223 protein-coding genes and 1 pseudogene (2 of these 224 only partly in view) are annotated in these 226,333 nt (G+C 73.2%); 162 read left to right on the top strand and 62 right to left on the bottom strand.

What is annotated here, in order from left to right; all coding sequences use genetic code 11:
• Window positions 1–2,557: the 3' portion of a DNA-directed RNA polymerase subunit beta' gene (locus BLASA_RS19720; protein ID WP_014378000.1), read on the top strand. The gene continues 1,349 nt to the left of window position 1, outside the view; the window shows 2,557 of its 3,906 coding nt (coding positions 1,350–3,906); its start codon lies off the left edge, out of view; it ends in the stop codon at window positions 2,555–2,557.
• Window positions 2,558–2,740: 183 nt separating this feature from the next.
• Here the strand turns inward: BLASA_RS19720 and BLASA_RS19715 are convergent, their stop codons facing one another.
• Window positions 2,741–3,781: an LLM class F420-dependent oxidoreductase gene (locus BLASA_RS19715; RefSeq protein WP_014377999.1), complete on the bottom strand. Its 1,041-nt coding sequence runs from the start codon at window positions 3,779–3,781 to the stop codon at window positions 2,741–2,743.
• Window positions 3,782–4,318: 537 nt separating this feature from the next.
• On the opposite strand from BLASA_RS19715, the gene rpsL reads away from it, so the two are divergent.
• The 37 genes and pseudogenes from rpsL to truA all read left to right on the top strand — a co-directional run bounded on the left by rpsL (window position 4,319) and on the right by truA (window position 27,485).
• Window positions 4,319–4,693, top strand: coding sequence for a 30S ribosomal protein S12 (rpsL, locus tag BLASA_RS19710; RefSeq protein WP_014377998.1), 375 nt, complete (start codon window positions 4,319–4,321; stop codon window positions 4,691–4,693).
• The gene (rpsG, locus tag BLASA_RS19705) at window positions 4,693–5,163 is read left to right on the top strand and encodes a 30S ribosomal protein S7 (RefSeq protein WP_014377997.1); all 471 of its coding nucleotides are present in this window, start codon (window positions 4,693–4,695) and stop codon (window positions 5,161–5,163) included. The genes rpsL and rpsG overlap by 1 nt, the downstream gene beginning before the upstream one ends.
• Before the next feature lie 85 nt (window positions 5,164–5,248).
• Entirely contained in the window at window positions 5,249–7,348 is a 2,100-nt protein-coding gene (fusA, locus tag BLASA_RS19700) for an elongation factor G (RefSeq protein ID WP_014377996.1), read from the top strand.
• Between the two features lie 183 nt (window positions 7,349–7,531).
• Window positions 7,532–8,725, top strand: coding sequence for an elongation factor Tu (tuf, locus tag BLASA_RS19695; RefSeq protein ID WP_014377995.1), 1,194 nt, complete (start codon window positions 7,532–7,534; stop codon window positions 8,723–8,725).
• 132 nt (window positions 8,726–8,857) lie between these two features.
• Window positions 8,858–9,163 (top strand): 30S ribosomal protein S10, encoded by a 306-nt coding sequence (rpsJ, locus tag BLASA_RS19690; protein WP_014377994.1) that lies wholly within the window; start codon window positions 8,858–8,860, stop codon window positions 9,161–9,163.
• Between the two features lie 15 nt (window positions 9,164–9,178).
• Complete coding sequence (gene rplC / locus BLASA_RS19685; protein ID WP_041775862.1) at window positions 9,179–9,844, top strand: 50S ribosomal protein L3; 666 nt, start codon at window positions 9,179–9,181, stop codon at window positions 9,842–9,844.
• Entirely contained in the window at window positions 9,841–10,617 is a 777-nt protein-coding gene (rplD, locus tag BLASA_RS19680; RefSeq protein ID WP_014377992.1) for a 50S ribosomal protein L4, read from the top strand. Before rplC ends, rplD begins: the two co-directional genes overlap by 4 nt.
• Window positions 10,614–10,916 (top strand): 50S ribosomal protein L23, encoded by a 303-nt coding sequence (rplW, locus tag BLASA_RS19675; protein ID WP_014377991.1) that lies wholly within the window; start codon window positions 10,614–10,616, stop codon window positions 10,914–10,916. Before rplD ends, rplW begins: the two co-directional genes overlap by 4 nt.
• Before the next feature lie 51 nt (window positions 10,917–10,967).
• Window positions 10,968–11,801: a 50S ribosomal protein L2 gene (gene rplB, locus BLASA_RS19670; protein ID WP_014377990.1), complete on the top strand. Its 834-nt coding sequence runs from the start codon at window positions 10,968–10,970 to the stop codon at window positions 11,799–11,801.
• 34 nt (window positions 11,802–11,835) lie between these two features.
• Window positions 11,836–12,117 (top strand): 30S ribosomal protein S19, encoded by a 282-nt coding sequence (rpsS, locus tag BLASA_RS19665; RefSeq protein ID WP_014377989.1) that lies wholly within the window; start codon window positions 11,836–11,838, stop codon window positions 12,115–12,117.
• A gap of 20 nt (window positions 12,118–12,137) precedes the next feature.
• Entirely contained in the window at window positions 12,138–12,602 is a 465-nt protein-coding gene (gene rplV / locus BLASA_RS19660; RefSeq protein WP_014377988.1) for a 50S ribosomal protein L22, read from the top strand.
• Window positions 12,602–13,531 carry a 30S ribosomal protein S3 gene (gene rpsC, locus BLASA_RS19655; RefSeq protein WP_014377987.1) on the top strand — a complete coding sequence of 310 codons (930 nt, stop codon included), beginning with the start codon at window positions 12,602–12,604 and terminating at the stop codon, window positions 13,529–13,531. The genes rplV and rpsC overlap by 1 nt, the downstream gene beginning before the upstream one ends.
• Window positions 13,532–13,534: 3 nt before the next feature.
• Window positions 13,535–13,951 carry a 50S ribosomal protein L16 gene (rplP, locus tag BLASA_RS19650; protein ID WP_014377986.1) on the top strand — a complete coding sequence of 139 codons (417 nt, stop codon included), beginning with the start codon at window positions 13,535–13,537 and terminating at the stop codon, window positions 13,949–13,951.
• Entirely contained in the window at window positions 13,951–14,184 is a 234-nt protein-coding gene (gene rpmC / locus BLASA_RS19645) for a 50S ribosomal protein L29 (protein ID WP_014377985.1), read from the top strand. The genes rplP and rpmC overlap by 1 nt, the downstream gene beginning before the upstream one ends.
• On the top strand, window positions 14,181–14,474 hold the full coding sequence (gene rpsQ, locus BLASA_RS19640) for a 30S ribosomal protein S17 (protein WP_014377984.1): 294 nt from the start codon (window positions 14,181–14,183) through the stop codon (window positions 14,472–14,474). The genes rpmC and rpsQ overlap by 4 nt, the downstream gene beginning before the upstream one ends.
• 209 nt (window positions 14,475–14,683) lie before the next feature.
• Window positions 14,684–15,052 carry a 50S ribosomal protein L14 gene (gene rplN / locus BLASA_RS19635; RefSeq protein ID WP_014377983.1) on the top strand — a complete coding sequence of 123 codons (369 nt, stop codon included), beginning with the start codon at window positions 14,684–14,686 and terminating at the stop codon, window positions 15,050–15,052.
• Window positions 15,053–15,090: 38 nt separating this feature from the next.
• Entirely contained in the window at window positions 15,091–15,405 is a 315-nt protein-coding gene (rplX, locus tag BLASA_RS19630; RefSeq protein WP_014377982.1) for a 50S ribosomal protein L24, read from the top strand.
• A gap of 35 nt (window positions 15,406–15,440) precedes the next feature.
• Window positions 15,441–15,995 (top strand): 50S ribosomal protein L5, encoded by a 555-nt coding sequence (gene rplE / locus BLASA_RS19625; RefSeq protein WP_014377981.1) that lies wholly within the window; start codon window positions 15,441–15,443, stop codon window positions 15,993–15,995.
• Between the two features lie 17 nt (window positions 15,996–16,012).
• Entirely contained in the window at window positions 16,013–16,198 is a 186-nt protein-coding gene (locus tag BLASA_RS19620) for a type Z 30S ribosomal protein S14 (RefSeq protein ID WP_014377980.1), read from the top strand.
• 166 nt (window positions 16,199–16,364) lie between these two features.
• Window positions 16,365–16,775 carry a 30S ribosomal protein S8 gene (gene rpsH, locus BLASA_RS19615; protein WP_014377979.1) on the top strand — a complete coding sequence of 137 codons (411 nt, stop codon included), beginning with the start codon at window positions 16,365–16,367 and terminating at the stop codon, window positions 16,773–16,775.
• Between the two features lie 15 nt (window positions 16,776–16,790).
• On the top strand, window positions 16,791–17,330 hold the full coding sequence (gene rplF / locus BLASA_RS19610) for a 50S ribosomal protein L6 (protein ID WP_041775860.1): 540 nt from the start codon (window positions 16,791–16,793) through the stop codon (window positions 17,328–17,330).
• Window positions 17,330–17,752: a 50S ribosomal protein L18 gene (gene rplR / locus BLASA_RS19605; protein WP_014377977.1), complete on the top strand. Its 423-nt coding sequence runs from the start codon at window positions 17,330–17,332 to the stop codon at window positions 17,750–17,752. The genes rplF and rplR overlap by 1 nt, the downstream gene beginning before the upstream one ends.
• 49 nt (window positions 17,753–17,801) lie before the next feature.
• On the top strand, window positions 17,802–18,416 hold the full coding sequence (rpsE, locus tag BLASA_RS19600; protein ID WP_026857030.1) for a 30S ribosomal protein S5: 615 nt from the start codon (window positions 17,802–17,804) through the stop codon (window positions 18,414–18,416).
• A gap of 1 nt (window position 18,417) precedes the next feature.
• On the top strand, window positions 18,418–18,597 hold the full coding sequence (gene rpmD, locus BLASA_RS19595) for a 50S ribosomal protein L30 (protein ID WP_041775859.1): 180 nt from the start codon (window positions 18,418–18,420) through the stop codon (window positions 18,595–18,597).
• 13 nt (window positions 18,598–18,610) lie between these two features.
• Window positions 18,611–19,054 carry a 50S ribosomal protein L15 gene (gene rplO, locus BLASA_RS19590; RefSeq protein WP_041775858.1) on the top strand — a complete coding sequence of 148 codons (444 nt, stop codon included), beginning with the start codon at window positions 18,611–18,613 and terminating at the stop codon, window positions 19,052–19,054.
• 162 nt (window positions 19,055–19,216) lie between these two features.
• The gene (secY, locus tag BLASA_RS19585) at window positions 19,217–20,527 is read left to right on the top strand and encodes a preprotein translocase subunit SecY (protein ID WP_014377973.1); all 1,311 of its coding nucleotides are present in this window, start codon (window positions 19,217–19,219) and stop codon (window positions 20,525–20,527) included.
• Window positions 20,527–21,141: an adenylate kinase gene (locus BLASA_RS19580; RefSeq protein ID WP_014377972.1), complete on the top strand. Its 615-nt coding sequence runs from the start codon at window positions 20,527–20,529 to the stop codon at window positions 21,139–21,141. The genes secY and BLASA_RS19580 overlap by 1 nt, the downstream gene beginning before the upstream one ends.
• A 39-nt stretch (window positions 21,142–21,180) precedes the next feature.
• A complete protein-coding gene (gene map, locus BLASA_RS19575) occupies window positions 21,181–22,038 on the top strand; it encodes a type I methionyl aminopeptidase (protein ID WP_231839499.1) in 858 nt (285 codons plus the stop codon).
• Window positions 22,039–22,281: 243 nt separating this feature from the next.
• Entirely contained in the window at window positions 22,282–22,503 is a 222-nt protein-coding gene (gene infA, locus BLASA_RS19570; protein ID WP_012950459.1) for a translation initiation factor IF-1, read from the top strand.
• A 67-nt stretch (window positions 22,504–22,570) separates the two neighbouring features.
• Window positions 22,571–22,684, top strand: a complete 114-nt coding sequence (gene rpmJ, locus BLASA_RS19565; protein WP_014377970.1) for a 50S ribosomal protein L36 — start codon at window positions 22,571–22,573, stop codon at window positions 22,682–22,684.
• A gap of 14 nt (window positions 22,685–22,698) precedes the next feature.
• On the top strand, window positions 22,699–23,079 hold the full coding sequence (rpsM, locus tag BLASA_RS19560; RefSeq protein ID WP_014377969.1) for a 30S ribosomal protein S13: 381 nt from the start codon (window positions 22,699–22,701) through the stop codon (window positions 23,077–23,079).
• A 104-nt stretch (window positions 23,080–23,183) separates the two neighbouring features.
• A complete protein-coding gene (gene rpsK / locus BLASA_RS19555; RefSeq protein ID WP_014377968.1) occupies window positions 23,184–23,591 on the top strand; it encodes a 30S ribosomal protein S11 in 408 nt (135 codons plus the stop codon).
• A gap of 38 nt (window positions 23,592–23,629) precedes the next feature.
• Window positions 23,630–24,256, top strand: a complete 627-nt coding sequence (rpsD, locus tag BLASA_RS19550) for a 30S ribosomal protein S4 (protein ID WP_014377967.1) — start codon at window positions 23,630–23,632, stop codon at window positions 24,254–24,256.
• A gap of 106 nt (window positions 24,257–24,362) precedes the next feature.
• The gene (locus tag BLASA_RS19545) at window positions 24,363–25,439 is read left to right on the top strand and encodes a DNA-directed RNA polymerase subunit alpha (RefSeq protein ID WP_014377966.1); all 1,077 of its coding nucleotides are present in this window, start codon (window positions 24,363–24,365) and stop codon (window positions 25,437–25,439) included.
• A gap of 162 nt (window positions 25,440–25,601) precedes the next feature.
• A pseudogene (gene rplQ / locus BLASA_RS26605) lies at window positions 25,602–25,949 on the top strand (50S ribosomal protein L17); the annotation flags it as partial.
• A 260-nt stretch (window positions 25,950–26,209) separates the two neighbouring features.
• Entirely contained in the window at window positions 26,210–26,599 is a 390-nt protein-coding gene (locus BLASA_RS19535) for a hypothetical protein (protein ID WP_014377964.1), read from the top strand.
• Window positions 26,600–26,639: 40 nt separating this feature from the next.
• Window positions 26,640–27,485 (top strand): tRNA pseudouridine(38-40) synthase TruA, encoded by an 846-nt coding sequence (gene truA, locus BLASA_RS19530; RefSeq protein ID WP_014377963.1) that lies wholly within the window; start codon window positions 26,640–26,642, stop codon window positions 27,483–27,485.
• 69 nt (window positions 27,486–27,554) lie between these two features.
• Here the strand turns inward: truA and BLASA_RS19525 are convergent, their stop codons facing one another.
• Both BLASA_RS19525 and mobA read right to left on the bottom strand, forming a co-directional pair.
• On the bottom strand, window positions 27,555–28,220 hold the full coding sequence (locus BLASA_RS19525; RefSeq protein ID WP_014377962.1) for an NAD(P)-binding oxidoreductase: 666 nt from the start codon (window positions 28,218–28,220) through the stop codon (window positions 27,555–27,557).
• A gap of 9 nt (window positions 28,221–28,229) precedes the next feature.
• Entirely contained in the window at window positions 28,230–28,820 is a 591-nt protein-coding gene (mobA, locus tag BLASA_RS19520; RefSeq protein WP_014377961.1) for a molybdenum cofactor guanylyltransferase, read from the bottom strand.
• 41 nt (window positions 28,821–28,861) lie between these two features.
• Here mobA and fdhD point away from each other — a divergent pair, with 41 nt between their 5' ends.
• Window positions 28,862–29,689 carry a formate dehydrogenase accessory sulfurtransferase FdhD gene (fdhD, locus tag BLASA_RS19515; protein ID WP_041776759.1) on the top strand — a complete coding sequence of 276 codons (828 nt, stop codon included), beginning with the start codon at window positions 28,862–28,864 and terminating at the stop codon, window positions 29,687–29,689.
• On the opposite strand, the gene BLASA_RS19510 is transcribed toward fdhD, so the two are convergent.
• Genes BLASA_RS19510 through glp form a run of 3 tightly spaced genes read right to left on the bottom strand, consistent with a single transcriptional unit; the run spans window position 29,686 to window position 31,858 of the window.
• The gene (locus BLASA_RS19510) at window positions 29,686–30,180 is read right to left on the bottom strand and encodes a MogA/MoaB family molybdenum cofactor biosynthesis protein (RefSeq protein ID WP_014377959.1); all 495 of its coding nucleotides are present in this window, start codon (window positions 30,178–30,180) and stop codon (window positions 29,686–29,688) included. The two genes, fdhD and BLASA_RS19510, sit on opposite strands and share 4 nt — an antisense overlap.
• Entirely contained in the window at window positions 30,177–30,650 is a 474-nt protein-coding gene (gene moaC, locus BLASA_RS19505; RefSeq protein WP_014377958.1) for a cyclic pyranopterin monophosphate synthase MoaC, read from the bottom strand. The genes BLASA_RS19510 and moaC overlap by 4 nt, the downstream gene beginning before the upstream one ends.
• Window positions 30,647–31,858 (bottom strand): gephyrin-like molybdotransferase Glp, encoded by a 1,212-nt coding sequence (glp, locus tag BLASA_RS19500; RefSeq protein ID WP_166486599.1) that lies wholly within the window; start codon window positions 31,856–31,858, stop codon window positions 30,647–30,649. Before glp ends, moaC begins: the two co-directional genes overlap by 4 nt.
• A 53-nt stretch (window positions 31,859–31,911) precedes the next feature.
• On the opposite strand from glp, the gene BLASA_RS19495 reads away from it, so the two are divergent.
• The 12 genes from BLASA_RS19495 (at window position 31,912) to tsaE (ending at window position 43,191) form a co-directional block, all read left to right on the top strand.
• Window positions 31,912–32,922 (top strand): PfkB family carbohydrate kinase, encoded by a 1,011-nt coding sequence (locus tag BLASA_RS19495; RefSeq protein WP_014377956.1) that lies wholly within the window; start codon window positions 31,912–31,914, stop codon window positions 32,920–32,922.
• Window positions 32,915–33,403, top strand: a complete 489-nt coding sequence (locus BLASA_RS19490) for a beta-class carbonic anhydrase (protein ID WP_014377955.1) — start codon at window positions 32,915–32,917, stop codon at window positions 33,401–33,403. Before BLASA_RS19495 ends, BLASA_RS19490 begins: the two co-directional genes overlap by 8 nt.
• A 150-nt stretch (window positions 33,404–33,553) precedes the next feature.
• Window positions 33,554–33,997, top strand: coding sequence for a 50S ribosomal protein L13 (gene rplM, locus BLASA_RS19485; RefSeq protein ID WP_014377954.1), 444 nt, complete (start codon window positions 33,554–33,556; stop codon window positions 33,995–33,997).
• A 38-nt stretch (window positions 33,998–34,035) separates the two neighbouring features.
• On the top strand, window positions 34,036–34,413 hold the full coding sequence (gene rpsI / locus BLASA_RS19480) for a 30S ribosomal protein S9 (protein ID WP_231839664.1): 378 nt from the start codon (window positions 34,036–34,038) through the stop codon (window positions 34,411–34,413).
• A gap of 11 nt (window positions 34,414–34,424) precedes the next feature.
• Window positions 34,425–35,768 carry a phosphoglucosamine mutase gene (gene glmM, locus BLASA_RS19475; RefSeq protein WP_014377952.1) on the top strand — a complete coding sequence of 448 codons (1,344 nt, stop codon included), beginning with the start codon at window positions 34,425–34,427 and terminating at the stop codon, window positions 35,766–35,768.
• 166 nt (window positions 35,769–35,934) lie between these two features.
• Window positions 35,935–37,797 (top strand): glutamine--fructose-6-phosphate transaminase (isomerizing), encoded by a 1,863-nt coding sequence (gene glmS, locus BLASA_RS19470; protein WP_014377951.1) that lies wholly within the window; start codon window positions 35,935–35,937, stop codon window positions 37,795–37,797.
• A 115-nt stretch (window positions 37,798–37,912) separates the two neighbouring features.
• Window positions 37,913–38,299 (top strand): holo-ACP synthase, encoded by a 387-nt coding sequence (locus BLASA_RS19465; protein ID WP_014377950.1) that lies wholly within the window; start codon window positions 37,913–37,915, stop codon window positions 38,297–38,299.
• Entirely contained in the window at window positions 38,296–39,762 is a 1,467-nt protein-coding gene (locus BLASA_RS19460; RefSeq protein ID WP_014377949.1) for an NAD(P)H-hydrate dehydratase, read from the top strand. The genes BLASA_RS19465 and BLASA_RS19460 overlap by 4 nt, the downstream gene beginning before the upstream one ends.
• A complete protein-coding gene (gene alr, locus BLASA_RS19455) occupies window positions 39,759–40,895 on the top strand; it encodes an alanine racemase (RefSeq protein ID WP_014377948.1) in 1,137 nt (378 codons plus the stop codon). The genes BLASA_RS19460 and alr overlap by 4 nt, the downstream gene beginning before the upstream one ends.
• Window positions 40,895–42,088, top strand: coding sequence for an alpha/beta fold hydrolase (locus tag BLASA_RS19450; RefSeq protein ID WP_014377947.1), 1,194 nt, complete (start codon window positions 40,895–40,897; stop codon window positions 42,086–42,088). The genes alr and BLASA_RS19450 overlap by 1 nt, the downstream gene beginning before the upstream one ends.
• Window positions 42,089–42,097: 9 nt before the next feature.
• On the top strand, window positions 42,098–42,745 hold the full coding sequence (locus BLASA_RS19445; protein ID WP_166486598.1) for a uracil-DNA glycosylase: 648 nt from the start codon (window positions 42,098–42,100) through the stop codon (window positions 42,743–42,745).
• On the top strand, window positions 42,742–43,191 hold the full coding sequence (gene tsaE / locus BLASA_RS19440; protein ID WP_014377945.1) for a tRNA (adenosine(37)-N6)-threonylcarbamoyltransferase complex ATPase subunit type 1 TsaE: 450 nt from the start codon (window positions 42,742–42,744) through the stop codon (window positions 43,189–43,191). The genes BLASA_RS19445 and tsaE overlap by 4 nt, the downstream gene beginning before the upstream one ends.
• Before the next feature lie 25 nt (window positions 43,192–43,216).
• Here the strand turns inward: tsaE and BLASA_RS19435 are convergent, their stop codons facing one another.
• Window positions 43,217–43,633: a TA system VapC family ribonuclease toxin gene (locus tag BLASA_RS19435; protein ID WP_014377944.1), complete on the bottom strand. Its 417-nt coding sequence runs from the start codon at window positions 43,631–43,633 to the stop codon at window positions 43,217–43,219.
• Between the two features lie 6 nt (window positions 43,634–43,639).
• The gene (locus BLASA_RS19430; protein ID WP_014377943.1) at window positions 43,640–43,861 is read right to left on the bottom strand and encodes a hypothetical protein; all 222 of its coding nucleotides are present in this window, start codon (window positions 43,859–43,861) and stop codon (window positions 43,640–43,642) included.
• A gap of 77 nt (window positions 43,862–43,938) precedes the next feature.
• On the opposite strand from BLASA_RS19430, the gene tsaB reads away from it, so the two are divergent.
• The 3 genes from tsaB to tsaD are packed head-to-tail and all read left to right on the top strand — an operon-like array spanning window position 43,939 to window position 46,048.
• A complete protein-coding gene (gene tsaB, locus BLASA_RS19425) occupies window positions 43,939–44,574 on the top strand; it encodes a tRNA (adenosine(37)-N6)-threonylcarbamoyltransferase complex dimerization subunit type 1 TsaB (protein ID WP_014377942.1) in 636 nt (211 codons plus the stop codon).
• A complete protein-coding gene (gene rimI / locus BLASA_RS19420) occupies window positions 44,571–45,014 on the top strand; it encodes a ribosomal protein S18-alanine N-acetyltransferase (RefSeq protein ID WP_231839498.1) in 444 nt (147 codons plus the stop codon). Before tsaB ends, rimI begins: the two co-directional genes overlap by 4 nt.
• Window positions 45,011–46,048 carry a tRNA (adenosine(37)-N6)-threonylcarbamoyltransferase complex transferase subunit TsaD gene (tsaD, locus tag BLASA_RS19415; protein WP_014377940.1) on the top strand — a complete coding sequence of 346 codons (1,038 nt, stop codon included), beginning with the start codon at window positions 45,011–45,013 and terminating at the stop codon, window positions 46,046–46,048. The genes rimI and tsaD overlap by 4 nt, the downstream gene beginning before the upstream one ends.
• On the opposite strand, the gene BLASA_RS19410 is transcribed toward tsaD, so the two are convergent.
• Window positions 46,038–47,264 (bottom strand): THUMP-like domain-containing protein, encoded by a 1,227-nt coding sequence (locus tag BLASA_RS19410; protein ID WP_014377939.1) that lies wholly within the window; start codon window positions 47,262–47,264, stop codon window positions 46,038–46,040. The genes tsaD and BLASA_RS19410 overlap by 11 nt on opposite strands.
• A gap of 195 nt (window positions 47,265–47,459) precedes the next feature.
• Here BLASA_RS19410 and groES point away from each other — a divergent pair, with 195 nt between their 5' ends.
• Window positions 47,460–47,768, top strand: a complete 309-nt coding sequence (gene groES / locus BLASA_RS19405; RefSeq protein ID WP_014377938.1) for a co-chaperone GroES — start codon at window positions 47,460–47,462, stop codon at window positions 47,766–47,768.
• A 131-nt stretch (window positions 47,769–47,899) separates the two neighbouring features.
• Window positions 47,900–49,546 (top strand): chaperonin GroEL, encoded by a 1,647-nt coding sequence (gene groL / locus BLASA_RS19400; protein ID WP_014377937.1) that lies wholly within the window; start codon window positions 47,900–47,902, stop codon window positions 49,544–49,546.
• A 166-nt stretch (window positions 49,547–49,712) separates the two neighbouring features.
• Here groL and BLASA_RS19395 read toward each other — a convergent pair whose 3' ends face one another.
• Window positions 49,713–50,012 carry a WhiB family transcriptional regulator gene (locus BLASA_RS19395; RefSeq protein ID WP_014377936.1) on the bottom strand — a complete coding sequence of 100 codons (300 nt, stop codon included), beginning with the start codon at window positions 50,010–50,012 and terminating at the stop codon, window positions 49,713–49,715.
• 371 nt (window positions 50,013–50,383) lie between these two features.
• On the opposite strand from BLASA_RS19395, the gene BLASA_RS19390 reads away from it, so the two are divergent.
• Entirely contained in the window at window positions 50,384–51,085 is a 702-nt protein-coding gene (locus BLASA_RS19390) for a response regulator transcription factor (protein WP_041776756.1), read from the top strand.
• A 195-nt stretch (window positions 51,086–51,280) separates the two neighbouring features.
• Here BLASA_RS19390 and BLASA_RS19385 read toward each other — a convergent pair whose 3' ends face one another.
• Complete coding sequence (locus BLASA_RS19385; RefSeq protein ID WP_014377934.1) at window positions 51,281–51,679, bottom strand: DUF5319 family protein; 399 nt, start codon at window positions 51,677–51,679, stop codon at window positions 51,281–51,283.
• Window positions 51,680–51,814: 135 nt separating this feature from the next.
• Here BLASA_RS19385 and guaB point away from each other — a divergent pair, with 135 nt between their 5' ends.
• From guaB to guaA, 3 genes are read left to right on the top strand one after another with little or no spacing between them, the layout of a single operon-like run.
• Entirely contained in the window at window positions 51,815–53,329 is a 1,515-nt protein-coding gene (gene guaB, locus BLASA_RS19380) for an IMP dehydrogenase (RefSeq protein WP_014377933.1), read from the top strand.
• 2 nt (window positions 53,330–53,331) lie between these two features.
• On the top strand, window positions 53,332–54,468 hold the full coding sequence (locus tag BLASA_RS19375; protein WP_014377932.1) for a GuaB3 family IMP dehydrogenase-related protein: 1,137 nt from the start codon (window positions 53,332–53,334) through the stop codon (window positions 54,466–54,468).
• Window positions 54,468–56,030: a glutamine-hydrolyzing GMP synthase gene (gene guaA, locus BLASA_RS19370; protein WP_014377931.1), complete on the top strand. Its 1,563-nt coding sequence runs from the start codon at window positions 54,468–54,470 to the stop codon at window positions 56,028–56,030. Before BLASA_RS19375 ends, guaA begins: the two co-directional genes overlap by 1 nt.
• Window positions 56,031–56,058: 28 nt before the next feature.
• Here guaA and BLASA_RS23685 read toward each other — a convergent pair whose 3' ends face one another.
• Complete coding sequence (locus tag BLASA_RS23685) at window positions 56,059–57,531, bottom strand: META domain-containing protein (protein WP_014377930.1); 1,473 nt, start codon at window positions 57,529–57,531, stop codon at window positions 56,059–56,061.
• A 130-nt stretch (window positions 57,532–57,661) separates the two neighbouring features.
• Here BLASA_RS23685 and BLASA_RS19360 point away from each other — a divergent pair, with 130 nt between their 5' ends.
• The gene (locus BLASA_RS19360; RefSeq protein WP_041775857.1) at window positions 57,662–58,750 is read left to right on the top strand and encodes a sodium:calcium antiporter; all 1,089 of its coding nucleotides are present in this window, start codon (window positions 57,662–57,664) and stop codon (window positions 58,748–58,750) included.
• A 64-nt stretch (window positions 58,751–58,814) separates the two neighbouring features.
• Here BLASA_RS19360 and BLASA_RS19355 read toward each other — a convergent pair whose 3' ends face one another.
• Window positions 58,815–59,108, bottom strand: coding sequence for a hypothetical protein (locus BLASA_RS19355; RefSeq protein WP_014377928.1), 294 nt, complete (start codon window positions 59,106–59,108; stop codon window positions 58,815–58,817).
• Window positions 59,101–60,030: a PspC domain-containing protein gene (locus BLASA_RS19350; protein WP_014377927.1), complete on the bottom strand. Its 930-nt coding sequence runs from the start codon at window positions 60,028–60,030 to the stop codon at window positions 59,101–59,103. The genes BLASA_RS19355 and BLASA_RS19350 overlap by 8 nt, the downstream gene beginning before the upstream one ends.
• 124 nt (window positions 60,031–60,154) lie before the next feature.
• Between BLASA_RS19350 and BLASA_RS19345 the strand changes: the two genes are divergently transcribed.
• Window positions 60,155–61,405: an ATP-binding protein gene (locus BLASA_RS19345; RefSeq protein WP_041776753.1), complete on the top strand. Its 1,251-nt coding sequence runs from the start codon at window positions 60,155–60,157 to the stop codon at window positions 61,403–61,405.
• A complete protein-coding gene (locus BLASA_RS19340) occupies window positions 61,402–62,058 on the top strand; it encodes a response regulator (RefSeq protein ID WP_014377925.1) in 657 nt (218 codons plus the stop codon). The genes BLASA_RS19345 and BLASA_RS19340 overlap by 4 nt, the downstream gene beginning before the upstream one ends.
• A 112-nt stretch (window positions 62,059–62,170) precedes the next feature.
• Here BLASA_RS19340 and BLASA_RS19335 read toward each other — a convergent pair whose 3' ends face one another.
• Entirely contained in the window at window positions 62,171–62,911 is a 741-nt protein-coding gene (locus BLASA_RS19335; RefSeq protein WP_014377924.1) for a PIG-L deacetylase family protein, read from the bottom strand.
• 73 nt (window positions 62,912–62,984) lie between these two features.
• On the opposite strand from BLASA_RS19335, the gene BLASA_RS19330 reads away from it, so the two are divergent.
• Window positions 62,985–63,278: a hypothetical protein gene (locus BLASA_RS19330; RefSeq protein ID WP_014377923.1), complete on the top strand. Its 294-nt coding sequence runs from the start codon at window positions 62,985–62,987 to the stop codon at window positions 63,276–63,278.
• A 13-nt stretch (window positions 63,279–63,291) separates the two neighbouring features.
• Here the strand turns inward: BLASA_RS19330 and BLASA_RS19325 are convergent, their stop codons facing one another.
• Window positions 63,292–63,585, bottom strand: a complete 294-nt coding sequence (locus BLASA_RS19325) for a chorismate mutase (protein WP_014377922.1) — start codon at window positions 63,583–63,585, stop codon at window positions 63,292–63,294.
• A gap of 353 nt (window positions 63,586–63,938) precedes the next feature.
• Here BLASA_RS19325 and pcrA point away from each other — a divergent pair, with 353 nt between their 5' ends.
• The gene (gene pcrA, locus BLASA_RS19320; RefSeq protein WP_014377921.1) at window positions 63,939–66,248 is read left to right on the top strand and encodes a DNA helicase PcrA; all 2,310 of its coding nucleotides are present in this window, start codon (window positions 63,939–63,941) and stop codon (window positions 66,246–66,248) included.
• A gap of 249 nt (window positions 66,249–66,497) precedes the next feature.
• Here pcrA and BLASA_RS19315 read toward each other — a convergent pair whose 3' ends face one another.
• Window positions 66,498–67,298, bottom strand: coding sequence for a M23 family metallopeptidase (locus tag BLASA_RS19315; protein WP_166486597.1), 801 nt, complete (start codon window positions 67,296–67,298; stop codon window positions 66,498–66,500).
• A 243-nt stretch (window positions 67,299–67,541) separates the two neighbouring features.
• Window positions 67,542–68,432 (bottom strand): esterase/lipase family protein, encoded by an 891-nt coding sequence (locus tag BLASA_RS19310; RefSeq protein WP_014377919.1) that lies wholly within the window; start codon window positions 68,430–68,432, stop codon window positions 67,542–67,544.
• Between the two features lie 186 nt (window positions 68,433–68,618).
• Between BLASA_RS19310 and BLASA_RS19305 the strand changes: the two genes are divergently transcribed.
• From BLASA_RS19305 to BLASA_RS19265, 9 genes are all read left to right on the top strand, one after another.
• Complete coding sequence (locus BLASA_RS19305) at window positions 68,619–69,671, top strand: hypothetical protein (RefSeq protein WP_231839497.1); 1,053 nt, start codon at window positions 68,619–68,621, stop codon at window positions 69,669–69,671.
• 10 nt (window positions 69,672–69,681) lie between these two features.
• Window positions 69,682–70,092: a cobalamin B12-binding domain-containing protein gene (locus BLASA_RS19300; protein ID WP_014377917.1), complete on the top strand. Its 411-nt coding sequence runs from the start codon at window positions 69,682–69,684 to the stop codon at window positions 70,090–70,092.
• 160 nt (window positions 70,093–70,252) lie between these two features.
• Entirely contained in the window at window positions 70,253–71,413 is a 1,161-nt protein-coding gene (gene sucC, locus BLASA_RS19295; RefSeq protein WP_014377916.1) for an ADP-forming succinate--CoA ligase subunit beta, read from the top strand.
• A 31-nt stretch (window positions 71,414–71,444) separates the two neighbouring features.
• Window positions 71,445–72,320 carry a succinate--CoA ligase subunit alpha gene (gene sucD, locus BLASA_RS19290; protein WP_014377915.1) on the top strand — a complete coding sequence of 292 codons (876 nt, stop codon included), beginning with the start codon at window positions 71,445–71,447 and terminating at the stop codon, window positions 72,318–72,320.
• 265 nt (window positions 72,321–72,585) lie between these two features.
• Window positions 72,586–73,779, top strand: a complete 1,194-nt coding sequence (locus BLASA_RS24655) for a hypothetical protein (RefSeq protein WP_014377914.1) — start codon at window positions 72,586–72,588, stop codon at window positions 73,777–73,779.
• A gap of 84 nt (window positions 73,780–73,863) precedes the next feature.
• The gene (locus BLASA_RS19280; protein WP_014377913.1) at window positions 73,864–75,033 is read left to right on the top strand and encodes a DUF6350 family protein; all 1,170 of its coding nucleotides are present in this window, start codon (window positions 73,864–73,866) and stop codon (window positions 75,031–75,033) included.
• Between the two features lie 81 nt (window positions 75,034–75,114).
• Window positions 75,115–75,690: a phosphoribosylglycinamide formyltransferase gene (gene purN, locus BLASA_RS19275; protein WP_014377912.1), complete on the top strand. Its 576-nt coding sequence runs from the start codon at window positions 75,115–75,117 to the stop codon at window positions 75,688–75,690.
• Window positions 75,687–77,237, top strand: coding sequence for a bifunctional phosphoribosylaminoimidazolecarboxamide formyltransferase/IMP cyclohydrolase (gene purH / locus BLASA_RS19270; RefSeq protein WP_014377911.1), 1,551 nt, complete (start codon window positions 75,687–75,689; stop codon window positions 77,235–77,237). Before purN ends, purH begins: the two co-directional genes overlap by 4 nt.
• A complete protein-coding gene (locus BLASA_RS19265) occupies window positions 77,237–77,869 on the top strand; it encodes a pentapeptide repeat-containing protein (protein WP_014377910.1) in 633 nt (210 codons plus the stop codon). The genes purH and BLASA_RS19265 overlap by 1 nt, the downstream gene beginning before the upstream one ends.
• Before the next feature lie 162 nt (window positions 77,870–78,031).
• Here the strand turns inward: BLASA_RS19265 and BLASA_RS19260 are convergent, their stop codons facing one another.
• Entirely contained in the window at window positions 78,032–78,529 is a 498-nt protein-coding gene (locus tag BLASA_RS19260) for a hypothetical protein (protein ID WP_014377909.1), read from the bottom strand.
• Between the two features lie 94 nt (window positions 78,530–78,623).
• On the opposite strand from BLASA_RS19260, the gene BLASA_RS19255 reads away from it, so the two are divergent.
• From BLASA_RS19255 to BLASA_RS19240, 4 genes are read left to right on the top strand one after another with little or no spacing between them, the layout of a single operon-like run.
• A complete protein-coding gene (locus BLASA_RS19255; protein ID WP_014377908.1) occupies window positions 78,624–79,499 on the top strand; it encodes a bifunctional methylenetetrahydrofolate dehydrogenase/methenyltetrahydrofolate cyclohydrolase in 876 nt (291 codons plus the stop codon).
• Window positions 79,496–79,795 (top strand): DUF3017 domain-containing protein, encoded by a 300-nt coding sequence (locus BLASA_RS19250; RefSeq protein WP_014377907.1) that lies wholly within the window; start codon window positions 79,496–79,498, stop codon window positions 79,793–79,795. Before BLASA_RS19255 ends, BLASA_RS19250 begins: the two co-directional genes overlap by 4 nt.
• Before the next feature lie 48 nt (window positions 79,796–79,843).
• Window positions 79,844–80,797 carry a malate dehydrogenase gene (gene mdh, locus BLASA_RS19245; RefSeq protein ID WP_014377906.1) on the top strand — a complete coding sequence of 318 codons (954 nt, stop codon included), beginning with the start codon at window positions 79,844–79,846 and terminating at the stop codon, window positions 80,795–80,797.
• Between the two features lie 35 nt (window positions 80,798–80,832).
• Window positions 80,833–82,047, top strand: a complete 1,215-nt coding sequence (locus BLASA_RS19240; RefSeq protein WP_014377905.1) for an NADP-dependent isocitrate dehydrogenase — start codon at window positions 80,833–80,835, stop codon at window positions 82,045–82,047.
• 99 nt (window positions 82,048–82,146) lie between these two features.
• On the opposite strand, the gene BLASA_RS26070 is transcribed toward BLASA_RS19240, so the two are convergent.
• Window positions 82,147–83,172, bottom strand: a complete 1,026-nt coding sequence (locus BLASA_RS26070) for a CAP domain-containing protein (protein ID WP_014377904.1) — start codon at window positions 83,170–83,172, stop codon at window positions 82,147–82,149.
• A gap of 177 nt (window positions 83,173–83,349) precedes the next feature.
• On the opposite strand from BLASA_RS26070, the gene BLASA_RS19230 reads away from it, so the two are divergent.
• Window positions 83,350–84,681, top strand: coding sequence for a hemolysin family protein (locus BLASA_RS19230; RefSeq protein WP_014377903.1), 1,332 nt, complete (start codon window positions 83,350–83,352; stop codon window positions 84,679–84,681).
• 76 nt (window positions 84,682–84,757) lie between these two features.
• Here BLASA_RS19230 and galE read toward each other — a convergent pair whose 3' ends face one another.
• Window positions 84,758–85,711, bottom strand: coding sequence for a UDP-glucose 4-epimerase GalE (galE, locus tag BLASA_RS19225; protein ID WP_014377902.1), 954 nt, complete (start codon window positions 85,709–85,711; stop codon window positions 84,758–84,760).
• Between the two features lie 40 nt (window positions 85,712–85,751).
• Here galE and hisC point away from each other — a divergent pair, with 40 nt between their 5' ends.
• The 4 genes from hisC (at window position 85,752) to BLASA_RS19205 (ending at window position 89,587) form a co-directional block, all read left to right on the top strand.
• Window positions 85,752–86,861 (top strand): histidinol-phosphate transaminase, encoded by a 1,110-nt coding sequence (gene hisC, locus BLASA_RS19220; RefSeq protein ID WP_014377901.1) that lies wholly within the window; start codon window positions 85,752–85,754, stop codon window positions 86,859–86,861.
• Between the two features lie 108 nt (window positions 86,862–86,969).
• Entirely contained in the window at window positions 86,970–87,983 is a 1,014-nt protein-coding gene (trpS, locus tag BLASA_RS19215) for a tryptophan--tRNA ligase (RefSeq protein WP_197536239.1), read from the top strand.
• Window positions 87,980–88,546, top strand: coding sequence for a 2'-5' RNA ligase family protein (locus BLASA_RS19210; RefSeq protein WP_014377899.1), 567 nt, complete (start codon window positions 87,980–87,982; stop codon window positions 88,544–88,546). Before trpS ends, BLASA_RS19210 begins: the two co-directional genes overlap by 4 nt.
• A gap of 51 nt (window positions 88,547–88,597) precedes the next feature.
• Window positions 88,598–89,587, top strand: a complete 990-nt coding sequence (locus BLASA_RS19205; protein WP_231839496.1) for a YihY/virulence factor BrkB family protein — start codon at window positions 88,598–88,600, stop codon at window positions 89,585–89,587.
• On the opposite strand, the gene BLASA_RS19200 is transcribed toward BLASA_RS19205, so the two are convergent.
• Complete coding sequence (locus BLASA_RS19200) at window positions 89,481–90,791, bottom strand: D-alanyl-D-alanine carboxypeptidase family protein (RefSeq protein ID WP_166486596.1); 1,311 nt, start codon at window positions 90,789–90,791, stop codon at window positions 89,481–89,483. The genes BLASA_RS19205 and BLASA_RS19200 overlap by 107 nt on opposite strands.
• Window positions 90,792–91,058: 267 nt before the next feature.
• Here BLASA_RS19200 and BLASA_RS19195 point away from each other — a divergent pair, with 267 nt between their 5' ends.
• The 10 genes from BLASA_RS19195 to BLASA_RS19150 all read left to right on the top strand — a co-directional run bounded on the left by BLASA_RS19195 (window position 91,059) and on the right by BLASA_RS19150 (window position 103,101).
• A complete protein-coding gene (locus BLASA_RS19195) occupies window positions 91,059–92,114 on the top strand; it encodes a BMP family lipoprotein (RefSeq protein WP_041775855.1) in 1,056 nt (351 codons plus the stop codon).
• A gap of 277 nt (window positions 92,115–92,391) precedes the next feature.
• Window positions 92,392–93,969 carry an ABC transporter ATP-binding protein gene (locus tag BLASA_RS19190; RefSeq protein WP_014377895.1) on the top strand — a complete coding sequence of 526 codons (1,578 nt, stop codon included), beginning with the start codon at window positions 92,392–92,394 and terminating at the stop codon, window positions 93,967–93,969.
• A complete protein-coding gene (locus BLASA_RS19185; protein WP_014377894.1) occupies window positions 93,966–95,192 on the top strand; it encodes an ABC transporter permease in 1,227 nt (408 codons plus the stop codon). The genes BLASA_RS19190 and BLASA_RS19185 overlap by 4 nt, the downstream gene beginning before the upstream one ends.
• Complete coding sequence (locus BLASA_RS19180; RefSeq protein WP_014377893.1) at window positions 95,189–96,475, top strand: ABC transporter permease; 1,287 nt, start codon at window positions 95,189–95,191, stop codon at window positions 96,473–96,475. Before BLASA_RS19185 ends, BLASA_RS19180 begins: the two co-directional genes overlap by 4 nt.
• Window positions 96,475–96,894 carry a cytidine deaminase gene (locus BLASA_RS19175; protein ID WP_014377892.1) on the top strand — a complete coding sequence of 140 codons (420 nt, stop codon included), beginning with the start codon at window positions 96,475–96,477 and terminating at the stop codon, window positions 96,892–96,894. The genes BLASA_RS19180 and BLASA_RS19175 overlap by 1 nt, the downstream gene beginning before the upstream one ends.
• The gene (locus BLASA_RS19170; RefSeq protein ID WP_014377891.1) at window positions 96,894–98,165 is read left to right on the top strand and encodes a thymidine phosphorylase; all 1,272 of its coding nucleotides are present in this window, start codon (window positions 96,894–96,896) and stop codon (window positions 98,163–98,165) included. The genes BLASA_RS19175 and BLASA_RS19170 overlap by 1 nt, the downstream gene beginning before the upstream one ends.
• 64 nt (window positions 98,166–98,229) lie before the next feature.
• Complete coding sequence (locus BLASA_RS19165) at window positions 98,230–99,141, top strand: ABC transporter ATP-binding protein (RefSeq protein WP_014377890.1); 912 nt, start codon at window positions 98,230–98,232, stop codon at window positions 99,139–99,141.
• Window positions 99,138–99,980, top strand: coding sequence for an ABC transporter permease (locus BLASA_RS19160; RefSeq protein ID WP_014377889.1), 843 nt, complete (start codon window positions 99,138–99,140; stop codon window positions 99,978–99,980). Before BLASA_RS19165 ends, BLASA_RS19160 begins: the two co-directional genes overlap by 4 nt.
• Window positions 99,981–100,231: 251 nt before the next feature.
• Window positions 100,232–101,305 (top strand): adenosine deaminase, encoded by a 1,074-nt coding sequence (locus BLASA_RS19155; protein WP_014377888.1) that lies wholly within the window; start codon window positions 100,232–100,234, stop codon window positions 101,303–101,305.
• A 242-nt stretch (window positions 101,306–101,547) separates the two neighbouring features.
• Window positions 101,548–103,101 carry a DEAD/DEAH box helicase gene (locus BLASA_RS19150; protein WP_014377886.1) on the top strand — a complete coding sequence of 518 codons (1,554 nt, stop codon included), beginning with the start codon at window positions 101,548–101,550 and terminating at the stop codon, window positions 103,099–103,101.
• 69 nt (window positions 103,102–103,170) lie between these two features.
• Here the strand turns inward: BLASA_RS19150 and BLASA_RS19145 are convergent, their stop codons facing one another.
• The 4 genes from BLASA_RS19145 to deoC are packed head-to-tail and all read right to left on the bottom strand — an operon-like array spanning window position 103,171 to window position 107,949.
• Window positions 103,171–104,538: a hypothetical protein gene (locus BLASA_RS19145; protein WP_014377885.1), complete on the bottom strand. Its 1,368-nt coding sequence runs from the start codon at window positions 104,536–104,538 to the stop codon at window positions 103,171–103,173.
• 55 nt (window positions 104,539–104,593) lie between these two features.
• Complete coding sequence (locus BLASA_RS19140; protein WP_014377884.1) at window positions 104,594–105,460, bottom strand: aldehyde dehydrogenase family protein; 867 nt, start codon at window positions 105,458–105,460, stop codon at window positions 104,594–104,596.
• Complete coding sequence (locus BLASA_RS19135; RefSeq protein WP_014377883.1) at window positions 105,457–106,947, bottom strand: aldehyde dehydrogenase family protein; 1,491 nt, start codon at window positions 106,945–106,947, stop codon at window positions 105,457–105,459. Before BLASA_RS19135 ends, BLASA_RS19140 begins: the two co-directional genes overlap by 4 nt.
• Window positions 106,948–106,953: 6 nt before the next feature.
• A complete protein-coding gene (deoC, locus tag BLASA_RS19130) occupies window positions 106,954–107,949 on the bottom strand; it encodes a deoxyribose-phosphate aldolase (protein WP_014377882.1) in 996 nt (331 codons plus the stop codon).
• Between the two features lie 373 nt (window positions 107,950–108,322).
• On the opposite strand from deoC, the gene upp reads away from it, so the two are divergent.
• From upp to hepT, 4 genes are all read left to right on the top strand, one after another.
• A complete protein-coding gene (gene upp / locus BLASA_RS19125; protein ID WP_041776744.1) occupies window positions 108,323–108,946 on the top strand; it encodes a uracil phosphoribosyltransferase in 624 nt (207 codons plus the stop codon).
• A gap of 2 nt (window positions 108,947–108,948) precedes the next feature.
• On the top strand, window positions 108,949–109,833 hold the full coding sequence (locus BLASA_RS19120) for a Gfo/Idh/MocA family protein (protein ID WP_014377879.1): 885 nt from the start codon (window positions 108,949–108,951) through the stop codon (window positions 109,831–109,833).
• Between the two features lie 117 nt (window positions 109,834–109,950).
• On the top strand, window positions 109,951–110,337 hold the full coding sequence (locus BLASA_RS19115; protein WP_014377878.1) for a nucleotidyltransferase domain-containing protein: 387 nt from the start codon (window positions 109,951–109,953) through the stop codon (window positions 110,335–110,337).
• Complete coding sequence (hepT, locus tag BLASA_RS19110; protein ID WP_014377877.1) at window positions 110,327–110,752, top strand: type VII toxin-antitoxin system HepT family RNase toxin; 426 nt, start codon at window positions 110,327–110,329, stop codon at window positions 110,750–110,752. Before BLASA_RS19115 ends, hepT begins: the two co-directional genes overlap by 11 nt.
• On the opposite strand, the gene BLASA_RS19105 is transcribed toward hepT, so the two are convergent.
• The gene (locus tag BLASA_RS19105; protein WP_014377876.1) at window positions 110,749–112,395 is read right to left on the bottom strand and encodes a phospho-sugar mutase; all 1,647 of its coding nucleotides are present in this window, start codon (window positions 112,393–112,395) and stop codon (window positions 110,749–110,751) included. The genes hepT and BLASA_RS19105 overlap by 4 nt on opposite strands.
• Window positions 112,392–113,201 (bottom strand): purine-nucleoside phosphorylase, encoded by an 810-nt coding sequence (locus BLASA_RS19100; RefSeq protein ID WP_014377875.1) that lies wholly within the window; start codon window positions 113,199–113,201, stop codon window positions 112,392–112,394. Before BLASA_RS19100 ends, BLASA_RS19105 begins: the two co-directional genes overlap by 4 nt.
• A gap of 67 nt (window positions 113,202–113,268) precedes the next feature.
• Between BLASA_RS19100 and BLASA_RS19095 the strand changes: the two genes are divergently transcribed.
• From BLASA_RS19095 to meaB, 6 genes are all read left to right on the top strand, one after another.
• Window positions 113,269–113,823, top strand: coding sequence for a GNAT family N-acetyltransferase (locus BLASA_RS19095; RefSeq protein WP_014377874.1), 555 nt, complete (start codon window positions 113,269–113,271; stop codon window positions 113,821–113,823).
• Window positions 113,824–113,890: 67 nt separating this feature from the next.
• Window positions 113,891–115,096 (top strand): glutamate--cysteine ligase, encoded by a 1,206-nt coding sequence (locus BLASA_RS19090; protein WP_041775854.1) that lies wholly within the window; start codon window positions 113,891–113,893, stop codon window positions 115,094–115,096.
• Entirely contained in the window at window positions 115,093–116,382 is a 1,290-nt protein-coding gene (locus tag BLASA_RS19085; protein ID WP_014377872.1) for an amidohydrolase, read from the top strand. Before BLASA_RS19090 ends, BLASA_RS19085 begins: the two co-directional genes overlap by 4 nt.
• Complete coding sequence (locus BLASA_RS19080; protein WP_014377871.1) at window positions 116,379–118,334, top strand: methylmalonyl-CoA mutase family protein; 1,956 nt, start codon at window positions 116,379–116,381, stop codon at window positions 118,332–118,334. The genes BLASA_RS19085 and BLASA_RS19080 overlap by 4 nt, the downstream gene beginning before the upstream one ends.
• Complete coding sequence (gene scpA, locus BLASA_RS19075; protein ID WP_014377870.1) at window positions 118,331–120,538, top strand: methylmalonyl-CoA mutase; 2,208 nt, start codon at window positions 118,331–118,333, stop codon at window positions 120,536–120,538. The genes BLASA_RS19080 and scpA overlap by 4 nt, the downstream gene beginning before the upstream one ends.
• An 80-nt stretch (window positions 120,539–120,618) precedes the next feature.
• Window positions 120,619–121,623 (top strand): methylmalonyl Co-A mutase-associated GTPase MeaB, encoded by a 1,005-nt coding sequence (gene meaB, locus BLASA_RS19070; protein WP_014377869.1) that lies wholly within the window; start codon window positions 120,619–120,621, stop codon window positions 121,621–121,623.
• A 28-nt stretch (window positions 121,624–121,651) separates the two neighbouring features.
• On the opposite strand, the gene BLASA_RS19065 is transcribed toward meaB, so the two are convergent.
• The 3 genes from BLASA_RS19065 to BLASA_RS19050 all read right to left on the bottom strand — a co-directional run bounded on the left by BLASA_RS19065 (window position 121,652) and on the right by BLASA_RS19050 (window position 125,080).
• A complete protein-coding gene (locus tag BLASA_RS19065; RefSeq protein ID WP_014377868.1) occupies window positions 121,652–122,791 on the bottom strand; it encodes an acyltransferase family protein in 1,140 nt (379 codons plus the stop codon).
• Window positions 122,792–124,114: 1,323 nt separating this feature from the next.
• The gene (locus BLASA_RS19055; RefSeq protein WP_014377864.1) at window positions 124,115–124,552 is read right to left on the bottom strand and encodes an adenylyltransferase/cytidyltransferase family protein; all 438 of its coding nucleotides are present in this window, start codon (window positions 124,550–124,552) and stop codon (window positions 124,115–124,117) included.
• Window positions 124,553–124,582: 30 nt separating this feature from the next.
• The gene (locus tag BLASA_RS19050) at window positions 124,583–125,080 is read right to left on the bottom strand and encodes a gamma-glutamylcyclotransferase (RefSeq protein WP_014377863.1); all 498 of its coding nucleotides are present in this window, start codon (window positions 125,078–125,080) and stop codon (window positions 124,583–124,585) included.
• Between the two features lie 113 nt (window positions 125,081–125,193).
• On the opposite strand from BLASA_RS19050, the gene BLASA_RS19045 reads away from it, so the two are divergent.
• The 7 genes from BLASA_RS19045 to BLASA_RS25240 all read left to right on the top strand — a co-directional run bounded on the left by BLASA_RS19045 (window position 125,194) and on the right by BLASA_RS25240 (window position 137,012).
• The gene (locus BLASA_RS19045; RefSeq protein WP_014377862.1) at window positions 125,194–126,597 is read left to right on the top strand and encodes an NAD(P)H-quinone dehydrogenase; all 1,404 of its coding nucleotides are present in this window, start codon (window positions 125,194–125,196) and stop codon (window positions 126,595–126,597) included.
• A 202-nt stretch (window positions 126,598–126,799) separates the two neighbouring features.
• Window positions 126,800–128,458 (top strand): reprolysin-like metallopeptidase, encoded by a 1,659-nt coding sequence (locus BLASA_RS19040; protein WP_014377861.1) that lies wholly within the window; start codon window positions 126,800–126,802, stop codon window positions 128,456–128,458.
• A 93-nt stretch (window positions 128,459–128,551) separates the two neighbouring features.
• On the top strand, window positions 128,552–131,434 hold the full coding sequence (locus BLASA_RS19035) for a reprolysin-like metallopeptidase (protein WP_014377860.1): 2,883 nt from the start codon (window positions 128,552–128,554) through the stop codon (window positions 131,432–131,434).
• Between the two features lie 204 nt (window positions 131,435–131,638).
• Window positions 131,639–133,021 carry a glycosyl transferase gene (locus tag BLASA_RS19030; protein ID WP_014377859.1) on the top strand — a complete coding sequence of 461 codons (1,383 nt, stop codon included), beginning with the start codon at window positions 131,639–131,641 and terminating at the stop codon, window positions 133,019–133,021.
• Window positions 133,014–133,988 (top strand): glycosyltransferase, encoded by a 975-nt coding sequence (locus tag BLASA_RS19025; protein WP_014377858.1) that lies wholly within the window; start codon window positions 133,014–133,016, stop codon window positions 133,986–133,988. The genes BLASA_RS19030 and BLASA_RS19025 overlap by 8 nt, the downstream gene beginning before the upstream one ends.
• Before the next feature lie 55 nt (window positions 133,989–134,043).
• The gene (locus BLASA_RS19020; protein ID WP_014377857.1) at window positions 134,044–135,954 is read left to right on the top strand and encodes a class I SAM-dependent methyltransferase; all 1,911 of its coding nucleotides are present in this window, start codon (window positions 134,044–134,046) and stop codon (window positions 135,952–135,954) included.
• Entirely contained in the window at window positions 135,951–137,012 is a 1,062-nt protein-coding gene (locus BLASA_RS25240) for a glycosyltransferase family 2 protein (RefSeq protein ID WP_014377856.1), read from the top strand. Before BLASA_RS19020 ends, BLASA_RS25240 begins: the two co-directional genes overlap by 4 nt.
• A 37-nt stretch (window positions 137,013–137,049) precedes the next feature.
• Here the strand turns inward: BLASA_RS25240 and BLASA_RS19010 are convergent, their stop codons facing one another.
• Both BLASA_RS19010 and BLASA_RS19005 read right to left on the bottom strand, forming a co-directional pair.
• Window positions 137,050–138,288 (bottom strand): ABC transporter ATP-binding protein, encoded by a 1,239-nt coding sequence (locus BLASA_RS19010; RefSeq protein WP_014377855.1) that lies wholly within the window; start codon window positions 138,286–138,288, stop codon window positions 137,050–137,052.
• A complete protein-coding gene (locus BLASA_RS19005) occupies window positions 138,288–139,196 on the bottom strand; it encodes an ABC transporter permease (RefSeq protein WP_014377854.1) in 909 nt (302 codons plus the stop codon). Before BLASA_RS19005 ends, BLASA_RS19010 begins: the two co-directional genes overlap by 1 nt.
• Before the next feature lie 289 nt (window positions 139,197–139,485).
• On the opposite strand from BLASA_RS19005, the gene BLASA_RS23670 reads away from it, so the two are divergent.
• Window positions 139,486–142,389: a peptidoglycan recognition protein gene (locus tag BLASA_RS23670; RefSeq protein WP_014377853.1), complete on the top strand. Its 2,904-nt coding sequence runs from the start codon at window positions 139,486–139,488 to the stop codon at window positions 142,387–142,389.
• 55 nt (window positions 142,390–142,444) lie between these two features.
• Here the strand turns inward: BLASA_RS23670 and BLASA_RS18995 are convergent, their stop codons facing one another.
• Window positions 142,445–144,202, bottom strand: coding sequence for an acetyl/propionyl/methylcrotonyl-CoA carboxylase subunit alpha (locus BLASA_RS18995; RefSeq protein WP_014377852.1), 1,758 nt, complete (start codon window positions 144,200–144,202; stop codon window positions 142,445–142,447).
• Window positions 144,203–144,664: 462 nt separating this feature from the next.
• Between BLASA_RS18995 and BLASA_RS18990 the strand changes: the two genes are divergently transcribed.
• Complete coding sequence (locus BLASA_RS18990; RefSeq protein WP_014377851.1) at window positions 144,665–145,300, top strand: AMIN-like domain-containing (lipo)protein; 636 nt, start codon at window positions 144,665–144,667, stop codon at window positions 145,298–145,300.
• 54 nt (window positions 145,301–145,354) lie between these two features.
• Here the strand turns inward: BLASA_RS18990 and BLASA_RS18985 are convergent, their stop codons facing one another.
• Genes BLASA_RS18985 through BLASA_RS18975 form a run of 3 tightly spaced genes read right to left on the bottom strand, consistent with a single transcriptional unit; the run spans window position 145,355 to window position 147,800 of the window.
• Window positions 145,355–145,963 (bottom strand): Maf family protein, encoded by a 609-nt coding sequence (locus BLASA_RS18985; protein ID WP_014377850.1) that lies wholly within the window; start codon window positions 145,961–145,963, stop codon window positions 145,355–145,357.
• Entirely contained in the window at window positions 145,960–146,175 is a 216-nt protein-coding gene (locus BLASA_RS18980; protein ID WP_014377849.1) for an acyl-CoA carboxylase subunit epsilon, read from the bottom strand. Before BLASA_RS18980 ends, BLASA_RS18985 begins: the two co-directional genes overlap by 4 nt.
• The gene (locus BLASA_RS18975; RefSeq protein WP_014377848.1) at window positions 146,172–147,800 is read right to left on the bottom strand and encodes an acyl-CoA carboxylase subunit beta; all 1,629 of its coding nucleotides are present in this window, start codon (window positions 147,798–147,800) and stop codon (window positions 146,172–146,174) included. Before BLASA_RS18975 ends, BLASA_RS18980 begins: the two co-directional genes overlap by 4 nt.
• Window positions 147,801–147,901: 101 nt before the next feature.
• Here BLASA_RS18975 and BLASA_RS18970 point away from each other — a divergent pair, with 101 nt between their 5' ends.
• From BLASA_RS18970 to BLASA_RS25235, 5 genes are all read left to right on the top strand, one after another.
• Window positions 147,902–148,744: a biotin--[acetyl-CoA-carboxylase] ligase gene (locus BLASA_RS18970; protein WP_014377847.1), complete on the top strand. Its 843-nt coding sequence runs from the start codon at window positions 147,902–147,904 to the stop codon at window positions 148,742–148,744.
• A 31-nt stretch (window positions 148,745–148,775) separates the two neighbouring features.
• Window positions 148,776–149,351: a PH domain-containing protein gene (locus BLASA_RS18965; protein WP_014377846.1), complete on the top strand. Its 576-nt coding sequence runs from the start codon at window positions 148,776–148,778 to the stop codon at window positions 149,349–149,351.
• Between the two features lie 80 nt (window positions 149,352–149,431).
• A complete protein-coding gene (locus BLASA_RS18960) occupies window positions 149,432–150,580 on the top strand; it encodes an exonuclease SbcCD subunit D (RefSeq protein WP_014377845.1) in 1,149 nt (382 codons plus the stop codon).
• Window positions 150,577–153,537, top strand: a complete 2,961-nt coding sequence (locus BLASA_RS26365; protein ID WP_014377844.1) for an AAA family ATPase — start codon at window positions 150,577–150,579, stop codon at window positions 153,535–153,537. The genes BLASA_RS18960 and BLASA_RS26365 overlap by 4 nt, the downstream gene beginning before the upstream one ends.
• 139 nt (window positions 153,538–153,676) lie before the next feature.
• The gene (locus BLASA_RS25235; protein WP_014377843.1) at window positions 153,677–155,458 is read left to right on the top strand and encodes a hypothetical protein; all 1,782 of its coding nucleotides are present in this window, start codon (window positions 153,677–153,679) and stop codon (window positions 155,456–155,458) included.
• Here the strand turns inward: BLASA_RS25235 and BLASA_RS18945 are convergent.
• The gene (locus tag BLASA_RS18945; protein WP_014377842.1) at window positions 155,352–156,653 is read right to left on the bottom strand and encodes a glycosyltransferase family 2 protein; all 1,302 of its coding nucleotides are present in this window, start codon (window positions 156,651–156,653) and stop codon (window positions 155,352–155,354) included. The two genes, BLASA_RS25235 and BLASA_RS18945, sit on opposite strands and share 107 nt — an antisense overlap.
• A 252-nt stretch (window positions 156,654–156,905) precedes the next feature.
• Window positions 156,906–157,385, bottom strand: coding sequence for a GtrA family protein (locus tag BLASA_RS18940; protein ID WP_014377841.1), 480 nt, complete (start codon window positions 157,383–157,385; stop codon window positions 156,906–156,908).
• A gap of 74 nt (window positions 157,386–157,459) precedes the next feature.
• Between BLASA_RS18940 and BLASA_RS18935 the strand changes: the two genes are divergently transcribed.
• From BLASA_RS18935 to BLASA_RS18925, 3 genes are read left to right on the top strand one after another with little or no spacing between them, the layout of a single operon-like run.
• Window positions 157,460–158,665, top strand: coding sequence for a 5-(carboxyamino)imidazole ribonucleotide synthase (locus BLASA_RS18935; protein ID WP_041775850.1), 1,206 nt, complete (start codon window positions 157,460–157,462; stop codon window positions 158,663–158,665).
• 10 nt (window positions 158,666–158,675) lie between these two features.
• Window positions 158,676–159,191: a 5-(carboxyamino)imidazole ribonucleotide mutase gene (gene purE, locus BLASA_RS18930; protein WP_014377839.1), complete on the top strand. Its 516-nt coding sequence runs from the start codon at window positions 158,676–158,678 to the stop codon at window positions 159,189–159,191.
• A gap of 22 nt (window positions 159,192–159,213) precedes the next feature.
• On the top strand, window positions 159,214–160,368 hold the full coding sequence (locus BLASA_RS18925; RefSeq protein WP_014377838.1) for an acyl-CoA dehydrogenase family protein: 1,155 nt from the start codon (window positions 159,214–159,216) through the stop codon (window positions 160,366–160,368).
• 39 nt (window positions 160,369–160,407) lie between these two features.
• Here the strand turns inward: BLASA_RS18925 and BLASA_RS18920 are convergent, their stop codons facing one another.
• Together BLASA_RS18920 and BLASA_RS18915 are read right to left on the bottom strand one after the other, a co-directional pair.
• Entirely contained in the window at window positions 160,408–161,205 is a 798-nt protein-coding gene (locus BLASA_RS18920; RefSeq protein ID WP_014377837.1) for a TIGR03089 family protein, read from the bottom strand.
• Window positions 161,205–162,608 (bottom strand): LCP family protein, encoded by a 1,404-nt coding sequence (locus BLASA_RS18915; protein ID WP_014377836.1) that lies wholly within the window; start codon window positions 162,606–162,608, stop codon window positions 161,205–161,207. Before BLASA_RS18915 ends, BLASA_RS18920 begins: the two co-directional genes overlap by 1 nt.
• Window positions 162,609–163,112: 504 nt before the next feature.
• On the opposite strand from BLASA_RS18915, the gene BLASA_RS18910 reads away from it, so the two are divergent.
• Window positions 163,113–164,123, top strand: coding sequence for a glycosyltransferase family 2 protein (locus BLASA_RS18910; protein WP_197536238.1), 1,011 nt, complete (start codon window positions 163,113–163,115; stop codon window positions 164,121–164,123).
• 21 nt (window positions 164,124–164,144) lie between these two features.
• Here BLASA_RS18910 and BLASA_RS18905 read toward each other — a convergent pair whose 3' ends face one another.
• Together BLASA_RS18905 and BLASA_RS18900 are read right to left on the bottom strand one after the other, a co-directional pair.
• On the bottom strand, window positions 164,145–164,843 hold the full coding sequence (locus tag BLASA_RS18905) for a class I SAM-dependent methyltransferase (protein ID WP_014377833.1): 699 nt from the start codon (window positions 164,841–164,843) through the stop codon (window positions 164,145–164,147).
• A gap of 91 nt (window positions 164,844–164,934) precedes the next feature.
• The gene (locus tag BLASA_RS18900; protein ID WP_166486595.1) at window positions 164,935–167,757 is read right to left on the bottom strand and encodes a YfhO family protein; all 2,823 of its coding nucleotides are present in this window, start codon (window positions 167,755–167,757) and stop codon (window positions 164,935–164,937) included.
• A gap of 284 nt (window positions 167,758–168,041) precedes the next feature.
• Between BLASA_RS18900 and BLASA_RS18895 the strand changes: the two genes are divergently transcribed.
• Both BLASA_RS18895 and BLASA_RS18890 read left to right on the top strand, forming a co-directional pair.
• Window positions 168,042–169,040, top strand: coding sequence for a lysylphosphatidylglycerol synthase domain-containing protein (locus BLASA_RS18895; protein ID WP_014377831.1), 999 nt, complete (start codon window positions 168,042–168,044; stop codon window positions 169,038–169,040).
• A gap of 51 nt (window positions 169,041–169,091) precedes the next feature.
• Entirely contained in the window at window positions 169,092–170,183 is a 1,092-nt protein-coding gene (locus tag BLASA_RS18890; RefSeq protein WP_014377830.1) for a glycosyltransferase family 4 protein, read from the top strand.
• Window positions 170,184–170,216: 33 nt separating this feature from the next.
• Here BLASA_RS18890 and rfbA read toward each other — a convergent pair whose 3' ends face one another.
• Window positions 170,217–171,095 carry a glucose-1-phosphate thymidylyltransferase RfbA gene (rfbA, locus tag BLASA_RS18885; RefSeq protein ID WP_014377829.1) on the bottom strand — a complete coding sequence of 293 codons (879 nt, stop codon included), beginning with the start codon at window positions 171,093–171,095 and terminating at the stop codon, window positions 170,217–170,219.
• Between the two features lie 107 nt (window positions 171,096–171,202).
• On the opposite strand from rfbA, the gene BLASA_RS18880 reads away from it, so the two are divergent.
• The 5 genes from BLASA_RS18880 to BLASA_RS18860 are packed head-to-tail and all read left to right on the top strand — an operon-like array spanning window position 171,203 to window position 176,168.
• Window positions 171,203–172,312: a glycosyltransferase family 4 protein gene (locus BLASA_RS18880; protein ID WP_014377828.1), complete on the top strand. Its 1,110-nt coding sequence runs from the start codon at window positions 171,203–171,205 to the stop codon at window positions 172,310–172,312.
• A 35-nt stretch (window positions 172,313–172,347) separates the two neighbouring features.
• Entirely contained in the window at window positions 172,348–173,277 is a 930-nt protein-coding gene (locus BLASA_RS18875; RefSeq protein WP_014377827.1) for a glycosyltransferase family 2 protein, read from the top strand.
• 40 nt (window positions 173,278–173,317) lie between these two features.
• Window positions 173,318–174,415, top strand: a complete 1,098-nt coding sequence (locus BLASA_RS18870; protein WP_014377826.1) for a mannose-1-phosphate guanylyltransferase — start codon at window positions 173,318–173,320, stop codon at window positions 174,413–174,415.
• Between the two features lie 21 nt (window positions 174,416–174,436).
• Window positions 174,437–175,207, top strand: a complete 771-nt coding sequence (locus tag BLASA_RS18865; RefSeq protein WP_014377825.1) for an SDR family NAD(P)-dependent oxidoreductase — start codon at window positions 174,437–174,439, stop codon at window positions 175,205–175,207.
• A gap of 52 nt (window positions 175,208–175,259) precedes the next feature.
• Complete coding sequence (locus BLASA_RS18860; RefSeq protein ID WP_014377824.1) at window positions 175,260–176,168, top strand: DNA-3-methyladenine glycosylase family protein; 909 nt, start codon at window positions 175,260–175,262, stop codon at window positions 176,166–176,168.
• 4 nt (window positions 176,169–176,172) lie between these two features.
• Here the strand turns inward: BLASA_RS18860 and BLASA_RS18855 are convergent, their stop codons facing one another.
• The 4 genes from BLASA_RS18855 to cofD all read right to left on the bottom strand — a co-directional run bounded on the left by BLASA_RS18855 (window position 176,173) and on the right by cofD (window position 180,096).
• On the bottom strand, window positions 176,173–176,778 hold the full coding sequence (locus tag BLASA_RS18855) for a dTDP-4-dehydrorhamnose 3,5-epimerase family protein (protein WP_014377823.1): 606 nt from the start codon (window positions 176,776–176,778) through the stop codon (window positions 176,173–176,175).
• Window positions 176,779–176,833: 55 nt separating this feature from the next.
• Complete coding sequence (glf, locus tag BLASA_RS18850) at window positions 176,834–178,009, bottom strand: UDP-galactopyranose mutase (RefSeq protein WP_014377822.1); 1,176 nt, start codon at window positions 178,007–178,009, stop codon at window positions 176,834–176,836.
• An 88-nt stretch (window positions 178,010–178,097) separates the two neighbouring features.
• Window positions 178,098–179,156: a coenzyme F420-0:L-glutamate ligase gene (locus BLASA_RS18845; RefSeq protein ID WP_014377821.1), complete on the bottom strand. Its 1,059-nt coding sequence runs from the start codon at window positions 179,154–179,156 to the stop codon at window positions 178,098–178,100.
• The gene (cofD, locus tag BLASA_RS18840) at window positions 179,149–180,096 is read right to left on the bottom strand and encodes a 2-phospho-L-lactate transferase (RefSeq protein WP_014377820.1); all 948 of its coding nucleotides are present in this window, start codon (window positions 180,094–180,096) and stop codon (window positions 179,149–179,151) included. Before cofD ends, BLASA_RS18845 begins: the two co-directional genes overlap by 8 nt.
• A 372-nt stretch (window positions 180,097–180,468) precedes the next feature.
• On the opposite strand from cofD, the gene BLASA_RS26050 reads away from it, so the two are divergent.
• The 4 genes from BLASA_RS26050 to BLASA_RS18820 all read left to right on the top strand — a co-directional run bounded on the left by BLASA_RS26050 (window position 180,469) and on the right by BLASA_RS18820 (window position 183,605).
• On the top strand, window positions 180,469–180,711 hold the full coding sequence (locus BLASA_RS26050) for a WhiB family transcriptional regulator (RefSeq protein ID WP_041776730.1): 243 nt from the start codon (window positions 180,469–180,471) through the stop codon (window positions 180,709–180,711).
• A gap of 54 nt (window positions 180,712–180,765) precedes the next feature.
• Window positions 180,766–181,590: a hypothetical protein gene (locus BLASA_RS25225; protein WP_014377818.1), complete on the top strand. Its 825-nt coding sequence runs from the start codon at window positions 180,766–180,768 to the stop codon at window positions 181,588–181,590.
• A gap of 177 nt (window positions 181,591–181,767) precedes the next feature.
• Complete coding sequence (gene rfbB / locus BLASA_RS18825; RefSeq protein WP_041775849.1) at window positions 181,768–182,763, top strand: dTDP-glucose 4,6-dehydratase; 996 nt, start codon at window positions 181,768–181,770, stop codon at window positions 182,761–182,763.
• Window positions 182,760–183,605: an SDR family oxidoreductase gene (locus BLASA_RS18820; RefSeq protein ID WP_014377816.1), complete on the top strand. Its 846-nt coding sequence runs from the start codon at window positions 182,760–182,762 to the stop codon at window positions 183,603–183,605. Before rfbB ends, BLASA_RS18820 begins: the two co-directional genes overlap by 4 nt.
• Before the next feature lie 36 nt (window positions 183,606–183,641).
• Here the strand turns inward: BLASA_RS18820 and BLASA_RS18815 are convergent, their stop codons facing one another.
• Window positions 183,642–184,544 (bottom strand): hypothetical protein, encoded by a 903-nt coding sequence (locus tag BLASA_RS18815; RefSeq protein WP_166486594.1) that lies wholly within the window; start codon window positions 184,542–184,544, stop codon window positions 183,642–183,644.
• 27 nt (window positions 184,545–184,571) lie between these two features.
• A complete protein-coding gene (locus tag BLASA_RS18810) occupies window positions 184,572–185,039 on the bottom strand; it encodes a metallopeptidase family protein (protein ID WP_014377814.1) in 468 nt (155 codons plus the stop codon).
• 220 nt (window positions 185,040–185,259) lie between these two features.
• On the opposite strand from BLASA_RS18810, the gene BLASA_RS18805 reads away from it, so the two are divergent.
• The 13 genes from BLASA_RS18805 to hpf all read left to right on the top strand — a co-directional run bounded on the left by BLASA_RS18805 (window position 185,260) and on the right by hpf (window position 200,589).
• A complete protein-coding gene (locus BLASA_RS18805; protein ID WP_041775848.1) occupies window positions 185,260–185,610 on the top strand; it encodes a DUF3499 domain-containing protein in 351 nt (116 codons plus the stop codon).
• Window positions 185,611–185,682: 72 nt separating this feature from the next.
• The gene (locus tag BLASA_RS18800; protein ID WP_014377811.1) at window positions 185,683–187,059 is read left to right on the top strand and encodes a phosphomannomutase/phosphoglucomutase; all 1,377 of its coding nucleotides are present in this window, start codon (window positions 185,683–185,685) and stop codon (window positions 187,057–187,059) included.
• The gene (locus BLASA_RS18795; RefSeq protein ID WP_014377810.1) at window positions 187,056–187,268 is read left to right on the top strand and encodes a Trm112 family protein; all 213 of its coding nucleotides are present in this window, start codon (window positions 187,056–187,058) and stop codon (window positions 187,266–187,268) included. Before BLASA_RS18800 ends, BLASA_RS18795 begins: the two co-directional genes overlap by 4 nt.
• Window positions 187,265–188,407, top strand: coding sequence for an SIS domain-containing protein (locus BLASA_RS18790; protein ID WP_014377809.1), 1,143 nt, complete (start codon window positions 187,265–187,267; stop codon window positions 188,405–188,407). Before BLASA_RS18795 ends, BLASA_RS18790 begins: the two co-directional genes overlap by 4 nt.
• A gap of 46 nt (window positions 188,408–188,453) precedes the next feature.
• Window positions 188,454–190,268, top strand: coding sequence for a glycerol-3-phosphate dehydrogenase/oxidase (locus BLASA_RS18785; RefSeq protein ID WP_014377808.1), 1,815 nt, complete (start codon window positions 188,454–188,456; stop codon window positions 190,266–190,268).
• A 73-nt stretch (window positions 190,269–190,341) separates the two neighbouring features.
• Window positions 190,342–191,517: a mannose-6-phosphate isomerase, class I gene (gene manA / locus BLASA_RS18780; protein ID WP_014377807.1), complete on the top strand. Its 1,176-nt coding sequence runs from the start codon at window positions 190,342–190,344 to the stop codon at window positions 191,515–191,517.
• 136 nt (window positions 191,518–191,653) lie between these two features.
• Window positions 191,654–192,772: a GmrSD restriction endonuclease domain-containing protein gene (locus tag BLASA_RS18775; protein WP_014377806.1), complete on the top strand. Its 1,119-nt coding sequence runs from the start codon at window positions 191,654–191,656 to the stop codon at window positions 192,770–192,772.
• 172 nt (window positions 192,773–192,944) lie between these two features.
• On the top strand, window positions 192,945–194,441 hold the full coding sequence (gene ahcY / locus BLASA_RS18770) for an adenosylhomocysteinase (RefSeq protein ID WP_014377805.1): 1,497 nt from the start codon (window positions 192,945–192,947) through the stop codon (window positions 194,439–194,441).
• 162 nt (window positions 194,442–194,603) lie between these two features.
• Window positions 194,604–195,320: an MtrAB system response regulator MtrA gene (gene mtrA, locus BLASA_RS18765; protein WP_051005072.1), complete on the top strand. Its 717-nt coding sequence runs from the start codon at window positions 194,604–194,606 to the stop codon at window positions 195,318–195,320.
• A 226-nt stretch (window positions 195,321–195,546) separates the two neighbouring features.
• Window positions 195,547–197,268: an MtrAB system histidine kinase MtrB gene (gene mtrB / locus BLASA_RS18760; RefSeq protein WP_014377803.1), complete on the top strand. Its 1,722-nt coding sequence runs from the start codon at window positions 195,547–195,549 to the stop codon at window positions 197,266–197,268.
• Entirely contained in the window at window positions 197,265–198,998 is a 1,734-nt protein-coding gene (locus BLASA_RS18755) for an LpqB family beta-propeller domain-containing protein (protein ID WP_014377802.1), read from the top strand. The genes mtrB and BLASA_RS18755 overlap by 4 nt, the downstream gene beginning before the upstream one ends.
• Before the next feature lie 70 nt (window positions 198,999–199,068).
• A complete protein-coding gene (locus BLASA_RS18750; protein ID WP_014377801.1) occupies window positions 199,069–199,863 on the top strand; it encodes a ComF family protein in 795 nt (264 codons plus the stop codon).
• Window positions 199,864–199,902: 39 nt separating this feature from the next.
• Window positions 199,903–200,589, top strand: a complete 687-nt coding sequence (gene hpf / locus BLASA_RS18745) for a ribosome hibernation-promoting factor, HPF/YfiA family (protein WP_014377800.1) — start codon at window positions 199,903–199,905, stop codon at window positions 200,587–200,589.
• A gap of 117 nt (window positions 200,590–200,706) precedes the next feature.
• On the opposite strand, the gene BLASA_RS18740 is transcribed toward hpf, so the two are convergent.
• The gene (locus tag BLASA_RS18740) at window positions 200,707–201,099 is read right to left on the bottom strand and encodes a pyridoxamine 5'-phosphate oxidase family protein (protein ID WP_014377799.1); all 393 of its coding nucleotides are present in this window, start codon (window positions 201,097–201,099) and stop codon (window positions 200,707–200,709) included.
• Between the two features lie 96 nt (window positions 201,100–201,195).
• Between BLASA_RS18740 and secA the strand changes: the two genes are divergently transcribed.
• Entirely contained in the window at window positions 201,196–204,222 is a 3,027-nt protein-coding gene (gene secA, locus BLASA_RS18735) for a preprotein translocase subunit SecA (protein WP_014377798.1), read from the top strand.
• A 140-nt stretch (window positions 204,223–204,362) separates the two neighbouring features.
• Here secA and BLASA_RS18730 read toward each other — a convergent pair whose 3' ends face one another.
• Window positions 204,363–204,899 (bottom strand): Rv3235 family protein, encoded by a 537-nt coding sequence (locus tag BLASA_RS18730; RefSeq protein ID WP_014377797.1) that lies wholly within the window; start codon window positions 204,897–204,899, stop codon window positions 204,363–204,365.
• Between the two features lie 43 nt (window positions 204,900–204,942).
• Entirely contained in the window at window positions 204,943–205,692 is a 750-nt protein-coding gene (locus tag BLASA_RS18725; protein ID WP_014377796.1) for a LysM peptidoglycan-binding domain-containing protein, read from the bottom strand.
• Between the two features lie 101 nt (window positions 205,693–205,793).
• On the opposite strand from BLASA_RS18725, the gene BLASA_RS18720 reads away from it, so the two are divergent.
• The gene (locus BLASA_RS18720) at window positions 205,794–206,363 is read left to right on the top strand and encodes a hypothetical protein (RefSeq protein WP_014377795.1); all 570 of its coding nucleotides are present in this window, start codon (window positions 205,794–205,796) and stop codon (window positions 206,361–206,363) included.
• 57 nt (window positions 206,364–206,420) lie between these two features.
• A complete protein-coding gene (locus BLASA_RS18715; RefSeq protein WP_166486592.1) occupies window positions 206,421–206,732 on the top strand; it encodes a hypothetical protein in 312 nt (103 codons plus the stop codon).
• 25 nt (window positions 206,733–206,757) lie between these two features.
• On the opposite strand, the gene BLASA_RS18710 is transcribed toward BLASA_RS18715, so the two are convergent.
• Complete coding sequence (locus BLASA_RS18710) at window positions 206,758–207,021, bottom strand: helix-turn-helix domain-containing protein (RefSeq protein ID WP_041776724.1); 264 nt, start codon at window positions 207,019–207,021, stop codon at window positions 206,758–206,760.
• Between the two features lie 199 nt (window positions 207,022–207,220).
• On the opposite strand from BLASA_RS18710, the gene BLASA_RS18705 reads away from it, so the two are divergent.
• The 5 genes from BLASA_RS18705 (at window position 207,221) to BLASA_RS18685 (ending at window position 212,013) form a co-directional block, all read left to right on the top strand.
• The gene (locus BLASA_RS18705) at window positions 207,221–208,021 is read left to right on the top strand and encodes an SAF domain-containing protein (RefSeq protein ID WP_014377792.1); all 801 of its coding nucleotides are present in this window, start codon (window positions 207,221–207,223) and stop codon (window positions 208,019–208,021) included.
• Window positions 208,021–209,316: an AAA family ATPase gene (locus tag BLASA_RS18700; RefSeq protein ID WP_014377791.1), complete on the top strand. Its 1,296-nt coding sequence runs from the start codon at window positions 208,021–208,023 to the stop codon at window positions 209,314–209,316. The genes BLASA_RS18705 and BLASA_RS18700 overlap by 1 nt, the downstream gene beginning before the upstream one ends.
• Before the next feature lie 62 nt (window positions 209,317–209,378).
• The gene (locus BLASA_RS18695) at window positions 209,379–210,758 is read left to right on the top strand and encodes a WS/DGAT/MGAT family O-acyltransferase (RefSeq protein ID WP_014377790.1); all 1,380 of its coding nucleotides are present in this window, start codon (window positions 209,379–209,381) and stop codon (window positions 210,756–210,758) included.
• A 76-nt stretch (window positions 210,759–210,834) separates the two neighbouring features.
• Entirely contained in the window at window positions 210,835–211,347 is a 513-nt protein-coding gene (locus BLASA_RS18690) for a DUF6912 family protein (RefSeq protein WP_014377789.1), read from the top strand.
• Between the two features lie 156 nt (window positions 211,348–211,503).
• The gene (locus tag BLASA_RS18685) at window positions 211,504–212,013 is read left to right on the top strand and encodes a MaoC family dehydratase (RefSeq protein WP_014377788.1); all 510 of its coding nucleotides are present in this window, start codon (window positions 211,504–211,506) and stop codon (window positions 212,011–212,013) included.
• 28 nt (window positions 212,014–212,041) lie between these two features.
• On the opposite strand, the gene BLASA_RS18680 is transcribed toward BLASA_RS18685, so the two are convergent.
• Window positions 212,042–212,470 (bottom strand): NUDIX domain-containing protein, encoded by a 429-nt coding sequence (locus BLASA_RS18680; protein WP_014377787.1) that lies wholly within the window; start codon window positions 212,468–212,470, stop codon window positions 212,042–212,044.
• Window positions 212,471–212,542: 72 nt separating this feature from the next.
• Between BLASA_RS18680 and BLASA_RS18675 the strand changes: the two genes are divergently transcribed.
• From BLASA_RS18675 to BLASA_RS18665, 4 genes are all read left to right on the top strand, one after another.
• A complete protein-coding gene (locus BLASA_RS18675) occupies window positions 212,543–213,166 on the top strand; it encodes a DUF6758 family protein (protein WP_041775847.1) in 624 nt (207 codons plus the stop codon).
• Window positions 213,167–213,332: 166 nt separating this feature from the next.
• A complete protein-coding gene (locus tag BLASA_RS25220; protein WP_014377785.1) occupies window positions 213,333–213,491 on the top strand; it encodes a hypothetical protein in 159 nt (52 codons plus the stop codon).
• 4 nt (window positions 213,492–213,495) lie between these two features.
• Window positions 213,496–214,131 carry a PH domain-containing protein gene (locus tag BLASA_RS18670; RefSeq protein WP_014377784.1) on the top strand — a complete coding sequence of 212 codons (636 nt, stop codon included), beginning with the start codon at window positions 213,496–213,498 and terminating at the stop codon, window positions 214,129–214,131.
• A 55-nt stretch (window positions 214,132–214,186) separates the two neighbouring features.
• On the top strand, window positions 214,187–215,044 hold the full coding sequence (locus tag BLASA_RS18665; protein ID WP_014377783.1) for a PHP domain-containing protein: 858 nt from the start codon (window positions 214,187–214,189) through the stop codon (window positions 215,042–215,044).
• Window positions 215,045–215,096: 52 nt separating this feature from the next.
• Here BLASA_RS18665 and BLASA_RS18660 read toward each other — a convergent pair whose 3' ends face one another.
• From BLASA_RS18660 to BLASA_RS18640, 5 genes are all read right to left on the bottom strand, one after another.
• Window positions 215,097–215,492, bottom strand: coding sequence for a VOC family protein (locus BLASA_RS18660; RefSeq protein ID WP_014377782.1), 396 nt, complete (start codon window positions 215,490–215,492; stop codon window positions 215,097–215,099).
• Window positions 215,493–215,584: 92 nt separating this feature from the next.
• Window positions 215,585–216,457 (bottom strand): oxygenase MpaB family protein, encoded by an 873-nt coding sequence (locus tag BLASA_RS18655; RefSeq protein ID WP_014377781.1) that lies wholly within the window; start codon window positions 216,455–216,457, stop codon window positions 215,585–215,587.
• Window positions 216,454–217,371: an alpha/beta fold hydrolase gene (locus BLASA_RS18650; RefSeq protein WP_014377780.1), complete on the bottom strand. Its 918-nt coding sequence runs from the start codon at window positions 217,369–217,371 to the stop codon at window positions 216,454–216,456. Before BLASA_RS18650 ends, BLASA_RS18655 begins: the two co-directional genes overlap by 4 nt.
• Before the next feature lie 55 nt (window positions 217,372–217,426).
• The gene (locus tag BLASA_RS18645) at window positions 217,427–218,557 is read right to left on the bottom strand and encodes a PQQ-binding-like beta-propeller repeat protein (RefSeq protein ID WP_014377779.1); all 1,131 of its coding nucleotides are present in this window, start codon (window positions 218,555–218,557) and stop codon (window positions 217,427–217,429) included.
• 17 nt (window positions 218,558–218,574) lie between these two features.
• A complete protein-coding gene (locus tag BLASA_RS18640) occupies window positions 218,575–220,140 on the bottom strand; it encodes a DEAD/DEAH box helicase (protein ID WP_014377778.1) in 1,566 nt (521 codons plus the stop codon).
• 434 nt (window positions 220,141–220,574) lie between these two features.
• Here BLASA_RS18640 and BLASA_RS18635 point away from each other — a divergent pair, with 434 nt between their 5' ends.
• Complete coding sequence (locus tag BLASA_RS18635; RefSeq protein WP_014377776.1) at window positions 220,575–221,225, top strand: ferritin-like fold-containing protein; 651 nt, start codon at window positions 220,575–220,577, stop codon at window positions 221,223–221,225.
• A 232-nt stretch (window positions 221,226–221,457) separates the two neighbouring features.
• On the opposite strand, the gene BLASA_RS18630 is transcribed toward BLASA_RS18635, so the two are convergent.
• Window positions 221,458–221,703, bottom strand: a complete 246-nt coding sequence (locus tag BLASA_RS18630) for a DUF3107 domain-containing protein (RefSeq protein WP_014377775.1) — start codon at window positions 221,701–221,703, stop codon at window positions 221,458–221,460.
• 105 nt (window positions 221,704–221,808) lie between these two features.
• The gene (locus tag BLASA_RS18625) at window positions 221,809–222,453 is read right to left on the bottom strand and encodes a TetR/AcrR family transcriptional regulator (RefSeq protein WP_014377774.1); all 645 of its coding nucleotides are present in this window, start codon (window positions 222,451–222,453) and stop codon (window positions 221,809–221,811) included.
• Between the two features lie 70 nt (window positions 222,454–222,523).
• Between BLASA_RS18625 and BLASA_RS18620 the strand changes: the two genes are divergently transcribed.
• The 4 genes from BLASA_RS18620 to BLASA_RS18605 all read left to right on the top strand — a co-directional run.
• Window positions 222,524–223,570 (top strand): alpha/beta fold hydrolase, encoded by a 1,047-nt coding sequence (locus tag BLASA_RS18620; protein WP_014377773.1) that lies wholly within the window; start codon window positions 222,524–222,526, stop codon window positions 223,568–223,570.
• Between the two features lie 85 nt (window positions 223,571–223,655).
• On the top strand, window positions 223,656–224,516 hold the full coding sequence (locus BLASA_RS18615; protein ID WP_014377772.1) for a DUF3152 domain-containing protein: 861 nt from the start codon (window positions 223,656–223,658) through the stop codon (window positions 224,514–224,516).
• 194 nt (window positions 224,517–224,710) lie between these two features.
• Window positions 224,711–225,871, top strand: coding sequence for an adenylyltransferase/sulfurtransferase MoeZ (gene moeZ / locus BLASA_RS18610; RefSeq protein ID WP_014377771.1), 1,161 nt, complete (start codon window positions 224,711–224,713; stop codon window positions 225,869–225,871).
• An 87-nt stretch (window positions 225,872–225,958) separates the two neighbouring features.
• On the top strand, window positions 225,959–226,333 hold the 5' portion of the coding sequence (locus BLASA_RS18605) for a TIGR03086 family metal-binding protein (RefSeq protein ID WP_014377770.1). The gene runs 207 nt beyond the window's last position; only the first 375 of its 582 coding nucleotides appear in the window; the start codon lies at window positions 225,959–225,961; its stop codon lies off the right edge, out of view.

Raw genomic sequence — 226,333 nt, 5'->3', positions numbered from 1 at the left:
GCTGTTCAAGCCCTTCGTCATGAAGCGGCTGGTCGACCTCAACCACGCGCAGAACATCAAGTCCGCCAAGCGGATGGTCGAGCGTGCGCGCCCGGTCGTGTGGGACGTGCTGGAAGAGGTCATCACCGAGCACCCGGTGCTGCTCAACCGGGCGCCGACGCTGCACCGTCTGGGCATCCAGGCCTTCGAGCCGCAGCTGGTCGAGGGCAAGGCCATCCAGATCCACCCGCTGGTCTGCACCGCGTTCAACGCGGACTTCGACGGTGACCAGATGGCGGTGCACCTGCCGCTGTCGGCCGAGGCGCAGGCCGAGGCCCGGATCCTGATGCTGTCGAGCAACAACATCCTGAGCCCGGCCGATGGTCGCCCGATCACCGCGCCGACCCAGGACATGGTGTTGGGCCTGTACCACCTCACGACGCTGGTGGCCTCGCCGCTGGAGGCCGACGGCGGTCACCCGCGCGCCTTCTCGTCGGCCGCCGAGGCGGTCATGGCGTACGACAAGGGCGACCTGGCCCTGCAGGAGCGGGCCTGGATTCGTCTGGACGAGGTCTACGGCGTCGACAACGGCACGGTGAACGAGCCGTGGGAGCAGCCGGAGGACTGGACGCCGGGTGCTCCCGCGCTCGTGCAGACCAGCCTGGGCCGGGTGCTGTTCAACGAGGCCCTGCCCGAGGACTACCGCTTCGTCAACTACCAGGTGCCGAAGAAGGAGCTCGGGGCGATCGTCAACGACCTCGCCGAGCGCTACCCCAAGGTGCAGGTCGCGGCGACGCTGGACGCGCTGAAGGCCGCCGGGTTCCACTGGGCCACCCGGGCCGGCATCACGATCGCCATCGACGACGTCGTCACGCCGCCGTCGAAGCAGGCGATCCTCGACCGGCACGAGGACGAGGCCGCCAAGATCGAGCGCCAGTACGAGCGCGGTGTCATCACCGACGCCGAGCGTCGTGGGGAGCTCATCGAGATCTGGACCCGCGCGCGGGCCGAGGTCAGCCAGGCGATGGTGGACAACTTCCCGACCACCAACCCGGTCTGGGTCATGGTCAACTCGGGCGCCCGAGGCAACATGATGCAGATCAGCCAGATCGCCGGTATGCGCGGTCTGGTCGCCAACCCCAAGGGCGAGATCATCCCGCGGCCGATCAAGGCGAACTTCCGCGAGGGTCTGTCCGTGCTGGAGTACTTCATCTCCACGCACGGTGCCCGCAAGGGCCTGGCCGACACGGCGCTCCGTACCGCCGACTCCGGCTACCTCACCCGCCGGCTGGTCGACGTCTCGCAGGACGTCATCATCCGCGAGGAGGACTGCGGCACCGACCGCGGCGTCCTCATGCCGATCGGCACCGTCGTGGACGGCACGGTCACCCGTGACGCCCACGTGGAGACCAGCGTCTACGCCCGCGCCCTCGCCGCCGACGTGGTGGCCGAGGACGGGACGGTCATCGCCCAGGCGAACAGCGACCTGGGTGACGTCCTCATCCAGACGCTGATCGACGCCCAGGTGTCCGAGGTCAAGGTCCGCTGCGTCCTGACCTGCGAGTCGCTGCTGGGCACCTGCGCCACCTGCTACGGCCGGTCGCTGGCGACCGGCAAGCTCGTGGACGTCGGCGAGGCGGTCGGGATCATCGCCGCCCAGTCGATCGGTGAGCCCGGCACCCAGCTGACGATGCGCACGTTCCACACCGGTGGTGTCGCGGGTGAGGACATCACCCACGGTCTGCCGCGCGTGGTCGAGCTCTTCGAGGCCCGCGTGCCCAAGGGCAAGGCGCCGATCGCCGAGCTGGCCGGCACCGTCCGGATCGAGGACGGCGAGCAGTTCCGGAAGCTCACCATCACCCCGGACGACGGCTCCGAGGAGGTCGTCTACGACAAGCTGTCGCGCCGCTCGCGGCTGCGCGTCGAGGACGGTGCGCACGTCGAGGTCGGCGAGCAGCTCACCGAGGGTGCCGTCGACCCGCACGAGGTGCTGCGGATCATGGGCCCGCGCGAGGTGCAGCTGCACCTGGTGCGCGAGGTCCAGGAGGTCTACCGCAGCCAGGGCGTGTCGATCCACGACAAGCACATCGAGGTGATCATCCGCCAGATGCTCAAGCGGGTGACCATCATCGACTCGGGCGCCACGGAGTTCCTGCCGGGTGCGCTGGTCGAGCGGACGATCTTCGAGACCGAGAACCGTCGGGTCGTCGCCGAGGGCGGCGAGCCGGCCTCGGCCCGTCCGGTGCTCATGGGCATCACCAAGGCCTCGCTCGCGACCGAGTCGTGGCTGTCGGCCGCCTCCTTCCAGGAGACGACCAAGGTGCTCACCGACGCCGCGATCCAGGGCAAGAGCGACAGCCTGCTCGGGCTCAAGGAGAACGTGATCATCGGAAAGCTGATCCCGGCCGGTACCGGCATCAGCCGCTACCGGAACATCGCGGTCGAGCCGACCGAGGAGGCGCGTGCCGCCGTCTACACCATGGCCGGCTACGAGGACGGGCAGTACTACAGCCCGGACGTCTTCGGTCAGGGCACCGGCGAGGCCGTGCGCCTCGAGGAGTACGACTGGCGGGGCTGATCCCCGGTAGGCAGTGACGAGAGGGCCCCCAGATCCGAAACCGGATCTGGGGGCCCTGTCGCGTCCGCGGCCGCCTCGTTGATCAGGTCACCTGATCGTCAGGGGTCCTGGCTCACCGTCGACGCTGAGCCAGGACCCCACCAGGTGAGCCAGGATGGCGGCAGGCGCCGCCCGCGGGCGCCTTCAGCCGGCGAGGCGTTTCATGGTCTCGACCGTCCGGAGCCGGCCCTCGCGGGTGCCGTCCAGCGGCTGCAGCATCAGCGTGGTCACGCCCGCCTCGTGGAAGGCGGCGATCCGCTCGGCGACGTGGCCCTCCGGACCGATGAGCGACGCCGCCCGCACCAGCTCCTCGGGCACCGCGGCGGCGGCCTCGTCCTTCTTGCCGTCCAGGTAGAGGTCCTGGATCAGCGTGGCCTCGGACTCGTAGCCGTAGCGCACGGCGAGGTCGTTGTAGAAGTTCTTCCCCCGGGCGCCCATGCCCCCGATGTACAGCGCCAGCGCCGGCCGGACGAAGTCCAGCAGCGGCTCGACGTCGTCCCCGATGGCCACCGGGACGCCGGTGATGACCTGCAGGTCACCCAGCGCGGGGTCGCGCCTGGCCTTGCCGGCGGCGAGGGAGTCGCCCCACACGGAGGCCGCCTTCTCGGGCACGAAGAAGATCGGCTCCCAGGCCTCGGCGATCTCCGCGGCCAGCTCGACGTTCTTCGGGCCCAGGGCGGCCAGCATCACCGGGATGCGCTCACGCACGGGAGTGTTGATCAGCTTCAGCGGCTTACCGAGGCCCGTGCCCTGGTCGGCCGGCAGGGGAACGGTGTACTTCTTGCCGGCGTGGTCCAGCCGCTCCCGGCGCCACACCTGGCGGCAGATCTCCACGATCTCCCGGGTCCGCTGCAGCGGGGCGTCGTAGGGAAGCCCGTGCCAGCCCTCGATCACCTGGGGGCCGGAGGCGCCCAGGCCCAGGGTGAAGCGTCCGCCGGAGACGAAGTCCAGGCCGGCCGCCGTCATCGCGGTGAGGGCGGGCGTTCGGCTGTAGATGGGCAGGATGCCGCTGAGCAGCTCCACGCGCTCCGTCACCGCCGCCAGGTACCCGAGCTGGCTCACCGCGTCGAAGGTGTACACCTCCGCCACCATGGCGAGGTCGAGACCGGCGGCCTCCAGGTCGCGGATCTCCGCCGCGGTCTCCTGGAAGCCCCCGCTGTAGCTGGCCTGGATGCCGATGCGCACGTGCTCTCCTCTGTTCTCGCGGCACCACCGTTGGCGCCGTCCGCACGGTATCGGGCGGCGCGCGGGGGAGCCGCGGAGCTGTCGTGCAGCCGCAGCGGGCGGTAGCGTCCGGGGCTCCGGGCGCCCGCCCGCCTCACCGCGGTCGACGTGTCGACGCGGGTGTGAGGGACCCGGCTTTGACCCGTTCCGAAGGCGCGGGTATCGTGGTCAGCCGTGCCCAGGGTGCCCTGGGCCTGCTCCCGTTCGCGGTGCGCCTGGGTAGCCGGAGGGCTCGTCCTCCTGGCCGCCGGGGACCGCCCATCCGGCCCGACCGGAGGGTGGCGGCGCCGAGTCGCGAGGGGCAACCGAGTTCGGTCCGACACCGGGCCGGTCCCGGGAAGGGCGACACGCCCGACCGCGGGGGCCGGACGGCGGAACACGGCCGCGTTCGGGAAGGTTCCGCCAGGAGCCGGCACCCGAGCACCACAGCAGAGCAGCACAGTCTCTAGGACCAACAGACAGCACCACCCCAGCGCAGGTAGGAGATCCAGGCCCCTCATGCCCACGATCAACCAGCTGGTCCGCAAGGGCCGCGAGGACAAGGTCGTCAAGACCACGACCCCGGCGCTGAAGGGTTCCCCTCAGCGTCGCGGCGTGTGCACCCGCGTGTACACGACGACTCCGAAGAAGCCGAACTCGGCGCTGCGGAAGGTCGCCCGCGTCCGCCTCACCAGTGGCATCGAGGTCACCGCCTACATCCCCGGTGTCGGTCACAACCTGCAGGAGCACTCGATGGTGCTCGTGCGTGGTGGCCGGGTGAAGGACCTCCCGGGTGTGCGGTACAAGATCATCCGCGGCTCGCTGGACACCCAGGGTGTCCGCAACCGCAAGCAGGCACGCAGCAAGTACGGCGCCAAGAAGGAGAAGAGCTAATGCCTCGCAAGGGCCCCGCGCCGAAGCGTCCGCTGGTCGCCGACCCGGTGTACCAGTCGCAGCTGGTCACCCAGCTGGTGAACAAGGTGCTGGTCGATGGCAAGCGCTCGATCGCCGAGGCGATCGTCTACGGCGCCCTCGAGGGCGCCCGCGCGAAGAGCGACACCGACCCGGTCGTCACGCTCAAGCGCGCGCTGGACAACGTCAAGCCGGCCCTCGAGGTCCGCAGCCGCCGCGTCGGTGGCGCGACCTACCAGGTCCCCGTCGAGGTGCGCCCTTCGCGGAGCACCACGCTCGGCCTGCGCTGGCTGATCCAGTACAGCCGGGCTCGTCGTGAGAAGACGATGACCGAGCGCCTGATGAACGAGCTGCTCGACGCGAGCAACGGTCTGGGTGCCGCCGTCAAGCGGCGCGAGGACACGCACAAGATGGCCGAGTCGAACAAGGCCTTCGCGCACTACCGCTGGTGACGTCCGTCCACCAGCACCCGCGGCCGGCGGGACGTCCGGGCCACCCCCGGAACCCGCTCGCGGACCAGAACCAAGAGGAGAAGTAATGGCCAGCAACGAGGCCCAGCTGCGGAAGACCCGGAACATCGGGATCATGGCGCACATCGACGCCGGCAAGACCACCACGACCGAGCGCATCCTCTTCTACACCGGTATCACGTACAAGATCGGTGAGGTCCACGACGGCGCGGCCACGATGGACTGGATGGAGCAGGAGCAGGAGCGCGGCATCACCATCACGTCGGCCGCGACGAAGTGCTCGTGGAACGGTCACGACATCAACATCATCGACACCCCCGGGCACGTCGACTTCACCGTCGAGGTGGAGCGGTCGCTGCGGGTGCTCGACGGTGCGGTGGCGGTGTACGACGGTGTCGCCGGCGTCGAGCCGCAGACCGAGCAGGTGTGGCGTCAGGCCGAGAAGTACGGCGTCCCGCGCATGTGCTTCGTGAACAAGCTCGACCGCACCGGTGCCGACTTCTTCCGCTGCGTCGACATGATGGTGGAGCGGCTGGCGGCCAACCCGCTGGTGCTCCAGCTGCCCATCGGTGCCGAGGCCGACTTCATCGGCGTCATCGACCTGGTCACCATGAAGGCCCTCACGTGGCGTGGCGAGACCAAGATGGGCGAGGACTACGCGGTCGAGGAGATCCCGGCCGAGCTGGCCGACCAGGCCGCCGAGTACCGCGAGAAGCTGCTCGAGAACATCGCGGACTTCGACGACTCGCTGATGGAGGACTACCTCGGTGGCGAGGAGATCGAGGTCGACCGGCTGAAGGCGGCCATCCGCAAGGCCACCATCGGCGGCCAGGTCAACCCGGTCCTCACCGGCACCGCGTTCAAGAACAAGGGTGTGCAGCCCCTCCTCGACGCGGTCGTCGACTACCTGCCCAGCCCGCTGGACATCGAGGCGATCGTCGGCACCGCCCTGGACGGCGAGACCGAGGTCCTGCGGCACGCCGACGAGGACGAGCCGTTCTCGGCCCTGGCCTTCAAGATCCAGACCGACCAGCACCTGGGCAAGCTGACCTACGTCCGCGTCTACTCCGGCCGGCTCGACGCCGGGTCCGCGGTGCTCAACAGCACCAAGGACCGCAAGGAGCGGATCGGCAAGATCTACCAGATGCACGCGAACAAGCGCGAAGAGCGCGCGGGCGTGGGCGCCGGTCAGATCGTGGCGGTCAACGGCCTCAAGCAGACGACGACGGGCGACACCCTCTGCGATCCGCAGAAGCCGGTGATCCTCGAGTCGATGACCTTCCCCGCTCCGGTCATCTCGGTCGCCATCGAGCCGAAGACCAAGAGCGACCAGGAGAAGCTGGGCACCGCGATCCAGAAGCTCGCCGAGGAGGACCCGACCTTCCAGGTGAAGCTGGACGAGGAGACCGGTCAGACGGTCATCTCCGGCATGGGCGAGCTCCACCTGGAGATCCTGGTGGACCGCATGCGCCGCGAGTTCAACGTCGAGGCCAACGTCGGCAAGCCGCAGGTGGCCTACCGCGAGACGATCCGCAAGGCCGTCGAGCGGTACGACTACACGCACAAGAAGCAGACGGGTGGCTCCGGGCAGTTCGCGAAGGTCCAGATCGCGATCGAGCCGCTCGAGATGACTGCCGACTCGGCGACCTACGAGTTCCAGAACAAGGTCACCGGCGGCCGCATCCCGAAGGAGTACATCCCTTCGGTCGACCAGGGCATGCAGGACGCCATGCAGTACGGCGTGCTGGCCGGCTACCCGATGGTGGGCGTCCGGGCGAGCCTGCTCGACGGGCAGTACCACGAGGTCGACTCCTCGGAGATGGCCTTCAAGATCGCCGGTTCGATCGCCTTCAAGGAGGCGGCGCGCAAGGCCAGCCCGGCCCTGCTCGAGCCGCTGATGGCGGTCGAGGTGACGACGCCCGAGGACAACATGGGCGACGTCATCGGCGACCTCAACTCCCGCCGCGGGACCATCCAGGCGATGGAGGAGCGCTCCGGCGCCCGCGTCGTCAAGGCCCTGGTGCCGCTGTCGGAGATGTTCGGCTACGTGGGCGACCTGCGCAGCCGCACCCAGGGACGGGCGAGCTACTCGATGGTGTTCGACTCGTACGCCGAGGTCCCGGCCAACGTCGCCAAGGAGATCATCGCGAAGGTGACGGGGGAGTGAGCATCGCAGGGCCGTCGGCGGCCCGAGGAGCGCAGCGTTCCCGGAACCGAGCCATGGTCGCCGCCAAGGTGACCGGCGAGTAACTGGCGAGTAACCGGAATGCGGGCCCAGCGTCCGCGTTCTCCGAGCAGAGCCCCACCCCAGAGCACGCACCACCTGCGTAACCACGAGGAGAGGAACCCAGTGGCCAAGGCCAAGTTCGAGCGGACCAAGCCGCACGTCAACATCGGCACCATCGGGCACATCGACCACGGCAAGACGACGCTGACCGCGGCGATCACCAAGGTCCTGCACGACAAGTACCCGAACCTCAACGAGGCCTCGGCGTTCGACCAGATCGACAAGGCGCCCGAGGAGAAGGCTCGCGGCATCACGATCTCGATCGCGCACGTCGAGTACCAGACCGAGAACCGGCACTACGCGCACGTCGACTGCCCCGGGCACGCCGACTACATCAAGAACATGATCACCGGTGCGGCGCAGATGGACGGCGCCATCCTGGTCGTGGCCGCTACCGACGGCCCGATGCCGCAGACCAAGGAGCACGTCCTCCTGGCCCGCCAGGTCGGCGTCCCCTACATCGTCGTGGCGCTCAACAAGGCCGACATGGTCGACGACGAGGAGATCCTGGAGCTCGTCGAGCTCGAGGTCCGCGAGCTGCTCTCCGAGTACGAGTTCCCGGGTGACGACGTCCCCGTGGTCCGCGTGTCGGCGCTGAAGGCCCTCGAGGGCGACGCCGAGTGGGGCGACAAGCTCATGGAGCTGATGAACGCCGTCGACACCGCGATCCCGGAGCCGGAGCGCGAGATCGACAAGCCGTTCCTCATGCCCGTCGAGGACGTCTTCACGATCACCGGTCGTGGCACCGTCGTCACCGGTCGCGTCGAGCGCGGCATCGTCAAGGTCTCCGAGGAGATCGAGATCGTCGGTATCCGTGAGGGTTCGACGAAGACGACCGTCACCGGCGTCGAGATGTTCCGCAAGCTGCTCGACCAGGGTCAGGCCGGCGACAACGTGGGTCTGCTCCTGCGCGGCATCAAGCGCGAGGACGTGGAGCGCGGCCAGGTCGTCGTGAAGCCCGGCTCGATCACCCCGCACACCAACTTCGAGGGTTCGGTCTACATCCTCTCGAAGGACGAGGGTGGCCGTCACACGCCGTTCTTCAACAACTACCGTCCCCAGTTCTACTTCCGGACGACGGACGTCACCGGCGTCGTGACCCTGCCGGCCGGCACCGAGATGGTCATGCCGGGCGACAACACCGAGATGACGGTGGAGCTCATCCAGCCCATCGCCATGGAGGAGGGCCTGCGTTTCGCCATCCGCGAGGGTGGCCGTACCGTCGGCGCCGGCCGGGTCGTCAAGATCAACAAGTAACACCTCGGACGGGCGGCGGCCGCTGGCCGGTCGCCGCCCGGCCAGGGTGCGGGTTCCCTCACCAGCACCCGCAGACGGGTCAACAGACCCACTCGAACTTTCACAACCGATCGGCAGGAGCAGAAGACAGCGATGGCGGGACAGAAGATCCGCATCCGGCTGAAGGCCTACGACCACGAGGCGATCGATGCCTCGGCGCGACGCATCGTGGAGACGGTCACCAAGACCGGAGCCCGAGTGGTCGGCCCCGTGCCGCTGCCGACGGAGAAGAACGTGTACGCGGTGATCCGCTCGCCGCACAAGTACAAGGACTCGTTCGAGCACTTCGAGATGCGCACGCACAAGCGGCTCATCGACATCCTCGACCCGACGCCGAAGACGGTGGACGCGCTCATGCGCATCGACCTGCCGGCCTCGGTCGACGTCAACATTCAGTAAGGGCAGTCAGCAGACATGGCGAGCACATTTCGCGGTCTCCTCGGCGAGAAGCTGGGGATGACCCAGGTTTTCGACGAGAACAACCGTCTCGTGCCGGTGACCGTCGTCAAGGCGGGCCCGTGTGTGGTGACCCAGGTGCGCACCCCCGAGGTCGACGGCTACTCCGCCGTCCAGCTCGGTTTTGGTGAGATCGACCCGCGCAAGGTGAACCGTCCCGAGGGCGGGCACTTCACCAAGGCGGGCGTGACGCCGCGGCGGCACCTGGTGGAACTGCGCACGGAGGACGCCGGCAACTACACGGTCGGCCAGGAGCTGACCACCGAGGTCTTCGACGGCGTGGCCAAGGTCGACGTCATCGGAACCAGCAAGGGCAAGGGCACCGCCGGTGTCATGAAGCGCCACGGCTTCAAGGGTCTGGGCGCCAGCCACGGCACCCACCGCAAGCACCGTGCCCCCGGTTCCATCGGTGGCGCGTCGACCCCCGGCCGGGTCTTCAAGGGCCTGCGCATGGCCGGTCGCATGGGCGCGGTCAAGACCACGACCCTCTCGCTCAACGTCCACAGGGTGGACGCCGAGCGGGGCCTGCTGCTGATCAAGGGCGCCATCCCCGGCCCGAAGGGCGGCCTCGTGCTGGTCCGTTCGGCCGTCAAGGGTGGCCCCGTGGGGAGTGACGACAAGTGACCCAGTCCACCGAGACGCGCACCGACCGCCAGGTCGACGTGCGCACCCCGGCGGGGGAGACTTCCGGCAGCGTCACGCTCCCCGGTGAGCTCTTCGACGCCAACGCCAACGTCTCGCTCATGCACCAGGTCGTCGTGGCCCAGCTGGCCGCGGCCCGCCAGGGCACGCACGCGACCAAGACGCGGGCCCAGGTCCGCGGTGGTGGCGTGAAGCCGTACCGGCAGAAGGGCACCGGGCGGGCCCGTCAGGGCTCGATCCGCGCTCCGCAGTTCTCCGGCGGTGGAATCGTGCACGGCCCGCAGCCGCGGGACTACACCCAGCGGACGCCGAAGAAGATGAAGGCCGCCGCGCTGCGCGGTGCGCTCTCCGACCGGGCTCGTGAGGGCCGGGTGCACGTGGTCTCAGCCTTCGTGGACGGCGACGCCCCGAAGACGAAGGCCGCTCTCGCCACGCTGAACGCGGTGACCCAGGCCAAGCGGGTCCTGATCGTCCTCGACCGGGACGACGTCCTCAACTGGGTCAGCCTGCGCAACGTGCCTGAGGTCCACCTCATCGAGGCCGGCCAGCTGAACACCTACGACGTGCTGGTGTCCGACGAGGTCATCTTCACCGAGGCCGCGCTGGCCGAGTTCGTCGCCGGGCCGGTCAAGGGCAAGCGCTCGAGCACCGACCTGCCGGACCTCGCCACCCACGAGATCCCCGGTGGCGTTCCGTCCATCGCCCCCGCCGTCGGTGAGGGCACCGTCGAAGAGACCACCGAGGAGAAGGCATGAGCGTCCGCGATCCCCGGGACGTCCTGCTCGCCCCGGTCATCTCCGAGAAGAGCTACGGGCTGCTCGACAGCAACCAGTACACCTTCATCGTGCTGCCCGAGGCCAACAAGACGCAGATCAAGATCGCGGTCGAGCAGATCTTCAAGGTGAAGGTCCTCGGCGTGAACACGATCAACCGCCAGGGCAAGCGCAAGCGCAGCCGGGGCACGCAGATGGGCAAGCGCAAGGACACCAAGCGCGCCATCGTCTCCCTCGCCCCCGGCGACCGCATCGAGATCTTCGGCGGCCCGGGCGCGTAAGCGACCCGACCACCGACCGGACCAGAGAGAACAGACAGGGACTCACGACCCATGGCTATCCGCAAGTACAAGCCGACGACGCCGGGCCGCCGCGGCTCCAGCGTCGCCGACTTCGCCGAGGTCACCCGCGACCATCCCGAGAAGTCGCTGGTCCGGCCGCTGCACGGTCGTGGCGGGCGCAACGTCCACGGCAAGGTCACCGCCCGCCACCAGGGTGGTGGTCACAAGCGCGCCTACCGGCTGATCGACTTCCGCCGGGCGGACAAGGACGGCGTGCCGGCCAAGGTCGCGCACATCGAGTACGACCCGAACCGCACCTCCCGGATCGCACTGCTGCACTACGCCGACGGCGAGAAGCGCTACATCCTCGCGCCGGCGAAACTGAAGCAGGGCGACACGGTGGAGTGCGGGCCCGCGGCCGACATCAAGCCGGGCAACAACCTGCCGCTGCGGAACATCCCCGTCGGCACCGTGGTTCATGCCATCGAGCTCCGTCCCGGTGGCGGCGCCAAGATCGCCCGTTCTGCGGGTACCAGCGTCCAGCTGGTCGCCCGTGAAGGCCGGTTCGCGCAGCTGCGCATGCCGTCGGGCGAGATCCGCAACGTCGACGTGCGCTGCCGCGCGACCGTCGGCGAGGTGGGCAACGCCGAGCAGTCGAACATCAACTGGGGCAAGGCCGGCCGGATGCGGTGGAAGGGCAAGCGCCCGACCGTCCGTGGTGTCGCCATGAACCCGGTCGACCACCCGCACGGTGGTGGTGAGGGCAAGACCTCCGGTGGTCGCCACCCGGTGAACCCGAAGGGCAAGCCGGAGGGCCGGACGCGCAAGCGGAAGGCCAGTGACGCCCTGATCGTGCGCCGCCGGCGCACCAACAAGAAGCGCTGAGCCCGGGTTCCCCGGCGGTTATGGAGAGTCCGTTATGCCACGCAGCCTGAAGAAGGGCCCGTTCGTCGACGACCACCTGCTCAAGAAGGTGGACGCTCAGAACGACAAGGGCACCAAGAACGTGATCCGTACCTGGTCACGCCGCTCGACGATCATCCCGGACATGCTGGGTCATACCCTCGCGGTGCACGACGGCCGCAAGCACGTCCCGGTGTTCGTCACTGAGGCGATGGTCGGGCACAAGCTCGGGGAGTTCGCGCCCACGCGCACCTTCCGCGGGCACATCAAGGACGACCGCCGCTCGCGGCGGGGCTGACCAGGTAGAGAGAGATTCAGATGACTTCCCAGTTGGGACAGGAGGCGCCGGTCGCCCGGGCTACGGCCCGGTTCGTCCGCGTGACCCCCATGAAGGCCCGCCGGGTGGTGGATCTCATCCGCTACCTGCCGACCGACGAGGCCCTGGCGCTGCTGCGGTTCGCTCCGCAGTCGGCCAGTGAGCCGGTCGCCAAGGTCGTCGCCAGCGCGGTGGCCAACGCCGAGCACAACCTGCAGCTGGACCCGGCTGCCCTGGTGGTGAGCGCGGCCTACGTCGACGAGGGCCCCACGCTCAAGCGGATCCGTCCGCGGGCCCAGGGCCGGGCGTTCCGCATCAACAAGCGGACCAGCCACATCACCGTCGAGGTGAGCGAGGTCGCCACCAGCGCCGAGCTCGCGCAGAAGTCGCGCAAGGCGCGTCGGGACACCGGCCAGTCCGGCCCGGCCACCCAGCAGACGAACAACACGAGGGGAGGGACCCGCTAGTGGGTCAGAAGGTCAACCCGCACGGGTTCCGGCTCGGGATCACCACCGACTACAAGTCCCGGTGGTACGCGGACAAGCTGTACAAGGACTACGTCAAGGAAGACGTCGCGATCCGCAAGCTCATGTCCAAGGGCATGGAGCGGGCCGGCATCTCCAAGGTGGAGATCGAGCGCACCCGCGACCGGGTCCGCGTCGACATCCACACCGCCCGGCCGGGCATCGTCATCGGCCGGCGCGGTGCCGAGGCCGACCGCATCCGCGGGGAGCTGGAGAAGCTCACCGGCAAGCAGGTGCAGCTGAACATCCTCGAGGTCAAGAACCCCGAGTCCGATGCGCAGCTCGTCGCCCAGGGCGTCGCAGAGCAGCTGTCCAGCCGCGTCAGCTTCCGTCGTGCCATGCGCAAGGCGATGCAGTCGGCGCAGCGCAGCCCGCAGGTCAAGGGCATCCGGGTGCAGTGCTCGGGTCGCCTGGGCGGCACGGAGATGAGCCGGTCGGAGTTCTACCGCGAGGGCCGGGTGCCGCTGCACACGCTCCGCGCGAACATCGACTACGGCATCTACGAGGCCCGCACCACCTTCGGCCGCATCGGCGTCAAGGTGTGGATCTACAAGGGTGACGTCAGCGGCTCCCGCGCCGAGCGTGCGGCCCTCGAGGCGCTCGCCGACCGCCAGCAGCGTCGTGAGCGGGCCCAGCGTCCGCAGCGCCGTTCGGGCTCCTCCGGCACCACCGCCGGGGGGACCGAGGCCGGCCGCGCCGCCGTCGAGTCCTCCGGGCCGGTCGCCGACACCGCGGCCGCCGAGAGCACCGTGGCGCAGACCTCCGGCGAGGTCGCGCCCGAGCAGACCGTCGCCGAGGCCGCGGGTCCGCAGGGCACCGCCGCCGCCGAGGCCGTGGCTCCGAACCCGCCCGCCCAGAACACGGAGAGCTGAGCCATGCTCATCCCACGGCGCGTCAAGCACCGCAAGCAGCACCACCCGAGCCGGTCGGGCCGGGCCAAGGGCGGCACCGAGATCAACTTCGGTGAGTACGCCATCCAGGCGCTCGAGCCCGCCTACGTCACCAACCGGCAGATCGAGTCCGCGCGTATCGCGATGACCCGGCACATCCGGCGTGGCGGAAAGGTGTGGATCTCGATCTACCCGGACCGTCCGCTGACCAAGAAGCCGGCCGAGACCCGCATGGGTTCCGGCAAGGGCTCGCCCGAGTGGTGGGTGGCCAACGTCAAGCCCGGCCGCGTGCTGTTCGAGCTGTCCGGTGTCGCCGAGCCCGTGGCCCGTGAGGCCATGCGCCGTGCGATCCACAAGCTGCCGATGAAGTGTCGCTTCATCACGCGTGAAGGAGAAGTGTGATGGCCGCTGGTCTGACCGCTCCCGAGCTGCGCGAGCTCTCGGCTGACGAGCTCGCCTCGCGGCTGCGCGAGTCGAAGGAAGAACTGTTCAACCTGCGGTTCCAGGTGGCCACCGGCCAGCTGGACAACAACCGGCGACTGCAGACCGTCCGCCGCGACATCGCCCGGATCTACACGATCATGCGCGAGCGCGAGCTGGGTCTCTCGGTCGCCCCGAGTGAGGGTGTGGCATGAGCGAGACCCAGACGTCGGCCACCGGTCCCGGCCTGGCCGGCCGGGGCTACCGGAAGCTCCGCGAGGGCCTGGTCGTCAGCGACAAGATGGAGAAGACCATCGTCGTCGAGGTCGAGGACCGCGTGAAGCACGGCCTCTACGGCAAGGTCATCCGCCGGACGAGCAAGTTGAAGGCCCACGACGAGCAGGGGGTCGCCGGCGTCGGTGACCGCGTGCAGATCATGGAGACCCGGCCGACGTCCGCCACCAAGCGGTGGCGGCTGGTCGAGGTCCTGGAGAAGGCGAAGTAGCGAAGGCCTCGTGCCCGCCCCGGCCCTCCGGGGCTGCAACGGGTAGGAGTACTCTGAACGACTGGCGCGCACCCCGGTCGCGCGCCACATCCCGGTCTCCGCAGTCGGACGCACCGGTGGCTTCTGCCGCCGGTGCGTCCGCACGCGGGTTCCGGACAGCCGGTTCACCGTTCCGGCCCGGCTGTCACCACGAGTTTTGGGAGTAGGACGTGATCCAGCAGGAGTCGCGGCTGCGAGTCGCCGACAACACCGGTGCGAAGGAGATCCTCTGCATCCGCGTGCTCGGCGGTTCCGGGCGACGCTACGCGGGCATCGGCGACGTCATCGTCGGCACCGTCAAGGACGCGCTGCCGGGTGCCGGAGTCAAGAAGGGCGACGTGGTCAAGGCCGTCATCGTCCGCACGGTGAAGGAGCGCCGTCGTCCTGACGGCTCCTACATCCGCTTCGACGAGAACGCCGCGGTGATCATCCGTGACAGCGGCGACCCGCGCGGCACGCGCATCTTCGGGCCGGTCGGCCGGGAGCTGCGCGACAAGCGCTTCATGCGGATCATCTCGCTCGCCCCGGAGGTGTTGTGATCATGGCTGCCAGTGCGCAGAGCGGGAAGACCCCGTCGATGAAGGTCAAGAAGGGCGACACCGTCCTCGTGCTGTCCGGCAAGGACAAGGGCGCGAAGGGCCGGGTCATCGCCGCCTACCCCAAGCTCCAGAAGGTGCTGGTGGAAGGTGTCGGACGGGTGAAGAAGCACACCCGTATCAGCTCGACGCAGCGCGGCGCCCAGCAGGGCGGGATCGTCACGCAGGAGGCGCCCATCCACGTGAGCAACGTGATGGTGATCGACTCCGAGGACAAGCCGACCCGGGTCGGCTACCGCAAGGACGAGGAAGGCCGCAACATCCGGGTTTCGCGGCGCACCGGTAAGGACCTCTGACCCTCATGAGCGCACCCACCCGTGAGCTGCCACGCATGCTCGCCAACTACCGCCAGACGATCGTGCCGGCGCTGCAGAGCGAGTTCGGCTACGAGAACGTCATGCAGATCCCGCGACTGACCAAGATCGTCGTCAACATGGGCGTCGGCGAGGCGACCCGCGACGCGAAGCTGATGGACGGCGCGGTCCGCGACCTCACCGCCATCACCGGTCAGAAGCCGGCCGTCGTCCGGGCCCGCAAGTCCATCGCTCAGTTCAAGCTGCGCGAGGGCATGCCGATCGGCGCGAAGGTCACCCTCCGCGGCGACCGGATGTGGGAGTTCCTGGACCGGCTGCTGTCGCTGGCCCTGCCCCGTATCCGCGACTTCCGCGGGCTGAACTGCAAGCAGTTCGACGGCCACGGCAACTACACGTTCGGCCTGAACGAGCAGTCGATGTTCCGCGAGATCGACGTCGACAAGATCGACCGGCAGCGCGGCATGGACATCACTCTGGTCACCACCGCCACGAACGACGACGAGGGCCGCGAGCTGCTCCGCCAGCTCGGCTTCCCCTTCGCCGGCCAGCCCGTCGTGACCACCATCCGCTGAGCCGGTAGGAGACAACCATGGCCAAGAAGGCTCTGATCAACAAGGCGGCCCGCAAGCCCAAGTTCGCGGTCCGCGGCTACACCCGCTGCCAGCGGTGCGGTCGCCCGCACGCGGTCTTCCGCAAGTTCGGCCTGTGCCGCATCTGCCTGCGGGAGATGGCCCACGCCGGGGAGCTCCCCGGCGTGCGCAAGTCCAGCTGGTGAAGGATCCGGCTGCCCCCACGACACGCTTCGCGCGCCGCGGGTCCCTGCAGCCGGACCGATCCAGCAAGTCACCGACCGAGCACCACCGATCGCCGAGAGGCCCACGCGCCAAGTCCGGGACGACCCGGCGCATGAGGAACCGCGGTGAGAGAGGCACCACTACGCCATGACCATGACCGACCCGATCGCAGACATGCTCACGCGTCTGCGGAACGCCAACCAGGCGTACCACGACTCCGCGGTCATGCCGTCGTCGAAGCTCAAGACGCACATCGCCGAGATCCTCCAGCAGGAGGGCTACATCGCCGGCTGGCGCGTCGACGAGACCGACAAGGACGGCAACCCGTTCAAGCAGCTGGTCATCGACCTGAAGTACGGCCCCAACCGCGAGCGGAGCATCGCCGGGGTCCGGCGGGTCTCCAAGCCCGGCCTGCGGGTGTACGCGAAGTCCACCGCACTGCCCAAGGTGCTCGGCGGTCTCGGCGTGGCGATCATCTCGACCTCGACCGGGCTGCTGACCGACAAGCAGGCGAACAAGAAGGGCGTGGGCGGGGAAGTCCTCGCCTACGTCTGGTAAGAGGAGCGAGCGAAGATGTCACGGATCGGACGACTCCCGATCGCCGTGCCCAGTGGTGTGGACGTCACGATCGACGGCCAGACGGTCAGCGTGAAGGGACCCAAGGGCGAGCTTCGCCACACGGTCGCCGCACCGATCACCGTCGAGCGCGACGAGGACGGCACGCTGCGGGTGCAGCGCCCCAACGACGAGCGTCAGAACCGCGCCCTGCACGGGCTCTCGCGGACTCTGATCGCCAACATGATGACCGGCGTCACCGAGGGGTACACCAAGACCCTCGAGATCGTCGGTGTCGGTTACCGCGTCCAGGCGCGCGGCTCGGACCTCGAGTTCGCCCTGGGCTTCAGCCACCCCGTCCCGGTCAAGGCCCCCGAGGGGATCGCCTTCGCGGTCGAGTCGCCCACCCGCCTGCGGGTGAGCGGCATAGACAAGCAGCTGGTCGGCGAGGTGGCGGCCAAGATCCGCAAGATCCGCAAGCCCGACCCGTACAAGGGCAAGGGCGTGCGGTACCAGGGCGAGGTCGTCAAGCGCAAGGTCGGGAAGACGGGTAAGTGATGGCTCAGGCAGCAACTTCCACGAACGGGAAGACCGCCGGCGGACACAAGCCCGTCGGCACCGACATCAGCACGGCACGTCGCGTCTCGCGGCTCCGCCGTCACAACCGGCTGCGCAAGCGGGTATCCGGCACGCCGGAGCGTCCGCGCCTGGTGGTCAAGCGCAGCGCGCGCCACATCCACGTGCAGGTGGTCGACGACACCGTCGGCCGCACCGTGGTGAGCGCGTCCACCATGGACGCCGGCCTGCGCGGTGCCGAGGGCGACAAGTCCGCCCTGGCCCGTCAGGTGGGTGCCCTGGTGGCCGAGCGCGCGAAGGCCGCCGGCATCACGTCGGTCGTCTTCGACCGCGGTGGCAACCGGTACGCCGGGCGCATCGCCGCCCTGGCCGACGGTGCCCGCGAGGGTGGGCTGGACTTCTGATGATCTCCCACCCCACCAGCAGCAGCGAGCAGATCGAGAGGGACGTCTGATGCCAGGACCACAGCGACGCGGCGGCGGCGCCGGCGGCGGTAACGACCGCCGTGACCGCCGTGACGGCGGGCGGGGCCCCGGAGGCGCTCCCGCCGAGAAGAGCAACTACATCGAGCGCGTGGTGGCCATCAACCGCGTCTCCAAGGTCGTCAAGGGTGGTCGGCGCTTCAGCTTCACCGCCCTGGTGATCGTGGGCGACGGCGACGGCACCGTGGGCGTCGGTTACGGCAAGGCCAAGGAGGTGCCCGCGGCGATCGCCAAGGGCGTCGAGGAGGCCAAGAAGCACTTCTACAAGGTGCCGCGCATCGCCAGCACCATCCCGCACCCGGTGCAGGGTGAGGCGGCCGCCGGTGTCGTGCTGCTCAAGCCGGCCAGCCCCGGTACCGGTGTCATCGCCGGTGGCCCGGTCCGTGCCGTGCTGGAGTGCGCCGGGATCCACGACGTGCTCTCCAAGAGCCTCGGTTCGTCGAACCCGATCAACATCGTGCACGCCACGATGCAGGCGCTGAAGGACCTCGTCCGCCCCGAGGAGATCGCGGCCCGCCGCGGCCTGCCTCTCGAGGACGTCGCTCCGGCCGCCATGCTGCGTGCCCGCGCGGGTCAGGGGGTCTGAGATGGCGCAGCTGAAGGTCACCCAGGTCAAGTCCGCGATCGGCACCAAGCCCAACCAGCGCGAGACGCTGCGCTCGCTGGGCCTGAAGAAGATCAACGACTCGGTCGTTCAGGAGGACCGTCCCGAGATCCGCGGGATGGTCGCGACGGTGCCCCACCTGGTCACCGTCGAAGAGGTCTGAGGAAAGACTCGCTATGACTCTGAAGGTTCACCACCTGCGTCCCGCCCCCGGTGCCCACACCCGCAAGACCCGTGTGGGTCGTGGTGAGGGCTCGAAGGGCAAGACGGCCGGGCGCGGCACCAAGGGCACCGGCGCACGGGGCACCGTCTCCGCGCGGTTCGAGGGTGGGCAGACCCCGCTGAACATGCGGCTGCCCAAGCTCTCGGGCTTCAAGAACAACAACAAGGTCGTCTTCCAGGTCGTCAACCTCGACCGGATCGCGTCCCTGTTCCCGCAGGGCGGCCCGGTCAACCCGGACACCCTGGCCGAGGCCGGCGCCGTGCGGCGCGGCCAGCCGGTCAAGGTGCTGGGCACCGGTGAGCTGGGCGGCGTCAAGGTCGACGTCCACGCGCACGCCTTCTCCGCATCCGCGGCCGAGAAGATCGCCGCGGCCGGGGGCAGCACCACCCGCGTCTGACGCCGGCGACCCCCGCGGGCGCGCATCTCGCGCCCGCGGGGGTCGTGTGCTACCCGGTCCCGCCACGACCCGCCTGCACGGCCCCGCCGCGAGCTTGCGAGTGGCCGGGGGGCAGCGGGGTCCTTCATTGCTAACCTCACTCGACCGATCAGGGGAGGGCACGTGCTGCAGGCGTTCGCCGCGGCGTTCCGGACGCCAGACCTCCGGCGCAAGTTGCTGTTCTCCCTGGCGATCATCGCCGTCTACCGCCTGGGTGCGGCCATCCCTGGCCCGGGGGTCTCGGTCGAGGCGATCAACAGCTGCCTCGAGCAGGCGCAGGCGTCCGACCAGCGCGACATCTACTCGCTGGTGAACCTGTTCTCCGGCGGCGCGCTGCTGCGCCTGAGCGTGTTCGCGCTCGGGATCATGCCGTACATCACGGCGAGCATCATCGTGCAGCTGCTGGTGGTGGTGATCCCGCGGTTCGAGCAGCTGAAGAAGGAAGGGCAGTCGGGTCAGGCCAAGCTGACCCAGTACACCCGGTACCTCACCATCGCGCTCGCCGTCCTGCAGAGCACCGGCATCATCGCCCTGGCGCGCAGCGGTCAGCTGTTCCCGAACTGCAGCGAGGCGATCATCCCGTCCCAGTCGGTCTGGACGACGGTGATCCTCGTCGTCTCGCTGACCGCCGGCACCGCCCTGATCATGTGGCTGGGCGAGCTGCTCACCGAGAAGGGGATCGGCAACGGCATGTCCGTGCTGATCTTCACCTCGATCGCGGCGCGCATCCCCGCCGAGGGCGGCTCGATCCTGCAGACCCGCGGCGGCATCGTCTTCGCCGTGGTCTGCGCCTTCGCCGTGGTGATCATCGGCACGGTCGTGTACGTGGAACAGGCGCAGCGCCGGATCCCGGTCCAGTACGCCAAGCGCATGGTCGGCCGCCGGATGTACGGCGGCACCTCCACCTACCTGCCGCTGAAGGTGAACCAGGCAGGTGTCATCCCGGTCATCTTCGCGTCGTCACTGCTGTACCTGCCGCAGCTGATCATCCAGCTGCAGGGCAGCGAGACCGGTGGGGTCCGGCAGTTCTTCGAGACCTACGTCATCGACCAGAGCAGCCCGGTGCACATCGCGGTGTTCTTCGGCCTGATCGTCTTCTTCACGTATTTCTACGTGTCGATCACGTTCAACCCGGAGGAGCGGGCCGACGACATGAAGCGGTACGGCGGGTTCATCCCGGGTATCCGGCCCGGCCGCCCGACGGCGGAGTACCTGCAGTACGTGCTGTCGCGGATCACGCTGCCCGGGTCGATCTACCTGGGCCTGGTCGCCGTCCTGCCGAACTTCTTCCTGGCCGTGACGCAGCCGGGGCAGAACCAGAACTTCCCCTTCGGCGGGGTCGCAGTCCTGATCATGGTCGGAGTGGGGTTGGAGACGGTGAAGCAGATCGAGACGCAACTCAACCAGCGCAACTACGAAGGGTTCCTGAAGTAGTGCGCATCGTCCTCCTGGGCCCCCCCGGAGCAGGCAAGGGCACCCAGGCGCAGATCATCGCCGGCGAGCTCGGCGTGCCCGCGATCTCGACCGGTGACATCTTCCGGGCGAACGTGAGCGGCCAGACCGAGCTCGGCAAGCGGGTCAAGACCTACCTCGATGCCGGCAACCTCGTCCCCGACGAGATCACCGTCGCGATGGTCAAGGACCGGCTGGCGGACCCGGACGCCAAGGCAGGGTTCCTGCTGGACGGCTTCCCCCGCAGCATCCCGCAGGCCGAGCAGCTCCGGGAGTCGCTCGGCGAGCTCGGGCACGCCCTGGACCGGGTCCTCGAGCTCGTCGTCGACGAGGAGGAGCTGGTCCGCCGGCTCTCCGGGCGGCGGATGGTCGTCGACGGCCAGGAAGTGCAGCGCGACGACGACAAGCCCGAGACGGTCCGGCACCGGCTCACCGTGTACCGGGAACAGACGGCACCGCTGTCCGGCTTCTACGAGGACGAGGGCCTCCTGGCCAGGATCGACGCGATCGGTTCGGTCGAGGAGGTCACCGCCCGGGCGCTGCGCGCGATGGGCGTCGACGGGGACGACGAGGCCGGGCAGCCGGCCTCCGTCTGACTGCCGCCCTCCGGGCCCGGTGAAGGAGCAGCGCGGCAGATGACGACAGGCATCCTCGGTCGCATCCCGCTGCTGGCGAAGTGGAGTGGACGCATGATCCAGATCAAGACCGCGCACGAGATCGAGCTCATGCGTGCCTCGGGGCTGATCACGGCCGGGGCCCTCAAGGCCGTCAAGGCCGCCGTCGTGCCCGGGGTCAGCACCGGTGAGCTGGACGCCGTGGCGGAGGACTACATCCGCTCGCACGGTGCCGTGCCGAACTTCCTCGGCTACCACGGCTTCACCGGGACGATCTGCGCCTCGATCAACGAGGAGATCGTCCACGGCATCCCGAACCCGGAGCGCCGGCTGGCCGCTGGGGACAACATCTCCGTCGACTGCGGCGCCATCCTCGAGGGCTGGCACAGCGATTCCGCCGTCACCGTCACGGTGGGGGAGCCCTCGGCCGAGGACGCCGCGCTGCTGGAGGTGACCGAGCGCTCGATGTGGGCCGGGTTGTCCCGGGCCGTCGCGGGCGGCCGGCTGACCGACATCAGCCACGCCGTCGAGGAGTCGATCCGCGCCCACGAGCACGAGTACGGCATCGTCGACAACTACGGCGGCCACGGCATCGGCACGGAGATGCACCAGGACCCGCACGTCCTGAACTACGGGCGGCCCGGCCGGGGCCCGAAGCTCGTCCCCGGGCTGGTGCTGGCCATCGAGCCGATGGTGACGATCGGGGACCCGGCGACCGTGGAGCTCGAGGACGGGTGGACCGTGGTGACCAAGGACGGGTCCCGGGCCGCGCACTTCGAGCACACGGTGGCGATCACCCCCGAGGGCCCGTGGGTCCTCACCGCCGAGGACGGTGGTGTGGCGGGGCTCGCCCCGTTCGGCGTCAGCCCGCGCACCTGAAGCCCGTCCGCGCGGAGCGTGGCCCAGCTCATCGGGGGCGGGTTGGTGACGCGTGGGGCATCGGGGTACGATCTTCTGTGGCGCTAGCGCCGTTCCTCCGTCGTGCTGTGGCCGCATGACCGGGAACGCCCTCTGCGAGAGCGTCAGCACCACCTGTTCTGCAATCTCCGCGTGCAACCCGCCGGGTACCGGCGCGGGCGCACAAGGATCCAGTACCACCGAGTCAGGGAGCGCGTGTAGGGCATGGCGAAGAAAGACGGGGCCATCGAGGTCGAGGGTCGCGTCGTCGAGCCGCTGCCCAATGCGATGTTCCGGGTCGAGCTGCAGAACGGGCACCGGGTGCTCGCCCACATCAGCGGCAAGATGCGGCAGCACTACATCCGCATCCTGCCCGAGGACCGCGTGGTCGTGGAGCTCTCGCCCTACGACCTGACGCGCGGTCGCATCGTCTACCGCTACAAGTGACCGTCCGGTCCGGGCAGCACACGCCCGGATCCCGGCACATCGATCTGAGGAATGAGGGGCGGCACCGGTGAAGGTCCAGCCGTCGGTGAAGACAATCTGCGACAAGTGCAAGGTGATCCGCCGGCACGGCCGGGTCATGGTCATCTGCGAGAACGCCCGGCACAAGCAGCGCCAGGGCTGAGGGAGTACCTGAACATGGCACGACTGGCCGGCGTCGACCTGCCCCGCGAGAAGCGGATGGAGATCGCGCTCACTTACATCTACGGCATCGGCAAGCACCACGCCCAGGAGACCCTGGCCGCGACGGGCGTCAGCCCCGACCTGCGCGCCAAGGACCTCAGTGACGAGGACCTGCTGAAGCTCCGCGACTACATCGACGAGCACTTCCGCGTCGAAGGTGACCTCCGTCGCGAGGTCGCCGGCGACATCCGCCGGAAGATCGAGATCGGTTGCTACCAGGGCCTGCGGCACCGCCGCGGTCTCCCGGTGCACGGTCAGCGCACCAAGACCAACGCGCGCTCGAGCAAGGGCCCGCGCAAGACCATCGCCGGCAAGAAGAAGGCCGGCAAGAAGTAAACGCACGGGGGGCTCCGCCCCCCGTGTGCCCCCCGGCTCGGCTTGCGGCCCGTACGCAGCCTCACCGGATCCAGGCCACGAAAGACAAAGGATTCGACAGACATATGCCTCCCAGGGCTCGCGCCGCGGCCGGTGCCAAGAAGGTCCGCCGCAAGGAGAAGAAGAACGTCGCTCACGGTGCTGCGCACATCAAGAGCACGTTCAACAACACGATCGTCTCGATCACCGACCCCAACGGGAACGTGATCAGCTGGGCCTCCGCCGGCCACGTCGGCTTCAAGGGCTCGCGCAAGTCCACGCCCTTCGCCGCGCAGATGGCGGCGGAGAACGCCGCCCGCAAGGCGCAGGAGCACGGCATGCGCAAGGTCGACGTCTTCGTGAAGGGTCCCGGCTCCGGCCGCGAGACCGCGATCCGCTCCCTGCAGGCCACCGGCCTCGAGGTCGGGCAGATCCAGGACGTGACGCCGCAGCCGCACAACGGCTGCCGCCCCAAGAAGCGCCGCCGGGTCTGACCGCGGTCCACTGACGAGACGAACGAGGAGTACCTGACGTGGCCCGTTACACCGGAGCCGACTGCCGCCTGTGTCGGCGCGAGAAGATGAAGCTGTTCCTCAAGGGCAGCAAGTGCGAGTCCGCGAAGTGCCCGATCGAGATCCGGCCGTACCCGCCGGGCGAGCACGGCCGTGGCCGCAGCAAGGACAGCGAGTACCTGCTCCAGCTCCGCGAGAAGCAGAAGGCACGCCGCATCTACGGCGTCCTGGAGAAGCAGTTCCGCGGGTACTACGAAGAGGCCAACCGCAAGACCGGCAAGACCGGTGAGGTCCTGCTGCAGATCCTCGAGTCGCGGCTGGACAACGTGGTCTACCGGGCCGGCTTCGCCGAGTCCCGCGACATGGCCCGCCAGCTGGTGCGCCACGGCCACATCCGGGTGAACGGCCGCAAGGTCGACATCCCGTCCTACCGGGTCAGCGAGAACGACATCGTCGAGGTCGCGGAGAAGTCGCGCACGATGCTGCCGTTCGAGATCGCCCAGGCCCGCGCCGGCGAGCGCCCCGTGCCGCCGTGGCTGGAGGTCATCAGCAGCCAGCTGCGCGTGCTGGTGCACGGCATCCCGGCCCGCCAGGTGATCGACACCCCGGTCCAGGAACAGCTGATCGTCGAGCTGTACTCGAAGTAAGCCCCACAGCACCACCGGCTCCGGCGGGCGGACAGATGCCCGCCGGAGCCAGCACCACCCCTCACGGCGTCATATGGCGGGTGCCGGAGGACCTGAAGGAGACACAATGCTCATCGCACAGCGCCCCACGCTGACCGAGGAGACCATCTCGGAGCAGCGCTCGCGGTTCATCATCGAGCCGCTCGAGCCGGGTTTCGGCTACACCCTCGGCAACTCCCTGCGGCGCACGCTGCTGTCCTCCATCCCCGGTGCGGCGGTCACCAGCATCCGCATCGAGGGCACCCTGCACGAGTTCACCACCGTGCCGGGCGTCAAGGAGGACGTCACCGAGGTCATCCTGAACCTCAAGGGCCTCGTGGTCAGCTCCGACTCCGACGAGCCGGTGACCATGTACCTGCGCAAGCAGGGCCCCGGTGAGGTCACGGCGGCGGACATCGCCCCCCCGGCCGGCGTCGAGGTGCACAACCCCGAGCTGCACATCGCCACGCTGAACGGCAAGGGCCGGCTGGAGATCGAGCTGGTCGTCGAGCGGGGCCGCGGCTACGTGCCCGCGCCGCAGAACAAGCAGCCCGGCCAGGAGATCGGCCGCATCCCCGTGGACTCGATCTACTCGCCGGTCCTCAAGGTCACCTACGCCGTCGAGGCGACCCGTGTCGAGCAGCGCACCGACTTCGACCGTCTGGTCGTCGACGTCGAGAGCAAGCCGTCGATCGCCCCGCGGGACGCCATCGCGTCGGCCGGGTCGACCCTGGTCGAGCTGTTCGGCCTGCTGCGCGAGCTCAACATCGAGGCGGAGGGCATCGAGGTCGGGCCGAGCCCGGCCGAGGCTGCCGACATCGCCAACTTCTCGATGCCGATCGAGGACATGGACCTCACGGTCCGGTCCTACAACTGCCTCAAGCGCGAGGGCGTGCACACCGTCGGTGAGCTCGTCACCCGTTCCGAGGCCGATCTGCTGGACATCCGGAACTTCGGGGCCAAGTCCATCGACGAGGTCAAGATGAAGCTGGCGGCCATGGGCCTGGCGCTCAAGGACAGCCCGCCCGGGTTCATCCCGACGTCGATCGAGAGCTACGACGAGGGCTACGAGACCGACGCCTACCAGGGCACCGGCGAGTACGCCGCCGGCTACGACCAGGCCCAGTACAACGAGGGCTCCTTCCAGGAGACCGAGCAGCTCTGAGCGGCACGGGCCGGACGGCGGGGAGCACCCGCCGTCCGGCCCGGCCCCGGGGCGCGCCACACTGGCGCCACGAGCAGTGCAGCGCACCACCGCAGTACGGACGACAGCAGCATCACGGATGCAGCCGGCAGCGAGCGCCCGGCCGCCTGAGGAAGGACCGACATGCCCACCCCCACCAAGGGCCCCCGTCTCGGCGGGTCCCCCGCGCACGAGCGGCTGATGCTGGCCAACCTGGCCACCGCGCTGTTCGAGCACGGGCGGATCACCACCACCGAGACGAAGGCGAAGCGCCTGCGTCCCCTGGCCGAGAAGCTGGTGACGTTCGCCAAGCGCGGTGACCTCCACGCTCGTCGTCAGGTCATGACGACCATCCGTGACAAGGACGTCGTCCACACCCTCTTCGCCGAGATCGGTCCTCGCTACGAGAACCGTCCCGGTGGCTACACCCGGATCACCAAGGTGGGCCCCCGCAAGGGCGACAACGCCCCCATGGCGGTCATCGAGCTCGTCGAGGCCCTGACCGTCGGCCAGCAGGCCGTCGGCGAGGCCGAGCGGGCACGCGGCACGACGTTCGCCGCGGGCGCCGGTGCGGCCTCCGCCGCCGGTGAGGTCACCGCGGACGCCGTCGAGCCGGCGGACGCCGTCGAGCCCACCGACTCGGCGGACTCCGTGGACAGCGTCGACTCGGTCGACAGTGCCGACTCCGCGGACTCTCCGGACGAGGTCGGCGCCGATGCGCCGGCCGCCGACGGCGAGGGCACGGACGCGCGATGAGTGACCCCGAGAACGTCGCCGGCGCGGGCGCCGCGGGCGTGTCCGCCGGTGGTGGCGACCAGGGGGCCACGTTCGAGGGCGAGACGACCGGGCCCGGCGGGGACACCTCGCCGGCCGTGGTCGAGTCGTCGCCCACCCACCCGAGCGTCACCGACGAGGCGCAGGAGGTCGTGACCGACCTCTTCAACCCCGACGGCGACCGCCAGGACGACGACGAGGTCACTCCTCAGCCGGAGCGGCAGAACGCCGCGATCGTCGAGGACCCCGCGCTGTCGCCGGAGCTCGCGAACGCCGCGGCGGCCGAGATCGAGGCCGCCGAGCTGGGCGACGCCGCGACCGCCAGCCAGCAGTACCAGGGCGGCGACGCCGCGCCCGATCCGCAGTAGCGCTCGAGAACGCGATCGCCCGCTGACCGCCGAGCCTGACATGGATGAGCCCGTCACCGACACCGGTGGCGGGCTCGTCCGTCTCCGCATGGACGTGCAGTACGACGGCGCGGGCTTCCACGGCTGGGCTCGCCAGCCGGCGCTGCGCACCGTGCAGGCCGAGCTCGAGCAGGCCCTGTCCGTCGTGCTGCGCAGCGACGTGGAGCTGACCGTCGCCGGCCGCACCGACGCCGGCGTGCACGCCACCGGGCAGGTGGTGCACGTGGACGTGCCCGCCGTGATCTGGGCGGAGCAGGGCCCCAAGCTCATCCGCCGGCTGCGCGGGGTGCTGCCGTCCGACATCGCCGTCCGGGCCGTGACGGAGGCCCATCCGGCGTTCGACGCGCGGTTCGGTGCGCTGGCCCGTCACTACGTCTACCGGCTCACCGACGACCCCGCGGGTCCGTCCCCGCTGCGCCGGGCCGACACGGCCACCTGGCCCCGGCGGCTCGACGCGGCCGCCATGGACCTCGCGGCCGGGCTGCTGCTCGGCCAGAACGACTTCGCGGCCTACTGCAGGCGGCGGGAGGGGGCGACGACGATCCGGACGCTGCTGCGGCTGGCGGTGGCACGGCACCGGGAGGACGACGGCTCGCAGACGGTGCGCATCGACGCGTCGGCGGACGCGTTCTGCCACTCGATGGTGCGCAGCCTCGTCGGCGCGCTCCTCGCCGTCGGTGAGGGGCGTCGTCCGCTGGACTGGCCGGCGAGCCTGGTCTCCCGCACCGAGCGGTCCAGCGAGGTGCCGGTCGCGCCGGCGCACGGCCTGACCCTGGTCGCGGTGGACTATCCCCCCGACGCCGACCTCGCCGCCCGCGCCGGGGTCACCCGCGCCCGGCGGGCCTGACGGCCGGGCGCTCCACGGCCAGGACCGGGGGCCGGCAGCACCGAGGCCCACGGAGCCGGAGCCCCGGGGTCACGGCACGGACGCGACCGCCTCCGCCACCGGCGTCCCGCCGCTCACGAGTTCGGCGACGGCGCCGTCCCGGGGGGAATCCAGGAAGGCGAGCAGCACCGCGGCCACGTCGTCCCGCGGGATCTCGCCGCGTTCGACGTGGCGGTCGAGGGTGACCCGGCCGGTGCCCGGATCGTCGGTGAGGCCGCCCGGCCGCAGCACCGTCACCGCCAGCTCGGGGCGGGCCAGCAGGTCCTGCTCCGCGGCCAGCTTCGCCCGCAGATAGGCGGTGAAGACCTCTTCGACGCCCTCCGGGGAGGCACCGTCGGCGACCAGGTCGGCACCCATGGAGGAGACGAGGAGGTACGTCCGGACCCCGGCCTGCTCGGCGGCGTCGGCGAGCAGGACGGCCGCGCCGCGGTCGACGGTGTCCTTGCGGGCGGCACCGCTGCCCGGCCCGGCGCCCGCGGCGAACACCACGGCGTCGGCGCCCGACGCGACGTCGGCGACCTGGTCGACCGTGGCGGACTCCAGGTCCAGGACCACCGGCGTGACGCCGTCGGCCTCCAGATCGTCCCGGTGGTCGGGATTGCGGACGAGGCCGAGGACGGTGTCGCCGCGGTCGGACAGCTGACGGCCGAGGCGGCGGGCGACCTGCCCGTGGGCGCCGGCGAGGACGATGCGCATGGACCGGCCCTACCCCGGAGCGCGGCTGGCTACCTCCCGGGCCCGGGCGAGCTCCTCCGGGGTGTCGCAGTCCAGCCACGGCGGCACCTCGCCCGGTGGCACCGGGGGGCGGTACCGGTCGACGGCGAGGCCGGAGAGCGCTCGGAACAGCGCGCGGGGGCCGGCGGGGTCGCCCACCGCCCGGCGCAGGGCCGCGGACCGCCAGACCCCGAGCAGGACCTGGTCGCGGCCGCTGTCGTCGACGACGAGGACGCCGTCCCGCTGCAGTCGCCGGCGCAGCTCACCGATCAGCGACCCGGTGACGAACGGCAGGTCGCCGGCCAGGACGGCGACGACGTCGGTCTCCACGGCGGCCAGCCCGGCCCGGAGCGCGGCCACCGGGCCCCCGCCGGGCGGGTCCTCCCGGGTGAGGGTCACGCCGGCCGGCACCTCCTGCGGCGGGCCGACCACCACCCGGGAGGAGGCGTCGGCCACGGCGGCGAGCGCCGCCGCGATCATCGTGCGGTCCCCGACCCGGAGCTGCGGTTTGTGCCGACCGCCGAGCCGCGCGGCCCGGCCGCCGGCCAGTACCACGGCCGAGTAGGGCGGGAGCTCCTGCATGGCAGCACCGTAGGCCGACGGGCGTGGGTACCGTCCACGCCGTGGGACGAGTCACCAGCCGCACCCCGGTGCTGCGCATCCGAGGTCAGCAGCGCACCACCCGGCCGGACGCGGTGGCTGCGGAGGAGCCGCTGGAGATCCGGCTGAACGGCACGCCGCTCGCGGTCACCATGCGCACGCCCGGCGACGACTTCGACCTGGTGCACGGTTTCCTCGCCACCGAGGGCGTGATCGGCGGTCCCGGCGACGTGGCGGGGCTGCGCTACTGCGACTCCGTCGACGCCGAGGGCAGGAACACCTACAACGTCGTCGACGTCGACCTCGCCGCCGGCGTGCCGGTGCCGGACACCGGCCTGGAGCGGAACTTCTACACGTCCAGCTCGTGCGGGGTCTGCGGCAAGGCGAGCATCGACGCGATCCGCACCAAGACCGCCTTCGACATCGCTGCCGACGCCCTGCGCCTGCCGCTCGAGGTGCTGCTCGTGCTGCCGGAGCGGCTGCGGGCGGAGCAGCAGGTGTTCGCCAAAACCGGCGGCCTGCACGCGGCGGGCCTGTTCGCGGCCGACGGGCGTCTGGTCGCGCTGCGGGAGGACGTCGGCCGGCACAACGCCGTCGACAAGGTGATCGGCGACGGCGTCCGGCACGGCCGGCTGCCGCTGGCCGGCCACGTGCTGATGGTGAGCGGGCGGGCCAGCTTCGAGCTGACCCAGAAAGCGGCGATGGCCGGCATCCCGGTGCTGGCCGCGGTGTCGGCGCCGTCGTCCCTGGCCGTCGAGCTCGCCCGCGAGGTGGGCATCACCCTGGTCGGGTTCCTCCGCGGCGACGGCTGCAACGTCTACACCCACCAGGAGCGCCTCGAGCTGGACTAGTGATCGCCGCCGCGGAGCTGGCTGACGACGTGGGGGAGCAGCGGCCCGAGGACGGCCAGCCCGTCCTTCACCCCGCCGGTGGAGCCGGGCAGGTTGACGATCAGCGTGCGGCCGGCCGTGCCGGCCAGACCGCGGGAGAGCACCGCCGTCGGCACCGTCGGCTCGCCGTACCGACGGACCGCCTCGGCGATGCCGGGAGCCTCCCGCTCCAGGACCGCGCGGGTCGCCTCGGGGGTCACGTCGGTGGGGGTGAGCCCCGTCCCGCCGGTGGTGAGCACGACGTCGGCGCCCGACGCCACGGCCTCCCGCAGGACGGCGGCCAGCGCCTCGACGTCGTCGGGCCGGACGTGCGGGCCGGCGACGACGAACCCGAGATCCCGCAGCCCGGCGGCGAGCGCCTGACCGCTGCGGTCCGCGTAGACGCCCGCCGCGGCGCGGTTGGAGGCGGTGACGACGACGGCGCGCGCGCCGTCCGGCAGGGGAGCGCTCACCGGGTCCACTCCCCGCTCTTTCCGCCGCTCTTGCGCAGCAGCCGCACGTCAGTGATGGTCGCGCGCGGATCGACGGCCTTGACCATGTCGATCACCGTCAGCCCCGCCACGGCGACCGAGGTGAGCGCCTCCATCTCCACGCCGGTCCGGTCGGCGGTGCGGGCGGTGGCGGTGATCTCCACGGCGTCGTCGGCCACCTCGATGTCGACGGTGACGCCGTGCAGCGCGATCGGGTGGCACAGGGGCACGAGGTCCGGCGTCCGCTTGGCGCCGGCGATGCCGGCGATCCGCGCCACGGCCACCGCGTCGCCCTTGGGCACGCCCTTCCCGCGCAGCAGGTCGACCACCTCGGCACTGATCAGCACCCGACCCGCGGCGGTGGCCTCGCGTGCGGTGACCGCCTTGGCGCTCACGTCCACCATCCGGGCGGCGCCGCTCTCGTCGACGTGGGTGAGGCGTGGCTCGGTCATCGGAGGGCTCCCTCGATCAGCACGACGTCGACCTCGGCGCCGGCGGGCAGTCCGGTCACGTCCTCGGGGACGACGACCAGGCAGTTCGCGCGGGCCAGGTGCGCGACCAGGTGCGAGCCGGGGCCGCCCACCTGGGACACCACCCCGCCGTCGTAGCGGCCGCGCAGGAACTGGCGGCGTCCGGCCGGGGAGCGCAGCGGCCCGGCGAGCCGTGCGGGCACCCGCAGCCGGTCGGGGTCGGCGTGCCCGAGGGCGCGGCGCAGGGCCGGGCGGACGAAGACCTCGAACGACACGAAGGCGCTCACCGGGTTGCCGGGCAGCGTGATCACCGGGACGCCGTCGACGGTGCCGGCCCCCTGGGGTCCACCGGGCTGCATGGCCACCTTGCCGAACTCGACGGTGCCCAGCGTCCGGAAGGCGTCCTTGACCACCTCGTACGCGCCGGCGCTCACGCCCCCGCTGGTGACCAGCAGGTCCGCCGTCGCCAGCTCCGCCCGCACGGTGGCGAGGAACTGGTCGACGTCGTCGGGCACGAAGTGCAGCCGGCGGGGGAGGCCACCGGCCTCGTCGACGGCCGCGGCGAGCAGGGTGGAGTTGGACTCGTAGATCTGCCCGGGGGCAAGCTCCTCCCCGGGGGCGACGAGCTCGCTGCCCGTGGAGAGGACCAGCACGCGGGGGCGGCGGCGGACCGGCAGCCCGGTGGCCCCCACGGCGGCGGCCAGCCCCAGTTGGGACGCCCCCAGCGGCGCCCCCGCGGCCAGCGCGACGGTGCCTGCGGCGATGTCCTCGCCGGCGCGCCGCAGGTGGCTCCCGGCGGGCGGGCAGTCGCGCAGCTCCACGACGTCGGTGCCGCCGTCGGTGGACTCCACGGGGACGACGACGTCGGCCCCCGGGGGCAGTGGTGCGCCGGTCATGATGCGGTGCACGGTCCCCGGCTCCAGGAGGACGACGTCGGTCCGTCCCGCCGGGATGTCCTCGGCCACCGGCAGCCGCACGGGGGAGTGCCCGGCGCCGCCCACCTCGGCCCAGCGGGCGGCGTAGCCGTCCATCGCCGAGTTGTCGAAGCCGGGCAGCGGTACCCGCGCGACGACGTCCCGGGCGAGCACGCGCCCGTGCGCCGCCGCGAGCGGCACGGTCTCCTCCGGGGACGCGGGCAGCAGGGCGTTCACGACCGCCTGGTGTTCCTCGACCGTGCGCACGGGGCACATCCTCGCTGATCGCCGGCCGGGTCGCGCCGGGGACCCGGCGGGGAGGGGACCTGATGGCCGACGTCGTCGTGCTCGGGCAGATCGGCCGGGACCTCGTGCTGCGAGTGGCCGAGCTGCCCGCCGCCGGCGGTTCGGTCGCGGCCTCGGAGCGGCGGGAGCTGCTCGGTGGCAAGGGGGCCAACCAGGCGGTCGCGCTCGCGCAGCTCGGCGTCCCGGTGGTGCTGGTCGGCGTCGTCGGTGACGACGCCCCGGGGCGGGACGTGCTGGCGCAGGCCGCAGCCGACGGGATCGACGTCTCCGGCGTCGTTGCCCGTCCGGGCACGCCGACCGCGCTCCTGCTGGACCTGGTCGAGGACGGCGGCCGGCGACGGCTGGTCGAGGACGTCCCGCCCGGTGCGCTGCTCACCCCCGCCGACGTGGCCGCCGCCGGGGGGACGGTCGCGGGCTGCCAGGTGCTGAGCCTCCAGCTGCAGCAACCGGGCGCGGCCGTGCGCGCGGCGCTGGAGCGAGCGTCGCGGACGGCGCTCGTGGTGGCCGACGGGGCTCCGGAGGACGAGGCGACCCGGGACGCGGTGCTCGGGCGCGCGGACGTCATCCGGGCCGACGCCGCCGAGATCGAGCTCCTGGTGGGCCGCCGGCTGTCCGGTCCCGACGACGCACGCGACGCCGCCGCGCAGCTGCTCTCGGCCGGGCCGCGCATGGTGGCGCTGGCGGTCGGCGAGCCGGGCGACCTCGTGGCGTGGCGCGCCGGCCCGGCCCCCGGCGCCGCGGCGGGGGCGGGGGAGGTCGACCCGGCCTGGGCCGACGGCGAGGTGCTCGTGCCGCGGCTGGGTGGCTCCACGGTCGATCCCACCGGGGCCGGGGACGCGTGGGTGGCGGGGCTCGTCGCGGCGCTGCGCGGCCGGGGCGGTCCGGAGGAGGCGGCGTGGCTGGGCGCGGCGGCGGCGGCCTCGACGGTCGCGCACGCGGGGGGCCGGCCATCGCTGGACCCGGCCGCGCTGGCCGAGGCGATCGCCCGGGAGCGCGACCGCCACGGCGTCCGGATACCGTCCGGCCGTGGCTGAGATCGACCGGATGCTCGAGGCGAACGCGGAGTGGGCGCAGCAGGTCTCGGGCGACGCCGGACCGGCGCGCCCGGCCCGGGGCGTGGCCGTGGTGGCGTGCATGGACGCCCGGATGGACGTCTACCGGCTGCTGGGTCTCGCACCCGGCGAGGCGCACGTCATCCGGAACGCGGGTGGCGTGGTGACCGACGACGTGCTGCGCTCGCTGGCCATCTCCCAGCACGTGCTCGGCACCCGCGAGGTGCTGCTGGTCCACCACACCCGCTGCGGGCTGGCCGGGGCTGATGAGGCCGCCTTCGCCGACCAGGTCGAGCAGGCGACCGGGCAGCGCCCGCCGTGGCCGATGCGCGCCTTCGCCGACGTCGACGAGGACGTCCGCGAGTCGGTGCGGCTGGTGCGTGAGTCCCCGTACCTGTTCGCCGCCGAGGTGCGGGGGACGGTCTACGACGTCGACACCGGGCGGCTGCGCGAGGTGGTCTGACCGCGGGCGGGGGAGCCGCTCCGGCGCTGCTGGTATCGTGACCGGCTGGCGCGCGCAAGCCGGCTGGTGCCCGCGCGTCGTTCCTGTCTCCCGTGCTCGGTGAGGCGATCCCACCAGCCATCCGGACGACGACGCAAGGAGTCGAGTGCCGTGCGCACGTACACCCCCAAGCCCGGCGAGGTAGCCCGGGCCTGGCACGTCATCGACGCCACTGACGTGGTGCTCGGTCGACTGGCCAGCCAGACCGCGCAGCTCCTGCGCGGCAAGCACAAGCCCCAGTACGCCCCGCACGTGGACGTCGGCGACTTCGTCGTCATCGTCAACGCCGGCAAGGTCGCCTTGACCGGGTCCAAGCGCGACGACAAGGTCGCCTACCGGCACTCGGGTCACCCGGGTGGTCTCAAGACCATCAACGTGGGCGACCAGCTGCGCACGCACCCCGACCGCGTCATCGAGCGCGCGATCAAGGGCATGCTCCCGCACAACACGCTCGGGCGGCAGATGCTCAAGAAGCTCAAGGTCTACGCCGGCCCGGAGCACCCGCACGCTGCGCAGCAGCCCCAGACCTACGAGATCAAGCAGGTGGCCCAGTGACCTCCGCCCTGACCGTGACCGACGCCGAGGGGCGTCCGGTGCAGACCGTGGGCCGGCGCAAGGAGGCCGTCGTCCGCGTGCGGCTGCTGCCCGGCACCGGCCAGTTCAAGCTCAACGGCCGCACCATCGAGGAGTACTTCCCGAACAAGGTCCACCAGCAGCTCATCCGCGAGCCGTTCGTGATCCTGGAGAAGGCCGAGCAGTACGACGTCGTCGGCCTGCTCCACGGTGGCGGCGTCTCGGGTCAGGCCGGCGCGCTGCGCCTGGCCATCGCCCGAGCCCTCATCGAGGTCGAGCCCGATGACCGCCCGGCCCTCAAGAAGGCCGGCTTCCTCACCCGTGACCCCCGCGTCACCGAGCGCAAGAAGTACGGGCTCAAGAAGGCCCGCAAGGCGCCCCAGTACTCCAAGCGCTGACCGGCACGTCCGTGGGTCGCCTGTTCGGGACCGACGGCGTCCGGGGTCGGGCCAACTCCGACCTCACGCCGGAGCTGGCCCTCGCGGTGGCACGTGCCGCCGCAAGCGTCCTCGCCGACCGCGACGGGACCTCGCGTCCCGTCGCGGTCGTCGGCCGTGACCCACGTGCCAGCGGGGAGATGCTCGAGGCCGCAGTCGTCGCCGGCCTCACCAGCGCGGGCGCCGAGGTGCTCCTTGCCGGGGTGGTCCCCACGCCAGCCCTCGCCTATCTCACCGGCCGCAGCGATGCCGACCTGGGCATCATGATCTCGGCCAGCCACAACCCGATGCCCGACAACGGCATCAAGCTGTTCAGCCGGGGCGGGCACAAGCTGCCCGACGCCGTCGAGGCCGCCATCGAGCAGACCGTGGCCTCCGGCTCGTCCGACGGGCACCGCCCCACGGGGGCAGGGATCGGTCGGGTCCGCGCCCTCACCGACGCGACCGACGCCTACGTCGAGCACCTGCTGACCACCGTCGACCGGCCGCTGAGCGGCCTGACGGTGGTGGTCGACGCAGCGCACGGCGCAGCCGCCACCGCGGCACCGGAGGTCTATCGCCGCGCCGGCGCCACGGTGCACGCCATCGGCTGCACACCCGACGGCTGGAACATCAACGACGGCGTCGGCTCCACGCACCTGGGCCCGCTCGCCGAGGCGGTCCGTGAGCGGGGTGCCGACATCGGCATCGCCCACGACGGCGACGCCGACCGCTGCCTGGCCGTCACGGCGACCGGTGAGGTCGTCGACGGCGACGCCATCCTCGCCATCTGCGCGCTCTTGCTGCACGAGCGGGGCGCGCTGAAGTCCGACGCCGTGGTGGCGACGGTGATGAGCAACCTGGGCTTCCACCACACCATGCGCGACGCCGGGATCACGGTGCACACGACCGCCGTGGGAGACCGGTACGTGCTGGAGGCGCTGCGGACCCAGGACCTCAGCCTGGGCGGCGAGCAGAGCGGGCACCTGGTCTTCCTCGAGCACGCCACCACCGGCGACGGTCTGCTCACCGGGCTGGCCCTGCTCTCCCGCATGGCCGAGACCGGCTCCTCGCTCGCCGAGCTCGCGTCGGTGGTGCGACGGCTGCCGCAGGTGCTGGTCAACGTCCCGGTGCAGGACCGGCTGGCCGTGGCCGCGAGCGACGAGGTCGCCGCCGCGGTCAACGCCGTGGCAGCTGAGCTCGGCGACTCCGGCCGGGTGCTGCTGCGGCCCTCGGGCACCGAGCAGCTGGTGCGGGTGATGATCGAGGCGCCCACCCAGGAGCAGGCCGACGCGATGGCCCGGCACCTGGCGACCGTGGTTGCGAACGTCGGTTAGCTCTTGACGGGACCCTCCCCGTCGCACCAAGTGCGGCCCGGAGGAGTCCCGTGAGGTGTGACTGCTGGGCTCGGCGTGACAGGGGACGGCCAGTGGTGGCGGTGTACTGCGCAGCAGGAACGTGTTGTGGACGGATCGGTCCGCCACTGCCGGTAGCCTGGGTCAAATGTGCGGCATCGTGGGATACGTCGGCCCTCAGGACGCGGTGGGCGTCGTCCTGGAAGGCCTTCGCCGGTTGGAGTACCGCGGCTACGACTCGGCGGGCATCGCTGTCGTCGCCGACGACGTCGTCTCTTCGGCGAAGAAGGCCGGCAAGCTCGCCAACCTGGAGAAGGTGCTGGCCGACCGGCCGCTACCGGAGTCCACCATCGGCATCGGGCACACCCGATGGGCCACCCACGGCGGTCCGACCGACCGCAACGCGCACCCGCACGTCTCCGCCGACGGGTCGGTCGCGGTGATCCACAACGGGATCATCGAGAACTTCGCCGCGCTGCGAGCCGAGTGCGAGGCGGCCGGCGTCGAGTTCACCTCCGAGACCGACACCGAGGTGGTCGCCCACCTGCTGGCGGCGGTGTACGAGTCCACCCCCGCGGGTGAGGGCCGGCTCGCCGAGGCGATGCGCGCGGTCTGCCAGCGGCTGGAGGGCGCGTTCACCCTCGTCGCCACGCACGTGGCCGAGCCCGACACGCTGGTCGCGGCCCGGCGCAGCAGTCCGCTCGTCGTCGGCATCGGCGACGGTGAGTACTTCCTGGGGTCCGACGTCGCCGCCTTCATCGGGCACACCCGCCAGGCACGCGAGCTCGGGCAGGACCAGGTCGTCGAGATCGACCGCACCCGTGGCCTGACCGTCACCGGCTTCGACGGCACGCCGGCCGAGCCCACCGCCTACACGGTCGACTGGGACGCTGCCGCCGCGGAGAAGGGCGGCTACGACTGGTTCATGCTCAAGGAGATCGCCGAGCAGCCCCAGGCGATCGCCGACACCCTCCTGGGTCGGTTGGGCGAGGACGGCGAGCTCGTCCTCGACGAGGTCCGGCTGTCGGACCAGGAACTGCGGGACATCGACAAGGTCTTCGTCGTGGCGTGCGGCACCGCCTACCACGCGGGCCTGATCGCCAAGTACGCCATCGAGCACTGGACCCGCATCCCCGTCGAGGTCGAGGTCGCCAGCGAGTTCCGCTACCGCGACCCGGTCCTGGACCGCTCCACGCTCGTCGTCGTCATCAGCCAGTCCGGCGAGACGATGGACACGCTGATGGCCCTCCGGCACGCGAAGGACCAGAAGGCCCGCGTGCTGGCCATCTGCAACGCCAACGGCTCCACCATCCCGCGTGAGTCGGACGCCGTGCTCTACACCCACGCCGGCCCGGAGATCGCCGTCGCCTCGACCAAGGGCTTCCTCACCCAGCTCGTCGCCTGCTACCTGGTCGGCCTGTTCCTGGCCCAGGTGCGCGGCATGAAGTTCGAGGACGAGATCGCCTCGATCGTCGACGACCTGCGCGGGCTGCCCGACGCAGTCGCCGAGGTGCTGACCGGCATGGAGCCGGTGCGGGAGCTCGCCCGGTCGCTGGCCGACGCGAACACGGTCCTCTTCCTCGGCCGGCACGTCGGCTTCCCGGTGGCGCTCGAGGGCGCGCTGAAGCTCAAGGAGCTGGCCTACATCCACGCCGAGGGGTTCGCGGCGGGCGAGCTCAAGCACGGGCCGATCGCGGTCATCGACCAGGGCACCCCCGTGGTCGTCGTCGTGCCGTCGCCGCGCAGCCGCAACTCGGTGCACGGCAAGGTCGTCTCGAACATCCAGGAGGTCCGGGCCCGCGGGGCGCGCACGATCGTGATCGCCGAGGAGGGCGACGACGACGTCGTCCCCTACGCCGACCACCTCATCCGGGTGCCGCGCACGCCGACCCTGCTCGCGCCGGTCGTGACCACCGTGCCGCTGCAGATCCTGGCCTGCGAGATCGCCGACACGCGCGGCTACGACGTCGACCAGCCGCGGAACCTGGCCAAGAGCGTCACCGTCGAGTGAACTCGCTCGATGATGATCAGGTGACCTGGTCATCAGTGGTCCTGGCTCACCGTCGACCGTGAGCCAGGACCCCGTGCGGTGAGCCAGGACGCCGCGGAGGCGGCAGACTGGCCGGGTGATCATCGGGGTCGGGATCGACGTCGTGCCGGTGGAGCGCTTCGCACAGTCGCTCGCCCGCACACCGGGGCTGCGCGACCGGCTGTTCACCGCGGCCGAGCAGCGCACCCCCTCGGGTGGCCCCCGGACCGGCGAGTCGCTGGCCGCCCGGTTCGCGGCGAAGGAGGCCCTGGCCAAGGCGCTCGGCGCCCCCGGCGACCTGCGCTGGCACGACGCCGAGGTCACCGTCGGCGAGCACGGCCGCCCGCACCTGGAGGTGCGCGGCTCGGTGGCCGGCCGGGCGGCGCAGCTGGGCGTCACGTCCTGGCACGTCTCCCTCAGCCACGACGGGGGCATCGCCTCCGCGGTCGTCGTCGCCGAGGGCTTGGGCCGGGAGACCACGTGATCGGCCTGTTCACCGCGGCGGAGATCCGCGCGGCGGAGGCCCGGCTGCTGGCGGCACTGCCGGACGGCGCCCTGATGCAGCGTGCGGCGACCGGGTTGGCCACCGTCTGCCTCCGCCTGCTCGGCCGCTCCTACGGTGCGCGCGTCACCCTCCTGGTGGGCGCGGGCAACAACGGCGGTGACGCGCTGTTCGCCGGGGCGCGGCTGGCCTCCCGCGGTACGCAGGTCACCGCCGCCCTGCTGGCTCCGGAGCGGGCGCACGAGGCGGGGCTGACCGCATTCCGGCGGGCCGGTGGCCGCGTTGTCGCACCCGAGGCGGCCGGGCCGGCCCTCGAGCGGGCCGATCTCGTGCTCGACGGGATCACCGGGATCGGGGGCTCCGGCGGGCTGCGGCCGGACGCCGCCGCGCTGGTGGACCGGGCCGCCGCGGGACCGGCGCTGATGGTGGCCGTCGACGTGCCCAGCGGGGTGGACGCCGACACCGGTGCGGTCGACGGGGCAGCCTTCGCCGCCACGCACACCGTGACCTTCGGCGCGGTCAAGCCGGGGCTGGTCGTGGGGCAGGGGCGCGGCCACGCCGGCGAGGTGCACCTCATCGGCATCGGCCTGGACGAGCACCTGCCGGCCCCGGCCGCGTGGCAGCTCACCGACGCGGACGCCGCGGCCCGCCTGCCGCTGCCGGACGCCGACGACGACAAGTACACCCAGGGCGTGGTCGGGATCGTCGCGGGATCGGCCACCTACCCCGGCGCCGGCGTCCTGTGCACCGGAGCCGCGCTGCGCACCCGACCCGGGCTGGTGCGCTACGCCGGGACAGCCGCCGACGGCGTGCGTGCCGCCTGGCCCGAGGCGATCGTCACCGATGGCCGGCCCGGCGATGCCGGCCGGGTGCAGGCCTGGGTGGTGGGCCCGGGCATGGGCACCGACGACGACGCCCGCAGCGTGCTGGCCGAAGTCCTCGCCACCGATCTGCCGGTGCTCGCGGACGCCGACGCGCTGACGATGCTGGCCCGCGAACCGGACCTCGCGCGCAACCGTCCTGCACCGACGGTGCTCACCCCGCACGACCGCGAGTTCGCCCGGTTCGGGTACGGGCCCGGCTCCGACCGGATCGGCGCCGCCCGCCGGCTGGCGGCCGACCTGGGCGCCGTCGTCCTGCTCAAGGGCGAGGCCACCGTGGTCGCCGACCCCGGTGGCACCGCCTTCGTCAACGCCACCGGCACGCCGTGGCTCGCCACGGCCGGCACCGGTGACGTGCTGTCGGGCATCACCGGCGCCCTGCTGGCCACCGGGCTGCCGGCCGTCGAGGCGGCGGCCGTGGCCGCGCACGTCCACGGCCGCGCCGGCCAGGTCGCCGCCGCGCGGGGGCCGCTGATCGCCGGCGACCTGGTGCGGCACCTCCCCGAGGCGATCAGCCGGGTGCGCGGGGTCCGGCCGGACCGCCTGCCAGACTCGGGGGCGTGACCAACGGGACCCGGGCCGAGGTGGTCGTCGACCTCGATGCCATCGCGGCGAACACCGCGGTGCTGCGCGGGCGGGTCGCCCGCCCGCTGATGGCGGTGGTGAAGGCCGACGGCTACGGCCACGGCCTGGTGCCGGCCGCCCGGGCGGCGCTGGCCGGGGGAGCCGACCAGCTGGGTGTCGCGGTGCTGGACGAGGCGCTGGCGCTGCGTGCCGCCGGGGTGACGGCGCCGGTGCTGGCCTGGCTGCACGGCCCGGGCGCCGACTTCGCCGCCGCGCTGGCCGCGGACGTCGAGGTGTCGGTCAACGCGGCGTGGGGGCTGGCCGAGGTGGTCGCCGCGGCCCGGACCACCGGCCGCGCCGCCCGGCTGCACCTGTGCGTCGACACCGGGCTCTCCCGCGAGGGCGCGCCCGCCGCCGAGTGGCCGCGGCTGGTCGCCGCGGCGGCGCGGGCGCAGGCCGACGGCGACGTCGAGGTCGTCGGGCTGTGGAGCCACATGGCCTACGCCGACGCCCCGACGCACCCCACCATCGGCGCGCAGGTGCGGGTGTTCGAGGAGGCCGTCGCGGTCGCGCGCGCCGCCGGCCTCACCGGCGCCCGCCGGCACCTGGCCAACTCCGCGGCCACCGTGGCCCTGCCGGAGACCTGGTACGACATGGTGCGCCCGGGCGTCGCCGTCTACGGGCTGGACCCGCTCGGCGGGGACGCCGCCGCCCACGGGCTCCGGCCGGCGATGACGGTGCGGGCCGCCGTCGCGCTGACCAAGCGGGTGCCGGCCGGGGCGGGGGTGTCCTACGGGCACACGTACACGACGCCCGCCGAGACGACGCTGGCGCTGGTGCCGGTCGGCTACGCCGACGGGGTGCCGCGGGCCGGCGGCAACCGGGCTCCGGTCCTCGCCGCCGGCGCCCGCCGGACGATCGCCGGGCGGGTCTGCATGGACCAGTTCGTGCTGGACGTCGGGGACGACCCGGTGGCGCCCGGCGACGAGGTGGTCCTCTGGGGCCCGGGGGAGCGCGGGGAGCCCACCGCCCAGGACTGGGCCGACGCGGTCGACACCATCCACTACGAGCTGGTCACCCGGATCGGCGGCCGGTTCACCCGGCGGTACGTCGGCTCCGCGGGGGCGGTCTGATGGCGCGGAAGCACCCGCCGCCCGCCAGGCATCCCCGCGGGCTCACCGCCGGCATCGTCGGCGCGGTCGTCGGGCTGGCCGCCGCCGGTACCGCCGCCGGGGTGGCCGTGAGCCGGATCGCCGCACGGCGGGTACGTGCCGTGGAGCTCCGGCCGGCCGCCGAGCTGCCGTCCGGTTCTCCCGAGGGGCAGTTGCGCCGGGCCGACCCCCTCGGCGCCGAGGCCCGCCCCGCCGACCGCACCGCCCTGGTCCAGGCCGACGACGGGGTGCTCCTCTCGGTGGAGGAGATCGGGCCGGGGGACGCCCCGCTGACGGTCGTCTTCGTGCACGGCTACACGCTGTCGATGGCCTCGTGGGCCTTCCAGCGGCGCGCGCTGGCCGCGGAGCTGGCGACCGAGAACGGACACCGGCCGCAGGCGCGGCTGGTCTTCTACGACCAGCGCGGACACGGCTCCTCGGGCCGGGGCGCCCCCGCACGCTCCACGATCGAGCAGCTGGCCGCCGACCTCGGGACGGTCCTGGACGCCCGCGCGCCGCGGGGGCCGGTCGTGCTGGTCGGCCACTCCATGGGTGGCATGACCATCATGGGACTGGCCGCCTCCCGTCCCGAGCTGTTCGGCACCCGCGTCGTCGGGGCCGCGCTGCTGTCCACCTCCAGCGGCAACCTCGCCGAGCTGAGTTTCGGGCTGCCGGAGATGCTCACCCGGCTGCGCGCCGCGATCCTCCCCGTCGCCGCCTGGACCATGCGGCACCGGCCGACGTTCGCCGAGCGCACCCGGCGGGTCGCCGCCGACCTGGTGTCGGCCGCGACCAAGGCGTTGTCCTTCGGCTCGGCCGACGTGGACCCGGCGCTGGTCCGCTACGTCGACGCGATGATCGCGGGCACGCCGGTCGACGTCATCGCGGAGTTCTACCCGGCCCTGGCCGGGCTGGACGAGACCGGCCGCCTGGAGCCGCTGCGCCAGGTGCCCACGCTCGTGCTCACCGGCGACCGGGACACCATGATCCCCAAGGAGCACAGCGAGCTGATCGTCGAGCGCCTGACGCAGTCCGGCGAGAACGCGGCGGAGTACATCGTCGTCCCCGGTGCCGGTCACATGGTGCTGCTCGAGGCGCCGGACGAGGTCAGCAGCGCGCTCACCCGGCTGCTCCGCCGGGTCGTGGCCGGTCGGACGGCGAACGCGCGCGGTTAGGGTGCGGTGGTGGCCGCACCCCGTCCGCCCCGGTTCGACGCCGCCGCCGAAGAGGTCGCGCGGACGGCCGCGGCTGCCCCGGACTGGCCGTCCCTCGCCCGGTCCGCGAGCGGGTGCCTGGCCTGCCCCGAGCTGGCGGCGGCGCGACGCAACGTCGTCGTCGGCGACATCCCCGTGGCCGGGCGGCCGCTCGTGGCGCTCGTCGGAGAGGCTCCCGGAGCGACGGAGGACGAGACCGGCCGGCCGTTCGTCGGGAAGTCCGGCGCGCTGCTGGACCAGCTGCTCGCCGAGGCGGGGCTGGACCGTGGGCGGGCCGCCGTCCTCAACGTGGTGAAGTGCCGTCCGCCGGGCAACCGGACGCCCAGGGCCGACGAGGTGGGCCGCTGCAGCGGCTGGCTGCGCCGCCAGCTGCAGCTGCTCGACCCGCCGGCGGTGATCGCCCTCGGGCTGTCGGCCGCCAAGTGGTTCCTCGGTCCGCGCACGGTGCTCGCCCGGGCGCGGGAGGTCGGCCCCGTGGAGTGGGAGGGCCGCGGCCTGTACGTCACCTACCACCCGTCGGCGGCCATCCGGTTCGGTCCGAACGGGGCGCCGCGGGCCGCGCTGGCCGCCGACCTCCGCGCCGTCGCGTACCTGGTCGGCGCCCGGGAGACGCGGTGAGACGGGAGCACGTGCTGCCCACGCTCGCCGACACCCAGGCCCTGGGCCGCGCGCTGGCCGCACTGGCGCGCCCCGGCGACCTGCTGGTGCTCGTCGGGCCCCTGGGTGCCGGCAAGACCGCCCTCACCCAGGGGATCGGGGCGGGGCTCGGCGTCCGGGAGCCGGTCACCTCGCCGACCTTCGTCATCGCCCGTGTCCACCGCGACGGGCGCATCCCGCTCGTGCACGTCGACGCCTACCGCCTCGGCGGACACGCCGACGTCGACGACCTGGATCTCGACGCCGCCACCGGAGAGTCGCTCACCGTGGTGGAGTGGGGACAGGGGCTCGTGGAGCAGCTGGCCGACGAGCACCTCGAGGTGCGGCTCGACCGGCGCGACGACGACGTCCGGACGGCGCTGCTCGTGCCGTCCGGCCCGAGCTGGGAGCAGCGGATCGACGGCTGAGGTGGCACCGGCTCGGGCGACCGCGCTACAGGGCGGTGAGCAGCTCGACGTCCCGGTTGCCGGCCAGCGAGGCGAGCCCCGCGTCGAAGGTGACCAGCCGGACGCCTCGGCGGCGGGCGAGCGTCAGCAGATGCGCGTCGGTCACCTGGCGGTGCCCGCTCGTCGCCGGCACGTCGGTATCGACGATGGATACGTCGTCGACCAGGAACCGGTGGGCGCCTGCACTGCGCAGTCCGGCGAGGACGTCACGAGCGGTAGCAGGAGCCAGCGGGCTGGGCAGCACCGTGGGGTTGGCGGAGATCCGCACGAAGCCGCTCTCGGTGATCGGGCAGGTGGCCCAGCCCGACGATCGGTGGGCGGCGAACCAGTTCCGGATCGCGACATGGTGGACGTGCGAGTCCCACGCCAGCGCGATCAGCGCGTTGACGTCGAGGAGTCCCACGGTCGGTCAGGCCTCCTCGAGGGCCCGGGCCACCATCCCCGGGGTGATGGGGGCAGTCCCGCTCGGCACGCGGATCACCGGTAGCCCGTCCTCGCTCTCCACCCGGGCCGGCGTCAGCCCTCGGCGGGCGAGCTCGGAGATGACCGCACCGAGAGAGCGGCGCTCACCAGCGGCGAGCTCGCGAGCCGCAGCGACGACGTCGTCATCGATGTCCAGGGTGGTGCGCACCGCGTGATGTTAACGCATCAGCGCATCAATCGACGTCGCCGTCCACGGCCAACCGTGTCCCACTACCCTGAACGTCCGTGCTGGTCCTCGCGCTCGACACCGCCACCCCGAGGCTCGTCGCCGGGCTGGCGCGCTGGTCGGCCGCCGACGGCGCCACGGTGCTCGCCGAGCGGGCGGTGCCGTCCGGCACGAAGCACGCCGAGCTGCTCACTCCCGCCGTCCAGGGTGTGCTCGCCGACGCCGGCGTCGCGCTGGGGGACGTGGAGGCGATCGTCACCGGCCTCGGCCCCGGACCGTTCACCGGCCTGCGGGTCGGCGTCGTCACCGCCGCGGCGATCGCCGACGCCCGGGGCATCCCGGTCGTCGGGGTGTGCTCGCTGGACGCCGTCGGCTCCGGCGCCCGCACGGTGGTCACCGACGCCCGGCGCAAGGAGGTCTACTGGGCCACCTACGACGCCGACGGGATGCGCACCGAGGGGCCCTCGGTCGTCCGGCCCGAGGACCTCCGGCTGCCCGGCCCGTTCACCGGCGACCCGGCCTTCGCCGAGCGGCTGGGCGGGCCCGTGACGCCGGCCGACGTCACCACCGCCGGGCTGCTGCGCGCCGCGGCCCCGCAGCTGGCCGACCCCGGGTCGGCCGCGCCGCTGGTGCCGCTGTACCTCCGCCGTCCCGACGCCGTGCCACCGACGTCGATCAAGCCGGTGACGCGGTGAGCCGGTTGCGACCGATGACCCTCGCCGACCTGCCCCGGGTGATGGAGCTCGAGGAGGAGCTCTTCGCGCCCGACACGTGGACCGCGGCGATGTACCGCGAGGAGCTCGCGCAGAGCGGCACCCGCCATTACCTGGTGGCCGAGGACGACGGTGTGGTCGTCGGGTACGCCGGCCTGATCGCCTACGACGAGGAGGCGCACGTCGCCACGATCGGCGTCGCGGGTGCCCGGCAGGGCGAAGGCATCGGCGCCCGGCTGCTCGACGCGCTGCTGGCGGAGGCCGACCGGCGCAGCCCGGTGGTGCTGCTCGAGGTGCGCGCGGACAACGAGCCGGCGCAAGGCCTCTACCGGCGGCGGGGGTTCACCGAGATCGGCCGGCGCCCGAGGTACTACCAGCCCAGCGGCACCGATGCCGTGGTGATGAAGCGGGAGAAGCCGTGAAGCAGGAACCGATCGTGCTCGGCTTCGAGACCTCGTGCGACGAGACCGGCGTGGGGATCGTGCAGGGCCACACCTTGCTGGCCGACGCGCTCGCCACGTCCGTGGCCGAGCACGAACGCTTCGGCGGCGTGGTCCCCGAGATCGCCTCTCGGGCGCACCTGGAGGCGATGGTGCCCACGGTGCACCGGGCCCTGGCCGACGCCGGCATCAGCGCGTCCGACATCGACGCGGTGGCGGTCACGAGCGGGCCCGGCCTGACCGGCGCCCTGCTCGTGGGGGTCGCGGCGGCGAAGGCCTACGCGCTGGCGCTCGACAGACCGCTGTACGGGGTCAACCACCTGGCCGCGCACGTCGCCGTCGACGAGCTGCAGCACGGGCGGCTGGCCGAGCCGTCGATCGCGATGCTCGTCTCCGGCGGGCACAGCTCGCTGCTGCTGGTACCGGACCTGGCGCAGGAGGTGCAGTCGCTCGGCCGCACGATCGACGACGCCGCGGGGGAGGCGTTCGACAAGGTGGCCCGCGTGCTGGGGCTGCCGTTCCCCGGCGGCCCGCCGATCGACCGGGCCGCGCGCGAGGGCGACCCGTCGGCGATCGCCTTCCCGCGCGGCCTCACCGGCCCCCGCGACCCGGCCTACGACTTCTCGTTCTCCGGGCTGAAGACGGCGGTCGCGCGGTGGGTCGAGGCCCGGGAGCGGTCCGGCGAGCCGGTGCCGGTCGCCGACGTGGCCGCGTCGTTCCAGGAGGCGGTCGCCGACGTCCTCACCGCGAAGGCGGTGCGGGCGTGCCGCGACCACGGCGTCGACCACCTGGTGCTCGGCGGGGGAGTGGCGGCCAACTCGCGGCTGCGCGCGCTCGCGGAGGAGCGGAGTGCTGCGGCCGGCATCGTGCTGCGCGTGCCCAGTCCGCGGTTGTGCACCGACAACGGGGCGATGGTGGCCGCGCTCGGCTCGCGGCTGGTCGCCGCCGGCGTCGCGCCGTCGGCGCCCGACCTCGGCGCGGACAGCTCGCTGCCGATCGACGTCGTCAGCCGCTGACGTCGCAGACCAGCACGGTCGGGGCGCCGGCGACACGGGTGACGACGACGGTGGCCGTCCGCGCGCCGTCGCCGCGGAGCTGGCGAGCCAGGGTCTCCGGCTCGATGGCCGAGCCGCGCTTCTTCACCACGACCCGGCCGACCCCGCGGTCGCGCAGCAGTGCCTTCAGCTTCTTGAGGTTGAACGGCAGCGCCTCCTCGACCCGGTAGGAGCTGACCCAGGGCGAGCCGGCGCGGGCGTCGGAGGTCAGGTAGGCGATCGTCGGGTCGACCAGGTTCGCGCCGAGGTCCGCGGCCACCAGCGACACCAGCCCGGAGCGGATGACCGCCGGGTCCGGCTCGTGCAGCCAGCCGCGCACCGGGCCCGCGGGCGCCGGACCGGGGTCGGCGTCCGCGGTCAGCTCGTGCGCCTCGTCGCTCAGGAGCGTGGCCCGCCGCCAGGTCGAGGAGACCGCGCGGCCCCACAGCAGTGCCTCGACGATCGAGCCGCCGACCGACACCCACTCGGCCTCGACGCCGTCGGGCACCCGGTCGTGGTCCAGCCCCGGCGCCACCTTCACCGCCGCGGTCGGCATCCGCTCCAGGAGGAGGGCGACCGTCAACCAGGGGGGTGACCAGCGGTCGGGGTCGAGCTGGCGGCGTCCGCCGGCGCGGCGGGCGGGATCCAGGACGGCGGCCCCGCAGCCGGCCACCTCGCCCCCGCGGGCGGCGGCCACCAGCTCGACGGCGTCGCCGGCGACCACCCAGACGTCGTCGTCGACGCCGAGCGCCGCGGCGTTGGCGGCGGTCAGCTCGCGGGCGACCGGATCGACGTCGACGGCGAGCACCCGGGCCCCGGCCCGGGCGAGGGCGACCGTGTCGGTCCCCGACGCGCAGCCGAGGTCGGCCACCGAGTCCGCGCCCCCTGCCAGCAGCCGGGCGGCTCGGCGCCCGGCCAGCTGCGGGCGCCCGGCCTGCTCCAGGGTGTCGGCGGTGAAGAACAGGACGTCGGCGTCGGTGCCGAACACCGGCCGCGCCCGGGACCGGAGCCGGGCCAGCTCCCACGCCGCCCCTGCGTGCTCGGCCCCCACCTCCGCGCGCAGCCGGTCCAGGCCGGGGAGCAGGTCGACCCCGTCGTCCTGCAGCCGTGTCGCCAGCGCGACGGCGGTCGCCCCCTCGTGGCCCCGCAGCCAGGCGAGCTGGGTCAGGACGGCGTTCTCGGGGGAGTCGGGGGCCACCGGCCAAGCGTGGCGTACGGGCCGGGGCGCCCCGACGTCACCCACCCCGGGGTACCAGGTTGAGCGGCTGGCACTCTCCTAGGTAGAGTGCCAAAGCGACACGGCCTGGCGCCCGACCCCCGCGACGGCGGGTGCCCGGATCCCGTGCCACAGCATCCATCCCTGCCGTCCGACACCGAAGGGGGCGTCACCGACGTGACGACCGCTACCAAGGTCAGCATCAAGCCGCTGGAAGACCGCGTCGTGGTCCAGGCCAACGAGGCCGAGACCACCACCGCCTCCGGTCTGGTCATCCCGGACACCGCCAAGGAGAAGCCCCAGGAGGGCACCGTCGTCGCCGTCGGCCCCGGCCGCATCGACGACAACGGCAACCGCGTTCCGCTCGACGTGAACGTCGGTGACGTGGTCATCTACTCGAAGTACGGCGGTACCGAGGTCAAGTACGCCGGCGAGGAGTACCTGGTGCTCTCCGCCCGCGACCTGCTCGCCGTCGTGGAGAAGTGACCTCTCCTCAGCACTGAGCGCCAGCGCTCACCCGACCGCCCCGGCGACCCGAACCCCGGGTCCCGGGGCGGTCTCTGTTGGGCCTCATCCCGCCCAGCCCACCCCACGCACACCTGATCGAGAGGTCCGGCATGGCCAAGATCATCAAGTTCAACGAGGACGCCCGGCGCGCCCTGGAGCGCGGCGTCGACAAGCTCGCCGACGCGGTGAAGGTGACGATCGGCCCGCGTGGCCGCAACGTCGTCATCGACAAGAAGTTCGGTGCCCCGACGATCACCAACGACGGCGTCACCATCGCCCGCGAGATCGACCTCGAGGACCCGTACGAGAACCTCGGCGCCCAGCTGGCCAAGAGCGTCGCCACCAAGACCAACGAGGTCGCCGGTGACGGCACCACCACCGCCACCGTGCTCGCCCAGGCGCTGGTGCACGAGGGCATGCGCAACGTCGCCGCCGGCGCCAACCCGATGGCGCTGGGCCGCGGCATGCGGGCCGCGCTCGACGCCGTGCACGCCGCCCTCGACGCCGCCGCCATCCCGGTCGAGAAGCGCGAGGCCATCGCCGGCGTCGCCACCATCTCCGCGCAGGACGCCGAGGTCGGCGAGCTGATCGGCGAGGCGATGGAGCGCGTCGGCAAGGACGGCGTCATCACCGTCGAGGAGAGCAACACCCTGTCCACCGAGCTCGACGTCACCGAGGGCGTCCAGTTCGACAAGGGCTACCTCTCGCCGTACTTCGTCACCGACCAGGAGGCCATGGAGGCCGTCCTGGACGACGCCCTCGTCCTGCTGGTCAGCGGCAAGGTCGCCGCGCTGGCCGACCTCCTCCCGCTGCTGGAGAAGGTGCTGTCGACCGGCGGCCGGCCGCTGCTGCTGGTTGCGGAGGACGTCGAGGGCGAGGCGCTGTCCACCCTCGTCGTGAACTCGATCCGCAAGACGGTCAAGGTCGTCGCGGTGAAGTCACCCTTCTTCGGCGACCGACGCACGGCGTTCATGACCGACCTCGCCGTCGTCACCGGCGGCCAGGTGGTCAGCGAGGACGTGGGCCTCAAGCTCGACCAGGTCGGCCTCGAGGTGCTCGGCACCGCCCGCCGGGTCACCGTCACCAAGGACGCCACCACGATCGTCGACGGCGGCGGCACGTCGGAGGCCATCGGCGACCGCGTGGCGCAGATCCGCCGCGAGATCGAGGCCACCGACTCCGACTGGGATCGCGAGAAGCTCCACGAGCGGCTGGCCAAGCTCGCCGGCGGCATCGGTGTCATCCGGGTCGGTGCGGCCACCGAGGTCGAGCTCAAGGAGCGCAAGCACCGCATCGAGGACGCCATCGCCGCCACCCGCGCCGCGGTGGAGGAGGGGGTCATCCCCGGCGGTGGCTCCGCGCTCGTGCACGCCGCCGCGGCGGTCGACGCGCTGTCGCTGGAGGGCGACGAGCTCACCGGTGCCCGCGCCGTCCGCACGGCCCTGGACGCCCCCGCGGTGCAGATCGCCGAGAACGCCGGGTTCGAGGGCCGCGTCGTCGTCGCCAAGGTGCGGGAACTGGGCGCCGGTCAGGGCTTCAACGCCGCGACCGGTGAGTACGGCGACCTCGCCGACCAGGGCGTCATCGACCCGGTCAAGGTCACGAAGGCCGCGCTGGACAACGCCGTCTCCATCGCCGCGATGGTGCTCACCACCGACTCCGCCGTGGTGGAGAAGCCCGCGGAGGAGGAGCACGAGCACGGCGGCGGGCACCACACCCACGGTCACTCGCACGGCGGGCACGGCCACAGCCACTGACGCCCGCGTCTGTGCGCCGATGATCAGGTGACCTGATCGTCAGGGGTCCTGGCTCACGATCGACGGTGAGCCAGGACCCCCTGCGGTGAGCCAGGACGGCTGAGGACACGCAAGAGGGCCCGGTCCAGCATTGCTGGACCGGGCCCTCTCGGCGTTCGTGCGGAGGTCAGACCCCCGCGGCGACGGCGGCGGGCTCGGCCGCGATCAACCTGGCCCGCTCCTCCTCGCTCATCCCGCCCCAGACGCCGTACGGCTCACGGACGGCGAGGGCGTGCTTGAGGCACGCGTCGACGACCGGGCACCGCGCGCAGACGGCCTTGGCCGCGGTCTGCCGCCGCGCCCGGGCCGGCCCGCGCTCGCCGTCGGGGTGGAAGAAGAGGGACGTGTTCTCGCCACGGCATGCGCCATGGAGCTGCCAGTCCCAGACCTCGGCGACGGGCGTCGGGAGTCTGCGGATGTCGGCCATGTCTCCTCCAGGACTCGATCGAGCCGGAGGGGGCTGTCCGGCTGCAAGGGGCCGGTGCCCTCGCCGTCCCACCGTCAAACACCGCCGATTCGCAACTTTTTGCCGGTGTGCGCTCCGTCACCACCGTCCGGCCTGCTCACCCCCGGGGGTGAGGGCGTCTGTCGGACCGTCCGCAACTCGATCAAGGTTGCTCCAGGCCGCGCCGAGTCCGGGAGGGGGAGACACCCGGACCCGTCGCGGGACCTGCGCAGAGGTGGAGGGCCCCGGGTGGGGCCCTCCACCCGAGCGACACCCGGCCGGGCTCATCCCGGCCGGTGGGGGACCCGGCCACCAGCTGGGAGAAGCGAGGAGCAGGCGTGATCGAGGACAGGATGCGTGCCCCGGTGCACGGCGCGACCGTGTGGGTCTACGACGAGCGACGGCGGGTCCGTGACGACGTCGCCTCACGGCTGGTCGCACTGCCCTTCGTCGGCCGGGTCGAGGTGGTCGGCGACGCCCAGTCACTGGCCTCCCGCCTAGCGACCCGGACGCCCGACGTCCTCGTCGTCGGCACCCAGCGGGCCGTCGACACCGGCCTGTCGGCCGCGACGCAGGCGCTGCGCATGCACCCGGGGCTGCCGGTGCTCGTCCTCGGTGCACCCGACGACGCCGACAGCGTCCGGGCCGCCGTCGCCTTCGGCGCCCGGGGGTACCTGCGCTGGGATGCGACCGCCATCGAGATGGGTCTCGGCCTCTCCCGCGTCGGGCTGCGCGCCGACGGCGGCCGCATCCCGCAGCAGCAGGTGTCCCAGCCGATGGCGGCGTGGAGCGGTGCCGCGCCGCTGGCCGGCTCGGCGCCCACCACGGTGCGTTCCACCGTCCGCGACGCCCCCCCGGCCGTCGCGCTGTCCATGCGCGAGATGCAGGTGCTCACCGGCATGAGCCAGGGCAAGAGCAACGCCCAGATCGGTCGCGAGCTCTACCTGTCCGAGGACACCATCAAGACCCACGCCCGGCGGCTGTTCCGCAAGCTCGGCGCCAAGGACCGCGCCGAGGCGGTCGCGACGGGCTTCCGCCGCGGCATCATGCAGTGACACTGTCGTCCTCCGGACGACACCGCGGCCAGGAGCCGTTCCCTTGCTGCGCTGAGCGCGTCCGTCATGCCTGCGCGGGACCCTCCGGGCCCCACTCGGCCTGACCAAGCTCGCGCTCCTCACCGACATGCGCATGGTGGCGGTTATCCGGACCGGATAACCGCCACCAGGCGTATGCGGGTGCTTGAGGCTCGCTCAATCCTCGCGGGCGTGCCGGCCGGTGCGCTGGCCGCTGGGCTCGTCGCGCTCGGCGAGGGCCGCCACCCCGTCGGCGTAACCGCTGGCGTAGTCCCAGCTGACGTAGTCGTCGGGATCGGGCTCGAACGGTGGCTCGTGGCGCCCGGTCTGCCCCTCGTCGAGCAGCTGGCGCAGGTTGGCCTGCATGAGCGCCCAGTCGACGTGGTGCTCCTCCTCGCAGTCCGGGCAGTCCACGACGATGCCCTTGATGCCGGTCGGTTCGAGCAGCGTGCGGAAGACCTCGAGCTCGGCGAGGTCGTCGAGGACCCCGGCGCGCTCCTCGATCGTCAGCGGTGGAGGAGGCGGCTGATCGGCCGAGCCGAAGTCCGGGCCGAGGGCGTCGTCGAACGGGGACACAGTCACACGGTAGCCGCCGAACGGGCGGAGCACCGCACCCGAGTGCCGCCGCCTACGATCGGGGCAGGTCCCGTGCGCCCGCGAGGGGTGCCGACCGGTGTCCGACCCGATCTGCCCCGAAGGGTGGCCGCGCACATGCAGCCCGACTCCGTGCCCGAGCTGCCGGCGAAGTTCGCCCGCCTCGGGCTCACCTACGACGACGTCCTGCTCGTCCCTGGCGCGTCCGACGTCGTCCCGGCCGAGGTGGACACCAGCAGCCGGGTGACCCGGCGGATCACCCTGGCCGTGCCGCTGCTCTCCAGCGCGATGGACACCGTCACCGAGGCACGCATGGCGATCGCCATGGCCCGCGTCGGTGGCATGGGGGTGCTGCACCGCAACCTCTCCGCCGAGGAGCAGGCCGGGCAGGTCGACCTGGTCAAGCGGTCGGAGGCCGGCATGGTCACCAACCCGGTCACCTGCTCGCCGGACAGCACGCTGGCCGAGGTCGACGCCCTCTCGGCGCGGTACCGCATCTCCGGCGCCCCGGTGGTCGACGCCGACGGCGTCCTGGTCGGTATCGTCACCAACCGCGACATGCGCTTCGAGACCGACATGAACCGGCTCGTGCGGGACGTCATGACGCCGATGCCGCTGGTCACCGCCCCGGTCGGGGTCGACCCCGACACCGCCCTCGGCCTGCTCTCCCAGCACAAGATCGAGAAGCTGCCGCTGGTCGACACCGCCGGCCGGCTGCGCGGGCTCATCACGGTCAAGGACTTCGTCAAGCGCGACCAGTTCCCGAACTCCACCAAGGACGCCGACGGCCGGCTGGTCGTGGGCGCCGCGCTGGGCGTCGGCGAGGACGCCTACAAGCGCGCCGGGCTGCTGGTCGACGCCGGGGTCGACGTGCTCGTCGTCGACACCGCCCACGGCCACCAGCGGGCGGTGCTGGAGATGGTCGCGCGGGTGAAGAAGGAGTTCGGTGGCGATGCCGGCGTGGAGGTCGTCGGTGGCAACGTCGCCACGCGCGCCGGTGCGCAGGCCCTCGTCGACGCCGGGGTGGACGCGGTGAAGGTGGGCGTGGGGCCCGGCTCCATCTGCACCACCCGGGTGGTCGCCGGCGTCGGGGTCCCGCAGATCAGCGCCATCTACGAGGCGTGGCTGGCTGCCGGCCCGGCCGGCGTCCCCGTCATCGCCGACGGCGGGCTGCAGTACTCCGGCGACATCGCCAAGGCGATGGTCGCCGGCGCCGACACCGTGATGATCGGCGGGTTGTTCGCCGGGGTCGAGGAGGCCCCGGGCGAGCTGGTCTTCATGAACGGGAAGCAGTACAAGACCTACCGCGGCATGGGCTCGCTGGGCGCCATGCAGAAGCGGGGCAACCAGTCGTTCAGCCGAGACCGGTACTTCGCCGACGACGTCCTCTCCGACGACAAGCTCGTGCCCGAGGGCATCGAGGGCCAGGTGCCCTACCGGGGCTCGCTGTCCGGCGTGGCGCACCAGCTGGTCGGAGGGCTGCGCGCCTCGATGGGTTACGCCGGTGCGGCCACGATCGGCGAGCTCAAGGAGCGCGGTCAGCTGACCCGCATCACCTCGGCGGGCCTGGTCGAGTCGCACCCGCATGACATCCAGATGACCGTCGAAGCACCCAACTACCGAGGGCGCTGAGCATGAGCGTGCGCGACACCGTCGAGATCGGCCTCAACCGCTTCGCCCGCCGGGGCTACGACCTGGACGAGGTCTCGATCGTCCCGTCCCGGCGTACCCGCGACGTCGACGACGTCTCGACCGCCTGGCAGATCGACGCGTTCCGCTTCGACCTCCCGCTGGTGACCAGCCCGAGCGACGCCGTCGTCAGCCCGGCGACGGCGATCGCCGTCGGCCGGGCCGGTGGCCTCGGCGTGCTGAACGGCGAGGGCCTGTGGACCCGCTACGACGACCCGGCGCCGATGTACCGCCGCATCGCCGAGGCGGCCGCCGCGGGTGCGCCTCCGGTGGCCCTGCTGCAGGAGGTCTACGCCGAGCCGGTGAAGACCGACCTGATCACCGCGCGGATCAAGGAGATGGGCGAGGCCGGCGTCACCACGGCGATCCGGATCTCCCCCCAGCACACGGAGCAGCTCGCGCCGGCGGCCCTCTCCGCCGGGGTGGACCTGCTGGTCATCCAGGGCACGATCGTCTCGGCCGAGCACGTCACCTCCCAGGGGAACGCGCTGAACCTCAAGGAGTTCATCGCCGACCTCGACGTCCCCGTGATCGTGGGCGGCGCGGCGAACTACACGACCGCCCTGCACCTCATGCGGACCGGGGCCGCCGGGGTCATCGTCGGCGTCGGGGCCGACACGTACTCCACGACGGACGCGGTCATGGGCATCCGCGTGCCGCTGGCCAGCGCCATCGCCGACGCCGCCGCGGCCCGCCGCGACTACCTCGACGAGACCGGTGGCCGGTACGTGCACGTCATCGCCAACGGCCGGATCGAGACCAGCGGTGCCATCGCCCGGGCGCTGGCCTGCGGCGCGGACGCCGTGCAGCTGGGCGAGCCGCTGCGGGTCGCCGCGGAGGCACCCGCCGGTGGCGTGTGGTGGGATTCGGTGGCCGCGCACCCGCGGCTGCCGCGCGGCGCCGCCTCCGCGCCGGTCGAGCCGGCCGGCTCGCTGGAGCAGGTGCTGCTCGGCCCGGCGGAGTCCGCCGACGGGCGCACCAACCTCTTCGGCGCCCTGGCCCGCACGATGGCCAAGACCGGCTACTCGGACCTCAAGGAGTTCCAGCGGGTCGATCTGGTCATCGGGGGCTCGGAGAGCTGATGGACTTCCCGACCGTCCTCGTCGTCGACTTCGGCGCCCAGTACGCCCAGCTGATCGCGCGGCGGATCCGCGAGGCCGGGGTGTACTCGGAGATCGTCTCGTCGGAGGTGCCGGCCGAGGAGATCCTCGCTCGCAAGCCGGCCGCGATCGTGCTCTCCGGCGGGCCCTCGAGCGTCTACGCGCCCGAGGCGCCGACGGTCGACCCGATGCTGTTCGAGTCCGGCGTCCCGGCCTTCGGCATCTGCTACGGCTTCCAGGCGATGGCCGCCTCGCTCGGCGGCACGGTGGCGCGCACCGGCGACCGCGAGTACGGCGGCACGCCACTGACCGTCACCACCCGGGCCCGGCTGTTCGGCGACCTCCCGCTCGAGCAGAACGTGTGGATGAGCCACGGCGACGCCGTCAGCGCGGCCCCGCCCGGGTTCACCGTCACCGCCACGTCGACCGGTGCGCCGGTCGCCGCGTTCGAGGACGTCGACCGCCGGCTGGCCGGGGTGCAGTTCCACCCGGAGGTCCGGCACACCGCACACGGGCAGACGGTGCTCGAGCACTTCCTGTTCGAGATCGCCGGCCTGGAGGCCACCTGGACGATGGCCAACGTCGTCGAGGAGCAGGTGGAGCAGATCCGCGCCCAGGTGGGGGACCGCCGGGCGCTGTGCGCGCTCTCGGGCGGCGTCGACTCCGCCGTCGCCGCGGCGCTGGTGCAGCGGGCGATCGGTGACCGGCTCACCTGCGTCTACGTCGACCACGGGTTGATGCGCGAGGGGGAGACAGAGCAGATCGAGCGCGACTTCGTCGCCGTCACCGGTGCCGACCTGCGGGTCGTCGACGCCCGCGAGCAGTTCCTCAGCGCGCTGGCCGGGGTCAGCGACCCCGAGGAGAAGCGGAAGATCATCGGCCGCGAGTTCATCCGCGTGTTCGAGCAGGCCGCGCTCGACGTCGTCTCCGACGCCAAGAGCCACGGCGAGACCGTCGACTTCCTGGTGCAGGGCACGCTCTACCCCGACGTCGTCGAGTCCGGCGGCGGCAGCGGGACGGCGAACATCAAGAGCCACCACAACGTCGGCGGTCTGCCCGAGGACCTGACCTTCACCCTGGTGGAGCCGCTGCGGACGCTGTTCAAGGACGAGGTCCGGCAGGTCGGCCTGCAGCTGGGCCTGCCCGAGACCCTGGTGTGGCGGCAGCCGTTCCCCGGGCCGGGGCTGGGCATCCGCATCGTCGGCGAGGTGACCCAGGAGCGCCTGGACGTCCTGCGCAAGGCCGACGCGATCGTGCGCGCGGAACTTTCGGCCGCGGGGCTGGACCGCGAGATCTGGCAGTGCCCGGTGGTGCTGCTGGCCGACGTCCGCTCGGTGGGCGTGCAGGGGGACGGGCGCACCTACGGGCACCCGATCGTGCTGCGGCCGGTGTCCAGCGAGGACGCGATGACCGCCGACTGGACCCGGCTGCCCTACGACGTCCTGGCCAGGATCTCCACCCGGATCACCAACGAGGTCGAAGAGGTCAACCGGGTCACCCTCGACGTCACCAGCAAGCCGCCGGGCACGATCGAGTGGGAATAGGCCCCGCTGCAGGGGCCGGAGCGACCCGTCACGGCGACGAGTACTCCAGCCCCTGACCGCCGGGGCTGCGGATCGTCAGCCGGCCGTTCGCGATCCGCACGGTGAAGCCCTGCTCCAGCACGTCGGTCACGTGGGCGTCCTGCTCGCGCAGTTCCTCCGGGCAGCGCCCCTCGCCGGCCGGCCCGCTCGTCGTCACCTGCTCGTCGCGGAGCTGCCATGCGCCCGCCAGCGACCGGCAGCCGGTGGAGGCGCGGAACGTGCCGTCGGCGGTGAACTCCAGGACCGCGGGCTCGCCCTCGGCCGCCCATCCCATCGCCTCGGTGGTCAGCCCCTGGAGCGACCACGTTCCGCCGACCAGGTCGCCGGCCTCGACAGGTGGACGGGGGCGGAGGTGGACCTCGGCGCCGTCGCCGGTGAGCACGAGGCCCTCCGAGGAGGTGGTCGCGCGCGGGTCGTCCGCGGTGAGCACCCTCGAGTAGACGCCCTCCGCGCGGGCCACGTCCCCCGTGCAGGCCATGAGGCTGGTCAGGTGGTCCTCGAGCTCGAGCCGCCCGTCGTCGAGCCGGTAGCGGGCACCGAAGCCGTTGCAGAACGACGTCCCGGCCAGCCGGGCGTCGTCCACGGCCAGGGTGCCCTCGAGGTCGGGGAGGGGGACGGGCACGCCGTCCCGCCGGAGCTCCGTCACCACCCACTCGCCGCGGAGATCGGCGCTCGTCGCGGGCCGCGCGCCGCGCTCCGCCCGGTAGACCAGGCCACGACCGTCGGGGTCGCCGAGGGTCAGCTGGTCGCCGTCGACCGAGACCTGGAAGCCGTCGCCGAGCACCGTCACCACGTGGCCGTCCTGCGCCGCGACGTCGGCCGGGCAGTCGTCCGTACCGGCGGAGAGTTCGGTCAGCCGCACCACGTCGCCCTCGATCGTGAAGCGGCCGGTCAGGTCGCGGCAGCCGGTGGAGCCGGTCAGCGTCCCGTCGCCGAAGAGCTCGAGCGTCGCCGTCTCGCCGACGGGCGAGCTCGCCGTCTCGCCGTCGAGCAGCGTCTCGAGCGCCCACCGGGTACCCACCAGCTCGGTCACGGGCACCGGCGCGACCGGGGTGAACCGCAGCTCGACGCCGCCGCCGGTGAGCACCAGGTCCTCGCCGTCGAGCGCCGCGGTGTCCACGGCGGCAAGGGCCCCCAGGTAGGCATCCTCCGCGGCCATGACGTCGGGCGCGCAGGCCATCTCGGTGCGGCCGATCTCGCCGACGGAGAGCGAGGTCCCGCCGTTCCGGTAGGACGCGCCGTAGGAATTGCAGAAGGCGACACCGCGCACCTCGCCGGCGACGAACTGCAGCGTCGCCGTCGTGCCGCTGGGCCGGGGGAGGGCGGCCCCGTCGACGGTCCCTTCCGCCAGCTGCCACTCGCCGCTCAGGTCAGGCCCGCCGCTGACGCCGGGCCCGCCGGTGCCACCGCCGCACGCGGTGAGCAGTGCGGCGGCCAGCAGCAGGACGGCGACGAGGCGCATACCCGCACGACGCGTCACCGGTCCCGTCCGGTTCCCCCGGCGGCAGGACACACGGAGGCCCGGCGCGCCGGATTCCGGCAGGTGTGATGGGCTCGACGCCGGCCACACCGTCGAGGACCCGGAGGAACGAGTGAGCTCCGCGCCGTGGCCTCTCCTGCCCAGCGTGGGCGTCCTCGCCGCGATGGCGGTCGTCATCGTGATCGTGGGAGTCCGGCTGACCCGCATCGCCGACACCCTCGCGGACCGCACCGGCCTGGGTGACGCCATCGGCGGTGCCCTGCTGCTCGGGGCCGTCACCTCGCTACCGGGGAACGTCACGGTGCTCACCGGTGCGCTGGAGGGCGACGCCGGCTTCGCCCTGGCCAACCCGATCGGCGGCATCGCCCTCCAGACGGTCTGGCTCGCGATCGCCGACCTGCTCTACCGCCGCGTCAACCTCGAGCACGCGGCCGCGTCCCTGCAGAACGTCCTGCAGTCGGTCCTGCTCATCGCCATGCTCGCGATCCCGGTCGTGGCCTACGCCACGCCCGATCTCCGGCTGGGCTGGATCCACCCCATGACGTTGCTGATCCCCGCCCTCTACGGCTACGGCCTGACGCTGCTCCGGCGGATGCAGCACGAGCCGATGTGGCAGCCGGTCCACACCGATCAGACGGCCGACGACGACGGCAACGGCGAGGACGCGGGTGGCAACGGCGAGGACGCGGGCGACGGGGACGGCGCGGGCGACGGGGACGGCGCGGACGACGAGGACCAGCGCTCGACCGCCCGGTTGTGGGGCCTGCTCGCGGTGATGGGGCTGGTCACCGGGGTCGCCGGCTGGCTGGTGGGCCGGGCCGGACTCAGCGTGATCGCGCGGGCCGGGCTCGACAGCGGCGTCGTGGGCTTCACCCTCACCACGGCGATCAGCTCGCTGCCCGAGCTCGTCGTCCTGCTGACCGCCGTGCGGATGGGCCAACTCACCCTCGGTGTCGGCAACATCGTCGGGGGCAACGTCTACGACATCCTGATGATCTCCCTCGCCGACATCGGCTACCTGGAGGGGCCGATCTACCGGGACGCCGGGCCGACCAGCCTGGTGCTCCTCGGCGGCACGCTCGTCATGACGGCGGTGCTGGCCGCCGGGCTGCTCATGCGTGACCGGAAGTGGATCGGCTTCGAGGGTGTCTCGATCCCGCTGATCTACGTGGGCACCGTGGCGCTCGCCCTCGTGGGGTGACGGACGGCGGAGGGCCCGGGAGCGGTCTGCTCCCGGGCCCTCCGCCGTCCACTCCTCCTGCCGGTCAGCCCCGTCTGCGTGCCTTGCGCAGCTCCTTGACCAGCAGCGCGATCCCCGCCCCGATGAGGAGCACCCACAACAGGCCGCCGTCGTCGAGCAGGCCCAGCGAGAAGTTCAGGCCGACCATCGTCGAGACCGCCACGACGAGGAAGAACAGGCCGGCCACGAGCGCCACCAGGTCGACTCGCCGCGGCTGCTGCGGCTGCGGCCGGTCCTCCGTCTCCAGGGGCGCGACCATCTGCCACTGCTGCTCCTGCCACGCCGTCGGCGTGGTCGGGAACTCGCTGTAGTCAGCCACGGGACACCTCCACCTCACCGATACCGGTGTTGATCTCGAGCACGATCTCCGCCTCGCCGTCGTCGGTCCACTCAGCCGTTCCGCGACCGGGGAAGAAATCGGTGCCGAACTCGTCGGAGCCGAGGACGTGGGTCTCGCCCACTCCCTGGTCGACCCGGACGCGGGCATCGGCGGAGCGCGGCAGGATCACCTCGACGTCGCCGATGCCGTGCTGCACCTCGATGTCGAGGGCGTCGGCGAGATCGGCCATCGGGACGTCGGAGAGGTCGACGGTGAGGTCGCCGACGCCACCGGCGTAGACCTCGCGCACGTCGGCGACGGTCTGCGGGCGGAAGCTGCGGTCGCCTAACCCGCCGTCGGTCGACGGCGCCGCGGCGGCGATGGCCAGGGCCAGCGAGAGCACGACGCCCAGGGCGATCAGACCGCCGCGGGCGGTGCGGCCCCCGCTGAACGCGGCCGCGACGAGTCCCGCGCCGACCACGGCCAGGGCGGTCCCGAGGTAACCGACCGCGTCGATGTCCCAGCCGATCAGCCGGCTGATCAGCACGAGGACGCCGACGACGATCAGCAGGCCGGCGACCGTGATGCCGGGAACGGGTGACCGGGGACCGGCCGGCTCGCGCCGACGCACGGCGCCGGCCGGCTGCCCGGGGGCCGCCGCCGGCGCGGGGCCGTCCGCGCCGGCCGGCATCAGCAGCCACAGCAGGAGGTAGACCAGGACGCCGGTGCCGCCGGCGACCGCGAGGGCGACGAAGCCGACCCGCCACAGGAGTGCGTCGATCCCGGTGTAATCGGCCAGGCCGCCGTTCACCCCGCCGATGACCTTGTCGGAGCGGCTGCGGCGCAGCTGCGGACGGACCGGTGGCGGCTGCCAGCCGGGCGGTTCCACCGTGGGTGGTGCAGGAGGAGGAGCGGATGTCATGCCGGCAAGCCTGCTGACCGCTCGGGTCCCTGACCATCAGGGAACTCCCCGAACCGACCCTGGTTCCTCTTCCGGGGTGATCACCGGTGTCGGCCGGGACCCCGCCGGTGCGACGATCGGTGCTGTGACCACCACCCCCGCAGCGCCGCCGCGTCCGCCGCTGGCGCGCCCGCGCACGGGTCGCGTGGTCGCCGGCGTCGCCGCCGGTACCGCGGCACACCTCAGGCAGGACCCGCTGGTGGTGCGGGTGGCCTTCGTCCTCCTGGCGACCACGGGGCTGGGGATCGCCCTCTACGCGCTGCTCTGGATGACCATGTCGGTCGCCGCCCCGGGCGACGAGGCGGCCCCGGCGGTGCAGGGCTGGCGGCCGGCCGGCGCGTGGCAGTGGATCGCGCTGGTGGTGCTCGGCCTCGCGGCCGCGAGCGTGCTCGGGCAGGTTGCGCAGTGGACCAGCAGCGACGTCGTCGTGCCGCTGGTCCTGCTGGTGGGCGGACTCGCGGTGATCTGGCGGCAGCTGGACACCGACCGGACGCTCGCCGTCCCGGAGGCGCGCTGGGCACTGCTCGGGGGCGTCGCCGTGGTGGGTGCCGGGTTGTTCCTCCTGCTGGCCACGACGGGTCAGCTGGCCAACGCCCGCAACGGGTTCGCCGCCACGCTGCTCATCCTCACCGGGGTGGTGCTGGTGACGGCGCCGCTGTGGCGGAGGCTGCTGGACTCCCGTGCCGACGAGCGCGCCGCCCGCATCCGGTCGGAGGAGCGGGCCGCCGTCGCGGCGCACCTGCACGACTCGGTGCTGCAGACCCTCGCCCTGATCCAGCGCAACGCCGAGGAACCGCAGGCGGTCAGCCGGCTGGCCCGCAGCCAGGAGCGTGAACTGCGCGCCTGGCTCTACGACCCGGCGCAGGTGCGGGAGGGCGGCACGTGGGCAGGGCTGGTCGCCGGCATGGTGGCCGAGGTGGAGTCCGACCACGCGCTCACGGTGGACCCCGTCGTCGTCGGCGACGCCCCGGTCGACGACGCGCTCGCCGCTCTCGGGGCGGCGACGCGCGAAGCGCTGGTGAACGCGGCCAAGCACTCCGGCGCGGGGAGCGCGGACCTCTACACGGAGGTGACGGCGGCCCAGGTGTCGGTGTTCGTCCGCGACCGCGGGAAGGGGTTCGATCCCGCTACCGTCCCCGATGACCGCCGCGGGCTGCGTGACTCGGTGCACGGCCGGCTCGCCCGGCTGGGCGGCACGGCACTCGTCCGGTCGACACCGGGGGAGGGAACCGAGGTGGAGCTGGTCCTGCCGAGGAACGGAGCGCCCCGCGGGAGCGAACCGAGCAACACCGTGAGCGGAGCGCTCCGTGCGAGCGAGCAGAGGAGCAGCAGATGACGCCGCGGGTCTTCGTGGTCGACGACCACGCCATGGTGCGCACCGGTGTGCGGGCCGAGCTCGGGACCGACGTGACCATGGTCGGGGAGGCCGCCGACGTCCCCACCGCCATCGAGGGCATCCGCGCGACCCGGCCGGACGTCGTCCTGCTGGACGTGCACCTGCCCGGTGGTGACGGGCGCGCCGTGCTGGAGACGCTGCGCGCCGAGCTGCCCGAGGTGAAGTGGCTGGCGCTGTCGGTCTCCGACGCCGCGGAGGACGTCATCGCCGTCATCCGGGCCGGGGCGCGCGGCTACGTCACCAAGACCATCTCCGGCCCCGACCTGCTGGATGCCGTCCGCCGGGTGGCCGACGGCGACGTCGTCTTCAGCCCGCGGCTGGCCGGCTTCGTGCTCGACGCCTTCGCCGCCGGTACCCCGGTCGCACCCGAACCCGAGGAGGAGGCGACCGACCCCGGTCTGGACCTGCTCAGCGCCCGGGAGCGCGAGGTGATGCAACTGCTGGCCCGCGGCTACACCTACCGGGAGATCGGCTCGCGGCTGTTCATCTCGGTGAAGACGGTGGAGTCCCACGCGTCCAACGTGCTGCGCAAGCTACAGCTGTCCAACCGCAACGAGCTCACCCGCTGGGCGGCGACCAACCGCCTGCTGTGACATCGTCGTCCTCCGGACGACACCGCGGCCAGGAGCCGTCCCCCACCGGCGTGGAGCCGCTGCGTCGCGCCTGCGCGGAGCCCTCCGGGCCCCACTCGGCACGACAGAGCACTTACGCGGTGTGGACGACATGGAAGGCCTCGGCGAGCCGGCCGGCCGGGAGTCCCAGCCGCTCGGCGGTCTGCCGCATCCAGCCGGTGAGGAACTCGTCCAGGTTCTCCATGTGGCTGACCTGGCTGACGTGGCAGCGCAGCGCCGCGAGCTTCCGGTCGAGGACGTCGGTGACGTCGACGGCGTGGTCGGTGCGCGGGCTGGCGCCGAGCCACACCTCCGCGACCGTCCACGCCTCCAGCCCCTCGCCCGCCAGCAGCTCCGGGAAGGCGAACGGGTTGCGGGCGTCGGGGTAGACCGCCCGCAGCGTGGACTCGCCGACGGTCATGTGGTCGGGATGGCTGGCGCCTATCCGGTCCCAGAACCGCTCGGGCGAGCTGGTGAGCACCCGTTGCGGTCGCACCTGCCGGATCACCCGGCTGATGTCGCGGCGCAGGTCCAGGGTGAGCTCGAGCCGGCCGTCGGGGTAGCCGAGGAACCGCACGTCGGTCACCCCGACCGCGGCGGCGGCCGCCCGCTGCTCGGCCTGCCGCAGTGGCCCCATCTGCTGGCGGGGTGTGTCGTCGAACCCGCCGGCGTCGCCGTCGGTGACGATCAGGTACGTGACCTCGGTGCCGGCCGCGGTCCACGTGGCGACTGTCCCCGCGCTGCCGAAGTCGACGTCGTCGGGGTGGGCGAGGACGCAGAGCACGCGTTCGACGTGCTCGGCGGGACCGGACGGGGGCTGGAACGGGGAACTCACCCGGCGGAGCCTATGCGCGGGCCGGGGTCGGGGCGGGTGCGGCGGCACGACCGTGGTCGCGCAGACTCGCGTGGTGCCCGAGTACACCCTTTCCGTCGCGCTCCGCTCCTCGGCTCCGCTGGACGACGCCGCGATCGACGCCCTCCGCACGGTGCTCCGGCCCGACGACCCGGAGCTGCGCCTGTGGCGCGAGCCGGACCGGGCAGTGCTGCGGGTGACCACCGAGTGCGCGGCGGCCGACCTCGACGCGGCGCTGGACCTCGGCAAGGACCTGGCGGACGAGGCTCACGAGGCCTGCCCGGGCCGGGTGTTCGAGGTGGCCGCGATGGGCGACGACGACTCCCAGGTCTGGCGCAGCGGCCCCTGAGCGAGGTCCTGCTTCAGAGCCGGCCGCGCCCCTGGCGCAGCAGCATCATCCCCAGCGCCGCGCCGTCGGGGCCGAGCTCGGCGCGGAAGCGGGACAGCACCTGCTGCTCCCGGGCGAGCGAGAGGCGGGTGCCGCCGGAGGCGGAGCGCAGGGCGCCGATCTCCTGGGAGATCTCCAGGCGGCGGCGCACGAGTTCGATGATCTCGGCGTCGCAGGCGTCGATCGCGCCGCGCAGTTCGCCGATCCGCTCGGCGGGGTCCTGCGGCGCCGTCGGGCCGGCGGCAGGGGGGACGGTGAGGGTGCTCATCAGGGTGTCCTCGGCAAGTCGTGGACCCGAGACCCCAGAAACGAGAAACGCCCCGGGCTTCTCGGGCCCGGGGCGTCTGTTGCGGCGTGTGCTCAGCCGGCGGTGACGGACACCGGATCCCGGTGACCGTAGTAAAAACTGACCGTGGCGGGCACGGAACGGAGTCTGCCACACCGCGGTCGGGGCGCGCCACGGCCGCGGCGGTGGGACGGGTGGTGCACGCGGTTCCGCGCCCGCCGGGACCGTCACCCGTCCGGCTTACAGTGATGCGGTGAACGCGCCGAAGGCTTCCGGTTCCCCTGCGGAGCAGTGTTGAGTGCGCCGAAGGCTTCCGGTCCCCCTGCGGAGCAGTGTTGAGCAGCCTCCAGCAGTCCCTCCCCGGCACCGCCGCCCTGCCGCGCTCCGCACCCGGCTCGCTGGGGCGGGAGCTGGACCGGATGCTGGCCGGCCTCAACGGCCCCCAGCGGGACGCCGTCGTCCACGAGGGCAGCCCGCTGCTGATCGTCGCCGGCGCCGGATCCGGGAAGACCCGGGTGCTCACGCACCGGATCGCCTACCTGCTGGGCGCCCGCGGGGTGCAGCCGGGGGAGATCCTGGCGATCACCTTCACCAACAAGGCCGCCGGCGAGATGAAGGAGCGCGTCGCCGCTCTGGTCGGGCCGCGGGCGCGATCGATGTGGGTGTCGACGTTCCACTCGATGTGCGTGCGCATCCTGCGCGCCGAGGCGGCCAAGCTGGGCATGAAGTCGTCGTTCACCATCTACGACCAGGGCGACTCGATCCGGCTGATGACGATGGTCGCCCGCGACCTGGACCTGCACGCCAAGCGCTTCCCGGGGCGCAGCCTCGCCAACCAGGTGTCGAACCTGAAGAACGAGCTGGTCGACGAGGACGCGTTCTCGCCGCAGACCCCGCCGGAGCGGGTGCTCAAGGACGCGTACACGCTCTACCAGCGGCGGTTGCGCGAGGCGCACGCCATGGACTTCGACGACCTGATCATGACGACGGTCCACCTCCTGCAGGCGTTCCCCGACGTCGCGGAGCACTACCGCCGCCGGTTCCGCCACGTGCTCGTCGACGAATACCAGGACACGAACCACGCCCAATACATGCTGGTCCGGGAACTCACCGGCACCGGCGAGGGCCCGGTGCCGCAGGCCGAGCTGTGCGTCGTCGGTGACGCCGACCAGTCGATCTACGCCTTCCGCGGCGCGACGATCCGCAACATCGACGAGTTCGAGCGCGACTACCCGCAGGCCACGACGATCCTGCTGGAGCAGAACTACCGCTCCACCCAGCGGATCCTCAAGGCGGCCAACCAGGTCATCTCCAAGAACACCGGCCGCCGTCCCAAGAACCTGTGGACGGACTCGGGCGACGGCGAGCTGATCGAGGGCTACGTCGCCGACAACGAGCACGACGAGGCCGCCTGGGTCGCCGAGCAGATCGATGCCCTGGTCGACGAGGGCACGGCCAGGCCTGCCGACATCGCGGTCTTCTACCGCACGAACAACGCCTCGCGGGTGTTCGAAGAGGTCTTCATCCGCGTCGGCATGCCCTACAAGGTCGTCGGCGGGGTGCGGTTCTACGAGCGCAAGGAGGTCCGCGACGCGCTGGCCTACCTGAAGCTGGTGGCCAACCCGGCCGACGTGGTGAGCCTGCGCCGGATCATCAACGTGCCCAAGCGGGGTATCGGCGACAAGGCCGAGTCGTGCATCGAGTCCTTCGCCGACCGGGAGCGGATCGCGTTCGGCACGGCGCTGCGGCGGTGTGCCGAGGTGCCCGACCTCGCGACGCGCTCCCTGAAGGCCTTGCAGGAGTTCGTCTCGCTGCTCGAGGAGTTCGAGCAGCTGGTCGAGACCGGCTCGGGTCCGGCCGCGCTCCTGGAGAGCATCCTCGACCGCACCGGCTACCTGGCCGAGCTGCAGGCCAGCACCGATCCGCAGGACGAGGGGCGGGTCGACAACCTCAACGAGCTCATCTCGGTGGCCGCCGAGTTCGAGGCCGCGAGCCCGGGGGGCACGGTCACCGACTTCCTGGAGCAGGTCTCCCTGGTGGCCGACGCCGACCAGATCCCAGGTCCCGGGGGACCCGGGGAGGACACAGCCGGCGTGGTGACGCTGATGACCCTGCACACCGCCAAGGGGCTGGAGTTCCCGGTCGTGTTCGTGACCGGTATGGAGGACGGCGTCTTCCCGCACCTGCGCGCGCTCGGCGACCCGCGGGAGCTGGAGGAGGAGCGCCGGCTGGCCTACGTGGGGATCACCCGGGCGCGGCAGCGGCTGTTCATCTCGCGGGCGACGGTGCGAACCAGCTGGGGGCAGCCGGCCTACAACCCGCCGTCGCGGTTCCTCGACGAGCTCCCGGCCGAGACCGTGCACTGGGCCCGCACCGACCCGGCCCCGGCGCCGTCGACCGGTTACCGGTCGGCGCAGACGCGGGTGGCGGCCACCGGGCTCTCCACGGGCGGTCTGCGCGGCGGGGCCGGCAACCGGCAGGTGATCTCCGTGGAGGTCGGCGACCGGGTGAGCCACGACGCCTTCGGGCTGGGCACGGTGGTCGAGGTGACCGGCGTGGGCGACAAGGCCCAGGCCACGGTCGACTTCGGCTCCGGCGGCACCAAGCGCCTCGTCCTCCGGTACGCCCCGCTCGTCAAACTCTGACCTGAGGAGCGGGGCCCGGAGGGTCCCCGACGAAGGTCAGGAAGCCGCGGCAAGCAAGCGGGGAACGGTGTGGAGTCGCGGATCGCGAGGCGAGCCGCCTGCGAGGTGCCGCCGAGGAGCGGGGCCCGGAGGGCTCCCGACGAGCGTGGCAGAAACGGCTCAACGCATGTCGGGACGGCACCTGGAAGCGGTGTCGGCCGGAGGCCGACGAAAGGTATGGCCGCGGTCGATCGGGCGGAGCCCGATCAATTAGATGGATACCCCGCGCTCCGCGAGGTACTTCGCCGGGTCCGTGGGGCGCCCGTCCATGCCGCCGCGGTGGATCTCGTAGTGCAGGTGCGGACCGGTGGACTGGCCCTCGTTGCCGACCTTGGCGATCTGGTCGCCGGCGGTGACGAGATCGCCCTCGGAGACGCTGTAGTAGCGCATGTGCCCGTAGATGTGCACGTTGCCGTCGGGGTCCTGGATGTAGACGGCGTTGCCGTAGCCCGACGCCCGGCCGGCCCGCACGACGACGCCGTCGGTGGCCGCGCGGATGGGCGTGCCCAGCGGGGCGGCGATGTCGAGGCCGTAGTGCATCGTGCCCCAGCGCCGGCAGAAACAGGTGGTGAGCGTGCCCTCGGTGGGGAGCACGGTCTTGGGCTGGCGGGCGGCGCGCGAGGCGGCGAGTTCGCTCAGGCGGGCCTGGGCCTCGGCCTCGGTGATGCCCCGTCGCGCGCCGGCGTCCTCGAGCCCGCCGGCGAAGCTCACCTCGGTGCTGACGCCCAGCCCGTAGTCGGAGGCGCTGGCCGAGACGGTCCGCTGGTCGGCGACGACGGCGGGCACTCCGGCGACGACGGCGCCGGCCACGAGGGCGGCGAACCACAGGGGCGCGCGACGGCCGGGCGGGTGCGGCAGGCGGCGGCGGGAGGCGCGCGGGGCGGGTGCGGGCGCGGTCGGGGGCTCGGTCGCGGGGGCCGGTGCGACGTCCTCCACGGGGGTTCGTGGCCTCGGTACGCGGAGGACCTGGGGAGCCTGCTTCTCCAGCACCTGTGCACTGCTGAGAGACACGGCGAACCTTCCCGGACGGCCTGGCCGGCGAGCGCCGGGAGGCGTTCGTCGGGGGAGCGACGACGGCGTGGGGCGCCGGTTCGTCGGCGTCCGCCGGTAGGTACCGGCGCCGTGATCGAACCGTAACGATGCGTCAGGACCCGACCAAGCACTGAACGCTGCGTGTCGCGATGGAGGCACGTCGTCACGGAGTCGAGTCGACTCGGCCGCGGCTGCGGGCGTGGACGGGACGCGCCGCCCGGGTCAGGCGACGGCGGCCAGTCGCCGGGTGCCGGCGGTCTGCCGGACGCCGGCGAGGGTGGAGGCGACCTCGTCGAGGACCCCGCGGTGGATGGGGAGGGACATGTGCCCGACACCCCGGACGAGGACGTTCCGGGCGGCCAGGTCGGGATGGTCGCAGCGTCCCGACTGCGTCGGCAGGACCACCTGGTCGAGGTCGCTGTACACGGCGGTGACCCGGGTCCGGCAGTACGGGGCCGGCTCGTCGAGCTCCCGCAGCGCCGGCGACCCCGGCCGGAGCTGGCGGATCAGCGGCGTGGGCAGGAGGTGGGCGAGCACGGAGCCCCGGTGCGGGGTGCCCAGGGTCACCAGTGCGTCGATCCGTCGGTCACCGCCCTGCCGCTGCACGTAGTGGCGGGCGATCAGCCCACCCAGGCTGTGGCCGACGACGTGCACCCGGTCGTGGCCGGTCTGCTGGCAGAGGCGCTCGATGTGCCGGCCGAGGTCGGCGGCGCCCCGGGCGATACCGGTGAGGAAGGGGCTGTAGTTCCAGGAGCAGACAGAGGTGAAGCCCCGCTTGCGCAGGCTGCGGCGCATGACGGCGAAGACCGACCGGTTGTCGACGAGTCCGTGGACCAGCAGAACGGGGACCCGCGCAGCCAGCGGGTCGGCGGCGAACAGGGCCCGGACGGCGGCCGGCTGCGCGCCGGTCCGCGTGTGCGGGTCGGGGCGCAGCGCCTCCATCCGCGCCCCCAGCGGGTACATCAGGGCGTGCGCGCCCACCCAGGCCAGCTCGGTCAGCCCGCCGGCGAGCGTGGTGGGCGAGCAGAGTGCGCGCAGACCCCGTGGCGGAACCTCGGCGTCGGCGGTGGTGTGCCACCCTGGAACGGAGTCCAGCTCGCTCGATGGGCGCATGGCCGTTCTCCCCGTCTGGAGCCGTCCGGCGGGACGTCGGGCTCGGGTGGTTCCGCCGGTGCGTGTGGTCCGGTGTGTGCTCCGTTCACCTGACGGTAAAGCCGCGATGTGTCCGGCGTCACACGATTGTCACCGTCGCGCCGTCGATCGAGTCCTGTTCGTGACCATGCCGCCGAAGGGGGAACCGTGCCTGCCCGCGACACTCGCACCGGGACAGACCGTGCCCGACCCACCGCCCGCCGGGGCGCGGGCCAGGCGACGCCGACGCCGTCGGCGGCGGCGCCCGGGGACCAGGTCGTCGTGGGCGCCGTCCCCCCGGCGGTCGTGGTCTGCGGCGTGCTCCTCGTCCTCGCCGGTCTCGCCGGTGTCGCGGCCGCGTTCCCGACGTACCTCGTCGTCGGTGGGGAGGAACTCCGTGAGGTCCGGGGAGTCGGCGGCGCACTGGTCGCCCTGCTGGTCCCGGCCGTCCACCTGGCGATGGGCGCGAGCCTGGCACGTCGCGCCGTCCCCAAGCTGGGGCTCGCCTACGCCGCCGTGGCCGGCGCCCTCGCGGTCGGCCAGCTGCTCATCGAGATCTACCGGGGCAGCAGTTCCACGGCGCGCCCGGGGGTGGAGGTGGTGGCCGGGGAGCTGGTCCTGACCAGCGGGGTCCAGCGGGGGGCCGGCTGGGTGCTGGGTGTCGCCGCGCTCGGGCTCACCGTGGTTGCCGGTGTCGTGGCCATGGCCGCCTGGGGCCGGACGGTCATGGACGACCGCGGCGCGCTCGAGCCGGTGCGCTCGCTCCTGGCCGGTGCCGCCGTGCTCCTCGGCGTGGCCGCCGTCCTCTGCCTCGCGCTGCCGGCTGCCGAAGTCCCGGACGAGGTCCGGACCGACCCGGTGACGGGCCTGGAGACCGTCGTGACGCGGGAAGGGCCGCAGGCGCTGCTCGAGCGGCCCGGCCTGGCGCTGCTGGGTGGCCTGCTGCTGGCCGGTGCGCTCCTGCTCTGCTCGGTCGTCGCGCCGTCGCTGCGGCCGCGCCTCGGCGCGGTGGGCGGCCTGCTCGCGGTGACCGTCGCGGTGCTCTCCGCCGGGCTCGTGGGCCTGCGGGACGCGGTCACGTCGGACGAGCTGGTCTGGACCGTCCCCGGCGCCGGCCTGGTCGTCGTGGGACTGGCGATGCTCGGTCTCGCCCTGTTCGCCTGGCGCACCCGCCGGTCGCCGGACGTGACCGGCACCACTTCCGGGATCGGGAGCTCCTAAACTGCGTGCCGTGGTGGACGAACGCATCCGGGTGGTCATCGCCAAGCCGGGACTCGACGGGCACGACCGTGGCGCCAAGGTGGTCGCGCGGGCACTGCGCGACGCCGGCATGGAGGTCGTCTACACCGGCCTGCACCAGACGCCCGAGCAGATCGTGGAGACGGTGGTGCAGGAGGACGCGGACGCCGTGGGGCTCTCCGTGCTCTCCGGCGCCCACATGACGCTCTTCGCCCGGCTCACCGAGCTGCTGCGCGAGCGCGGGGTCGACGACGTCGTCGTCTTCGGCGGCGGCATCATCCCGGAGGAGGACGTGCCGGAGCTGCGGCGGATCGGCGTCACCGGCATCTTCACGCCCGGTGCCACGACCACCGACATCGTCGAGTGGGTGCGGGCGCACGTGGGGGAGCCGGCCGGCGCCTGAGTGGCCTGCTCGCGAGCTCCGCGGATCGAGGACGGCGCGGTGGACCAGCACGTTCGGTGCCGCCAACGGGTGAGCCGTCCTGTGATGCGGCCCACGACGGGCCCCTCTCATCCACGCCCGGGGCAGCGGTGTGGTTCCGGGCGGTCTACGGTGCCTGTTCGTGGATCTCTTCGAGTACCAGGCCCGTGACCTGTTGGCCTCGCACGGTGTCCCCGTGCTCCCCGGTGGCGTCGCCGAGACGCCTGAGCAGGCGGAGGCGATCGCCCGCGAGATCGGGCAGACCGTCGTCGTCAAGGCGCAGGTGAAGACCGGCGGCCGCGGGAAGGCCGGTGGCGTCAAGCTCGCCGACAACCCCGACGAGGCGAAGGCGCGCGCCCAGGACATCCTGGGCCTGGACATCAAGGGACACGTCACGCACCGCGTGATGGTCGCCCAGGCCAGCGACATCGCCGAGGAGTACTACTTCTCCTACCTGCTCGACCGCTCCAACCGCACCTTCCTGGCCATGGCCAGCGTCGAGGGCGGCGTGGAGATCGAGCAGCTCGCCGTCGAGCGCCCGGAGGCGCTGGCCCGCATCCCGATCGACGCCTCCGTCGGCGTGGACACCGCCAAGGCCGCCGAGATCGTGGACGCCGCCGGGTTCGCCCCCGAGGTCCGCGACCAGGTCATCGCCATCGCCGTGCAGCTGTGGGACGTCTTCGCCAAGGAGGACGCCACCCTGGTCGAGGTCAACCCCCTCGCCAAGGCGCCCGACGGCACCGTCCTGGCCCTCGACGCCAAGGTCACCCTCGACGAGAACGCCGGCTTCCGGCACGCCGAGCACGCCGCGCTCGAGGACGTCGCGGCTGCCGACCCGCTCGAGGCCGCGGCCAAGGAGAAGGACCTCAACTACGTCAAGCTCGAGGGCGAGGTCGGGATCATCGGCAACGGCGCCGGGCTGGTCATGAGCACCCTGGACGTCGTCGCCTACGCCGGTGAGGAGTTCGGCGGCGTCAAGCCGGCCAACTTCCTCGACATCGGCGGTGGCGCCTCGGCCGAGGTCATGGCCAACGGCCTGGAGATCATCCTCTCCGACCCGGCCGTGAAGAGCGTCTTCGTCAACGTCTTCGGCGGCATCACCTCCTGCGACGCCGTCGCGAACGGCATCGTCTCCGCCCTGGGCATCCTGGGCGACGAGGCGACCAAGCCGCTGGTGGTCCGGCTCGACGGCAACAACGTCGAGGAGGGCCGGCGAATCCTCGCCGAGGCCAACCACCCGCTGGTCACCCTGGTCGACACGATGGACGGCGCCGCGCGCCGAGCCGCCGAACTCGCCGCCTGATCGCCGCCCCGACTCCCGACAGGACACCAGAATGTCGATCTTCCTCAACGAGAACAGCAAGGTCATCGTCCAGGGCATGACCGGTTCCGAGGGGAGCAAGCACACCTCCCGCATGCTCGCCTCCGGCACCGCCATCGTCGGTGGCGTGAACCCGCGCAAGGCCGGCACCAGCGTCGACTTCGACGGCACCAGCGTCCCCGTCTTCGGCAGCGTCGCCGATGCGATGAAGGAGACCGGTGCCGACGTCAGCGTCATCTTCGTGCCGCCGCCGTTCGCCAAGGCCGCCGTCATCGAGGCCGTCGACGCCCAGATCGGGCTCGCCGTCGTCATCACCGAGGGCATCCCGGTGCACGACTCGACCTATGTCTGGGCGCACGCCCAGGGCGGCTCGACGCGGATCATCGGCCCGAACTGCCCCGGCCTGATCAGCCCCGGGCGGAGCAACGCCGGCATCATCCCGGCCAACATCACCAAGCAGGGCAGGATCGGCCTGGTCAGCAAGTCCGGCACGCTGACCTACCAGATGATGTACGAGCTCCGCGACATCGGTTTCTCCACCGCCGTCGGCATCGGTGGCGACCCGGTCATCGGCACCACCCACATCGACTGCCTCCAGGCGTTCCAGGACGACCCGGAGACCGAGGCCATCGTGATGATCGGCGAGATCGGTGGCGACGCCGAGGAGCGGGCGGCCGACTTCGTCAAGGCCAACGTCACCAAGCCGGTCGTCGGCTACGTCGCGGGCTTCACCGCTCCCGAGGGCAAGACGATGGGCCACGCCGGTGCCATCGTCTCCGGCTCGGCCGGTACCGCGCAGGCCAAGAAGGAGGCCCTCGAGGCCGCCGGCGTGCGGGTGGGCAAGACCCCGTCGGAGACGGCGCAGCTCATGCGGGAGATCGTCGGCTGACAGCCCTGGGAGCATCGCAGCGAGCGCTAGCGAGCGAGGAGCGGACCAGGGCGCGGAAGCCGACCATGGACATCGTCGGCTCCTGATCGGGCGCCGCCCTCTCCGTCCCGGGTCCACCACGCTGCCCGGCGACCGCTGCCTGCGGTCGCCGGGCAGTGCCGCTTCTCGGCGAGGGGGACGCCGGCCGGGGGACCCGCCGTTGCGGCCCGGTGCCCGCGACCGCCACGATCGACGAGCACCTGTCCCGTTCCGCGAGGAGTGCCCAGTGACCGCCAGCCAGCCCCCGCAGCCGCCCGAGGGCGCTCAGCCGCCCGCCGGGCAGCAGCCGCCGCTCGGGCAGGGGGAGCAGCCCCTCGCGCCCGAGCGGTCGGCAGCGGGGCAGCTGCCCGGCCAGCCCTCGCCCGGCCGGCCTCCCTACGGCCAGCCTCCGTACGGCCAGCCTCCCTACGGGCCGCCTCCCTACGGGCCGCCTCCGTACGGGCCGCCTCCGTACGGGCCGCCTCCGTACGGGCCGCCTCCGTACGGGCCGCCTCCGTACGGCCAGCCGCCCTACGGCCCTCCTCCGTACGGGCAGCCCGCGTACGGCCAGCCGCCCTACGGCCAGCAGCCCTTCCCGCAGCCGGGCTACGGGCATCCGGGCTACGGGCAGCCGCCCTACGGGCCGCCCCAGTACGGCCAGCCGCCCTACGGCCAGCCGCCGTACGGTCAGGCGCCGTACGGGCAGGCTCCCTTCGGGCCGCCGGGGTACCCGGGCGGCCGGCCGGCCGGCGGCGGTGCGGAGTTCTCCGTCGACCTCAAGCGGCTCACGCGTGACGACTACGTCGTGGCCGGGGGGACGGTGCTGTTCCTCCTCTTCGGCCTGCTGCCGTGGTGGCGGTTCGGTGACGCCACGTTCGGCGTCACCTTCAGCGGCTTCGACGACGGAATGGTGGTCTCGGCGTTCGTGCTGTTCCTGCTCGCGGCCGGGTGGGCGCTGCTGCCCGGGTTCGTCCGGACGTCGCTGACCTTCCCGCGGTCCTCGGTGACCGTGACGCTGGCCGGGCTCGGACTGGTGCTGACCTTGTTCGCCTGGCTGGACACGCTGCGTTACGCCTTCTCGTTCTGGGCGCTGCTCGCCTTCCTGACGGCGGTGGCGATCACGGTGGTCCCGGCACTGGCGCTGCGCCGCGAGCTGCGCGACCGGCCGGCCCGGCCGGCCCCGCCGCAGCCCGGTGCCTACTGGCCGGCGCCCGGGCAGCCCCACCCGCCCGGTCCCGGGCCGCTCCCGCCGCAGGCCCATCCCGGGCAGCCCGGCCCCGCGGGCGGGCAGCACGGGTACCCGCCGCCGTGGCAGGCCCCGCCCCCACCCCCGGAGCGCGAGCGTGACCGGCCGGGTGACCCCGCCGGACCCGGTGGGTCGACCGCGTCCGGCGAGGGCCACGACGCCACGGAGAGCGAGCGTCCCCGCACGGACCCCTGATCCCGCCCTCGCGTCGCCGAAAGGCACCGCCCGGCTCCGGCGAGTGCTCCGCATCCGCCGGGCGGAGCTTGCAAGAGTGGAGAGGTGGTCACCCTGCTCGCACGCCGGCCCTCCCGGCGGGATGCCCGGGCAGCCGCGCGGTCGGCTCCCTCCGTCGTCCTCACCGCGGCCGCGACGGTGGCCGTCACCGCCGCCGGCCTCGTCGGGCTGGTCCTGGCACTGGTCGTCGTCCAGGCGCTCGACCCGGCCGGCGGCATGCCGCTCGCAGCGTCGGCCGCCCTCGCCGCGCGACTGTGGCTGCTCGCGCAGGGTGCGGAACTGCTGCTCCCCTCGGGTCCGCTCGTCCTGTCGCCGCTGCTGCTGACCCTCCTGGTGGCCCGGGGGCTGTCCTGGGCCGGGCGGGTGGCCGTCCGGGTCCTCGACGACGGCTCGAGCGGGCGGGACGTCGCCCGGGCCGCCGGGTCGGTGGTGGCCCTGCACCTGGTCCTGACCGGGCTGCTGGCTCTGGTCGTCGACGACGGCACCGCGGGCATCGGCTGGCTCCGGACCCTGCTGGCCCCGGCCGGCCTGGCGGTGATCGCCGTCGGCTGGGGTGCCGGCCGGGAGTCCGGCTCGACCGACGCCGCGCTCGACCGGCTGCCCGGGATGGTGCGTCCCGTGCTCCGTGGGGTGCTGGCCGGGACCCTCACCGCCCTGGCGTTGAGCCTGGTCGTGCTCGCCGTGGCCCTGGGCAGCGATGCCGCGGGGTACGTGGCCGTGTCCGGCTCCCTCGGTGGCGCCGGCGCGGGGGCCGTCGGGCTGCTGGGCCTGGGGATCCTGCTCCTGCCCAACGCGGGCGTCGCCGTCCTGGGCCTGGCCGCCGGGCCCGGGTTCTACGTCGGCAGCGGCACGCTCGTCTCGGTGCACGGCGTGACGCTGGGGGCGGTGCCCGCCCTGCCGCTGCTGGCAGCGCTGCCGGACACCCAGGCGGTCCCGCTGGTCGCCTTCGCCTCCCAGGTGATCCCGGCCGTCGCGGGGCTGGTGGCCGGCGCGACGCTCGCGCGCTGGGCCGGCGACTCCCCGGGCGGCTCCGTCGTCGCCGGGCTGGCCGGGCTGCTGGCCGGCGCCCTGCTCGGGGTGGTCGCCGGCGTCCTCGCCTGGGTGGCCGGCGGCTCGTTGGGGGACGGCGCGCTCGCGGTGGTCGGGGCGCCGCCCGTGGCCACCGGCATCGCGATCCCGGCCTGCGCGGTGACCCGCTGGCGGGCGTTCGGCTGACGACGGGGTCCTTATAGGGTCGAGCCCGTGGGCGTGGCTGGGACTGGGGCATCGGGCGAGCCTCCGCATCGGGCGCGGCTCGTGGTCCTGCTCTCGGGTGCCGGGTCGCTGTGCGCGGCCCTGCTGGCGGCGACCGGCGACCCCGGTTACCCGGCCGCGGTCGTCGCGGTCGGTGCCGACCGGGACGCCCCCGGTCTGGCGCACGCCCGCGCGCGCGGGCTGGCCACCTTCGTCTGCGCCGTCGGCGACCATCCCGACCGCGCCGCCTGGGACGAGGCGTTGGCCGCCCGGATCGCCGGCTTCGCTCCAGACCTCGTCGTCTCGGCCGGCTTCATGAAGATCGTCGGGCCGGCGGTGCTGACCGCGTTCGCCGGACGGCTGATCAACACCCATCCGGCGCTGCTGCCGGCCTTTCCCGGCGCCTCCGCGGTCCGCGACGCGCTGGCGGCCGGGGTCCCCGTCACGGGGGCGACCGTGCACCTGGTGGACGCCGGCGTCGACACCGGGCCGGTGCTGGCCCAGCGCGAGGTGCCGGTGCTGCCGGGGGACGACGAGGCGCGCCTGCACGAGCGGATCAAGGACGTGGAGCGCGAGCTCCTGGTACAGACAGTGGCCGAGCTGGTCACCGCCGATGGGACGAGGAAGAGCACTCCATGAGCGACCGCACGCCGATCCGCCGCGCCCTGCTGGGCGTCTACGACAAGACCGGGATCGAGGACCTCGCCCGGGGCCTGGCCGCGGCCGGTGTGGAACTGGTCAGCACCGGTGCCACCGCGCGGCGGATCGCCGAGGCGGGGGTGCCCGTGACACCGGTCGAGCAGGTCACCGGCTTCCCCGAGTGCCTGGACGGCCGGGTGAAGACCCTGCACCCGGCCGTGCACGCCGGCATCCTGGCCGACCGGCGCAAGGACGAGCACGTGGCGCAGCTCGAGGACCTGGGGATCGCCCAGTTCGACCTCGTGGTGGTCAACCTGTACCCGTTCGCCGAGACGGTGGCCTCCGGTGCGAGCCCCGACGAGTGCGTCGAGCAGATCGACATCGGCGGCCCGGCCATGGTGCGGGCCGCGGCCAAGAACCACCCGTCGGTGGCCGTCGTCGTCGCCCCGGCGCGCTACGGCGACGTCCTCGCCGCGGTCGGCGCCGGGGGCTTCAGCCTGGCCGAGCGCCAGCGGCTGGCCGCCGCCGCGTTCCGGCACACGGCGAGCTACGACATCGCCGTCGCCTCCTGGATGGGCAACGTGCTCGCGCCCGACGACGACAGCGGCTTCCCCGGCTGGGTCGGCGGGAACTGGGAGCGCGCCGACGTGCTGCGCTACGGGGAGAACCCGCACCAGGGCGCGGCGCTGTACCGCTCCGACCGGCCCGGGCTCGCGCACGCCGAGCAGCTGCACGGTAAGCAGATGTCCTACAACAACTACATCGACACCGACGCCGCCTGGCGCGCCGCACACGACCACGACGAGCCGTGCGTGGCGATCATCAAGCACGCCAACCCGTGCGGGATCGCCGTGGGCGCCGACATCGCCGCCGCGCACCGCAAGGCGCACGCCTGCGACCCGGTGTCGGCGTTCGGCGGCGTGATCGCCGCCAACCGCGAGGTCGACCTCACGATGGCCGAGCAGGTGGCGGAGGTCTTCACCGAGGTGGTCGTCGCCCCGTCGTTCACCGACGACGCGGTGGCGGTGCTGAGCGGGAAGAAGAACGTGCGGCTGCTGCGGCTGCCGCACCTGCCGCAGAGCGGGGTCGAGCTGCGCCCGATCAGCGGCGGGCTGCTGCTGCAGGGCCGCGACCGCATCGACGCCGCCGGCGACGACCCGACCAGCTGGACGCTGGCCACCGGCGAGCCGCTGGACGCCGCGGGGCTCGACGACCTCGTCTTCGCCTGGCGCGCGGTGCGTGCGGTGAAGAGCAACGCGATCCTGCTGGCGCACGACCGGGCGACCGTCGGCGTCGGCATGGGCCAGGTGAACCGGGTGGACTCCGCGCGCCTCGCCGTCGTGCGGGCGGGGGAGCGGGCCGGCGGTTCGGTCGCCGCCTCGGACGCGTTCTTCCCGTTCGCCGACGGCCTGCAGGTGCTGCTGGATGCCGGGGTGCGCGCGGTCGTCCAGCCCGGCGGCTCGGTACGTGACGACGAGGTGGTCGCCGCCGCGGCCGCCGCCGGCGTGGCGCTGTACCTGACCGGCACCCGGCACTTCGCGCACTGATGCGCGGCGCTCGCCCGCACGTCGGCGCACCGGAGGCGGGAGCCGTCGTCGAGGGGGAGGACCTCGCCAGGGTCGACTGGTGGGGCGCCGAACTGGACGGCGTCACGTTCACCCGCTGCCGCTTCGACGACGCCGGGCTCGAGGAGCTGGTCACCCGGCGCTGCGTGTTCGACCGGTGCGTCCTGACCGGGATCCGCATGGCCGGCGCGCGGCACCACGGCTCGGCCTTCCTCTCGTGCCGGTTCGACCGCGCACGGCTGACCGACGTCACCTGGGACGGCTGCAAGCTCACCGGGTCACAGTTCCCGGGCGCGCAGCTGCGCCCGATGACGGCGACGGAGTGCGACTGGAGCTACGCCGCGCTGCGCGGGGCGGACCTCTCCGGGCTGGATCTCTCGGGCCAGCGATTCCGGGACGCCGACCTCACCGACGCCGATCTGCGCGAGTGCGACCTCACCGGCGCGGACCTGGACCGGGCCCGGCTCCAGGGCGTCAAGCTCCGCGGCACCGACCTGCGCGGTGCCTCTACCGACGAGGTCAACTGGCACGCCTTCGAGCTCACCGGCGTCCGCCTCGACCTGGCGCAGGCCGTCCAGTTCGCCCGCGCCCACGGTGCCCTGGTCGCCGACTGAGGACTCTCGTGCGCACCGTCACGCCGAGTGGGCCCGGAGGGTCCGCGCAGGCGTGACTCAACGGCTCCCCCGCGGCCAGGGACGGCACCTGGCCGCGGTGCGGTCCGGAGGACCGCGATGTCACGGCGGTGCGGTCCGGAGGACCGCAGTGTCACGACGGTGTTATCGCGGATACCGCGGGCCGGTCAGCAACGCCTTCAGCGACCCGAGCAGGCCGAGGACGGCGACGGCGATCGCGCACCACAAGCCGGGACCGAAGGCCTCGACCTCCCAGTCGGCCTCCGCCAGCGGGACGATCACGGCCGCGGTGACGACGCCGCTGACCAGGAGCGCCACGAATCCGAGGAACCGGTGGGTGCGGGCCGGCAGCCACAGCAGCACGCCGAGGACGAGCAGCACGCCGCCGCCGAACACGATGGCCAGCGGCTGCCAGCCCCCGTCGTCGAACACGCCGTCGAGGTCGCGCACGGCGTCCCGGACCAGGGTCCAGCCGGTGTCCTCCCGGTTGCGGAGCCAGTCCAGGAGCAGGCTGAGCGCAGCGGCGATCCCGGCGAGGATGAGCAGCAGGCCGCCGAGGCTCTCCGGACCGCGGAACGCCACCGGCCGGTCGGAGTACACCGGAGCCGTCGCGCCGGTGTACGCCTGCTCGCGCTCGGTCATCGCCTACCTCCGCATGTGGCCGGGTCAGGCGACCCGCACCGCGAGCCTAGGGCCGCACCGGCGCCGGCGGGACCCTCTCCGGCAGACTGTCGGCGTGCCCGCGACGATCCTGGACGGCAAGGCCACCGCGGCGACGATCCGCGAGGAACTCACCGAACGGGTAGCCGCGCTCACCGCCGCCGGTCGCCGGCCGGGGCTCGGCACGGTGCTCGTCGGCGACGACCCCGGCAGCCGCTGGTACGTGAACGCCAAGCACTCCGACTGCGCGCAGGTGGGCATCGCGAGCATCCAGCGGGAGCTCCCCGCCACCGCGAGCCAGGCCGACGTGCTCGCCGTGGTCGCGGAGCTGAACGCCGACCCCGCCTGCACCGGCTACATCGTCCAGCTGCCGCTGCCGGGGGGCATCGAGGAGAGCGCTGTCCTGGAGGCGATGGACCCCGCCAAGGACGCCGACGGCCTGCACCCGGTCAACCTGGGCCGCCTGGTCCTGAACGTGCCCGGGCCGCTGCCCTGCACCCCGGTCGGCATCGTGGAGCTGCTGCGCCGCTACGACGTGCCGATCGCCGGAGCGGAGGTCGTCGTCATCGGCCGCGGCATCACGGTGGGCCGCCCGCTGGGCCTGGTCCTCACCCGCCGGTCGGAGAACGCCACGGTGACCCTGTGCCACACCGGCACCCGCGACCTGGCGCGGCATGTCGGCTCCGCGGGCATCGTGGTCGCGGCCGCAGGGGTGCCCGGGCTGATCACGGCGGACATGGTGCAGCCGGGGGCCGCCGTCCTCGACGTGGGGGTGAGCCGGGTCGACGGCAAGATCGCCGGTGACGTCGCCCTCGACGTCGTCGACGTCGCCGGGCACGTGGCCCCCAACCCCGGGGGAGTGGGCCCGATGACCCGGGCCATGCTGCTGCAGAACGTGGTGCTCGCCGCGGAGCAGGCGGCCGCGCCCGGGCCCCTCCCGGCCGGCCGGTGAGCCGCCCGCCGCTCTACGTCCGCCGGCCCTTCCTGGCCGGGCTGGTGCGGCAGCTGCCGCTGCTGGCGGTGCTGCTCGTGGTCGGCGTCGGACTGGCCATGGTCACCTTCGAGCACTGGCGCTGGGGGCTGGTCGTCGTGGCCCTGGCCCTGGTGGGCGCGGCGCTGCTGCGGCTGCTGCTGCCGGTACGCCGGGTCGGCTTCCTCGCCGTGCGCAGCCGGGCGGTCGACGTCGTGCTCATGGCCGGGGTCGGTCTCACCCTGGCCGTCGTCGCGCTGTCGATCCCCGGTACGTGAACGGACCCCCGGCAGCGCGGGGACGCGACCAGCGATAGGTTGACCGCCATGGCGAAGCAGCCCAGGAACGGGAAGGTCACCGTGGTAGGCGCCGGGTTCTACGGCTCCACCACCGCTCTGCGTCTCGCGGAGTACGACATCTTCGAGACCGTCGTGCTCACCGACATCGTCGAGGGCAAGCCGGAGGGGCTGGCCCTCGACATGAACCAGTCCCGGCCGATCGAGGGCTTCGAGACCAGGGTCGTCGGCGTCGGCGGCGGGTCCTACGAGGGCACCGAGGGCTCCGACGTCGTCGTGATCACCGCGGGCCTGCCGCGCAAGCCCGGCATGAGCCGCATGGACCTGATCGAGACCAATGCCGGCATCGTCCGCCAGGTCTCGGAGAACATCGCGCAGACCTCGCCGGACGCCGTGGTCATCGTCGTGTCCAACCCGCTGGACGAGATGACGGCGCTGGCCCAGCTGGCCACCGGCTTCCCGAAGAACCGGGTCATGGGTCAGGCAGGGATGCTCGACACGGCGCGCTTCACCAACAACGTCGCCGAGGAGCTCGGCGTCCCGGTCGCCTCCGTGCAGACCCTCACCCTGGGCTCCCACGGCGACACGATGGTGCCGGTGCCCTCGCGGTGCACCGTCGACGGCAAGCCGCTGGCCGACGTGCTGACCGCCGACCGGATCGAGCACCTGGTCGACCGCACCCGCAACGGCGGCGCGGAGGTCGTGGCGCTGCTCAAGACGGGCTCGGCGTACTTCGCGCCGTCGGCCGCAGCCGCCCGGATGGCGAGGGCGGTCATGGAGGATTCCGGTGCCGTCATGCCGGTCTGCGCCTGGGTCGACGGCGAATACGGGATCAACGGCGTCTACCTGGGCGTCGAGGCCGAGATCGGCCGGAACGGTGTGCGGCGGGTCGTCGAGGGCGACCTGTCCGAGAGCGAGCTGACCGGGCTGCGCGAGGCGGCCGAGGCCGTACGCGCCAAGCAGGCTGACGTAGCCGACCTCTGACCACCTCGGTCAGAGCTGCAGAGAGGGACGTGCACGTGGCGAAGATCAAGGTCGAGGGCACCGTCGTCGAACTCGACGGCGACGAGATGACCCGGATCATCTGGCAGTTCATCAAGGACCAGCTGATCCTCCCGTACCTCGACGTGAACCTGGAGTACTACGACCTGGGCATCGAGGCCAGGGACGCGACCGACGACCAGATCACGGTCGACTCCGCGAACGCCATCAAGAAGCACGGCGTCGGCGTCAAGTGCGCGACCATCACGCCGGACGAGGCGCGCGTCGAGGAGTTCGGCCTCAAGCGGATGTACCGCTCGCCCAACGGGACGATCCGCAACATCCTCGGCGGCGTCATCTTCCGCGAGCCGATCATCATGGAGAACGTGCCGCGGCTGGTGCCCGGCTGGACCAAGCCGATCGTCGTCGGCCGGCACGCCTTCGGTGACCAGTACCGCGCCACCGACTTCAAGTTCCCCGGTGAGGGGACCCTGACGATCACCTTCACGCCGAAGGACGGCTCCGAGCCGATCGAGCACGAGGTCTTCCAGTCGCCGGGTGGCGGCGTCGCGATGGCGATGTACAACCTCGACGACTCGATCCGTGACTTCGCCCGCGCCTCGATGAACTACGGCCTGCAGCGCGAATACCCGGTCTACCTCTCCACGAAGAACACGATCCTCAAGGCCTACGACGGCCGGTTCAAGGATCTGTTCGAGGAGGTGTTCCAGGCGGAGTTCAAGGAGAAGTTCGACGCCGCCGGCATCACCTACGAGCACCGGCTCATCGACGACATGGTCGCCGCGTCCCTCAAGTGGGAGGGCGGCTACGTGTGGGCCTGCAAGAACTACGACGGTGACGTGCAGTCCGACACCGTCGCCCAGGGCTTCGGCTCGCTCGGCCTCATGACGTCGGTGCTCATGAGCCCCGACGGCCGCACGGTCGAGGCCGAGGCCGCGCACGGCACGGTGACCCGCCACTTCCGCCAGCACCAGCAGGGCAAGGAGACGTCGACCAACCCGATCGCCTCCATCTTCGCCTGGACCCGGGGTCTGGCCCACCGCGGCAAGCTGGACAACACCCCCGAGGTGACCCGCTTCGCCGAGACCCTGGAGAAGGTCTGCATCGACACCGTCGAGAGCGGCCAGATGACCAAGGACCTCGCGCTGCTGATCTCCAAGGACCAGCCGTGGCTGACCACCCAGGACTTCCTGGCGGCCATCGACACCAACCTGCAGAAGGCCATGGCCTGACGTAGCCGCACAGCCGACGGCCCCCTCGCCCAGCGGTGAGGGGGCCGTCGTGCGTCCTGGCCCCGGCGCTGATGCGCGGCCGCGGCCCTGCTGCGGGCGTCAGCCGAAGAGCTGGGTCCACCAGGGGCCGCCGGGACCCTCGGCGATGCCGACTCCGAGCCGGGTCAGTCCGCAGTCGAGGATGTTCTTCCGGTGGCCGGGGCTGTTCATCCACGAGGTCATGACGGCGGTGGCGTCGGCCTGGCCCCGGGCGATGTTCTCCGCCCGGGCGACGAGGCCGGCCCTGTCCGCGCGGTCGAAGGGGTCCTGCCCGTCGAGGTTCACGTGGTCGAAGAATCCGCGGTCGCGCATGTCGGTGCTGTGCGCGCGGGCCACCGCGGCCAGCCCCGGGTCGGCGGTGACCGGTCCGCACCCCGCGCGTCCGCGCTCGGCGTTCACCAGGGTCAGCACCTGCGCCTCGTCGGGGGAGTGGCCCGGCTGGGCGGCCGCGACGGTCGCCGGCGGCGCCGGCGGCGCCGGGGCAGCGGGGGGTGCGGAGGGAGGCGTCGGTCCGGGCTCGGGCACCCGGGCGCCGGCCAGTTCGTCGGCCGTCGGGGGCTCGGCCGTCGGGGTCCCGGCCGTCGGGGTCCCGGCCGTCGGGGTTCCGGCCGTCGGGGTTCCGGCCGTCGGGGTTCCGGCCGTCGGGGTTCCGGCCGTCGGGGTCTCGGTGGACGGGGTCTCGGTGGTCGCGGCCTCGGTGGACGGGGGCGCGGCCGGCGGGGCGTCCACCGGCGGCGGGGGCGGCGCCGCGACGGCTGGGCCGGCCGGGCCGCCGCCGGTGGTGACCGGCGCGGGAGAGGTGCCGGGGAACGCCGAGGTGGATGAGTCGGGCGATCCGGCGGCTCCCGTGTGCGAGGTGGCGTCGAGCCCCGCGGTCGGCGACTCGGCCGGACCGGGCAGGACCGGCACCACCAGCAGTGCCGCGGTGACCGCCGCCGTCGCGCCGAGGACCCGGGACAGCCGGCCGGTGAGGAGTCCGAGCCGGCCGGGTCGGGTGTGCCGGGGCCGCGGCGCGGGGACGCCTGGACGGTGCGACCGCGGGGGAGCAGAAGGCCGGTGGCGCATCGAGGTCCTCAGTTCGATCACGATCTGTTATCCACCGAAGACTAACCGTGCTGGCCCGGGTGCGGTAGTCCCGCCGGGTGCGCGGTCTCACGGGCCGATCCGGTCGGCTCCGGTGTGCCCACGGCTCCGCCGGGCAGCAAGGACCCGGCACCATGGGCACGTCCGTCCGCACCCCGAACCCCGAGGAGCACGCCGCCGGTGAGCGACGTTTGGCTCAACATCGTCATGGTCGTCGTCTTCATCATGATCGGCGGTGTCTTCGCGGGCGCCGAGATCGCCCTGGTCTCGCTGCGCGAGTCGCAGGTCCGGGCGATGGCCGAGCAGGGCGGCCGCCGCGGCAAGGCGGTTCAGAAGCTGCTGAAGGATCCGAACCAGTTCCTGGCCGCCGTGCAGGTGGGCGTCACCCTGGCCGGGTTCTTCTCCGCCGCGTTCGGCGCCAGCACCCTGTCGGCCCCGCTGGCCGACTGGCTGCAGACCCGCGGCCTGAGCGAGGGACTGGCCGGCACGCTGGCGCTGGTGCTGGTCACCATCGCGATCAGCTACGTGTCGCTCGTCGTCGGCGAGCTGACCCCCAAGCGGCTGGCGCTGCAGCGCGCCGAGGGCTTCGCTCTGCTGGTGGCGGCGCCCCTCAATGCCATCGCCAAGCTCTCCCGCCCGGTGATCTGGTTGCTGTCGAAGTCGACCAACGGACTGGTCCGGCTGGTCGGCGCCGACCCGAAGGCCAGCGGCGACTCGATCAGCCAGGAAGAGTTGCGCGACCTGGTCGCGGCGCACGAGTCGCTCAGCAGCGACGAGCGCCGGCTGATCGACGAGGTCTTCCGGGCCGGCGAGCGCGAGGTGCGCGAGGTCATGACGCCGCGCACCGAGGTGCAGTTCCTCGATGCCTCCATGACCGCCAGCCGGGCGGCCAAGCTCGTCGCCGAGTCGAACTGGTCGCGCTTCCCGGTCGTCGGGCGGGACCAGGACGACGTCGTCGGCTTCGTGCACGTGCGCGACCTCTTCCTGCCCAGCCATCCGGCCGGACGGGCCGCGACCGTCGGCGACCTCGCCCGCGACGTCACCCGGCTGCCGGGCACCGCCGGCGTGCTGAAGGTGCTCAGCGAGATGCGCCGGGAGAACCAGCACCTGGCGATCGTCGTCGACGAGTACGGCGGCACCGACGGCATCGTCACCCTGGAGGACCTGATCGAGGAGGTCATCGGGGAGATCTACGACGAGTACGACGAGGAGGTCACCCCGGAGGCGAAGCGATCGCCGGACGAGCCCCGTGAGGTCGACGGCCTGTTCAACCTGGACGACTTCGCCGAGGCCACCGGCCTGGAGTTGCCCGAGGGGCCGTACGAGACGGCCGCCGGCTACGTGCTGGCGGTGCTCGGCCGGTTGCCCGAGGTCGGCGACACCGTCGAGATCGAGGGCCGCACGATCACCGTCCTCGAGCTCGACGGACGGCGGATCGCCCGCCTGGTGGTCAGCCCGCCACCGGCCCCGGCGCCGGAGGACGAGGAGAGCAGCGAGGCCCCGGCAGGCTGAGGAGTAGGCATAGGAAGCTATGCCTGCGGTTTCGGGTCCAGAACCATATGCATAGGTTCCTATGCCCGGGAAGGGGTCAGCGGGCCTGCGCGACCTTCCACGCATCCCGGACGATGCCGACCAGGTCGGTGTGCTCCGGCGTCCAGCCCAGCTCGGCGCGGATCCGGTCGCTGGAGGCGACCAGCTGGGCGGGGTCGCCCGCCCGCCGCTCGCCGACGGTGACCGGGATCGGGTGACCGGTCACCTCGCGGGCGGCCTCGACCACCTCCTGCACCGAGAACCCGGTGCCGTTGCCCAGGTTGTAGATCCGGTGCTCGCCGGCCGCCGGCGCCGGCAGCGCGAGCAGGTGGGCATCGGAGAGGTCCGCCACGTGCACGTAGTCGCGGATGCAGGTGCCGTCGGGCGTCGGGTAGTCCTCGCCGTGGACGGTGAGCGACTCCCGCCGGCCGGCGGCGACCTGCAGCGCGATCGGGATCAGGTGGGTCTCCGTGGTGTGCCGCTCACCGAGGCCGTAGGCCGCGCCCGCGACGTTGAAGTACCGCAGGCTCACCGCCGCGAAGCCGTGCGCGACGGCGTAGGAGGTCAGCATGTGGTCGACGGCGAGCTTCGAGGCGCCGTAGGTGTTGGTCGGCCGGGTGGGCGCGTCCTCCCGGATGGGCACCTGGTCCGGTTCCCCGTAGGTGGCCGCGGTCGAGGAGAAGACGATCCGGCGGCAGTCGGCGGCCCGCATCGCCTCCAGCAGGGCGAAGGTGCCGCTGACGTTGGTGTTCCAGTACTCCTCCGGCCGCTGCTGGGAGACCCCGACCAGCGACTTGGCCGCGAAGTGCAGCACCGCCTCCGGCCGCGCCTCCGCCAGCACCGGGGCGGAGTCGTGCAGCGACACCTCGGCCAGCGTGGCGCCCTCGGGCACCGCGTCCGCGTGACCGGTGGAGAGGTCGTCCAGGACGGTCACCTCGTGGCCGTCGGCGAGCAGCGCCGCCGTCACTACGCTGCCGATGTAGCCGGCACCGCCGGCGACGAGTACGCGCATGCGGCAACCCTAGGGGGCGGTCGCGGAGGTGGAGGATCTCGTGGTCAGTGCCCGTCCGGCGGTGCAGTCGCTCCCGGTCTACAAGCCGGGCCGCAACCCCGCCGACCTCGCCCGCGAGATCGGTGTCGAGCGGGCGGTCAAGCTGGCCAGCAACGAGGTCGCGTTCCCGCCACTGCCCGCCGTCGTCCGGGCCGTGACCGCCGCCGTCGCCGAGACCAACCGCTACCCCGACAACGGTGCGGTGGTCCTCACCCGGGCGCTGGCCGACCGGTACGGCGTCGACCCGGCGCAGGTGGCCACCGGCTGCGGCGCGGTCGCCATCTGCCAGGAGCTGGCCCAGGCCTACAACGACCCGGGCACGAGCATCGCGTTCGCCTGGCGCTCCTTCGAGATGTACCCGCTGCTGGCCCGGGTGGCCGGCGCCCGCGCCGTCCAGGTGCCGCTCACCCCGGGCCGGGACGGCGGCTCGTCCGACACCCACGACCTGGACGCCCTCGCCGCGGCGCTGGACGACACCACCCGCCTGGTCTTCGTCTGCAACCCCAACAACCCCACCGGGACGGCGGTGCGCCGCCCGGAGCTGGAACGGTTCCTCGACGCGGTGCCGGCCGAGACGCTGGTGGTCCTCGACGAGGCCTACCGGGAGTTCGTGACCGACGCCGACGTGCCCGACGGCGTCGACCTGATGCGCGGCCGGCCCAACGTCGCCGTCCTCCGCACCTTCTCCAAGGCCTGGGGGCTGGCCGGTCTGCGGGTGGGCTACCTGCTCGCCGAGGACCCGGCGGTCGCCGAGGCGGTGCGCAAGACGCACCTGCCGTTCAGCGTCGGGATGGTGGCGCAGGCGGCGGCGGTGGCCGCGCTGGCCAGCGAGGCGGAGGTGCGCACCCGGTGCGCCGCCGTCGTCGCCGAACGCGCCCGGCTGACCGGAGCGCTGCGGCAGCGGGGGTTCGAGGTGGCCGACAGCCAGGCGAACTTCGTCTGGCTGCCGCTGGGGGAGCGGACGGTGGAGCTGGCCGGTGCCCTGGAGGCCCGGGCGGTCATCACCCGTCCCTTCGCCGGGGAGGGCATCCGGGTCACGGTCGGCACGCCCGAGGAGGACGACGTCTTCCTCGCCGCAGTGGACGACGCACTGGCCGCTCCGGCGCCCTGACCTGCGGTGACCGGGTCGGTCGGACGATCAACGACCGGAGCCGGGACGGGGGAGGTCGGAACGGGCGGGGCTGCGGCTGGTTTGATGGCCGACGTGGCCGTGCACTCAATGTCATCGCCCCGAGTGCTGTCCGGCATCCAGCCGACCGCGGGCTCCTTCCACCTCGGCAACTACCTGGGTGCGCTGCGGCAGTGGGTCGACCTGCAGGACTCCGCCGAGGCCTTCTACTGCGTCGTCGACCTGCACGCGATCACGGTGGCGCAGGACCCCGCGGAGCTGCGACGCAACACCCTGACGTCCGCGGCCCAGCTGCTCGCCCTCGGCGTCGACCCGTCGCGGAGCGCGCTGTTCGTGCAGAGCCACGTGCCGGAGCACGCCCAGCTCGGCTGGGTGATGCAGTGCCTCACCGGCTTCGGCGAGGCCGGCCGCATGACCCAGTTCAAGGACAAGAGCCAGCGGCAGGGCGCGGCGAACACCACGGTCGGGCTGTTCACCTACCCGATCCTGCAGGTGGCCGACATCCTGCTCTACCAGGCCGCGCGGGTGCCGGTCGGCGAGGACCAGCGCCAGCACCTCGAGCTGACCCGCGACCTCGCCGTCCGCTTCAACGGGCGGTTCGGGGAGACGTTCACCGTGCCCGAGGTGTTCATCCCGCCCGGCGCGGCGAAGGTCCTCGACCTGCAGACCCCCGAGAAGCAGATGAGCAAGAGCCTGCCGGGGGCCGGCTGCGTGTTCCTGCTCGACGAGCCCAAGGTGACGGCCAAGAAGATCCGCTCGGCGGTCACCGACACCGGCCGGGAAGTCGTGGCGGACGCCGCGAACAAGCCGGGCATCACCAACCTGCTGACCATCCACAGCGCACTGTCCGGGCGGACGGTCGCCCAGCTCGAGCAGGACTTCGACGGACGCGGCTACGGCGACCTGAAGAAGGAGCTCGCCGAGGTCGTGACCGAGTTCGTGGCCCCCGTCCAGCAGCGCACCCACGAGCTGCTCGACGACCGGGCGGAGCTGGAGCGGACCCTCGCCGAGGGCGCCGCGCGGGCCCGGGAGGTCGCGGCCGGCACGCTGGCCCAGGTCTACGACCGCGTGGGTTTCCTGCCACCGGCCGGGTCCGCGGCATGAACGACGACACCTTCGTCGCCCGTCGCCCCGGGCCACCGGAGACGGCGGTGCTGGGCGTGATCCTGCCGATCCCCGAGCCGTGGGCGGAGCTGCTCGCCGACTGGCGGACCAAGGTCGGCGACCCGCAGGCGAGGATCGTCCCGCCGCACGTGACCCTGCTGCCCCCGACCGAGGTGCCGGTGGCCGACCGACCGGCCATCCGCGCGCACCTCGCCGACGTCGCCGCCGGCCACCCGCCCTTCGACATGCACCTGTCGGGGACGGGCACCTTCACGCCGGTCTCCGACGTCGTGTTCGTGGCCGTGGCCCGCGGCATCGGCAACTGCGAGCTGCTGGCCAACGACGTCCGCCAGGGGCCGCTGGCCCGCTCGTTGTCGTTCCCGTACCACCCGCACGTGACGGTCGCCCACGACGTCCCGGCCGACATGCTGGAGCTCGCCTACAGCGGGCTGCAGGAGCTGTCCGCGGAGTTCCGCGTCCAGCACTTCACCGAGTTCGAGCAGACGGCGGACGGCGGTTGGGCGGTCGCCGGCGAGTACCCGCTCACCGGTCCCGCGCACTGAGCCCCGTGGGGCCGGGGCGCGGCGCCGAAGCCGATCACCCAGACTCGGGCGGTGAGTTCCTCCCGCACCGGTGACGGCCCGGCCCGCAAGGCGTGGCCGGCCCGGATGTGGGACCGGATCGAGTCCACCGTCGACGCCGCCCGCCGGCGATCCCCGTGGCTGGACCACCTCGCCCGCGCGGGTGGCCGGTACCAGCGGACGCAGGGCGATCTGATGGCCGCCGGCGTCACCTACTTCGCGTTCCTCGGGCTCTTCCCGGTGCTGATGCTGATCGCCTCGGTCATCGGGCTGGTGCTCTCGGGCAACGAACTGCTCCAGCAGGAGCTGTACGGCGCCATCCGTGACACCTTCCCCGGCTCCACCGGTGCGGAGATCGTCACGAACCTGCAGGCCGCCGTCGGCTCCGCCGGCGTGGTCGGGCTCGTCGGCCTGGTCGGTTTCGTCTACGCGGGCCTGCGCGCCATGGACAAGCTGCGCATCGGCATGGAACGGATCTGGAAGGGGCACCCGGAGGAGCCGGAGTTCCTGCGCGACAACGTCCAGGACATCCTGGCGCTCATCCTGCTGGGCGCGCTCGGGGTCCTCAGCCTGGGGCTGACCGGGGTGGCCACCTGGGCCACCGACTGGCTGCTCGAGATGCTCGGCCTCGAGGGCGCACCCGGCCTGTTCGTCCTCACCGCCGTCATCAGCCTCGCGCTCGCCTTCGCCGGCGACACCGTCGTCTTCCTGTGGCTGCTCAAGGTGGTCCCCTCGACCCGGCACCCGCTGCGCCGGCTGCTGCCCGGGGCGCTGTTCGGTGCCGCCGGGTTCGAGGTGCTGAAGCTGATCGGCAACCTCTACCTGTCGCTCATCTCCGGCAGCGTGACCGCGTCGGCCTTCGGCGGGGCGGTCGGGATCCTGGTGTGGATCAACATCGTCTTCCGGTTCTCCTTCTTCACCGCCGCCTGGACGGCCAGCCTCCCGGCGCTGGCGGACGCCGCCCCGGCAGCCGGGGCGACGAGGATCGACGCGCCCGACGGCGACCGGTCGCCCGCACGCTGACCGCGGCCATCCCGCCGAGCGCCGCGACGGTCAGGGCCACCGCGGTCCAGGGCGGTGGGTCCGCTGCGACGGGGGCGGCGGCGTCCGGGCGAGCGGCGGGCGAGGTGTCCACCGCGGGTGCCGTCGGCGCGGCGGCCGGAGCCGCCGTCGGCGCCGCCACGAGGTCGCCGGGGCGGACGAGCCGGCCGACGCCCGCGTTCCCGGCCGGCACGGCGAAACCCCAGTCGAGCAGCAGCGCGGCCTGGTCGGCCGCCCGCAGCGGCACGCTCTCGGTGTCCAGCACGCTCACCACCAGCCGCCGGCCGTCGCGCTCGGCGGCGGTGACGAACGTGTGCCGGGCGGCGTCGGTGAACCCGGTCTTGCCGCCCAGGTTGCCCGGATAGGTGCTGAGCAGGGAGTTCTGGTTCTGGATCTGGAAGCCGGGGAACCGGCCCTCGACCGCCGGCATGTCAGCGGTCGGGATGCGCAGCACGGCGGCGGTCCCGGGATCCTCCAGGAGGGCCCGGAAGAACAACGCCAGGTCGTAGGCGGAGGAGGACTGCCCGGCGACGTCGAGGCCCGACGGGCTGCCGGCGACGGTGTCGAAGGCGCCGAGACCCCGGGCGGTCCGGTTCATCGCGGCCAGGGTGGCGGCCTCGCCGCCGGCCGCGCGGGCCAGCGCGTTCGCCGCGTCGTTGCCCGACTGCAGCATCAGCGCCGTGAACAGCAGCGAGACCGGGTACTGCCCGCCGGCGACCAGCCCGACCCGGCTGCCCTCCACCTGCTCGTCATCCACGGTGCCCACCACCACCTGGGCCGGGTCCAGCCGGGAGGCGAGGGTGAGGAAGGTCAGCGTCTTCAGCGTGCTCGCGGGGTAGTAGCGGCCGTGCGGATCCCGCGCGCCCAGCACCGCCCCGGTGCCGGCGTCGGCGACCAGCCAGGCGGATGCGGCGATGCCGGCGGGCAACGGGGGAGCGCCGGCGGGCAGCACCACGCCCCGTGCGCGCAGCCGGTCACCGCCCACGGTCCCGCCGTCGGGCGCGCTGCCCCGCGGCGGCAGGCCGGTGCGGGGTGCGGTCGGCGTCGGGGCGGCGTGGTCGACGGTGGGCCACGCAGACGGGCCGGTGGGCTCGCGGGCCGGCCCAGCCTGGGCCGCGACGGGCGCCAGCAGGACGACGAGGGCGGCGGCCGTCGCCGGCCACACCGCCCGCCACCGTCGTCCCATGTCCGGGGAGGTTATGCGCAGGTGACGTGCGCCACGGCGCCCGGGAGGGAGTGCTGCCCGAACGGATGAGCCTTCGCAACGATCGGGTCTCAGTCCGTGCCGGGGGTGGCAGCGCACTCCGTCGGCGCGATTAGCGTCCGGGGGGCGTGACGCACGGCCCGCCGTACGCGGGTCACCGGACACGTGCACATCCACACCCCCGGGAGACGCCGCCGCACGGCGGGCGTCTCCCCCCCAGAGAAGGAGATCGTCTTGCGCGGAGCGCGGATGACGAAGGCCAGCGCGCGCGGCGTGGCGCTGCTGCTGGCCGGCAGCCTGGCCCTGGCGGCCTGCGCGAGCGACGAGGAGCCCGAGGCGGGCGGGGACACCGGCGGCGGCGCGGCCGCGGAGAACCTCGAGGTCGGCCTCGCCTACGACGTGGGTGGCCGCGGCGACCAGTCGTTCAACGACTCGGCCTACGCCGGCGTGGAGGCCGCCGTCGAGGCGCTCGGTGGCGAGGTCCAGGAGTTCAGCCCGAACGAGGACGGCTCCGACCGTGTCGAGGGCCTGGCCAACCTGGCCCAGGAGGGTTTCGACCCGGTCATCGCCGTCGGCTTCGCCTACGGCGAGTCGATCGCCGAGGTCGCCGAGGAGTTCCCCGACACCACCTTCGCGATCGTCGACTCGTCGGTCGCCGAGCTCGGGGTCGAGAACGTGACCGGTCTGCTGTTCGCCGAGGAGCAGGGGTCGTTCCTGGCCGGCGCCGCCGCGGCGCTGAAGAGCGAGACCGACCACATCGGCTTCGTCGGTGGCGTCGAGATGCCGCTGATCCAGAAGTTCGAGGCGGGGTACGTGGCCGGCGCCAAGGCGGTCAACCCCGACATCCAGGTCGACGTCGAGTACATCTCCCCGGCCGGTGACTTCTCCGGCTTCGGCGACCCGGCGCGCGGTCAGATCCTGGCCCGCAGCATGTACGACGCCGGCGCCGACATCGTCTACCACGCGGCAGGTGGCTCGGGTACCGGCGTCTTCCAGGCGGCGGCCGAGACGGGTAATCGCGCGATCGGTGTCGACTCCGACCAGTACCAGACGGTCGACGACCCGGAGCTCCAGGCCGTGATCATGACCTCGATGCTCAAGCGGGTCGACAACGCCGTGGAGGGGTTCATCACCGACTACTCCGAGGGCAACGTCCAGGGCGGCGTCGACATCACCAACGACCTGGCGAGCGACGGGGTCGGCCTGGCCACCTCGGGCGGCCAGATCGACGACATCCAGGCCCAGATCGAGGAGTACCGCCAGCAGATCATCGACGGCGAGATCGAGGTCCCGACCACCCCGTGACCCGGTGCGCGGGCCCGCTCCCGGGCGGGCCCGCGTCCTCCGGTTCGGTCCACGGCGGGCCCGGGCGCACGCGCTCGGGCCCGCCGTCGTCATCGTGGCCGCCGGTCTCCCGGGGGTGGCCCGATCGAGGGCGAGGCGGTGCGGCATCATGCCCGTGCCCGGGGGTGCGCCGACGGCCGCACCCGGTAGGACCCGGCGGGCGGAGATCGGCGTCCCGCCGGTGCAGACGAGTGGACGTGCGCCGCCATCCGCGGCCGACCGCGAGAGAGAGGCCCCCATGGCCGCAGCAGGAGCGGCGGGCGCTACCCCGCCGGCCGGGCACGGGGCAGCCGCCCCGTTCGCGGTGGAGCTGCGCGGGATCACGAAGCGTTTCCCCGGCGTCGTGGCGAACAAGGACATCGAGCTGCGGGTCCGCCGCGGCGAGGTGCACGCCATCGTGGGGGAGAACGGGGCCGGCAAGTCCACCCTGATGAAGACTCTCTACGGGATGCACCGGCCCGACGAGGGACAGATCCTGCTCGAGGGGCGCGAGGTCCACTTCCGCAGCCCGGCGGACGCCATCGCCGCCGGCATCGGCATGGTGCACCAGCACTTCATGCTCGCCGACAACTTCACGGTTCTGGAGAACGTCGTGCTCGGCAGCGAGCCGACCAAGGGCGGCCGGCTGGACCGCGCGGAGGCCCGGCGCCGGATCAGCGCCATCTCCGACCGCTACCGGCTGGGGCTCGACCCGGACGTGCTCGTGGAGGACCTCGGCGTCGGTGACCGGCAGCGGGTCGAGATCGCCAAGGTCCTCTACCGCGGGGCCCGCACGCTGATCCTCGACGAGCCGACCGCCGTCCTCGTACCCCAGGAGGTCGACGAGCTGTTCGGCAACCTCGCCGAGCTCAAGCGGGAGGGCCTGGCGGTCATCTTCATCTCGCACAAGCTCGACGAGGTCCGCCGGGTGGCCGACTCGATCACCGTCATCCGCCGCGGGACGACGGTCGGCGAGGCCGACCCGCGGACGACGACGGCCAAGGAGCTGGCCCAGATGATGGTCGGCTCGGAGCTGCCCACTCCCGGGACGCGCAGTTCGACCGTCCGCAAGGCCCCCGTCCTGCGGTTGGCCGGGGTCACGGTCGACTCCGGGGCCGGCCGCCCCCTGGTCGACGCCGTGGACCTGACCGTCCGCGAGGGCGAGGTGGTCGGCATCGCGGGCGTGGAGGGCAACGGGCAGGCCGAGCTCGTCGACGCGATCATGGGGCTGCGCCCGCTGGCGGCCGGCGCCGTCCGGCTGGGGGAGGCGGACATCACCGGGTGGAGCACGCGGGCCCGCCGGGAGGCCGGCATGGGCTTCATCCCCGAGGACCGCCACCGCCAGGGGATGCTGCTGGACGCACCGCTGTGGGAGAACCGGATCCTCGGGCACCAGACCCGGCCACCGGCCGCCCGCGGACCGTTCATCGACCGCGGCCGCGCCCGCACCGACACGGCGCGGATCATGCGCGAGTACGACGTCCGGGCCCCCGGGCCGGACTCGCTCGCCGTCGCGCTCTCCGGTGGGAACCAGCAGAAGCTGATCATCGGCCGGGAGATGAGCGCCGCCCCGCGGTTGCTGGTCGCCGCCCACCCGACCCGCGGCGTCGACGTCGGAGCCCAGGCGGTCATCTGGGAGTTGCTCAAGGACGCGCGCGCCGAAGGGATGGGCATCGTGCTGATCTCCGCCGACCTGGACGAGCTGATCGGGCTCTCCGACACCCTGCACGTCATGTTCCGTGGCCGCCTCGTCGCCACCGTGGACCCCCGCCAGGTCACCCCCGAGGAACTGGGCGGGTACATGACCGGCGCCCGGACCGCGGCGGGTGCGGCATGAACCGGTTCCGCCGCACCGGCCTGGCGTTGCTCGGCCCGGTGCTCGCCGTCCTCGTGGCCCTGGTCATCTCCGGCGTGGTGATCGCGCTGATCGGTCAGGACCCGCTGCGGGCGTTGCAGGTCATGGTCGACCTCGGCGACACGCCGTCGCAGGAGGTCCAGTCGATCGTGGTGATCCTCAACCGCGCCGTCCCGCTGTTCCTCGCCGGACTGGCCGTGTCGATCGCCTTCCGGATGGGCCTGTTCAACATCGGCGTGGAGGGCCAGTACCGGATGGCGACCGTCGTCAGCGCCGCGGTGGGTGCCGCCGTCGTGCTGCCGGGCCCGCTGCACGTCCTGCTGGTGATCGTCGTCGCGATGGCGGTCGGTGCCTTCTGGGCGGGCATCGTGGGCGTGCTGAAGGTGACCCGCGGCGTCAGCGAGGTCATCAGCTCGATCATGCTCAACTTCATCGCGCTGGGCCTGGCGTCCTTCCTGCTCACCGGGCCGCTGCGGGGCAGCGAGGAGGGGGCGTCGATCATCACGACGGCGCCGCTGCCCGAGTCGGCCTGGTTCCCGGACCTGAACGGGGTGCTGGGTGCCCTCGGCCTGGCGCAGCCGCGCACCGAGCTGTTCGGGTTCCTCATCATCGCGGTCTTCATCGGCATCGTGATCTCGGTGCTCGTCCAGCGCACCCGGTTCGGCTTCGACCTGCGGGCGACGGGTATGTCGGCGTCCGCCGCCACCGCCAGCGGCGTCGACGCCCGCCGGATGGTCGTCACCACCATGCTGCTCTCGGGTGGGGTCGCCGGGCTGATCGGCCTGCCGGACCTGCTGGGGGACTCCCGCTCCTTCGGGACCGAGTTCACCGCCGGCCTGGGCTTCCTCGGCATCGCCGTGGCCCTGCTCGGCCGCAACAACGTGGTGGGCGTCGCCCTGGCCGCGCTGCTGTTCGCGTTCCTCGACCGGGCGGCGCTGCCGCTGCAGTTCGCCGACATCCCGGCCTCGGTCGTCACCATCATCCAAGGCACGATCGTGCTCGCCGTCGTGATCGCCAACGAGGTCGTCCGCCGGCTGACCCTGCGCTCGGCCGAGCGGGCCGGTGCCGCGGCGACCGGCGCGCCCCCGGACCCGGGTGGGGACGGTGGCGGCCCGGGCGGCGGCCCGGGCCCCGACAGCGGACCGGACGGCGGCCACCGCGTCCGCACCGGCGTCCCCGGCACGCCCGAGGAGGCGCGCGCATGAGCACCGCTCCCACGACCGGGGAGGGCACCGCGACCCGGCCCAGCCGCGGCCCGCTCACCGATCTGCTGACCGGCGGTGGCCGGGGCCGACGGATCCTGTGGCTGGTCCTCGGGCTGCTGTTCGTCTTCTCCTTCACCCGGGCGGTCTCCGGGGAGGAGGCGCTGACCTCGTCCTCGACGCTGCGCGCGGCGCTGCTCCTCGCGGTGCCCATCGGGCTCGCCGCGCTCGGCGGCCTGTACTCCGAGCGGGCCGGAGTCGTGAACATCGGCCTCGAGGGGATGCTCATCCTCGGCACCTGGGGTGCCGGGTGGGCCGGCTGGCACTGGGGCTGGGGGGGCGCCATCGTCGGCGGCCTCCTGCTCGGTGCGGTCGGCGGCCTGCTGCACGCCATCGCGACGGTGACCTTCGGGGTCGACCACGTCATCTCCGGTGTGGCGATCAACATCCTGGCCGCCGGCCTCGCGCGCTTCCTCTCGGAGCTGGTCTACGTCGAGGGGACCGGGGGCGGGCCGACCCAGTCGCCGTCCCTCCGGGGCGACCCTCCGGCCATCTCTCTCCCGGTGCTGTCCTCCGGACCCGACCTGCTCGGCGACCTGGAGAACACCGGCTGGTTCCTGCTGAGCGACCTGGCGGGGGTCCTCCGTGGGCTCACCGGTGGGCTCGGTCTGGTGACGCTGTTCGCGCTCCTGCTGATCCCGATCTCCTACCTGATCCTGTGGCGGACGGCGTTCGGACTGCGGTTGCGGTCGTGCGGGGAGAACCCGGCGGCCGCTGACTCGCTGGGCGTGCCGGTCTACCGGATGAAGTACATCGCGGTGATCATCTCCGGCGCGCTGGCCGGCCTCGGTGGCGTCTTCCTCGTCTTCGTCGCCGGTATCTACCGCGAGGGGCAGACCGGTGGCCGTGGCTTCATCGGGCTGGCCGCGCTCATCTTCGGCAACTGGCGGCCGGGTGGCCTGGCCGCGGGCGCCGGTCTGTTCGGCTTCGCGGACGCCCTGCAGCTGCGCAGCCGGACGGCCGTCGTCGCGCTCCTGCTCCTGGTGGCGCTGCTGCTGGTCGGGGTGGCCGTCCACCAGGCGGCGCGTCGCCGCTGGATCCCGGCCGGATTCGCCGGGGTGGTCGCCGCGGCGGCGCTGGTCGGCTTCGTCACCATCGAGGAACTGCCCGACGGCATCGTCTTCTTCACCCCGCACCTCACCACCCTGCTGGTGCTGTCGCTGGCCTCCCAGCGACTGCGGATGCCCAGGGCCGACGGACTGGTGTACCGACGAGGGGAGCACTAGTGACCACGCCTCAGCCCGACTGGGAGGCACTGCGGGCCGCGGCGCGGCAGGCGATGACCCGTGCCTACGCCCCGTACTCCAGGTTCCCGGTGGGTGTGGCGGGCCTGGTGGACGACGGCCGGGTCGTCACCGGGTGCAACGTCGAGAACGCCTCCTACGGCCTGGGCCTGTGCGCCGAGTGCGGCATGGTCAGCGACCTGGCGCGCACCGGCGGTGGCCGGCTGGTCGCGGTCGCCTGCGTCGGCGGCGACGGGCAGCCGCTGATGCCGTGCGGGCGCTGCCGGCAGCTGCTGTGGGAGCACGGCGGCGCGGACATGCTCATCGAGACCGTCTCGCTGGGGATCGTCCCGATGCGCGAGGTGCTGCCGGACGCCTTCGGTCCGGACGACCTGGTCGCGGCCGCGGAGCGAGGGGCCTGATGGACGCGATCGACGTCATCCGCGCGAAGCGGGACGGCGCCACGCTGACGGCCGAGCAGATCCGCTGGGTCATCGGCGCCTACACCGGCGGTCACGTCCCCGACGAGCAGATGAGCGCGCTGCTCATGGCGGTCTTCTTCCGCGGCATGGCCGCCGACGAGCTGGCCGCGTGGACGCAGGCGATGATCGACTCCGGCGAGCGCAAGGACCTCTCCTCGCTCGGCCGGCCGACCGCGGACAAGCACTCGACCGGCGGCGTCGGCGACAAGATCACCCTGCCGCTCGCGCCGCTGGTCGCGGCCTGCGGCGTGGCGGTGCCGCAGCTGTCCGGGCGGGGTCTGGGGCACACCGGCGGCACGCTGGACAAGCTGGAGGCCATCCCCGGCTGGCGGGCCGACGTGCACGAGGAGGCCTACCTGCAGCAGCTTCGGGACGTCGGTGCGGTGATCTGCGCGGCGGGCAACGATCTCGCGCCGGCGGACAAGCTGCTCTACGCGCTGCGCGACGTCACCGGCACCGTCGAGTCGATCCCGCTGATCGCCAGCTCGATCATGAGCAAGAAGATCGCCGAGGGCGCCGACGCCCTGGTGCTGGACGTGAAGACCGGCTCCGGCGCCTTCATGAAGAACACCGAGGACGCCCGCACCCTCGCCCGCACGATGGTCGGCCTGGGGGAGGCCGCCGGTGTGCGGACGGTGGCGCTCGTGACGGCGATGGACCGGCCGCTGGGCCGGGCCGCCGGCAACGCCGTGGAGGTCGCCGAGTCGGTGGAGGTGCTCGCCGGTGGTGGTCCCGCCGACGTCGTCGAGCTCACCCTCGCGCTGGCGCGGGAGATGCTCGCCGGCGCCGGGCGGGACGACGTCGACCCTGCCGACGCGCTGGCCGACGGCCGGGCGATGGACGTGTGGCGGCGGATGATCACCGCCCAGGGCGGGGACCCGGACGCCCCGCTCCCGACGCCGGCCGAGAGGCACGTGGTGACGGCGCCGGCGACCGGCACGCTGACCCGGTTGGACGCGTTCTCGCTTGGCGTCGCCGCCTGGCGGCTCGGTGCCGGTCGCGCCCGCAAGGAGGACCCGGTCTCGGCCGCGGCCGGCGTCGTCTGGACCGCCGGGGTGGGGGAGCGGGTGACCGCCGGTCAGCCGCTGCTGGAGCTGCAGACGGACGACCCAGCACGGATCCCGCGGGCACTGGAGGCCCTCGAGGGCGCGATCGGCGTCGACACGGACGAGCAGCCGCTGCCGCTGATCCTGGACCGCATCACCGGATGATGTGGCGGATCCCGCGGTCACCTGGCCGCCGGATCCCCAGGTCGGAGGGGGACACTGTCTCCTCGTGCAGAAGGACTCCCTCCTCCCCACCACTCGCGAGCTCGCGGCGGGACCCGAGAGAGAGCCGCTCGACCCGGACGCCGCCATCTCCATCCGGGGCCTGGTCAAGCGGTACGGCCGGTTCGTCGCCGTCGACGGGCTGGATCTCGACATCCGCCGCGGTGAGATCTTCGCGCTGCTGGGGCCCAACGGCGCCGGCAAGACGACGACGGTCGAGATCTGCGAGGGCTACCGCGCCCGGAACGCCGGTGACGTCCGGGTCCTGGGGCAGGACCCGGCCGACGGCGCCCGTGCCTGGAAGGCGCAGCTGGGCATCGTGCTGCAGTCCGGAGCCGGGGACAGCCAGCTGACCACCCGCGAGATGCTGACCGCCCAGGCGTCCTACTACGCCGACCCGCGCGATCCCGACGAGGTGCTGGAACTGGTCGGACTCACCGAGAAGGCCGGCGTCCGCGGGAAATCGCTCTCCGGTGGCCAGCGTCGCCGGCTCGACGTCGCGCTCGGCATCATCGGCCGGCCGACCCTGCTCTTCCTCGACGAGCCGACCACCGGCTTCGACCCCGAGGCGCGGCGCCAGTTCTGGTCGCTGATCCGGTCGCTGCGCGAGCTCGGCACCACGATGCTGCTGACCACCCACTACCTGGACGAGGCGGAGGCGCTGGCCGACCGCGTCGGCGTGATCACCCGCGGCCGGCTGGTCGAGGTCGCGGTCCCCTCCCTGCTGGGCGGGCGCGAGACCGCCCCCGCCGTCGTGAGCTGGACCGAGGACGGCGTCCGCCGCACCGAGGCCACGGCGACCCCGACGGCCCTCCTGCGCGAGCTCGCCGGGCGCTTCCCCGCCGAGATCCCCGACCTCGCGGTGGCCCGGCCCACCCTCGAGGACGTCTACCTGCAGATGATCGGTGAGGCCCGATGACCACCCCGACGACGACCACCCCGACGACCGCGAGGCGCCCGGCGACGGCGCGGCCGCTGCCCTCCCTGCCGAGCGTGTACCGCTCGCGGGCCTCGGTGGAGCTCAGAGAGTTCTTCCGGCAACGCGAGTCGGTGGTCTTCACCCTGATGCTGCCGGTGCTGCTGCTGGTCGTCTTCGGGGCGGTCCTGAGCTTCGAGCTGGGCAACGGCGTCACGTTCACCCAGTACTTCATGGCCGGGATCATCGCGGCCGGCATCCTCGGCGCCAGCATGCAGAACCTGGCGATCAGCATCGCCACCGAGCGTTCGGACGGGACGCTGAAGGGCCTGGCCGGGACGCCGATGCCGAAGAGCGCCTACTTCGTCGGCAAGGTGGTGCAGGTCCTGGCCGTCACCGTGGCGATCATCGCGGTCCTGCTGCTGATCGGCATCGTCTTCTACGGCATCGAGCTGCCGTCGGGCACCGAGTGGCTGACCTTCGCCTGGGTGGCGGCGCTCGGGGCGGCCGCCAACACGCTGCTCGGGATCGCCCTGTCGAGCCTGGCCAAGAACGGCCGGTCGGCGTCGGCGACGGTGACCCCGTTCGCCCTGCTGCTCCAGTTCATCTCCGGGGTCTTCTTCCAGTTCAGCGAGATCCCGACGTGGATGCAGACCGTCGCGGCGGTCTTCCCGCTGAAGTGGATGGCGCAGGGGCTGCGCTCGGTCTTCCTGCCCGACGTGATGGCTGCCGCCGAGCCGGCCGGCAGCTGGGAGCTGGGCCGGATCGCGCTGGTCCTGGGCGCCTGGTGCGTCGTCGGCCTGTTCCTCTGCGTCGCCACCTTCCGGTGGCAGGACCGATGACGACGGTGCGGTCCTCCGGACCGCACCGCGGCCATGACTCTGTCGTCCTCCGGACGACACCGCGGCCATGAGCCGTTGCCCTGGTACGTGGAGCCGCTCCCGTCCCGCCTCGGGGAGCCCTCCGGGCCCTATCACTGTCGTCCTCCGGACGACACCGCGGCCAGGTGCCGTTCCCAGCGAGTCGAGCCGCTTCCTCCCGCCTACGCGGACCCCTCCGGGGCCCACTCGGCGCGACCCGTACCTTCCTGACCATGGCAGTTGAGCTCAATGCCGACACCGTCCGCCGCGCCCCGAAGGTCCTCCTGCACGACCACCTGGACGGCGGGCTGCGGCCGCAGACCGTGCTGGAGCTGGCCGATGCGGCGGGCTACTGCGGCCTGCCGGCGTCCGACAGCGATGCGCTCGGCCGGTGGTTCCGGCAGGCGGCCGACTCGGGGTCGCTGGTGCGGTACCTGGAGACGTTCGCGCACACCGTCGGCGTGATGCAGACCCCCGAGGCGGTCCACCGGGTGGCGCGCGAGTGCGCCCTGGACCTCGCCGCGGACGGCGTCGTGTACGCCGAGGTGCGCATGGCTCCCGAGCTGCTCCTCCCCGGCATGCCGCTCGAGGCGGCCGTGGAGGCCATGCTCGACGGCTACGCGCAGGGCAGCCGGGACGCCGCGGAGGCGGGCACGCCGATCCGCATCGGCACCCTGCTCTGCGCCATGCGGCAGGACGACCGCTGGGACGAGGTCGCCGGACTGGTGGTGCGCTACCGGGATGCGGGGGTGGTGGGCTTCGACCTGGCCGGCCCGGAGATCGGCTTCCCCCCGGACCGCATCCCGTCGGCCCTCGCCGTCCTCGACCGCGGGCACGGCCACCGCACGATCCACGCCGGGGAGGCCGCCGGCATCGACAGCATCGTGGCCGCCCTGGACGGGGCCGGCGCCGAGCGGCTCGGCCACGGTGTCCGGATCGCCGACGAGGTGCGGGACGACGGCACGCTCGGCCCCGTGGCGCAGCGCGTGCGGGACGAGCAGGTGACCCTGGAGGTCGCCCCGTCGTCGAACGTGCAGACCGGCGCCTACCCGTCGCTGGCCGCGCACCCGGTGGACCGGCTGCACCGGCTCGGCTTCGCCGTGACCCTGAACACCGACAACCGGTTGATGAGCGGCGTCTCGGCGACGAGTGAGATCACCGACGTGGCGACCACGTTCGGCTGGACCTGGGACGACGTGCGGGCGGTGACCGAGCGGGCGCTGGCCGGCGCCTTCCTGGCCGACGCGGAGCGGGCCCGCCTCCTCGACCAGGTCGTCCGTCCCGGGTACGCGGCGCTCCAGGCCTGACCCGGGGTGACGGCAGCCACCCCCCGCTCGGGAATCGATCTGCGATCTTCGCTGCTAACCTGGGCGTACCGGCACAAGGCCGGTCATCCTCCCGGACGGTTTGTCCGGGCATGAGCGCATCCGTGCAGATCCCGCGTTCCATCCCTGGGCGCAGACGATCGCCAAGTGAGGACGCCGGTACCTGACGGTGCTCCTCCTCTTTCACGGGACGCGCTCCGAGCAGTATCGGAGCCCCACCCCGCATGACTTTGGTCCACCCTGTCGCGTTCGAGTCCAACAAGGCCGAGAACGCCGTTCAGAACACCACTGAGAACACTGTCGAGAACACCGCGGCGGACGACGCCGTCGAGACCGGCACCACCGAGACCGAGACCGGCCCGACCTTCGGCCAGCTGGGCCTGCCCCAGCAGCTGGTGACGGCGCTGGAGCGGCGCGGCATCCACCGCCCGTTCGCCATCCAGACCTCCGCCCTGCCGGACGCGCTCGCCGGGCGCGACGTGCTCGGCAAGGCCGCCACCGGCTCGGGCAAGACGCTGGCCTTCGGCCTGCCGCTGCTGGCCCGCATCGGCGCCGAGGTGAAGAACGGCCGCCGCGCCCCGCGCGGCCTGGTCCTGGTGCCCACCCGCGAGCTGGCCCAGCAGGTGCACGACGCGCTGGCCCCGTTCGGACAGGCGATCGGCGTCCAGCTCGCCACCGTCTACGGCGGCGCCCCCATGTACCGCCAGATCCAGCAGCTGCGGCGCGGCGTCGACGTCGTCATCGCCACTCCCGGCCGGCTGCAGGACCTGATCAGCCAGGGCGAGTGCACGCTGGCCGACGTCGTCGTCACCGTCCTGGACGAGGCCGACTTCATGGCCGACCTGGGCTTCCTCCCGGTCGTCAAGGAGCTGCTCGACCAGACCGACCGCAACGCCCAGCGGCTGCTGTTCTCGGCCACCCTGGACGGCGAGGTCGACTCCCTGGTCCGCCGCTACCTCAAGGACCCGGCCCGGCACGAGGTCGTCCGCCCCGGCGGCGAGGCCCCGCCGGCCGAGCACCTGGCCTTCACCCTCGCCTTCCGCGACAAGCTGCAGGTGGCCACCGAGCTGGCCGGCCGTCCCGGTCGCACGATCATCTTCGCCCGCACCCAGCTGGGCGTGGACCGGCTGGCCGAGAACCTCAAGGCCGCCGGGATCAAGGCCGAGGCCATCCACGGCGGGCTGCCCCAGGCGGCGCGCAAGCGTGCGCTGGAGGAGTTCACCGACGCCCGCTCGCCGGTCCTGGTCGCCACGGACGTCGCCGCCCGCGGCATCCACGTCGACGACGTCTCGCTGGTGCTGCACTACGACCCGCCGACGGACGCCAAGACCTACCTGCACCGCTCGGGCCGGACCGCCCGCGCCGGTGCCGCCGGTGTCGTCGTCTCGTTGCTCCTGCCCGACCAGGTCGGCCAGGCCAAGCGCCGGTTCCGCACCGCGAAGGTCGACCCGCCCCTCGACCGGACCCGTCCGGGCGACAAGCCGATCCTCGACCTGGTCGCCGCCGGCATCCCGGTGGAGCCCAAGGAGCGCACCCAGCGCGACATGCGCCGCGGTGGCGGCGGCCCCGGTGGACGTCCGCGCCGGGACGGCGACCGCCCCACCGGCGGCTCCCGCGGCGGCCCGCGCCGTTCGTTCGGCGACCGGCCCCGGCCGGCCGGTGAGCGGTCCGGCGGGGAGCGCTCGTACGGCGAGCGGTCGTCGTCCGGCGAGCGGTCCTACGGTGACCGCGGCCGCTCCGGCGGGCGGCCCAGCCGTCCGTCGCGCTACGGCAGCTGATCGACCCAGCACGAACTGAGCGGCCGGTCCCGGGATCTCCCGGGGCCGGCCGCTTCGCCGTTCGCGGACCTAGTCGCGGAAGACCAGCGCCCCGCTGACCTCCGCCACGACCTCGTCCCACACCGGGCGGAGCTGGGCGGCCTCGGCGGCACCGAGCACGGCCTCCGGCTCGCGCTCGGCGCGGGCCAGCGCCTGGCCCAGCGGCGCGGTGGGCGACAGCAGCGCCTCCACCCGGGCGAGCCCGGCGTACTCGGCCAGGTCGCGCACGCCCTCGACCGGCTGGAGCAGTGCCCGCAGCGGGATCAGGCCGGCGGCGCCGGCGGCCACCTCGGCGAGGGCCTCGGAGAACTCGGTGAGGTCGTATCGGTCCTGCTCGGCCGGGAGCGGGGGCGTGTCGGTGTCGGCCACCTCGGGCCAGGACGCGATCTCGGTCAGGTCGTGCTGCTCCTTGCCCGCGCTGTACCGCGCCAGGTCGGTGGGGCTGCCGAACAGGAAGACCGCCCCGTCGCGGCCGAGGAACCGGGCGACGTCCTCGACGTAGCAGCGGAGGGTGACCCCCGCGCCCTCCGGTACGACGACCTCCACGGGCAGGATGCCGACGGCCTCCCAGAACTCGGCGGCCGCGGCGACGTCTGCCGCCGACGCGGTGACCCGGCTGCCGCGCGCGATGGTCCGCACACCGGCCCGGGTCGCCGCCGATGCGGCGGTGGCGCCGGCCGGCGCCGCACCGGCGCGCGCGGGCAGCGGCTCCTCGTCGTCCGGGACGCCGGCGACGTCGTCGTCGCCGGCCTCGGAGGCCGACGGGTACTCGTCGAGGGTGGCGGTGCCGCCGCCGGTCCAGTCGAAGTGCTCCGACAGCTCCTCGACGACGTCCTCCCACAGGTCGTCCAGGACGGTGCCGACCCCCATCCAGGCGTCCTCGCCGGAGCGGCCGGCGAAGGCCTCGACCCCCAGGCCGAGGGAGCCGATCTCCGGCTTGCCGGCGAGCTCGGCGACGGCCTCGAACTCGTCCTCGTCTTCGTCGTCGTCGTCGTCGTCCTCGTCGGTGGTGTCCAGGCACTCGGCCAGCCGGCTGACGATGTCGACCGTCGCCGCCAGCTCCTCCACCGCCCACCGGTCGGGGTCCTCGGCCGCGATGTCGTAGACGCCGTCGAGGTCGTACCGGTGGTCGTCGTCCGGGGTCAGGTCGGCCGCACCCAGCCCGGCGACGACCGGCCACACCGGGTGGTCGGCGAGGTCGTGCTCGGTACGGGTGCGGCAGAAGGCGGCGAGCTTCGCCGGGGTGGGGAAGAGGTGCAAAGTGGCGGTGTCCTCCTCGGTCGTGCCGAGGAAGGCCTGCCACTCCTCGCCGTCCTCCTCCCAGGGGGGAGCCCACAGCGTGTATCCCGTGCGGTCGTCGAGGGTCAGTGCGATGGGGACGATGCTGGGCCTGGCCACCCGCCCATCCTGCCCTGTCGGCCCCGGCGCGCATCCCGGGGCCGGGCAGCGGGTCTCAGACCCCGATCGGGTGCCAGACCGTTTTGGTCTCCAGGAACGGGGTCATGCGCGACAGACCCGGGTCGGCGGTCCAGTCCGGCTCGGTGGCAGGGGGGCGGACGACGCGCTTGATCGTGCCGGCGGCCTCCCGCTCGAGCTCCATGGCGCGTGTCGCCGGGGCGCCGGTCAGGTCGATGCCGTCGACGTCGGCGTGCTCGGCCAGCCACGGACCCAGCTCGCCGGCGTCGCCGGTGAGCAGGTTCACCACTCCGCCGGGGACGTCGCTGGTGGCCAGCACCTCGGCGAGGGTGACGGCCGGGATCGGCCGGTCCCGGGAGGTGACGACGACGGCGGTGCTGCCCGTCGCCAGCACGGGTGCCAGCACGCTGACCAGGCCCAGCAGACTCGACTGCTGGGGGGCCAGCACGGCGACGACGCCGCTGGGCTCGGGCAGCGAGAAGTCGAAGTAGGGCCCCGCCACGGGGTTCGCGCTGCCGAGGACGGCGGCCAGCTTGTCGGTCCAGCCGGCGTACCAGACCCAGCGGTCGATGGCGGCGTCCACGGCGGCGCGGGCCTTGGACGACGACAGGCCCTCGCCCGCAGCGACCTCCTCGCAGAACTGGACGTGCCGGCCCTCCATCACCTCGGCCACCCGGTAGAGCACCTGGCCGCGGTTGTAGGCGGTGGCGCCGGACCACGTCGCGAAGGCGCCGCGGGCGGCGACGACGGCGTCGCGGGCGTCCTTGCGGGAGGCCCACGCGACGTTGGCCTGGAAGTGGCCCTTCGCGTTCGTCACCTCGTAGGTGCGGCCGCTCTCCGAGCGCGGAAAGGCGCCGTTCACGTACAGCTTGTAGGTCTTGCGGACGGCCAGCCGGTCGCTCATCTGTCGCTCTCCAGGTACGCGGCCAGGCCCTGCCGGCCGCCCTCGCGGCCGTAGCCGGACTGCTTGTAGCCGCCGAAGGGCGACGTCGGGTCGAACTTGTTGAAGGTGTTGGCCCACACGACGCCGGCGCGGAGCTGGTCGGCGATCGTGAGGATCCGGGAGCCCTTCTCGCTCCAGATGCCGGCGGACAGGCCGTAGGTGGTGTTGTTCGCCTTCGCCACCGCCTCGTCGGGGGTGCGGAAGGTGAGCACCGACAAGACGGGGCCGAACACCTCGTCGCGGGCGATGCGGTGGGCGGGGGAGACGTCGGTGAAGACCGTCGGCGGGAACCAGTAGCCGCGCTCGGGCAGCTCGCAGGCGGGCTGCCAGCGCTGGGCGCCCTCGGCCTCGCCGATGTCGGAGAGCTCCCGGATGCGGGCGAGCTGCTCGGCGCTGTTGATCGCCCCGATGTCGGTGTTCTTGTCCAGCGGGTCGCCCACGCGCAACGTGCCGATGCGGCGCTGCAGGCTCGCGACGACCTCGTCGTGGATCGACTCCTGCACCAGCAGCCGGCTGCCGGCGCAGCAGACGTGCCCCTGGTTGAAGAAGATGCCCTGCACGATGCCCTCGACGGCCTGGTCGATCGGGGCGTCGTCGAAGACGATGTTCGCCGCCTTGCCGCCGAGCTCCAGCGTGAGCCTCTTGCGGGTGCCGGCCACGGCGCGGGCGATCGAGCGGCCCACCTCGGTGGACCCGGTGAACGCCACCTTGTCGACGTCGTCGTGCTCGACGACCGCGCGGCCGGTGTCGCCGGCGCCGGTGACGATGTTCACCACGCCGGGGGGCAGGTCGGCCTGCCGGCAGACCTCGGCGAACAGCAGCGCGGTGAGCGGGGTGGTCTCGGCCGGCTTGAGGACGACGGTGTTGCCGGTGGCCAGCGCGGGCGCGACCTTCCACGCCAGCATCAGCAACGGGAAGTTCCACGGGATGACCTGACCGGCCACACCGAGCGGGCGTGGGCTCGGGCCGAGGCCTGCGTGGTCGAGCTTGTCGGCCCAGCCCGCGTGGTAGAAGAAGTGCGCCGCGGCCAGGGGGATGTCGATGTCGCGGGACTCCCGGATCGGCTTGCCGTTGTCCAGCGACTCGAGGACGGCGAACTCCCGCGCCCGCTCCTGCAGCAGCCGGGCGATCCGGAACAGGTACTTGCCGCGGTCGGCCGGGCGCATGGGGCCCCAGGTCTTCTCGAACGCCTTCCGGGCGGCGCGGACCGCGCGGTCGACATCGGCCGCGCTGGCGGCGGTGACCTCGGTGAGCACCTCTTCGGTGGCCGGGTTCACCGTCGTGAACGACCCGCCGGTGCCGTCGACGAACTCGCCGTCGATGAAGAGGCCGTAGGACGGGGCGATGTCGACGATGGACCGCGACTCGGGCGCGGGAGCGTACTCGAAGGCGGGCTGGGCCGGACTGGGCGGAGCGGAGGCAGCGGGCCGGGCGGGTGTGGAGGTCATCGTCGGTCAGTCCACCGTCACGTGGTCGGGGCCGGAGTAGTGGCCGGTGCGCAGCTTCTGGCGCTGGAGCAGGAGGTCGCCCAGCAGGCTGGAGGCGCCGAACCGGAACCAGTCGGGGTCCAGCCAGTCCGGGCCGACGGTCTCGTTGATCAGCACGAGGTGCTGGATCGCGTCCTTGGTCGTGCGGATACCGCCGGCGGGCTTGAAGCCGATCTGGCGGCCGGTGGCGGCGCGGAAGTCGCGGACCGCCTCGAGCATCACCAGGCTCACCGGAAGGGTGGCGGCCGGGTTCACCTTGCCGGTGGAGGTCTTGATGAAGTCGCCGCCGGCGAGCATCGCGATCCAGCTGGCGCGGCGGACGTTGTCGAGGGTGACCAGCTCGCCGGTCTCCAGGATGACCTTGAGGTGGGCGTCGCCGCAGGTCTCCTTCACCGCCACGATCTCCTCGTAGACGTCGAGGTAGCGGCCGGAGAGGAAGGCGCCGCGGTCGATGACCATGTCGATCTCGTCCGCGCCGTTCTCGACGGCATCGCGGACGTCGGCGATCTTGACGGCCCGGCTGGCACGGCCGCTGGGGAAGGCGGTGGCGACGGCGGCGACGTGGATGCCGCTGTCGCCGAGGGCCTCGCGGGCGACGCCGGCCAGGTCGCCGTAGACGCAGACCGCGGCGACCTGCGGGGTCGTCGGGTCGGACGGATCGGGCTGCTTGGCCTTCGCGGCCAGGTTGCGCACCTTGCCGGGGGTGTCGGCGCCCTCGAGGGTGGTGAGGTCGACCATCGAGATGGCGGTGTCGATCGCCCACGCCTTCGACGTCGTCTTGATCGAGCGGGTGCCCAGGGTGGCGACACGGGACTCGGCGCCGACCTGGTCCACGCCGGGCAGCCCCTGCAGGAAGGCGCGGAAGGCGGCGGCGTTGCGGGTCACGTCGTCGTACGGAGCCAGCGGCGCGCGCACCGTGGGGGTCGCCCCGGACAACGCGCCGGGGTCGAGCACGTGGGTCATGGCGCCATTCTTCCCTGCCGGAGGCCGAGGTCCGACACCGCTCACCCGCCGGAGCGGTGCCGCACGTTCCCGCGGGAACGTGCGGACCTCCTGGCCGTGGGGGGCGCGGGTCACGTCTCCGACGGGCTCTCCGCCGAGCCGGGCTCGGAGCCGCCGGTTCCCTCGGACCGTCCCCGCTGCCCGAGGCGATGCACGTCAACGGCGAGCGGATGGACATGGCCTGGGTGGTCGGCGTGCTGCTGGGCAACCGTGACCTGCGGCGCCGGCTGGCGGCCGAGGCCAGGGGCGACGTGCTGGTCGCCGCGTGAGCGGCCGACCGCGATCACGGGCGGCCCCGACCCGCCGGTCCACCTCGGCCGCTACCGTGCTGCCCGTGCAGCTGACCGTCGTCGACCACCCGCTCGCTCGTGCCCGTCTGTCCCGCATGCGGGACGAGCGGACGGACAACGCCATGTTCCGGGCCGCCCTGCGCGAGCTCACCCAGATGCTGGTCTACGAGGCCACCCGGGACCTGGTGGTGGCCGAGGAGCCGATTACCACGCCGGTCACGGCGACGACGGGTTACCGGCTGGCCGCGCCGCCGCTGATCGTCCCCGTCCTGCGCGCGGGGCTGGGCATGGCCGACACCGCGCACGGGATGCTGCCCGAGTCGCAGATGGGCTTCGTCGGGCTGGCCCGCAACGAGGAGACCTTCCAGCCGGAGGCCTACATGGCCTCGCTGCCGGAGACCCTGGTCGACCGCGACGTCTTCGTGCTGGACCCCATGCTGGCCACGGGTGGCTCGCTGGTGCACTGCTGCGAGCTGCTGACCGCGCGCGGGACCACCTCGATCACCGTGCTCTGCGCGCTCGCCGCCCCCGACGGCATCCGCCGCCTGGAGCAGAGCGGGCTGCCGCTGCGGGTGTTCACCGCCAGCATCGACGAGGGGCTCGACGACAAGGCCTACATCGTCCCCGGCCTCGGCGACGCCGGCGACCGCCAGTTCGGCGCGGTCTGACCGTGCGGTTCGGCGTCCTGGGCACCGGCTTCTGGGCCGAGCACGTCCACGCGGCCGCACTGGCCGAGCACCCCTCCGCCGAGCTGGTCGGCGTCTGGGGCCGGGACGTCGCCAAGGCGAAGGCGGTCGGTGCCGGGTTCGAGGTGCCGGGGTTCGGCGACGTCGACGAGCTGCTGTCGCAGGTCGACGCCGTCGCGCTCGCCCTGCCGCCGGACGTCCAGGCGCCCCTGGCCGAGCGTGCCGCCGCGGCCGGCAAGCACCTGCTGCTGGAGAAGCCCATCGCGCTGGACGTGGCCGCCGCCGACCGCGTCGTCGCCGCCGTCCGGGACGCCGGCGTCGCCTCGGTCGTCTTCTTCACCTTCCGCTTCCAGTCGCAGACCGCCACGTGGCTGACCCAGGCGGCGCGGACGGAGCTCGCCGGGGGGGCCGGGTCGTGGCTGGGCTCGCTCGCCGGGACGCCGTTCGCGGCCTCGCCGTGGCGGCAGGAGCGCGGGGCGCTCTGGGACATCGGCCCGCACGCGTTGTCGGTGCTGGTGCCCGCCCTGGGGCCGGTCGTCGCGGTGCAGGCCGGCGCCGGGCTGCGGGACACCGTGCACCTGGTGCTCACCCACGAGTCGGGGACCGCCTCGACGGTGTCGCTGTCGCACACGGTGGCGCCGATGTCCGCCGGGATCGAGTTCTTCGTGCACGGCGACGCCGGGCGGCTCGTGCTGCTGCCCGATGCCGAGGCGCCGGTGCAGGCGTTCCGGGTGGCGGTCGACGAACTGGGTGCGGCGGCTCTGACCGGCGGGGTGCACCCGTGCGACGTCGGCTTCGGCCGCGACGTCGTCGCGGTGCTCGCCACCGCTGCCCGGGCGCTGGAGTCCGGCTGCCGGGAGCCCGTCTGAGCGGTCGCGCGAACACCGGCGCGGGGATCACGCTGGGGGGATGGGCGGGAACGCTGCGAAGGCGGCGACGGTGCCGGAATCCCGGGGGTGGCGCGGCGCCCGTGCCAGACTGGCCCGGTGGACGACGAGGCCGTAGCGGTGCTCGAGCAGCAGACCACCGAGGCGCTGCGTGCGGCTGGTGCCCGCTTCGCGTTCGTGCACGGCAGCCGGGCGCGCGGAACGCATCGCCCGGATTCCGACCTGGACGTCGCCGCCTGGTGGGATGGCACAGCACCGCCGTCCTTCGAGGTGCGGTTGCCCGACGGCGTCGATCTCATGGTGCTCAACGGCGCCCCCCTGGAGCTGGCCGGCCGGATCTCGGTCGAGGGTCGGCTGCTCTTCGACGACGACCCGCCGGCCCGGGTTCGCTGGGTGGCGACCACCCGGAAGATTTACTTCGACGAGAAGCCGCGATTCGACCGCGGCCACCGGGAATTTCTGGAGATGCTGCGCCGTGGTCGATGAGACGCGGGTGAGCCGGCTGCTGCTGGCGCTCTCCGAGGAACTGGGCTTCCTTGCCGAGGAGGCCGCGGCGCCAGTCGCCCGCCAGCAGGACCGAGCCGTCCGCCGCGGGGTCAAGTACGCCCTCGCCACGGCCGTGGAGGCCTGTGTCGACATCGCGCATCACGTCTGCGCCTCCGAGGGGTGGGGGCCGTTGAACAACAATGCGCACAGCATGCTGGTGCTGAGCAGGCACGGCGTGCTGTCCGCCGATCTCGCCGGCCGGATGAGCCGGGCCGTCGGCTTTCGCAACGTGCTCGTGCACGAGTACATCGAGGTCGATGAAGAACTGGTGACGGCGCGGCTCGCCGACCACGGTGACCTCCACGAGTTCGCGGCTGCCGTCGCGGAGTTCGTGACTCGCTCAGCCGAGCGCTAGAGCCCCAGGGCGGCTGACATCTCCGCGCGCAGCTGGTCCAGCTCGTCGGCGCCCCGGCCGCGGGCCGCGATGATGCCGGCATCGTCGTGCACCGGGATGACGGTCTCCAGGTAGGCCTTCAGCTTCGGCTCGGTCCCGCTGGGGCGCACGATCACCCGCACGCCGTCGCCGAGCAGCCGCACCGCGTCCACCGGGGGTTTCTCGAGCGCCAGGTCGGCGAACTCCACCGGCCGGCCCAGCAGCGCACCCGGCGGCGCCGAGCGCAGCCGCGTCATGGCGTCGGAGATCAGCGACAGGTCCTCGACCCGCGCCGACAGCTGGCCGGTCACGAACAGCCCGTGCTCCTCGGCCAGCTCGTCGAGCCGGTCCAGCAGCGTCCGCCCCCCGGCCTTGAGCTCCGCGGCCAGCAGCGCGACGGCGAGGGCAGCGGAGATGCCGTCCTTGTCGCGCACCGCCGACGGGGCCACGGAGTAGCCCAGCGCCTCCTCGTAGCCGTACACCAGCGGAGCCTCGGGAGAGCCGGCCCGCATGATCCACTTGAAGCCGGTCGGGGTCTCCTCCGACGCCACGCCGTGCGACTCGGCGATCGCGTGCATCAGCGACCCGCTCACCAGCGACGACGCGTAGGTGCCCCGCACTCCGCGCCGGAGCAGCCAGTCGGCCAGCAGCGCGCCCACCTCGTCGCCGGTCAGCTGCCGGCCGCCGCAGACCACCGAGCAGCGGTCCGCGTCGGGGTCCTCGGCGATCGCCACGTCGGCGCCCACCCGCTCGGCGAGCGCCAGCAGGAGGTCGACCGCGCCCGGCTCCTCCGGGTTGGGGAAGGACACCGTCGGGAACGCCGGGTCGGGGACGTCCTGCTCCGGCACGCTGACCGGCTCGGCCAGCCCGGCGGCGGCGAAGACCAGACGGGTCGTTCCCGCGCCGACCCCGTGCATGGCCGTGTAGGCGACGGTCAGCGCGGCGCGGTCCGCCGCCGGCACCCGCTCCGGGTCGACGGCCCGGACGACCGCGTCGACGTAGCCGGTCTCGATCCGGTCGTCGAGCGCGACCCAGTCGTCGGACCGTGGCACCTCGCGCGCCGGGCCCACCGATCCGATCGCCACCTCGATCTCCCGGTCGGCCGGGGGCACCAGCTGTGCGCCATCCCCCAGGTAGACCTTGTAGCCGTTGTCGTCCGGCGGGTTGTGGCTGGCGGTCACCATGATCCCGGCGGCGCAGCCCAGGTGCCGGACGGCGAAGGCGAGCACCGGCGTCGGCAGCGGCCGCGGCAGCACCTGGACGGCGAAACCGGCGGCGGCGAGCACCTCGGCGGAGATGCGGGCGAACTCCTCGGACCGGCGGCGCGCGTCGAAGCCGATGACCACGCCGCCACCCCCGTGCCCGGACGCGGTCAGCCAGGCGCCCAGGCCGGCCGCGGCGCGGGCGACCACCGCCGCGTTCATCCCGGCCGGGCCGGCCCGCAGCGGCCCGCGCAGCCCCGCCGTCCCGAACGTCAGCGGGCCGGCGAACCGGCGGCCCAGCTCCGCGGTGTCGCCGGCGTCGACCAGCCCCCGGATCTCGGCCCGGTCGCCGTCGTGCGGGTCGGCGTCGGCCCAGGCGCGGGCGGTGGCCGGCAGGTCACCGGTCGGAGCCGGATGGCTCACGGCAGCCGCCCGATGAACTCCACCAGGAACTTCCCGAGCCGGCCCGCCGCCGCCTTGCCCGCCGCCAGGACCTCGGCGTGGTCGAGCTTCTCCCCGGTGATCCCGGCCGCGGCGTTGGTGACCATCGACAGGCCGAAGACCTCCACCCCCGCGGCCCGCGCGGCGATGGCCTCCAGGGCGGTGGACATGCCCACCAGGTCCGCGCCGAGGGTACGCAGCATGCGGATCTCGGCCGGGGTCTCGTAGTGCGGCCCGGGCAGCGCGGCGTAGACGCCCTCGGCGAGCGACGGGTCGAGCTCGCGGGCCAGCTCGCGCAGCCGCGCGGAGTAGAGGTCGGTGAGGTCGACGAAGTCCGCGCCGACCAGGGGCGACCGCGCCGTGAGGTTCAGGTGGTCGGAGATGACCACCGCCTGCCCCACCCGGTGCTCCGGGGCCAGCCCGCCGGCGGCGTTGGTGAGGAGCACCGTGCGCACGCCCGCGGCGGCCGCGGTGCGGACGCCGTGGACCACGGGCTCGACGCCGCGGCCCTCGTAGAAATGGGTGCGCCCCAGGAGGAGGAGCACCTTCCGGTCGCCGACGCGGACCGAGCGCACCTCGCCGCCGTGCCCGACCGCGGTCGGGGCCGCGAACCCCGGGAGGTCGCCGATCGGCACCGAGCCGGTGGTCTCGCCGAACGCGTCGGCCGCAGGCGCCCAGCCGGAGCCCATGACGACCGCGACGTCGTGCGGCCCGCCGAGCGCGGCGGTCAGGGCGGCGGCCGCCTGCGCGGCCAGGGTGGTGGGGTCGGTGCCAGGGAGCTCGCTCACGCGGGGACGCTAACCCAGCGCGGGAATCGGGTGGAGATCCACCGGAGGCCGTGGGCAGGATGCCCCCGTGACGGGGACCCGGCGGGGCGCGCAACCGACGCTGACCGGACGGCGGGTGCGGCTGCGCCCCTGGCGGCCCGGCGACGCCACGGAGGTGCTGGCCGCGTGCCAGGACCCGGAGATCCAGCGGTGGACCCAGGTACCGGTGCCGTACACCGCAGAGCACGCGCAGGACTTCGTGGCCGGCATCGCGCCGCGGACCTGGGACGACGGCGGGGCCCTGTTCGCCGTCGAGCCGCTCGGCGGCGGTGGCCTCGTGGGCAGCATGGGCCTCTTCCCCCCGGCGGACGGCTTCGGTGAGGTGGGGTACTGGACCGCCCCGGCACACCGCGGGCAGGGACTGACCGCCGAAGCGCTCGGCGTGCTCGCCGGCTGGGCGTCGGACGCGGCCGGGCTCCACCGGGTGGAGCTGCACATCGACCCGGCCAACAGCGGATCCCGCCGGGTCGCGGAGGCGGCCGGGTTCACCGCCGAGGGCACGATCCGCCAGCGCTTCCTGCATCGCGGGCGGCCCGGCGACGTCGTCCTCTACGCCCGGCTGGCGGGCGACCCGGGGCGCTGATCCACCGGGGGAGTGATCTCCCCCCGCCGCCGGGTGGGGACGGGCCGGCGTCCCTAGACTCCGGGAGGTGGAGATCCCCTTCCGTAGTTCTGAGCGCGCCAGCCTCGGTGTGGAGTGGGAGCTGCAGCTCGTCGACCGGGAGACCCGGGAGCTGTCGCCCGGCGCCGTCGAGATCCTCGAGGGCCTCCGGCCCGAGGGCGCCGAGGAGCACCCCAAGGCCAAGCACGAGCTGCTGCAGTCGACCATCGAGATCATCACCGGCGTCTGCACCACCGTGCGCGAGGCCAAGGCCGACCTCGCCGGCACCCTCGCCGAGGTCGTCGCCGCCGCCGACGAGCGCGGGCTCGGGGTGCTGTGCGCGGGCACCCACCCGTTCACCGACTGGCAGACCCAGGAGATCTCGCCCAAGGAGCGGTACGTCCAGCTGGTGGAGCGCATGCAGTGGCTGGCCCGCCGGATGCAGATCTTCGGCGTCCACGTGCACGTCGGCGTCCGGGCGCCGGAGAAGGTGATCCCGGTGGTCAACGCGCTGTGCCAGTACGTGCCGCACTTCCTCGCGCTGTCGTCGTCCTCCCCGTTCTGGGTCGGCTGCGACACCGGCCTGGCGTCGTCCCGCACCAAGATCTTCGAGGGCATGCCGACCGCGGGCCTGCCGTTCCGGCTCGCCGACTGGGGCGCGTTCGAGGAGTACATGGAGACGCTCATCGACGCCGGCGCCATCGAGAGCGTGCGCGAGGTGTGGTGGGACATCCGCCCGCACCCCGACTTCGGCACGGTCGAGCTGCGCATCTGCGACGGCCTGCCCACCCTCGAGGAGGTCGGCGCGGTCGCCGCGCTGGCGCAGTGCCTGGTCGAGCAGCTCGACACCCAGCTGGACCGCGGCTACACCCTGCCCAGCCCGGCCGAGTGGGTGGTGCGGGAGAACAAGTGGCGGGCGGCCCGCTACGGCCTGGAGGCCGAGATCGTCGTCGACGAGCACGGGGCGGTCCGGCCGGTGCGCGAGGCGATCACCGAGCTGGTCGAGGAGCTGATGCCGACGGCGAAGCGGCTGGACTGCGCGGCGGAGCTGCGCGACGTGCTGCGGATCCTCGAGGTGGGCGCCTCCTACCAGCGCCAGCGGGCGGTCGCGCTGCAGCACGACGGCGAGCTGCGCTGCGTCGTCGACAGCCTGCTGGCCGAGCTGCGGGACGGCAGGCCGGAGCAGGGGCCGGGTGGGCGACCCGACGGTCCGGTGCCCGGACCGGCGCAGTGCGCGGGCGGGCACGCGGCATGACCCCGGTCGTCGAGAAGATCGGTGCCGCCGTCGACCAGTGGGTCGCCGCCAACCAGGCCGCGCTCTCCGCCACGCGGCGGCACCTGCACGCCCATCCCGAGCTGGGCTACGCGGAGTTCGAGACCACCTCGTTCCTCGAGGAGCGGCTGCGCCACCACGGGCTCACGCCCCGCCGGCTGCCCACCGGCACCGGTCTCACCGTCGACGTCGGGGCAGGTGGGGGACCGGTAGTGGTGCTGCGGGCCGACATCGATGCCCTGCCCCTGAACGACCTCAAGGAGGTGCCCTACGCCTCCACCCGCGAGGGGCTGGCCCACGCCTGCGGCCACGACGTGCACACCACCGTCGTCCTCGGCGTGGCCGTCGCGCTCGCGTCGCTGGACGGGCTGCCGGGAACCGTCCGCTGCGTCTTCCAGCCCGCCGAGGAGACGGTGCCCGGCGGTGCCACCGAGGTCGTGGCCTCGGGTGTCCTGGACGGGGCGTCCCGCGCATTCGCGCTGCACTGCGACCCCTCGATCCCGGCCGGGACGATCGGCCTGCGCACCGGCCCGATCACCGCTGCCTGTGACCGCATGGACGTCACCCTCACCGGCCCCGGCGGGCACACCGCCCGCCCGCAGCTCACCGTCGACCTCGTCGACGCCCTCGGCCGGCTGATCACCGACGTCCCCGGCCTGCTGTCCCGCCAGGTCGATCCACGGACGGGGATGTCGCTGGTCTGGGGTGCGGTCAACGCCGGTGTCGCGGCCAACGCCATCCCGCAGCGCGGTCAGCTGCGCGGCACCGTCCGGGTCCTGGACCGGGAGGCATGGAAGGGCGCCGAGGAGCTGATGCGCTCACTCGTGACGCGGGTCGCCGCCGCTACCGGCGCCGAGGTGGACGTGGACTACATCCGGGGCGTGCCGCCGGTCGTCAACGACCCCCGCGCCGTCGCCCTCATGCGATCGGCCGCGCTGGAGACCGTCGGCAGCGACCACGTCGTCCTGTCGGCGCAGTCGATGGGCGGCGAGGACTTCGGCTGGTTCGCCGACGTCATGCCGATCGCGCTGGCCCGGCTGGGCACCCACGGGGGCGGGGCGCCGCTCGACCTGCACCGGGGGACCTTCGACGTGGACGAGCGCGCGCTCGGGGTCGGCGTCCGCCTCCTGGCGCGCACCGCGCTGCACGCCCTCGAGGCCGACGCGGAGCCGCAGCACAGCGGCCCACCGGCACCCCCTCGCACGCGCCGCCCCGCGCCCGGAGACACTTCTTCCCGCCCCTCTGTGGAGGAGACCCACCGACGATGAGTTCCACCGACCAGCAGGCCAGCGGTCCGGCACGTCCAGCGGCCGACGCCGACGTCCCGGCCGAGCACGAGGTCCCCGAGGACCTCGCGCTCGCCGGCGAGTTCGACGCGGTCACCCGCGACCAGTGGCGCGACCTGGTCGCCGGTGTCCTGCGCAAGGCCGGCCGCACCGAGCTCCCGGACCCGGTCGAGGACGCGCTGCGGCGTCCGGTCGCCCCCGGTGTGACCGTCGGCCCGCTCTACACCGCCGAGGACGCCGCCGACCTGCCGGTCGGCGTCGGCGTCCCCGGCCTGCCGCCGTTCGTGCGCGGCGCCCGGCCGTCGGGCGGCCCCGCCGGATCGGGCGAGGTCACCGCCGCCGGTGGAGCCGAGGGCGGAGCGCCCGGCGGCTGGGACGTGCGGCAGCGGCACGCGCACCCCGACGTGGCGATGACCAAGGAGGCCATCGCGGCCGACCTGGAGAACGGCGTCACCTCGCTGTGGCTGGTGGTCGGCGAGGGCGCCATCCCCGCGGATTCGCTGGGCGACGTGCTCTCCGACGTCTACCTGGACCTGGCGCCGGTGAGCGTGCAGGGCGGGCTCGCGGCGGCCGAGGCGTTCCTCGCCCTGGTGAAGGGCCGCACCGACCTGGCGTCCGGTGGCTCGCTGGGGCTGGACCCGCTGGGCGTGCAGGCGGCCTCTGGCCAGGAGCAGGACCTCTCCGGGCTGGCCGACGTCGCCCGCCGCGCGGCGGCGCACCCGGCCCTGCGCACGGTCGTCGTCGACGGCACCGTCTTCCATGACGCCGGCGCCTCCGTGGTCGAGGAGCTGGGCTGCTCGCTGGCCGCCGGGGTCGCGTACCTGCGGGCGCTGACCGGCTCCGCGGACGGACGACAAGGTCTGTCGGTCGACGAGGCCGCCGCCCAGCTGGAGTTCCGCTACTCGGCGAGCGCCGACCAGTTCACGACGATCGCCGTCCTGCGCGCGGCCCGCCGGCTGTGGGACCGGGTCGGCGAGGTCAGCGGCGCCTCGGCCGGGGCCCGCGCCCAGCGGCAGCACGCGGTCACCTCGTCGGTGATGACGACGAAGCGCGACCCGTGGGTGAACATGCTGCGCACCACGGTCGCCTGCTTCGCCGCGGGCGTGGGCGGCGCCGACGCGGTCACCGTGCAGCCGTTCGACGCCGCGCTGGGCCTGCCCGACTCGTTCTCCCGCCGGATCGCGCGCAACACCCAGAGCCTGCTGGTGGAGGAGGGGCACCTGGCCCGCGTCCTCGACCCTGCGGGCGGCTCCTGGTACGTCGAGTCGCTGACCGACTCCCTCGCCCAGGCCGCCTGGGACTGGTTCACCGAGATCGAGCGGGCCGGCGGGCTGTCGGCCGCGCTGGCGTCCGGCCTGGTCCGGGACCGCATAGCCCAGGCGTGGGACGCCCGCGCGCAGCGGCTGGCCACCCGCGCGGACGCGATCACCGGCGTCAGCGAGTTCCCCAACCTCGCCGAGAAGCTCCCGTCGCGGGAGTCCCTCGCCTGGGCCCCGCCGTCGGGCGGCCTGCCGCGGGTTCGGGCGGCACAGGAGTTCGAGGAGCTGCGCGACCGCGCCGACGCCCCCGCCGAACGGCCGAAGGTCTACCTCGCGACGATCGGCCCGATCGCCCGGCACACCGCCCGGGCCACGTTCGCGGCGAACCTGTTCCAGGCCGGCGGCCTGGCCACGCCGTCCGGCGACGGCGCCAGCGGCTTCGCCGAGGCGGGGACGACCGTGGTTTGCATCTGCGGCACCGACAAGGACTACGCGTCCGACGCCGCCGCGCTGGCCGAGCAGCTGAAGGAGGCCGGCGCCGTGCAGGTGTGGCTGGCCGGCAAGCCCGACCTCGCCGTCGACGGCGTCGACGGGTACGTGTTCGCCGGCTGCGACGCCCTCGCGGCGCTGCGGACGGTGCACTCGGAGCTGGGCCTCGAAGGAGTTCAGGCATGAGCACGATCCCCGACTTCGGTTCCGTCGAGCTCGGCACTCCGTCGGGCGGCACCTCGGCGGACGACTGGGCCAAGGCGTTCGAAGTGACGACCGGCCGCGGCGTGGCGGAGGCGACCTGGGAGACCCCCGAGGGCATCGCCGTCCCGCCGCTGTACACGCACGAGCACCTCGAGGGCCTGGACTTCCTGGAGACCCTGCCCGGGCTGCCGCCGTTCCTGCGCGGGCCCTACCCGACGATGTACACGACCCAGCCGTGGACGGTCCGCCAGTACGCGGGCTTCTCCACCGCCACGGAGTCCAACGCGTTCTACCGGCGCAACCTCGCCGCCGGGCAGAAGGGCCTGTCGATCGCCTTCGACCTGCCCACCCACCGGGGCTATGACTCCGACCACCCCCGCGTGCCCGGCGACGTCGGCATGGCCGGGGTGGCGATCGACTCGATCCTGGACATGCGCCAGCTCTTCGACGGCATCCCGCTGGACAAGATGTCGGTGTCCATGACGATGAACGGCGCCGTGCTGCCGGTGCTCGCGCTCTACATCGTGGCGGCCGAGGAGCAGGGGGTGGAGCCGGGTCAGCTGACCGGCACCATCCAGAACGACATCCTCAAAGAGTTCATGGTGCGCAACACCTACATCTACCCGCCCAAGCCCTCGATGCAGATCATCAGCGACATCTTCAGCTTCACCTCGCAGAAGATGCCGAAGTTCAACTCGATCTCGATCTCGGGCTACCACATCCAGGAGGCCGGGGCGACGGCCGACCTGGAGCTGGCCTACACCCTCGCCGACGGCGTCGAGTACCTGAAGGCCGGCCAGGCCGCCGGCATGGACGTCGACGCCTTCGCGCCCCGGCTGTCGTTCTTCTGGGCCATCGGCATGAACTTCTTCATGGAGGTCGCCAAGCTGCGGGCCGGGCGGCTGCTGTGGGCGAAACTCGTGAAGGAGGCCGGCGCGCAGAACCCGAAGTCGCTGTCGCTGCGCACCCACTCCCAGACCTCGGGCTGGTCGCTGACCGCGCAGGACGTCTACAACAACGTCGTCCGCACCTGCCTGGAGGCGATGGCCGCCACCCAGGGCCACACCCAGTCGCTGCACACCAACGCCCTGGACGAGGCGCTGGCGCTGCCGACGGACTTCTCCGCGCGGATCGCGCGCAACACCCAGCTGCTGCTGCAGCAGGAGTCGGGCACCACCCGCGTCGTCGACCCGTGGGGCGGCTCGGCCTACGTCGAGAAGCTCACCTACGACCTGGCCCGTCGCGCATGGGCGCACATCGAGGAGGTCGCCGAGCACGGCGGCATGGCCCAAGCAATCGACGACGGCATCCCGAAGCTGCGGATCGAGGAGGCCGCCGCCCGCACCCAGGCCCGGATCGACTCCGGCCGCCAGCCGGTCATCGGCGTGAACAAGTACCGGGTCGACGCCGACGAGGCCATCGAGGTGCACAAGGTCGACAACGCCGACGTGCTCGCCCAGCAGAAGGCCAAGCTGGAGCAGCTGCGGGGCGACCGGGACGGCCACGCGGTGACCGAGGCGCTGGGCCGGCTGACCGACGCCGCCCGCGCCGCCGCCGACGGGCGCCGGGGCACCGACCTCGACGCCAACCTGCTCAAGCTCGCCGTCGACGCCGCGCGGGCCAAGGCCACGGTCGGAGAGATCTCCGACGCCCTGGAGGCGGTCTACGGCCGGCACGCCGGCCAGGTGCGCACCATCTCCGGCGTCTACCGCGACGAGGCAGGAGCCAGCGGACCCGTGGACGACACCCGACGCATGGCCGAGGAGTTCGCCGAGGCCGAGGGCCGCCGGCCGCGCATCCTGGTGGCCAAGATGGGCCAGGACGGGCACGACCGCGGGCAGAAGGTCATCGCCACCGCCTTCGCCGACCTCGGCTTCGACGTCGACGTGGGCCCGCTGTTCCAGACGCCCGACGAGGTCGCCCGGCAGGCGGTCGAGGCCGACGTGCACGTCGTCGGCGTCTCCTCGCTCGCCGCCGGCCACCTCACCCTCGTGCCCGCGCTGAAGCAGGCCCTGGCCGACCTCGGCGCCGACGACGTGCTGATCGTCGTCGGCGGCGTCATCCCGCCCGACGACGTCCCCACGCTCAAGGAGATGGGCGCCGCCGCCGTCTTCCCGCCGGGCACCGTCATCGCCGAGGCCGCCCAGGAACTGCTGCGCACGCTGTCGCAGCGCCTCGGTCACTGAGGCTGAGCGGACAGGGGAGTGAGCATCGCAGCGAGCGCCAGCGAGCGAGGAGCGGAGCGACCCGCGGGAGCGAACGAGTAATGCCGCGGGAGATCGACGTACCGGCCCTCGCCGACGGGGTGCTCGCCGGGGACCGGCGGGTGATGGCGCGGGCCATCACGCTGGTCGAGTCCCGCCGCGCCGACCACCGGGCGAAGGCACAGGAACTGCTGGTCGAGCTGCTGCCGCATGCCGGGGGAGCGCGCCGCGTGGGCATCAGCGGCGTTCCCGGGGTGGGGAAGTCGACGTTCATCGACCAGCTCGGGGTGGACCTGACGGAGTCGGGCGCGAAGGTGGCGGTGCTCGCCGTCGACCCGTCGTCGGCCCGCTCCGGCGGCTCGATCCTCGGGGACAAGACCCGCATGGCGCGGCTGGCGGTGGACGAGAACGCGTTCATCCGGCCCTCCCCCACGTCGGGCACCCTCGGCGGCGTGGCGCAGGCCACGCGGGAGTCGATGGTCGTCGCCGAGGCGGCCGGCTACGACGTCGTGCTGGTGGAGACCGTCGGCGTCGGGCAGTCCGAGATCACCGTCGCGGAGATGGTCGACTCGTTCCTCTTCCTGACCATCGCCCGCACCGGCGACCAGTTGCAGGGCATCAAGCGCGGCATCCTCGAGATCGCCGACGTCATCGCGGTCAACAAGGCCGACGGGCCGGCCGCCGCCGATGCCCGGAAGGCCGCGCGCGAGCTCTCCTCGGCGATCCGCATGCTGCGCGGCCGCGGGGAGCCGTGGGACGTCCCGGTGCTCACCTGCGCCGGGCTCACCGGCGAGGGGCTGGACGAGGTGTGGGCCACGCTGGTCGAGCACCAGGACCGGGCCAAGGCGTCCGGCGCGTTCGACGAGCGCCGCCGCACCCAGCAGGTGCGCTGGACGTGGCAGCTCGTGCGCGACGGGCTGGAGCACCAGCTGCGGGCGCACCCCGGCGTCCGGGCCGCCGTCCCCGAGCTGGAGAAGCGCGTGCTGGCCGGCGAGCTCACCCCCGCGCTGGCCGCCCAGCAGATCCTGCGGACGTTCCTGGCCGCGCCCCCGTCAGCCGACGCCTGAGGCCGGCGTCCCCGGTCAGCGTCCCCGGTCAGCGCCGGCGCTGGACCGGCAGGGAGGTCCGGGGCGGCGACGGGGGCGGGGCAGGCGCCGTCGCTGCGACGACGGGGACCCGCTCGAAACGGTGCTTGAGGCGGAGGGCGGGGAGTTCCACCAGGTGCCGCGACAGCACGGCAGCGATCACGGAGATCACCATGATCAGGGCCTTCTCCCGCCACCTGTCGCTCGGCATGAGCAGGAGGAGCGGGTAGTGCCACAGGTAGATGGCGTAGGAGTGCACCCCGCCCCAGCGCATGAGGGGTAGGCGCAGCAGCGCCGGGCCACCCGAGTGGTGACAGCTCACGAGCACGGTGGCCGTCGCGACCGCCGCCAGCGGGGAGACGGCCACCGACATCGGGTAGAGCGTCGGCAGATCGGGGGCCTGGGGCACGAGCGTTAACACGATGCCCGCGAGTCCGACCCAGGCCGGGATGCGGGGCAGTCGCCGGCCGGAGTGGGCCAGCACCGCGACGAAGGCCCCGATCGCCAGCGCGTAGGCGTTGACGTCGAGGGCGTCGTGTGACCGCATGTAGTCGTCGAGATTGGCGTACCGGACGAGGAGGCTCGCCGCGATGATCCCGCCGAGCAGCCAGGGCATCCATGCGCTGGCCAGGCGGCGGCGCAGGATCAGCAGCAGCACGACGGGCCAGACGAGGTAGAACTGCTCTTCCACGGCCAGCGACCAGGTGTGGCCCAGTGGCCCCATGTCGACGCCGTTGATGCGCGCGATGTTAGCGACGTAGCCGAGCGACAGGGCCGCCTCCAGCGCGTAGTGCCGCAGGGAGAGGCCGACGGCGTTCACGACGATCCCGACGACGGCGACCATCGCCACGAAGGCCGGCGCGAGGCGGAGCAGTCGGCGGGCGTAGAAGGCGCGGAGCCGGATGACTCCGTGGCGTTCATGCTCGACGAGGAGCAGTCGGGTGATCAGGAACCCGGACAACGTGAAAAAGACGGTGACCCCGACGGCGCCGCCGAGCTGGAGGTACGGCACGGCCAGGTGACCCAGAAGGACGAGACCGATCGCGACGGCGCGGAGCCCGTCGAGCGCATCCAGTCGCTCAACCGTCGACGGACCGTCCGGTCCAAGGGTTGTCGGACGCTGGGCCGTGGACGCGATCGTCGCGGTCAAGCGGGACCTCCGGGAAGAAGGGGCTTGCAGTCAGCTGCTGCAGGCACCGGCGTGCGCGTGGAGTCGCCGGTGGCATACCAAAAGTAAGCGCGCCGGGTGGGAGACGGCTACTAAGAGCAGCCTGAAGCGCACCCTGCGTCACATCACTCTCACACGACCCGTGCGGCACGACTCGATAGGCGTGGCGACCCGTGGTGAGGAACGCTCAGACGTCGGTGGAGCGGCACTTCCGCGGTGCGGAGGTCCCATACGTAGTCCTCGGACGCACCGGCCGCCTCGGCCGCGTCGGCGAGCGCCCCAGGTCACGGGCCGATGGCAGGCCGCCCTCTATCGTGTCGAGCACGTAGACGAAGGCCACGACGTCGCCGGCGAGGGTGTGGACCTGCAGCTGCAGCTTCGGGTAGAGACCGAGATGGGCGCCCTCCCAGGCGTCCAGCGTTTGCTCATCGGCTCGGTCAGGTGGTAGCGCGCCACGAAGACGCCCGGGTGCAGCGCCTCGTGGTCCTTCTCCGCCGAGACGAAAGTGGCCAGCGATTCCTCTCAGCCCAACTCCCCGGCGCCGAAGGTGAGTCGCCAGCCCTGGATCCAGCAGGTGCCCGCGTGCGATGACGACGGGCAGCGCCGCAGCATCTGCGTGGGATCCATATTCGACCCGTAGGCGGCGTAGAGACTCATCCGGCCGACCGAGCCACCGCGGGCGGAAGGCCGAAGGGCGCCGGTCACAGCGCTCCGGGACGGCACCGGGGAGAGGGGCCGCACTAGGAGGCTAGGACCGGCGAAGCCGGGAAGATCGAGTCAAGTCTGGCGTCATGCGGCAAATCCGGCCTCCTCGGTGAGCTGCTCGAGGGCGCGCTGGTAGCTCCGCGCGGCGGTGCGTAGCGGTTGCGGAGCGGGGCGGGGTCGGTGAGCTGGGCCGGCCCGGGTTGCTGCAGCCGGATATCGCCCACAACCTGGGCCGCTGGACCGCCCGGCTCGGGGACCTGGCGGCCACCCCGCGGCAGACGATCAAGACCCTCCGACGGCGCTATCTGACCGTTCCCGCCCCGGCTGATCCGGCACGCCCGCCAGTTCCTCTTGCGCCTGCCCCGGCCCTGGCCCTGGGCCGATCAGCTGACTGCCGCACTCGGCCGGTTACGCGCGCTTCCGGGCCCCGCAGGCTGATCTCCGTCATCCTGACCGCCCACGACCGGAGACTCGGAAACCCAAGTCCCTGGCCCCGCACGCCCACCCACCAAGAGCAAGATCAACGACCGCCGGGCGGCCCTACAACCTCCGAATCGGTGGATCCAGGCTGAGCCGCCGTCACCCGCGTGCGGCGCTGGCTCAGCCCGCTGCGCCGGCTGCCGGGGGCAGCAGCTGGATCCGCTCGATCGTCGCCGTGGTCGATATCGACGGAGTGCGCGGCAGGTAGACGACCTCGCACAGGTCCCGCAGCTGGTCGAACCGGCCGGTCCAGTCGTGCCCCATCACCAGCACGTCGGCGCCGTACTTCTCGACGTAGGAGCGCTTGAGCTCCAGGGACTCCTCGGAGAACACCTCGTCGACGCAGCGGAGCGCCCCGACGATCGCCGCGCGGGCGAAGTAGGGGTACACGGTGGGCCGCCCCTTCTTGGCGATGTTCAGCTCGTCGGAGGAGACACCCACCACCAGCCGGGTGCCCAGATGGGCGGCCCGCTCCAGGATGGCGAGGTGCCCGATGTGGAAGACGTCGAACGTGCCGAACGTGATCACCGTCCGCCCGGCGTTCGTCTCATCGCTCATCGGCACTGGTCTCCCGGGGGTCTCGAGCCGCTACAGACCGGCAGACCGGCATTCGCGGGACCGTAACTCGCGCACGTAGTCGTCCGGCGCACCGGCCGCCTCCGCACCGTCGGCGATCGCGCCGAGGTGCCGGGCCGAGGGGAGCCCGCCCTCGAAGGCGTCGAGCGCGTAGACGTAGGCGACGACGTCGCCACCGAGCAGGGCAGTCGCTCGCGACCGGCCCCCCTGCGGAGCAGTGATGTGCACGCGCAGGTGCACCCGCCGGTAGAGACCGGAGTCGGCGCCCTCCCACGCGTCCAGGGCGCGTTCGTCGGCCCCGGTCAGGTCGTAGAGCGCGACGAAGACCCCGGGGGAGTCATCGTCAGCGGGGACCAGGGTGGCGAGCGCACCCTCCCAGCCCAGCTCCTCACCGCCGAACGTCAGCCGCCAGCCGCGGATCCAGCCGGTGCCGGTGTGCGGCGACGACGGACAGCGGCGCAGCATCTGCGCGGGATCCATGTTCGACCCGTAGGCGGCGTAGAGGCCCATCGGGGCGAGACTAACGAGAGCGCCCGGCGGGCCGGGACGGGCGGTGGCGCGGATCCGCTCCGGCAGGCGGGACAATGGCAGCGACGGACCGATCGGCAACGAAAGATGGAGCCATGACCCGCATCGTCATCATCGGTGGAGGCCCCGCCGGCTACGAAGCCGCCCTGGTCGCCGCACAGCTCGGTGCGCAGGTGACCGTGATCGAGCGCGACGGCATCGGTGGGGCCAGCGTGCTCACCGACTGCGTCCCCTCCAAGACCCTGATCGCCGCCGCCGGCGCCACCACGGGGGTGCGCGACTCCGCCGTCCTCGGGGTGCACGGCGCCGAGCTGAGGTCCGTCAGCCTCGACCTCCCCGCGGCCAACCAGCGGGTGAAGAGCCTGGCCATGGCGCAGTCGGCCGACATCCACGCCCGGCTCGACGCCGAGGGCGTGCGGATGGTGCGCGGCCAGGGTCGGCTCGCCGACGACGCGCCGGGTCTGGCCGCCCACGAGGTGGAGATCCTGGACGAGAACGGTGCGGTCCTGGGCGAGATTGAGGGCGACGTCGTCCTCATCGCCACCGGCGCCGACCCCCGGGTGCTCGCCGGAGCGGAACCGGACGGCGAGCGGATCCTCGACTGGCGCGACGTCTACGACCTCGCGGAGCCGCCCGAGCACCTGGTCGTCGTCGGATCCGGCGTCACCGGTGCCGAGTTCGCCTCCGGCTACCTGGAGGCCGGCGTCCCCGTCACCCTCGTCTCCTCGCGTGACCGGGTGCTGCCCGGCGAGGACTCCGACGCCGCGGAGGTGCTCGAGCAGGTCTTCCAGTCCCGCGGTGGCCGGCTCGAACGCGGCCGGGCGGCCGGCGTGCGGCGCACCGAGAAGGGGATCTCGGTGGAGCTCACCGACGGGCGCACCGTCGAGGGGTCGCACGCGCTGATGACCGTCGGCACGATCCCGAACACCGCCGGGATGAACCTGGCGTCGCACGGCGTGGAGGTCACCGAGTCCGGCCACGTCGTCGTCGACCGCGTGTCCCGCACCTCGGTGCCGGGCATCTACGCGGCCGGCGACGTCACCGGCGTCTTCCAGCTGGCCTCCGTCGCGGCCATGCAGGGCCGGATCGCGATGTGGCACGCCCTCGGGGAGGCGGTAGCACCGATCAAGCTCAAGACCGTGGCCGCGAACGTCTTCACGCACCCGGAGATCGCCACCGTCGGCCTCCAGGAGAAGTCGCTGGCGGAGAACGCCGACGTCGAGGTCGTGCAGGTGCCGCTGGCGACCAACGCGCGGGCCAAGATGAGCGACCTGCACGCCGGCTTCGTCAAGCTCTTCGCCCGGCGTTCGACCGGGGTGGTCGTGGGCGGTGTCGTCGTCGCCCCGGGGGCGTCGGAGCTGGTGCTGCCGATCGCGCTGGCCGTGACGAAGGGGCTGACGGTCGACGACCTGGCGCAGACCTTCGCCATCTACCCGTCGCTGTCCGGCTCGATCACCGAGGCCGGGCGCCGGCTGATGGGCGCCGACGACCTCGCCTGACGACGGCCGCGGGAGCCCGGGGCGGTGCCTCGGGGGATAGCCGGGGTCCGTGCGGCGGATGTGACGGGAGTTCGGCTCAACATCGGCCATCCGGTGCCGACCAGGCATCGGCCCGCCGATTCAGGGGTCGATGTCTCCTGACCGCGACCTCCGTCGTCCCCGCGGCCACCGCCGTACTCTGCGCACCGCCGCGCTGGCGGGGGTGCTGAGCGCCACCGCGCTCGGCGTCGCCGGCCTGCCGTCGGTCGCCTCGGCCGCCCCGGCCACCACGGTGGTCGGCGAGCTCGTGCACGTCTGGGCCGAGGGGGAGGCCGCGGTCGCGGGCGCCGGTCACGAGGACGACCACGATGTCGGCACGCAGCTGAGCTGGGTGGAGACCGAGGGCGGCTCGGTGCGCGTGCCGACGGAGCAGGTCGCCGGCGTCGGGCCCGGAGCCACCGTCGAGCTCACCCTGGGGGCGCCGGTCGAGGACGAGGCGAGCGAGGACGGCTACGAGCCGGCGCGCACGGTGCTGGCCGGCGACGTCGTTGCAGCGGCGGAGACCACCGAGCCGGCCGCCTCGCCCCGCACCGGGCTGACCAACGAGGTCACCGTCGTCCTGGTCGCACCGGCGGGCACCACGCCGGACGGCACGGTCCTCGACGACGTGGTCGCCGCCGTGGACGGTCCGGTGGCGAACTTCTGGGCGGAGCAGACCGGCGGCGCGATCACGGTGGGCGTCACCGACGCGCGAGGCTGGGTGTCCACGTCCGCCGGTTGCGCCACGCCGGAGACCATGTGGGACGAGGTGGCCGGGGTGGTCGGCTTCGTCCCGGGCCCCGGCAAGCACCTGATGCTGCGGCTCAGCGCCCAGACCGCCGCCCAGCCGGCGTGCGCCTACGCCCTGGCGCAGGTCGGCACCGGTCCGGCGTTCGGCGGCCGGCTGTACGTGCGGGAGGACCTCCCCGCGGTCATCGCGCACGAGCTCGGGCACAACTTCGGCCTGGGTCACTCCTCGGCGGAGCAGTGCGACGGCGCCGTGGAGTCCGGTTCCTGCCGGATCTCCGGCTACCGCGACTACTACGACGTCATGGGCGCCTCCTGGGCGCAACTGGGCTCGCTGAACGTCACGCAGGCCGCCGCGCTCCAGGTCCTGCCCGCCGGTGCGCAGCGGACCGTCTCGGTCGGTGACGACCCGACCACCCTCACCCTCGACCCGCTGGCGGGGGACGCCGGGGTGCGTGCGCTGCGGCTCGTGGATGCCGAGGGCATCCCCTACTGGCTCGAGCTGCGCTCCGGCACCGGCCGGGACGCCTGGCTGACGACCCGGGAGAACGTCTACGGCTTGGACGCCGGTGTGCTACTGCACCGGGCGGGGGAGTTCCCCGACACCTCGCTGCTGCTGGACGGCACCCCCGGCCCCTCGGCCGGGTGGGACGCCGACCTGCAGTCCGCCCTCCCGGTGGGCGTTCCGGTGCCGCTGTCCGGTGGGGACTTCACGGTCACGGTGCAGAGCGTCTCCGCCGCCGGGGCCGTCGTGCACGTCCTGCCGTCCGCGTCCTCCGCACAGAAGGCGTCCGTGCCCAGCGCGGGCGGGGACGTCCGGGCAGCGACGCTCCCCGGCGACCGGGCGACGCTGCGTGCGGCGTCGGTCGGTGAGATCCCGGCGGTCGTCCAGGGTCCGCCGGCGCCGGCGTCGGCGGTGCCTGCGGCGGTGGCTTCCGGGTTGCCGCAGCCCTCGCTCGACCCGGCCGCCGACAGCGCCGGCGGGACCCCCGAGAGCAGTGGTTCACCGGCGTTCCTGGCGGCGGCGGCGCTCGCCGGCACGACCGTCCTGCTGGTGCCGGCCGTGCGCCGGGGGATGCCCCGCCGTCGTCGCTGAGCCCGTCCGTTCACCCGATGGTGGTGCGAGGGTGCGGCCAGGGCTCCGGGACGCCGATGAGGAGTGCGACCACGCGCACCTTGGAGTTGATCCGTGTCCCCCGTTAGCCGACGCCCTCGTCGCCGAGCGCTCCCCCTGCTGCTCTCCGCCGGACTGGTCCTGCCGGTTCTCGCCGGTGTGCCCTCGGCACAGGCGGAGGAAGGCTCCGCGACCGAGACGGTCGTCGGGGAGCTGGTGCAGGCCTGGCCCGAACACGCGAACCTCCAGGATGCGGCGGCTCACGCCCACGAGGGGCCGCTGAGCTGGGTCGAGACGTCGGGCGGTGAGACCGTCCGGGTGCCGACAGAGGACGTCGAGGACATCGAGCTGGGGTCCACGGTCGAGGTCGTGCTCGGCGAGGAGGTCGTGGACACCGCGACCGCCGAGGACGGGCTGGAGCCTGCGCGCGAGGTGCTGGCGGCGGAAGTGCTCGACGCACCTCCCGCCGAGGAGCCGGCGCTTGCGGAGGCCACGACGACGGTCACCAATGAAGTCACCGTCGTCATGATGATCCCGGGAGGCGGCGTCCAGGAGTCCGGGCGGACGCTCACCCAGGTGGTCAACGCGGTGCAGACCTCTGTCCGCGAGTTCTGGTCCACGCAGAGCAACGGGGCGATCGAGGTCGGGGTCACCGGGCAGTTCGACTGGTTCCAGGGGACGGCGACCTGCGCGGACCCCTACGCGATCTTCGCCGAGGCGGCCGCGCACGCGGGATGGACGGAGGGGCCGGGACGGCACCTCCTGGTCTACCTGCCGCGCAACTCGGGGGGCTGCTCCTACGGGCTCGCGGAGGTGCGCACCTCGCCCTCCTCCGGCGGCCTGCTCTACGTGACCGACGTGGCGACGTCGCTCGTCGCCCACGAGCTGGGCCACAACTTCGGCCTCGGGCACTCCTCGTCGCTGCAGTGCGATGGCGCCGTCGACACGGGGAGCTGCCGGGTCCGCGGCTACTTCGACCTCTACGACGTCATGGGCGTCTCCTGGGAACAGGTCGGTTCGCTCAACGTCCGCCACGCCTGGACGTTGACCGGCCGCAACGACCAGATGCAGGAGTTCGCGCCCAACAGTCCGTCCGCGACCGTGACCATCGCTCCGGTGTCCCAGCAGTCGGGGCTGCGGGCTGTCCGGCTCGTGGGCGGCCCGGGGGAGGAGTACTGGCTGGAGTACCGCCCGGCGAGTGGTCGGAATGACTGGCTGGGCACGTCACAGAACCGGTTCGGGCTCCAGCCCGGCGTGCTGCTGCGCTCGGTCCCCGCCACGGGAGAGGACGCGTCCCTTCTCCTGGACGGGACGCCCTCCCGGACGTCGGAGTGGAGCGCAGACCTCAAGGCCGCCCTCCCGATCGGACGGGAGATGCGGATCGCCGGCGGCGACTTCTTCGTGACCGTGCTCAACGTGTCCGCCTCGGGCGCCGAGATCAGGATCGCGGGAGCGGCGAACGCCACTCCGCTGGTCCGGACGCCGGAGAGCCCAGCGGTCTACCTCCTCTCGGCGACCGGGAAGCATCCGGTCGCCGACCTGGCGACCCTGACGGCGCTGTCCCCGTTGGGACCGGTGAGGTTCGTGTCGCAGCAGTACCTGGACCAGTGGGCGACCAAGCCACGGATGGGCCGGGTGGTGGCCTCGCCAAGCGGGATCACGTACTTCCTGGACTCGGCGATGAAGCTGCCGTTCTCCTCGTGCGGCCAGGTCGCCGAGTACGGCGGCTCGTGTGACGCGCCGGTCACCCTCGAGCAGTCGCGGATCGACGCCTTCGTGAGCGCTCCGCCGATCACCCCCCTGTACCGGACGACGTCGGGCAAGGCGTTCTACGTGACCGCCGGGGCCAAGCGTGAGGTCGTCGACGACGACGCCCTGACGGCGGCCGGGCTGTCGACCACCGGAGTGCGGCTGCTGGAGTCGGGACTGGGGTACCTGCCCTACGGGGTACCGATCACCCGCGACGACGTGGTCATCCTCAACCGATCGACCGGGGCGGCGACCGTCAGTGTGGGCGGGGGTTTCGCCACCGTGCCTCAGCCGCTGCGCGCAGCCACGGTGCTGGGTGCCCTCCCCGTACGCGCACTGGACGACGCCAGCATCCGCCGCCTCATGTCCGCGGCGGTCAGTTCGCCGGTAGTGAAGGAGGCCGGCGGGTCTGCGACATTCCTGCTGACCGAGACCGGCAAGAAGCATGTATCCGACCCAGGGATGCTGCCGGTGTCCGTGCCCGAGGTGTCGGCGGCATTCCTCTCGCTGTTCCCCGATGCCGGGACGTTCGGCGGAGCGGGGTTCCTGAAGGGATCGACCGGCAGTGCGGTCTACGTGCTCGACGAGGGACGGCGCCGCAGCGTGGGCTCGTGGTCCGCGCTGGTGCGACTCGCCGGTGATGCGAGCCCCGCGATCCTGACCGTCGACCAGCGGCTCGTGGACCTGCTGCCGGCCGGCCCGGCCCAGTTGCCGCCGGGGGAGCTCGTGGTCGCCCCGAGCGCCGCGACGGTCTACTTCGTGAACGGACGCGACGAGCTGCTGCGGGTGGCCTCCTTCGCGACCACGACGGACCTCGGTGTCACCCGGCTCTCGCCGGTGGCGGACGCCGCAGTCGCCGCGTACGCGGTGCACGGATCCGGGCTCTCCACGGCGGTCACGTGCGAGGGCACCCGGTACCTCGGACTCGGCGGTCGGGCGTACCCGATCGACGACCCGGCGGTCGCCGACGCCTACCGGCTCTCGTACGCCGTTCTGGATCCCGGTGCGTGCGCCGCCCTGCCACGCGGGGCCCGAGCGCTTAACCGCTTCCTGCTCGGCGCCGAAGGCACGATCTACTGGATCGAGGATGGTGCCAAGCGCCCCATCCGATCGTGGGAGACGTACGTCCAGATGGGCGGGACCAGTTCGTCGGCCATCTCCGCCGGTCCCGCGGCGCTGTCTCGCATCCCCACCGGCAGCCCACTCTAAACACCGACTCACCCCGGGCGCTCCTGCGCTCTTCCGGCCGCACGGTCCTCGCCACTGCTAGATTGGCCCGCAGCTACGGTCAACAGGTGAGGCGGTGCCTCCCCGGCCCGGTGGATGAGTCCGCCCGCTCTTCGACCGGCCAGCGGTGCCCGAGTGCAGGAGGCCGCGGTCGGATGTTGGCCGCCGAGAGGGGACGATCAACTCATGCCCAACAACGCGTCGAGGGCCTTCCGAGTGCTCGGTGAGGAGGGACCCGGCGCGCTGGCCGCGCGGGTCCTCCGGCTGATCCGCAACCGCACCCGCGGCTCCCGCGGCGGTCGGCTGGTCTCCCGCGGCCTGCGCGGAAGCCGCCGCGCGGTCGGGATCGCCCGCACGGAAGGAACGCGCTCGCTCGTGCTCAAGGCGCTGGACAGGACGCGCGGGCAGTTGGTCGCCGCCGAGCCCTCCCTCGCACCGCGCCAGGAGATCCGCATGCTCGTGCGCTACGAGGACGCGCTCGAGGTCGACTGGACCGAGCCGGCCCGGTGGGCCAACGCTCAAATGACGGTCGTCGACCGTCCGATCCACACCGCGTGGTTCCTGCACCCGCCGGGTGAGTCCTCGGGCGGTGCACAGACGATCTTCCGGTTCGTCCGCTACCTGGAGCAGGCCGGGCACAAAGCGACGATCTACCTGTACCACTCCAACCCCTGGCCCATCGACGCTCCGTACCTCCGCGAGCTGATCGCGGCCAATCCGTCGTACTCCGACGTGAAGGCCCAGTTCGTGGCGTACTCGCACGAGCAGGGAGTGGCCGACGACGTGGACGCGATCTTCGCCACGGGCTGGGAGACCGCCTACCCGGTCTACCGGGACCGTTCCCGGGCCAAGCGGTTCTACTTCGTGCAGGACTTCGAGCCGGCGTTCTACCCGGTAGGGACGGAGAACGTCCTCGCCGAGAACACCTACCGCTTCGGCTTCCATGGCGTCACCGCCGGCCGGTGGCTCGCCGACAAGCTGGCTGACGAGTACGGCATGGTCACGTCGCACTTCGACTTCGGTGTCGACCTCGCCAACTACCGTTTCACGCCGAACGCGCAGCGCGGAGACCTGTTCTTCTATGCGCGGCCGGTGACCACCCGGCGGGGATTCGAGCTCGGCGTCATGGCTCTGGAGCACGTCGCTCGAGCCATGCCGGATCGCACCATCCACCTCGCCGGCTGGGATACCTCCGCCTACCAGCTGCCCTTCCCCCACGAGCACCACGGCATCCTCTCGACCAAGGGGTTGGCCGACGTCTACGACTCCTGTTCGGCGGCCCTGGTGCTCTCGCTCACCAACATGTCGCTGCTACCCCTGGAGTTGCTGGCCAGCGGCGTGATCCCCGTGGTCAACCGTGGCCCGAACAACGACAAGGTCGTGCAGAACCCGTACATCCGGTACGCCGATCCCTCGCCACACGCCCTTGCCGCCGCCCTGGTCGAGGAGATGCAGCGTCCGGACGCGCTCGATCGGGCTGCGCAGGCCGCAGCCAGCGTCGCCGACGTGTCCTGGGACCGGTCCGGCAAGGCCTTCGTGGAGACCGTCGTGGAGGCCGTGCGTGGCTGAGGCCGGGGTGGAGGGCGCCGAGGTGACGGCCTCCCGAGTCGGCGGCGGAAACGTGCTCGTCACCGTCGTCGTCCTGACGTATGACGGCGAGCGGTTCTTGACCGACCTGCTCAACGCGGTCACCACCCAGGACATCGACGGCGATGTCGAGGTGCTGGTTATCGACTCCGGATCCACCGACCGGACGCTGGAGATCGTCACGCGGTACCCCGGCGTGCGGCTCATCCGGATCCCGAACTCCCATTTCGGCCACGGCCGCACCCGCAATCAGGCGGCGCGGTGGGCGCGTGGGCGCTACGTCGCCTATCTCACTCACGACGCGGTCCCGGCGCACTCCCGGTGGCTCTACGAGTTGCTCAAGCCCTTCGAGCTCGACGACCGGGTGGTCGCGGTGATGGGCAGCCAGATCCCACGGCCGTGGTGCTTCCCCCTGCTGAAGAACGAGATTCGCGGAGTCTTCCAGGGATTCGGCCCCGGATTCGGCACGACGCTGTTCTACGCCGACGACTTCATGGACAGCGACGCGGTGCGCAACGCGGTGACGTTCTACTCCGACGTCAACTCCGCGGCACGGCGGGACGTGCTCACCGGCCCGGTGCCCTACCGCGACGTCTCCTACGCCGAGGACCAGCTCTTCGGCCGCGACATCGTCGCGGCCGGGATGCGGAAGGCCTACGCACCACGCGCGTCCGTGGTGCACTCCAACGATCTGAGCCTGCGCGAGTACGACGACCGGCTGGCAGCCGAGACGCTGGGACTGCGGGAGGTGGGTATCGAGGTCGAGGTGCCGTCCCTCACCGTGGTGTCCAAGATGGTCGCAAAGGGCGTCGCCAAGGACACCGTCCGGCTGCTCCGCGACGGCGAGTACACCAGGAAGCGCAAGCTCTACTGGCTGGCGGTCAACCCGCTCTACCACCTGCAGAAGTGGCGTGGTGTCCGGCGCGGGGCCACTGCGCCGCTGCCGTAACCCCGCGGCGCACCGGCGACGCCTAAGCCCACCTGCCCCCCGGAGGAACCAGCCCATGACCGAGACCACCCCGCTGCGCATGCTCGAGGTGCCCAGAGACTCCGGGTGCCGAGTACTGTCGTCGCCCGATCTGGGCTACGCCGACGGCGCCGAGCAGCGGCTGCTGGACATCGTGTCGGCGGCCGAGGATCTCTCCTCGAGCTCCCAGGAGCTCGCCAGTGCCGCCACCGACTGGGCGACGACTTACTCACTGGTCCCGACTCGGGCCAACGTGATCCGCGCACTGGACCTCCCGCCGGACGCCAAGGTGCTGGAGATCGGCTGCGGGTGCGGGCCGATCACCCGCTACCTCGGCGAAACCGTAGCCGTGGTCGACTCGGTGGAGCCGATGCCGGCCCGGGCCGCGGTGGCGCGGGCCCGCACCCGTGACCTGCCGGGCGTCGAGGTCTACGTGGGCACGCTGGACGACGTCCCGGCGGAACCGGCCTACGACGCAGTCCTGGTGATCGGCGTCCTCGAGTACGTCGCCGGGGGCGCTCTGGACCCGGAGCCCTACCTCGCGTTCCTGCGCCAGTGCCACGGCGTCCTCAAGGACGGCGGCACGCTGGTCGTGGCGATCGAGAACCCGCTCGGCGTGAAGTACATCAGCGGCGCCGTCGAGGACCACACCAACCGACCCTTCGACTCCCTGGAGGGCTACGCCCTCGAGTCTCCGGCCCGGACCTTCCCCCGTCGCACGCTGGATGCGATGCTCGGGCGAGCCGGCTTCGACGCCCGCTTCCTGGCTGCCTTCCCCGACTACAAGCTGCCGCGCGCGATCATGACCGACGAGCTCTTCGCTTCTTCTCCGCAGCTCGCCGAGAACCTGCCGCGCTTCCCGAGCCCCGACTACCTCGTCCCGCGCCTGCAGCTCTCCGACGAGCGGCTCACCTGGCGCACCCTCGTGGCCTCCGGCGTGGCGGAGCACTTCGCCAACTCGCTGATCGCGCTCGCGACCAAGGGCACCGGCCCCTCGCTGTGGCCGGACGACCGGCAGGCCGTCCTCTTCGCCTCGGAGCGGCAGCCGCAGTACGCCGTGCGCAGCGAGGTGCACGCCGTCGACGGGGGGCTGCAGTTCCGCCGGACCGCGTTGTTCCACCACCGCGCCGGGGCCGCATCCCATGGCGACGTACGCCACGCCCCTGCCGGAGTCGAGCCGGTGGTCCCCGGCCAGGAGCTGCTCCAGTTGCTCCTCGACGCACCCGCCCGGCGACCCGAGTTGCTCAAGCGGTGGGCCGGGCTGGTCCCCGAGGCGGAGTGGGCGCCGGTGGACCTGGCGCCGCACAACGTCATCGTGACGACTGATGACGAACTCGTCGCCATCGACCAGGAGTGGCAGGTGCGCGGCTACGACCGCGATGCCGTCCTGCTGCGGGGGCTCTTCCTCTGCGCCGTCGAACTTGCCTCCCGCACCCGTCCGGAGCGGCTGCGGCCCGCAGAGACCGTCCGCGATCTCGTGGAAGCGATGGCTGCAGAGATCGGCCTCACCGTGGACGACGACCTGGTGCAGCGCTTCACCGAACAGGAGGCGGCGTTCCAGAGCGCGGTGAACACCACGGACGCGACCGTCGCAGCCCGCGTGGCGCGGTCGGCCGAGGACCTGCAGAAGACGCTGACGCTCACGCTCAGCGAGGTCCGGGGTGGCGAGCGGTTCGACGTCCAGTTCGCGCGGGCAGGCCAGGACATCGACAACCTCTACGAGATGGTGGCCCAGCGCGACGCCACCGCTGCCGAGCAGCAGGGCGTCATCGCCGACCTGCAGAAGGAGGTCTCGGGGCTGCAGGCCGACCTGGCGGAAGCGCGCAAGGCCTTCTACGAGTGCGTGGCCGAGGCCGACGCCCTTCGCGGGCGGTTGCCCTCGACGATCGCCCGCAAGGTGGCCAAGAGTGCCCTCGCCCGGGCAGGCCTGCGGCGCCCGACGCAGTGACCGCGCCGACGTCCGCAGGGGATCGGACACCGGCCGTCAGCGTCCTCGTCGTCGACTGGAACGGCGGGGACCTCCTGCTGCGGTGCCTGCAGTCCGTCACCGAGGACGCCGGCCGACCCGGCGTGCCGACGACGGAGGTCGTCGTGGTCGACAACGCCTCGACCGACGGCGCCGCCGACCGGGCGCAGGAGCGCTTCCCCGGGCTGATAGTTCTCCGCCAGGAGTCCAACCTCGGCTTCGCGGGTGGGGCCAACGCCGGGATTCGCGCCGCTCGGGGGGCCGTCATCGTCCTGGTCAACAACGACGCCGAGGTGCGGGGGGGCTTCCTCGAGGCCGTCACCGCCGCCCTGGACGCGCCCGGCAACGAGGATGTCGCCGCGGTCACCGGGCGCGTCCTCCTCGCCGGCTGGTATCGACCCCTTCCGGCCGATGCCGCCCCCGAGGAGGGCCTGCGAGGTCACGACGGTTCCCGATGGGGGCGCGCCGACGAGCGGGACCCCGGCGCCCGGCGGCTGACCAACTCCACGGGCAACGAGATGACGCGCTCCGGCAACGGCCGTGACCGGGACTGGTTGGCTCCGGCGGACCAGCAACCGGCCGGGTCGCAGGTCTTCGGATTCAACGGTGGCTGCGTGGCGTTGCGGCGCCGAGCCCTCGACGACGTGGGGCTGTTCGACGACCGGCTCTTCATGTACTTCGAGGACACGGAGCTGTCCTGGCGCCTGCGCCGGGCAGGCTGGCGGATCATGCATGAGCCGGGCGCGGTGACCGTGCACCAGCACGCCGCCTCCTCGGGTACGGCGACCGCGTTTTTCCAGGTCGCCAACGCCCGCAACCGGCTCGTGGTCAGTCTCGGCCAGGCACCTTGGGCCGTCGTCCTGCGTGGCCTGGCCCGCACCGGCTATCGGCTGCTCGTCGGCCCACATCGCGGCCGGACGGCCCGTGCGGTCCTGCAGGCGCTGGCGCTGGTGCCCTGGGCGGTGCGCCGCCGGCGGGAGACGGATCGGCGGGCTCGCCTGTCCCGTCGCGAGGTGGCCGGGTGGCTCGTCGCGGACTGACCGCGAGGCCGCGCCGTCCCCGCCGCCGGCTGGGGGCTTAGGACCGGACGTCGATGTCTGTGTCGATGGCCACCACGCCGTTGCCCGGGGTGTCGGAGTCGACGCTGAAGGTCGCTGCCTGCGCCTGCAGGTCGATCATCTCGCCCTTGACCTCGCCGACACCCACGCGGACCACGTACTCGCCCTCGCCGAGCGGTACCCGGGGTAACGAGAAGGAGACCTCGTGGCGCCCGGCTCCGGTCTTGAGGTCGACGCCCTCCATGTGGGTGTTCACGTGGTACACCCGCTGCCCCAGCGGCGTCTCGATCGCCAGCCCCATCATCCACCGGCCGACGCTGTCGTCGAGATCGACGGCGACGTGGGCGACCAGGGGGCAGCCGGAGGTCATCCGCTGGGCGGGTTCACCGGTCGGAGTGCGGAGGTCGACGCTCTGGATCGACCCGCGACTGGCGACGGGCTCGCCGACGACCTCCGACTTCCGCTCGGCCTCCTCGCGGCGGTCCTCGTCGAAGCCCGCACGCAACGCACGGATGGCCTCGCGCGGCGCGCCGTCGAACTGCATCACGCCGTCGCGGAGCAACACCGCGCGGTCGCACAGATCGCCGACCTGCTCGGCCGAGTGGCTCACCAGGACGATCGTCCGGCCTTCCTCCTGGAACGAGCGGATCTTGTCCATGCACTTGCGCTGGAACGGCTCGTCACCGACAGCCAGGACTTCATCGACCAGCAGCAGATCAGGATCGACGTGGATGGCGACGGCGAAGGCCAGCCGCACGTACATGCCGGACGAGTAGAACTTCACCTGGTTGTCGATGAAGTGCTCGATGCCGGAGAAGTCGACGATGGCGTCGAACTGCCGGTCGGTCTCCTGTCGCGACATCCCGAGGATGGCGGCGTTGAGGTAGACGTTCTCCCGCCCGGTGAGGTCGGGGTGGAACCCCGCACCGAGCTCCAGCAGGGCCGCAAGCCGCCCGCGCCGCATCACCGTCCCGGTGGTGGGCTGGATGATCGCACCGATGATCTTGAGCAAGGTGCTCTTGCCGGATCCGTTGGACCCCATGAGGCCGACCGTCGAGCCGGCGCCGATGGAGAGGTCGACGTCGCGCAGGGCCCAGAAGTCCTCGCTCTGGGAGCCACGCCACCCGCCGCGGAGCACCCGTTCCTTGAGTGACTGCTCCTTGTGGAGCACGAAGCGCTTCGAGACGTTGGAGACTCGGATGATCTCCGGCGAGGGCCTGGTGGTGGGGGCGGTGGCCATCGTGGCGGTGGATGTCATCACAGCTCCTGTGCGAAGTTGCCCTCGAGCCTGGCGAACACCCGCTGGCTGACCCAGAGCAGGGCCAGCGAGAGGGCGAGGGCGATGCCCAGGCGGATCGGCATGTGGTCCGGGAAGGGTTGGTCGGCGCCCGCCACCCACATGCCGCGCTGAAAGGCCAGGACGGCCAACGTCACGGGGTTGGACAGGTAGAGCTCTTCGAGCCACGAGCCCTGGAGGAAATCGGTCACGAAGGCGAACGAGTAGATGATCGGGGACGCCCAGAAGAGGATCATGGTCACGATCTCCATCAGGTGCTGGACATCGCGCAGGTAGACGTTGATCGCCGACAGCAGGATGGCCAGCGCCGTCGCGAAGACCAGCACGAGGGCGATCGCGACGGGCACGTAGAGGAGCCGCTTCGACCACGGGAAGTCCCCGACGACGATCGTGCCTACCACCAGCACGGCGAACTGGATGCCGAAGTTGATCATCGCCGACCCGACCGTGCTCAAGGGGAAGACCTCGCGGGGCAGGTAGACCTTCTTGACCAGACCGGAGTTCGCGACCACTGAGCCCGCGCCCCCGCTGACGGTTTCGTTGAACAGGGCCCACATGGTCAGCCCGGCGAACACGAAGATCGCGAACTCGGGGATCGCTCGTGCGGCTCCGAGGAACTTGCCGATCACGACGAAGTAGATGATCAGCTGGGCAATCGGCTTGACCAAGCTCCACATGAACCCGAGTGAGCTGTTCTTGTACCGGGCGCGCAGCTCCCGCCGCACAAGCAGCACCAACAGCTCGCGGTAGGCGAAGATGTTCCGCACCGACGAGCTGGTACCGGATACGAGCCCCGACTGCGGGCCCACCGGTTGCATGTCCAAGCTTTCGAGGCGCTCCAGTCGCGCCTCGACATCGCTGTGCCGCATCGGTCCATCCAGCTCTCTGTCGCGTTCCATCGCCTCGCGAGGGCGTACGTCGGCCTGCGGACGCCGGAGGCCCGCACACGCTGCAGGAACCGACTCTAACTCGCGGTAAGGCCGGACCCCCGATTTCTGAGCGGTTCAGCGGTCCCGCTGGAACCGCCGGGCGCCCGCTGCCCCACGAGCCACAGCGGCGCCATGCGGCCCCACATCGCCACGCCGATAGAACACAGGGTGCTTCAATCGTCACGGATAGTGGCGCACAGTGGCGAGCTGCTGTCCTGAAGGAGGATCCATGCGCGTCTCGCGTGGCGTCATCGTGTCGCTGATCGTGGCTGGCCTGCTCGCCGTCCCGGTCGTGTCCGTCACACTGGGCCAGGGTGAGCCCGGGCGTGTGGTGGCGCTGGACCTCCAGGGAGTCGACACAGCGGTGGTCGCCGAAGCCCCCGGTGGACTCGTCGTCGCGTCGGCCGTGGAAGGCAACGGGTCCACGGGGCAGGCGCCGGGGGCGCCCCCTGAGATGATGCCCACCGACGCGGCGCCCGCCGTACTGACGGGAAAGGTGTCCACGGACGAGTTCTCGGCCGTGGGCTTCACCTGGGACGCCGCCAGCGCCGACGGCGTCGTGGTGCAGGCCCGGGTCCGGGAGGAGGACGGCTGGACCGAGTGGTTCGCCGTTCCGCAGAGCGATGACGGCCCGGATGCGGGCACCGAGTCGGCGCGCCGCGCCGCGGGGCGCTCCGCCACCGAGCTTCTCGTCACGGCCGAGGCCGACGCCATCCAGATCCGGGCCGATGCGGCCACCGGGACTCAGCCCGAGGGCCTGAAGGCCGTCCTGGTGGACCCCGGGGAGGTAGCTGCGGCCGCCATCCCCGTGGACTCCGCAGGGGCGGCGCCGGGGGTCATCTCGCGCGCGGAGTGGGGCGGGAGCACCCCGACGGGGGACTGCGCCCCGGAGTACGCCAGCGAGCTCAAGGCTGCGGTGGTGCACCACACCGCCGGGAGCAACGACTACACGGCGGACAGGTCGGCCGGCATCGTGCGCGCCATCTGGCTCTACCACACCAGCGATACCGGGCGCGGCTGGTGCGACATCGGCTACAACGCCCTCGTCGACCGCTTCGGCCAGATCTTCGAAGGTGCCGCAGGCGGGCTGCGCCGCCCGGTGATCGGGGCGCACGCCGGTGGGTTCAACACGTCGACCTTCGGTATCTCGGCGCTGGGCACCTACAGCACCGTGGCTGCACCGGCTGCCATGACCGACGCGATCAGCGAAATGATCGCCTGGAAGTTCGCCGCGGCCGGCATCGATCCCCGGGGTACCACGCAGCTGACCTCCGGCGGCTACACCTCCAAGTTCCCGGCCGGCACGAAGGTGACCTTGCCGGTGATCGTCGGACATCGCGACGTCGGTCAGACGAGCTGCCCCGGCGACCAGCTGTACGGCCGGATGGGCAGCATGCGCGCCCAGGTGGCCGAGTTGGTGGCCGCCGCATCCCGGGACCTGGTCCGCACGGTCGAGGACCCGACGGTGTTTGTGGTGTCGGGGTCGAGCAAGTACGTGGTGGGTGATCAGGCGACGTTGTCGTCGTTGTCGCCGTTGGGGCCGGTCGGGTTCGTGTCGCAGCAGTACTTGGATCGGCGGACGACGGTGTCGCGGATGAGTCGGGTGGTGTTGTCCCCGGAGGGGACGGTGTACTTCATCGATTCGGGGATTCGGTTGCCGTTCGGGTCGTGTGAGCAGGTGGCCGACTACGGGGCGGACTGTGCGTCGCTGGTGCGGTTGGAGCAGTCGTTGGTCGATGCCTTCCATCCGGGTCCGCCGGTCACGCCGGTCTACCGGACGACGTCGGGCAAGGCGTTCTACGTCACCGGTGGGGTCAAGCGTGAGGTGGCCGATGACGCCTCGCTGGTGGCCGCGGGGTTGCCGGGTCATTCGGTGACGCTGAAGGAGTCGGGGCTGGCCGATCTGCCGTACGGAGTGCCGGTGATCCGTGACGGGCTGGTGGCGCAGAACCGGTCGAGTCGGGCGGTGGCGGTGGTGGCTGGTGGCGCGGTGACGACGGTCTCGGAGGAGGTGCGGGTGGCGACGGCGTGGTCGGCGCTGCCGGTGCGCGGCCTGGACGATTCGTCGATGCGTGTCCTGACGATCGGGTCGGCGCCTGGTGCGGTGGTGCGGGAGTCGGGCGGTTCGCGGGTGTTCCTGCTGACCGAGGCGGGTAAGCGGGTGCTGGCCGATCCGGCGATGGTGTCGGCGGGGACGCCGGTGATTCCGGCGGCAGCGCTGGCGCTGCTGCCCGATGCGGCGCCGGTGGAGGCCGGGACCTTCGTGAAGGGTTCGGGTGCGGGCACGGTGTTCGCGCTGCGTGCCGGTCAGCTGCGGATGGTGTCCTCGTGGGCGGGTCTGGTCGCGCTGAACGGGGGCGGGGCGGATCCGCGGATCCTGTCGATCGATCAGCGGGTGGCCGATGTGCTGCCACGCGGCGCGCAGCAGCTGGTCCCGGGTGGGCTGGTGGTCGCCCCGCGCAGTTCGATGGTGTACCTGGTCAACGGCGTGGCCGAGCTGGTGCCGGTGGGCTCGTTCGCGGTCACCGATGAGCTGGGTGTCTCCCGGGTGTCCCGGGTGTCTGACTCCGACGTAGAGGCGTACGCGCTGCGGTCGGCGCCGGTGAGCACGGTGGTGGAGTGCGCCGGCACCCGGTACCTGGGGCTCGGCGGGAAGCTGTACCGGTTCGGTGCGACCGCCGGGACCCACTACCCGGCGCTGCCGGTCACCTCGCTGGACGCGCTGACCTGCGCGGCGCTGCCCAAGGCGCCGGGGGAGCTGACCCGTTTCCTGCGCGCCGGCGACGGGACCATCCACTACATCGACAACGGCCTGAAGCGGGCGATCCCGTCCTACGGCCAGTACCAGGCGATGGGCGGCACGGTGGCCAACACCATCCAGGTGTCGGGCTACGCGCTGTCGCTGATCCCCACCGGTCCGCGCTGGGGTGAACCCAGCACGGCGACCGCGGCGGCCACCCCGGCCCCCGCGCCGACATCCCCCAGCAGCCCTGCACCCAGCACGGCGACCGGAACGGCCACCCCGGCCCCCGCACCGACATCCCCCAGCAGCCCCGCACCCACCGCCGAACCGGCACCGGACACGACCAGCCCACCGTCCGCAACCAGCGGAGTGGCTACACCGGCGCCTTGACGTCGGAGGGGGCGGCAGCCGTACGGCTGCCGCCCCCTCCGACGTCAACTCCGAATCACTCCGGATCGGCGATCGTGCAGAGGACCGCGCCGCTGGTGACGGTGGCGCCCACCTCGGCCGACAGGCCGGAGACCGTACCCGCCTTGTGCGCGGTGATGGGCTGCTCCATCTTCATCGCCTCGAGGACGACGACCAGGTCGCCGGCCGCGACGGTAGCGCCGTCCTCGACGGCGACCTTGACGATCGTGCCCTGCATCGGCGAGGTGAGGGAGTCGCCGGAGGCGGCCGCACCGCCACCCCCGCCGCCGCGCCTGCGCGGCTTGGCCGCGGCGCCCGCGGGGGCACCTCCGCCGGCAGCCAGCCCGGCGGGCAGCGAGACCTCCAGCCGGCGGCCACCGACCTCGACCACCACGGTCTGCCGCGGCGCGTCCTCGTCCTGCTCGGCCGGGGCGGCGGCGTAGGGCTGGACCTGGTTGTGCCACTCCGTCTCGATCCAGCGGGTGTGCACGGTGAACGGCTCGCTGGTGAAGGCCTCGTCGCGGACGACGGCGCGGTGGAACGGGATCACCGTCGGCATGCCCTCGACGACGAGCTCGTCGAGCGCGCGGCGAGCCCGCTGCAGCGCCTCCTCGCGGGTGGCTCCGGTGACGATCAGCTTGGCGAGCATCGAGTCGAACGCGCCGGCGACCTCGCCGCCGGTCTCCACCCCGGAGTCCCAGCGCACGCCCGGGCCCTGCGGGATCTCCAGGCGGTCCACCGGGCCCGGCGCCGGCATGAAGTTGCGGCCGGCGTCCTCGGCGTTGATCCGGAACTCGATGCTGTGGCCGCGGGGCTCGGGGTCCTCGGTGATCTCCAGCGGCAGCCCGTCGGCGATGCGGAACTGCTGGCGGACCAGGTCGATGCCGGAGGTCTCCTCGGAGACCGGGTGCTCGACCTGCAGGCGGGTGTTGACCTCGAGGAAGGAGATCGATCCGTCGGTGCCGACGAGGTACTCCACCGTGCCGGCACCGTGGTAGCCGGCCTCCGCGCAGATCGCCTTGGCCGAGGAGTGGATCCGATCGCGCTGCTCGTCGGTCAGGAAGGGCGCGGGGGCCTCCTCGACCAGCTTCTGGTTGCGCCGCTGCAGCGAGCAGTCGCGGGTGCCCACGACGATGACGTTGCCGTGCGTGTCGGCGAGCACCTGCGCCTCGACGTGCCGGGGCTTGTCGAGGAACCGTTCGACGAAGCACTCGCCGCGGCCGAAGGCGGAGACCGCCTCGCGGACGGCGGAGTCGAACAGCTCGGGGATCTCCTCGATCGTGCGGGCGACCTTCAGCCCGCGGCCACCACCGCCGAACGCCGCCTTGATGGCGACGGGGAGGCCGTGCTCCTTCGCGAACGCGACGACCTCGTCGGCACCGCCGACCGGGTCCTTGGTGCCGGGCACCAGGGGGGCGCCGGCGCGGGTCGCGATGTGCCGGGCGGCGACCTTGTCGCCGAGGTCGATGATCGCCTGCGGCGAGGGGCCGATCCAGGTCAGCCCGGCGTCGAGAACGGCCTGGGCGAAGTCGGCGTTCTCGGAGAGGAAGCCGTAGCCGGGGTGGATCGCGTCGGCGCCGGACTGCTTGGCGGCGTCGAGGATCTTGTCGATCACCAGGTAGGAGTCACCCGGCGTCGTGCCGCCCAGGGCGAAGGCCTCGTCCGCGACGCGCACGTGCAGCGCGTCGCGGTCGGGCTCGGCGTAGACCGCCACGCTGGTCAGCCCCGCGTCCTTGCACGCGCGGGCCACACGGACGGCGATCTCGCCACGGTTGGCGATGAGGACCTTCTGCACCACGCCTCCTTCGAGGGAACTGCCCGGAGACTAGTTGGCGCCCCCCGGCCGCCCGGAGGGCCCCTGGATCTGGGGAACGATTCGCCGTCGCCGTCGCGACCCCGCTGCCCGGCAAGACGGATCGAGCCGCGCCGTGCGCTGCGGCGGTCTCCGAGGGTCCCGGCCGGCAAGCCGCAGGTCGTCGAACAGGGTGTCAGCGGTAGCCGCAGGGTCTCGAGCGGCTCCGGCGGTGACCCCGTGGACGTGGCCTCCGACCACGTAACCGGTAGCCGGCTGGACCGGAGTGCGGTCGTCCAGGCGCCGTCGGCCTGCCCTCCCCGGACATCGGTCGGCCTGTCCTCGGACGACCGGACCCGCCCGGTGGTCCGCCTCCGGCCGGGTGGATGACGCGCGCTGCTCGGTGCCCCGGTGGGGGCGGTGCCGAGACGTACTGTCGGAGCTCCCGGACCCGGAGGACCGACCATGCACCAGCGCTGCCCGAGCACACGACTGCACGTCCTGACCGTCGCGGTCGCCGGGCTGCTGGCCGCGGGGTGCACGGGCAGCGGGGACTCCGACGGCGAGAGCGGCGGGACCGCCTCCCCGAGCGGGCCCACCGCGACGTCGTCCCAGCCGGCGGGGACGGTCGAGGGGCGAGAGCAGGAGATCCCGCCACCGGACGCGTCGTTCCCGGCCTCCACGGCCGAGGACAGCGGGGACCCGCAGCCAGGCGCGTCCGAGGCGGGCGAGGCCATGCAGGTGGCCGGGGTGCAACTGACGCACCACGACGGTTACGACCGCGTCGTGGTGGACCTCAGCACGCCGGGCGTCCCGTTCTGGACGGCCCGCTACTCCGAGGCGTCGAGCCCTGTAGGAGACCCGGTGGAAATTGCCGGGGATGCCTACCTGCGCCTGGGGTTGTTTACCGAGAGCCATGCCGACCGGAAGGTCGAGCCGGTGCGCTCGGAGTCGGGCGTCGTCGCCGAGGTCCGGGCGACCGGGTCCATGGGCGGCTACCAGGAGGTGCTGATCGGCGTGCGAGGCGGGGCGGCCCCGTTCCGGGCGTTCGCGCTCACTGATCCCGGACGGCTGGTGGTCGACATCCGCGCTGCCGGTTGAGTCCGCGGGCCGGGCCGAGCCGGGTGGCCCCGAACGATCGCCGCAGCGTCCCGGTCAGCGGCGCCAGAGATCGGTGATCGCCAGGCCGCGCCTGGCCAGCTGGGTGCGGAGGGCGGTGAGCGACAGTCCCACCACCGCGGCCGGGTCCCCCTCCACCCGCCGGACGAACGGCGCGCCGAGGCCGTCGAGGGTGAACGCGCCCGCTACGGCCAGTGGCTCGCCGGTGGCCAGGTAGGCCTCCATCTCCGGCGGCGTCGGGTCGGCGAAGTACACGACGGTGGAGGCCACCGCGACGTCCCGGCTGACGACCGCGCCGTCGCGGACGTCGAAGAGCGCCTGCCCGGTGTGCAGGACGCCGGAGCGGCCGGCCATGCGGCGCCAGCGGTCCCGCGCCTCGGCGGCGTCGGCCGGCTTGCCCTGCGGCTTGCCGCCGAACTCCAGGAGCGAGTCCGCCCCGATGACCAGGGCGTCGGTCTCCCGCTTCGCGACATCGGCGGCCTTGGCCGCCGCGAGCAGGGACACCGTCTCGGCGACGCGCGGCGCGGAGTGGGCGGACTCGTCGACGTCGCTGACGACGACCTCCGGCGCGAGCCCCGCCTGGCGGAGCAGCGAGAGCCTGGCCGGCGACGCCGACGCCAGCACCAGCCTGCGGTCGACGCTCATGCGTTGCTCCCCGCTGCACGCCAGCCGCCGTGGCCCGGCTGCACGGCACGGCGGTGACCCGCGGCGTAGGACGCCCAGGCGCCGACCGGGACCGGGAGGCGCCGCGTGCGGCGCTGCGACATCGCTGCGACGACGACGGTGAGCGCCGCGAGCTCCTCGGCGGTCGGCTCGCCCTTCACCACCCGCAGCAGCGGGCGCTGGTCCTCGCTCACAGCGGGATGTTTCCGTGCTTCTTGGGCGGCCGGGTCTGCCGCTTGTTGGCCAGCACCCGCAGTGCCTTGGTCACCTGCACGCGGGTGTGCGACGGCGGGATGACCGCGTCGACGTAGCCGCGGTCGGCGGCGATGTAGGGGTTGGCGAGGGTGTCCTCGTACTCCGCGATCAGCTCCGCGCGCTTGGCGTCGGGGTCCTCGGCCGCGGCGAGCTCCTTGCGGTAGAGGATGCCGACCGCCCCCTGCGCGCCCACCACGGCGATCTGCGCGGTAGGCCACGCCAGGTTCACGTCGGCACCGAGGTGCTTGGACCCCATGACGTCGTAGGCGCCGCCGTAGGCCTTGCGGGTGATCACCGTGACCTTGGGGACGGTCGCCTCGGCGTAGGCGTAGATCAGCTTGGCGCCGCGCCGGATGATCCCCTCCCACTCCTGCGACGTCCCGGGCAGGAAGCCGGGGACGTCGACGAAGGTGAGCACCGGGACGTTGAAGGCGTCGCAGGTGCGCACGAACCGCGCGGCCTTCTCGCTGGCGTCGATGTCGAGCGTGCCGGCGAACTGGGTCGGCTGGTTCGCCACGATCCCCACCGGCCTGCCCTCCACCCGGCCGAAGCCGATCAGGATGTTGGGCGCGAACAGCGGCTGCACCTCGAGGAACTCGCCGTCGTCGAGGACGTGCTCGATCACGGTGTGCATGTCGTAGGGGGTGTTCGCCGAGTCCGGGATGAAGGCGTCGAGCTCGAGATCCTCGTCGGTGAGCGCATTCGGGAGGACCGTCTCGACCGGTGCCATCTCGATGGCCGGCAGCGGGTCGAGGTTGTTGCTCGGCAGGTAGGACAGCAGCGCCTTGACGTAGTCGAGGGCGTCGTTCTCGTCCTCGCCGAGGTAGTGGGCGACACCGGACTTGGTGTTGTGCGTCCGCGCGCCGCCGAGCTCCTCGAGCGAGACGTCCTCACCGGTCACGGTCTTCACGACGTCGGGGCCGGTGATGAACATCTGGCTGGTCTTGTCGACCATCACGATGAAGTCGGTGAGCGCGGGGGAGTAGACGTGCCCGCCGGCCGCTGGGCCCATCACCAGCGAGATCTGCGGGATGACGCCGGAGGCGTGCACGTTCCGCTGGAAGATCTCGCCGTACAGGCCGAGGGAGACCACGCCCTCCTGGATGCGGGCGCCACCGCCCTCGTTGATGCCGATGATCGGGCAGCCGTTGGTGATCGCGAAGTCCTGCACCTTCACGATCTTCTCGCCGTAGACCTCGCCGAGGCTGCCGCCGAAGACGGTGACGTCCTGAGAGAAGACCGCCACCGGCCGGCCGTCGACCGTGCCGTAGCCGGTGACCACGCCGTCGCCGAAGGGGCGCTTCCCGGCCATCCCGAAGTTGGTGGACCGGTGGCGGGCGAACTCGTCGAACTCGGTGAACGAGCCCGGGTCCAGCAGCGCCTCGATCCGCTCGCGGGCGGTCATCTTCCCCGCGGCGTGCTGCTTCTCCACGGCCCGCTCCGAACCCGCGTGGACGGCTTCCTCCACGCGCCGCTGGAAATCCGCGAGCTTGCCGGCGGTCGTGTGGATGTCGACGTCGTCGGGGACGTGCTCCCCGGCGCTCTCGAGTTCGGCGGCACTCACGTGGTCTCCTCGCTGGCGCTCGTCGGCCGCGGTCGCGGCACGGTGCTGAGGTGTGATCTCGCCATCCCGATCACGGCCCGTAGCGTAAGGGAGTGCCCGACATGCCCTCATCCCGATGGTCGGATCTCACGCGCCCGGGGCTGGATGCCGCGGCCCTGGCAGCGGTCCTCACCCGGGACAGCAGCCTGTGGCGCTCGGTGGAGGTCGTCGACGAGATCGGGTCGACGAACGCGGCGCTCGCCGCCCGCGCCGGGCAGGGAGCCGTGGAGGGCACCGTGCTGGTGGCCGAGCACCAGGTCGCCGGCCGGGGGCGGCTGGAGCGGGTCTGGACCTCGCCGCCGCGGGCCGGGCTGACCGTGTCGTTCCTGCTCCGTCCCGACGTGCCGGTGGCCCGGCGCGGCTGGCTGCCGCTGCTCACCGGGGTCGCTCTCGCGGAGTCGGTGCGGGAGGTGACCGGTGTCCTCGCCTCGGTCAAGTGGCCCAACGACCTGCTGGCCCGGGACGGGCGCAAGCTGGCCGGGATCCTCGCCGAGGCGGTGACGTCGCCCGACTCCTCCGGGGTCGTGGTCGGGGTCGGGCTCAACGTCTCGACGTCGGCGGCCGAGCTGCCGGACACCGGGACGTCGCTGTCGGTCGTCACGGGGGGGACCGTGGACCGCGGGCCGGTGCTCCTGGCGTTCCTGCGCGCGGTCGAGCGGCGGTACCGCGGATGGGCGGAGGCGCTCGGCGACCCGGTGCTCTCCGGGCTCGCCCGGGACTACCTGGCGTGGTCGTCGACGATCGGCAGCACGGTCGAGGTGACCCTGCCGGACGGCTCGACGCTGACCGGTACGGCCCGCGCGATCGACTGGGACGGGCGGCTCGTGGTCGACGGCGCCGAGGGCACCGTCGAGCTGGCCAGCGGCGACGTCCGACACGTCCGGACACGCGCCGCGGGAGCATGACGGGGCGCGGTCCCTGCGTCATCCTGGCCGGGTGCCCTACCCGGACCGGCTGCTCACCGACGACGAAGAGGTCGTGCGCCACCTACACCCGCACGGGCTGACGATCTTCTGGCCGGTCGTCCTCTTCCTGCTCGTCGTCGGCGGTGCGTCGTTCGGCGCCGCGCTCGTGCCGCCGGGGCCGCAGCAGGGGATGGTCCGGCTGGGCATCGTGGGGCTGGCGGGCCTGCTGCTGGTCGTCCTCGTCGTCGTCCCGCTGCTGCGCTGGCGCACGACGCACTACGTCGTCACCACGCACCGGTTGCTGTTCCGGGAGGGGATCCTGGCCCGGCGCGGTCGGGACCTCGGGCTGTCGCGGATCACCGACGTCTCCTACTCGCAGACGCTCTGGGAGCGGATCGTGCGGTCCGGCACGCTGACCATCGAGACGGCCGGCGACGGAGGGGCAACCGTGCTGCGGCAGATCCCCGACAGCGGCGGGGTCCAGCAGCTGCTGGCTTACATGATCGAGGAGGACGCCGACCGGCGAGCGCAGGAGCACGCCGGGTACCTCCGGAGCGACGACGACCGGCCACCGGCCGACGGCTGGCACAGCACCGCGGTCCTCTGACCTGCCCCGGACCTGGTGTGACGGGTCCGTCACGGCGCGCCTGAGCGGTTCTGTCAGACCCCCTCCCTACCTTCTGCGGCATGCGGCTGCTGCACACCTCGGACTGGCACATCGGCCGCACCCTGCACGGCACCGACCTGCTCGCGGAGCAGGAGGCGGTCCTGGGCGGGCTGGCCGCGGTGGTCGCCGAGGAGCAGGTCGACGTCGTCCTCGTGGCCGGCGACGTCTACGACCGGGCGGTGCCGTCGGCCGACGCCACCGCGGTGCTGGACCGCGTGATCGGCCGGCTGCTGGCCACCGGTGCCCGGGTCGTGCTCACTCCCGGCAACCACGACTCCGCGCGCCGGCTGGGCACCTTCTCCGGCCTGCTCAGCGCGGCCGGGCTGCACGTCCGCGCGGTCACTCCGCGGCTCGACGAGCCCGTCCTCCTCGCCGACGAGCACGGCGAGGTGGCGCTCTACGGCCTCCCGTACCTGGAGCCCGAGGTGGCCCGCCACGAGCTGGGGGTGCCGGAGGCGCGCGGCCACGAGGCGGTGCTGCGCGAGGCGATGGACCGGGTGCGGGCCGACCTCTTCCTGCGGCCCGGTGTCCGGTCCGTGGTGCTGGCGCACGCCTTCGTGGGCGGTGGCGTGGCCAGCGACAGCGAGCGCGACATCTGCGTCGGCGGCGTCGACCTGGTGCCGGCCAGGGTCTTCGACGGCGTCGACTACGTCGCCCTCGGCCACCTCCACCGCCCGCAGACCCTCACCCCCCGGATCCGCTACAGCGGATCTCCGCTGGCCTACTCCTTCGGCGAGGCGGGCCAGCAGAAGCAGGCCTGGCTGGTCGAGCTGGACGCGGCCGGCCTGGCGGAGGTGCGGCCGGTGCCGCTGCCGACGCCGCGGCCGCTGTCGGTGCTCACCGGCACCCTGGAGGAGCTGCTCGCCGATCCGGGGCACGCGGCCGCGGAGGAGCACTTCGTCTCCGCGCGCCTGACCGATCCGGCCCGCCCCGCCGATCCGATGCGGCGGCTGCAGGCCCGGTTCCGGTTCTGCGTCCACCTCGACTGGACCGGCGCCGGCGCGACCGGGGATGCCGGCAGCTACCAGGAGCGCATGCGAGGGCGGAGCGCCCTCGACGTCGCCGGCGAGTTCGTCAGCCACGTCCGCGGCGTGCCGGCCAGTGCGGCCGAGCGGGAGCTGCTCGCGCGGGCCCTGGGCGCGGCCGACCGCGCGGAGGTCACCCGATGAGGCTGCACGCTCTCTCGGTCACCGCCTTCGGGCCGTTCGCCGGAACGGTGGAGGTGGACCTGGACGACGTGGGCCGGGACGGCCTGTTCCTGCTGTGGGGTCCCACGGGAGCGGGCAAGACGACCCTGCTCGACGCAGTGGTCTTCGCCCTCTACGGCCGGGTGCCCGGCGCGCGCGGCGAGGAGAAGCGGCTCCGCAGCGACCACGCGGACGTCGGCACCCGCACCGAGGTCAGCTGCGAGCTGACGCTGGGCGGCGAGCGCCTCCGGGTCGTCCGCCGCCCCGAGCAGCAGCGGCCGAAGAAGCGCGGTGAGGGGTGGGCCACCGAGCAGGCCAAGCTCGTCGTGTCCCGGTTGACCGACGGCGGCTGGGAACCGGTCAGCACCCGGATCGACGAGGGCTCCGAGCACCTGCGCAGCCGGCTGGGCCTGGACGTCCACCAGTTCTGCCAGGTGGTGCTGCTGCCCCAGGGCGACTTCGCCCGCTTCCTGCGTGCGGAGCCCGAGCACCGGGCCGAGCTGCTGCGCACGCTCTTCGACGTCGACCGGTTCGCCCGCGCCGAGGACTGGCTGGCCGAGGAGCGCGCCGCGGCCCGCGACCGGATGGCCGCGCAGCGCGCACGGCTGAGCACCCTGCTCGCGCGCGTCGCCCAGAGCGCCGACGTCGACGTGCCGGAGGGCCTCGCGCCGGAACTCGTGGGGGCCGGGCCGGGCGCCGGCGTGCTCCCGTGGGTGCAGCGGGTCCGCGCCTCGGCCGGCGAACGCCTGGCCGAGGCGGACGCGCGGGCGGCCGAAGCCGCCGCGGAGGTCGCCACGACGGACGCCGAGCTGGCAGCCGCGCGGGCCTTGCTGGAGCGGTACGCACGCCGCGACCAGGCGGCCCGGGAGCTCACCGCGCTGGAGGAACGTGGGCCGGCTCTCGTCCCCCTGCGCACCGAACGCGACGCCGGCCGCCGGGCCGAACCACTGCGCGACGTCCTGCAGGCGGCCGGCGCCGCCGCGCTGGTCGCCGAGCAGGCAGCCGACGGTCTGCAGGCGGCGCTCCGGGCCTGGGGGCCGGTGTCCAGCGGCCAGGAGGCGACGACCGCGCTCGCCCGCGAGCTCCGCGACCGGGCGGCCGAGGCGCGGGCCCTGCTGCCGGAGGTCGAGCGGGCGGCTGGGCTGGAGCGCTCGATCGCCGGCCTCGACCGCATCATCGACGAGCTCGGCCAGCGGTGCGCGGCGGCGGAGCAGGCCGCGGCGGGGTTCCCGGCCCGGTTCGCCGAGCAGGAGGAGCGGGTCGCGGCAGCCCGCGCCGCGGCGGCGGAGCTGCCCGCCCTCCGTTCCGCGCTGGACATGGCGGAAGCGGCGCTGGCAGCGGGCCGGGCCGCCGAGGCGCTCGAGCGGCAGCTGGCCGGGTTCCGCGACGACGTCCTGGGGCTGCGTGCGGCCTGGGCCGATGCCCGCGAGGTCTGGCTGGACCTGCGCGCCCGACGGCTCGACGGCATGGCCGCCGAGCTCGCTGCCGGGCTCGCAGACGGCGCCGACTGCCCCGTCTGCGGTGCCACGGAGCACCCGCGGCCGGCCACCTCCGGCGGCGAGCGGGTCACCGCGGCCGACGAGGACGCCGCACACGTCGCCGCGGACGCGCGGGAATCCGCGCTCACCGCGGCCACCGCGCGCCTCGACGCGGCCGAACGGGAGCTCGCCGGGCTGCGCGCCCGGGCTGCCACGCTCGCCCCGGGCGAGCAGGCGGCGCTGGTCGAGGACCTGACGACGCGGGTGCGTGCGGCCGCCGGGGTGGCCGCCGTCCTGCGGTCGGCGGAGGAGCAGGTGCAGCGGCTCGCCGGGGAGCGCGAGGCGGTCGCCGCCCGGCTCGCCGCCGACCGCGAGGAGGTCCGCGCCCGGACGGCGGAGCGGGACTCACTGGCCGCGGGTCTGGCCGACCTCACACAGCGCCTGGCGGTCGCGCGCGCAGCGGACCCCGACCTGGCCACCCGTGTCGCTCGGCTGAGCGCCGTCGCCGCTGCCTGCGAGGCGGTCGTGGCCGCGCACACCGACGAGCTGCGGGCCCGGGTTCAGCGCGACACCGCGCAGCAGGTCGCCGAGGAGCGGGCGGCGGCGGCCGGCCTCGACGACGTGCTGACCGCCGTCTCCGCGCTGCTCCCGCCCGGCAGGCTGGCCCGGCTGGACCGGGAGCTGGACGAGCACGACCAGCGGCTGGCGCTGCTGCGGGGCCGCCTGGCCGAGCCGGAGCTGGCCGACCTGCCGCCCCGGCCGGACATGGGGTCGCTGGAGGACCGCTGCGCCGGTGCCACCCGGCGCCGGGAGGAGGCCGTCGCCGAGCTGCAGCAGGCCCGCCGGTGCACGGCGTCCTTGGCCGAGCTCGTCGGCCGGGTCACCGCCGCGGAGCTGGAGCTGGCCGAGGAGCGGGACTGGGCCGACCAGGTCACCGCGCTCGCCGACCTGGCGCACGGCCGCGGGGCCAACACCCGGCGGATGCGCCTCCAGTCGTTCGTGCTCGCCGCCCGCCTGGAACAGGTGGCCGAGGTCGCCAGCCGCCGGCTGCTGGACATGTCCGGCGGCCGCTACACCTTCCTGCACAGCGACACCCAGGGCCGGCACGGCGCCCGCGGTGGGCTGGGCCTGGACGTCTTCGACGAGTACACCGGTGTCCGGCGTCCGACGAAGACCCTCTCGGGCGGGGAGAGCTTCATGGCCTCCTTGGCGCTGGCGCTGGGCCTCGCGGACGTGGTCACGGCGGAGACCGGGGGCGTGCGCATCGACACGCTCTTCGTGGACGAGGGCTTCGGCACCCTCGACGCGCAGGCGCTGGACGCGGTCATGACCGTGCTCGACGACCTGCGCCGCGGTGGCCGCACCGTGGGCGTCATCAGCCACCTCGAGGAGCTGCGCACCCGCATCCCCACCCGGCTCGAGGTGGTCGCCGGGCGGAACGGATCACGGCTGGCCGGGTGACCACCGAGCCGGCGGCCGCCGGGCCTGTCAGGGCTGCGGATACGGTGGCGCGGTGGTAGCCGTCTTCGCTGGTCGACCGCCACGCGGTTCCGCTACCGAGGCCCAGGCTGCGCGGCGCGGATGGTCTTTCCGGGGAGTCGTGACCGCGGTCGTCCAACTGCTGCTGGTGACGGCTGCGGCGGTCGGCAGCGTGGCTCTGCGCCGGGACGTCCCGGTGGTGCCCAACGTGTCGGCGTACGACGGGCTGCTCTTCGCGCGCTCGGCCCGGTCCATCCTGGCCGGCGACTGGCTGGGTCAGTTCAACGGGATCACCCTGGCCAAGGGGCCGGGCTACCCGATGTTCATCGCCGCGGCTCGGTGGTCCGGGCTGGAGCTGAAGGTGGCGGAGCAGCTGGTCCACCTCGCGGCGGCTGCTGCGGTGGCGCTGGCCGTGCTGGTGGTGACCCGGAGGCGCTGGCCGGCGGTTCTCGGGTTCGTCTTCCTCGCGCTCGATCCGTCCAACTTCGGGGCGAACAGCTCCGATGTCATGCGCGAGAACCTGTTCGCCTCGCTCGGCGTCCTGGTGCTCGTCGTCGGCTTCCTCACGGCGCTCGCCGTCGTCCGCCGGGGCCGCTGGGTGTGGCTGGTCACGGGTGCGGTCGGGACAGGGGCGCTGGTCGCCGGCTACTGGTCGACCCGTGAGGAGGGCGTGACGATCCTTCCGCCGCTCGCCGTGACCGTCCTCGGTGTTACGATCACGGCCGTCACGGCGGCTCGACGTGGAGCCCGGACGACTCCCGCGGCGGGCGCCACACCGGCGGGTGCCCTGCGACGGGGAACGCTGCTGCGCGCCGGCGTCGCGCTGACCCTGGTCGCTGTGACCGCCCTGCTGCCCCTGTCCCTGGTCCGCGCTCTGAACGAGGCCCGGTACGGAGTCGCTGTCCTCAACGACCAGGGTGAGGGCACCTTCTTGCGCGCATATGCCGACTGGTCCCGGGTCGACGCCGGCCCACGACTGCTCCGTGTCCCGATCACCGAGGAGCAGCGCCGGGCCGTGTATGCCGTCAGCCCGGCGGCCCGCCTCCTGCGTACCGAGCTCGAGGACCCCACGAACGGCTGGCGGTCTTTCGAGTGCGACCAGCCCGTCCTGGCGGACTGCGACTACCGCGGGGGCTGGATGCCCTGGGCGATCCGGGAGGCGGCAGAGGAGGCCGGCCGGCTCGACACGGCCCGGGAGGGTCAGGAGTTCTTCGCCGCACTCTCGTCGCAGATCACGGCCGCCTGCGATGACGGACGGCTCGACTGCGCCCCCGCCCTGCCGGCGAGCGTGCAAGGCATCCAGCGCGCACCTGCGGACCTGCTGGCCGAGAACGTCCTCGTCATGCTGTGGGACACGATCCGGGCCACGTCCCTGTACGAGCCGCCCGCCGGACCGGTGGACGTACCCCGGGAAGTTCGGGCAGAGTACGCCCCGGCGGTCGCCGAGCTGCCCCTCAGCGTCCGGGCGGCGCAGGAAGAGATGGCGCAGTTCCAGGACGATCGCGCCCTCTACGAGGGGTTGGCCGGGATCTACCGGGCGCTCGTCCCGGTCATGGTGCTCGCGGGCGTCGTCGGGCTGGCCATCGCGTCGTTCCGGGCCCTCCGGGGCCGGCCCGGGGTGGCGTACCTGCCGGCGTTGGCCGCGGGCTTCGCGGCGGGTGTCGTCGTGCGGGCTTTCCTGCTCGCGCTGATCGAGACAGCCGACTTCGACGTGCCGTTCCGCTACCTGCTGCCCGGATATGCGATGGCCGTCGCCTTCGCCGTGGTCGGCACGGCGGCAGGCCTGCCCCCGCGCCCTAGGGTGCCCGACGAGCCGTCCCCCCTGATGCCTCGGCGCCCGCGGGTTCGATGGCCCCGGACTCGGTGGTCGCGTCGGGGTGGCGTCCCAGACCGGTCAGGCTGACGGCGAAGGCGGCGGCGGCGACCTGCGTCCCGCCCACCACGAGGACCATTCCCACGATCGGTAGCCGCATGGTGGCCACCGGGTCGAGTTCGCCGAAGCCCTGCGCGCCCCACCTCAGCAGTGCCGTCACGAAGGCGCCCACACCGAGCAGCACGGAGGTCAACCCGAGGACCAACCCCCGCTCGAGGGTCACCCGCTCGATCCACTTCTCCAGCCGGGGGCTGGGCGGCAGGAGCGCCAGGCGGGCGGCGTACGCGCGGGAGACGAGCGCAAGTCCGCCGACCTGCAGGCCGAGGATGACCAGGGTCGCGCACGCCAGCATCGTGTGGATGCCGAACGACACGGCACCGATGGTCACCGTGCCCAGGGAGAGCGCGGCGAGCCCCGCCAGGCCCACGGTGAGCGCCACCACAGCCGGATAGAGGAAGAGCCACCGCGGACTGAAGGCCAGCAGGAACCGCAGGTGCCGCCACCCGTCGGACCACGTCCGCAGGTGCGGCGGCCGGCTCCGGCCGTCGGGGCGGAGCGTGGTCGGGACCTCCGTGATCCGGAGACCGGCCAGGGCACTCCGGACCACGGTCTCGCTGGCGAACTCCATCCCGTCGGTCTGCATGCCGAGCGCTCGGATGCTGTCCCGGTGGAAGGCCCGTATGCCGCAGTGGAAGTCGCCGATCGGCACGCGGAAGAACCGGCGGCCGGCCCAGGAGAGGACCGGGTTGCCCAGGTATCGGTGCAGCGGCGGCATGGCGCCGGGTGCGATGCCGCCCTGGAAACGGTTGCCCATGACCAGCTGCGCACCGGCCCGCAGCTCGCTGAGGAACGGTCCCAGGTCGTCGAGCGCGTAGCTGTCGTCCGCATCGGCCATGAGCACGTAGCGGCCCCGTGCTGCATCGATCCCACCGCGGATGGCCGCGCCGTAGCCCCGCCGGGCGACCGGCACCACCCGGGCACCGGCCGCCTCGGCGATCGCCTGCGAGCCGTCGGTCGAGCCGTTGTCGGCGACGACGACCTCGCCGCGCACCCCCAGCTCGTCCATGCAGGACCGGGCCTTGCGGACACAGGTCTCCAGGGTCTCGGCCTCGTCGAGGCAGGGCAGCACGACCGTCAGCTCGATGTCCTGCGGTTCGGTGACGATGTCCACGAACCGGAACGGGGCCGTCACGTTCTGCTGCTGGTCGTTGCCGGTGACGGGCATCCTCAGACTCCTCCGGGGGACTCAGGCGATGGCGGACAGGCTTCGTCGGACAGTGGCCAGGTGGATCATGCCGTTCCGGGAACAGGCCGGCATGCCGACGTATCGGACGCCCGGCCGGCGACGTCCCTGCCTGATGTTCCTGCCCAATGTTCCGGTGGAACCGGCGCTCCGCCACCTGGCACAGGAGCCGGGGGCAAGCGTGCGAGCCGCCGGGAGTCGCAGCCGCGCTGCCCGAGGTAGCAGACCGCGAGGTCAGCGCATCCGCGTGGTGACATCGGCCTCGGGCGCGGCAGGATGAGCGGGGAACACCCACTGCCGGTAGCCGACGTATCGGATCACGGTGCCGAGGGCGATGGAACCGATGTTGGCCAGTTGGAGCACCAGGGCGCTCTCCTGCTGGAGCGGGTAGCGGACGAAGCCCACGACGGCCAGGCCCAGGAGCAGAGCCGCGCCGTTGATGACGGCGAAGCGCACGGACTCGCGCTGCAGCCCGGTCCGGGCTCGGTGCGAGAACGACCAGAAGCGGTGGCCGACGAACGCGACCGACATGGAGGCGAGCGTGGCCAGGAGCTTGGCCGTGACCGCCCCGAGCCCTGCATGCGCGTACAGGACCTGGAACAGCAGGACGTCGATCGCGAAGCAGATCGCCCCGACGACCCCGAACGCGCTCAGTTCCCTGGCCAGCAGGCCCCAGGACAGGCGCCGGGCGGACGATCCGGTAGCAGGGGGCACCAGGCGAATCTACGTCCACGGGACGAACCTGCGGGTCGTCGCCCGTCCCGGGCGCCCGCTAACCTCTGGCAACCATGGCCTCACCCGTTGACCGGCGCACCGGTCTCCCGGTCGTCGCGATGGTCGGCGGCGGACAGCTGTCCCGCATGACCCACCAGGCGGCGATCGCCCTGGGCCAGTCGCTGAGAGTCCTGGCCACGGATCCGGAGGAGTCCGCCGCCCAGATCGCGGCCGACGTCGTCCTGGGGGACCACCGCCGGCTGGCCGACCTACGGCGGGTCGTGGACGGCGCCACCGTGCTGACGTTCGACCACGAGCACGTGCCGACCGAGCATCTGCGGGCCCTCGAGGAGGAGGGGCACCGGGTCGCCCCCGGGCCGGACGCGCTGGTGCACGCGCAGGACAAGCTCGTGCTCCGCCGTGCGCTGGCCGACGCCGGTGAGCCGCAGCCGGCATGGGCGGAGGTGGTCACGGCCACCGACGTCGCCTCGTTCGCCGCCACCCAGGGCTGGCCGCTGGTGCTGAAGACCCCACGGGGCGGCTACGACGGCAAGGGGGTTTTCGTGGTCGCCGACGAGAGCGTCGCCGCCGAGCTGATCGAACGGCACGGCGTCCTGCTCGCCGAGCAGCGGGTACCCATGGTCCGGGAGCTGTCCGCCCAGGTCGCCCGCTCTCCGTTCGGCCAGGTGGCGGTGTGGCCGGTGGTCGAGACGATCCAGCGCAACGGCGTCTGCGCCGAGGTGCTCGCTCCCGCACCGGCCCTCCCGGACGAGGTCGCCACCGCCGCGCAGGAGCTGGCGGTGCGCATCGCGGACCGGTTGGGGGTCGTCGGCATGCTGGCCGTGGAGCTGTTCCAGACTCCGGACGGCGTCCTGGTCAACGAGCTGGCGATGCGTCCGCACAACTCCGGCCACTGGACGATCGAGGGCGCCCGCACCAGCCAGTTCGAGCAGCACCTGCGCGCCGTGCTCGACTACCCCCTCGGGTCCACGGCCATGACCGCACCGGTGGTCGTCATGGCCAACGTGCTCGGCGGCGCGGCGGCGGAGGAGGGCTGGGCCGGGCCCTCTCTCGACGAGCGCCTGCACCACCTCATGGCGCACTGGCCGGACGTGAAGCTGCACTGGTACGGCAAGGATCAGCGCCGCGGCCGCAAGCTCGGCCACGTCACGGCGCTGGGGGAGGACCTCGACGGGGTGCGCGCCCGAGCGGCCGCCGCCGCGCGGTACCTGGCCGACGGCGTGGTCGACCCGGCGTTCGCCTTCGACGACGAGCACTGAGGAGCCCGGCATGACCAGCCCGAACCAGCCGGTGGTCGGCATCGTGATGGGCAGCGACTCCGACTGGCCGACGATGCAGCCGGCCGCCGGGGCGCTGGCGGAGTTCGGCATCGGCTACGAGGCGCACGTCCTCTCCGCCCACCGCACCCCGCGCCGCATGCTCGACTACGCCGAGGGCGCGGCCGGGCGGGGTCTCCGCGTGATCATCGCCGGGGCCGGGGGCGCGGCCCACCTGCCCGGCATGGTCGCCGCGGCCACCCCGCTCCCGGTCATCGGTGTGCCGCGGCCGCTGGACCGGCTCGACGGCCTGGACAGCCTGCTGTCGATCGTGCAGATGCCGGCCGGCGTGCCGGTGGCGACGGTCGGTATCGGCGGCGGGCGCAACGCCGGCCTGCTGGCCGTGCGGATCCTGGCCGCGGGCGATGCGGACCTGCTGCGCCGGGTGGAGCGGTTCCAGGCCGAGCTCGCCGACAGCGTCGTGGCCCGCGACCTCACCCTCCAGGAACGCCTCGCTACCGACCAGTAGTCGGACGTCCTACGATCGGCGCGTGGGTACCGACAGCGGGCTGTACGCGTTGACCGAGGAGCACGAGGCGATCCGGGCTGCGGTCCGCGACATCGCCGAGCGGGAGATCGCGCCCTTCGCCGCGGAGGTGGACGACGAGTCGCGCTACCCGGTGGAGGCGCAGAAGGCGCTGACCGCGGCCGGCTTCCATGCCACCCACATCCCGGAGCAGTACGGCGGCGAGGGCGCCGACGCGATCGCCACCTGCATCGTCATCGAGGAGGTCGCGCGGGTCGACGTGAGCGCGTCCCTGATCCCCGCGGTCAACAAGCTCGGGTCGATGCCGATCATCCTGTCCGGGTCGGAGGACGTGAAGCAGCAGGTGCTGCCGTCGATCGCCGCCGGCGACGCGATGATCAGCTACGGCCTCTCCGAGCGCGAGGCCGGCTCCGACGCCGCCGCGATGAAGACGCGGGCCCGTCTCGACGGCGACAGCTGGGTGCTCAACGGCACCAAGGCCTGGATCACCAACTCGGGCGTTTCCGAGTGGTACACGGTCATGGCCGTCACCGACCCGGAGAAGGGCGCAGGCGGGATCTCCGCGTTCGCCGTCCACCGGGACGACCCGGGCTTCGCCGTGGGACCCAAGGAGCGGAAGATGGGCATCAAGGGCTCGCCCACCTGCGAGCTCTACTTCACCGACTGCACCATCCCGGCCGGCCGGATCATCGGTGCGCCCGGCACCGGCTTCACGACCGCGCTGCGCACCTTGGACTTCACCCGGCCGACCATCGGTGCGCAGGCCGTGGGCATCGCCCAGGGCGCGCTGGACGCGTCGGTGGCCTACGTCAAGGAGCGCAAGCAGTTCGGCAGGGCCATCGGGGAGTTCCAGGGTGTCCAGTTCATGCTGGCCGACATGGAGATGAGGATCCAGGCCGCGCGCCACCTGGTCTACGTCGCCGCCGCGGCGGGGGAGCAGGGCCGCCCCGACGTCACCCGCGTGTCCGCCTCGGCGAAGGCCTTCGCCTCCGACGTCGCCATGCAGGTGACCACTGACGCCGTCCAGCTCTTCGGCGGCGCCGGCTACACGCAGGACTTCCCGGTCGAGCGCATGATGCGCGACGCCAAGATCACCCAGATCTACGAGGGCACCAACCAGGTGCAGCGGATGGTGATCGCGCGCAGCCTGCTGCGCTGAGGCCGGTCGAGCCGGCAGGCGGCTACGGGGTCGAGGGGGTCAGGCTTCCCGACCCAGCTCACGGATGCCCTCGATCCGGTGCCCGAGGGCAGCCGTGACCCGCTCGGTCGCGGCCAGGTGCGGAAGCCGGGACCGGTCGGCCGAACGCACGAGGACCACCGACGCTCCTGCCGCCAGCGGGGCCAGCAGCCAGGCGACCGGCCCGGCCTCGGCGGCCACCTGCGCGTCGATCAGCAGCCGGTCGCCATCGGCGATGGCCAGGCGCCGTGCCAGCTCACCGGCCGCCTCGGCCAGCCCGCCCAGGGACAGCGCCAGCCCACCCAGGGTCAGCCCCGGATCGGCCGGCCGGGGCGGTGACCACGGGACGAACGTGTCGCCGTGCACCCGGACTTCGAGGGCGAAGTCGCGGGCGTCGCCCGCATAGCCGGTCATCCCCATGCCGAGCGGGTGCAGCGACAGGCCCAGCAGTTCCTCGATCCCCTGTTCCTCGAGCGGGGGAAGGCGGTCCTGCGCGGCCAGCACCACGTCCACGTCGGCGAGCCGCTCGCCGTCCTCGGTCGCCGTGTCGAGCACCGTGGCCCCGCAGCTCCACACCGCGAGCAGGACCGCGGCGGTCTGCCAGTGCACGGGCAGGGCCAGCGCCGCGCGGCCGCCGGGGCCGAGGTCGAACTCCTCCTGGAGCAGGTTCGCCGTCTTGGCCACCCAGTTGGCCAGCGTGGTGGCCGAGAGCTCCACGCGCTCCCCGCTCGCGTCGTCGTAGTACGTCAGCAGCGGCGTGGCGGGTGAGCGGCGCAGGGCCTGTGCCAGGAGATCGGCCGGAGTGGCGGGGGTGGCCATCAGTTGATGCAGGTGGTGTCCGCCGCCGTGCGGGGGTCCTCGGTCTCGGTCGCGGTCGCGGCCGGGGCCGGGGTCACCGCCTGACCGACGCCGTTGAAGTCGCTGCCCAGCACCAGCTGGACGGTACCGGTGGCGGCGTCGTCGCTCTCCTTGACGACCGCGCCGGGGATGGCGGCGGCCACGGTCTGCGCGAGAGCCTCGTCGCCGGCGGCATGACGGACCTCCGTCTGCTCGTGGTCCATCGAGGAGGCGTTGCCGGTGGCTCCCACGGCGAAGCCGCCGGCCGTGAGCGCGTCGGCCGCCTTCCCGGCCAGCCCGGAGATGCCCGAGCCGTTGTAGACGTCGACCTCCACGGTGGACGGGTCGACGGTGGCCGGGGCCTCGGACGAGGGCGCGTCCTCCTCCTCGGGCGCGGCGGAGAGCTGGGCGAAGAAATCGTGCAGCGTGTCCTCGTCCTCCAGCCGGACGATCGACTTGCCGTCCTCCTGGTCCGTCCCGACATTCGGCACGGTTTGGAACTCGACGTTGCCGGCGGTGGCGGACTGCATCTGCCCGGCCAGCTCGAAGAGGTCCAGGGACTGGTCGACGGTCAGCGAGTCGGCGGCCGCACCGACGAGCTCCCGCTGCTTGCCCAGGTCGAGCAGGACGTTGTCGGAGAGCATCTTGCGGATCATCCCGCCGATGAAGGTCTGCTGGCGGACGATCCGGTCGAAGTCGCCGCGGGGCAGGCCGTGCCGCTGGCGGACGAAGGCGAGCGCCTGCTCGCCGCTGATCGTCTGCACGCCCGCGTCCAGGTCGACGCCCGAGAAGCTGTCCTGGGCGGGTTCGCAGAGGTTGACCTCGACACCGCCCACGACACTGGACAGGTTGAAGAAGCCCAGGAGATCGACCTCGGCGTAGTGATCGATCTGCAGGCCGGTGAGCTGGCTGATCGTCCGGATGAGCAGCTGCGCGCCGGCGGCCTGCTTCTGCTTGTCGGTCGCGTCGTCGGGAGCTTCCCGGGTGTAGCCGTAGGCGTAGGCGGCGTTCAGCTTGTCCCACCCGTAGCCGGGGATCTGCACGTACGAGTCACGGGGGAAGGAGACGAACGATGCGCCGGAACCGTCCGCCGGCACGTGCGCGAGGATCATCGTGTCGGTGTTGATGCCCTTGCTCGCCTCGGTGTTCAGCGCGTCGAGCTGCTCTTCCGTCGCGCTGGCCCGGCTGTCGTTGCCCACCAGGAGCAGGTTCAGGGCCTCGCCCGCGCGGCCGGTTCCCTCGTTGCCGCTGGTCGGGATGGCGTTGGTGCGGCTGACGCTCGCGTCGGCGACCCGCCCCAGGTACCAGCCCCAGCCGCTCGTCGCCAGCAGGGCCACAGCGAGCAGTGCGGCCACGCCGCGGGTGGTGGCGGCGAGCCGGTTCATGGCGTTGCGGGGCGACCGGCTTCCCGCCGCGCGTTCGTCGGGCCGTCGCTGAGGGCGCCCGGCGCGGGGGTCCAGTCGGGGCGGCAGCGGCCGCCGACCCTGGGGGGGTGGAGGGGTGGAGCCGGTCACGGGTGTTCCTCACGTCGGGCTGGTCTGCTTGAACGCAAGCGGGCGAGCTCGTTGTCCAGCGGCGGAGTCGACCGGACGATACGACTCTTTCCGTCACAGGTCAGGGACCTCGTGGCGGTCCCCGTCACACTGGCCTCGTCCGTGTCTCACGTCCGTGTGCTGACGTCCGGCCACGGGGTCCACGCCCACGTCGTCACCCGGTCGCTCGCCCCGGTCGCCGCCGGCCGGCACGTCGGAGCCCCGGGCAGGCGCTCCTCGATCGATCCGATCTCGACGGCGACACAGCGGTGGGTCCCGACGGGAGCGGCGCGGCGGCCACGGGCGTGGGCGCGACCCGAGGTAACGTGGGTCGCCGTGACCGCAGCATCATCAGGCGTGACCGTCGCTCCTCCGGGTGCGCCCTCCGTTCCCGTACCTCCCGCGGCGGGAGGGGCATCGGCGACGCGGCCCCCCGGACACCTGTCCGTCACCTCGCCCGGGCAGCCCCAGGGGGAGAACTCCCTGGACGTCACCATCGTCCTGCCCTGCTACAACGAGCAGGACCACGTGCTGCAGGAGATCGAGCGCATCACGGCGGCCATGGATGCGAGCGACTACAGCTACGAGCTGCTGGTCATCGACGACAAGTCGACGGACGACACGCTGCAGGTGCTCCAGGCCGCTCTGTCCTCCTACCCGCACATGCGGTTGATGCCGTTCCGCACCAACGGCGGCTCGGGCACCGCCCGACGGATCGGGACCCGCGAGGCCTTCGGGCGCATCGTCGTCTGGACCGACGCGGACATGACGTACCCGAACGAGCGGATCCCCGAGTTCGTCCGGTACCTCGAGGAGAACCTCGGCGTGGACCAGGTCGTCGGTGCGCGCACCACCGAGGAAGGGACGCACAAGTTCCTCCGCGTCCCCGCCAAGTGGGTGATCCGGAAGGTCGCGGAGAGGCTGTCCTCGACCAAGATCCCCGACCTCAACTCCGGACTCCGGGCGTTCCGGCGGGACGTGTCGTTGCCCTACCTGCGCCTGCTGCCGCCCGGGTTCAGCTGCGTCACGACGATCACCATGTCGTTCCTGTCCAACCAGCACCCGGTGGACTACCTGCCGATCGACTACGCCAAGCGGGCCGGCCGGTCCAAGTTCCACTTCGTCAAGGACGCCTACCGCTACATCCTGCAGGTCCTGCGGATGGTCATGTACTTCAACCCCATCAAGGTCCTGATGCCGATCGCGCTGACGCTGCTCGGATTGTCGTTCGTCAAGGGCGTGATCGACGTGATCCGGTACAACTTCGGCATCACCACGAACGCCGTGCTGCTCTTCATCAGCGGCCTGCTGATCTTCACGCTCGCCCTCCTGGCGGACCTCATCGTCCGCTCCCGGGGCGAGACCTGACATCGTGCGGGTGACCCGCCTTCAGCGGTGCCGCAGGATCGTCGTCTCGGACTGGTAGGGCAGGCTGGGAACCCAGCCGCGGTACCGGGTCGCGGCGAGACCGCTGGTCAGGATCGCCTCTCGGTACCGGACCCGGTTGCTGTTGTCGAACACGACCAGCCCGTCGTGCGCCAGATGCGGGATCGCCTGACGCAGGCAGGCAGCGCGTGCCCGCCCGTCGATCACGATGACGTCGAACGGGCCGCCGACGACGTCGATGCTGGACACGTACTCGGCGAAATCCAGGCCCTCGTGCCCGTGCCGCTGCGACGGGACACGCGCGTCGGGACCCCGCTGTGCTGCGGCGACATGACGGAGACGGACGTTCGGCACCTCGGCGAGGGCGGAACCCAGGAACTCGACGAACTCCCCGCTGTGCTCCACGGAGTGGACCTCGCCGGCCCGCCGTCCCAGCCACACCGACGAGGCGCCCGAGCCGTACTCGAAGACCCGGGCCTTCCCGTCGCTGGCCGCCAGCGCCGCCTCGACGTCGGCGATGGCCGGGTAGGTCCACCAGGGCAGGTCGAGCTGGCTCAGATCACCGACGTCGTGGATGGCGAAGAGCGAGCGGGCGTGCCGAGCGAGGCCGTTCTCCGAGCGGTCCAGTCGCGCCAGCAGTCCGGTCCGCTCGGCCGCGCGGCGAGCCAGCCGCCAGCCGCCTACGTACGTCTCTCGAAGCATGCCCCTGCGTTCCTGTCGGGTCCGGGATCGGTCGCCGACCACGGTAGGGCACGTGCCCGGGCTCGCTGGACGGGCGGGCAGCCAGCGGCCGTCACGCCGTCCCACCACGTGGGCCGGGACGGCGCGGGTCTCGGAGCCGGATGGCGTCTCTCCGCATCCGGGTGGGGAGCAGCAGGGCGAGGACCACCAGCGCTGTGCCGACACCGGTGGCGATCAGCCCCGCGGTCGCGCCCCGCGGGGTGTAGGTGAAGGTGACGTCGTGGCGCCCGGCCGGCACGTGCACGGCTCCGAAGGCGTGGTCGGCGGCCACGATGTCCACCTCCGCTCCGTCGACCGTCGCCGTCCAGTCCACCTGCACCGACTCGGCCAGGACGAGGTAGCCCGCGCTGTCGGCGTCCACGCGGACACTGACCCGGTCCCCGCTGTCCTCGAGCACCTCGACCGTCGCGGGACCGCCCTCGGCGGGCGGCCCCGGGCGATCGAGGACCACCGTGTCCGCGGGCAGCGTCCCCGCAGCCATGGCATCGATCCGGTCGGCGGGGGAGGCGATCACCTCGGCGGAGGAGGCCCAGTGGACACGCGGGATCACCTCGAGGCGTTCCCAGATGACCGCCCCCTCGGCGTGCACCATCCGCAGGCTGTCGTCCTCCGGACGGATGACGGTCACGGCGGGACGCCCCGCGGCGTCGGCCGCCAGGCGAGGGGCGTCACCCGTGCCGGCCCAGGACAACTCGATGGTGAACTCGTCCCCCTGGGGGAGGGACTCGCCCACCAGGGGAACGCTCAAGGGCGACGGTGACCTGGGGTACTGGACGAATCGTCGTGTCTCGGTCAGCAGGCGGCCGTTCTCGTCGAGCACGCGCGCGATCAGGTGCCCGTCCGAGGGCACGGGGGGACCGCTCCGGAAGTCCAGGACCACACCGCGCAGCGGTCCACCGGGGATCTCGACGCTGAGGGGTGGCTGGTCACCCCGGGGGACGGTGACCTCCCGGTCCCCGACGAGGACGGGCTCCGGCCGGCCGGGGATCTGCTGGTCCGGGTCGACCGTCACGTACTGCGCGCCCATCCGGTCCAGGATGGGTGACTGCCAGATGCCCAGGTCGGTCTCCCGGGGCAGCACCCAGTTGGTGGCGGTCATCAGGCACGGTTCGCAGGCGGCCCGCCGGAGATCGTTGAACTCGGGCTTCGAGAAGACGTGCCCCGGTGCCGTGCGCAGGCCGTAGTACGCCGTCGGGCCACTGACCATGGTGCCTCCTGTGACGGCGATCCGGTTGCTGCCCTGGTGGTCGAGCAGGAACTCGTGCACCGGGGTCGTCGGGTAGAATGCCTCCCGGTCGACCTGCGCCCACATCGGCTGGGCGGCGGTGACCGCCTGGGCGGCGACGGCCAGGGGGACCACGGCCAGGGCCGCCTTCCCCCAGGTCGGCCCGAACGTGGCGACGAGGACCGCGGCCACGGTCAGGACCGTCGCGGCGACCGCGACGGCGAGGATGACTCGCTGGCCCGCCGGGTCGAGAGGGCCGGCCGTCTGGCGGTACGCCCACGCACCGGTCGCGCCGACCACGGCGAGCACCGCGACCATCCCGCCGAGCAAGGCCCGTCGCCGCCCCGGGCCGGGTGCAGCGGAATCCCGGAGCACGGCGTCGAACCCGAGTCCGGCGAGCACCGCAGCGGCGAGCAGCACCACGGCCACGAGCCTGCCGATCGGATTGCCGGCGAAGATCGGCAGTGTGCCCACCCATTGGAGCAGCGGGCCCTGCACGTAGACGAGCAGCACGCCACCGACGACGACGAGGGCGAAGTACGTGCGCGCCCCCCTCGGGACCCTGCGACCCGGCCGCACCGTGAGCGCCACCGCGACGAGCACGGCGGCGGCGGCGCCGACGTAGGCATTCGCCCCGATGGGGTTCGTCCCGCTCCCGGCGTAGAAGCCCTCCCCCCCACGGGTGCCCCACACGTTGGGGAACAGGGCGGTGAGCGCCATCCGCAGCGGGATCAGCCGGTTGAACGAGTCGGACCGGTACTCGGTGTCCAGATCGAGGAACGTGTACACGAAGTGGGCCAGTTGCACGCCCGCCAGCAGCACGCCGGTGCCGACGGCGAGGAGGAGCCTGCCGCCGTCGACGAGCGCTGCCCCCAGCCGCTCCGCACCGTCGATCCGCCGGGTCGCGATGCGCAGCAGTGCGAATCCGCCCGCGAGGTACAGCCCGTGTCCCGTGACCGCCGGGAAGCCGCCGAGCAGCAGGGCCCCCACGCTGAGAGCCACCGGAACCTGCGCTCGCCACGTGCGCAGTTGCAGCGCGCGCTCGACCGACCAGAGCAGCCACGGGAGCATCGAGGCGACGCCCGCCTGAGGCCAGTTGGTCCACGCGATCATGAACCCACTGCCGGCGTAGACCATCCCGCCCAGCCAGGCGGCGTGCCGGGTCAGGCCCAGCCGCCGCAGGAACAGTGCTGTCCCGGCGGTGGCCAGCACCAGGATCGTCAGCTTCTCCCAGCCCGGGGCCAGGCTGTGCGGCAGCACCCACCAGGCCAGTCCGGGGGGCGCCAGGAGTCCGTAGGACGGCACGCTGGCCAGCGCGGCTCCAGCGCCCTGCAGCGGGTTCCAGCCCGGCCAGTCGCCCGCCCGGACGCGGTCGACCATGTCGCTGCGGCCGGGGATGAAGTAGTCGATGGTGTCACCGATGGTGTTGTTGGTGACCTCGATCGGCTCCTGGCCGTATGCCAGCCAGGGCTTGTGGTTGACGAGTTCCCCGCCGCCGTAGAAGGAGGTCGAGCCCACCAGCGAGCTGCCCACCGTCATGACCACGAAGGCCACGGCCGACAGGACCATCGCGGAGGTGAGCAGCCGCGACGCCCACGGCCGCAGAGCCGCGTGGGAGCGGTCCGTCTCACGGACCGGTGCGATGGGCACGCCGACCTCCGAATCGCCAGCCATGGTTCGTCCGCCGCCCGCGGGCGCCTGGACTCGTCAGGGATGCCGGACGCCCCGTGGGATGTGCGTGGCGTTGCACGCTCGCGCGAGGTCCCGACGGAGGCCCGAGGCTGCGCCTAAGCTAACCCACTGTGACCTCCGATCCGCTCACCGCGATGCGAGCGGCACGTCGCACCCCGCGGGGAGGACGTGTGTGACGGCGGGTTCCACCGGATGCGGGCGCATGAGGCCGCTGACCGTCGACGGGGCGGAGTGACGGCCAGGTGAAGCGGTCCAGGGTCGTCGTCGCGGCGCTCCGGTGGCTGTTCATCGGTGGCGTGGTCGGCGTCATCACCTGGCAGGTCGCGCGGCAGTGGGACGCCGTCCGTGACGCCATGGCGGCGATCGGCCCCTGGGGGGTTCTCGGTTCCGTCGCCGCGACGGTCGTCGGCCTGGGGGCCACCGGGGTGGCGTGGCGGATGCTCCTCGCCGGCCTCGGCAGCCCGCTGCGGTCGGGGGCGGCCGCCGGGATCTTCTTCGTCGCCCAGCTCGGCAAGTACCTGCCCGGGAGCGTCTGGCCCTATGTCGCCCAGGCCCGGATCGGACGCGCCCACGGCGTCCCCGCGTCCCGCAGCGCGACCGCCGGGGTGCTCTTCGTGCTCCTGCACTGCGCGACCGGGGCGGTCGTGGCCGCGGCGACCCTCCCGCTGGTCGGCGACCGGACGATCGAGGAGCGCTTCGGCTGGCTCCCCTGGGTGATCCCGGTGTTCCTGGTGCTCCTGCATCCGCGGGTCGTGCACGCGTCGCTCGCCCGGCTGCACCGCGTGACCGGGCGCGGGACGCCGCCTGGGCGGTTGCCCTGGTCGGCGCTGCTGCCCGCCCTGGCGGCGCTGGCGGTCGCGTGGATCGCGTACGGCGCAGCGTTGTTCCTCCTGGTGGCCCCGCTGGCCGGTGCGTCCTGGCAGGCGGCGGTCCTCTCCGTCGGCGGCTTCGCCCTGGCGTGGACCGTGGGCTTCGTGGCGGCGGCGGTCCTGGTCGTGGCCGCGCCCGCCGGTCTCGGCGTGCGGGAGCTCGCGCTCTACTCCGTCCTCGCGCCGGTGCTCGCCGGTGGCCCGGCCACGGCGGTGGTGGTGTTCAGCCGGGTAGGCCAATTGCTGGGCGACGTCATCTGGGCGGCCGCCGGCGGCGCGTGGGCGCGTCGGCTGGGTGGCCCTGTTCCGGAGGGCGCCGCGGTCGGCGCCCCGTCCGGAGTCCCCCCCGCGGGGCCCCCGACGACGAGGTGACGTCCGTGCGGCCGGCAGCCCCCTGCCCGGCGCCGCTCTAGGGTGACCCCCGTGCGAGTCGGCATGGTCCTCGAGCAGGCGCTGGCCCCCGTTCCCGGCGGGACCGGCCGGTTCGCCGTGCAACTGGCTGCGGCTCTGGGCGCGGATCCGTCGATCGAGATCACCGGGTGGACCGCCCGGCACCGGGACGTCGCGGCCGCGCGGATCCCGGGGGTCCGCGGTCCGCACCGCCTGGCGCTGCCCCGCCGGGCGCTGACCCTGGCGTGGGAGCGGGGCGTCGGACCTGCGCCCCGGGGCGTGGATCTCGTGCACGCCCCCACGTTGCAGCTGCCCCCTCGCCGAGGGCGGCCCCTGGTCGTGACCATCCACGACGCGGTGCCGTGGACCCATCCGGAGACCTTGACCCCGCGCGGGGTCCGCTGGCACCGGGCGATGGCGGAGCGGGCCGTGGCGCACGCGGACGCCATCGTCACGCCGAGCGCGGCGACGGCGGCAGCCCTCGCCCGGCATCTGCGGCTCCGCAGGTCGCCGGAGGTGGTTCCGCTCGGCGTGACCCCGCTGCCGGTGCCCGGCGACATCGCGACGCGGGCCGCGGCGCTGGGCCTGCCGGCCGACGGATACGTGCTGAGCCTCGCCACGCTGGAACCGCGGAAGGGGCTCGACGTGCTGATGCGGGCACTGGCGTCACCGTCGGGGCCGGACCTGCCGCTGGTGCTGGTCGGTGCGGCCGGCTGGGGCGGTGTCGACCCGGTGCAGCTGGCCGCGGGGGAGGGGCTCGCGCCGGAGCGCGTCCGGCTGCTCGGGCGCGTCGACGACGACGACCTCGCGGTGGTCCTGGCGGCGGCCACGGTGCTCGCGGTGCCGAGCCGTGCCGAAGGGTTCGGGCTGCCGGTGGTCGAGGGCATGGCGGCCGGCGTGCCGGTCGTGACGTCCCGCGATCCCGCGTTGCTCGAGGTCGGTGGCGACGCCGTGCTGGCCGCGGAGACCGGCGACGCCGAGAGCCTGGCCGACGCACTCCGCCAGGTCTGCACGGACGCCGGGCTCCGGACGCAGCTCCTGCGGCGGGGCGAGGCCCGCGCCGGCCAGTACTCGTGGGCACGGTGCGCGGCCGGGTACGCCGAGATCTTCCGTCGCCTGGTCTGACCTCGCGTGCCGGTCGCGTCGGCGGCCGGGCGGTCAGCGGTTCGGGCGGACCTCGTTGAGCAGCCCCAGCAGGTAGTCGCCGTACCCGCTCTTCTTCAGCGGCCCGGCCAGAGCCGTCAACTGGGCGTCGTCGATGAACCCCCGGCGCCAGGCGACCTCCTCGATGCAGCCGATCTTCCAGCCCTGCCGTTCCTCCACGACCCGGACGAACTCGGCTGCCTGCATCATCGAGGCGTGCGTGCCGGTGTCGAGCCACGCGGTGCCCCGCTCGAGCACCGTGACGGTGAGCTGACCGCGGCGGAGGTACTCGTCGTTGATCGCGGTGATCTCGAGTTCGCCGCGGGCGCTGGGTCGGACGTCGGCCGCGATCTTCACGACCTGGTTGTCGTAGAAGTAGAGGCCGGGCACCGCGTAGGCGCTCTTCGGCTTCACCGGCTTCTCCTCGATGGAGATGACCCGGCCGCTGTCGTCGAACTCCACGACGCCGTACTCGGTCGGGTTGGACACGTGGTACGCGAAGACGTGTCCGCCGGTCGGGTCGGTGTTGGCACGCAGACTCTCGCCGAGGCCGGTGCCGTAGAAGATGTTGTCGCCGAGCACCAGCGCCACGGGCTGGTCGCCGATGAAGTCCGCGCCGATGACGAACGCCTGGGCGAGCCCCTCGGGGCGGGGCTGGACGGCGTAGCTGATCTCGATGCCGAGATCGGAGCCGTCGCCGAGCAGCCGCTGGAAGCCCGCCTGGTCGTCGGGCGTGGTGATGACCAGGACCTCGCGGATCCCGGCATTCATCAGCAGGGAGAGCGGGTAGTAGACCATCGGCTTGTCGTAGATCGGCATCAGCTGCTTGCTGATGGCCTTCGTGATCGGGTAGAGCCGGGTGCCGCTTCCGCCCGCCAGGATGATGCCGCGCATGGGAGCATCCTATCGGCGGGCCGGTGCGTGACCCGCCTCGTAGGGTCGGAGGCCGTCCCGCCGTCCCGCCGTCCCGGGGAGCCCTCCTGATCGACCAGCCCCGCGTCGTGGTCGACGCGACCGCCGTCCCCCCGGACCGCGGGGGTGTCGGCCGCTACGTCGACGAGCTCCTGCCGGCCCTGCTCGCGGAGGGCGCCGACCTGGCCGTCGTGGTGCAGGCGCACGACCTGTCGCACTACCGCGCGCTGCTGCCAGGCGTCGACCTGCTGGCCGCACCGGCCGCGGCCGCCCGGCCGGCGGTGCGGTTCGCCTGGGAGCAGACGGGCCTGCCGGCCCTCGTCCGGCGCAGCGGAGCCGACGTGCTGCACAGCCCGCACTACACGATGCCCTTGGCCGTCGGCGTCCCCGTCGTGACGACGCTGCACGACGCGACCTTCTTCACCCACCCGGACGTCCACCTGACGGTCAAGCGCACCTTCTTCCGCACCTGGACCCGTGTGTCGTTGCGTCGGGCACGGCGCTGCGTGACTCCCTCGGCGGCGACGCGGGACGAGCTGGTGCGTGTCGCCGGAGCCCGGGCCGACCGGATCGACGTGGCGCACCTGGGCGTGGACCCTCGGCGCTTCCACGTGCCGACCGACGCCGAGCGCGCCGCCGTGCGGGAGCACCTGGGGCTGAGCGGCCGCTACGTGGCGTTCCTGGGCACGCTGGAACCCCGGAAGAACGCGGCTGCACTGGTCCGCGGCTGGGTGCGGGCGGTGGCCGGGACGGACGACCCGCCGGCGCTCGTCCTGGCCGGCGGGCGGGGCTGGGACGACGAGATCGAGCACGCCGCTGCCGAGGTGCCGGCGGAGCTGACCCTGCTGCGCCCCGGCTACCTCCCGCTCGACCTGCTCTCGGGCCTCCTGGGGGACGCCGAACTGGTCGCGTATCCCAGCTCCGGGGAGGGGTTCGGCCTGCCGGTGCTGGAGGCGATGGCGTGCGGCGCACCCGTGCTGACCACGCGCCGGCTGTCGCTGCCGGAGGTGGGTGGGGATGCCGTGGCCTACACCGAGCCGGACCACGCCGCCATCGCCACCGCGCTGCGCGAGCTGCTCGGCTCACCGGGACGGCGCGCCGAGCTCGGGGCCGCGGCCCGGAAGCGGGCCGCGCAGTTCGACTGGAGGGCGTGCGCCCAGGCGCACCTGCGGAGCTACGCGAGCGCGGCCGGGTCGTGAGCGTGCGCGGGGCGCCGGACCGTAGGGTCGCCGGCGTGGTCACCGAACAGGCTGAGGCGCCACTACGCATCGTCGCGGTCACGTACTCGCCGGGGGCCTCCCTGGACAGCTTCCTGACCTCGCTGGCCGCTGCGACCACCCGGCCCGTCGAGGTGGTGCTCGCCGACAACGGGTCCACGGACGGCACACCGCAGCGGGCCGCCGCGCGGTACCCCCACGTCCGCGTCCTGCCGACCGGAGGCAACGTCGGCTACGGCCCCGCCGTCAATGCCGGCCTGGCCGACCTGCGCTCGGGCTGGGCGGTGGTCGCCAACCCCGACATCCGGTTCGAGCCGGGTGCCGTCGACGAGCTCCTGGCCGTGGCGGCCCGCTGGCCGCGGGCGGCGACCGTCGGACCGGCGATCCGCACCCCGGGCGGCCAGCTGTATCCCTCCGCTCGCGACCTCCCGTCCCTGTCCACGGGGACCGGGCATGCGCTCTTCGGCTGGCTCTGGCCGGCCAACCCGTGGACCGCGCGGTACCGGCGGGAACGGGAGGCCCCGCGCGAGCGGACCGCCGGCTGGCTGTCCGGCTCCTGCCTCCTGGTCGACCTCGAGGCGTTCCACTCCGTCGGCGGCTTCGATCCCGGCTACTTCATGTACTTCGAGGACGTCGATCTCGCCGCCCGCCTCGGCGAGCGCGGTTGGCTGCACGTCTACGCACCCTCCGCAGTGGTGGAGCACGAGGGTGGGCACGCCACCCGCCGCGATCCGCACCGCATGCAGCGGGTGCACCACACCAGCGCTCTCCGCTACCTCGCCGGCCAGTACCCGGCCCGGCACCATCTGCCGCTGCGGATCGCCCTCCGTGCCGGCCTGGGTGCCCGGATGCTGGTGGCCTACGTGAGCAACCGGGTCGGCGAGGGTGCCCAGCCGCAGATGACCGTGGCCGCCCTGCCGGCCCGCCGTCGGCGGTTCCGCCGATGAGCGCGGGAGACGACCGCACGGACCGGACGGGAGGTCACGGGTGCGGCACGCGGTGATCATGGCCGGTGGGTCGGGGACACGACTGTGGCCGCTCTCCCGGGCCGGCCGTCCCAAGCAGCTGCTCGACGTCGTCGCCGATGACGCGGACGGCGCGCACAGCCTGCTCGAGGAGGCCTTCGGGCGACTGCACGCGGTGCTGCCGCCGGAGCAGATCTGGGTGTGCACGGCGGCGCGCTACGCGGAGCAGGTGCGGCGCGCGCTCCCCGACCTGGCCGCCGACCGCCTGGTGCTGGAGCCGGTTCCCCGGGACACCGCGAACGCCGCCGGGCTGACCGCAGCGCTGGTGGCCGAGGCCGACCCCGAGGCCGAGCTCGCCGTCGTCAGCGCCGACCACGTCATCCGGCCGGTGGAGCGCTTCGCGGCCGCCCTCGAGACCGCCTACGCCGCGCTGGCCGTCCGTCCCCGGTCACTGGTCACCCTCGGGATCACGCCGACCGCACCGGCCACCGGGTTCGGCTACGTGCAGCGCGGCCCGGCCACCGAGGTGGCGGGTGTGGCCGAGGCGGCCTCCTTCCGGGAGAAGCCGGACCTCGCCACCGCCGAGCAGTACCTCGCCTCAGGGCAGTACCTGTGGAACTCCGGGATGTTCGTCTGGCGGGCGCGCACCGTCCTCGACGCTCTGCGCGAGCACCTGCCCCCGACTGCCGACGCGCTGGACCGGGTCGTCGCGGCGGAACCCGGGGCGGACCGGGAGGCCGTCCTGACCGAGGTGTTCCCCACGCTGCCGAAGATCAGCGTCGACTACGCCGTGCTGGAGCCGGCGGCCCGATCCGGCCGGGTGCTCGTCGTCGACCTCGACGTCGACTGGCTGGACGTCGGGTCGTGGCCTGCGCTGGCCCACACCCTGGACGGGGACGGCGCCGGCAACGCCGTCCACGGCATGGCGGTGCTGCTGGACAGTGCCGGCAACGTCGTCTTCAGCGACGATCCCGAGCACCTGGTCGCGCTGATCGGGGTGCGCGACAGCGTGGTGGTGCACACGGCCGACGTCACGATGGTCTGCCCGGTGGCCGACGCGGAGCGGGTGAAGCAGCTGCTGGCGGCGGTCGAGGCGGGACACGGGAGCCGCTACAGCTGACGGCCATGATTGGCTGCGCCCATGACTAGCTTCGACGTCGCAGCCGTGGTCACCGGAGGAGCCTCCGGGCTCGGTGAGGCCACCACCCGCGCCCTGGCCGCCCGGGGCGCGGCCGTCACCGTCCTCGACCTGCAGGAGGAGCGCGGTCAGGCGCTCGCCGCCGAGCTGGGTGGGCACACCACGTTCGTGCGCACCGACGTGACCGACGAGGCCTCGGTGCAGGCCGCGATCGCCGAGGCGACGGCCAAGGACCGTCCGCTGCGGATCGCGATCAACTGCGCCGGCATCGGCTGGGCCCAGCGCACCGTCGGCCGGAACGGCGAGCCGCACGACCTGGGCGCCTTCACCCGGACGGTCATGGTGAACCTGGTGGGCACCTTCAACGTGCTCCGGCTGGCGGCTGCGGCGATGGCGACGACCGAGGCGGGCGAGGACGGCGAGCGCGGCGTGGTGGTCAACACCGCGTCGATCGCGGCCTACGACGGGCAGATCGGCCAGGCCGCCTACGCCGCCTCCAAGGGCGGCATCGTCGGCATGACCCTGCCGGCCGCGCGCGATCTGTCCAGCGTCGGCGTCCGCGTGTGCACGATCGCCCCGGGGCTGGTCGACACGCCCCTGCTGGGGTCGCTGCCCGAGGAGGCACGGCAGGCGCTGTCGGCGGGCATACCCTTCCCCAAGCGGCTCGGACGTCCCGACGACTTCGCCCGGCTGGCCCTCGGCATCGTGGAGCACGGTTACCTCAACGGCGAGGTCATCCGGATGGACGGCGCGCTGCGCATGGCACCCCGCTGACATCCTTCCGGAGCATCTTCTGAGCACGGCAACTCCACCGGGCACCCGGACCGTGGACTACACGACGGTCTGGGTGCCCGGCTGGCCGCTCGACCTGGCGCGGACGCTCGCCCCGCACCGTCGCGGCGCCGGCGACCCCGCGATGCAGACGGCGGCGGACGGGGTGTGGCGCACCACCAGCACCCCCGCCGGCCCGGCCACGGTCCGGATCTCGGTCACCGCCGGGCGGGTGACCATCTCGGCCTGGGGGCCGGGGGCGGAGCATGCGGGCGCCGCGGTGCCGCGGATGCTCGGTGCCGACGACCGCCCCGAGGAGTTCCAGCCGGGGCGCCACCCGACGGTCGCCGAGCTGCACCGCAGCATCCGCTGGCTCCGGCTCGGCGGTACCGGTCGGACCTGGGACGCGCTGGTGCCCGCCGTCCTGGAGCAGAAGGTCACGGTCGCGGAGGCCAACCGGGTGTGGCGGGAGCTCCTCCGGCTGGCGGGGGAGCCTGCCCCCGGGCCGGCACCGGCGGGCCTGCGGGTCGTCCCGTCGGCGCTCCGGGTGCTGGAGATCACCGACTGGGAGTGGCACCGCTGCGGGCTGGACGGCGCCCGGCGGCGGGCCCTGCGCGCGGTGGCCACCGTGGCCCACCGGCTGGAGCCCGGCGAGGATGTCGACTCCGCCACCCTCCAGCGCCGGCTGTGCTCGATCCCCGGGATCGGGCAGTGGACGGCGGCCGAGGTGGTGCAGCGCACGTTCGGGGATCCCGATGCCGTCAGCGTCGGCGACTACCACCTGAAGAACATCGTCGGCTTCGCGCTGACCGGACGTCGCACCACCGACGACGCCGGGATGCTGGAGCTCCTCGAGCCCTGGCGGGGCCACCGGCAGCGCGTCGTCCGGCTCATCCTGGCGGGCGGGGCGCGGCGCCCCCGGCGGGGGCCGCGGTTCGCCCCGACCGACTACCGCGCGATCTGACCGCTCATCCGCCGGTGCGCAGCTGCGCGTACCGCGCGGCGCACTGCTCCATGGTGGGCAGCAGACCCTGCTCGCGGGCCTCGGCGAGCGTCGGCGCCGCCTGGTCCTTCGCGGAGAACCCGAACTCGATGTCGGTGGGCCAGGGCAGGGCCAGGTCCGGGTCCATCGGGTGGATGCCGAACTCCCGGCCGGGGGAGTAGCCGGAGGAGACCAGGTACGTGACGGAGCTGTTGTCGGCCAGCGAGACGAAGGCATGCCCGAGGCCCTCGGACAGGTAGACGGCCCGCGGCTGCTCGCTGTCGAGCAGGACCGAGTCGTGCACCCCGAAGGTGGGCGAGCCCACTCGGATGTCCACGATCACGTCGAGCACCTTGCCGGCCGGGCAGTACACGTACTTGGCCTGGCCCGGCGGCACGAGCGCGAAGTGCACACCCCGGAGCACTCCGCGGGCGGAGACGCTGTGGTTGGCCTGGGCGAGGGGCAGGCCGAAACCGGTCGCCCCGGCGAGCACGTCGGCGCGGTACCACTCGGTGAAACGTCCCCGTGAGTCACCGTGCGGCACGAGGTCGAGCGCGTAGCTGTCCGGGACGGCGAGTTCGCGGATCTCCACGGGATGACGCTAGCTGACCGCGCGTAGCAGGGCACACGCCGGCACGGCGTCCCGATCAGCGGCCGAGAGGGGTGCCGTCCTCGAAGAACGGCCGCAGGCGGTTGTCCACCATGGACAGCGCCGAGCCGATGGCCATGTGCATGTCCAGGTACTGGTAGGTGCCGAGGCGGCCGCCGAAGAGCACCATCCGCCGCCGGGTCTCCTCGGCCGCGAGCGCCCGGTACCGCTCCAGCCGGCTGCGGTCCGCGGGCGTGTTGACCGGGTAGTACGGCTCGTCCCCGGGTCGGGCGAACCGGGAGAACTCCCGCACGACGACCGTCCGGTCGGTGGGATGTTCCCGCTCCGGGTGGAAGTGCCGGAACTCGTGGATCCGCGTGAAGGGCACGTCCTCGTCCGCGTAGTTCATGACCGGCGTGCCCTGGAAGTCGCCGACGGGGAGGACCTCGCGCTCGAAGTCGAGGGTGCGCCACCCGAGCTCGCCGGCCCGGTGATCGAAGTACCGGTCGATCGGGCCGGTGAACACGGTGGGGACGCCGGCCGGGAGGTCGGCCCGGACGGCGAAGAAGTCGGTGCGCAGGCGGATCTCGATGTCGGGGTGGTCGGCCATGCGCTCGAGCCATGCGGTGTACCCGTCGACCGGCAGCCCCTCGTGCGTGTCGTCGAAGTAGCGGTCGTCGAAGGTGAACCGCACCGGCAGGCGGGCGATGACCGCGGCCGGCAGCTCGGTCGGATCGGTCTGCCACTGCTTCTTCGTGTATCCCCGGATGAACGCCTCGTAGAGCGGGCGGCCGACCAGGGAGATCGCCTTCTCCTCGAGGTTCGTCACCTCGGCCGGGTGGATCTCCGCGGCCTGCTCGGCGATCAGGGCCCGCGCCTCGTCAGGAGTGAAGGCGCGGCCGAAGAACTGGCAGATGGTGGCCAGGTTGACCGGCAGCGGGTAGATGCCGCCGGCATGCCGGCTGAAGACCCGGTGCCGGTAGCCGGTGAACTCGGTGAACCGCCGGGCGTAGTTCCAGACCCGCTCGTTCGACGTGTGGAACAGGTGGGCGCCGTATCGATGGATCTCGATCCCGGTGTCCGGATCCCGCTCCGAGTAGGCGTTGCCGCCGATGTGCCCCCGCCGCTCGAGGACGACGACGCGCCGGCCCAGCCGGCTGGCCACCCGTTCGGCGACGGTGAGGCCGAAGAACCCGGAACCGACGACGACGAGTTCGGGACGCGCTGAGCTCACGGGGCACCGTACGTCGCTCCCTCGGCTGCGGACCGTCCGTCGGGCCGGGCGGCCTGCGCCGGTCGCCGGCGGTCGACCGCCGCAGGCCTCAGGAGGCCGCGCCGCCGATCCACAGCCGCCCGACGAGCGAGGTCCCGCCGGCGGTGGCGACCGGTTCCCAGCGGGTGGCCCACCCCTCGGCGTGCAGCTGGACGAGGGCCGCGCCGACGAGTGCGCCGGCGTTGATCGCGCTCGTGGTGGTCACCGCGTCGGGGAGGTGGACGTCGACGACGTCGTCGTCCTCGCTGCCGTGGCTGAGCACCACCGGGAACTCGGGGAGTGCGGTGCTGGCCACCCGCAACGCCGCGGCCACCGCCGCCGGCCCACCCGGGCGGGGGACGAGGTCCGCGGCAGGCGCACGGGAGCCGACGAGATCGCGGGAGCCGTACGGGAACAGGTCGTCCGCCGGGAGCCGCACGAGTGGGCGGGTGCCCTCGTCGGCGTCGTCGCCGGGGCGCTGCACCGGGAGGCCGCGCACCACCGCCACCGGGATATCGGCCAGCTTGCCCTTCACCAGGTCGGCGGCGGCGGCGAGCTCGTCGACCAGCGCCACACGGGTGGTCTCCAGCCGGTTGCCGTGCCCGTCGACGGCGCCCCGGTGGTCGGTGAGGGCTGGAATCCCGGCACAGCCGACCGCCACGTCGGTCAGCCCTTCGCGCCAGGTGCGGCCGAAGGTGTCGCTGACCACCACGGCGACGTCCACGCCGGCCAGCTCGCGCAGTCTCGCGCGCAGCCTGCGGGCCGAGGCGTCGCCGTCCTCGGGGAGCAGGACGAGGGTGTCGGAGGCGACGTTGGAGGCGTCGATGCCGGCCGCGGCCACCACCCAGCCCTGCGGCGTCTGCACGATCTTCAGCGGGCCGCGGCGGGCCACGGTGCGCACCGTCTCGTCGTCGATGGCCCGCTGCCGTACCGCCTCCCGGTCGTCACCGGGGTCGACCCGCACGAGCCGGCCCTCGACCTTCGAGACGACCTTGGAGGTGACGACGACGACGTCGCCGTCGGCCAGCCAGGGTGCGGCCGACACGAGGGCCGCGCCCAGGTCCTCGCCGGGGGAGAACTCGGGCAACCCCGGGACCGGCAGCACCCGGATCCCGGTTTCCTCAGGCACAGGCGTCGAGTGCGGCGCGGGCCATCGCGGCCGCCGCCTCGGGGGAGGACATGAGCAGGGGCACCCGGCGCACGTCGACCCCTGGGACGTCGGCGGCGTCGTCCTCGGCCACCAGCCAGGCGTCGAGCAGGCCGCCCGCGCGGCGCCCGCCGTAGTGCCGGCCGACGCCCTCGGCGCTCACCTCGACGCCGACCGCCGGCAGGCAGCGGTCGGCCATGCCCCGCACCACCGAGCCGGCGACGATCGGGGAGACCCCGACGATGCGTGCGGGGGAGGCCAGCAGCGCGTCGCGGAGGCCGGGGATCCCGAGAATGGTGCCGATCGACACGACCGGGTTGGACGGTGCCAGGAGGACGGCGTCGGCTGCCGCGAACGCCTCGGCCACCCCGGGCGCGGGGCGGGCCTGCTCCACGCCGACCTGGACGAAGGCCGAGGGGTCGAGGGCGGCGCGGTGGCGCACCCACCACTCCTGGAAGTGGATGGCGCGCCGGCGGCCGTCCTCGGGATCGGTGACGACCACGTGGGTCTCGACGCGCTCGTCGCTCATCGGGAGCACGGTGACCCCGGGCTGCCACCGGTCGGCCAGCGCGGCGGTGACGGCGGAGAGCGGGTAACCGGCGTCGAGCATGCGGGTGCGGATCAGGTGCGTGGCCAGGTCGCGGTCGCCCAGGCCGAACCACGCGGGGTCGGCGTCGTAGGCGGCCAGTTCCTCCTTGACCGTCCAGCTCTCCCCGGCCCGGCCCCAGCCGCGCTCCTCGTCGATGCCGCGGCCGAGGGTGTAGACGACCGTGTCGAGGTCCGGGCAGATCCGCAGACCGTGCAGCGTCACGTCGTCACCGGTGTTGACCACGGCCGTGATGCCCGCCTCGGGGGCGGCCGCGCGCACCCCGCGCAGGAATCGAGCCCCTCCGGTCCCACCTGCCAGCACGACGATCTGCACGAAACGAATGGTGCCCGATGAGCACTTGTCGACTGTTCGCCGGGCGTGTCGGGGGCTGCCACGAGATGTGACGAAGGCCCTGGTGCGCACGGGGCTGGTGTGGCGTGTCGCTTACACCGGGCAAAGTTGACGGGCGGGCAACGACACGCGTGTAATTCCCGCGGTGTCGACGAGTGCTGACGGCCCGGGAACCACCTGGCGGCCGAGCACCGGGACGAGAGCGAGAGGGGACGCACCGTCATGGCTGAGGTGTCGTGGTTGAGCGATTACGTGAACGGGTCCGAGCGGTCCGCGGACCGTCTGGGGGCCGTCACCGGCCACGGCACGGGGCAGGCCGTGGGTCAGGGCACGGGTCAGCCGTTCGTCGGCTTCCTGGGCTTCGGCCCCGAGGCCGAGACCCAGTCGTGGCAGGAGCGCGCGCTGTGCGCGGAGACCGACCCGGAGGCGTTCTTCCCCGAGAAGGGCGGCTCGACCCGCGAGGCGAAGAAGATCTGCACCGGGTGCGAGGTCAAGGCCGAGTGCCTGGAGTACGCGCTGGCCAACGACGAGCGCTTCGGGATCTGGGGCGGCCTGTCCGAGCGTGAGCGCCGCCGGCTGCGCCGTCGCGCCATCTGACGACGGACCCCCGCCTGCAGGGGGTCGATCCAGCAGCTGGTTCTGTTCGGGGCTGTGCCCGCTGGTGCCGCCCTCGCCCGTGTCGTCCTCGGTCGCGCCCGGGTGGTCCGCGAGGTGCGGGCGGCCGATCCGCTGGCTGCCGCCCTCGGGGCGCCGGTCACCGCGCGCGCCCCGTGGCTCACCGCCGTCCTGAACGACGACGCGGCGCACCGCTCGTTCACCCGCCCCGCTGCCGTCGTGATCGACGGAGAGCCCGGCGGGCCGCCCCGGGCGGTGGCCTTCCTGGCGCTGCGCCGCCGGGGACCGGTCGTCGTCTCCCTCCTCGGCCAGCGCTCCCGCCCCCTCCCGGGCGGCCGGCCCACCGCCCGGCTGCTCGCGCAGGACGACGCGGCCGCCGGGCAGCTGGCCACCGGGATGCTCGACCTGCTGAACTCCCTGCGCGGCCCCCGGTCTCTGCGGCTGACCGGCCTGCCGCTGGGTGATCCGACGGCGCGGGCGCTGGCCGCCCGCCTGCCGACCGCGGTGGTGGTCAACGCGCGCAGCACCCGCCTGGTCGATGGGCTGGAGGAGGCCGGACCGGTCGTCCGGAGCGCGGACCCCGACCACCTGGAGCGGTGGCTGCCCGACCTGCTCGAGGGGGCACCCGACCGCCGGGCGCGCGGCTTCCTGCGCAGCGCGGCCCGGCTGCTCGCCGCTACCGGGCGGCTCGAGCTGGCGGTCCGGACCGACGGCGACCGGCTGCGGGTCGGGCTGCTCACGCTCGTGGACGGAGCCGACCGCTGGCCCTGGTGGGGCACCGCTGCCGGCGGCGGGCTGCGCACGGAGATGGGAGCGCCCGTCGTCGCGCTCACCGCGCCGGCGCGTGGGTGGCCGCGCTGACCGGTCGCTGCCCGGCGGTCTGCAGCCGGGTGGACCGGGGGTTCCCGGCGGCGGCGGTCGCGTCGAGTGGTCGATCGCGTTCGGTTACCGTCGAGCCGCACAGGACATCCGCGGGACGGCGGGTGCCGCTCGGGGCGTCGCCTCGGGGGGATGCGACGACGGAGAGGTCGACAGACGATGCGCATGCTCGTCACCGGGGGCGCGGGCTTCATCGGCGCCAACTTCGTGCACTACACGGTTCGGAAGCACCCCGAGCACCAGATCACCGTGCTCGACGCGCTGACGTACGCGGGCAACGAGGCGTCGCTGGCGCCGGTGCGCGACCGCATCGAGTTCGTGCACGGCTCGGTGGCCGACGCCGCGCTGGTCGACCGGCTGGTCAGTGGCTGCGACGTCGTCGTGCACTTCGCCGCGGAGAGCCACAACGACAACTCGTTGCGGGACCCGTCGCCGTTCCTCACAACCAACATCGTCGGCACGTTCACGCTGCTGGAGGCGGTGCGCGCGCACGGCGTCCGCTACCACCACATCTCCACCGACGAGGTCTACGGCGACCTGGAGCTCGACGACCCGGCGAAGTTCACCCCCGAGACGCCGTACAACCCGTCCAGCCCCTACTCCTCGACCAAGGCGGGTTCGGACCTGCTGGTGCGCGCGTGGGTGCGCTCGTTCGGCATCCACGCCACCATCTCCAACTGCTCCAACAACTACGGGCCTTACCAGCACGTGGAGAAGTTCATCCCGCGGCAGATCACCAACGTGCTCTCCGGGCTGCGCCCCAAGCTCTACGGGCAGGGCGAGAACGTGCGCGACTGGATCCACGTCGACGACCACAACTCCGCGGTGCACGCGATCCTCGACCGCGGCCGCTCCGGGGAGACCTACCTGATCGGCGCCGACGGGGAGAAGAACAACCGCGAGGTGCTCGAGCTGATCCTGCAGCTCACCGGCCGGCCGGCCGACGCCTTCGATCACGTCACCGACCGCGTCGGACACGACCTGCGCTACGCCATCGACGCCACCAAGCTCCGCGAGGAGCTGGGCTGGACGCCGAGGTACACCCGGTTCCGCGACGGCCTGGCCGCCACCATCGACTGGTACCGCGAGAACGAGGGCTGGTGGCGGCCGCAGAAGGAGCAGGTCGAGGCCGCCTACGCCGCCCGCGGGCAGTGAACGCCGTCATCGTCGGCGCCGGGGGGCAGCTCGGCCGGGCCCTGCAGCGCGAGTTCCCGGCCGCCGTGGCCCTCGACCGGGCGGCCCTCGACGTCACCGACGCCGCCGCCGTCCGTGCGTACGACTGGTCCGGGGTGGACGTCGTCCTCAACGCCGCGGCCTGGACCGCCGTGGACGCCGCCGAGGACCCCGCGAACCACGCCGCCGTCCGCGCCGCCAACGTCGACGCCGTCGGCCACCTGGCCGCCGCGGCGGACGCCCACGGTGCAGCCCTCGTGCACATCTCCAGCGAGTACGTCTTCGACGGACGGCACGACGGCCCGATCCCCGAGGACCTACCGCCGTGTCCGTTGAGCGTCTACGGGCGCAGCAAGGCCGACGGCGACGCCCGTGCCACCGCGATCGAGCGGCACTGGCTGGTGCGCACCACCTGGGTGGTGGGCGAGGGCGGCAACTTCGTGCGCACGATGGCGTCCCTGGCCGACCGGGGCATCAGCCCCTCGGTGGTGGACGACCAGATCGGCCGGCCCACCGACACCCGCGACCTCGCCGCCGGCATCCGGCACCTGGTCGAGGCCGGCGCCGCCTACGGCACCTACAACCTCACCGGCGACGGCGAGCCCGGATCCTGGGCCGACGTCGCAGCGCTGGTCTTCACCGCCCGCGGCCGCTCCGCCGACGACGTGATCCCGGTGAGCACCGCCGAGTACTACGCAGGGAAGACCGGGATCGCGCCTCGGCCGCTCAACAGCGTCCTCGACCTCACCCGCATCCGGGCGGCCGGGTTCCGGCCGCGGGAGTGGCGGGAAGCCCTCGCTGCGTACCTCGGCGACCACGGCTGATCCAGGCGGCGCACCCGAGGACACGATGCGGGTCGGTCAGTTCCCCCGGCGGAGCGTGCTGCGATCGGTCAGGACCGGCGCCGTGCCCGTTCCGAGCCGGAGCTCGCCGGCGGCTTTCCGCGTGCCGTCCTCCGCCGGCTCCCCGCGGGGGGCGACGGTGAGCTCCAGCGCGTAGACCCGCCCGGTCGGCTCGGGCGCTGAGCCGGCCGGGCGGGTGACGGTGGCGGCCCGCCCCCGGAGCGTCAGCCGGTCGCCGCGCCGCTCCACCCGGAGGTCCGACGGTCCGAGATCGGCGTGCTCGACCAGCGCGGCGGCGCACCCCGCGGCCACCGGGTCCGGTGGCGGTGTGGCGGTCAGGCAGTTGTAGGTGGGCAGGCGCAGCTCCACGCTCGCCGTGTCGCCCTCGGACCGGAGCCGCAGCTCCGGATAGGCGGCGGTGACGCCCACCGCGCGTGGCTCCAGCACCAGCCCACCGACGACCAGGTCCGCGACCACGGTCGGGTCCTCCCCGCTGTCCCGGTCCCGGACCTCGCCGGGAGCACCCGCGACGCGGGGCGGGACCCGGTCAGCGGTGCGGGTGCCGGCCACGACGGCGGCGGTGGTCCCGACCACGGTCAGCGCAGCGAGGCACATCGCGGCCAGGGGGAGGAGCGCCCGCCCGTGGCCGGCCCGGGTTGCCGGGGCCGGCGGCGGAGGTGGGGCCAGCGTCGCCCACCCGGAGGGTTGCGACTCCCCGGGCCGGGAGCCGGGCGGGTGCTCGAGGAAGTCGGCCAGGTCGTCGACCTGGCCGGGCGCGCCGTCGGCGGACGTGCCGAGTGGCCGCTGGCCGGTGCGATCGGGCCGCCGGCGGAGAGCCGCCACGCCCACCACTACGGTCACTGCCGCCAGGACGCCGAGCACCAGGCCGAGGAGGAGCCAGGCGGCGGGAGAGACGTCCATCCCGCCCAGCATCTCAGCCGGGCCGGGTCAGCCGGTCGGGTCGATCTCCTCCGGGTCGCGACCCAGCAGGGTGGCCACCTGGTCGACGACCACGTCGCGCACCAGGTCGGCGAGATCCTCCCGGTCGTGCGCGCGCAGCTCCAGCGGCCGGCGGTAGACGATGATCCGCGGCGGCACCTCCTGGCCCTGCTCCCGCCGGGCCGGCACCAGGCGGGCCAGCGGGACGCCCGCGTCGTCGAGGACGTCGGAGTCCAGCTCGGCCTCGTCCTGGTCGGTGTGCTCCACCCATGGCACGTCCTCGACGGCGAACTCGACGCCGGCCAGTTCCCGTTCCCAGCGGCGCTCGAGGTCCTCGACGGCGTCGAGGACGAGGTCGTCGAACTGCTCGGCGCGGCTGCGGGAGAGGGGTACGTGCACGGGGACGAGCCGTCCCCGCAGGCCGCGGCCGTGGCGGTCGCGGCGGGAGCGGGTGCGGCGGCGGGGAGGGGTGCTCATGACGCGTCGAAGGGTACGGCGAGGCGGAACACGCCGGGCTCGCGAGCGGCTCGCCGGACGTTCTCCGGCGCCACGCCGCGGCGGCCCGGATGCCCGGTCCGACCGGTGACGATGCGCACGGGGTCATCGTGCAGGATGGTGCGTCGCGGCGGGATTCCCGGTGTGCCTGCTGTCGCGTACCGCCGGGCGGGATTACTGTGCCGTGCGTGAGGAACCGGTGGTGAGGCAGTCACGTCGCTGCTCGCGCAGCGGCTGCGCGCAACCGGCAGCGGCGACTTTGACCTACGTGTACGCGGAGTCGACGGCCGTTGTCGGCCCGTTGGCGACGTTCTCGGAGCCGCACAGCTACGACCTGTGCGAGTTCCACGCCGAGCGGCTGACCGTGCCGCGCGGCTGGGAGGTCGTCCGCCACGAGATCGACCTCGACGACGTCGGGCCGACCGGCGACGACCTGCTGGCCCTGGCCGACGCCGTCCGCGAGGCGGCCCGTCCCGAGCCGCCGCGGGCCCCGGCCGACGACGGCAGCGGGATCCGCCGCGGCCACCTCCGGGTCCTCCCCGACCTGCCCTGAACGGCCCCGTCCAGAGACTCGCGCCCGACGTGCGAGGCGTGCGGGGGACGGGGTCCTTATAGGGTCGTCGGCGTGCCCGACCTGTCCTCGCTGATCAAGGCCTACGACGTCCGCGGTGTCGTCCCCGACCAGTGGGACGAGGACGTCGCCCGGGCCATCGGTGCGGCGTTCGCGGAGTTCGTCCTCGCCGACAGCGGGGCGGCCACCGTGGTGACCGCCCACGACATGCGGGATTCCTCCGTGCCGCTCTCGCGCGCCTTCGCCGAGGGCGTCATCGCCCGTGGCATCGACGTGGTGGAGGCCGGCCTCGGCTCCACCGATTTGCTCTACTTCGCGGCCGGCTCGCTCGGCGTCCCGGGCGCGATGTTCACCGCGAGCCACAACCCGGCGCAGTACAACGGCATCAAGATGTGCCGTGCCGGCGCTGCCCCGATCGGGCAGGACTCCGGCCTGGTGACCATCCGCGAGTCCGCCGAGCGCGGCTCCTTCGAGCGGGTGCCGGACCGCGTGGGCACCGTCAGCGCACGGAACGTCCTCGCCGAGTACGCCGCGCACCTGCGCTCGCTGGTCGACCTGACGACGATCCGGCCGCTGAAGGTGGCCGTCGACGCCGGCAACGGCATGGGCGGGCACACGGTGCCCGTGGTCCTCGCCGGGCTGCCGCTGGAGATCGTGCCGCTGTACTTCGAGCTGGACGGCTCCTTCCCCAACCACGAGGCGAATCCGCTGGACCCGGCCAACCTGGTCGACCTGCAGCGGGCGGTCGTGGCGCACGGTGCCGACATCGGCCTGGCGTTCGACGGCGACGCCGACCGGGTCTTCGTGATCGACGATCGCGGCGAGCCCGTCAGCCCGTCGGCGATCACCGCGCTGGTCGCGGTCCGGGAGCTGGCCAAGGGCCGTGGGACGACGATCATCCACAACCTGATCACCTCGCGCGCCGTCCCGGAGATCGTCCGCGAGCACGGCGGGCAGCCGGTGCGCACGCGGGTGGGCCACTCGTTCATCAAGGCCGAGATGGCCCGCACCGACGCGGTGTTCGGCGGCGAGCACTCGGCGCACTACTACTTCCGTGATTTCTGGCGGGCCGACACGGGCATGCTCGCGGCCATGCACGTCCTCGCCGCGCTCGGGGAGCAGGGGCGGCCGCTGTCGGAGCTGACCGCGGCGTACTCGCGGTACGCGGCGTCGGGTGAGATCAACTCCACGGTGGCCGACGCGCCGGGCCGGGTGGCCGAGGTGCGCGCGATCTTCGAGGGGGAGGACGCGACGGTGGACGAGCTCGACGGGCTCACCGTCGAGCTGCCCGACGGCGCGTGGTTCAACCTGCGGGCCAGCAACACCGAGCCGCTGCTGCGGCTGAACGTGGAGGCGCCGGACGAGGCGCGGATGATCGAGCTGCGCGACCGGGTGCTGACGACGGTGCGCACGGAACAGGAGCAGAGATGACCGGAACCCAGGGCACGTCCGCCGGCGGTCCACTGGGGCTGGACCCGGACCTGCTGTCCATCCTCGCCTGCCCGGACACCCATCACACCCCGCTGACCGTCGACGAGGCGGCCGGTGAACTGGTCTGTGCCACGTGCGACCGCGGCTTCCCGGTACGCGAGGGCATCCCGGTACTCCTCCTCGACGAGGCGCGGCACCGCACGTCATGACCTCGTCCGAGCTCGCCGAGGAGGTCCTCGACGACCTCGATCTGCTGCGCGCCCGGGACCCCCGCGGCCTGCTGCCGGCGGTGGCCGGCTCGGGGGCGCAGGTCCGGGAGACGGCCCGGCTGACCGAGGAGGCCGGGTTCGGCCGGGTCACCGAGGGGGGCCGCCCGCGGGGCCTGGTGATCGTCGCCCGACGGGAGGGCGCGGTCGCGGGGTCGGTGCTGCGCGCCCTGCTGGGTCCCGCCAGCCCGGTCACCGTCGAGGTCGTGCCCGGGCCGGCGCTCCCGGTGTGGACCGGGCCGAGCGACATCGCGGTGGTCGCCACCCGCACCGGTGCCGGTGCGTACGCCGTGGGCCCGGCCTACGAGGCCGCGCGCCGGGGGGTCTCCCTCGTCGGCATCGGAGCCGACGACGCGCCGCTGCGGGCGGCCTGCTCCACCGCCCGGGCGCCCTACGTGGCCCTGCCGCGCAACCGGGTGCAGCACACCACTCTCTGGTCGCTGCTCACCCCCATGCTGCAGCTGGCCACCGACCTCGGGCTGCTCTCGGCCGGGGTGGCCGGCACCGACGCGGTCGCCACGGCGCTCGACGAGGTGGCCGAGGAGTGCGGGCCGGCGCGTGAGTCGGTCGTCAACCCGGCCAAGACGCTCGCCCTGGAGCTGCTCGACGCGCTGCCGGTCATCGCCGCGGAGGGGCCGCTGGCCGGGGCGGCCGCGATCCGCGTCGCCGACCAGCTGGCCACGCTCGCCGGCCTGCCGGCGACCGGCTTCCGGCTGCCGGACCAGCGGGTGGCGGCGTGCGCCGTGCTGGGCGGACCGCTGGCCCCGCGGGACGCCGGTGACTTCTTCCGGGACCGCGCCGACGACGTCGGCCGCCGGCTGCGGCTGCTCACCATCCGGGACAGCGACGCCGGGGGGCACGACGGCGCCGGGGAACGGGAGCCGCGTTCGGCGGCGGACGCGATGCAGCAGGTGCTCCGGACCGCTGCCGCGCACGACATCCCGGTCAGCGGACTGGCCGAGCACGGCGATCCGGACCGGTACGCCCGGCTGCCGCGGCTGGCGCGGCAACTGGCCGTCGCCGACTTCGGGGCGGTCTACCTGGCGCTCGCCCTCGACCACGAGCGGGCGCGCGGGTCGTGACCTGGCGGTGCGCGCCGCGGTCAGGCCGAGGGGGACAGTGGGGGGCATGAGCGGTACGGAGCTGTCACCGGAACGGCGGCGGGCGGACCGCGCGCGGCTGGCCGACGGCGTCGTCGACGTCCTGGTGATCGGTGGCGGGGTGACCGGCGCCGGGGCGGCGCTCGATGCCGCCAGCCGGGGGTTGTCGGTGGGGTTGGTGGAGGCGCGGGACTGGGCCGCCGGCACCTCCAGCCGGTCGAGCAAGCTCATCCACGGCGGGCTGCGCTACCTGGAGCAGCTGGCGTTCCCGCTGGTGCGCGAGGCGCTCAAGGAGCGGGCCCGGCTCGTGGGCACCATCGCTCCGCACCTGGTGCGGCCACTGCCGTTCCTCCTGCCCCTGACCGCGCCGGTCTGGCAGCGGGCCTACTACGGCGCGGGAGTCGCCCTCTACGACGTCCTGGGTGCGGCCTTCGCCCGCGACCGGACGATGCCACGGCACCGCCACCTCTCTCGCCGGGCGACGCTGCGCGCGTTCCCGGCCCTGCGGCGCGACGTCGTCCGGGGGGCGATCCGCTACTGGGACGCCCAGGTCGACGACGCCCGGCACACCCTGGCCGTGGTGCGCACGGCGGCCGGCTACGGAGCGGCCGTGCTCTCCAGCGCCCGGGTCGTCGACCTCGTGCGGGACGCCGGGGTGGGCGGGGGCGGCATCGCCGGGGTGGGCGGGGGCGGCATCGGCGGGGTGGGCGGGGGCGGCATCGGCGGGGTGGGCGGGGGCGGCAAGGCCGCGGTGGTGGGCGTGCGGGTGGCCGACCTCACCGACGGTTCCTCGTTCACCGTGCGTGCCCGGAGCGTCATCGCCGCCACCGGCGTCTGGAGCGACGACGTGGGGGAGATGCTCGGCGCCTCGGCGCCGAGCCTGAAGGTACGGGCCTCCAAGGGGATCCACCTCGTGGTGCCGCGTGCGGCCATCGACGGCGGCGACGTCGGTCCGGACGGGCTGATCCTGCGGACGCCCACCAGCGTGCTGTTCGTCATCCCGTGGCGCGAGCAGTGGATCGTCGGCACCACCGACACCCCCTGGCGGCTGGACCGCGACCACCCGGCGGCCAGCAGCGCCGACATCTCCTACCTGCTCGACCAGGTCAACCGGGTGCTCGTCCGCCCGCTGTCGGCGGACGACGTCGTCGGCGTCTACGCCGGGTTGCGGCCGCTGCTGGCCGGCGAGTCCGACGACACCAGCCGGCTGTCCCGCGAGCACGCCGTCGTCACGCCGGTACCGGGGCTGGTGCTGGTGGCGGGCGGCAAGTACACGACCTACCGGGTGATGGCCGCCGACGCGGTCGACGCGGCGGTGGCGGGCCTGCCGGGCGCGCCGCGGTCGCGCACCGCCGAGCTGCCGCTCGTCGGGGCCCGCGGCTGGGCGGCGGTCCGGGGCCGCGCGGCCGAGCTGTCCGCCGAGAGCGGCGTCCCGGAGGACACCCTGGTGCGGCTCCTGCAGCGCCACGGCGACCAGATCGGTGCCGTCCTGGACCTGGCGCGGGACGACCCGGCGCTCGGCCGTCCGCTGACCGGTGCCCCGGGGTACCTCGCCGCCGAGGTGGTGCACGCGGTCACCGCCGAGGGCGCCCTCCACATCGACGACGTGCTGACCCGGCGTACCCGCGTCTCCATCGAGACGCCGCACCGCGGGGTGGATTCGGCGCCCGAGGTGGCCGCCCTCATGGCCCGGGTCCTCGGCTGGGACGAGGAACGCGCCGCCCGCGAGGTCACCCACTACACGGCGCGGGTGGCGGCGGAGCGGGAGTCGCAGCGGATGCCCGATGACCACACCGCCGACGCCGCCCGGCTCGGCGCGCCGGACGTGCGTGCCGCGGTGTGACGGCCCGTCCGGGTGACCGCCGGACGGGCAGTCGTTCCGGACGTGGACCTCGCCGCCGTAATGTGCGCAGGCGATGTGGCAGCTGACCAACGGTGTGCGGTTCTACCCATGGGGTAGCCGGACCGTCATCCCCGAACTCCTGGGTGAACCCGTGCCCGCCGACCGGCCGCACGCGGAGCTCTGGGTGGGGGCGCACCCGGACGAATCCAGCGTCCTGGCCGATGGCCGTCCGCTGGACACGGCGATCGCCACCGACCCCGAGGCGCTGCTGGGTGCTGCCGTCGTCGAGCGGTTCGGCGCCCGGCTGCCGTTCCTGATGAAGGTCCTCGCCGCGGACACCCCGCTGTCGCTGCAGGCGCACCCGACCACGGAGCAGGCCGAGGCCGGTTTCGCCGCCGAGGAAGCGGCCGGCATCCCGCACGACGACCCGACGCGCACGTTCAAGGACCCGTTCCACAAGCCCGAGCTGCTGCTGGCCCTCACCACCTTCGAGGCGCTGTGCGGCTTCCGGCCGGTGGAGGAGTCGCTGCACTGCCTGGCCAAGCTACAGGTGCCCGAGCTCAAGCCCACCATCGCCGCGCTGGCCCGCGGAGGGCTGCGGGCGGCCATCCCGCAGCTGCTGGCCCTCCCCGGTGAGCGGCGCACCGAGCTGGTGTCCGCCGTGGCCACCGCCGCGTCGAGGTTCGTCGCGGCGCACGACCCGGAGTTCATCAACACCTACCGGTGGGCCGCGACTCTCGCCGAGACCTACCCCGGCGACCCCGGTGTGGTCATCTCGCTGATGTGCAACCACCTGAAGCTGGCGCCCGGAGAGGCGGTGTTCCTCCCCGCGGGGAACCTGCACGCCTACCTGGCCGGGGCCGGCGTCGAGGTGATGGCCAGCTCCGACAACGTGCTGCGGGGCGGGCTGACCGCCAAGCACGTCGACCTGGCGGCGTTGATCGAGGTGCTGGACTTCACCGACGGCAGGGTGCCGGTGATCCACCCGGTGCTCGGTCCGGGCGGGTTGCGCTACCCCGTACCGGTCCAGGACTTCGACCTCACCCGGGTCCACCTCGACGAGCAGTCGGGCGTCCTCACCACCCGCGGCCCGCAGCTGCTGTTCTGCACCGAGGGAGCCGCCGTGCTCGCCTCGGCCGACGGCGAGCTGACGCTGGAGAAGGGCCGCGCGGCGTTCATCCCCGCCGGCGCCCCGGTCAGCGCGCACGGCCCCGCCGTCCTCTACCGGGCCACGACCAACCTGGCCTGAACCCTCCGGGGTGGAGCGGGATGCGTGTCGCAGACCGGGCGGGAGGCGGTGGCGGCCTACTTTTCGAGGCGCTGTCGTCTCGTCCGGGGGAACTGTCGTGTCTCGTACTGCCCGTCCACGTCGCGCCGTCCCCGGCGTGGTCGCCGCTTTCCTGGCGTTCGCCCTGCTGGGGGGCTGCGCCGAGAGGGCGCCGGAGACGGAGTCGTCGTCCCGGCAGACCGAGTCCTCGTCCCGCGAGGCCGAGCCCTCGCTGAGCGCCGCGGAGCTCGAGGCCGCCGCGGCGGCGGCCGACGCCGCATTGGCCGAGAAGGAGACCGCCGAGCGGGCGGTCGAGGCCGACCGGATCGCCGAGGCCGCCGGGGTGCTGAACCCGACGAGCACCGACGCCGTGGTGGGTGCCGCAGCTCCGACGTCCGCCCTCGCCGCTCTCGCGGCGCTGGAGGTCAAGGGCCGGGCTCCCCGGACCGGCTACGACCGCGACCTGTTCGGCTCCGGCTGGGTGGACACCGACCGCAACGGCTGCGACACCCGCAACGACATGCTGGCCCGTGACCTGGAGCGGGAGGCCTTCAAGCCGGGGACGCGCAACTGCGTCGTCCTCACCGGCACGCTGGCCGACCCCTACTCCGGCCGCACCATCCCCTTCCAGCGCGGTCAGGGCACCAGTGACGACGTGCAGATCGACCACGTGGTGGCGCTCTCCGACGCGTGGCAGAAGGGCGCCCAGCAGTGGGATGCCACCACGCGCACCGCATTCGCCAACGATCCGCTGAACCTGCTGGCGGTCGACGGCCCCCTGAACATGCAGAAGGGGGACGGCGACGCCGCCACCTGGCTGCCGCCGGTGCGCGGTTACCGCTGCGCGTACGTGGCCCGGCAGGTGGCGGTGAAGGTGCGCTACGGCGCCTGGGTCACCCAGGCCGAGAAGAACACGATGGCCACGGTGCTCAGCGCCTGCCCGACCGAGCCGCTGCCCGGTGGCGTGGTGGCGGTACTTCCTGCGCAGCAGCCGGCTCCTGCGCCCGCTCCGGCTCCGGCGCCCGCGCCCGCCCCGAGGCCCGCGCCTGCTCCAGCGCCGGCCCCCGCTCCTGCGCCGGTCCCCGCTCCGGCTCCCGCGCCGGCTCCCGCGCCGAGTGCCTCCTATGCCAACTGCACCGAGGTCAAGGCCGCGGGAGCGGCGCCGATCCGGGCGGGTGACCCGGGGTGGCAGCAGAAGTTCGACCGGGACGGCGACGGGGTCGGCTGCGAGTCCTGACGCACCCGGGTGGCCACCGGGCGACGCGGTTGCGGCCGCCCCCTACCCTGGAGGACGGCACGAGCCCCGCCGAAGCCTCGGCATGCTCGCTCTCCCCGGTCTCGGGGATCGAAGCGACCCTGCATCCGACTGCATCGCCCGGCCAGCGCGCCGGGCACCACCTGGAGCTTTCATGACCGCCAGCACTGGCACCCGCACGCTGACCACCCGGACCGGCGAGGCCGACTTCACGGTCGCCGACCTCTCCCTCGCGCCGTTCGGCCGCAAGGAGATCCAGCTCGCCGAGCACGAGATGCCCGGCCTCATGGCGCTGCGCGCCGAGTACGGCGACCAGCAGCCGCTGGCCGGCGCCCGCATCGCCGGCTCCCTGCACATGACCGTGCAGACCGCCGTCCTCATCGAGACCCTCACGGCCCTCGGCGCCGACGTGCGCTGGGTCAGCTGCAACATCTTCTCCACCCAGGACCACGCCGCCGCGGCGATCGTCGTCGGCGAGGGCACCCCCGAGGACCCCGCCGGCGTCCCGGTCTTCGCCTGGAAGGGCGAGACGCTGCCCGAGTACTGGTGGTGCACCCAGCGGCTGTTCGAGTTCCGCGACGAGAACGGCGACGTCGTCGGCCCGAACATGCTGCTCGACGACGGCGGCGACGCCACGCTGCTGATCCACCTCGGCACCCGCTTCGAGGCCGACGGCGTCGTCCCCGACACCACCGAGGCCGACTCCGAGGAGTACGGCGTCATCCTCGAGACCCTCCGCGGCACGCTCGCCGAGGACGGCGGTTACTGGACCCGCATCGGCCAGGGCATCGCGGGCGTCACCGAGGAGACCACCACCGGCGTCATGCGGCTCTACGAGCTGGCGCGCGACGAGCGACTGCTGTTCCCGGCGATCAACGTCAACGACTCGGTGACCAAGAGCAAGTTCGACAACCTCTACGGCTGCCGGCACTCGCTCATCGACGGCATCAACCGGGCCACCGACGTGATGATCGGCGGCAAGGTCGCGGTCGTCTGCGGCTACGGCGACGTCGGCAAGGGCTGCGCGGAGTCCCTGCGCGGCCAGGGTGCCCGGGTCATCGTCACCGAGATCGACCCGATCAACGCCTTGCAGGCGGCGATGCACGGCTACGAGGTGACCACCCTAGACGAGGTCATCGGCAAGGCCGACATCATCATCACGGCCACCGGCAACAAGGACATCATCAGCGCCGAGCAGCTGGCCTCGACCAAGCACCAGGCGATCATCGGCAACATCGGGCACTTCGACAACGAGATCGACATCGCCGGCCTGGCCAAGACCCCGGGCGTCGTCCGGACGACGATCAAGCCGCAGGTCGACGAGTGGCGGTTCGCCGACGGCCACACGATCATCGTGCTCTCCGAGGGCCGGCTGCTGAACCTGGGCAACGCCACCGGCCACCCCAGCTTCGTCATGAGCGCCTCCTTCTCCAACCAGGTGCTCGCCCAGATCGAGCTGTGGAACAACCGGGCCGCCTACGAGGGCCAGACGCCCGGCGTCACCGTGCTGCCGAAGAAGCTCGACGAGCACGTGGCGCGGCTGCACCTCGACGCCCTGGGCGTGAAGCTCACCGAGCTCACCAAGGTGCAGGCCGACTACATCGGCGTCCCGGTCGAGGGCCCGTACAAGAGCGACCACTACCGCTACTGATCCCCCCGGCCCTCCTTCGGCATAGGAGGCTTTACCTACGTCTGCGGGGGTCAGAACGTAGGTAAAGCCTCCTATGCCCGGGACCGCGCGGGGGAGGCGGAGGCCGGTGCGCCGACATCTCACCCGGGCGGGTGGGACACCTTCTTGCCTGTTCAGCGCAGAATGGTCGCCGTGCCACCCACCGCGCCTCAGAACGGACCCTCCCGCGGCCGTGTCCTGGTCGTCGACGACGACGCCGCCCTCGCCGAGATGCTCGGCATCGTGCTGCGGCGCGAGGGATACGAACCGGCCTTCGTCTCCGACGGCAACCGGGCCGTCGGCGTCTTCCAGCAGACCCGGCCCGACCTGGTCCTGCTGGACCTGATGCTGCCCGGCCGCAACGGTCTGCAGATCTGCCAGGACATCCGCACGCAGTCGACGGTGCCGATCGTCATGCTGACCGCCAAGGGCGACACGATCGACGTCGTCCAGGGGCTGGAGGCCGGCGCCGACGACTACGTCACCAAGCCGTTCAAGCCGGTGGAGCTGGTGGCGCGCGTGCGCGCCCAGCTGCGCCGTGGCGAGACCGGGCAGGCGGAGAACCTGAGCATCGGTGACGTGCAGATCGACGTCCCGGCGCACCAGGTGAGCCGCGACGGCGTGCCGATCGCGCTCACCCCGCTGGAGTTCGACCTGCTCGTCGCCCTGGCCCGCAAGCCGCGGCAGGTGTTCACCCGGGAACTGCTGCTCGAGCAGGTCTGGGGCTACCGGCACGCGGCGGACACCCGCCTGGTCAACGTGCACGTGCAGCGGCTGCGGGCGAAGGTCGAGCGGGATCCGGAGCGGCCCGAGATCGTGCTCACCGTGCGCGGGGTGGGGTACAAGGCCGGGCCGCCGTGAGCGGACAGGCCGGTGAGCATCGCAGCGAGGAACGAGCGAGGAGCGGAGCCGGCCGCGGGAGCGAACCGGCGGGCACCGTGAGCGGACAGGCCGGTGAGCATCGCAGCGAGGAACGAGCGAGGAGCGGAGCCGGCCGCGGGAGCGAACCGGCGGGCACCGTGAGCGGACGGGCGGCGGCCCCGGGCGGCTTCCCCACTCCCGGCGCCGGCTGGGGGACACTGGTCCGGTGACCGCGACCCGGACCCCCCCGCCGGGCACCGCGGCCGACCGGCCGACGTCGGCGGGGACCGGCCGCGCACCGCGGGGCCACTCCGAGCTCACCCGGATCCGGCGGGGGCTGCGCCGGCGGGCCGGCCGGGCCCGTCGCCGGGTCCGCCTGACCAGCCGGCGTCTCGTCGCCCGCACGGTCCGCACGTGGCGGTCGTCGCTGCAGGTGCGGATCGGCGCGATCACCATGCTCCTCGCCGGCACGGTCGTGGTGATCGTGAGCATGGTGCTGTTCAGCCAGATCAAGGACCAGCTGCTCGACGTCAAGCGGCAGGCGGCGATCGACCAGATGCAGGCGGGGGTCGTCTACGCCCAGAGCGAGGCGGCCGGCATCGCGACCGGGGACGCCGCCAGCGTCCGCGCCACCCTCGCCCGGACGGTCAACCAGCTGCTGGACCGGGGCGGCGCGGCCGGCGACTTCGACGTCGTCATGGTGTACCGGGCCGATCGCGAACGTCCGGCCACCAGTCGTCGCCCGCTGTACGGGGCGCTGCCGGACGAGCTGCGGGACGCCGTCGACGCGGGCAGCCAGGCCTACAAGTACGACCTGATGCCCGGGGAGTCCGGCGAGCTCCGGCCCAGCCTGCTGGTGGGCGCGCCGGTCACCGGTGACGCCCAGGGGCCCGACCGCATCGAGCTGTACTACGTCTTCCCGCTGCAGCAGGAGGAGGAGAGCCTGTCGCTGATCCGGAGCACGGTGGTGGTCAGCGGGATCGCACTGACGTTGCTCGTGGTGGGCATCGGCGTCCTGGTCACCCGGCTGGTCGTCGACCCCGTGCGGCAGGCCGCCGGTACGGCCCAGCGGCTGGCGGAGGGGCAGCTCGAGGAGCGGATGGCCGTGCGCGGTGAGGACGACCTCGCGCGGCTGGCGACCAGCTTCAACGCCATGGCCGACAGCCTGCAGCGGCAGATCACCCAGCTGGAGGGGCTCTCCCAGCTGCAGCAGCGGTTCACCTCCGACGTCTCGCACGAACTGCGGACCCCCCTCACCACGGTGCAGATGGCGGCCGACGTCCTGTACGAGACCCGCGACGACTTCGCGCCGCACGTCTCCCGCTCCGCCGAACTGCTCCGCGCGGAACTCGACCGGTTCGAGGCGCTGCTGACCGACCTGCTGGAGATCAGCCGGTACGACGCCGGTGCGGCCGTCCTCGACTCCGCGCCGACCGACCTCGGGGTGCTGGTGGACCGGGTGGTGGACGGGATGACCTCCCTCGCCGAGCGGCACGACTGCGAGGTGCAGGTGAACCGGCCGGCCGACCGGGTGCTGGCCGAGGTCGACGCCCGCCGGGTCGAGCGGATCCTGCGCAACCTGGTCGGGAACGCCATCGAGCACGGTTCGGGGCACCCGGTCCAGATCACGCTGGCGGCCAACCGTTCGGCGGCTGCCGTCACGGTGCGCGACCACGGGGTCGGCCTGAGCTCCGGGGAGGCGCAGCACGTGTTCGACCGGTTCTGGCGGGCCGACCCCTCCCGGATGCGCACGGTGGGCGGGAGCGGGCTGGGCCTGTCCATCAGCCTCGAGGACGCGCGGCTGCACGGCGGGTGGCTGCAGGTGTGGGGGCAGCCGGGCGCCGGTGCGCAGTTCCGGCTGACCCTGCCGCTGGTGGCGGGTGCCGATCTGACCAGCTCCCCGCTGCCGCTGCGCCCGGTGAAGCTCCGTGGGGCGGAGGCACCGTGACCGGCTCCCCGAGGGCGCTGGCGGCAGCTCTGCTGCTGGCCGTGCTGTCCCTGGTCTCCTGCTCGACGGTGCCCACCAGCTCGCCCACGGTCCAGATCACCCAGGCGCCGGCGCGCGTCGTCGACGCGGTCGGCATCGAGCCGCTGCCGCCGGAGCCCGGGGCCAGCCCCGAGGGGATCGTCCGCGACTTCATCGACGCCGCGGCCAGCACGGTGCGCCGGCACCCGGTGGCCCGGCAGTACCTGGCCCCGCAGGTGAGAGAGTCCTGGTCCGACGACGGCATCAGCGTCATCGGGACCGACATCGCCCTGGTCACCACGGACGAGGGCGCCGTGACGCTGACCGCGAACCTGATCGGCACCGTGGACACCCGCGGGGTGTTCACCGTGGCGGAGCGCGGCGTCGTCACCCGGGACTTCCGTCTGGAGCAGGTCGACGGCGAGTGGCGGATCACCAACCCACCGGAGGGGCTCATCATGCTGGAGCCCGACTTCCGGCGGCTCTACGACCCGGTGAACGCCTACTTCCTCGACCCGACCGAGCAGCGGATGGTGCCGGACCCGCGCTATCTGATCCGGGGAGAGTCGCAGCCCACGGCGCTCGTGGAGCGGCTCATCGAGGGTGCGTCGGCGCCGTTGGCCGCCGGCGTCCGCAACCCCCTCAGCGGCGTCCAGCTGACCCGGGCGGTCACCGTCGAGGGTCAGACGGCGACCGTCGAGCTGAGCGGCCTGCCGCCGGAACCTTCCCCGAGGCTGGCCCAGATCTCCGCCCAGCTGGTGTGGAACCTGCAGCAGCTCGACCAGCCTCGGATCAGCAGTGTCGTCGTCCTCCTCGACGGGGAGCCGGTGACCCCCGGGGGTGTACCGCGGCTGCAGACCGTCGAGGACTGGGCCTCCTTCAGCCCGGACATCGTGCCGGTCGACGGGGTGGGGCACTACATCGAGGCGGGATCGCTCCGGACCCTCCCCGGCGGCGAGCCGGCACCCGGGCCCGCGGGCACCGGCGTCTACGGGCTCGGCAGCGCGGCCATCGCGGCGGACACGGGTACCGGCCGGCTGTCGTTCCTCACCGGCGTGCGGACCGACCCCGGTGGCGCCACGCTGCTCGCCGGCCAGTACGGCGGGGAGCTCACCCCGGTCCTGGGGGCCGGCACCCTCAGCGCTCCCACGGTCGCGGGCACGCGGACCGAGGCATGGGTCGTCCGGAACGGCTCGGAGGTGGTCCGGGTACCGGCCGGCGGGCCGCCGCAGCCGGTGGCCGCGCCCACGCTGCCCGGCCTCGGCCGGGCCGAGGTCCTGCAGCTGTCCCCGGACGGCGTCCGGGCCGCCGTGGTCGTCGACGGTCAGGACGGCCGGCGGCTGCACGTGGGCACCGTGGTGCGCTCGGACGAGGACGGCTCGGTGGTCCTGCGCGACCTGCGGAACGTGACGCCGACCCTGGCGCAGGTGATCGACGTCGCCTGGGCGGACAGCGGCACCCTGCTCGTGCTGGCCGGTGACGAGGGGGAGGACCGCATCGTCCCGTACTCGGTCCGCGTCGACGGCTGGGGGCTCACGCCCGTCTCCACCTCCGGTCTGCCGGGCCAGCCGACGTCGCTGGGCGTCGCGCCCACACGTCAGCCGCTGGTGAGCGCGGAGGACAGCATCTGGCAACTGGTCGGCGGCACCTGGGTGACCCTGGTCCGCGGCGCGGAGCCGCTACCGGGCACGGCGCCGTTCTACCCCCTCTGAGCCGCGCGCCCCAGTCCACAGACCCGGCCGGACGGCGCGCCGCGGACGGTCGGCGCGGCAGGCTGGCCCGGTGGACGTCCCGGTGCTCGCGGCACTCGCCGACCTGGTGCTGCCCCGCACCTGCGCCGGCTGCGGGGTGCCCGGGGCGATGCTGTGCCCTCGGTGCGCGCCGCTGCTCGCGGCACCCCGGTTGGCCGAGCCCCGTCGGTTCCCCGCGGGCTTCCCGCCGACGGTGGCGGCCGGCGCCTACGCCGGACCCGTCCGCCCGGCGATCAACGCGTTCAAGGAACAGGGCCGGGCGGAGCTGGCCGCGCCGCTGGGCGCAGCGCTCGCCCTCGCGGTCGCGGCGGTCCGGCTGGGGGCAGGAGCCCCGTCGCGGCCGCCGGTGGTGCTGGTCCCCGTGCCCACCTCGCCCGCGGCGGTGCGCGCCCGCGGGCGGGACCACGTCCGGGAGCTGACCGCACGGGCGATCGCCGAGCTGCGTGCGGCCGGAGTACCGGCCACCGGGTGCCGGGCCCTGCGACGCCGCGGGCGGATCCGGGACTCGGCCGCCCTCTCGGCCTCCCAGCGGCGGGCCAACCTCGCCGGCACGTTCGCGCTGGACGCACGCCGTCGCCCGGCCGGTGCGCTGCTGGTCCTGGTCGACGACGTGGTGACCACCGGCGCGACGCTGACCGAGGCGGCGTCGGTGCTGGCCGCCGGGCTCCCGCCGGGCGGCTTCCCCGTCCTCGCGGCGGTCGTGGCGGCCACGCCGCGGTCACCAGGGGCACCTCGCGCGGACCCCGTCCGGACGCGGCGGTACCGGGCCGGGAACGTCCTCCGGCAGGACCTCGATCGACTGTCGCGCCCCCGGGGGAAGGACTAGCGTCGATCTGACCGAAGCCCCGTCCTACCGGGAGGTCTCATGGAGATCGTGGTCCGTGGTCGCAACGTCGAGGTCCCTGAGCACTACCGCCAACACGTGGAGGACAAGGTCGGTCAGCTGGAGCGGTTCGACACCAAGCTCTCGCGCATCGACGTCGAGCTCTTCCACGAGAAGAACCCCCGCCAGTCGGCCAGCTGCCAGCGGGTGGAGATCACCCTCCGCGGCAAGGGCCCGGTGGTCCGTGCGGAAGCCGCCGGCCCGGACTTCTACGCCGCCCTCGACCTTGCCTCCGGCAAGCTGGACAACCGGCTGCGCCGGGCCGCCGATCGGCGCCGGGTCCACCACGGTCGGCGCACGCCGGCGAGCGTCCGGCTGAACGGTGCGGCGCTGGACGCGGGGCACTCCGAGCTGCCCATCGAGCAGCAGCTGCAACTGGACCGTGAGCTCGCCTCCGGGCCGCACGTCACCGAGCTCGACGAACACCTGCCCGGGCAGATCGTGCGGGAGAAGCACCATCCCGCGACCCCCATGACCGTCGACCAGGCGCTCCACGAGATGGAGCTGGTCGGACACGACTTCTTCCTCTTCCAGTGCGCCGACACGGGTCAGCCGACGGTCGTCTACCGCCGGCACGCCTACGACTACGGCCTGATCCGGCTCGCGCCGGCATCCCAGGACGGCGCGGTGCCGACCGGCGGGCAGGCGACGACCGCCGCCGGCGTCTGATCGCGGGCGGGAGCGCGGCCGCCGCGCCCCCGCCCGACGCTCACGAGTCCTCCTCGCTGGCGCTCGTCGGCTGCGTTCGCGGCGCTGCTGTGCCCCTTGGTGAGCTCGCAAGCTCGCTCACACGTTGCCGAGGATCCGGTCCACCGTGATCTCCAGAGCCACCCGCGCGGGGTTCTCGCGGGGCTGCCGGTACCGCCGGGCGTAGCGCTCGACGGCGTCGGCGACGGATGCGGCGTCGTCCCGCACCACCGCCGTCCCCTCGAGGGTGACCCAGCGCCGGCCGTCCACCTGGCAGACGGCGACCCGCTGCTGCCCGTCCCGCACGTGGCGGGCCTTGGCCGAGCCGCCGGACGTGATGACCCGCGCGGTGCGGGTCGCGTGGTCGTAGGTGACGCCCACCGGCACCACGTGCGGGCTGCCGTCGGAGCGCAGGGTGGTCAGCGTCGCCAGGTGTCGCTCGGTGAGGAAGTCGAGCAGGCCCTGGCCGGGATCGGAGAGGTCGCGGGCCACCGGCGCAGCGTACGGATGGGGCGCCTGGTGCGCCCGGCCACCGCGCGGCGTGGTCGGGGCGACCGGAGTCCTGGCCGGGCCGCCTACGCTGGGGGCGTGGTGTTCTCGAAGATTCTCCGTGCCGGTGAGGGCAAGCTCGTCCGACGGTTGGGCAAGATCGCCGATGCGGTCGAGTCGATCGCCGACGACTACACCGATCTCAGCGACGCAGAACTCCGGGCGAAGACCGACGAGTTCAAGGAGCGCCACGCCGACGGCGAATCCCTCGACGCGCTCCTGCCCGAGGCCTTCGCAGTCGTCCGGGAGGCCGCGACCCGCACCCTGGGCCAGCGGCACTTCCGCGTGCAACTCATGGGCGGCGCCGCGCTGCACCTGGGCAACATCGCCGAGATGCGCACCGGTGAGGGGAAGACGCTCACCGGTGTGCTGCCGGCGTACCTCAACGCGCTCACCGGCAACGGCGTGCACGTGGTCACGGTCAACGACTACCTGGCCAAGCGCGACGCCGAGTGGATGGGCCGGGTGCACCGGTTCCTGGGCCTGTCGGTCGGCAGCATCCTGTCGGGCCAGACCCCGGCGCAGCGGCGCGAGCTCTACGCCTGCGACATCACCTACGGCACGAACAACGAGTTCGGCTTCGACTACCTGCGCGACAACATGGCCTGGAGCAAGGCCGACCTGGTGCAGCGCGGGCACCACTACGCGATCGTCGACGAGGTCGACTCCATCCTGATCGACGAGGCCCGCACCCCGCTGATCATCAGTGGCCCGGCCGAGTCCAGCGCCAAGTGGTACGGGGAGTTCGCCCGGATCGTGCCGCTCATGAGGCGGGACGTGCACTACGAGGTGGAAGAGGACAAGCGGACCGTCGCCGTCACCGAGGAGGGCGTCGAGTTCGTCGAGGACCAGCTGGGCATCGAGAACCTCTACGAGGCGGTCAACACCCCGCTGATCGGCTACCTGAACAACGCGCTCAAGGCCAAGGAGCTGTTCAAGAAGGACCAGCAGTACATCGTCGCCAACGGCGAGGTCCTCATCGTCGACGAGTTCACCGGCCGCGTGCTGTCGGGGCGCCGCTACAACGAGGGCATGCACCAGGCCATCGAGGCCAAGGAGAAGGTGAAGATCAAGGACGAGAACCAGACGCTCGCCACGATCACGCTCCAGAACTACTTCCGCCTCTACGACAAGCTCTCCGGGATGACCGGTACGGCGCAGACCGAGGCCGCCGAGCTCAACCAGACCTACTCCCTCGGCGTCGTCCCCATCCCCACCAACCGGCCGATGGTCCGGCAGGACCGCTCCGACGTCATCTACAAGACGGAGAAGGCCAAGTTCGACTCCGTCGTGGAGGACATCGCCGAGCGGCACGAGGCCGGCCAGCCGGTGCTTGTGGGCACCGCGAGCGTCGAGAAGTCCGAGCTGCTCTCGAAGTACCTGCTCACGCGCGGGATCCCGCACGAGGTGCTCAACGCGAAGAACCACGCGCGGGAGGCGGCGATCATCGCCCAGGCCGGTCGCCCCGGTGCGGTCACGGTGGCCACCAACATGGCCGGCCGCGGCACCGACATCCAGCTCGGCGGCAACGCCGAGTTCATCGCCGACGAGGCGCTGCGGGCCCGGGGGCTGACACCGACCGACACCCCGGAGGAGTACGAGGCCGCGTGGGACGAGGCCTTGGAGGCGGCCAAGTCCCAGGTGAAGGCCGAGCACGAGGAGGTCACCGAGGCCGGTGGCCTGTACGTGCTGGGCACCGAGCGGCACGAGAGCCGCCGGATCGACAACCAGCTGCGCGGCCGCTCCGGCCGGCAGGGCGACCCGGGGGAGTCGCGGTTCTATCTCTCCCTCGGTGACGACCTGATGCGCCGGTTCAACGGCCCGATGCTCGAGTCGATGATGACCACCCTGCGGGTGCCCGACGACCAGCCGATCGAGTCCAAGATGGTCAGCCGGGCGATCCTCTCGGCACAGACGCAGGTCGAGCAGCAGAACTTCGAGGTGCGCAAGAACGTCCTCAAGTACGACGAGGTCCTCAACCGCCAGCGCACCGTCATCTACGACGAGCGGCGCAAGGTCCTGGAGGGCGCCGACCTGCACGAGCAGGTCCGGACGATGGTCGACGACGTGGTCAGCGCCTACGTCGACGGCGCCACCGAGACCGGTTACGCCGAGGACTGGGACCTCGACCAGCTCTGGACCGGCCTGAAGTCGCTGTACCCGGTGGGGGTCACCGTCGACGAACTGCTCGGCAGCGTCGCCGACGGGGAGCAGTCCGACCTCTCCGCAGACGACCTCAAGAGCGCCATGCTCGACGACGTGCACCGCGCCTACGAGGAGCGTGAGGCCAGGCTCGGGTCCGAGGTCATGCGGGAACTGGAGCGGCGGGTCCTTCTCAGCGTGCTCGACCGCAAGTGGCGCGAGCACCTCTACGAGATGGACTACCTGCGCGCCGGCATCCACCTGCGTGCCATGGCCAACCGCGACCCGGTCGTGGAGTACCAGCGCGAGGGCTACGACATGTTCGTGGCGATGCTGGACGGCATCAAGGAGGAGTCCGTCGGGTTCCTGTTCAACCTCGAGGTGAAGACCAAGGAGGAGCAGGAGGCGGAGGCCAAGGCGAAGCAGGCCGAGGCCGAGGCCAAGGCGCTCGCCGCCGCCCAGGCCGGCACGGCTCGGCTGCTGGCCCGTCAGGCAGCGGCGGCCAAGGCAGCCGCCGGTACCGCGGCGCCCGCCACGGCACGCCGCTCGGCGGCGCCCGTCACGGCGGACGGCAACGGGCAGGCTCCGGCCGAGCCCGTCACGGCGGACGGCGCCGCGAAGGCTCCGGCCGAGCCCGTCACGGCGGACGGCAACGGGCAGGCTCCGGCCGACGCGGCCGCGGCGGAACCGGCACCGTCCGACACTGCGCCGGTGCTGGACGTCAAGGGTCTCGACGAGCCCCGCCGCTCTCCGGAGAACCTGACGTACTCGGCGCCGAGCCTCGACGCCTCACCCGCGGAGACCGGCCGGGCCAAGGCCGCCAAGACGGCGACGGTCTCCGGTACCAAGGAGACGCCGCGCAACGCACCGTGCCCCTGCGGGTCGGGCCGGAAGTACAAGCAGTGCCACGGGGCTGCCAGCTGATCGGGGACTGCGTCCCCGTCGCCGAAAGGCTTCGTCCGGCTCCGCCGGGCTGACTCTCCGTTCCGGCCGAGCAGGTGCGGGATGCTCCGCATGCCGCACGCTCGGCCGAGCTTCGCATGCCGCTCCGGCTCCGGCGGCGGTCAGCCGATCTGAAGGGCGGTGCACCGCCACCGGCCATCGATCCCCTCCAGCCGTGCCGCCACGGCGTGCGCCCGGCCATTGCGGTGGGCGACCGCGCTGATCTCCGCCACCCCGTCGACCGGCTCGCACACCCGCAGCCGGCCGACGATCACGGGCGCGTTGCCCTCGGCGCACCACCGGGGCCGCCGGCCGGCGGACATCGCGGCGTACACGCCGACCGTGGTCAGGGGCTGCAGCTGGGCCAGCGGCCGCCGGCCGGTGAGCGCCTCCAGTGCCATGGTGACCAGGCGACGCGCGACCTCACCGACCGGGGGCAGGTCGGCGCGGCCGCAGAGCACCGGGCCGAACTCGTCCCGGGCGGCCGGGCCCGTCCGGGGGCGCGGTCCCGGGCGCGGGACGGGGCGGGGGACGGATCGCCCGGGCTGGACGAGGCGGAGTGCGGGGCGCGGCTCCAGCGGAGGTTGCGGGGTGGGGACCACCGCGAGCCGCACGGCGGTCCGGCCGGTGGACGGGGCGGGGCGGGGCGGTGCGGTCATCGAAAACTCCCGGGTGGTGGGCTGTGCTGGGCAGGGGGGCGGGTCACGGCAGGGCAGGTGGCCGGAGCACCTGACCGGGAAGGATCAGGTCCGGATCGGGCCCGATGACGTCGGCGTTGGCCTGCCACCAGGCGTGGACGGCGGCGGCCACCTCGCCGGGGGACCCGACCCGACCGATGTCCGCGGTCAGCCGGCGCTCGGCGATGTCCCAGAGGCAGTCACCACGGACGACCACGTGCTCGCCGGCTGCGGGCGTGCGCGGCCAGTCGGGCAGCCTCTCAGCGGTCGGCGGAGTGCTGTGCGACGGCAGCGGGGCCGCCGGGGCCGGCACGGGCGCGTCCGGGGCGGGCCAGTCGGGCACGACCCGCTCGGTGGCCGGGGTCGAGCCGGCCGGCAGCTCCTCCGCCACGGCCGCGGTGGCCGCGAACAGTGGCGCTGCCACCCCCAGGACCGGGGGAGCGACGCCGAGCCCGAGGCCCAGCGCGAGCGCGGCGGCCGAGCGGGCGCCACGGGGAAGCACCCGGCGGAGGGCGAGCTCCGCGACCGCACCGGCCAGACCCGGCAGGGCGGACAGCGCGGTGAGCGTGAGACCCAGCGCGCCCCAAGCCCACACCAGCCAGGCCAGCAGCCCGGCGAGGTGCAGGACCAGCACGTCGGCACCGGCGGTATCAGCGGTGCGCTGGGCGGTGGAGAGCGCGGCCACGGTGTCGGGCACCGACGGGGACAGCGCGGTGAGCGCGGCCGCGATCGCCGCCATGCCCACGGCGGTGCCGAGCAGTCGTCGTACCGACATCTGTCCTCCTCCATCGGTGGCGTCAGCGCACTAAAACAGTCAAATGCATGCAAATGCAAGTATGAGCACCCTCTAGGCTGAGCGGGAGACGAGGTGAGGGCATGCGGTGGCAGCAGCTGTTCGCGGACCTGCAGGCGCAGTTCGACGCGGTCGAAGAGGCGGAGGCGCGAGCCGAGTGGGCGTCGCGGGCCCGGTCGGAGATGGGCGCCGTCCGGCTGACCGACCGGCTCGGGGGATCGGTCGGCGCCGCTGTCACGGTGACCTGCCGGGGCGCGGGGCGGGTCGCCGGCGATCTGGTCGACCTCGGGGTCGACTGGTTGCTCATCGCCGACGAGCGCGGCCGGGACCAGCTGGTCGCGGTCGCCACCGTGCGGAGCGTGGCCGGGCTGGGGCGGTGGACCGCGCCGGCCCAGGAGGAGAGCCCCGTACGGGCGAAGCTGGATCTACGCCGCGCGCTGCGTGGACTGGCGCGGGACCGGAGCGCCGTCCAGGTCCTGCTGGACAACGGGACGACACTGACCGGGACGATCGACCGGGTGGGTGCGGACTACCTCGAACTGGCCGAGCACTCCGCCGATCAGCCGCGCCGGTCCGGCGCCGTCCGCCAGGTCCACGCGGTCGTCATCGACGCGGTCGCTGTCGTGCGGACGCTGCTGCCCGGCTGGGACTAGAGGAGTGATCCCACGGGGTGCGGACGTTCCCGCGGGAACGTCGACAAGCTCCTCGCCTTGACCGCGTTTCCGCGGGAACGCCTGCCGTGCGTGGTCGGCGTGGAGGTGCAGGTGTTGTCGGGATCCACCAGCGAGGCCCCGTCGGCTGCGGGTTGGGCGGCCAGCACCTGCACCCGATGTCCCTGTCTGCCGCAGGAGCCGGGATACGACAAGCGGCTGCGGCGGCTGTCGGCCACCGTGATCTGGCTGATCCACCAGCTCGCCGTCGACACCAGCATCCGGACCGGCGACGTGTGGATGGTCGACTCCACCCCGATCGAATGCGGTCGCTCCCGAGAGTCGGTGCTGCGCTCGGAGCTGGCCGGGTGAGCCGGGTACGGCTACGGCGTAGGAGTCAGGCGCGCTGCTCGGAGGCCCCTGCGGGTGCGCCGGTGTCCGCCTCCGCCGCGGGCTCCGGCGGCACGGCGCCGGCCCGGGCCTCGGCGTACTTCTGCTGGATGAAGCGCTCGAGCTCGTCCACCTCGACGCGCCACTGCCCGCGCCCACCGATCTGGATGGCGATCAGGTCCTTGCGGCGCACCAGCGCATAGGCCTGCGACCACGAGACGTTGAGGATCTCGGCGACGTCGTCGAGGGTCAGGAAGCGGGGCGTGGGCATGAGCGACTCCATCCGTTCGCCGCCCAGTCTGTCAGCCGTGCCGGTGGTCCGTGCCGGTCGTCCACACACGTTCGTGTGGATGACCAGTGCAGGAGAACGGGATCGTGTCGCATCATCTGCGTCCGAACGTCGTCAGCGGTCCGCACCGGCGGGTCAGTGCGCCCACCGGGGCGTCGACGTGCACGAGAGATGAGGTGGCGTGACCGCCGTCCGGAACCCGGGCCCCGCCCCGGACAGCGCTGACCTGCCGAGCGGGCCCACCCCCCGGCGGGTGAAGGCCCCGGGCTGGCTGGACCTCCGCCTGGTCCTGGGTGTCCTGCTGGTGCTCGGATCGGTCCTGCTCGGCGCCCGGGTGGTCAGCGCGGCTGATGCGACGGTCCCGGTCTGGAGCGCCGCCGGCGACCTCGCGGCCGGCACGGAGCTGACCGCCGAGGACCTCGTCGTGGTCGACGTCCGGCTCGACGACGCCGCCGACCACTACCTGGCCGGCAGCACGCGGCCGGACGGGCACATCCTCGCGCGCGGCGTGCGCGCCGGTGAGCTCGTGCCGCGGTCGGCGCTCGAGGAGCCGGCCGACCTCGTGCAGCTGGCCCTGCCGGTGCAGGCCGGATACGTGCCCCCGGGGCTGCAGCGTGGTCAGGTGGTGGACGTCTACGCCGTCGCCGATCCGGCGGCAGGCGCCACCGGCCAGGGCATCGGGAGCGTCACCCTGGTCGTGGGCGGGGCGCCGGTGCAGGCCCTGTCCGGCGGCGCCGACGGGGTCCTGTCGACGCCCACCAGCACCGTGCAGGTGGTGGTCAGCGTGGCGGCCGACGAGGCGGCGGACGTGCTGGCGGCGATCGCCGGGCGCCCGCTGGTCGTGGTCGCCCACCCGGCCGGGGCCGACGCCGGGGAGCGGGTGTCCCCCCGGGCCTCGGCACCGTCGACGGCACCGTCGACGGCTCCGGCTCCGGCTCCTGCCCCTGTCCCGGCCGCCGCACCGGCGGGACCGGCCGGCTGATGGCGCTGCAGGTCTTCACCGCCGTCACCGGTGCGGGCTGGGAGTCCGAGCTGGTCGGCGCACTCGACCGGGACGACCACGGGGTCACCGTCGTCCGTCGCTGCGTCGACGTCTCGGACCTGCTCGCCGCCGCGGCGACCGGCACCGGTCAGGCCGCGCTGCTGTCGGCGGAGCTGCGCCGGCTCGACGGCGACGCCGTCGCCCGGCTGCACGCCGCCGGCGTCGCCGTCGTCGGGCTGGTCGAACCGGGCGACGAGCGGGCGGCCCAGCGCCTGCGCCAGCTCGGTGTCTCGCAGGTGCTGCCGGCCGATGCGGAGCCGGAGTCGATCGCCGAGGCGCTCCGGAACGCCGTCGCGGGAGTGCCCGCGGGAGGGTACGACGTGGCCGACCTCCGGGCGGCGTTGCCGGTGCCCGAGATCCCGGACGCGCCGGAGCTCCCGGCGGTCGGCCGTGGGCGCGTGGTGGCCGTGTGGGGGCCGACCGGCGCCCCGGGGCGGACCACTGTCGCCGTCGGGCTGGCCGACGAGGCCGCTCGGCTCGGGACCTCCGCGCTGCTCGTCGACGCCGACGTCCACGGCGGGGTGGTGGCCCAGGTTCTCGGATTGCTGGACGAGTCACCCGGCCTGGCCGGGGCCGCCCGGCAGGCCGGTGCCGGGACGCTGGACGGCCGGACCCTGGTCGCGCTGGCCTGGGCGGTGCGGCCGCAGCTGCGCGTGCTGACCGGTCTGGCCCGCGCCGACCGCTGGCCGGAGCTGCGGCCGGCTGCCGTCACCGCGGTGCTGGAGGAGGCCCGCCGGGTTGCGGAGCTGACCGTCGTCGACTGTGCCTTCAACGTCGAGGACGACGAGGAGCTGTCCTTCGACACCGCCGCTCCCCGCCGCAACGGCGCGACCCTCGCCGTGCTCGAGCACGCCGACACGGTGCTGTGCGTGACCGGCGCCGACCCGGTCGCCCTGCAGCGCTGCATCCGTGCGCTGGACCAGTTGCGCGAGGTGCTGCCCGAGGTGGAGCCGGTGCTGGTCGTCAACCAGGTGCGCCGGGGCCCCGTGCCGGGCGACCCCCGCCAGGAGGTCGGCGACGCACTGCAGCGGTTCACCGGTCGCCGGCCGCGGTGGTTCCTGCCGGCCGACCGTCGGGCGACCGACGCAGCCCTCGCGGCCGGCCGCACGCTGGCCGAGGTGGCGGCAGGGTCGGGGTTGCGGGCCGGGCTGCGTGCCCTGGCCGCAGCGCTGGCGGGGGTGCCGGTCGCCGACACCGGCCGGCGGAGCCTGCTGCGCCACCGTCGGGCCGGCTGATCGCCCGAGTGTCGGAGGGCCACCCCGCGTCGTAGCGTGGAGCCCGGCCCGTGAGGAGTTCCATGGTCGAGCGGCTGAACACCCTGGATGCCTCGTTCCTGTACCTGGAGGAACCGGGCACTCCCATGCACGTGGGCGGGGTGCTGATCCTCGAGGCGCCTCCCGGCGGCCTCGACGCGCTGGCGTCGCTGGTCGAGGCGCGGCTGTCCCTGGTGCCGCGGTACCGGCAGCGGATCGCGCAGGTTCCCGGCCACCTCGGCCATCCCGTGTGGGTCGACGACCCCGACTTCCAGCTCGCGTACCACCTGCGGCGATCCGGGCTGCCGCGGCCGGGGACGGAGGCCCAGCTGCTCGACCTGGTGTCCCGGCTGACGTCCCGTGCGCTGGACCGGACGCGTCCGCTCTGGGAGGCGTACCTGGTCGAGGGGCTGAGCGGGAACCGGGTCGCGGTGGTCACCAAGACCCATCCGGCCCTGGTCGACGGGCTGGGCGCGCTCGACCTCGGTCAGGTGCTGCTGGACGGGTCACCCGACGCGCCGGTGCCCCAGCCGACGGAGTGGCGGCCGCGGCGCCCGCCCTCGGGCGCCGAGCTCCTGTGGTCGGCCTTCGAGGACTACCGCCGCAGGCCGTCGTCACTGATGGAGCTGGCCCGGTCGGCGGCGACCGACGCGCGGGCCACCGCCGTGCGGATCGGTGGGGTGGCGGGAGGACTCGTCCGAACGGCCCGCTCGGCCATCCTCCCGGCGCCGGACAGCCCGCTCAATGCGCCGGTCGGACGGCAACGGCGGGTGGCGGTGGCCTGCGCCGGCCTGGACGACCTGAAGCGGGTGCGGAAGGCCCACGGCGGCACGGTGAACGACGTGCTGCTCACCGTCGTCGCCGGCGCGCTGCGGGAGTGGCTCCTCTCCCGTGGCGAGCCGGTGGTCGGGGGCACCTCGATCCGGGCGCTGGTGCCGGTCTCGGTCCAGGACGACGACGGCGCGGCGGGCAGCCGCGTCTCCTCCCACCTGGTCGACCTGCCCGTCGGCGAACCCAACCCCCGGGTGCGGCTGGCCCGCCTCACCTACGCGATGCGGGGGGTCACCCAGCACAGCCGGTCGGTGGGCGCGGACAGCCTCATCGCGCTCAGCGGGTTCGCGCCGCCCACGCTGCACGCGCTGGGAGCGCGCGCGGCGCGGGGGCTGTCGCGGCGGCTGTTCAACCTCGTCGTGACCAACGTGCCCGGCCCGCAGGTCCCGCTGTACGCGGCCGGCGGGCGGGTGCTCGAGGTGTTCCCCGTGGTGCCGCTGGCCCGTGGTCAGGGGCTGTCGATCGGCATGACCTCCTACGACGGCACGGTGTTCTTCGGGCTCAACGCCGACCGCGACAGCGTCGGTGACGTCGACGTGCTCGCCGACCTGATCGAGCAGGAGGTCGCGCAGCTGGTCGAGACCTCCGCTTGAGCGCGGTGTCCGGTCGGCGCCGCACGGACTGCGGCGGATACGGTCGGGCGTTCCATCGACGAAGGGGGTCAGCCGGGTGCGCGTGTACCTGCCGGCGACGACGACCGTGCTGCGGAGTCTCGTGGACGAGGGACGGCTGGCCGCCCCGCAGACCGTGTTCGCGGTGACCCCGCGGCTGCGGGACTTCTACGCGCTCAGCGACGCCGGTGCCGACACCGAGGAGCTCGAGTACGCGGCGCTGCTGGCCGCGGCACGCGCCAGCCTGCGGCTGATCGACCTCGATCCGCTGGCCGCCCGCCGCCGCGTGGTGCTCGCGGCCGACGTGCCCGACGCAGCGGTGAGCCCCATGGACGATCCGCACGTCGACCCCGGCGCGGCCCGGGTGGAGCACGAGGTCCGGCTGCAGGACGTGGCGAGCGCCCACATCGACGGGGCCGACGCCGAGGACGACGTCCGGGCCGCGGTGAACGTCGTCCTCGAGGCCGACCTGGGCAGCGACGACGCACAGTTCGTCGTCGACCAGGCCGAGGGGCACGAGCTGGCCTGGTACGCCACCCAGGAGATCGGCCCGGCGCTCGAGCTCCTCTGACCGCCCCGGGCGCCCGCGGATGCGGCGCCGGGCCGCCGCCGTAAGATCACGATCCGTCCAGACGGGTTCCGGCGCGTCGTCGTGGGCGCCCGCTCCGGTGCGCTCCGCGCCGCTGCCGCGGGCCCGCACGTGCGTGTGACGTCGGGAGCGAGTGAGATGCAGTTCGGTCGGTACTACGAGGAGTTCGAGGTCGGGGCCGTCTACAAGCACTGGCCCGGGAAGACCGTCACCGAGTACGACGACCACCTCTTCTGCCTGCTGACGATGAACCACCACCCGCTGCACATGGACGTCAACTACGCGGAGAAGACCACCGACTTCGGGAAGAACGTCGTCGTCGGGAACTACGTCTACTCGCTGCTGCTGGGCATGAGCGTCCCCGACGTGTCGGGCAAGGCGATCGCCAACCTGGAGATCGAGTCGCTGCGGCACGTGGCGCCGACCTTCCACGGCGACACCATCTACGGCGAGACCACCGTGCTGGACAAGACGCCGTCGAAGTCCAAAGACGACCGCGGCGTCGTGTACGTCGAGACGATCGGCTACAAGCAGGACGGCACCGTCGTCTGCATCTTCCGCCGCAAGGTCATGGTGCCCAAGCAGTCCTACGGCGAGGCCCGCGGCGGCGAGCAGCCCGGGCGCCCGGAGCCCACGCCCCGCGGCTGAGCCGGCGCGGCCGGGGGCGTGCGGCCGGTCAGTCCGGCAGCACGCCCCAGCCGCCGAGGGTCTCCACGAGCCGCGGGGTGCACGCCAGCGCGGCCAGGGTCGCGGCGTCGGCGAAGACGGCCTCGGTGGCGTCGTCACCTGCCCGGGGGACCGGGTCCGGGTCGAGCAGCTCGCACGCGAGGTCGGCGACGTCGTAGACGACCGCCCCGGCGTCGATGCGCACCCGGCCCACCACCCGCCCGGCCCGCACCCGCAGGCCGGTCTCCTCCAGCACCTCGCGCTCCACCGCCTGCGCGGCGGTCTCACCCGGCTCCACCCGCCCGCCGGGCACCGACCACAGTCCCCGGCTGGGTTCCTGCCCCCGGCGGATCACCAGCAGCCGGCGCGCGTCGTCGTGCACGATCGCGCCCACGCACGGCACCACCGGTGGGGAGTTCTCCCGCTCGCAGGCCGCCACGTCCGCAGGCTACGCATCCGGCGACGGGCCTGCGCTTGACGATTCCGGCCGCTGCCGCGACCTTTGTCCCCGATGAGTGCCTCGCCGGTCTGCCCCCGTTGCGGCGAGCCGTTGGTCGTCCGCCACGGGTCCGAGGCCGACGCCTGGTGTCACGTGCACGGCGCGGTCACGCCGCTGCACCACACCGCGCTGGTCGCCCACGACGCGATCGCCGCGGTCACCGTCGACGCCCGCGTGCCCGCGTGGGTGCCCGACCCCGTGCCCGCGGGCTGGGCGGTCACGGGCCTGGCGTGGGGTGGTGAGCCGGGAGCGCGGGCGATCGTCGTCGACTGCGCCGGGCCCGCCCCTCTCGGCGGCTCGGCCGAGTTGGTCCTCGTCGCCGAGGAACCCGGTACCGGCGTGGGCTGCGGCTACGCCGGGCTGCCGGGTCTCGACCCCGGGGACGTCATCACCGGGCCGAGCTCCGTCGACGTCAAGGCCGCCGGTCAGCGCGCCCCGCTGTGGGCGGTGCCCACCACCGACGACCGAGCGGCCTTCGTGGGCGAGGCCTACGGCGTCTGGCTGTGGGTGGTCACCTGGCCCATGAACGCCGCCTGGCTGCTGGCCGAGCAGCTGGAGCTGCTCGACCTACGTGATCGCATCTACCCCGACCTGCCGCTCGGGCCGCCCGGGGAGCACCTGATCCCCGGCCGCTGACCGGCCGGCCCGCGGAACGACACCGGCCACGTCATGCGCGGCGCGTCGGCCGGGTGAGCCCTGGGGCCTGTGTTACTCATGGGACGAACGCGTCCGCCGCACCCGGCGGGCTGTCCGTGCAGCTCCGGTCCCCGGCACTGCCTCGCGCACTCACCCCGGAGGTGCGGTGAACCTCAAGAAGGTCCTCACCTGGCTGGTCGTCGCCTTCGTCCTGTTCTACGTGATCCAGGCACCCGAGTCCTCCGCGGAGCTGGTGCGCACCGCGGGGGTGGCGCTCGGCGACGCCGCCTCCTCCCTGGCCCAGTTCGTCGGCTCGCTGGTCTGATCCGGTGGCCGCTCCGGTCGGGCTCCCCGCCCGCGCCGCAAAGGACGTCGAGAAGTACCTGCTCGACGACGAGGACGCGGTGGTGGCGACCCGCCGGCACTGGGCGGTGCTGATCCTGCCGACGGTCACGTTCCTGCCGGTGTTCCTCGCCGGCGGCTGGCTGCTGGTCCTCGACCCGGAGAACCGGGTGACCAGCACCCTCGGCATGCTCGTGGCCCTGGGAGCGCTCCTCACGTACGCCCTGCGGCTCGGCGAGTGGCGGATGCGGCACTTCATCGTCAGCCGGCGCCGGGTGCTGCTGACCTCGGGGGTGATCGTCCGCACCGTCACGCTGCTGCCGTTGCGCCGGATCACCGACCTGACGTGGAAGGAGACCCTGTTCGGCCAGGTGCTGGGGTACGGCACCTTCCGCTTCGAGTCCGCCGGGCAGCAGCAGGCGCTGTCGGAGATCACCTTCCTCCCGCACGCCGGTGCGCTGTACCGGCAGGTGAGCGGCCTGTTGTTCACCAGCGACTGGGGCGGGGCCGCCTCCGGGGGTGACGACGAGGGCAACCCGGAGTCGCCGTCCGGTGGGCCCGTCGCCACCGGGGGCCGGAGGGACACGGAGCCGATCCCGGGCCTGCCGCCGCGCAAGCCGTGAGCGGGGACCGGCCGCCGGGGGTGGACCGCGGCGGTCTGGGGCAGGCTGACCGGTGATGCGGATCGACCTGCACACCCACTCCTCGGTGTCCGACGGCACCGACAGCCCCGGCGAGCTCCTCGCGACCGCCCGTGCCGCGGGGCTGGACGTCGTCGCCCTGACCGACCACGACACCACCGCCGGGTGGGCCGCGGCGGAGGCGGCGCGCCCTGGCGGCCTGACGGTGGTCCCCGGCATGGAGCTGTCCTGCCGGTGGTTCCCCGCCGACGAGCCGCCGATCAGCGTGCACCTGCTCGGCTACCTGTTCGACCCGTTGCACCCGGCCTTCGCCGCCGAGCGCGCCCGGCTGCGGGACGAGCGGCTGAGCCGCGCCGAGCGGATCGTGGAGGCGCTGGCCGCGGACGGGTACCCGGTCGGCTGGGCCGAGCTGGTGGCGCACGCCGACGGCGGGGTCGTCGGCCGCCCGCACATCGCCGGTGCCCTGGTGCGCGGTGGCGTCGTCGGGTCGGTGGAGGAGGCCTTCACGACGCTGCTGCACCACCGGAGCCCGTACTACGTGGCGAAGGCCGACACCGACGTCCGCCAGGGCATCGCGCTGGTGCGCGCGGCCGGTGGCGTGCCGGTCTTCGCGCACGGGCTGGCCACCAAGCGCGGCCGGGTCGTCGGCGACGACGCGGTGGCCGCCATGGCCGAGGCGGGGCTGCTCGGGCTGGAGGTCGACCATCCCGATCACAGCCAGGCGGAACGCGTCCACCTGCGCGGGCTGGCGGCCGAGCTGGACCTGGTCGTCACCGGCTCCAGCGACTACCACGGGTCGAACAAGACGACGCCGATCGGCGCCTGCACCACCGACCCCGTGCAGTTCGAGCGGCTGCTGGCTGCGGGAACCGGGACGGCGGTCCTGCGGGACTGAGCGGGATCAGCCGGTCGGGACGGTCAGCGGAGCCCGCCGCTCCTTCTCGCTGCTAGGGGAGGTTCAGCTGCCAGGAGACGCCGAAGCGGTCGTTCACCCAGCCGAAGCGGCGGCTGAAGCCGTAGTCGTCCAGCGGCATCAGCACGCCGCCGCCGTCGGAGAGACCCGCGAACAGCCGGTCGAGCTCCTCGGCCGATGCGACGTCGACGAAGATGGAGAACGACGGCGTGAAGCCGAAGGCGTGTACCGGGGGGCTGTCGAAGCAGCGGAACACCTGGCCGGCGATGGAGAAGGTGGCCTGCTGCACCGTGCCCTCCACGCCGGTGCCGTCCGCCCCGAACCGGGTGAGGGTCACGAGCTGGGCGTCGTCGAACAGCGACGTGTAGAGCTCGATCGCGCGCTCTGCGTCGCCCGTGAACATCAGGAAAGGGGTCACCTGCTCCGGCATGGTGGCAGGTTAACCGGGGGTGCCGACAGGCCCGGCCGCGAGAGCGGGCAGCGGAGGACCGGAGCGGAACGACCACCGCGGGAACGGCGACCTCAGGCGGTGAGCTGTGCCGGTCCGGCCACCCGTTCGATGCCGGCCCACACGATCGGCGAACGCCGGGCGGTGCGGGGCAGCCGCAGCGCCGCCTGCCGGAAGGCCCGCAGCGCCCCGGTCGCGGCCGCGTCGGTGAGCGCCAGGCCGGGCAGCGAGTACAGCCGGCGGGCCCACTGCGGCAGCAGCGCGACGGCCAGTACCGCCAGCCCGCCCCACGCCGGCTGGGCGGGGGTGAGGAAGCGCACCCACGTCGGCATCGGCGGCAGCACGATCAGCCGGTAGGCGTCCCGCGCGGCGGACGTGGCGGCCAGCGACGGGCGCATCCGCTCGAAGTAGCCGGCCAGCTCGCCCACCGACGCCGGCACGTCGGCCCGGTCCACCCCCACCAGTTCCGCCGTGGTGACCTGCTCGGCGACGTAGCGGTCGGCGTCGTCATCGGTCAGCACCAGCCCGGCCCGGCGGGCCGTGGTGAGCAGCGAGTCGACCTCGCAGCAGTGCACCCAGAGCAGCAGGTCCGGGTCGTCCACCCGGTACGCCCGTCCGGTGGTCTCCTCGACGGCTCCCAGCCGGCGGTGGATGCCGCGCACGCGGGCCACCGCGCGGACGGCCTCGGTGCGGGTGCCGAAGGTGACGGTGTCGACGTAGGCCGCCGTCCGGATCAGCCGGGGCCACGGGTCGTCCCGGAAGGCTCCCGAGAACCGTGCGACGCCGTCCATCGCGACCGGGTGCAGCGCCTGCAGCAGCAGGGCGCGCAGGCCGCCCACCGAGAAGGACGGGTCGGCATGGATCCGCCATGTCACGCTGTCGGGACCGAAGAACCCGAGGCGGTCCTGCTCGGCGGTCCAGTCCGCCGCTGCGGGCAACGGCGTCATGCCGCGGTCGCCGAGGTCCAGAAGTCGCAGAGCACCTCGAGGGTGCGCGGCGGGTTCTCGACGGCGGGGGAGTGGATCGAGTTGTCGATGACCTCGTGCCGCGCGCCCAGCCGCTCCGCCATGTCGGCCTGCACGTGCGGCAGCCAGGCGTCGTCGGCCTCGCCGTGCGCCACGAGCACGGGTATCCCGGTGGCCTTCAGCTCGTCCACCCGGTCGGGCTCGGCCAGCATGGCGTCGGCCATGCCCCGCAGGCCGGCCGCGGAGTTGCGGAGGAAGCGGCGGGTGTAGAACGCCCGGGTCTCCACCGGGACGGCCTGCGCCTTGGGGTCGGTCATCGACACCTGCTCGAGGGTCTCGTGCACCAGCGGCACCCCGCCGGCGTCCAGCAGCGGCCCCAGGTGGTCCAGCAGCTCCGCGCGGCGCCCGGTGAGCCGGGAGGGGCCCGAGCCGAGCAGCGTGAAGCTGGTGAACAGCTGCGGCTCGGCGAGGACGGCCGCGCGCGTGACCAGCCCGCCGAAGCTGTGGCCGACGAGGTGCAGCGTCTGCCCGGACTCGTCCTGGAGGACCCGTGCGACGGCCACGACGTCACCGGCCAGGATCTCCACGGAGTACTCGGCCTGGTCGTCCGGGCCGGGCGACTCGTACTGCCCGCGCTGGTCCAGCGCCACGACGCGGTAGCCCCTCTCGCACAGCGGCCGCAGGAGGGGCGCGAAGTCCTCCTTGCTGCCGGTGTACCCGGCCACCATCAGCACCGTGCCGCGCTCGGCGTCGCCGCCGGTGTCGAGCGCGGCCAGCGGCCCGGCCCCGCCGGGGAAGGTCCGCGACCCGGCGTCGTGGTGGGCGAGCTGGCGCAGGTCGTCGGGGGCGATGGCGAACGGCACGGACGGGGCATCGGGACCGCCGGGCATGACCATGGATCCCAGTGAACCTCGATCGCGGCGGATGCGCCGCAGCGGGGGGCGGTGGCGCTCAGCCGTAGGCGAGGACCCGGTCGGGCAGGCGGAGGACCACCGTGCGGCCGACGACGGTGGCCGTGCCGCCCGAGGGCAGGCCCGTTCCGGCCGACCGGCCCACCTCGTCGCCGGTGACGGGGTCCCGGTACACGAAGCCGTCGGCCGTGGGCACCGCCAGGACGGGGACGTCGTCCCCGCTGGTGGCCGGTTCTCCGGGCAGCCCGATGGCCGGCACCTCCCACAGCCGTCCCGCCGACGCCGGATCCAGGGCGGTGAGCCTCCCGTCGGCCCGGACCAGGACCGCCCCGTCGGCGGCCTGCAGGTCCGCCGCCCGGTCCCGCCCGGCCTCGAGCGTCGTCAGCAGGCGCCCGTCCGTGGCGGACAGCAACCGGATCTCGGACCCAACCTGCACGCCCACGAGCGAGTCGGCGCCGAGCAGCCGCACGTCCTCGCCGCCGGACGTGAGGACGTCGCGGGTCCAGTGCACCGTGCCGTCGAAGCCGTCCAGCAGCCGTAGCTGTGGTGCGGCTGCCCCCTCGCACTGCTGCAGCACCGCGACCCCCGTGTCACCGGCGTCGGAGCCCAGGAGTTCGCAGCCGTCCGGCGCGGCGTAGCGCCAGCGGGTGTTGTTGCCGGTCGGATCGAGCGTCACCACCCCCGTGGGGCTGTGCGCCAGCACGATCCGGTCGGTGGAGGACAGGGTCGCGTCGGGGCGGAAGTCGACGTTCCGGGTCCACGCGCGCACGCCGGTGCCGGCGTCGAGGGCGACCGCTTCGTCGCACCGGTCCTCGGTGCGGAAGACGGCGACCGCCAGCCCGTCAGTGGCGGTGAGCCCGCACAGCCACGCGTTGTCGCGGGTGTAGTGCCAGGCGGTGTCGCCGGTCGCGGGGTCCAACGCCCGGATGCCGTGGGCGGAGCCGAGCAGCACCCGCCCGCCCTCCACCACGTCCTCCGGCACGGGGCCGCCCGGGGTGGACCACGCTTCGGAGACGGCTCCGGCCGGCGTCCCCTCGGGGACGTCGGCCGGAGGCGCGGTGGTGCTGTCGGTGGCGGCCGCGTCGGAGCCCCGCCAGAGCAGGACGGCGACGACGGCCAGCGCGACGGTGGCCGCCGTCCAGGTCCAGACCCGCAGCGGTGGGCCCTTCATTCCGGCGACCGCCGGGGTCAGTCGCCGGCGGACTCGGCGCCCGAGCCGCTGCCGGAGCCCTCGCCGGAGCTGCCGCGGCCGGCGCCACCACGGCGACGGCGACGCCGACGCGGCTTCGTGCCCTCGCCCGAGCCCTCGGCACCGTCGGCGGCCGGAGCCGCGGACGCCGCGTCGGCCGCGGCGTCGCCGGAGCCGGCACTGCTGCGGGTGCGACGGCGCGGGCGGCTCTTCCCGGCCCCCGCGGGCTTGTCCTCGTCGACCGTTCGGCCGCTCGGGCCGCGGGAGTCGCCGCCGCGGCCGGCCGGGCGGTTGCGCTTCCCGGTCTCGCCGAGGTCCTCGAGGGTCTCGGCCTCCAGACCCTCGCGGGTGCGCTGCGAGCGGGGCAGCCGGCCCCTGGCGCTCTCGGGGACGTCGAGGTCGGTGTAGACCCACGGTGAGGTGGAGTAGGTCTCCGGCGGGTCGTCGAAGCCGAGGTCGAGCGCCTTGTTGATCAGCTGCCACCGGGGGATGTCGTCCCAGTCGACCAGCGTGACCGCGACGCCCGTGCTGCCGGCGCGGCCGGTGCGGCCGATCCGGTGCACGTAGGTCTTCTCGTCCTCGGGGCACTGGTAGTTCACGACGTGGCTGACGCCGGTGACGTCGATGCCGCGGGCGGCGACGTCCGTGGCCACCAGGACGTCGACCTTGCCGCTCCGGAAGGCGCGCAGCGCCTGCTCGCGGGCGCCCTGGCCGAGGTCGCCGTGCACGGCAGCCGCGGCGAACCCGCGATCGACGAGCTCGTCGGCGACCTTCTGCGCGGTGCGCTTGGTGCGGCAGAACACCATGACCAGGCCGCGGTCACGGGACTGCAGGACGCGGGAGAGCAGCTCGGGCTTGTCCAGGTTGTGCGCCCGGTAGATGAACTGCGTCGTCTGCGGGACCGTCGAGCCCTCGTCGTTGCCGTGGGCGCGGATGTGCGTGGGCTGGGTCATGAACGACCGGGACAACGTCACGATCGGGCCGGGCATCGTCGCGGAGAAGAGCATCGTCTGCCGCTTCTCCGGGACCATCGCGAGGATCCGCTCGATGTCGGGCAGGAAGCCCAGGTCGAGCATCTCGTCGGCCTCGTCCAGGACGAGGACCTTCACCTTGCCCAGGATCAGGTCGCCCCGCTGGGCCAGGTCCAGCAGTCGCCCGGGCGTGCCGACGACGATCTCGACGCCCTTCTGCAGCGACTCGACCTGCGGCTCGAACGCGCGCCCGCCGTAGATGGCCTGCACGCGGATGCCCCGCTTGGCGCCGGCGGCGCCCAGGTCGCGCGAGACCTGCACGCACAGCTCACGGGTGGGGACGACGACCAGCGCCTGCGGCACCCCGTCGCCGCTCTCGGCCGGCGGGCTGACCCGCTGCAGCATCGGGACGCCGAAGCCCAGCGTCTTGCCGGTGCCGGTGCGCGCCTGACCGATGAGGTCGTTGCCCGCCAGGGCCAGCGGGAGGGTCAGCTCCTGGATGGCGAAGGTGCGGTGGATGCCGACCTCGGCCAGGGCGGCCACGATGTCGGGGTGGACGTCGAAGTCGCTGAACAGCGGGCTGTCGGGGGCCACGGGGGCGCCGCCGAGCTCCTCGACGGCCTGCTCGAGCTCCTCGGGAGCGGGGGCGCCGGTCTCGGCCCGGTCGAGCTCGGGGGCGGCGGTGTCGGTGGTGTTCGTGTCGGTGGAGGTCAGTGCTCTCGCCTCTGGTCGGCTGGGGGACCGGCTCCGGCGGCGGTGCCGCCTCGCGCCTGTCCGCGGTCGGATGTCGCGGGATGAGTTCCAGCGCCGACTCGGCCAGCAGACCGGGCGTCGAACACGTCCGGGGACGGCCCCAGGGGCGTCGTCCAGCGGTCGTCAGCGCACAGATACACGAGCGCGCCCGGAGGCACGCCGATTCCCATGCTAGCGCGGGCAGCGGTTAGCCTCTCGGCGGCGCGCTCCCTGCCGTCGGTCGGATCACTCCTCCGGGGGCACGCGTGCCCCGCCGCCGAGCCTCAGGAGATGCCGTGCCCCCGGTCCCCCACACGGCGGTCGCCGACCTGCTGGGCGCGCTGGCCTACGCCGAGCTCACCGCCTTCGACCGGCTGGCGGAGGACGCCCGCATGGCGCCGACGCTCACCGGCCGCGCCTCGCTGGCCCGCATGGCCGCGGCCGAGATCGCCCACCACGTGCAGCTGAGCGCCCGGCTGACCGAGCTCGGTGTCGACCCGGCCGCTGCCATGGCCCCGTTCGTGTCGGCCCTGGACACCTTCCACGAGAGCACCCGGCCCAGCACCTGGCTGGAGGGGCTGGTGAAGGCCTACGTCGGCGACGGGCTGGCCACCGACTTCTACCGGGAGATCGCCGGCTTCCTCCCCGAGCCCGACCGCAGCCTGGTGCTGGACGTGCTCGCCGACACCGGCCACGCCGACTTCGCCGTCCGCGAGGTCCGCGCGGCGATCGCCGCCGACCGGAAGGTCGCCGGCCGGCTGGCGCTGTGGGGACGGCGGCTCGTCGGCGAGGCGATGACGCGCTCGCAGGCGGTCATCGCCGAGCACGACCGGCTCGCGGACCTCATCGTCTCCGGCACCGGCGACCTCTCGGGGATCGGCCGGCTGATCGAACGCATCACCGACGCCCACACCGAGCGGATGAAGGCGCTGGGGCTGAACCCATGACGCGATGACACTGCGGTCCTCCGGACCGCACCGCGGGCTATGACGTCGCGGTCCTCCGGACCGCACCGCGATCAACGGCCGTTCCCCTGCTGCGTGGAGCCGATCCGTCGCCCCGCGTGGGGAGCCTCCGGCCCCGCCCCGCGAGGCGACCCTCACAGGGCGCCTCGAGTCTGGATACGCGAACGGGGCGCCACCGCAGCTGCGGTGACGCCCCGTCGTGCTGTGCGCTGGCTCAGCCGGTGGCGCCACCGGCGATGAAGCCGACGCGACGCTGGTCGGCCTGCGCGATCTCCACGTAGGCGATGCGGTCGACGGGGACGAGAACCTGACGGCCCCGCTCGTCGACCAGGGTGAGCAGGCCGTCCTTGGTCGAGCCCGACATGGCCTTGGCCACCTCGGCCGCGATCTCGTCGGGGGACTTGGGGCTGTCGATGACCAGCTCCTTGGGCGAGTGCTGGACGCCGATCTTGACTTCCACGTAGGCGATGCCTCCTCGGTTCGCGCGACTGTCCCCAACGCTAGTCCAGAGGGCGGCGGCGGGACCGGCCGAGCGGGTGCGCCGTCAGCGAACGCCGCCTCAGACTCAGGACGGGAGCGGATCGCCGTCCACGCGGGGGAAACCGGAGATGCCACGCCAGGCCAGCGCGGACATCAGCGCGACCGCCTCGTCCCGCGAGACGGTGCCCTTGCGGGGCAGCCACCAGCGGGCGCTGCTCTCGGCCAGGCCGGACAGGCCGGACGCCAGCAGCAGCGCGCGCTCGGGGTCGGCGCCGGTGTCGGCGGCGATGACGCCGGCGATCGCTTCGACGCACACCCGCGTGCCGCGGTCGACGATCGCCCGGACGTCGTCGTCGTTGCGCAGGTCGGACTCGAAGACGAGACGGAAGGCCTCGCCGTCGGCGTCGATGAAGTCGAAGTAGGCGCCGACGGCGGCGTCGACCCGGGCGCGGTTGTCATCGGTGCCGCCCATCGCCGCGGCCACCCGGTCGGCCAGCCCGGAGACGTGCTCCTCCAGCAGCGCCAGGTACAGCTCCCGCTTGCCGGGGAAGTGCTGGTACAGCACCGGCTTGCTGACGCCGGCGCGGACGGCGATGTCGTCCATGGCGGCGGCGTGGAAGCCCTGCGCGACGAAGACGTCCTGCGCGGCCCGGAGCAGCTGGAGTCGACGGGCGCCGCGCGGCAGTCGGGACGTGCGCCGGCCGGCCGCGGCGGGGAGTGAGGGCTGCATGGCAGGGGAGATGCTACCGACGGGTCCGGGCCCCGCAGCACACGTGCCATGCAGCGTTACGGTCGGGGCGATGTCCGACGCCCCGCTGTCGCCGACCCCGCTGCCACCGCTGGACGCCGCGCTGCCGCCCTGGCCGGGCGAGGAGGTCCCCGTCCGCGGGGGAGCGCTCTTCGTCCGGCGGACCCCGTGGCGGGGGCCGGTCGAGGGGGAGTCGGCCGACGGCGCGCCGCGGGAGCGGGCGCTGTACGTGCACGGGCTCGGCGGCGCCTCCACCAACTGGACCGATCTGGCCGCGCTGCTCGCCGTCCGCTTCGACGGCTGGGCCGTGGACCTGCCCGGGTTCGGCCGCTCCCAGCCCCCGCCGCGCGGGCGGTACTCCATCCGCGGTCACGTGCGCGCCGTCGTCGACGTCCTCGAGCACGTCGCCGCCGAGCCCGGGGAGGGCTCCGGCCGCCCGGTGCACCTGGTCGGCAACTCCCTCGGCGGACTGGTGAGCCTCCTGGTGGCCGTTTCCCGGCCCGACCTGGTCGCGACCCTCACCCTGGTGTCTCCGGCGATGCCGGTCTACCGCGTCCCGCCGGCGTTCAGCCGGGCGCTGCTGCTGCTCCTGGTGCCCGGGGTGCCCACGCTGGCCGAACGACGGCTGGCGGGCGTGTCCCCCGAGCAGAGCGTCCGGTCGATGGTGCGGGTCTGCTTCGGGAACCCCGACGCGGTCCCCGTCACACGGATCGAGCAGGCGCTGGAGGAGATGCGGGAGCGTGCCGGGCAGCCGTGGGCCGACCGGGCCCTGGCGCGGAGCATGCGCGGGTTGATCACCTCCTACCTCCGCCTGGGTCCGGCCAACGCCTGGCGGGCTGCCCGGGGGCTGCGGATGCCGACCCTCGTGGTGTGGGGCAGCCGCGACCGGCTGGTCGACCCGGCGCTGGCCCCACGGCTGGCCGCGGCCGTGCCGGACAGCCGCCTCCTGGTGATCGAGGGGGTGGGACACGTGGCCATGCTGGAAGCCGCGGAGCCGACCGCCCGGGCGGTGCTGGCGATGGTGGAGGAGGAGGCGGGCCGACCGGACGCCGCTCCTTCCCCGGCTGCTGCCGACACGCCACGCAGCGTGAGACCCTGAGGGACCGGGGGGCGGCGGCGAGGCAGGAGGACGACGGGTGGGCGGACGTCTGACCGATGGCCGCCGGACGGCATCCCAGGATCCGATGGCCGCACGCAGCCGGTTCGTTCCGCCCACCGCCGGCCGCAGCCCTGCGCCGGCCGGCCGGGTCCGCCGGTTCGCCCGGCGCTACGGATGGCGGGCCTACGCCATCCCCTTGCTGGCCCTCGCCACGATCGCCGTCCTCGTCGACCTGGCCGTCAACCCACCCGTGCCGGCGCCGGCGGCGAGCAGCGAGCCCGGTGCGGCGCCACCGTCGGCCATGGAGGTGGCACCGATCCCGCCGGTCCCTCCGGCGGAGCCGGCCGCTCCCGCCGAGGGTGACGCCGGGCCGACGGAGACGGCGCCGCCGGCGACCGTGGAGGAGTACGTCGAGCAGGGCGCGGGCACGCTGTCCGTCGTCGACGGCGGCTCGGACGTGCTCGGCAGCGGAGCGCTGCAGCGCTTCGTCGTCGAGGTGGAGGACGGCATCGGCGTCGACGGCGCCGCGTTCGCCGAGGCCGTGACGACGACCCTCGCCGATCCCCGGTCGTGGGGCAACGGCGGCCGGATGTCCTTCCAGCGGGTCGGCGCGGCGGAGGCCGCGGCCGGCCAGTACGAATTCCGGGTGAGCCTGGTGAGCCCGGGCAGCATGGAGACCTACTGCCCGGGTGTGGGCACCGGCGGCTACACCTCCTGCCGGTACGGCGAGCGTGCGGTCATCAACCTCGCCCGCTGGGCCACGGCGGTCCCGCACTACGACGGCGACCTGGCCACCTACCGGCCGTACGTCATCAACCACGAGGTCGGGCACGCCCTCGGCAACGGGCACCAGCCCTGCCCGGGGCCGGGCCAGCTCGCCCCGGTCATGCAGCAGCAGACGCTCGGGCTCGAGGGCTGCGTGAAGAACGCCTGGCCGTACCCGTAGTCGCCGTCCGGAGCCGACGGAGCGCGCGAGTGCGCAGTTCTGAGCGCGCGAACTGAGCATTCGCGCACACGATCGGGTGCTCCGCCGGCGCGATGGCCGCCGTCCGTCGGGAAGAGGTCGGCCTGGCACGCTGTTGTGCACACGAACGCCGGCCCGCGACGAGGGGCCGCTGTCCGCGACATGAAGGAGCAAGCGTGTCCCTGCCACCCCTGGTGGAGCCCGCGGCCGACCTGTCCATCGACGAGGTCCGCCGGTACAGCCGCCACCTGATCATCCCCGACGTCGGGATGGACGGGCAGAAGCGTCTGAAGAACGCCAAGGTGCTCGCCGTCGGCGCCGGTGGGCTCGGATCGCCGGTGCTCATGTACCTGGCCGCGGCCGGTGTCGGCACGCTCGGCATCGTCGAGTTCGACACCGTCGACGAGTCGAACCTGCAGCGCCAGATCATCCACGGGCAGTCCGACGTGGGCCGGTCGAAGGCCGAGAGCGCGCGCGACTCCATCAAGGAGATCAACCCGCTGATCGACGTCCGCCTGCACGAGACGCGGCTGGACAGCGAAAACGTGCTCGACATCTTCAGCCAGTACGACCTGATCGTCGACGGCACCGACAACTTCGCCACGCGCTACCTGGTCAACGACGCGTGCGTGCTGCTGGACAAGCCCTACGTGTGGGGCTCGATCTACCGGTTCGACGGCCAGGTCTCGGTCTTCTGGAACGAGCACGGCCCCAACTACCGCGACCTCTACCCGGTGCCCCCGCCGCCCGGCATGGTCCCCAGCTGCGCCGAGGGCGGCGTGCTCGGCGTCCTCTGCGCCACGGTCGGCGCCATCCAGGCCACCGAGGCGGTCAAGCTCATCACCGGCATCGGCGAGACGCTGCTCGGCCGGCTCATGGTCTACGACGCCCTGGAGATGACCTTCCGCACGATCAAGGTGCGCAAGGACCCCGAGGGTGAGCCGATCACCGGGCTCATCGACTACGAGGCGTTCTGCGGCGTCGTGTCCGAGGAGGCGCAGGAGGCGGCCGCCGGCTCGACGATCACCGTCGACGAGCTCAAGGACATGATGGACGCCGGCAAGGACTTCGAGCTGATCGACGTCCGAGAGCCGAACGAGTACGAGATCGTCTCGATCCCGGGCGCGAAGCTGATCCCCAAGGACGAGATCCTCTCCGGCCGGGCGCTCGCGTCCCTGCCGCAGGACAGGCCGATCGTCATCCACTGCAAGACCGGCGTCCGTTCCGCCGAGGCGCTGGCCGCGGTCAAGAACGCCGGTTTCAAGGACGCCGTGCACGTCCAGGGCGGCGTGACGGCGTGGGCCACGCGGATCGACAAGGCGTTGCCGACGTACTGATCCGCAGCTGACCTGGGTTGTGCCCGAGGGCCCGGTCGGCCTCTCTCCGGAGAGGCGGGCCGGGCCCTCGGCATGTTCACTTCTCCCATGTCCGACTTCTCGCCCGTGGAGCTCCTCGAGCTCTTCCAGCGTGCCCAGAACCAGTTCACCGACCGGGTCGACGCCGTCGAGCCGGACCGCTGGGAGGACCGGGCGCTGCCGGAGTGGACGGTCGCCGACCTCGTGGCGCACCTGGTCAGCGAGCAGCTGTGGGTGCCGCCGCTGATGGCCGGTGAGCCCTACGCCGAGGGCCGCTTCCCGGACGAGACCGGTGACCTGCTCGGCAACGACCCGTTGCTCGGCTGGGAGTCCGCTGCCGACGGTGCGCTGTCGGCCTTCGCCGAGGACGAGGGCCTGGTGCGGACGGTGCACCTGACCCGGGGGCCCACGCCCAGCTACGAGTACATCTTCGAGATGACCGTC

Source organism: Blastococcus saxobsidens DD2 (genome assembly GCF_000284015.1).
Lineage (GTDB): Bacteria > Actinomycetota > Actinomycetes > Mycobacteriales > Geodermatophilaceae > Blastococcus > Blastococcus saxobsidens_A.
The sequence above is the reverse complement of the archived record's forward strand: the minus strand, read 5'-3'. Positions and strand labels throughout refer to the sequence as shown.

Excerpts from the sequence above, each read along its gene's own strand:
- BLASA_RS18785 (WP_014377808.1), top strand. The coding sequence starts at position 188,454 with ATGAGCGGTACGGAGCTGTCACCGGAACGGCGGCGGGCGGACCGCGCG.
- BLASA_RS19030 (WP_014377859.1), top strand. The coding sequence starts at position 131,639 with ATGCCCAACAACGCGTCGAGGGCCTTCCGAGTGCTCGGTGAGGAGGGA.
- BLASA_RS19085 (WP_014377872.1), top strand. The coding sequence starts at position 115,093 with ATGACCCCGGTCGTCGAGAAGATCGGTGCCGCCGTCGACCAGTGGGTC.
- rpsH (WP_014377979.1), top strand. The coding sequence starts at position 16,365 with ATGACCATGACCGACCCGATCGCAGACATGCTCACGCGTCTGCGGAAC.
- BLASA_RS19080 (WP_014377871.1), top strand. The coding sequence starts at position 116,379 with ATGAGTTCCACCGACCAGCAGGCCAGCGGTCCGGCACGTCCAGCGGCC.
- BLASA_RS19150 (WP_014377886.1), top strand. The coding sequence starts at position 101,548 with ATGACTTTGGTCCACCCTGTCGCGTTCGAGTCCAACAAGGCCGAGAAC.
- sucD (WP_014377915.1), top strand. The coding sequence starts at position 71,445 with ATGTCGATCTTCCTCAACGAGAACAGCAAGGTCATCGTCCAGGGCATG.
- BLASA_RS19185 (WP_014377894.1), top strand. The coding sequence starts at position 93,966 with ATGAACCGGTTCCGCCGCACCGGCCTGGCGTTGCTCGGCCCGGTGCTC.
- manA (WP_014377807.1), top strand. The coding sequence starts at position 190,342 with ATGTGGCAGCTGACCAACGGTGTGCGGTTCTACCCATGGGGTAGCCGG.
- BLASA_RS19325 (WP_014377922.1), bottom strand. The coding sequence starts at position 63,585 with ATGAGCACCCTCACCGTCCCCCCTGCCGCCGGCCCGACGGCGCCGCAG.
- BLASA_RS18985 (WP_014377850.1), bottom strand. The coding sequence starts at position 145,963 with ATGAGCGTCGACCGCAGGCTGGTGCTGGCGTCGGCGTCGCCGGCCAGG.
- rpsJ (WP_014377994.1), top strand. The coding sequence starts at position 8,858 with ATGGCGGGACAGAAGATCCGCATCCGGCTGAAGGCCTACGACCACGAG.
- BLASA_RS19350 (WP_014377927.1), bottom strand. The coding sequence starts at position 60,030 with ATGACATCCGCTCCTCCTCCTGCACCACCCACGGTGGAACCGCCCGGC.
- BLASA_RS18665 (WP_014377783.1), top strand. The coding sequence starts at position 214,187 with ATGCGGATCGACCTGCACACCCACTCCTCGGTGTCCGACGGCACCGAC.
- mobA (WP_014377961.1), bottom strand. The coding sequence starts at position 28,820 with ATGCAGGAGCTCCCGCCCTACTCGGCCGTGGTACTGGCCGGCGGCCGG.
- meaB (WP_014377869.1), top strand. The coding sequence starts at position 120,619 with ATGCCGCGGGAGATCGACGTACCGGCCCTCGCCGACGGGGTGCTCGCC.
- BLASA_RS19495 (WP_014377956.1), top strand. The coding sequence starts at position 31,912 with ATGGCCGACGTCGTCGTGCTCGGGCAGATCGGCCGGGACCTCGTGCTG.
- BLASA_RS19195 (WP_041775855.1), top strand. The coding sequence starts at position 91,059 with ATGACGAAGGCCAGCGCGCGCGGCGTGGCGCTGCTGCTGGCCGGCAGC.
- BLASA_RS19160 (WP_014377889.1), top strand. The coding sequence starts at position 99,138 with ATGACCACCCCGACGACGACCACCCCGACGACCGCGAGGCGCCCGGCG.
- BLASA_RS18730 (WP_014377797.1), bottom strand. The coding sequence starts at position 204,899 with ATGACCGCACCGCCCCGCCCCGCCCCGTCCACCGGCCGGACCGCCGTG.
- rplP (WP_014377986.1), top strand. The coding sequence starts at position 13,535 with ATGCTCATCCCACGGCGCGTCAAGCACCGCAAGCAGCACCACCCGAGC.
- BLASA_RS19155 (WP_014377888.1), top strand. The coding sequence starts at position 100,232 with ATGGCAGTTGAGCTCAATGCCGACACCGTCCGCCGCGCCCCGAAGGTC.
- BLASA_RS18620 (WP_014377773.1), top strand. The coding sequence starts at position 222,524 with ATGTCCGACGCCCCGCTGTCGCCGACCCCGCTGCCACCGCTGGACGCC.
- BLASA_RS19310 (WP_014377919.1), bottom strand. The coding sequence starts at position 68,432 with ATGCGCCCATCGAGCGAGCTGGACTCCGTTCCAGGGTGGCACACCACC.
- BLASA_RS19260 (WP_014377909.1), bottom strand. The coding sequence starts at position 78,529 with ATGACCGAGCGCGAGCAGGCGTACACCGGCGCGACGGCTCCGGTGTAC.
- BLASA_RS19010 (WP_014377855.1), bottom strand. The coding sequence starts at position 138,288 with ATGACATCCACCGCCACGATGGCCACCGCCCCCACCACCAGGCCCTCG.
- BLASA_RS19180 (WP_014377893.1), top strand. The coding sequence starts at position 95,189 with ATGAGCACCGCTCCCACGACCGGGGAGGGCACCGCGACCCGGCCCAGC.
- BLASA_RS18685 (WP_014377788.1), top strand. The coding sequence starts at position 211,504 with ATGCAGTTCGGTCGGTACTACGAGGAGTTCGAGGTCGGGGCCGTCTAC.
- BLASA_RS18960 (WP_014377845.1), top strand. The coding sequence starts at position 149,432 with ATGCGGCTGCTGCACACCTCGGACTGGCACATCGGCCGCACCCTGCAC.
- rplR (WP_014377977.1), top strand. The coding sequence starts at position 17,330 with ATGGCTCAGGCAGCAACTTCCACGAACGGGAAGACCGCCGGCGGACAC.
- rpsK (WP_014377968.1), top strand. The coding sequence starts at position 23,184 with ATGCCTCCCAGGGCTCGCGCCGCGGCCGGTGCCAAGAAGGTCCGCCGC.
- rpsQ (WP_014377984.1), top strand. The coding sequence starts at position 14,181 with ATGAGCGAGACCCAGACGTCGGCCACCGGTCCCGGCCTGGCCGGCCGG.
- truA (WP_014377963.1), top strand. The coding sequence starts at position 26,640 with ATGGATGAGCCCGTCACCGACACCGGTGGCGGGCTCGTCCGTCTCCGC.
- trpS (WP_197536239.1), top strand. The coding sequence starts at position 86,970 with ATGTCATCGCCCCGAGTGCTGTCCGGCATCCAGCCGACCGCGGGCTCC.
- deoC (WP_014377882.1), bottom strand. The coding sequence starts at position 107,949 with ATGACCCACGTGCTCGACCCCGGCGCGTTGTCCGGGGCGACCCCCACG.
- BLASA_RS19340 (WP_014377925.1), top strand. The coding sequence starts at position 61,402 with ATGACGCCGCGGGTCTTCGTGGTCGACGACCACGCCATGGTGCGCACC.
- BLASA_RS18905 (WP_014377833.1), bottom strand. The coding sequence starts at position 164,843 with ATGCTTCGAGAGACGTACGTAGGCGGCTGGCGGCTGGCTCGCCGCGCG.
- BLASA_RS19545 (WP_014377966.1), top strand. The coding sequence starts at position 24,363 with ATGCTCATCGCACAGCGCCCCACGCTGACCGAGGAGACCATCTCGGAG.
- BLASA_RS19005 (WP_014377854.1), bottom strand. The coding sequence starts at position 139,196 with ATGCGGCACAGCGATGTCGAGGCGCGACTGGAGCGCCTCGAAAGCTTG.
- rpsS (WP_014377989.1), top strand. The coding sequence starts at position 11,836 with ATGCCACGCAGCCTGAAGAAGGGCCCGTTCGTCGACGACCACCTGCTC.
- BLASA_RS18700 (WP_014377791.1), top strand. The coding sequence starts at position 208,021 with ATGGCGCTGCAGGTCTTCACCGCCGTCACCGGTGCGGGCTGGGAGTCC.
- BLASA_RS18675 (WP_041775847.1), top strand. The coding sequence starts at position 212,543 with ATGAGTGCCTCGCCGGTCTGCCCCCGTTGCGGCGAGCCGTTGGTCGTC.
- BLASA_RS18720 (WP_014377795.1), top strand. The coding sequence starts at position 205,794 with ATGCGGTGGCAGCAGCTGTTCGCGGACCTGCAGGCGCAGTTCGACGCG.
- mdh (WP_014377906.1), top strand. The coding sequence starts at position 79,844 with ATGGCGAAGCAGCCCAGGAACGGGAAGGTCACCGTGGTAGGCGCCGGG.
- BLASA_RS19210 (WP_014377899.1), top strand. The coding sequence starts at position 87,980 with ATGAACGACGACACCTTCGTCGCCCGTCGCCCCGGGCCACCGGAGACG.
- BLASA_RS19535 (WP_014377964.1), top strand. The coding sequence starts at position 26,210 with ATGAGTGACCCCGAGAACGTCGCCGGCGCGGGCGCCGCGGGCGTGTCC.
- BLASA_RS18865 (WP_014377825.1), top strand. The coding sequence starts at position 174,437 with ATGACTAGCTTCGACGTCGCAGCCGTGGTCACCGGAGGAGCCTCCGGG.
- BLASA_RS18810 (WP_014377814.1), bottom strand. The coding sequence starts at position 185,039 with ATGAGCACCCCTCCCCGCCGCCGCACCCGCTCCCGCCGCGACCGCCAC.
- BLASA_RS19170 (WP_014377891.1), top strand. The coding sequence starts at position 96,894 with ATGGACGCGATCGACGTCATCCGCGCGAAGCGGGACGGCGCCACGCTG.
- BLASA_RS18990 (WP_014377851.1), top strand. The coding sequence starts at position 144,665 with ATGCACCAGCGCTGCCCGAGCACACGACTGCACGTCCTGACCGTCGCG.
- BLASA_RS19190 (WP_014377895.1), top strand. The coding sequence starts at position 92,392 with ATGGCCGCAGCAGGAGCGGCGGGCGCTACCCCGCCGGCCGGGCACGGG.
- BLASA_RS18645 (WP_014377779.1), bottom strand. The coding sequence starts at position 218,557 with ATGAAGGGCCCACCGCTGCGGGTCTGGACCTGGACGGCGGCCACCGTC.
- BLASA_RS19050 (WP_014377863.1), bottom strand. The coding sequence starts at position 125,080 with ATGGGCCTCTACGCCGCCTACGGGTCGAACATGGATCCCGCGCAGATG.
- BLASA_RS23670 (WP_014377853.1), top strand. The coding sequence starts at position 139,486 with ATGCGCGTCTCGCGTGGCGTCATCGTGTCGCTGATCGTGGCTGGCCTG.
- hpf (WP_014377800.1), top strand. The coding sequence starts at position 199,903 with ATGGAGATCGTGGTCCGTGGTCGCAACGTCGAGGTCCCTGAGCACTAC.
- BLASA_RS18795 (WP_014377810.1), top strand. The coding sequence starts at position 187,056 with ATGACCGGAACCCAGGGCACGTCCGCCGGCGGTCCACTGGGGCTGGAC.
- BLASA_RS19395 (WP_014377936.1), bottom strand. The coding sequence starts at position 50,012 with ATGGCCGACATCCGCAGACTCCCGACGCCCGTCGCCGAGGTCTGGGAC.
- rpsL (WP_014377998.1), top strand. The coding sequence starts at position 4,319 with ATGCCCACGATCAACCAGCTGGTCCGCAAGGGCCGCGAGGACAAGGTC.
- BLASA_RS18660 (WP_014377782.1), bottom strand. The coding sequence starts at position 215,492 with ATGCCGGAGCAGGTGACCCCTTTCCTGATGTTCACGGGCGACGCAGAG.
- BLASA_RS19020 (WP_014377857.1), top strand. The coding sequence starts at position 134,044 with ATGACCGAGACCACCCCGCTGCGCATGCTCGAGGTGCCCAGAGACTCC.
- galE (WP_014377902.1), bottom strand. The coding sequence starts at position 85,711 with ATGCGCGTACTCGTCGCCGGCGGTGCCGGCTACATCGGCAGCGTAGTG.
- BLASA_RS18650 (WP_014377780.1), bottom strand. The coding sequence starts at position 217,371 with ATGGTCATGCCCGGCGGTCCCGATGCCCCGTCCGTGCCGTTCGCCATC.
- BLASA_RS23685 (WP_014377930.1), bottom strand. The coding sequence starts at position 57,531 with ATGCGCCTCGTCGCCGTCCTGCTGCTGGCCGCCGCACTGCTCACCGCG.
- map (WP_231839499.1), top strand. The coding sequence starts at position 21,181 with ATGACGACAGGCATCCTCGGTCGCATCCCGCTGCTGGCGAAGTGGAGT.
- BLASA_RS18725 (WP_014377796.1), bottom strand. The coding sequence starts at position 205,692 with ATGTCGGTACGACGACTGCTCGGCACCGCCGTGGGCATGGCGGCGATC.
- guaA (WP_014377931.1), top strand. The coding sequence starts at position 54,468 with ATGGACTTCCCGACCGTCCTCGTCGTCGACTTCGGCGCCCAGTACGCC.
- BLASA_RS19135 (WP_014377883.1), bottom strand. The coding sequence starts at position 106,947 with ATGACCTCCACACCCGCCCGGCCCGCTGCCTCCGCTCCGCCCAGTCCG.
- BLASA_RS19200 (WP_166486596.1), bottom strand. The coding sequence starts at position 90,791 with ATGGGACGACGGTGGCGGGCGGTGTGGCCGGCGACGGCCGCCGCCCTC.
- rplX (WP_014377982.1), top strand. The coding sequence starts at position 15,091 with ATGAAGGTCAAGAAGGGCGACACCGTCCTCGTGCTGTCCGGCAAGGAC.
- rplB (WP_014377990.1), top strand. The coding sequence starts at position 10,968 with ATGGCTATCCGCAAGTACAAGCCGACGACGCCGGGCCGCCGCGGCTCC.
- BLASA_RS18710 (WP_041776724.1), bottom strand. The coding sequence starts at position 207,021 with ATGCCCACGCCCCGCTTCCTGACCCTCGACGACGTCGCCGAGATCCTC.
- rpmC (WP_014377985.1), top strand. The coding sequence starts at position 13,951 with ATGGCCGCTGGTCTGACCGCTCCCGAGCTGCGCGAGCTCTCGGCTGAC.
- BLASA_RS19140 (WP_014377884.1), bottom strand. The coding sequence starts at position 105,460 with ATGAGCGACCGGCTGGCCGTCCGCAAGACCTACAAGCTGTACGTGAAC.
- glmS (WP_014377951.1), top strand. The coding sequence starts at position 35,935 with ATGTGCGGCATCGTGGGATACGTCGGCCCTCAGGACGCGGTGGGCGTC.
- purE (WP_014377839.1), top strand. The coding sequence starts at position 158,676 with ATGACCAGCCCGAACCAGCCGGTGGTCGGCATCGTGATGGGCAGCGAC.
- guaB (WP_014377933.1), top strand. The coding sequence starts at position 51,815 with ATGCAGCCCGACTCCGTGCCCGAGCTGCCGGCGAAGTTCGCCCGCCTC.
- BLASA_RS18920 (WP_014377837.1), bottom strand. The coding sequence starts at position 161,205 with ATGGCCACCCCCGCCACTCCGGCCGATCTCCTGGCACAGGCCCTGCGC.
- rplE (WP_014377981.1), top strand. The coding sequence starts at position 15,441 with ATGCTCGCCAACTACCGCCAGACGATCGTGCCGGCGCTGCAGAGCGAG.
- rplV (WP_014377988.1), top strand. The coding sequence starts at position 12,138 with ATGACTTCCCAGTTGGGACAGGAGGCGCCGGTCGCCCGGGCTACGGCC.
- BLASA_RS19265 (WP_014377910.1), top strand. The coding sequence starts at position 77,237 with ATGCGCGGCGCTCGCCCGCACGTCGGCGCACCGGAGGCGGGAGCCGTC.
- BLASA_RS19390 (WP_041776756.1), top strand. The coding sequence starts at position 50,384 with ATGCGTGCCCCGGTGCACGGCGCGACCGTGTGGGTCTACGACGAGCGA.
- scpA (WP_014377870.1), top strand. The coding sequence starts at position 118,331 with ATGAGCACGATCCCCGACTTCGGTTCCGTCGAGCTCGGCACTCCGTCG.
- rplW (WP_014377991.1), top strand. The coding sequence starts at position 10,614 with ATGAGCGTCCGCGATCCCCGGGACGTCCTGCTCGCCCCGGTCATCTCC.
- BLASA_RS18945 (WP_014377842.1), bottom strand. The coding sequence starts at position 156,653 with ATGCCCGTCACCGGCAACGACCAGCAGCAGAACGTGACGGCCCCGTTC.
- rfbA (WP_014377829.1), bottom strand. The coding sequence starts at position 171,095 with ATGCGCGGCATCATCCTGGCGGGCGGAAGCGGCACCCGGCTCTACCCG.
- BLASA_RS18815 (WP_166486594.1), bottom strand. The coding sequence starts at position 184,544 with ATGGACGTCTCTCCCGCCGCCTGGCTCCTCCTCGGCCTGGTGCTCGGC.
- rpsG (WP_014377997.1), top strand. The coding sequence starts at position 4,693 with ATGCCTCGCAAGGGCCCCGCGCCGAAGCGTCCGCTGGTCGCCGACCCG.
- rpsE (WP_026857030.1), top strand. The coding sequence starts at position 17,802 with ATGCCAGGACCACAGCGACGCGGCGGCGGCGCCGGCGGCGGTAACGAC.
- BLASA_RS18695 (WP_014377790.1), top strand. The coding sequence starts at position 209,379 with ATGGTCGAGCGGCTGAACACCCTGGATGCCTCGTTCCTGTACCTGGAG.
- BLASA_RS19045 (WP_014377862.1), top strand. The coding sequence starts at position 125,194 with ATGACCCGCATCGTCATCATCGGTGGAGGCCCCGCCGGCTACGAAGCC.
- BLASA_RS19525 (WP_014377962.1), bottom strand. The coding sequence starts at position 28,220 with ATGCGCATCGTCCTCGCCGGCGCCCACGGGCAGGTCGCCCGCCGCCTC.
- groL (WP_014377937.1), top strand. The coding sequence starts at position 47,900 with ATGGCCAAGATCATCAAGTTCAACGAGGACGCCCGGCGCGCCCTGGAG.
- BLASA_RS19450 (WP_014377947.1), top strand. The coding sequence starts at position 40,895 with ATGGCGCGGAAGCACCCGCCGCCCGCCAGGCATCCCCGCGGGCTCACC.
- BLASA_RS18615 (WP_014377772.1), top strand. The coding sequence starts at position 223,656 with ATGGCCGCACGCAGCCGGTTCGTTCCGCCCACCGCCGGCCGCAGCCCT.
- BLASA_RS19055 (WP_014377864.1), bottom strand. The coding sequence starts at position 124,552 with ATGAGCGATGAGACGAACGCCGGGCGGACGGTGATCACGTTCGGCACG.
- BLASA_RS18790 (WP_014377809.1), top strand. The coding sequence starts at position 187,265 with ATGACCTCGTCCGAGCTCGCCGAGGAGGTCCTCGACGACCTCGATCTG.
- BLASA_RS19375 (WP_014377932.1), top strand. The coding sequence starts at position 53,332 with ATGAGCGTGCGCGACACCGTCGAGATCGGCCTCAACCGCTTCGCCCGC.
- moaC (WP_014377958.1), bottom strand. The coding sequence starts at position 30,650 with ATGACCGAGCCACGCCTCACCCACGTCGACGAGAGCGGCGCCGCCCGG.
- BLASA_RS26365 (WP_014377844.1), top strand. The coding sequence starts at position 150,577 with ATGAGGCTGCACGCTCTCTCGGTCACCGCCTTCGGGCCGTTCGCCGGA.
- infA (WP_012950459.1), top strand. The coding sequence starts at position 22,282 with ATGGCGAAGAAAGACGGGGCCATCGAGGTCGAGGGTCGCGTCGTCGAG.
- purH (WP_014377911.1), top strand. The coding sequence starts at position 75,687 with ATGAGCGACCGCACGCCGATCCGCCGCGCCCTGCTGGGCGTCTACGAC.
- rpsM (WP_014377969.1), top strand. The coding sequence starts at position 22,699 with ATGGCACGACTGGCCGGCGTCGACCTGCCCCGCGAGAAGCGGATGGAG.
- BLASA_RS18915 (WP_014377836.1), bottom strand. The coding sequence starts at position 162,608 with ATGAACCGGCTCGCCGCCACCACCCGCGGCGTGGCCGCACTGCTCGCT.
- BLASA_RS18655 (WP_014377781.1), bottom strand. The coding sequence starts at position 216,457 with ATGACGCCGTTGCCCGCAGCGGCGGACTGGACCGCCGAGCAGGACCGC.
- BLASA_RS19620 (WP_014377980.1), top strand. The coding sequence starts at position 16,013 with ATGGCCAAGAAGGCTCTGATCAACAAGGCGGCCCGCAAGCCCAAGTTC.
- rfbB (WP_041775849.1), top strand. The coding sequence starts at position 181,768 with ATGCGCATGCTCGTCACCGGGGGCGCGGGCTTCATCGGCGCCAACTTC.
- BLASA_RS18625 (WP_014377774.1), bottom strand. The coding sequence starts at position 222,453 with ATGCAGCCCTCACTCCCCGCCGCGGCCGGCCGGCGCACGTCCCGACTG.
- glp (WP_166486599.1), bottom strand. The coding sequence starts at position 31,858 with ATGTGCCCCGTGCGCACGGTCGAGGAACACCAGGCGGTCGTGAACGCC.
- rplC (WP_041775862.1), top strand. The coding sequence starts at position 9,179 with ATGGCGAGCACATTTCGCGGTCTCCTCGGCGAGAAGCTGGGGATGACC.
- rpmD (WP_041775859.1), top strand. The coding sequence starts at position 18,418 with ATGGCGCAGCTGAAGGTCACCCAGGTCAAGTCCGCGATCGGCACCAAG.
- ahcY (WP_014377805.1), top strand. The coding sequence starts at position 192,945 with ATGACCGCCAGCACTGGCACCCGCACGCTGACCACCCGGACCGGCGAG.
- BLASA_RS18935 (WP_041775850.1), top strand. The coding sequence starts at position 157,460 with ATGGCCTCACCCGTTGACCGGCGCACCGGTCTCCCGGTCGTCGCGATG.
- mtrA (WP_051005072.1), top strand. The coding sequence starts at position 194,604 with ATGGTCGCCGTGCCACCCACCGCGCCTCAGAACGGACCCTCCCGCGGC.
- rplF (WP_041775860.1), top strand. The coding sequence starts at position 16,791 with ATGTCACGGATCGGACGACTCCCGATCGCCGTGCCCAGTGGTGTGGAC.
- fusA (WP_014377996.1), top strand. The coding sequence starts at position 5,249 with ATGGCCAGCAACGAGGCCCAGCTGCGGAAGACCCGGAACATCGGGATC.
- rplO (WP_041775858.1), top strand. The coding sequence starts at position 18,611 with ATGACTCTGAAGGTTCACCACCTGCGTCCCGCCCCCGGTGCCCACACC.
- BLASA_RS18970 (WP_014377847.1), top strand. The coding sequence starts at position 147,902 with ATGCCCTCATCCCGATGGTCGGATCTCACGCGCCCGGGGCTGGATGCC.